We start from the raw sequence: 228206 nt of genomic DNA, 5'->3' as shown, positions 1-228206 counted from the left end.
AACGGACGCTCGCTTCCTGCTGGTCACGCACAAGCCGTCGAACGGACAGACCAACGACGACTTCACCGTCACCGCCAACCTGCCCGACGGCCGCTATGTCGTGCCGATGACGCTGAACGGGTTCGACGCCAAATGGCTGGTCGCCGGGGTCGATCTGGCGGGACAGCGGCTGGTCTATTCGACATCCGAGGTGCAGGCGGTCCTGCCGTCGGCGCGCCAGCCGGTCGTCCTGATGTACGGCCGCAAGGACGAGCCGGGCCAGACGGTTCTGCGCTTCGCCTCGGCCCCGACGGTGACGGTGCTGGAAGGGCAGGTCCGACCGGCCTTCGATCCGCGGACCGGCGACCTGAAGCTGGACTACGTTCATCAGGGTCTGGCCCGCGTGAAGATCAGCGGCGGCGGTCGTCCCGACCTTCTGCTGCTGATCGGCGAAGAGAAGGAGGCCGCGCGCTTCTGGCGTCAGGGCGACGTGCTGGTGCGCGGTCCCGCCCTGCTGCGCCATGCCCGTATCGAACGCGGCCAACTGCTTCTGACCGGCGACACCAAGGCCGAGACGCCGCTGGAGTTGTGGTCGTCGGCGCCCGTGCGGTCGGTCCGCTGGAACGGCGCCGCCGTCGCCACGCGGGCCACGGCGTCGGGCGGGTTGGAGGCGCGCGCCGCCCTGCCCGGTCCTGCCGATTTCGCCCTGCCGGCGCTTACGAACTGGCGCGCGGCTCCCGGTTCGCCCGAGGCCAAACCGGACTTCGACGACCGCGACTGGCAGGCCATCGACAACCGCGCCTACGCCAGCAACACCCTGCGCCCCGACGGCCAGCCGAACATGCTGATGGACGCCTATGGCTTCCACGAGGGCGACGTCTGGTATCGCGGCCGGTTCGAGGGCGGGCCGAAGGCCGAGACCATCGAACTGTTCTATGGCGCGGGCGGCGCGGGGATGTTGCAGCTGTTCCTGGACGGCGAACTGGTGGGTCAGGATGAACTGCCCACCGGAATGCCGCGCCCGATCACCACGGGCCTGGCGCGCTTCACCCTGCCCGCCGCCGCGCGGACGCCGGGACCGCACGTCCTGTCGGTCATGGTGCGCAACAACGGCCATAACTGGAATCTGGACGCCAACGACTTCCACAAGGAAGCCCGCGGCCTGGTCTCGGTCTCGGTCGGCCCGCGCGCCGGCCCCGGCTTCTCGGTCCCCATCGCCTGGAAGATTCAGGGGCGTGAGGGGGGCGAGGACTTCACCGACGCCGTGCGCGGCGTCGCCAACAACGGCGGCCTGTTCGGCGAGCGGAACGGCTGGCACCTGCCTGAGTTCGACGACACGCGCTGGAGCGCCGCCACGGTCGGTCAGGCCCTGCAGCCGGGCGTGACCTGGTATCGCACCGGCTTCGACCTGAACGTGCCCCAGGGTCAGGACGCCTCCATCGGCCTGGCGTTCGGCGACATCGACACGCCGCGCTCGGACCGCGCCTACCGCGTTCTGATCTTCGTCAATGGCTGGCACATGGGCCAGTTCATCGCCAACGTCGGACCGCAGCGGGTCTTCACCCTGCCCGAGGGCATACTGAACGCACGGGGCCACAACACCCTCGCCCTGGCCGTCTCGACCGACGGGGCGCCCGGCAATGTGCTGGAAGATGTCCGCCTGATCACCCAGCGCAATGTGCGCGGCGGTGTTCAGATCACGACCGAAGGGGCGCGGCGATGACCGCGCCCCGCCTGCCGCGTCGGGCCCTGCTGGCGTTAGGCGCGGGCGCCGTCGTCGCGCCCGCCGTCGGCCGCGCACAAACCGCCTCCGCCGTCTCCGCCCCGTTCGAGGTTCGCCCCCTATGGCCCGGCGCTGCGCCGGGCGGCGAGACGGTGACGGTTCAGGAACAGGTCGTCCTGCGCAATCCGAACGGAGACCCCAACGACACGGCCTTCGTCCATGTGCGCGATCCGTGGATCATGCTGCGTCGCCCCGCACAGCCCAATGGCGCGGCGATCCTGATGATCCCCGGCGGGGGCTATCAGCGCGTCGCGGTCAGCAAGGCGGGCGGCCCCATCGACGCGCGTCTGGCCGAGATGGGCTACACCGTCTTCATCATGGACTACCGCCTGCCCGGCGACGGCTGGGCCGCCGGTCCCGCCGTCGCCCTTCAGGACGCCCAGCGCGCCATCCGCATCGTCCGCTCGCGCGCGGCCGAACTGGGCTTCGATCCCAACCGCGTCGCCGTCGCGGGCTTCTCGGCCGGCGGCCATGTGGCCGGAATGTTGGCGACACGCTTCGCTCAGGACGCCTATGCGCCCATCGACGCCATCGACCGCCTGTCGGCCCGGCCCGACTTCGCCGGACTGATGTTCCCTGTCGTCACCCTGACCCCGCCCTACGCCCACGGCCCGTCGGCCCGCGCGCTGGTGGGAAGCGACCCGACCGAGGCCGCCCGCGACGCCTGGTCCATCGAACGCCATGTCCCCGCCGACATGCCCCCGACCTTCATCGCCGCCGCTGCGGATGACCGCGTCGTTCCGGTCGAGAACAGTCTGATGCTGTGGCAGGCCCTACGCGCTCAGAACCGCCCCGGCGAACTCCACGTCTTCGAGCAAGGCGGGCATGGGTTGGCCCAGACGGATGCTTCGGGTGCGCCCGCCTGGATGGGCTTGTTCGACGCCTTCCTGAAACGGGACCGTTCGCCAAGGTCGTAGCCAGAAGTCTAAATCAAGCGACGTCGATCAGAGAATCAGCGTCACGATAAACACAAGGGGGAATGAAATGACGGCTGGGGTGTCTGAAACGGTCGAGGGAGCCACGCCGCTGGCGAAGGACTCCCGCCTGGTTATCCTGGCGTCATCCGTCGGGACGGTCATCGAGTGGTACGATTTCTATCTGTACGGCTCCTTGGCGGCCATCATCACGGCCCAGTTCTTCTCAGGGGTAAATGAGACGACGGGCTTCATCTTCGCGCTGATGGCCTTCGCCGCAGGCTTTGCCGTGAGACCGTTCGGGGCCATCGTCTTCGGTCGGCTTGGCGACCTGTGGGGACGCAAGAACACCTTCCTGGTCACGATGCTGCTGATGGGGCTGTCGACCTTCGTCGTCGGTCTGTTGCCCAGCTATGCCGCCATCGGCATCGCCGCGCCGATCATTCTGGTTCTCATGCGCCTGATCCAGGGCCTGGCTCTGGGCGGAGAGTATGGCGGCGCGGCGACCTATGTCGCCGAACACGCGCCGCCCGGCAAACGCGGCTTCTACACCTCCTTCATCCAGATCACGGCAACGGCCGGCCTGATGATCTCGCTGGTCGTCATTCTGGGCGTGCGCACCGCCGTGGGCGAGGCGGCCTTCCTGGACTGGGGCTGGCGTATTCCCTTCCTGGTCTCGATCCTGATGCTGGGCGTTTCGCTGATCATCCGCCTCAAGCTTTCGGAAAGCCCCGCCTTCAAACAGATGAAGGCCGAGGGGCGCGGATCCAAAACGCCGCTGAAGGACAGCTTCGGCCGCTGGCCGAATCTCAAGCTGGTGCTGATCGCCCTGTTCGGCCTGGCCGCCGGCCAGGCCGTGGTCTGGTACACGGGCCAGTTCTACGCCCTGTTCTTCCTGGAGCGCGTGCTCAAGGTCGACAGCGCCCAGGCCTATCTGCTGACGGCGGCGGCCCTTCTGCTGGGCACGCCCTTCTTCGTCTTCTGGGGCTGGCTGTCGGACAAGGTGGGGCGCAAGCCGATCATCCTGACCGGCTGTCTGCTGGCCGCCCTGACCTATTTCCCGCTGTTTCATGCATTGACGGGCGCTGTGAACCCGCAGTTGGCCGCCGCCTCCGCCCAGTCGCCGGTCACGGTTCACGCCGACCCTGCGGACTGTTCCCTGCAGCTGGACCTGATCGGCAAGGCGACCTTCACCCAGTCCTGCGACGTGGCCAAATCCTATCTGGCGCGCGCGGGCGTCAGCTACGACACCGTCGCCGCTCCGGCCGGGTCAGTGGCGGAGATCCGCATCGGTTCGGTCGTCGTGCCCAGCTTCCGGGGCGAGACGATGACCCCGCCCGACTTCACCGTCGCCAAGAAGGCTTGGGACGCCGGCGCGGCCAAGCAGCTGAAGGCCGCCGGTTATCCCGCCAAGGCCGATCCGGCCAAGGTCAACCTGCCGCTCACCATCGGCATACTCTTCATCTTGGTGCTGTATGTGACCATGGTCTATGGCCCCATCGCTGCGGCCCTGGTCGAGATGTTCCCGACCGAGATCCGCTACACCTCGATGTCCCTGCCCTATCACCTGGGCAACGGCTGGTTCGGCGGCTTCCTGCCGCCGGTGGCCTTCGCCATCGTGGCCGCGACAGGCAATATCTACTACGGCCTCTGGTATCCGGTGGCGATCGCGGTGCTGACGGCCGTGCTCGGCTTCGTCTTCGTCAAGGACGGCCGAAAGACGGACATCAACGCCCGCGCCGACTGACGGTCCCTGATGTCCAGGCGGCGGGCTTGCCGCCGCCTGGTTCCTGTCAGAGCCGGATCAGGTTCTGGGGCAGGCCGGGCGTTTCGACCCGCACGCGGAACAGGCCGCCCAAGGTCGGCTGGACCTCGCGCTTGTCGGCGTTGCCCAGCCAGGCGGTGGTCAGATAGAGGTCGCGCAGGTCCGCCCCCCCGAAGGCCGCCTTGGTGACGGTCTGGACGGGGGCCGTGATCTTGCCGATGCGTTCACCTTGGGGCGAAAAGCGCGCCACCCCCCAGCCGTTGAACAGGCCGACGTGCAGAACGCCGTCGGCGTCCATGCTAGGCCCGTCCGCATAGCCGTCCTCCGTCACGGCGAAGACGCGCCGGTTCGAGATCGCGCCTTCGTCGTGATCAAACGCCAGGATGGTCTTCTTCAGCGTGTCGTGGTGATAGAGGGTCCGGCCGTCGGGGCTCAGGCACGGCCCGTTGGTGACGCCGTAGCCGTCGGCGTGTCGCGCCAGCTCGCCCCGGAACCAGCGATAGAGAGCGCCCGTCTCCCGTTGCTCGCTGTCGTCCATTGATCCGAACCACAGGGCCCCGTCGGGCGCGACATAGCCGTCGTTAAGCCGGTTCTGCGGCCGGTCTTCCTCCACCGGTTGAAACCGGGAGAAGTCGCCCCGATCAGGATCGAAGCGATGCAGGCCGCCGCGAACCCCGCAAATCAGAGAACCATCTTCGGCCGGCAGGGCGAACCCGGTCTGGTCCGGCGTATCCCACGAACGCGTCCCGCCTGTCGCAGGGTCGTATCGGTGCAGCTTGCGCCCCTTGATGTCCACGAACCAGACGACGCCGCGCGCCGCATCCCAGACAGGCCCTTCGCCCAGTTCGGCCTGGACGTCCCAGACCAGTTCGACGTCGCTCATGAATTCCTCTGGCGTTGCGCTCAGTGACTGTCGCGCGGCAGGCCAAACCGATCGACGAGACGATGATACTTCACGGCGGGTTCAAGCACGGCGCCGGTTTCCAGCTGGCCGACCACGGAACGCTGCATTTCCTGCCACGGAGTCTGGGAGGCGGGATAGGCATAGCCCCCGGCCGCCTCGAGCGCCCGGCGCCGCTGGGCCAATTCCTCATCCGAGATCAAGATGTCGGCGCGGCCGGTGTTCAGGTCGATGCGGACCCGGTCGCCGGTTTGCAGCAGGGCGATGTTTCCGCCGGCCGCCGCTTCGGGCGAGGCGTTCAGGATCGAGGGGGAGCCGGAGGTGCCCGACTGACGTCCGTCGCCGATGCAGGCCAGGGCGCTGACGCCTTTCTTGATCAGATAGGCGGGCGGCCGCATGTTCACGACCTCGGCCGCGCCCGGATAGCCGATGGGGCCGGCGCCGCGCATGAACAGCAGGGTCCGCTCGGTGATGCCCAGGCTCTCGTCGTCGATGCGGTGGTGATAGTCCTCGGGTCCGTCGAAGACGACGGCGGGGCCTTCGAAGGCGTTCAGGTCGTCGGGGTTCGACAGATAGCGTTGGCGGAACTCTTCCGAGATCACGCTCAGCTTCATGATGGCCGAGTTGAACAGATTGCCGGTGAAGACGACGAAACCGGCGTCGGTCTTCATCGGAGCGTCGAAGGTCTTGATGACGTCGGGCAGGACGATCTCGGCGTTCCTGCAGTTGTCGCCGATGGACTTGCCGGTGACGGTCAGGGCGCCTTCGCGGATCAGCCCCTGTTTCATCAGTTCGGAGACGACGGCGGGCACGCCGCCGGCGTGGAAATAGTCCTCGCCCAGATACTCGCCCGCCGGCTGGAGGTTGACCAGCAGGGGGACGTGCAGCCCCTCGGTCTGCCAGTCCTGCAACGGCACGTCGACGTGGGCGTGGCGGGCCAGGGCCGTCAGGTGGATCGGGGCGTTGGTCGAGCCGCCGATGGCGGAGTTGACGACGATGGCGTTGTGGAAGGCGTCCTTCGTCAGGATGTCGGACGGCTTCAGATCCTCGCGCACCATGTCCACGATCCGCAGGCCCGTCTCATAGGCGACCTGAGTGCGCTCGCGATAGGGCGCCGGGATGGCGGCCGAGCCGGGCAGCGACATGCCCAGCGCCTCGGCCAGCGAGTTCATCGTCGTCGCCGTGCCCATGGTGTTGCAATAGCCGACCGACGGCGCCGACGAGGCCACCAGTTCGATAAAGCCGTCATAGTCGATCTCTCCGGCCGCCATCATCTGACGCGCCTTCCAGATGATGGCGCCCGAGCCGGTGCGCTCGCCCTTGTGCCAACCGTTCAGCATGGGGCCGACCGACAGGGCGATTGCGGGAATGTCCACCGTGGCGGCGGCCATCAGACAGGCGGGCGTGGTCTTGTCGCAGCCGATGGTCAGGACGACGCCGTCCAGCGGATAGCCGTAAAGGCTCTCGACCAGACCCAGATAGGCGAGATTGCGATCCAGGCCGGCCGTCGGCCGCTTGCCGGTTTCCTGGATCGGGTGAACGGGGAACTCCATCGGAACGCCGCCTGCTTCACGGATACCGTCCCGCACCCGCTCCGCCAAAATCAGGTGATGACGGTTGCAAGGCGACAGATCCGAACCGGTCTGGGCGATGCCGATGATCGGCTTGTCCGACTGCAATTCCCGGCGTGTCAGACCGTAATTCAAATAGCGCTCCAGATAGAGCGCCGTCATGTCGGGATTTTCCGGGTTGTCGAACCAGGCGCGGCTGCGCAGCGGCTTCTTGGGCTTTGAGTTGTCGGTCATTCAGGTCCAGCCGCCATCGACGACATAGTGTTGATTGGTGATCGCCCCCGACTCATCCGAGCACATGAAGACGACCACGCGGGCGATGTCGTCGGGCACGAGCCGGCGCTTCAGACACTGGTTGGCGTAAATCTCTTTCTCGGTTTCGGGCGTGACCCAAAGCTCAAGCTGCCGCTCGGTCATGATCCATCCCGGCGCTACGGCGTTCACGCGCACGCCGAAGGGACCGAAGTCCCGCGCCAGCGACCGGGTCAGCCCGATCACCGCCGACTTGCAGGCGGTATAGGCCGGCATGCCGCCCTGGCCGATGATCCAGGAGGTCGAGCCCAGATTGACGATCGCACCCTTGCCCGCGGCCTGCATGTCCGGCAGCACCGCCTGGGCGGCGAAGAACTGATGCTTCAGGTTCACCGCCATGCGGCCGTCCCAATATGCCTCCGTCACGTCCAGCGTGGCGTGGCGTTCATCATGGGCGGCGTTATTGACCAGAACGTCGATGGGGCCGAACGCCTGGCGCACCTCCGCCACCGCCCCCTTCAGGGTAGGAATATCCGTCAGATCACAGGCGACGAAACGTGCGCCCTGGCCCAGTTCGGCCTCCAACACACGCCCCCGCTCCACGTCGATGTCCAGGAAGCCGACACGCGCGCCCTGAGCGTGAAAGGCGCGCGTAATCGCCTCGCCGATGCCGCCTGCGCCGCCTGTGACGATGACGGTCTTGTCCTTCAGATCGGGATAGATGGCGGCCATCAGGGGTGCGCGCCTCCACGCGGCTACTTTCACAAATGAAAGCCAATATCGTCAGCAAAAATGACGCCTGACGTCATCGCTGTCAACGCGGCGAGGCTCACGCTTGGAAGGCGGCGCCCATCTGGTCGGAAATGAAGGCGGCGGCCTGAACTAGCCGCGTCGCCGCCTCGCCTAGGGTGCAGGAGGCAGGCTGCTGTTCGATGAAGGGCGTGATCAAGGTGGCGATCACCCCGTCCGCCCCCTGGATCGGCGCGACCAGATCGGTGACGCCCTTCACGAAATCGCTGGGACGCGCGACGTGATCGTTTTTGGTCAGGGCTCGCGCCTGCTTGGCGAAGGCCGCCGCGGCCTCGGCGCCGAACTGGGCGACCAGCAGATCGTGCAGATGATTGCGCGTTTGCGGATTGGCCCGCGCGTAGAACATCAGGCCCGAGGTGGCGTGCAGCATGTTTCGCCGGTATCCGACCCGAACCGAATAGCCCAGGTCGCCCGGGCTCTCGATCCGGGCGATGACGACGATCTGGTCGCCGCTCGGGACGACCAGGTGGCAGGATTGACGAGTGGCGGCGGCCAGGTCACGCATCGGCGGCAGGGCGACCTCCACCAGAGAACGCGCCGGCGTCTGGGCCATGCCCAGGGCGAACAGCCGGTTGGTCAGGCGATAGGCCCCAGCGTCCTGTTCGATATAGCCGCGAAACTCCAGCACCTGGACCATCCGGAACAGTTCGCTGACCGACCGGCCAAGCGCCGCCGACATTTGGGACAAGCTCATGGCCTCGGCCTGCGCCGACAGCAGTTCCAGCACATCCAGCCCCTTCTCCAAGGCCGGCGCACGGTATTTCCGATCCGCGGAGGGCGACGAATCGGTCATGGCGGATTCTGGTCTTTGCGGCGCTGACATTCCCAGACAATACCGTGAGTGAAAACCCAAAGCATATATAAAAAGCGCATTGCCGCGCCCGCCGCTGTCCCTTAGGCTTTTTGAAGCGGTCGCGTCGCCGGCCGGGTTGGGGAGTAACGCACCATGTCGCTCGCAGGCATCGATCTGGCGATTCTGGCGATCTACGCCATCTTCATCTTCGGCCTGGCCCAGTGGGTCTCGCGCAGCGAGGCGGGACATCCGAAGACCTCGACCGACTATTTCATGGCGTCCAGGAGCCTGCCTTGGTGGGCCATCGGCGCCTCGCTGATCGCGGCCAACATCTCGGCTGAACAGATCATCGGCATGAGCGGTTCGGGCTATGTAATCGGCCTGGGCATCGCGTCGTATGAATGGATGGCGGCGCTGACCCTGCTGATCGTGGGCAAGTTCTTCCTGCCGATCTTCCTGCGCAACGAGATCGTGACCATGCCGCAGTTCCTGCAGCAGCGGTACGGGCCGACGATCCGCAACGTGATGGCCGTGTTCTGGCTGCTGCTCTACGTCTTCGTGAACGTGACCTCGATCCTGTGGCTGGGCGCCATCGCGGTGCACACCGTCACGGGCTTCAACCAGGATTACGCCATCGTCGCCATCGGCGTCTTCGCCCTGGCCTACCAGCTTTGGGGTGGGCTGAAGGCCGTGGCCCTGACCGACATCGTCCAGGTGGCCCTGCTGGTCTGCGGCGGTCTGATCATCGGCTTCATCGCCCTGTCGACCATCGGCGGTGCGGGCGGCGCGATCGCCGGCTTCCAGACCCTGATCACCCAGTTCCCGGACAAGTTCGACATGATCCTGTCCAAGGACAATCCCCACTATCAGGAACTGCCGGGCATCGCCGTGCTGCTGGGCGGGCTGTGGGTCATGAACATCAGCTACTGGGGCTTCAACCAGTACATCATCCAGCGCGCCCTGGCCGCCAAGTCCCTGCCGGAAGCGCAGAAGGGCATCGCCTTCGCTGCCTATCTGAAACTGCTGATGCCGGTGATCGTGGTGTTGCCGGGCATGGCCGCCCTGGTCCTGGCCCCCAATCTGTCAGCGCCGGACCAAGCCTATCCGACGATGATGAACCTGTTGCCTGTCGGTCTGAAGGGTCTGGTCTTCGCCGCCCTGATCGCCGCCATCATCGCTTCGCTGGCCTCGAAGGTGAACTCGATCTCGACCATCTTCACCCTGGACCTCTACGCCAAGATCAGGAAGGACACGCCCGAGCATCAGCTGGTCACGGTCGGCCGCATCGCCGCCGTCGCCGCTGTGATCATCGGCATCCTGACCGCCCGCCCGCTGCTGGGCGGCTTCGATCAGGCCTTCCAGTTCATCCAGGAGTTCACCGGCTTCTTCACCCCCGGCATCGTGGTCATCTTCATGCTGGGCCTGTTCTGGAAGCGGGCTTCCGAAGCGGGCGCCCTGACCGCCGCCATCGGCTCGGTCGTGCTGTCGGCGGTCTTCTGGTGGCTGCAGGAAACCGGCCAGTTCATCTTCCCCTTCATGAACCGGGTCGGCGTGGTCTTCGTCGTCTCGCTGATCGCGGCGGTGATCGTGTCCCTGCTTGTCCCGGCCAAGCCCGACGCCATGAAGATCAAGCTGGACCAGATCAGCTACAAGACCTCGCTGGGCTTCAACCTGGCGGCGGTCGGCGTGATCGCCTTCCTGATCCTGGTCTATACGATCTGGTGGTGAGGTGAGTTCAGCGACCGGACTGATCGGGGTCGATTGGGGCACCAGCAATCTGCGCGTCATGCGGATCGCCGAGGGCGGCGTGGTGCTGGACAGCCGCACCGACCCGCGCGGCGCCGGCGGCCTGGCGCCCGGTCAATTCCGCGAAGTGTTGAACGATGTCGCGGGCGACTGGCTGAACGACGGCTTGCCGGTGCTGGTCAGCGGCATGGCCGGGGCGCGCGGCCGGTGGCGTGAAATGGCCTATCTGCCCTGCCCGGCCGGCGTCGCGGATCTGGCCAGCGCCGTCGCCAGCCCAGACGATGCGCCCCACGTTTCGATTGTGCCCGGCATCGCCGTGTTTCAGGACGGCCGCCTTCAGAACGTGATCCGCGGCGAGGAGACCCAGGTCTTTGGCCTGAACGCGCCGGACGACGCGGTGGTCGTCGGCCCCGGCACCCACAGCAAATGGATCCGCACGGCTGGCGGACAGATCACCCATTTCCGCACCTTCATGACCGGCGAACTGTTCGCCGCCATCCGCAAGGGCACCATCCTGGGCGCCGACATGGGCGAGCCGGGCGTGGACGACCACGCCTTCGCCGCTGGGGTGGAGCGGGCCTTGCATGATCCCGCCGTGACCGCCGCCCTGTTCTCGGTGCGGGTCGAGGGCCTGGCCGGACGCCTTTCGCCGGCGTCCTCGGCCGACTATCTGTCGGGCCTGCTGATCGGGGCCGAGGTCGCGGCCCAGGTCGATGCGAACCATCGTCCCATCATCCTGATCGGCGCCGAGGCTTTGAGCCGCCGCTATGCCGCCGCCCTGGCGCAGGGCGGTTTCCAAGACGTCCGCATCGCGGACGGCGCCGCCGCCACGGCCAGAGGCCTGTGGCGCATTCATGAGGCCCTCTCCCGATGATCCCTGTCGCCATCGAAAGCCTGGACCCCCTGCCGCTGATCGCCATCCTGCGCGGCCTGGAGCCGGACGAGGCGGTCGAAATCGGCGAGGCCATCGTCGCTGCCGGTTTCCGCTGCCTGGAAGTGCCGCTGAACTCACCCGAGCCGCTGGAAAGCATCCGCCGTCTGCGCGCCGCGCTCGACGGCCGCGCCCTGGTCGGCGCCGGCACGGTGCTGAGCGTCGCGGCGGCGCGAGAGGTCGCGGACGCCGGCGGCCAGTTGATCATCTCGCCCAATGCGAACGTCGAGGTGATCCGCGAGGCCAAGACCCTGGGCCTGTTGTCCCTCCCCGGCTTCTTCACCCCGTCCGAAGCCTTCGCCGCTTTGGACGCCGGCGCCGACGCCCTGAAACTCTTCCCCGCCGAGATCGCCGGCCCCAAGGGTCTGAAAGCCGTCCGCGCCGTCCTGCCCGCCGAAACCCGCATCTACCCTGTCGGCGGTGTCGAACCCGACAGCATAGCCGATTGGCGCACTGCGGGCGCGTCGGGCTTCGGCATCGGATCAGCGGTGTTCAAGCCGGGCCAGCCCCCCCAGACCATCGGAGCCCAGGCCGCCCGCTTCGTCGCCAGCTGGACCAGACCCTAAGGCCTAGCTATCGCTATGTGTTAGAGCGGGACGACGTCTCCGTTCAAGCGAACCGAGAGCCTTCATCCCACCCTGACGTGAGGATGGCCTTCCTGTCCAGCGTTAGGCTCAGGACCCATTGATCCAAGAGGCTCGATCTGATTCAGGCTCCTGAGGAGTCTGGATATGAGTGACCTGTATTGGCTGACGGACGAGCAGATGGCTCGGCTGGAACCCTTCTTCCCCAAGAGCCACGGCAGGCCCAGGGTGGATGACCGTCGGGTGTTGAGCGGGATCATCTTCGTCAATCGCAACGGCCTGCGCTGGCGGGATGCCCCGGCGGCCTATGGGCCTCACAAGACCCTCTACAATCGCTGGAAGCGATGGAGCGAGGCCGGCGTCTTCGTTCGGATGATGGAGGGTCTGTCCGGCGCTCAGGCCGAGCGTCGTACGGTCATGATCGACGCGACATACCTCAAGGCGCACCGCACGGCTTCGAGCCTGCGGGTGAAAAAGGGGGCCTCGGGCGGCTGATCGGACGCCCCAAGGGCGGCATGAACACCAAGCTTCATGCCGTGACCGATGCCAACGGACGCCCCATCAGCCTGTTCGTGACCGCTGGCCAGGTCAGCGACTACACCGGCGCCGCCGCCCTGCTGGACAGTCTTCCCCCAGCTCAGTGGCTGCTCGGTGATCGGGGCTATGATGCGGACTGGTTCAGGGACGCCTTGCAGGCCAAGGGCGTCACGCCCTGCATCCCTGGCCGCAAATCCCGGACCGACCCCATCCGTTCGACAAGCGCCGCTACAAGCGGCGAAACCGGATCGAAATCATGTTCGGCAGGCTGAAGGACTGGCGGCGCGTCGCCACGCGCTATGATCGCTGCCCGACCGTCTTCCTCTCCGCCATAGCCCTCGCCGCAACCATCCTGTTCTGGCTATGAGTCCTGAGCCTAGGAACGGGATGATGACGTTGATATTTCCTGGCGTTTTGCCTTCGGACAGCAGCGCATCCTTGAACGCTATGACGTGCTGCTTGGTTACATCTTGGACCACCAACTTGCCGACGACGGCCTCGAAACGCTTAACCGTCCGCGTCAGGTCCCGCACCGTTCTCGGCCTTGGCGTCCGCTCGGCCTGCCATTTGTCCAGCACATCAGAGAGCGGGACACGGGGGCCGCCATATGCCGTGGGCTTGACGGCCGGAGCCGCAGCAAGGGCCGCCGCGCCTTCCCCGGTGAGGATCGCCAGCGTCGCCGCCCGCATCCCCTCAGCCTCAGACAATGACAGGCCCAGGTCATCGCCGCCGTCGAGGATCGCTTGATAGGTTTCCAACCCTTCGCGGGCCTCAAGGTTGAAGTCCTCTAACCGCCCAGCCGCGAGATATTCCGTCCGCTTCTTCCGCAGGGCGACCAGCGCCCGCGCCGCATAGGCATCTATGTCTATGGGTTTGGCCGCCGCCTTGGTTTCGACAGCGGGGGTCTTTTCGGCTGCGGCCATAGCTGCCCGCGCCTCAGCAAACTCTCGATCCTGCTCCGCCCATAGGGCGACATGGCGTCGCTTGGCCTCAGCCGGGTCCGAGGTCCCCAAGGCTTTGACGATTTCCCGCTTGCCGCCGTAGGCAGGGCGCAGGTCCAAGGGGATGATGCGGCGCGTGGAATACCGCCCGCCATCGCGCCTGATTAGGCCAGTCAACACGTCTGCTTTCTCCCTATCGAGTGTAGCAGACATTCGGCCCCTAACGATTGTAAGTGACTGATTTTATAACAAACTCTTTCAGATCAAGAGTTTGTAGCACCGTGGCGGTGCTGTCAGTCCAATGCGAACTTGTCTCCACTGAGCGCACCCCTCCCCCGCTCGTCGCTCTTCGGGCGGCAAGCGCCTTCCACTCGGCCAAAGTGGCAGAGCGTCGGGCTTTGAAGTGATCTCTGCTGATGAGATGGCGATCCTGGTTGAAGTGGTTGTGGGAAGCGGCGTGAACCGCGCCGAATTTCTGCAGGGTCTTCATCTGGCGGAACCGCTGCATGGCCCGCTCCGGATCACCTCAGGCGAACTGCCGAACCATCGAAACGGGTTGTTGGATCGGGCTTGTCAACTTGGAAAAGTTAACCCGACAGCACCCCCTCAGTCCTGAGCCCAACTTTTCAGTTCCTGACGGCGCCCACTCACCTATCGTCTCTCAGTCGGAGGCTCCAACTTCCCCGCCAGTCATCCGGCACTGCGTGCGCGCTGCAGCGAACGACGGTGCGAAACGGTCCGACTGGCGACTCGTAAACGGCGTTTGGCGCATGGATGGCGCATTCCAGTCCGTCGACTTCAAAAGCGGACACTGCGCCCGTCTCGAATGTCACTCCTACGCCCGTGACTTGAGCGCCAGACGAAAAGCTTGCGAACTCCATCTCGACTTTTGAAATGCGCACGCCGGATCGGGGGACGGCTATGTCGTGACGGGTGATCTTGCTGGGAGAGAACACATAGTCCGTCGTCATACTTACGCGGTCATCTCGAACCGGAGATGCCTTGCCCATCTGATCAAGTGCGGCCAGACGATAGGTGACGCGAGTGACGTCGCCTTCGGTCGTCGTCTGCACGTCCTGAAACCAGGACAGGGGCTGAAGCACCGTCCCGTCCGATAGGGTGATGCGGGGTATCAACTGAGGATAGGTCTGATCCGCCGCCCCGGCCAGCACGCCCGGCGAATAGGGAATGGGGAAATAGGGGTTGTTCATATGCTGGGTGGGGCCGCCGTTGACGAGGGGCAGGCCGATCACCCGGTCTGCGTCGCGATAGGTGATCAGGGCGCGATCCGTGTTCCCTCGCGCGAACCAGGTCGTCGTCGAGCGCGGTAGAGTATCCAGCCATTGCGCGAAGCCAGGGTCCGGCGCGCGATCCTTCCACCCGAGGCGATTCCAGATGGCGTTGGTGTAGAATAGCTGGTGCGACAAACTGATGTTTTCGCCCAGAATCCGGTGTTTTCCGCGATAGGCGTCCGTTCGACGCCCATGATCCCACATGTTCACCGACCCGGTGCCGCTATCCAGCCAGAAGTCGGCATAACGGGCCGCGACCCTAGAAGAAAAGGCGTACGCCATCGCCTTTTCCTGATCGCTCAGCAGGTCCAAGGCGGCGGCGGCGCTCAAGACCTCCAGAAAGCTTGTTTCGCCATAGACGCCGATGCTTCGCCCATATTCGAACCCTTCGCCGCGAAGGTTGAAGCGCAACATGAGCAGATCGACGGAACGGCGCAGCCAGTCCTTGACCGCCTGGGGCGGCTGCACGCCGGTCTCGATAAAGCGCTGGGCGATCTCTCCGATCAACAGCACGCTGTAGCGGTCGAAGCGCCCTTCGCCGTCCGTTTCGTCGGCGAAACCGAACTCGCCGGAATATTGGCGGAAGTGGTCCAGCGTCTTGACCAGCAAGGCCTCGCTGGCTGACGAATCCTCCCACCCCAAAAGGTATCGCAGGCGGGCGATGCTGAAGGCGACGCCGAAATAGTTATTCGGCAGATTGATCAACGTCAGTTCGTCGGGGCGAACGAATGTGCGCCAATCCAGCCGCTGGCGCAGACGCTCCAAGGTGTCCGGAGCTACGGCCTGGTCCAGCAGTCCAGCCTGCTGAAGCTGATGCAGCGCCGAGAGATAATAATAGATTCCCCAAGTCTCGTTATCGTCCTCCACCATCAGTTCGGACAGTCTGCGGAACCCGCCCAGCAGCTGGGCGCGGCGGGCGTCTTCAGCCGGCGTGTCCAGAATGGCTTCGGCCATGCCGATGGCGATCTTTCCCGGAAGGAATTTGTCGTTCGCCTCGAACACCTTGATGTCGTCCAGCGTCATATTCCGACCATCGGTGGTCAGTTGATCCAACAGGGCGGCCATCTGGGGCTTCACCCGATTGTGGATCACCGCGTTCATGGCCGGCGCATCCCTATACAGAACGCCCCTCTCGACCTGGGCCTGAGCGGGCGAGGCGACGCCGGTCAACGCAGCCGCCAGAACCGATACGGAAGCGCAGATGGTCAAGCTGTGGAGAGTCAACGGCGGATGTCCTTTGAAGATGCTGTCGGCGAGATGGCCGCCAAACCCCTATCGGCGCCGGCGGACGGCCAATGGGTTGCGATGCCGCCAGTCTGGGCAGCGCGGATATTTGAGCTCACGGAACGGCTTCTCCCTATGACGAAGAACCACGCTGATATTTTCGTTCGGTTTCAGTCCGACCAATCTTGCCACCGGTGTCATTTCTAGTCTAGCCTCTGCGGCGATACGACACCCGATGAACGGGTGCGACTTGGAAACGCTCTAGCTGGGGATACTCATGGTCAACCAAACACGCCGCCTGCGCCCCGTATTACTGGCCTCCGCAGCCCTGACGATGATCGCTGTCCCCGCTATGGCGCAGCAAGTCGATCCCGCATCCGAGACCGATCCTCAAAGCGATCAGGCGCAGGTCGATGACGTGGTCGTGACCGGCTTGCGCGCCACGCAACGCAGCTCCATCGACTTCAAGCGCAGTTCGGCGGTCATCGTCGACGCCATAATCAACGACGAAATCGGCTCCCTGCCCGACAACTCCGTCGGCGACACTCTTGAGCGCGTGACGGGCGTCACCGCCGACCGCTTCAAGGGCAACGCAAACGAACTGTCGGTGCGAGGGCTTGGCCCGACGCTCAGCTTCTCGACGTTTAACGGCCGCGAGGTCTCCACCGCCGGTCCCGACCGTTCGGTGGCCTTTCAGCAGTTCCCGTCCGAACTGGTCAACGGCGTCCTGGTCTATAAGAGCCAGCAAGCCGATTTCGTCGACGGCGGCATCGCGGGCGTGATCGAACTGCGCTCCATACGGCCGCTGGAAGCCCGACCGCGCCTGCAGTTCGAATATCGCGGCGTCTATCAGGGCAAGGACGATGCGATCCAAGGACGCGACGGCCTCGGCTACCGGGCCAACCTGTCTTGGACCAACCGCTGGCTGAATACCCGTGCGGGCGACTTCGGTCTGAGCCTCGGCTATCAGCATCAGGATCAGGCGTCGCCGGAGGACTATTACACCACCAACTCGGCTTTCATTCCGTGCAATTCTGAGGCTCTGAACCCCAGCCTGATCACGGGAACGGCCGCCGCCCAGACGGCTGCAGGGGCCAGCTTCAATTGCGGCCTTCGCAACAACCTCACCGCCGCTCAGCGCGCTGGCACGACGGATGCGCCGCTCTATTTCGCCACCACCTCGCGCACTTTCCGCCAGATTTCGACGGAAGAAACCCGTGACGGCTTCATGGGCGCCTTGCAGTGGCGGCCGACCGAACGGCTCGATTTCCTTCTGGACACCCAATATTCGAAGCGCTCCAGCCTCGAGAACCGCAACCAGTTGGCGATCACCGAAGCGGCGCGCGGCGTCGAGCCAATGGTTATCGGCGACGGCGGTCGTTACAGCGAAGGCGCGCTCATCTCCTACCGAGGCAACTCCAACTTGGAGATTCAGAACGAAGATCGACTGCGCGACGAGGAATACAAGGCGGTTGGCCTGTCGGGCCGTTGGAATGGCGACCGCCTGCGCCTGTCGGGCGACCTGTCCTATTCGGAATCTCACCGCACCGAGACGCAGAAGTCCACGAACATGCGGTCGCCGACACGTGTGGCCTATACGTTGGACGCTTCCACTGACGTCGTGCCCACGGTCGATTTCGGCGGCTTCGACATCACCAATCCCGCCTCCTTCCTGACGACCACGATCGCGTCCAACACCAACTATGCCCGCTATCGCCTGGCGACGGATCGGAAGGACGAGATCGCTGCGGTCCGCTTCGACGGCGTCTACGACCTTTCGCCGACCGGCTTCTTCCGTACATTGAACATGGGCGCCCGCTATTCGGAACACACTCGCAAGACCGATCTGGCCAACAACGGGGACGTCAACATCCCGATCGCCCGCGATGGTCTGACAGCGGCCCAGATCGTGGCGCAAGCCAACCAGAACTGCCGCACCGCCTTTCCTACGTCGGAGTTCATGACCCAGTCATCGACCAACGTGCGTCGCTGGGCCAGCTTCGATAACGACTGCCTGTTCCGCGCCTATACGGGCCGCGACACCAATCCGCTGATGGCCGACTCTCGCGGACCGGAGGACATCGACGTCAAGGAAACGATCAGCGCCCTCTATATGATGACCACGTTCGGCGGCGAATTCCGCACCACGCCCTTCAGCGGCAACTTCGGCGTCCGCTATGTGAAGACCGAGGTGGATTCACGCGGATATCGCTCCGAAGTGATTGTCACGCCTTCGGTGGCGGGTTCTGCAGCGACGATCGTAACCGTTCCTGGCACGCTCAGCGAGGTTCGCGGCAAGGGCGACTATGATTACTGGCTGCCCAGCGCCAATGTGAACTTCGACCTTACCGACCGAACCCGCCTGCGCTTCGGTGCGTCGCGATCCATCGCCCGTTCCGGCATCGAAGACTTCAATGTCGGCATCAATCCGCAGCCGGACACAACAGCCACCACGGTTCAGGGCGTTCTCGCCAACTCGCAGACCGGCAACCCCAATCTGAAGCCGCTGGATAGCTGGAACCTGGACGCCTCGATCGAATACTATCTGAACCGCGACACGGCCTTCTCGTTCGCCATCTATCACAAATGGATCAAGAACGCCTCTTTCGACGCCGTACAGCCCTTCACCACGTCGATCATCGCCAACGGGGTGGAAACCACCTTCAACGCCGTCGCCCCGGCCAACGACACCCAACAGCGTCAGTTGTCCGGATTTGAGATCACCGGCAGCACGGTGTTCAGCCAGCTCCCGGGTCTGTGGTCGGGCTTGGGCGTCAGCGGCGGATACAACTACGCCGATGCCGATTTCGAATTCCCCGACCCGTCCAGCGTCGCCCCCTATGTCGCACCTGCTGGTTTGCGGGGCCTGTCGCGCCACAACGCGAACGCCTCGGTGTTCTGGGAAGGGGCCGGTCTTCAGCTTCGCGCCGCCTACCGCTATCGCTCGGATTATTCCAAGCCAAACAGCAGCACCAACCGAAGTGTTCGCGGGTCTGGCGTCCTGAACCTGTCGGCCAGTTACGACATCAGCCGAAACGTCCAACTGAAGCTGCAGGCGCTGAACGTCACCAATGCCCGCGACATCATGTACAAGCCCGGCTACGACGCCGTGACCGAGGTCAGTGAGAGCAATCCTCAGTACTATTTCGGCGTTCGCTTCCGCTACTGACCCCAACGCCCGGCCGTCGTGCTTCGGGCGCGACGGCCGGCCAGGATTCCAGCCATGAAACGTCTGATCCCTTCGCTGACGGCTCTGGCCGTCGCTTGCGCCGCCCCGCCCGTCATCGCCCAATCCGCCGCCCCTCAGTCGAGCGCCGTTCAGTCGGGCGCCGTTCAGGCCCGTAGCGCCCCCCCATGCGAGGGGGCGGCTGGCTATTCGGCCGTTTTCGAGGGGCGACGCACCTTTCTGTGGCGGCCGGACTGGCTGACCACGATCAAGGGACGTCTGGGCGACGATCCGTCTTTGCAACCGGCCTGGAGCGCGCTGAAGGATCGCGCGGACGCCGCCCTGGAGCGCGCGCCTTATTCGGTCGTCGACAAGACGATGACGCCCGCCAGCGGCGACAAGCATGATTATATGAGCATGGGGCCCTACTGGTGGCCTGACCGGTCCAAGCCCAACGGCCTGCCCTATGTGCGCCGCGACGGCCAATTCAACCCCGAACGGGAAACCAGCGCTTTCGACGTCACCAGACTCGAGGCGATGAGTCAGGATGTCCAGGCCTTGGCGTTGGCGAACTATTTCACAGGCGACGCACGCTACGCCGCCAAGGCCGGCGAATTAATCCGCGTCTGGTTCTTGAACCCCGCCACGAGGATGAACCCTAACTTCAACCACGGCCAGGCCGTGCCGGGCCGTGTGTCGGGTCGCGCCGAAGGCGTCATCGACGCCCACAGGCTGGCGCGAGTAATCGAAGCTGCCGGCCTGCTGCTGCCGACGGACGCCCTGACCCGAGATGAAAACGAGGCGCTTCAGGACTGGTTCGGCGAACTGGTGCAGTGGATGGCCACCAGCCCCATCGGACGCGAGGAAAGGGCCGCCGATAACAATCACGGCCTATATTACGATACGCTGATCACTCATTTCGCCTTGTTCGCGGGGCTGGAGGATGTCGCCCAAGCCGTGGCCGAGCGCGCCAAGACAAGGCGACTGGCGGCCCAGATCGATCCCGACGGCAGCCTGCCCAAGGAACTGACGCGAACCCGATCGCTGCACTATACGACCTGGACGCTGACAGCCGCCTTCGATCTGGCGGACGAAGCGCGATGCGTCGGCGTCGACCTTTGGAACTATCGTTCCGAGGATGGGCGTTCACTGCACGGCGCTGCGGAATTCGTGGCGGCCTACGCTGGTCGTGAAACGGAGTGGCGCTGGCCAGAGCTGAACAAGTCCGAAACCGACGGCATATACGAAGTGTTGCAACGGGCCGCCTGGGCATGGAACGATCCGTCCTTCGCCGACAAGGCCGCCCTTTACGCCGAACGTAACGCCGGCATGAGCCTGAACCTGCGGGTGCCGCCCTACGCCCGTTAGGCTCGGTCACTGCACTGTCGGCGGCCTCTCGGCGGCGGTTTCGTCCAGAACCAAACCAGCGCGCCCATGCCGTCGCATTGGCGCGCCGTTGCGCCTGTCGTCGCTCGCGCGCAATCCGCTGTCGCAGCCCCTCCCCCTCGCCACGACCATCGCCGCCAGGCGGGCCATCTCATAAGAAAAGGCCGGGCGCAGGCCCGGCCTTTTAGGTTTCAGGGATGCAGCACGCTCACACCTTGGCCGGCGCATATTTGGGCGACAGCAGATGCACCGCCAGGAGCGCGACCAGATAGGCCGAGGCGGCCACGATGAAGATGGGCGTATAGGTTCCGATCTTCTCCAGGACGAAACCGGCATATTTGGCCATGACCATTCCGCCGATGCCGCCCAGCATTCCACCGATCCCCACGACTGACCCCACGGCCGCGCGTGGGAAGACATCGGCCGGGAAGGCGTAAAGATTGGCCGAGAAACCTTGGTGGGCGGCCGTGGCCAGACCGATGATGCCGACTGCGACCCACAGGTTCGACGCTGAGGCGGCGAAGGCCACGGGAACGGCGCATAGGGCGCAGATCAGCATAGTGATCTTGCGTGCGTTATTGACGCTCATGCCTTTGTGCATGAGCCGCGACGACAGCCAGCCGCCCCCGACCGATCCCACATCGCTGAGCAAATAGATGGCGACGATAGGGGGCCCGAAGGTCTTGAGGTCCAGACCATAGGTCTTGCCCAGAAAGTCCGGCAGCCAGAACAGGAACATCCACCAGATCGGGTCGATCAGAAACTTGCCCAACGCATAGGCCCAGGTTTCCTTGACCGTCAGCAGCTTGGTCCACTTGACCTTCTCGACGGCGTCGGCGGGGTCTTGTTCGATATAGGCCAGTTCGGTCGCCGCCAGCCCCTTAACCTCGCGCGGGCGACGGTACATCAGAAGCCAGATCGGAAGCCAGATCAGTCCCAGTATCCCGGTTATGACGAAGGCCATCTGCCAGCCGAATGTCAGCACCAGGCCAGGCACGATCAACGGCGTGACGATGGCCCCGATATTGGTCCCGGCGTTGAAGAGGCCGGTGGCCAGGGCGCGTTCCTTCTTGGGGAACCATTCAGCGACGGCCTTGATGCTGCCGGGAAACCCGCCGGCCTCGCCCACGCCCAACACCATGCGCGCCATCATTAAGTGCGACAGGTCGCGGGCGGCGCCGTGCATCATGTGGCCGATCTGCCAGATGCCGAAGGCGATCCCCAGGCCCCAGCGAGCGCCGATCCGGTCCATGATCCGCCCCCACAGCAGATAGGCCACCGCATAGGAGGCCTGGAACCAGAAGACGATGTCGGCATAGTCGGTTTCGGACCAGCCGAACTCGGCCGACAGGGTCGGCTTCAAGAAGCCGATCATTTGGCGATCGACATAGTTGATCACCATGGCTGCAAACAGCAACCACATGATGATCCAGCGATATTTTCCGGGTGACGGCGCCTTGATCTTGATCGGCGGCGCGACGGAGGCGTCTGACATGGTCTTACAACCTGTTCCTGATGTTTCCTCGACACGTCCCGTCTCTGATCGCCGAAGCGACGGACGGGTTGGCGTCCGATAATGGTCTAGTTGCCGCCGGCCCTGACGACCGAACAGTGAATCTCAGCCACGCCGCGAAAGACGCACACCGTCTCGTCGCCGGCCTGGACGCGATGGACGCCGGTGACGGCGCCTGTGGTGATCAGCATTCCCGCCTTCAGCGGCCGGCCCCGTCGAGCGCAGTGCTCCAGCAGGAAACGCACCGATTCCATCGCCCCGCCTTCCAGCGACCGCGAACCGCCGATGCCGACACTGGCCCCGTTGATGACGGTTTCGACCTCCATGTCTTCCATCCGCTCGCGCCAGTTCTCCACCTCCGGCCCCACGACGACGCCGCCGTTGTTGCCGAAGTCCGAGGCCACCACGGTCGGTCCCAGATCGTTGATACTGGCCAAGGGGCTGCCGGCCAGTTCGACGCCGACGAAGACCTTGTCCACGACGTCCAGGGCCTCGCCCAACGTCCAGTCGGTCTTGGCGGGATCGGCGTCTGCGCCGATTCGGGCGATGAACTCTGCTTCCACGGCGGCGAATCCGCCGTCGATCGCCGGGAGAACCGCAGGCCTACGTCCATCGTAGGGCCAGACGTTGGCCGCGAAAACTGCGCCGGCCAGACGGTGCACGCCCAAGGTCGACTGAAGCGACGGCGCGACCCCTCCCACCTTCCACCCCACCAGACGATCAGGAAACAGGTCGATGGCGATGTCCTGAATGGCGTAGGATTCCGCCATCGTCGCAGGCACCAGACCTGGATACGCAGACAGGAAACGCTTGGCCAGACGCGCGGCGACAAACCGCCCGGCGATCTCCGTCGGTTCGGCAGAAGGATCCGATGATGTGACGAGCGTGGCCTTCATCGCCTGCGCCTCATGATGGGAAAAATGCAAATCAAGGAAACCGCCTCGTGAAGAAGCGCCGATAAGAGCGACGAAGGAAACCGGTGTCAATGCGGTTTGCGGCGCACGATGGCGTCGCGCGTCACGAGCGGCTATGGCTAGGCGACAGATAGGGGAGCAGCCGACCTTGGCTCAAGACGATCCGCGATCCGACAGACCGGGCAAGCGGGCCACCATCAACGATGTCGCCCGAGAGGCGAATGTCTCCAAGAAGACCGTCTCACGGGTCATCAATCAGTCGCCGTTCGTCAAGGAGGACACGCGCGAGCGGGTCGATGCGGTCATCAAAGCCCTCGGTTTCACGCCCGATCCCCAGGCGCGCGCCCTGGCCTTTCGCCGGTCTTTCCTGGTCGGGCTGATCTACGACAATCCCAGCCCGACCTATGTCGTGAACATGCAGCAGGGGGTTCTGGATGCGCTGAAGGGTTCGGGGCTGGAACTTGTCGTTCATCCCTGCAACCGCGACGTCCCTACCCTGCTGGAGGACATTCGCGGCTTCGTCGAGCGTCAGCGGCTTTACGGTGTCATCATGCCGCCGTCGGTGTCGGAGGACGAACGGGTCATCGACCTGCTTCGCGAACTGGACTGCCCCTATGTCCGAATCGCCTCGGTCGCCTTGGACAAACCCGAGGCCATGCTCGTCACCAACGACTGGATCGGCGCCGCCGAAGCGGCCAACCATCTGGCCGCCCTGGGGCACAGGCGCATCGGTCTGGTGCGCGGCCCCGACCTGTTTCGGTCCTCGGCGGTTCGGGGCAAGGGGTTTCGGGACGCCTTGGCCGAACGTGGCATTCCGTTGAACCCGGCTTACGACTTCAAGGGCGCCTATACGTTCGAATCGGGCGTGGACGCCGGCCATGCCCTGCTGTCGTTGGACACGCCGCCCACCGCCATCTTCACCTTGAACGACGACATGGCGATCGGCGTCATGCAGGCGGCGCGAGAGCGCGGCCTGGAGTTGCCGCGCGACCTGTCGGTCGTCGGATTCGACGACCTGCCTATGGCGGCCAGGGTTTGGCCGAACCTGACGTCGGTTCGCCTACCGATTCGCGACATGGGCCGCATGGCGGCCGAGAAACTGCTGGCGCCCATGCGCGGCCTCGACCCCGCGACCCTGGAACAGGACGAGGTCCATCCGGCGCTGGTGGTGCGCAAATCCGCTATCGTCGCGGTCTGACCGGGGCCGAAAGCCAAGGATGCGGTCGGCGTCGATCAACGACGCCGACCGCCTGACCTCAAGCCGTCTCGCGCGCCGGCGCCGCGCTGAGAACGCCCTTCAGATAGTCGCGGATGCCTTCGTCGGCAGCGTTGGCGAAGAAGTATTCGGCGAAGCGCTCGCCGCCGATGGCGGCCTTCAGCAGATCCTGATCCATCGCCTTCAGCGCCGACAGCATGTCCTTGCAGGTCGCCGCCTTCAGGTCGCTGAGCACGCCGCGGTTTTTGCGCATGATCTCGGCCCGTTCCTTGGGATAGCCCAGGCCGCGTTCGCCATCGAACAGCTTGCGATAGACGTCCTGCAGGTTCAGTTCGGCCGCCCAGCCGAAGCCCTTGGCGTAGGCCATCGAAATGGCGTTGCCGTCGTTGATCTGACCGAACAGGAAGGCGTCGGTCGGGTCGACGACCAGGCCGCAGAACACGCCTGGCATGCTGTTGGCGGCCAGCATGGAACCCATGCCCGTGCCGCAACCGGTGACGACAAAGTCTGCGGCCCCGGAATTGAGCAGTATGCCAGCCAGAACGCCGTTCATGACATAGGTCAGCGACGCCTTGTCCTCGGGCGCATACATTCCATAGTGGAACACTTGGTGTCCCAACGGTTCGGCGACCGCGACCAGCGCGTCATGAACGATCTGGCTTTTGGCGGCTTGGCTGTTCTCTATGATCAGAGCGATTTTCATTGGGAGGAATCCTCATGGCGATGACGACGGCGGCTCCGGCGGCTTTCGCGGGTTACCATCTAACTGTTTGCATCGGTATATGACACCGGTTACCACACGAAACAAGCCGGACTGAGTCGGCGCCCCTGACAGGCTTTGGAGGACACACACCATGAGCAATCCGTTTGATCTGACCGGCAAGGTTGCGCTGGTGACGGGGGGCAATGTGGGCCTGGGTCAGGGGATCGCCCTGGCCCTGGCAGAGGCGGGAGCAGACATAGTCTCGGTCGCCCTGTCGGATTCGGACGACACGGTCGCCCAGGTCCGGGCCATGGGCCGGCGCGCCCATGCGATCAGCGCTGACCTGACCTCCATCGAGCCGATCCAGCGCGTGCTGGCCGAGGCGCTGGAGGCGATGGGCCGGGTGGACATCCTGGTCAACAACGCCGGTCTGATCCGCCGCGCCGACGCCGTGGATTTCTCCGAGGCCGACTGGGACCTGGTGATGAACATCAACCTGAAGACCGTCTTCTTCCTCAGTCAGGCGGTCGCCCGTCGCTTCATCGCACAGGGCGACGGCGGCAAGATCATCAACATCGCCTCCATGCTGTCCTTCCAGGGCGGCATCCGCGTGCCCTCCTACACCGCCTCCAAGTCGGGGGTGGCGGGCCTGACCAAGCTGATGGCCAATGAGTGGGCCCCGCACGGCATCACCGCCAACGCCATCGCGCCCGGCTATTTCGCCACGGCCAACACCCAGGCCCTGCGCGAGGACCCGGTGCGGTCGGCCGAGATCCTGGGCCGCATCCCCGCCGGTCGGTGGGGCCGGCCCTCGGACCTGGGCGGCGCGGCCGTCTTCCTGGCGTCCAGCGCCTCGGACTATGTCCAGGGCGCCATCCTGCCGGTCGACGGCGGCTGGCAGGCGCGTTGATCCAGGGCTAGCGTTCGGACATGACCAGCAAAGCCTCAGGGGGTGCGGGGCCTCAAGCCGTGAGCGACCGCGTCGCGAGCATTGGGCCCGTAAGGGATGGCGGCGTCATCCTCTGCTTCGGCGAGATGCTGCTGCGGTTCTCGCCGAACCAGAACGAACTGTTGATGCAGTCCCCCGCCCTGACCGTGCGTCCGGCGGGAGCCGAGGCGAACGTCGCCGTCTCCCTGGCCAACATCGGCGCGCCCGTCCGCCTGGCGACGGTCCTGCCGGACAATGCGCTCGGTCGCGCCGCGCGCGACGCGGTGCAAAAGCACGGCGTGGACACCGGTCCCGTCGTCTTCACGCCCGGACGGATGGGACTGTATTTCCTGACGCCCGGCGCGGTGCGTCGTCCGTCCGAGGTTCTCTACGACCGCGCCGGCTCGGCCTTCGTCGAGAACGTTCATGCCGTCTTCGACTGGGACGCCCTGCTGGACGGGGTGGAATGGCTGCACGCCTCGGGCGTCACCCCGGCCACCGGCCCCAACGGCTCCGCCGCCGCCGTCGCCCTGATCGAGGCCGCCGTCAGCAAGGGCGTCAAGGTCAGCTATGACGGCAACTTCCGGGGCAAGCTGTGGGAGCAGTGGGACGGCGATCCGCCCGCGACCCTGGGCCGGATGCTGGCGGGCGCGACCGTCGCCTTCGCCGACGACCGCGACTTCGCCCTGGTGCTGAAGACCGCCTTCGACAATCCCGACCCGGCCGAGCGCCGTCGTCAGGCCGCCAGGGCCGCCTTCGCCGCCTTCCCTCGCCTGGAGCGCATCGCCTGCACCCACAGGGTCCAGGACAGCGTCGCCGACCAGGCCCTGTCCGCCATCCTCATGACCCGCGACGGCGATCGGATCGTCGAGACCCTGGCCCCGCCCATCCAGTTGACCGGCGTCGTCGACCGCGTCGGCGGCGGAGACGCCTTTGCGTCTGGGGTTCTGTTCGGCCTGTGGAGCGGATGGACCGACCAGCAGGCGCTGGACTTCGGCCTCGCCGCCGCCGGCCTCAAACACGCCATACCCGGCGACTTCAACCTCGCCTCCGCCGACGACGTCCACGCCGCAATGGGCGACGGCGGGTTCGATATCAGGCGATAAGGGTGCTGTCAGTCTAGGCTCAGGACTCATAGCCAGAACAGGACGGTCGCGGCGAGGGCTATGGCGGAGAGGAAGACGGTCGGGCAGCGATCATAGCGCGTGGCGACGCGCCGCCAGTCCTTCAGCCTGCCGAACATGATTTCGATCCGGTTTCGCCGCTTGTAGCGGCGCTTGTCGTAACGGATGGGGTCTGACGTGACCCCCGTTTCTCATCCAGCCATAACGAGAGTCCTGGGTTGATCTGATCCGCTCCCATTCTCTGGAGCACTCGGAGCTGGAGTTTTCCGGCCCGAGTCAGGGTGACGGGCTGGCTGCGTCACCGGGATTCATCAACGTGATCGGCGGCTTGTTGCCTATGGCCCCATGGGGCCGAACCTCGTTGTAGTCTCTGCGCCAAACCTCCAACTTTTCGGCCGCATCCGCAAGCGTGAGGAACCAGTGGGCGTTCAGGCATTCGGCCCGGAAGCGTCCGTTGAACGCCTCGATGAAGGCGTTGTCTGTCGGTTTGCCGGGCCGCGAGAAGTCGAGGGGGTGCTGTCAGTCCAATGCGAACTTGTCTCCACTGAACGCACCCCTCCCTCGCTCGTCGCTCTTCAGGCGGCGAGCGCCTGCCACTCGGCCAAGGCGGCAGAGCGTCGGGCTTTGAAGTGGTCTCTGCTGATGAGATGGCGATCCTGGTTGAAGTGGTTGTAGAAGGCGGCGTGGACGGCGCTGAATTTCTGCAGTGTCTTCATCTGGCGGAAGCGCTGCATGGCCCGCTCTCTTCGTCGGAACGGCAGATGTGAGTTCTCGACGCGGTTGTTGAGCCAGCGGCCCGTTTCGTGTTTTCCGGCCCCGCCGATATCCTTCAAAGCAGCCCTGTAGGATCGCAATCCATCGGTGATGACCGCTTTGGTAGGCCCGTGCCGGCGCATGGCTTTCTTGAGGAATTTCAGCGCCGCAGCCTTGTCGCGCGTCTTGGTGACGAAGGATTCTAGGATCTCGCCTTCATGGTCGACGGCGCGCCAGAGGTAGTGGCGTTCCCCGTTGATGCGGACGAACACCTCGTCGAGATGCCACCGCCAATGGGTGAATTGGCGCATTGCCTGAACCCGTTTCCTACGGATCTCGCCGGCGAACATGGGACCAAATCGGTTCCACCAAAGCCGGACCGTCTCATGGCAAATATCGATGCCGCGCTCGGCCAAAAGGTCTTCGACCTGACGGAGCGAAAGCGGGAAGCGGACGTACATCATCACGACCGTTCGGATCACCTCAGGCGAGCTGTCGAACCATCGAAACGGGTTGTCGGACTTGGCCATGCGGCCACGCTATCCGACACGATCAGGGGAGCAACCCGTTTGGGCTGACAAGACCTCCTGAACGGATCAACCCCATGAACAGCCCCGTCGATGGCGAAATCTACAAGGCCGTTTCCGAGGCCGTGTCGCCAGATTTCGCGTTCAGTTACCTCGTCAAGGCCGAACAGCACGGGCGTCGGATTACGCCCTTCACCCGCGTCGCCTGGGAGCGTCTGACCTCAAATCCCTACGCCATGGAGGTGTTGAACAGGTTGGGCGTCACTCTGGTTCGGCCTCAGCCCTGGAGCGAGGTCAGGGAGGAGAGAAAACGGAACCAGCGAATCCCCCATCAGGACCAAGCCGCATGAGCCGAAAGAAGAAATCCCCGGCCGTTCCTGCCGACATTACCGCTCGCCGCGCCGAAAAGCGGGAGTTGAAGGCCCGTGGCCTGGAGGTCAACGTCGATCCGCGCGACGAGAAGATCGTCGGCATCTGGCGCCCGGACTGTTTCAACCTGCTGCTGAAGAATAGCCCGGCCGAGGCCGCCGCCGTCCAATGGCTGGAAGAGCTGATCCGCACGGCCTCGGGCGAGAACGGTCAGGAGCGTCGCCCCGACTTCATCCGGTCGTCATCCATCGGAGCTCCGGGCCAGAACGTCAGCCAATCGATGATCGACGCCGACGACATGCTGTCCGCCGTCACGGAGCACATGGCGCCGCGCGACGCCCGGATGCTGTTCGAACTGCTCAAGCCGGATGAGGCCTTGCTGACCCGGTGGCGTGATGTCGTCCAGCGCTGCACCGGCGAGACGAACCCCCAGGCCCAGGGCGGCGCCGTGCGGGCGGCCTGCGCGCACCTGGCCCACATCCGCACGATCAGCGACCGGCTGTTGCGGGATCGGAAGGAACGTCGGAGGATGGCGGCATATTCAACCCGAGCCCTGAGTTCGTGATGAAGGCGACAGTTGGAGACGTAATGAGGACGCTCTCCCGCATGGGGTGTCCACCATGGCGCTTGATGCACACCACGGGGGAAGTGATCGGCCTCGTTAAGCGCGACGAGCAAGGGAGTTCTTATCTGCTGCACGGAGGAGTTCGCTACTACCTAGACGGACGCGATGTTCCGGAACCCGCTGAGATAAACCCCCATTGACCGATTAACCGAAGCAGTGCACTTTTCTGATAGTCGCTTCGCGCGACCCGAGATCGGCCCCGGCTCTTAACTGAGCGCGGGGCTTTTTTCTGCGGCCTTTGAAATGGCGACGGCCCCTGACGTTTCGGAAACTTCCGGGGCTTGGGGGCGAAGACGGGTTTGCGCTTGGGCGTGTAGGTCATGACGACCAGATGCCCCCTGCCCGCCCATCGCCTCAACGCACGCTGACATCAAGACACCCGCGCCGACTCCGACGTTGTCCAGCACCGGGACAAGGGACGTTCATCTCGACCGACCAGCGCTGACGATGGCGGGGGCCAGGCGTCCATAGCGTGCACACCCGGCGGCGCGGAGAGGCTTCGGCCTTGGCATAGCAACAGGCAATGGCCGGTCATTCCCGGAACCAGATCACAGGAGGGCGGATATGCCGGTCCTCTCCAATGCCAAACACGAACGGTTCGCCCAGGGCATCGCCAAGGGCTTGAGCCAGACCGACGCCTACACCGAGGCCGGCTACAAAGGCGACAGGACCGCAGCGTCTCGTCTGTCAACAAACGTCAACATCTCAAAGCGCGTGGCAGAGTTGCAGGGCAAGGCCGCTGTCCGCACCGAGATCACCGTCGCCAGCATCACAGAACGGCTTCTGGCGATCGCATCCAAGGGCGAGGCATCGAAGGATGCGCCCCTACTCGCCGTGGCCCGCGCGAGCCTGATGGACGCCGCCAAGCTGAATGGTCTGGTGGTGGACAAGAGCCAAGCCGAACTGACTGGCGCCGAGGGCGCGCCGCTGGGCGTGTCTGTCACCTTCCGTGACGCCTGACATCCAGATCCCAGGGGCCTTCCGGTTCCTGTGGCAGGAGAAGGCGGACGACGGCCTGCCGGTTCGGTATCGCTGCGCTCACGGCGGCCGGGGTTCCGCCAAGTCCATGAGCTTCGCCCGCGCGCTGGTCATCAAGGCCGCCGCAAAGAAGCTAAAGGTGCTCTGTTTCCGTGAGGTCCAGAAGAGCGTTCGGGAGTCGGTGAAAGCCGAGATCGACCAAGCGATCATCGATTGCGGGCTTGAGGGCTTTTACGACGTTCTCGAAACCGAAATCCGGGGCCGCAACGGCTCGGAGTTCATTTTCACCGGCCTGCGGAAATCGTCGGTCAGCAGCATCAAGTCGACCAAGGGCGTCAACATCGCTTGGGGCGACGAAGCCAACGCCATCTCGAAGAAGAGCTTCGAGCTTCTGGATCCGACCATCCGCGAGCCGGGGTCGGAGATTTGGCTGACGTGGAACCCCGAGGACGAGACCGACCCCGTCGACAGCATATTCCGCAACGACATCCTGCCGCCCGGCTCGATCGTACGGGAGGTCAACTACGACGACAATCCGTGGTTCAAGGACACGCCGCTTCAGACCATCATGGAGTACGACCGGCGCCGCGACCCGGACAAATACGACCACGTCTGGCGCGGCAAATACCAGAAGAACAGCGAGCGCCGAGTCTTCAAAAACTGGAAGGTCGAAGAGTTCGACACGCCGCTGGACGCGGTGCTGCGGTTCGGTGCGGACTGGGGCTTCTCGGTCGATCCCACGGTCTTGGTGCGAATGTTCATCGGCCGCTGGCAGGACGGCAAGGCGGTGTCAGACCCGACGGGCCGCGTCCTGTTTATCGACCACGAGGCCTACAAGGTCGGCTGCGAGATTGATGAAACGCCTTCCCTATTCGCCGGGACGGACAAGGAAGACCCGCCGCGCTGGGCGAACAGCCACAATCATCCCGGCATCCCGGGGGCCAAGAAGTGGCTGATCACGGCGGACAGTTCCAGGCCGGAAACGGTCAGCTACATGAAGCGCAAGGGCTTCAGGATCGCGCCGGCCATCAAGGGGCCCGGCTCTGTTGAGGACGGCATCGAGTTTCTGAAGACCTACGACATTGTCGTTCACCCACGCTGCGTGGAGACGGCGCTGGAGTTCGGCGCCTACAGCTTCAAGGTCGATGAGAAGACCGGCGAAGTCCTGCCTCTGCTGGAGGACAAGGACAACCACGTGATCGACGCCTGCCGCTACGCCTGCGAGGCGGTGCGCCGCGCCAAGAAGCCGACCGTGCCGAACCGGCCCAAGACGCCGAGCGACTACCGCCGAAACGAACAGCCGGGAGGCAGCGAATGGATGGCGGCCTGATCGACACAAGCCTGGACACGTGGAAGCGTCTGTTCACCGAGGCCCGCGACATGACGCGCACGGCCCGGTCGGAGGCGAAGAAGCACCGCCGCTACTACGACGGCAAGATTGATCCGGAGCTAGGTCGCCGCCTTCGCGCTCGCAAACAGCCCGACTTCGTCATCAACCGGGTCCGACCCGGCGTCGAGGGCATGGTCGGCGTCGTCGAGCGGGGCAAGACCGATCCGCGCGCCTATCCTCGGACCCCGCAGGACGAAGGTTCGTCCGAGGTCGCGACCGACACCCTGCGCTACGTCACCGACCAGAACCGCTGGCATCAGAACAAGCTCAAGGCCTTCCGCAACACGCTGGTGGAGGGCGTCGCCGCCGCCATCATCGAGGTTGATGAGCGCCTGGAGGTCCGCATCCGGCGCGGGCGCTACGAGTCCTTCTTCTACGACCCCTATAGCCGCGAGCCGGACTTCTCCGACGCCAGCTATATGGGCTTCGCAGAGTGGCAGTATCAGGACGATGTGGTTGCTCTCTATCCCGAGCAGCGAAACATCATCCTGTCTGTCGTGGCCAGGGGCGACACCGGGGACTCGCAATGGGCTGACCGGCCCGACGATCAGACCACCATGTGGGCCGATCCGCGCCGCAAGCGCCTTTTGGTCGTCGAGATGTACGCCAAGCGCGGCGGCACATGGATGAAATGCGTATTCGTCGGCGACGCCACGTTGGAGGAAGGGCCGAGCCCCTATCTCGACGACGACGGCCAGCCGATGAACCCGATCGAGGCCATGTCGGCCTATGTGGACGACGACAACAACCGCTACGGCGTCGTCGCGGACATGGTCGGGCCGCAGGACGAGATCAACACCTACCGCCGCAAGGGCGCCCATCTGGCGACATTCCGGCAGCTGCAGGAAACGGACCCGTCATCGGCCGGTGCCGACCCGGAGGAAGCCCGCCGCGAGGCCAGCCGCGCTGACGGCGTGATCCCCTCGGGCTGGAACATCGTTCCGACCTCCGACAAGTTCAGCATGGACATGAACCTCCTTGCCGAGGCCAAGTCCGAGATCGAGCGCATCGGACCTAACCCGGCGATCCTGGGGCGTCAGGGCGAGAACCAGTCGGGCCGCGCGGGTCTAGTCCGCCAGCAAGCCGGTTTGACAGAGCTGGCCCATCTGTATGGCGGCCTGGAAGATTGGGAGCTGCGTGTGTTCCGCCAGGTCTGGTCGCGGGTGCGGCAGTTCTGGACCGAGCCGAAGTTCATCCGCGTCACCGACGACGAAAACGCGGTGAAGTTCATCCAGATCAACAAGCCGGTGTACGGAGAGCCGGCCCCGGTGATCGACGAGCTGACCGGCCTGCCGAAATACGACCCCGTCACCCGTCAGATCGTCATGGCGCCGCAGTTCCTTGGGATGGAAAACGCCGTCGCCGAGATGGGCGTCGACATCATTGTGGATTCCACGCCCGACACCGCGAACATCCAGCAGGAGCAGTTCACCGAACTTGCCAAGCTGGCCTCCATCTACGGCCCGCAGGAAGTGCCGTTCGATGTCGTGCTGAAGGCGTCGGGCCTGCCGAAGAAGCGTGAGCTGATCGAGCAGCTAGAGGCCCGCAAAAAGCAAGGCTCCGAGCCGCCGCCGCAGGTCGCCGCCGCCATGGAGCTGGAAATGGCCAGCAAGCAGGCCGAGATCGGCGAGACGCAGGCCAAGACCGAACAAGCCGCCGCCAATGCGCTGAAGACCTTCGCAGAGGCGCAGGCCACCGAAATGCAATCCGCCTGGATCAACCAGCCGGGTTACTGAATTCCGTCGAACCTGACGGGATCGTAGTCGGCGCGCACGTCGGCAAGGACAACCACCATGCACAGCGAAAGCTTGCAAGCCACCGAGGCGTACAGCGCTTCGAAGGCCACCCATCCGCGTGTCTCGCTCTCCGACATGGAGGGCAAGATTGCTCGGACCCACTACTTCACCGCCGATCAAGGGGTGTGCGCTACTGAGGGCAGCGTCAGTTTTGACGGAGACCCCCTCCGTTTGCTGACCATCTGCATTCTGGTTATGCGCAACGGCTTCACCGTCATCGGCAAGTCTGCCACGGCGTCGCCTGAGAACTTCGACGCCGAGAAGGGCCAGCGCTTCGCATACGAAGACGCCATCAGACAGTTGTGGCCCCTTGAAGGGTACGCCCTGCGCGAACGCCTTTCGGCTTAAACGATTGGCGGCAGGCTTCACCACCTGCCGCCTCTGACCGCCTCCGGGTTTGACGGGAGACACGACCGCTCTTCGACATGAGCAACGGGCCGCCGCCGTAGCGGGCGCAACGTAAGCCGACGACACCGGCAAGGATCAACCATGAGCGACACTCCCGACTTCCTGTCGGACGAACCCTCGTCCGCGTCTGCCCTCACGCCTGAAGCCCCCGCCGCGCCGGAACCCGCGCCGCAGGAACAGCCCCAGGCCGCTGCACCGCCTGCCCCCGCCCCCGCTGCCCCGGCAGTGGAAGGCGACGAGCCGGCGCCGCATCATGTGCCCCTCTCGACCTTCCTCGACATGCGCGACCGGCTCAACCAGGCCGAAGCGCGCGCCAAGGAAGTCGAAGAGCGTCAGCGCAGGGCAGAACAGGAAGCGCAACGCCGCCAGGCGCCCGACCGGAACCAAGACCCCGATGGGTACGAGGACTTCCGGGCCGAGCAAATGGCGCAGGCCGTCACGGCGCAGAACTTCCGGTTCTCGAAGCGACTGGCTGAGGTCTCGCACGGAAAGGACGCGGTTCAGGCCGCGTACGACTGGGGCGTGAAGCGTTGCGATGAAGACCCGCTGTTCAACCAGCGCGTCGCCACATCGGAAGATCCCTTCGACTTCATCATCGCCGAGTGGAAGCGCGACAAGCTCGTCTCGCAGCTCAGCGACACCGATTTTGAGGCTTTCCAGCAGTGGAAGGCCCAGCAGGCCGGACAACCGCCCGCACCCGCCACACCTGCGGCTCCGGCCGCTCCCCCTCGCGCGCCTCGCCCTTCGCTGGCGGGCGCACCATCCGCTGGGCGGTCGTCTGTTCCCGAGGCACGGGACGGCGAAAGCACCTTCGAGCGGATGTTCGGTTCATAAGGAAAACCGATGGCTTACTCTGAAGTGCCTGCCGATCTGGAACGCACAAAGTGGGATTCCAGCTACTGGCAGGAATACGTCAACATGTCGGGCTATGCGGCCTACATGTCGGCGTCTCCGAACGCCCTGATCCAGACCAACCGTGACCTGATCGACGGCGGCAAGGACATCGTCATGTCCCTCGTCGGCTCGCTTAAGGGCAAGGGCATCGGCGCGGGCCTGCTGACCGGCGCTGAAGAGCGCCTGGGCTTCTACCCGTTCCGCACGCGTCCGGTCTGGCGCCGCAACGCCGTGGTCGTGAAGAAGTCGATGATCCAGAAGTCGGTCGTCGATATTCTGAAGGCCAACAAGGACAGCCTGAAGATCTGGTCGTCCGACGACATGCGCGATCGCATCACCGACGCCCTTTCGGTCGTGGCGTTCGACGATGCCCGCTACGACGAGGACAACGGCGACCAAACCGGCGTCCCCTATGCCGAAGCCACCGCGACCCAGCGCAACAACTGGCTGACGGACAACGCCATCCGCGCGCTGTTCGGCAACTCGGAAGCCAACCTGGTCGCCGGCAACATGGCGTCGTCGCTGGCGAACGTCGACAACGTCAACGACAACTGGGGCGCCACGGTCATCTCCGTGGCCAAGGGCATGGCCCGCAAACGCGACCGCATCACCGGCCGCCGCGCGATCCGCCCCTATCGTTCGGACAAGGACGGGCGCGAGTGGTTCGTCCTGTTCGTTCCGACCCAGGCCTTCAACAAGATCAAGGCCGACCCGGACATCAAGGCGTTCAACAAGGACAGCATCGATCGCAGCGTTGAATCCAACCCCTACTTCCAGGGCGGCGATCTGATCTGGGACGGCGTCATCATCCGCGAAATCACCGATCTGCCCGTCCTGGGCGCGGTCGGCACGGCGGGTGCGAACGTGGCGGCCGGCTATCTCTGCGGGGCTCAGGCTCTCGTGGTCGCTTGGGGTCAGGATCCCAAGTCCACGGAACGCAAGGACGACGACTACCAGTTCATCAAGGGTGTCGGCACCGAGGAGCTGCGCTCCATCGACAAGACGTTCTTCAAGGAGACGGGCGCCGTTGGCCCGGGCACGCAGCACGGCATCGTGACCGTGTTCGCCGCGTACTAAGGAGCACGCACCATGGCGAAAGCTTTCCCCACCCAGGCCGTGGGTTCTGGCAGCGCGCCTGCCAAGACCTCGACCGACTCCAACCAGCTGACCTACGTCGGGGGCCGTATTCCGGTCACCGCTGGTCAGCAGACGGTTGGCGCGCTCTTCGGGACCATTGTGGTTCCGAAGGGTGCTGAGATGGCGCGCGTGACCGTTTCCGCCCCCGCGGGCGTGACGGTCGAAGTGGGCGACGCCGGCGACACCGATCGCCTGATGGCCGCCACCGCTGCCGCCACGGCGCCCGTCTCGGGCATCGCGACGACCGGCTTCGGCTATCAGTACACGGCCGAGACCCTGATCAGCGTTCGCATCGCCACGGCGACGGCGGCGGTGAACGGGACCATCGTCTACTCCGTCGAATACGTCAGCCAGTAAGGGAGGCCTGAAAATGACCACCCAAGCCCGCGTGATCGGCCCGGCTTCCGAGCTGGGTCATTTCGACACCCTCAACTTCTTCGGCAACGAGATCGGCCGCGAGTTCACAGACGTGACGCTCACGCCCGATCAACTGCGCAAGGCCGAGGGCAACCCCTACATCGAGATCAAGGGCGCCGACGACGCCCTGACCGATGAGGAACTGCGTAAGGCCAAGGAAGACGAAGCGGAAGCGGACAAGATCCGCGCCCGCCTCGCCGAGTTGGACGTGACCGTTGACGGCCGCGCCTCGCTCAAGACCCTGCGCGGTAAGCTGGACGCGGCTGAAAAGGCCGAGGCCAAGCGCCTGGAAGACGAAGCGGAAGCGGCCCGCAAGGCCGCCGAAGGCTCCGAGGACTGATCCTGACCGCCCCCGGCTTCGGCTGGGGGCGTCTCTTCGGAGGCGACCATGACCATCCGTGAGATCATCGCAGCCGCCATGCGCCGCGGCAAAATCCTCGCATCCGGCGAGACCCCATCCGCAGATGAAGAGCGCGACATCCTCGCCCGCCTGCAATCCCTCGTTCTGGAACATCCTGGCCTGACTGGCGCACGCTGGCGCGACGTTTACGCCGCCTCTTCCGCCACGATCACCGCCCGCGACGGCGACCGCATCACCGTCGGGGTATTCACCCCCACCATCATCAAGCCCACGGTCGAAACCTGGTGCATCACGCGCCGCAATATGCCGGCCCTGTCTCGCATCCATGTGCTGGATGGCGCCGACGCCGGCCTGTTCCTGTTCTCGACCGAATGGCGCCGCGCCGACGCGCTGACACTGGACGATTTGAACCCCTTCGGCGCCGACACCGACAACGGCCTGATCGCACAGCTCGCCGTCACCATCGCTGACGACTTTGGCGGGGAGATCGGCGCCAAGACCGTGCTGGAGGCCCAGCGCTCCGAACGCACCATCCGGGGCCGGCTATATCGCGACCGCGACTGCCGCCGCGAACTTCCCTGCGATTACGCCTGATGCAGCTGCCCTTCGGTCTTTCAGCCTATTCCCGCGCCAATGGGCGGCTTCCGCCTGTGCGGCTGGTGAACCTTTATCACGAGCAGGCCCCAACCTCGTCGACCGGCTCTGTCCTTCTGCCCCGCCCCGGCCTCCAGCTTGAATACGACCTGGGGGCGCCAATCCGAGGCCTTCGGCGCGACGACGGCGTGTTCAACGGCGACCTTTTCGCCGTCGCTGGAAACAAGCTTTTCAGAGGGGAAGACCTTGTCGGATTAATCGAAGATGATACCTTCTCTGTCGAGTGGGCTTACACGGTCGATGGCCTGTGGGTCGCCTCGGGCGGCATCGTCTATCAGTACGACGGCACGACCCTAATCCCCACGGCCTTCCCCGATAGCGCGCCGGTCGTCTCGATCTGCGACATCGACAACTTCCTGTTCGCCGTGCGGCAAGACACCGGCACGGTCTATTTCCGCGTGCCCGGCGATACGACATGGAACGCGTTGGACTTCTTTTCGGCCGAGCGCGAACCCGATCCGGCCATCGCCGTCCGCGCCCTGGCGGACGCGCTCTATGTGTTCGGCTCGTCATCGATCGAGGCGTTCGGCATCACAGGTGATGTCGACGAACCGGCCGTTCGCATCGAGGGCCTGGCTATCTCGCGCGGCTGCAAGGATCGCGACAGCATCTCGAAGCTGGACAACACCCTTTTCTTCACGGGTGAGGACAACATCGACTACCGCATCGATGGCGTGCCGCAGCGGATTTCCGATCACGGCATCGAAGAGCGGATCGAAGCGTCAGGCACGGTTCAGGCGTTCTCCTATTCCCTTTCGGGACACACTTTCCGCGTCATCCGCCTGGACAGCGAAACGCTCGGGTACGACGTGGCGACCGGGCAGTGGCACCAGCTGGCCTGGCCTGTTGCGACCGGCATCTATGACGGCAAACGAACCTACGTCTCTGCCGGGTCCGCCATCCATACGCTTCGAGACAGACCGGATGACAACGGGTCGACCTTCGAGCGCATCTTTACAGCTGTGGCCGCGACGGAGGTCGTCGGGGCGTGCGACGCCATTGAGGTCAGTCTTTCGCCCGGCACATCGCCGATCGGCAGTGAGCCTGCGATACTGCAGATGCGCTGGTCTGATGATCAGTCCCGCACATGGTCCGACTGGAAGGAAGCGCAGACGGGGTTCGGCGGTCAGTATCGCAAGCGCGTTCGCTATCGCCGGCTCGGCATGATCGACGCGCCCGGGCGGGTCTTTGAGTTCCGCATGACCGATCCGGTGGAGATGGGGTTCTCAGGTGTCGAGATGAACCCCGCCGGCGGGGGCCGGTCGCGTGGCTGACGGGTTCAAGCTGCCGCGCATACGGGCGGCGGACACGATCTCCGACAAAGCGGGCAAGGCGGCGAACGCCTTCGTGCGCTTCTGGGACACGGTGATGAAGGCGATCGAGCGTCAGGAGAACGCTCAGACTGACGTGCTGACCCAGCTGGCCCAGGTGCAGGCGACGCAGGCCCAACAGCTAGTTTTGATCTACCAGGCGCTGGAGCTGGCCGGCATCGCCATCGACATGAGCGGAGCGTCTGGCAACACGGGCGTGCAATCGCTGACCATCGACATCGACGGTTCGGGCTGGGCGTTCGGACCCCGCGTCGATCTGACGGGGGTTGTCGCTGGCGATTTGATCATCCCCAGCACCGGCCTTTACGCTGGACCAACCACGACCCAAGGCGACCAAGGCGAAATCCTCGGCTTCCTGCGCCTGGTCGAAATCGTGGGCGTCACCGAAACGGTTGTCGGTGGGCCGTGGAACTTCACCTCGACCCGCTATGACGCCAACCCGGCATCCAATTCCATCTACATCGCCAACCCGGCCGAGATTCCGACATTCACGGTGGCTCGGACCACCACGGGCGCCGTGAGCTACCGGCTCGACGCGATGACCGACACCGTCAACGGCCTATTGAACGTCGTGGCCAAGCTATACGTGAAGCGGTCGGCATGATCGCCACCGAAGCCGATATTCCGCTGATCCTGGACCTGTGCCGCGAGGCCCATATTGGTTCCGTCTGGGAAGACGTGCAGGCCGCGTTCGACCCCGTGAGCACCGAGACATCAATCCGGGCGCTGATGGAGAATCCTGACGCCTTGGTCCTCGTTTGTGACCGGGGCACGCTCTGGCTGGCTCGGTTTCCTCTCTGGTTCAATCACGCCGAGACCATCACCCGCGAAGTATTCTTTTACGCCACCAAGGGCGGCGATGCGCTGCGGCGTGAGGGCGAGCGCTGGGCGGGCTCCGGCCTGACAGTCTTGAGCCGCCACGACCGGACGGACCCCCGTCTCGACATCTATTACCGACGGGCCGGCTATCAGCCCATCGAGCACGACTTCATTCGGAGGGCCTGATGGGCGGAATCCTCGACATCTTTGGCGCTTCCAAGACCGCCAAGGCCCAGAAGCAGGCGGCCGACAAAGCGGCGGCGGCTAGCCAATACGCCACCGATCAATCAGTCGCGCTTCAGAATGCGCAGTTCAACCGCATTTGGGAGGCCACAGCCCCCAGCCGCAAACTGGGCGACACGGCGACGGGCCAGCTTCAAGGGCTAGCCGACGGCACGATCGACCCCACCAAATGGCTAGAGGCCAATCCCGGCTATCAGACCAACCTCCAGGCGGGCCAACGACAAATCAACGCCTCGGCGGCGGCGAAGGGCGGCCTGCTCTCGGGCGACGCGGCGAAGGCCGGGCTAAAGTTCGGCGCCGACTATGCGACGGGCGTCTATAACCAAGAGCGCAACGCCCTGCTGGCGATGGCCGGGCTGGGTCAAACAGCGGTAAACACCGGCGCCCAGACGGGCCAGGCCACCGCTAACGCCAGCCAGAACGCGCTCCAGCAGAACGCCCAGAACCTCGCCACGTCGTATGGCCAGAAGGCCGATGCCACGGCCGGTCTGTGGGGCACGATCACCGGCACGTTCGGCAACAATGCGCTGGCGAAATACGCCAAGGTCTTCGCGGGGGGCTTCTGATGTCGGCTTTCGACACCTATCGCCAGATGCGCGACAGCACGCTTCAGAACAACCGGCTGGCTGAGCAGGATTTGCTTCGCGAGCAGGACCGGAACGCCCTGCGCATGGCCGGAACGCAATATGCCACCGGCGACGCCGCCGGCGCCCGCAATGCCCTGCTGTCGAACGGCATGATCGACGAGGGCCTTCAGCTAGGCCGCTATGACCAGCAGGCCTCCCGGCAAACCGCTCAGGATGAGCAGGCGAAGCGCGACCGGCATTTCGCCACGCTCGTGGCCGGGGCCCAAGGCCTTCGCCGCCTCCCGGCCGAGCAGCGCTGGCAGGCGTATCAGAGCCGCGTGCTGCCGATCCTTCAGCAAGACGGTGTCGATCAGTCGGTCATCTCCATGATCACGCCGGACAGCCTGAACGACATGGATCTGGACAGCCTGATCACGGCGGCGGGCGGCGAAGTCGAACAGCCCCGCTATCTGCAAGGCCAACGCGGCGCCCTGGACCGGATCGACCCTTACACCGGCGACCTGACCAATGTGCGTCAGGCCGCACGCGAAGACGCCCCGAACGGCTATCGTTGGACGGCGGACGGTGCGCTGGAGCCGATCCAAGGCGGACCTGCCGACCCTCGCGCCGCAGGCGCCCTCGCCGCCTCTCGCCGCGCGCCGAAAGCCGGTCGCTCGAGTGGTCGTTCGTCCTCGGGTTCCGCCCGTTCATCCTCGCCCGCCGCCGCGCCGGCCGGCCGTCCCTGGGAGCGCAGCTGGTAATGGCGGGTCCGACGCAAGGAGAGGTCTATGACGGCTATCGCTTCCTCGGGGGCGATCCGAAAGACCAGAACAACTGGGAGCAGGCCGCGCCGGTCGCCGCGCCTGAATACGGCAACGGCGCCCAGAAGCTCCCGAACGGCGACATTGTGCGCTACGGGCCACGCGGGGGGCTGACGGTTCTCCAGCAGGGCGGCGGCGACGGCGTCGGCAAGCTGACCGAAGGTCAGGGCAAGTCGATCCAATACGGCCTGATGATGCGCGGCGCTGAACAAGACTATCAGCGTGCCCGTCAGGAAGGCTACGATCCCGCCAGCCTGCGCAACCAAGCGGCTGCGGTGGCGGGGCTGATCCCGTTCGATGGCGATTATTTCGGCCGTCTCATCCGTGACGACGTATCCGATCGTGGACGCCAAGCCGAACTCCGCTGGGCCGAAGGCAACCTCCGTCAACTGACCGGCGCCGCCGCGACAAATCCGGAAATCTCCCGTGTCGCCGCCATCAACTTCGACCGAGGCAACGACCAGCTTGCTGACCAGCGCTACCGCACGCGTTCCGAGACCTACAAGGGAACGCGCTTCGCCGCTGGTCCTGGGGCCTCGGCGCTGGGCGACTATCCCGATGCGCGCGGCCGCCTCGCTGTGGATGAGAAAACCGGCCTGCCCGATTACGCCGGCATCGCCTCGACCGTCCAAGGCGTCGACGGCGGCTTTGACATTGGCCCCGACGGCCGGCCCGTTGCCCCTGCCCCACAGGCCCCCACGCCCGGTTCGTCGCCAGAAACGGCGATCGACATCGAAAGCGGCATCTCGCCCGACGAAATCCTCGCGCTGCTGGAAAACGGCGGCTGGGTCCGTCGCGGCGATGGACAGCCTTTCGAGGCGACCGCCAGCCGGGGCGCACCCGAACAGGGCGCTCAATCCCTTCGGCCCGGCCTGAACCTGAACCCGGCAGCGACACCGGATGATGTCGTAGCCGAGCGTCGAGGCGGGAACGACTTGATGCGCCGGGTCGATGCTGGTGTCCGGGGAGCAGCCGACACCCTGACCTTCGGCCTGGCGGACGAGATCGCGGCGGGCGCCAACACCGTCCTGCCCCTGGACCCCGGCGCACGCTCCGGGTTTCAGGATGGGTTCGGCCAGGCCTTCCGCAACAATCTGGACATCCAGCGCGCCGTTGACCGTGCCGACGCCAAGGACGTGCCGGTCAGCCGTGGGGCCGGGCAGGTCGCTGGGGCCCTGGTTCCGGCTGGCGCTGTCGTGCGCGGCGCGGGAATGGGCGGCCGGGCGCTGGCTACGGCGCCAAACGCCCTGCGCGCTGCGGCGGCGGGCGGCGCTTATGGTGGCGCCTACGGCTTCGGTTCAGCTGAGGGCAATGCGCTTCAGCGGGTGCCGGAAGCTGCTGTCGGGGGTGGAGTTGGTTTAGTCACCGGCGCGGTCGGCGCACCGGTCGCGGGTTTCATCGGCCGCCGCGTCGGGGCGCCCGTCGGCAATGCCTTGCAAGCGGGCAACCGTTTCATCGGTCGCCAGGTCGGCCGGGCGGGCGAAGCCTTGAACGTTCCGGGCGCCGCCGCTCTGACCGAGCGCGCCCAGCCCAACGCTCTCCGCTCGGGCCTGAACCGCTTCGCCGACCGCATGGGGCCGCAACGGGTCAACGCCCTGTCGGGCCGAGTGGATGAACAGACCGGCCTCGGCATCGACGTCACGGCGGTCGATGCCCTGGACGACGCCAGCCTCGGCCGCGTCCGTGCGCTAGCCACCCGCGACACCCCGGCCCGCGATCTCGCTGTTCGGTTCGCCGAAGGGCGCCGGGAACGCCTGCCGTCGCGCGTCCGTCGCATCGCCAGCGAGGAAGTGTCGTCAGACGCCCGCCCGACGCAGGCGGTCATGGACGAGTTGTCCAGCACACGACGCGCCAACGCCGGGGCCATCAACGACTTCGGCGGCGACATGGTCGCGCTGGACGACAACGCCATCCAGGCGCTGCGCAGCGATCTGGCGCAGGGGGCTGTTCAGGCCGCCATCCGCCGCGCTCAAGGCTCCATTGACCCGGCCGAACGCGACGCCGCCAACCGGCTCGCCTCCTTGGCGGACACGGTACGGGACAACCCGGCCGGCGCCCGTCTGACGGTGCGCGAGGTCCAGGACATTTCGGCCGCCCTGCGCAACGCCGCCGACGGCGCGTTCCGCTCCAACGCCCCGGCTGACGGCCCGGTCCTCGCCAATCTCGGCAAGGCTGTCCGTGACGCCGGGCGCAACATCTCCGAGGGCTATCGGAAGTGGCTGGGGCAATATGCGGACGACAGCGACCTGCTGGAGGCGGCGACGACAGGGCGGAACTTCGTGTCGGTCAGCGCCGATCCGGTCAGCGCCCGTTCGACCGACGCCTTCGTGGGCCGCGCCGCCGCCGCCACGCCCGGCGAGCTGACCGTCCAACGCCAGGCGGCGGGCCAAGCCATGCAGGCGGCCGGATCGAACCCGACCACGGCACGCGGCGTGCTGACCAATCTGGCGTACGACGATGACCAATATCGCCGGGCGGCTTCTCTTGGCCTGGATGCTGAACGCCTGAAGGCTCGCGCCGGCGCCGAACTTCGCTCGGTGACGCAGGCCCAGCGCGCCAGTCCGCGCGTGGGTTCAGAAACCAGCACCAACGCTCAAGATGCGGGTGGCGCGGCCGGATTGTCCATCGGCGACTTGGCCAACCCGATCCGTGCGGCGGCAGGCGTGGCGCTCAACCGCATCCGCTCGCGCGGCTTCAACGATCAGGAAGCGCAGGCCATCGTCGAGGCGGTGATCGACCCGGCGCGGACGCAAGAGGTCATCGGCTTCCTTGCCCAGCGGATGTCGAAGCGCGACGCGCGCAACCTTCAGCGGGTGCTCCGCAAACAGGTCACCACAGGCCTTCTGTCAGGCCAACAACCGTCAGCATGACGACCCAAAGCCAGAAGGCCGGCTGACGCGCGAGCCACCCGGCCGCGCGTCTCCATAGGCTCGCCTTCGGCTTTGGTCTGACCGGCCCTCCGCTCTCGGAGACGAACCGGAACTCCCCTTCGATCACCCTCATGGGTCGATCTCTACCACAAAATCTGTGAGGTCCACATGGCCGCTGGCTTGCTCGCCATCAGCTCGTTCACGCCTGCGCGCGATCGGCAAGGTCGCCTGGTCGCCGGCGCTCGCATGGACGTGTTCCAGAACCGCACGACGACCCGCGCGACGGTCTATGCGGACGCCGGTTTGACCACGCCGCTGACCAATCCAGTGATCGCCAACAGCAGCGGTCAGTTTCCGGCCGTCTGGGCGAATGCGGGTACGACAGAGGTGCCCGTCCTCTACTCGCTGGCCTATTCCGGAGCGACAGGCGAGAGCATCGGCAATCCCAGCGCGTTCGACGACATCCAGCCGAGCGTGTCCCTGGATCTGGTCAGCGGTGCGACGAAGCTCAATCAGGACGGCACTGACGCCGCGCCCGACATCGCGGACAACCTCCCGTTCCAGGCTACCGGTGGACTGCCGCGCTCTCTGGGCGCCAAGGCCGGGCAGGAGCAACGGTCGATCCTCGACTTCTGCCGGTCAGATCGCACGGCGCCCCAGAATACGGCCGGACTGAATGCGGCGCTGACCAGCGGCAAGTTGGTGCATGGCTTCGGCGCCGAGGGGCAGTCGTTCAACATCAACGGCCCGATCATCCTGGCGAACGGCGCACAACTGATCGGAAGCCCCAACTGCAAGTCGGTCATCGTCCCCCAGGCCGGCGACTACGACACCTTCCAGCTTCAGGGCAACTACGTCACCCTAAGCGGCTTCACGGTCTACGAGGATTTGAAGACGGCCGGGTCGGGGGCAACCTTCCGGCGCTTCATCTCAGGTGTCGTCGAGAAACTGCTGATCGAGGACATGGACATCGAGGCCAGTCCTTTACTGTGGGCTGAGACGCGGACGACGGGCTACTACAAGCGCTCGACCCTGCGCGAAATCGTCGCCAAGCGGCATCGCGGCCCCGGCTTCGTAAAAGAGTGGGCCTATGCCTACGACTACATCGATCCGACGGTCTCGATCGACTTCAACGGCTCGATCAGCCCGAACCACACCGCCTATCGCCAGATCGGCGGCAATCTCGGCATCGCCGAAGGCGGCACATATTGCGGGCTGAACGTGCTGGGGACGGCCGGCGTCGCGGGCACCACGACGGCCCAGAAGTCGTTCTGGGTGACCGATGTTGCGGAAGGCCACTTTGAGCACGCGCGCGGCGACTCCTGCAAAGGGGGCGCGCTGTTCGACGGCTGCACCAATCTGCATCTGAACCACAGCTATTTCGGCCTTGCGGACGACACGCAGGTGACACTGGTGGATTGCACCTATGTTCGGGGAATCCTACCCGTCATGCGCGGCCGCAAGTTGGTCGCCGGCACGGCTAGCAAGCCGGGCCTCGACATCCAGGCTGGCAACGTCAACGTCATGCTGTTGGGCGTCGACGCCCACGAGAACACCGGCGACGGCGTGCTGAAGAGCGGCTCGACCAGCTCCCGCATCATCATCCCGGGCTTCATCACGCTCGACAACGGCGGGCGCGGTATCAAGACGCTGTCGGGCGGCACGTTCAGCACCTCGGCGGGTCTGATGGACGGCAATACGGTCGGAAACTACGACCTCGGCGGCTCGCTCCACCAGATCCTCGCCAGCCAAAACAACGGCGGGTCTTACGTCAACGTCAGCGGAGTGGGTGCGGGATGACCGTCAGCCAAGAAGAGAAGTGCCAGGCCCTCTATGCCGTGGCCATGTCCCTGCGTGATGCGCGAACGGTCGCGGCTTCGTGTGCCCGGATCATCGTCGAGGCCTGGGCTGGAGAGACAATCCAGACGCTGGAAGATGGCGACGGGGCCAAGGTCGGCAAGCGGATCGACAACGCCGAGTCCGCGCTGGGCATTCGCCTGTTCGGCGCCACGCCGGTTGGTCTCGTTCTGACTGATGAGGGGCGCGCCTGGGTGAACGAACGGATCACCGCCTACGCCACTCCAGAAGCAGAAGCAGGTTAGGCGCCTACGCCCTCCCTGACGACACGAGCCGCCCAACGGCTGTTCTACTACGGCCTGACTATCGGAGGGGGCGGATGATCGACCCACGCGAACTGCCCGCGTTCTGGGGCCTGTGCGGCGGTTTGCTGTCGGGGGCTGTGGGGCTGGTGACGGCCTATTCGGCAAAGGCCGGCAATCCGGTCGCTCAGCGAAAGGCATGGCTCCATCTCGGCCTTGGCATCGTTGCCGGTCCAATCGTCGCCGAAGCCCTGACCCACGGCGTGATCCTCGCTGTCGTGCCAGTCCTCGACATGCGCGGCGTCGCCCTGGCGCTGGGATGGATGGTCGCCAACGACCCGCGAGCCCTCTTCGACACCCTGACCCGCGTGGTGCGGGCCGTCTTCAACCAGGAGCCTCAGCGATGAACGCTCACGTGCTGATGGTGCTCTACACGGGCATCACTTTTGTCTCGGCCGGCGCATGCCTGCTGGAGATCTGCCGCTTGCTCGGAAAGACCTACGAGACAAAGGCCTCGGCCTCGATGCTTTGGCGCGGCGGCCACTTCATCGGGGCCGCGATCCTGTTCGTGTACGGCTGCATGGTCCTGTTCCCTGGCCGCGCGCTTCAGGTGCAGCACATGAGCATCGGTCTGCCGTTGGTCGGGACGGTGATCATTGTCGCCGCCCTCGCCTATCTCGATCACGTCATGGGCGAGCGCGAGCCGCCGCCTTGGAGCCATCAATTCATTCAGCTTCTTGTGTTGCTTGGCATGGACGGTCTTTCCCGCCGCGCCGCCTTCATGCTCCCGCCCGCCGCCACCGACGATGGCCCGCCGCCGGAGAGCGACGGAAACCGCGGGATTCGGCTTTTGGTGCTGACCGGCGCCATCGCCGTTATCGCCAGTGTCGCCGGCTTTATCCTAACCAACAGCGCCGCCGCTTAGCGGCCCGACCGATGATGTCCTCGCCCAGCCGGGCCGCCTGAAGCAGTTCGGGCACGACCCGCGCCGACCTCGCCTTAGCCGCCAAACCTCCCCCAAAAATCTGGAGACTGACCATGAGCCTGATACCGGCTGACAGGTTCCGCACGTTTGCGCCCAAGGCGACGGCCGGCACGCGTGAGGCGTTGGAGGCGGCAGCGGCTGCAAATGGATTCTCCGGCCTGGTCCTGGCCCACTGGCTAGGTCAGATGTTCGTCGAAAGCGCCGGGTTCACGACCCGCGAAGAGAACCTGAACTACTCGGTCGACGGCCTGCTGAAAATGTTCGGCCGGCACCGGATCAGCGAGGCTGATGCCCGCAAGTTCGGCCGCGCGCCCGGCCGTCCAGCTCATCAGAACGCGATCGCCAATATCATCTACGGCGGCGAGTGGGGACGGAAGAACCTGGGCAACACCGAGCCGGGCGATGGCTGGCGGTTCCGGGGTGGCGGCGAGAAGCAAATCACAGGCCGGGCCAACTATCGTGAGGCGGGTCATGAGCACGATCCGGACACGCTGCGGACTGACCCGGTCGCGTCCGCCAATGCCGCCGCCAACTTCTTCGTCAAGCACGGGTGCATTGTCCCGGCCCTACGCGATGACGTGAAGGGCGTGACGCTGAAGGTGAACGGCGGCATCAATGGCCTCGACGCGCGCATCGCCGCGACGACAGCTGCGAAGAAGGTCGTCGGGCTGTGACCGCCCTGGCCTTCCTCCGTTCCATCCCCCGCCTTCTCAGCCCGACCGGCTGGCTGATCCTCGCCATCATCGCCGCCTTCGTTCTGACCGGCGCCTATTGCTCTCACAGGGGCGCACAGGGCGAGCGGGATCGGCAGGCGACCGAGACACAGAAGACCGAGGCGAAGGCCGCCAGCGCGCGGGAAACCGCAGCCGGCGAACGCGCGATCGAAACCCCCATCATCAACGCCCGCCAGAAGGATTATTCCGATGCGGTCAACTCGCTCCCTGATGCTGTCCCTAGCGCTCGCCGCGTCCGTCTCGCTTGCGAGCGGTTGCGCCACCAAGGGAACACCCGCCTTCCCGCCGAGTGCGGATCTGGCAGTTGAGCCCAAGCCGGTCTTGGTACCGGAGGCGATCTATTCGGAGGCCGCGCTCGACGCCTACGACATCGCCATCGAGGCGCGCGGCGATCGGCTGGCGGCCCAGCTCGGGCGACTCTGCCGGTTCTTCGACACGATGGGGATGCGGGGGCTGGACTGTCCGCCGCCGCCCCGACCGGGCTAGGCGGGACATGATCAAAGGGGGTCGGTCAAACCTACCCCCTTCAGCGTCGAGCCTCGGCTCCGCTATCGAGGCCCGCTCTCTTCGGAGGGCGGGCCTTTTGCTTGTTCAGCGGCCTCCCAAATGCGGCGCATGGCGGCATGGGCCTCGCGTTCGCTTTCCCGGTATTGGTTGTGGCGCTCTTCGCTGACCTCACCATCGCCTCCGCAGGTCGGACAGTCTCGCTCTCCGTAGTTCAGGCAGACGCACAGGTCGCCGCCGCAATGGCAGTCAACCGTCCCGTCGCCCTGACAGCGAGGGCATGTAATGCCGTCACGATCGCCATACTCGTATTCGTCGCCGTCGCTCATTGCCCCGCTTCCCCAGTAGCCTTGGCGACGCAGGCTGGCGCGTCGCAAGTGAACACGGTCAAGCCAGAGGAGTGCCGACGCGCCGTCGTCCTCCCTTTCGGCGTCAGAACCCGGCACTCCCAGCAATACAGGCTTTGATGCGCGACGTGCGGCGTGATGTTCGACGCCTCCATCATCGCTCCACCCCCGTCGCCTTCGTCAGCGCGGCGTCGATCTGCTGGATGACAGCCCAGTTTTTGAAGTCACGCATCGTCCATTGATCGCGCGCCGTAAGCCACATTTGCTGCTTGGCGGCGATAAGGGCGGCCTTCAAATCGGGAGCAGCGGCTATCAGCAACGCTTCCGCCTCGGTCTTCACTTTGATGACCCCGCTATCCACGCGCACGGTGCATGACAGATCAGGATTTGCACGGTGGAAGCCCGAGCTGGCCTTCCAGTCCCGATACTCGACTTCGCCAGTCATGCCGCACCCCTTGCGAGAACGTGGGTCCGCGCGTCTTCCAGCGCGAGATCGAAGTCAGGCCGCGTTTCCTGTGCATCGGCCCAATCAATGAGCGAGACCAGAATGTGGAACAGGTGGCCTTGAGGGCGCAATTCGTCTTCATCCACGCCGAAGGCTGCGTGGTGGGCCTCTATGGCAGATTGACCGGCACTAACGCCTGCTTTGGCGGCATCTAAATCGGCAGCGTGATACGTCATCTCTTGCACTCCATAGCTGATATCGCTTACAGATAGCAGATATCAGATACGACGCAACAACGTTTTTGGATATCAGTTATGGGTGATGAGACGGCTGTCTATGTGATCGGCAGTAGCCGAGGGGCGCGAAAGATTGGCATCGCCGTCAATCCCGTCTCTCGCCTTCGACGGCTTCAGACTGGGAGCGCAGCGCGCCTCACGCTTCAACATCAGAGACATATTGCGCGGGCCTTAGCCCCTGCCGTAGAGGCTTACGCCCACTGGCTCCTGCGAGATCACAAGCAGCAGGGAGAGTGGTTTAGGGTTTCTGCCGCTCACGCCATCGAGGCGCTCGATCAAGCGGAGGCGGCAGTCGCCCGAGGTGAACGGGCAGAGAGATTGTCCGTGGGTCGACCAAAACTGAACTTCGATTTGATGCCGGGACGCTTCCCGGAGGGCACCTTTGCGCGGATCGATGCGGTTCGCCGCGAGGGAGAGAATCGATCCGACTTCCTTAAGGCGGCGGTTGAAGCTGAGCTAAAACGTCGAGAAGCGCAGAAGCAGTAGCTCGGCTTCGTCGTATTCCGCTCACAGGAACCGATGGTCGCTGCTGGAGTTAAATGCGCAGAGCCGGCTTATGAGGGTGGTGGCCCGGCAATATGCGCCACCCCGCTCGGTGGGCGGTCTATTACGTTCCCTGGGTGAGACCGCCCGCCCCAAGCGCCCTCGGTTCACGCCGGGGGCGTTTTGCTTTGCCCGCCAGGTATCAAACAGCCATGGCCCCGCGCCTGGTCGTAATAGTCCGAGATCGAGAACCTGACCTGTAAGGCGGCGCCCTTCGATCCACAGGCCTTGCACGCCAAATGATGCGCGACGAGCGGTAGCGACATGGACGTGTCCAATCTCCGCGCCGCATCGGCCGGCACATAGCCAGTGCGGCCGCAGTTGCAGAACACGTCAAGGCCAATGCCGTCATCGACCCATGTGGAGATCGGCAGCACGATCAGGCCTTCAGCGGATAGACGTTATCGGCGCGGGTGACGCCCATGCAGTGATCGGCCCACGTCTCCATGAGCGGCCGACGCTTCTCGACGGCGGAACCCCGACGATAGGCGCGCTCGACGGCAGAACCGACCTGATGGGCTAAAGCCTCTTCTAGCAGTTCGCGCGGATAGTTGGTGCAGTCGCCGGCCCAATCACGGAACGCAGACCGGAAGCCGTGCGGGGTCGCGTCCTTAATCCCCATTTTCCGCATGACCATCGCCAAGGCCATGTCGGACAGCGGTCCCTTTAGGCCGGGGAAGATCAGCCCTTGGCGCACATCGGCATCGATCGCGTTCAACACCCCGATGGCGGCAGACGACAGCGGGACGCGATGCTCTCGGCCGGCCTTCATACGCTCGGCTGGGATGATCCAGGTCGAACCGCTGATTTCGTCCCAGGTGGCGCCCCGCACTTCGCCGGATCTGGCGCCGGTCAGGATCAGGAATCTCAGGGCGTCGGCGGATATGCTGTGGCGCCCGGATAGTTGCTCAAGAAAGGCCGGGACATCCTGATAGGCCATCGCGGCGTGGTGTCCCTGCTCCTTCCTGACCTTCGGCAGCATCCGCGCCATATGGCCGCGCCAGCGCGCCGGGTTCTCGCCTTCGCGGAGTCCGCGCACCGTGGCGGCATCAAGTACCATCTCAATGCGGGACCGGACGCGGCGAGCCGTCTCCGGTTTTGTGGTCCAGATTTCGCGCAGAGCCTTCAGGACCATTTCGGTGTCAACGGCGCTGACCTCGGCCTTCCAGATGGCGGCGGCGTGCTGGGTCAGGGACGCTTCCCATTGCGGGCGCTGCTTTGGGGACTTCCAGCCCTTCTCCAAGCCATCCATCAGGTCGGCGGCGACGGCTGAAAAAGTGGTGTCCGGTTTCGGCGCATTCGCCTTCCGCCGTGCCTCGATAGGGTCGATCCCAGCTTTGATCTCGGCTCGCACCTTGTCTGCGGCCGCGCGGGCTTCGGTCAGCTTGACGACCTCAAGGCTCCCAAGGCCCATCTCTCGCCGGCGTCCGGCCCGATAGAAGATATAGACCCAGCGCCGCGATCCGGTCTGATCGATCCTCAGATAGAGTCCGGCCCCATCCGCGAAGAGCCCAGGCTCGCGCATCCCCGGCACCTTCTTGCCGTTCAATCTGTTTACGTCGCGCGCCATGGCCTCTCCAGAACGTAAGGAGAACATACGCCGACGACAGAAGCGGTCGCCACCCTAAGCTCGCCCTAAGTCCCGCCCTAAGATGAGCGGTTCGCGTCCCGTCCAGCGATGACGGGCTTTAAGGCGCAAATCCTTGCGCAGCGGGGCGCTGGGTTGGCAAGCGGTGACATTGGAGGGCGTGGGTGTGGCGGACAGAGAGGGATTCGAACCCTCGGTAGGCTTTCACCTACACACGCTTTCCAAGCGTGCGCGATCGACCACTCCGCCACCTGTCCGTTTACGCCACGTCGTGCGCCCCGCCGGATGGTCGATCCAGCGGGAGGCGGGCCTGATAGAACACCACGGCCCCCTCGGCAAGCGCTCGTGACGTTCCCATATAGGGTAAGTCGTTTTTCCCTTGAGACCCGGAGCCCCCGATGTTGTTCGCCAAGAGCGCCGAACTGCCCACCGTCGAGACCGCCCTGCCCGGCCGCGCCGAGCCCCTGGCCACCGATATGGTGCATTTCGTCAGCGGCAATCCACTGAAAGGACCCTATCCCGAGGGGTTCGAGACAGCCGTTTTCGGTATGGGGTGTTTCTGGGGCGTGGAACGCATCTTCTGGCGAACGCCGGGGGTCTGGGTCACTTCGGCCGGCTATTCTGGCGGCTTGACGCCCAATCCGACCTATGAGGAGACCTGCACCGGCCGCACGGGCCATACCGAGGTCGTGAAGGTCGTGTTCGACCCCAAGGTCGTCAGTTACGGCGATCTTCTGAAGGTGTTCTGGGAGAATCACGATCCGACCCAGGGCATGCGCCAGGGCAACGACGTGGGCACGACCTATCGCTCGGCCATCTATACGCTGAACGATCGGCAGCAACGCGAGGCCGAGGCGTCGCGGGACGCCTATCAGGCCGCCCTGACCCAGGCCGGGCGCGGAACCATCACCACCGAGATCCTGCCTGCCGGGCCTTACTACTACGCCGAGGGTTATCATCAGGGGTATCTGGCCAAGAATCCGGCCGGCTACTGCGGCATCGGCGGGACGGGCGTGGTCTGCCCCATCGGGATCGGCGTCAGCGCCTGACGCCGACGCTCGGCGGCTTTTCAGCGCCGCCCGCGCAGCCTATGGATCGGCCAAAAGTGGGAGCGATCATGTCCACCTTCGTCCATTCCGACGAAATTCGCAGCCGGTTCTCGGCCGCCCTGTCGGCCATGTACCGGGCCGAAGTGCCCCAGTACGGCGAACTGCTGAGCCTGGTGGCCGACATCAATGCGCGCATGCTGGAAGCCGATCCGGCGGGGGCGAACCGGTTGGCGAACTCGGGCGAACTGAGCCGCCTGTCGGAAGAACGGCACGGCGCCATCCGCGTCGGCACGGCGGACGAACTGGCGATGATCGGCCGGGCTTTCGCGGTCATGGGGATGACGCCGGTCAGCTATTACAACCTGGCCCCGGCCGGGGTGCCGGTTCATTCGACGGCCTTTCGCCCGGTCGATCCCGGCGCCCTGGCCCGAAACCCCTTTCGGGTCTTCTGCTCCCTGTTGCGGCTGGAGTTGATCGAGGACGCGGCCTTGCGCGAAGAGGCGGCCCAGACCCTTGCGCGGCGCGACATCTTCACGGCCGGCGCGCGCGAGCTGATCGCGACGGCGGAGACGAACGGCGGGCTGAACGCGGATCAGGCCGACCGTTTTGTGGCCGAATTGCTGGAGACCTTCCGCTGGCACGCCGAAGCCACGGTCAGCGCCGACACCTACGCCCGGCTGGTGGCGGCCCACCGGCTGATCGCGGATGTGGTCAGCTTCAAGGGGCCGCACATCAACCACCTGACGCCCCGCACCCTGGACATAGACGCGGCCCAGGCGGCCATGCCCGAACGCGGCATCACGCCCAAGGAGACGATCGAGGGGCCGCCCGCCCGCGCCTGCCCCATCCTGCTGCGCCAAACCAGCTTCAAGGCGCTGGAGGAGGCGATCGCCTTTCCCTCCGGCGAGGGCGCCGTCGCCGGGGTGCACACCGCCCGCTTCGGCGAAATCGAGCAACGCGGCTGCGCCCTGACGCCGACGGGTCGGGCCCTTTATGACGAAGCCCTGGCCAAGAAGGACTTTTCGGCCCTGCCCGACGACTGGGAGGCCCTGCGTCGTGGGGGCCTGGCCTGGTTCCGCTATCGCCCCACGCTGAAGGGCCTGGCCGAGCGGGCCGAGACCGACGATCTGGACGCCCTGATCGCCCAGGGCGCCGTCATGGCTGAACCCATCACCTACGAGGACTTCCTGCCCGTCAGCGCGGCCGGCATCTTCCAGTCCAACCTGGGCGCCGAGGCACGAGCCGCCGCCTATGCCGTCGATCCGGCCAAGGCCGAGTTCGAACAGGCCCTGGGTCGTCCGGTGCTGGACGAAATGGCTCTTTATCAGGCCGAGCAGGACGCCTCTCTGACCGAGACGCTGACGGCGCTGGGTCTGTCGCGGTCGGTTCCGGCCTGATCGCGCGCCGTTTGGGACGATCCGCCATATTGCCTGGACGCCTGGCGCGGACCATAGACGCGCCGGTGAACTCGCCCGTCGCCCCGCCTACACGCCGTTACGATCTGGACTGGATCCGCGTCGGCGCCTTCGGCCTGCTGATCCTGTATCATGTCGGTCTGGTCTATGGCGTCTATGACTGGCACGTGCACAGCGCCCATACCTTCGCGTGGATGCGCGAGGCGATCCTGATCACCAATCCGTGGCGGCTGACGCTGCTGTTCCTGGTGTCCGGCGCGGCGCTGCGGTTCATGACCGCGCGACGCACGCCGCGGCAGGTCGCGCGCGCCCGGTTCGAACGGCTGGTCCCGCCCCTGATCTTCGGCGCCCTGGTTCTGGTGCCGATCCAGTCCTGGATCGAGGCGATGGACAAGGGCGGCTGGCCAGGGGGCGCAGCCGGCTTCGTCGCCTGGCTGGGTCACGAGTTCGGTTGGAGCGGCCTGGCCGACGGGGTGCCGGTCAACCACCTGTGGTTCATCGTCTATATCGCCGCCTACAGTGTGATCGCCGTCCTGCTGTGGCGTCGGCCCGGGCTTATCGAGACCCTGGGCGACGGGCTGGAGCGCGCGCTGAAGGGGCCGCGCCTTCTGCTGCTGCCGATCCTTTATCTGACGCTGATCCGCTGGGGCCTTTTCCCCTGGTTCGGCATCACCAACACCCTTCACTGGGACTGGTACAATCACGCCCTGTCGCTGGCGGCCTTCCTGTTCGGCTTCTGCATCGTGGGCCGCGAGGGCCTGTGGCGCGACATGGAGCGGTATCGCTGGGTCGGACTGGCCCTGGGCTTGGTCGCCCTGCCGATCATGATGGTGCAGGTCTGGCACCCGGGCGCCGGGGCCTTCTGGGGCGTCCCGCGGGCCCTGGTCTACGGCGTCGATCAATGGGGCGTCATCGTCGCCATCCTGGGCTTCGGCAGCCGACACCTGCGCGACAAGGGCGGTCCGGTCCTGAAATATCTGACCGAGGCGACCTTTCCCCTCTATCTGGCCCACCAGACCATCCTGGTCGCCGCTGTCTGGATTTTGCGGCCGGCGAACCTGCCGGCGGGGCTTGAGGCGCTGGCGCTGGCGACGACAACGTTCTTGGGAAGTCTGGCGGTCTATGAGGTGGTCAAACGCATTCCCGCCATCCGCCCGCTTTGGGGGCTGAAACCGCTGGACGGCCGCCCCTGGCCGCTGGACCTGAAGGCCCTGCTGCGGCCCAGCCGACCCTATGATCGGCGTCGCCGCCTGCTGGGCGTGGGGGTGGCCGCGCCGCTTCTGGCCCTGACCGTCGTCGCCATAGCCATCCTGACCTATCCCGGCTTCGACAACGCCACCCAGTATCTGAGCGAACTGGGCGGCGCCTCGGCCCAGGCGCCGATCATCTTCAACGGCGGAGTCTTCGTCGCGGGGATGATGGCGGCGCTGGCGGGGCTGGGGTTCGGTCTGGCGATCTTCGCCCTGACCGGCGCGCGCGTCGCCGGCGTCGTCATCGCCGTGGTTTTCGTACTGGCGGGAGCGGGCATGGCCGGATCGACCCTCTATCCGTGGCCCGACCCGCGCCACATGGTCATCAACCTGGCCCTGGGAATTCAGCTGGCGCCGCTGCTTTTGCTATGGGGTCTGGCGCGGCGGCGCGACATGCCCCGGCTGAAAGCCTTTCTGGCGGCGACCTTCATCGTCATGGCGGTATTGACCGTCCTGACCAAGCATCTGGTTCTGCCCGGCACGGTCAATGACGCCAATGTCGGCTGGTGGGAGCGCGCCTACGCCATCGTCCTGGTCGGCTGGGTGGGGGTTGCGGCCTGGGTTCTGGACCGTAAACTGCTGTCCGTCGCCACGGAATCGCCGATAAGCCGCCGCGATGCGGACGCCTTCGACGTTCCGCTGTGAAAAACTCCCCGAATTCTTGATGACATCAACATTGCGTGATTGAAAATCGCGCGAATGTGATCGATGATGCAGGTCGTGTTGCAGCGCAGCACTCCGCGTCGTTCCTGCCTTCGGAATGACGGTCGGTCAACTCGGGGGCGTCCAGAGCGGCATGAACAAGCTGGCGATCCGGCCTGTCGACCAGGCTGAAGTCGAGACGATGAACGCGGCGTCGCAGGCGCCCGCCTGGTCGTGGCTGCCGGACGAGGCGCCCTTGGCCATGCCCGTCCAGTCGCTGGAAGCCCCGGCGGTCGTCTCCCAGACGACGCCCGCCACCTCGCCCCGCGCGGTCGCCCTGCGCCGCTTGACGCTGCTGGCCGGCACCATCGTCCTGACCGCGCTTTCGGCCATCACCCCCTTCTATCTGTACGCCCGCAAGGGTTGGGACGGGACCGAGATGGTCGCGTTCGGCCTGTTCATGGTGCTGATCACCGCCATCTCCTGCTGGTTCGTCAGCGGCCTGATGGGCCTGTTCGTCATGCTGCGCGGCAAGGATCAGGCCGACCTGGCCTTCTCGCCGCATCCGGCCCTGCCGCGCACGCGCACGGCCCTGTTGATGCCGCTGTACAACGAGGACGCCCGCGCTTCCTTCGCGCGCCTGGCCCAGATCGACGCCTCGCTGGCGCGCCTGGGCGCCGCCGACGCCTTCGACATCTTCGTGCTGAGCGACTCGACCAAGGAAGAGGCCGCCGCCGCCGAACTGTCGGTGTTCCAGAGCTTCCGTCAGGGCGCGGGCTGCAAGGCCTATTATCGTCGTCGCCTGCAGAACACCGAACGCAAGGTCGGCAATCTGTCCGACTGGATCCGTCGCTTCGGCGGCGCCTACGAGACCATGATCGTCCTGGACGCCGACAGCACCATGGCCGGCGAGACCCTGCTGCGCATGGTCGACGCCATGGAGCGCAATCCCGGCGTGGGCCTGATCCAGACCGCTCCGGTCATCATCAAGGCCCGCACGATCTTCGCCCGCGTGTCGCAGTATTCGGTGCGCCTGTACGGCCGCGTGGCCGCCGCCGGCCTGGCCTACTGGACCGGTTCGGAGTCGAGCTACTGGGGCCACAACGCCATCATCCGCACGCGCGCCTTCGCCGACTGCTGCGGCCTGCCGCACCTGAAAGGCAGAAAGCCCTTCGGCGGCCACATCCTGAGCCACGACGTGGTCGAGGCCGCCCTGATGCGCCGCGCCGGCTGGGCCGTGCACGTCACCGCCGCCCTGGAAGGCTCGTGGGAAGAGACCCCGCCGTCCGTCACCGACTTCATCCGCCGCGACCACCGCTGGTTCCAGGGCAATCTGCAGCACCTGGGCCTGATCACGGCCAAGGGTCTGTCGCCGATGAGCCGCCTTCAGCTGCTGATGGGCTGCATGGCCTATCTGTCCTCGCCGCTGTGGCTCGCGTCGCTGATGACCGGCCTGTTCATCCAGATGTTCTATCCGGTGGACTGGTCCAGCTTCTTCTACATCCTGAACCCTCAGTTCACGCCCTTCATGCTGGCCTCCTTCCTGTCGGGCGTGCTGCTGATCGGGCCCAAGTTCATGGGCGCCGCCCTGGTGCTGAGCCGCCCGGCCGAACGCCGCGCCTTCGGGGGCGCGCGTTCCATCGCCCGCGGCATGGCCGCCGAGATCGCCCTGTCGGCCATCCTGGCCCCCATCCTGATGGTCGCCAACACCAAGGCCTTCATTCAGATTCTGTCGGGGCACGACGCCGGCTGGACCGCCCAGCAGCGCGACGCCGACGGTCTGGCCTGGTCGGACGCCTTCCGCGCCATGCGTTGGCAGATGATCGCCGGCGTCGGCTTTATCGTGCCGCTGTGCGTCCGTCCGGACCTGGCCACCTGGTTCGCGCCTATCGTCCTGCCGCTGCTGCTGGCCGCGCCGATCAGCGTCTGGACCTCGCGCGTTCGTTCCGGCGACGCCCTGGCCAAGAAGGGCTTTCTGGTCACGCCCGCTCAGGACGGCGTCAGCGTCAATCCGGCCGTGCTGCACACGCCCCGCTCGCCCCTGCGCGCGGTCGCCGGCGGCGTCCTGGCCCCCGTCGTCGCCCCGGCGATGGTCCCTGCCCGGGCCCCCGAACTGTAAAACGATGCGTCGCGGCCACAGGGTCGCGACAACCGTTACAGCCAAGCTCGACGTCGCGCTTCAACTGGATCACCCTGAAAGCTCAGCCTGAGCTGGGGGAATGATTCCATGACCAAGAAGACCGGCGGCGAAGCCAAGCCCGATCTGCGGCTGGTAGGCGTCGAATCCGCTGTTTACGACCTGATGCGTGCGCCCGAAACGACGGCGGAACGGGTCAAACGCCTGCAGCTCGAAGCCCATGCCCTGGCGCTGGAAGAGATCGAGCAGCTAGAGCGCTTGCTGATGCAGGCCGCCGAAAAGGCCAAGGAGATCGCAGCCGGCGGCGACGCCTATCCGGTCGGCGCACGCGAGATCGCCGCCCGTCTGGCCGCCGATCTGCCGACCAAGGCCGAAACCATCAGAACCATCGTCGGTCGCGTCGGCTGAGACTCGATCCACCGAGACGCGCCCGCGTCTGGGCCCGCGTCTGGGCCCGCGTCTGGGCCCGCGTCTGGGCCCGCGTCTGGGCCCGCGTCTGGGATCGTCACGGCGACTTGGCGCCAACCCGAGGCCGATATGTCGATCGAAAGCCCGAACGAGGCGTCTTGCAGCCTCAAGCCAGGACGTCGGCATAGTCGGCATGCCGCCGGAACCAGGCCACTGCATAGCTGCAGCGCGGGACCAGCTTCAGCCCATCCTGGCGCGCATGATCGGCCAGAGCCTGCATGAACCGGCCCGCCGCCCCCGAGCCACGCAGAGACGGCTCGGCCTCGACATGCAGGATGAAATGGACGCCGTCGCGCACGGCGTAATCGGCCCAGACCTGGCCCGCGCCGTTTTCGCCCTCGAAGTCCTGAACGAACCGTTGATCCGTCCTGTCGTCCCTGAGATCGCCCATCGTCGCCTCCTTAATCGTCATTTCGGAGAATAAGGCGACCGGGCGGCCTTCGTTCCTAGAACAGCCAGCTGCGCGGATGGGGGATGGGCTTGCCGCTCTTCAGCCGTAGCACCCCATAGGCCCCGCGCGCCAGCAGCCAGACCGCCAGAAAGAACAGGACCACCACGCCGATATTGACCACGACCAACAGGGCGCCGATCACCGCGCCGACGGCCGCGCCCCACAGCGTCCGCTGCTGATAGGCGAAGTGGCTGGCGGCCATGGGGTCGCGCGGGCCGTCGCGCCCGGTGACAGCGGCAAGGCCCGCCAGGGCCGCGACGCCCAGCGTCGGCACCGCCAGCAGGATCAAGACATAGACGGCGAACACGCTCATCGGCGCCGCGACCGGGGGCGCGGGTTCGGGGTCGAGGGCCGAACGAATATTGGAGCGGTCATACGAACGCGCGGCGGATGCGGACACATCCTGCGGCGTCGTGAACACGTGTGGCGTCACGGGTCTGGAGGTGTCGAACCGGGCCGTCGGCGTCGTCGGCTCGGTCCGGTCGAACGGGCCCGGCGCCGGCGGATCGAACAGGTCCAGCTCGGCCTCTGGCTCCGGTTCAGATTCTGCGGGCCGGGGCCGCAGCCGGCCGGTCAACGACGCCGGAGAGACGAAACCGACCAGGGCGTCGGGGTCGTCCCCCGCCGGGCGGTGGGGATCGTCGCGGGACGGGCCTTTCGGATCGCCGGTTTCGGCCATGGAGTTCGAACGCTTCTCTCACGCCGCGCCAGGCGGCAGGACTCACCGGCGGACAATGGCCGCCCGGCCGGATCGACGCAACCGTGCGCGCGGCGTCAGCGCGCCAGAACGATCTCGCAGCCGGGCGCCGCGACCGCGTTCAGCGCGCCTGGCTTTTCGATCCGCACCGTCGCCCGCCGCACCCGTCCGTCCTCCAGACAGGCCCGCGCCAGTCGTTCGGCGAAGGTCTCCACCAACCCCACATGCCCCTCGGCGGCGATGGCGCGCGCAGCCTCGGCCACCGTCTCATAATTTATGGTGTCGCCCAATTTTTCGATGGGCCGAGGCTCGAGCGCCAAGGTCACGTCGATCACCAGCCGCTGCAGCCGGCCCTGTTCGTGATCGTAGACGCCGATGCCCGCCTCGACCTCCAGCCCGCGCACGAAGACGTCCAGACGCTCGAACCGCACCGGCTCCTCGGCCGGAAACGGCGTCGCGGGGGATGGGGATGTCACGCAGGGCTACTCCAGAATGTCGGGCGTGCGCCAGGCCAGGTGCTGGCCGCCATCGACGGCGATCATCTGGCCCGTGACCATGCGGGCGTCAATCAGCCACAGCACGGCCTCGGCCACCGCCTCCGGGCTGCCGGGCCGTTCCAGCAGGGTGGCCGTCGCCTCGGCGGCGAACTCCTCGGGCGTCTGATGGATGGACGGCAGGGTCGGCCCCGGCCCCACCCCGTTGACGCGGACGCCCGGCGCCAGCGCCTGGGCCAGGGTCCGGGTCGCCCACCAGAGGGCGTTGCGCGACAGGCTGTAGGTGAAGAAGCGCGGGTCCGGCTTCAGCACCTTCTGATCCAGCAGATTGACGATGACCCCCTCCGACGCCTGGGCGGCGAAGGCCTCGGCCAGCACGATAGGCGCCCGCAGATTGGTCTCGATATGTTTGTCCCAGCTTTCGCGCGTCAGGCCGCCGATGCGGTCGTCCTCGAACACCGAGGCGTTGTTGACCAGGACCGTCACCGGCCCCAGCGCCTCGGCTGCCTCGCCGACCAGGGCGCGCACCCGCGCCTCGTCCCTCAGGTCGGCCTGCAACAAACAGGTGCGCCGTCCCAAAGACGCGATCTCGTCCGCCAGGTTCCGAGCATCGTCGCCCGACGCATGGTGGTGGATCGCCACGTCGAACCCGGCCTCGGCCAGCCTCAGACAAATGGCCCGCCCGATCCTGCGCGCCCCGCCCGTGACCAGGGCGACGCCGCGCACCGAGACGGCCGTCGGTTCAGTCAACCCGACCGAACTCATAGAAGTTGATGGCCGCGATGACGGCGATGAAGCCGAAGATGATGCCGAGAGCCAGCATGGGATGCTCCTGTTATGCCCTCTCGATAAAGCGGCGCGCCCCGCTGTTCAAGCGCGCGAGGCGGCGTCATGCTGACCGTCATGAACAACTGGCGCATCCACGTCGAACCCTTCACCCGCCCTCTCTTCTTCGCCTGGTCGCGGCTGACGCGGGGCAAGACGCTGGGGGTGCGGGCGGTGGCGGTGGACGGCGAGGGGCGGGTTCTGCTGGTGAAGCACACCTATCTGGCGGGCTGGTGGCTGCCCGGCGGCGGGGTGGATCGGGGCGAAACGACCCAGGCGGCCGTAGTGCGCGAACTGCGCGAGGAAGCCGGGGTGATCGCGCGCGGAGAGCCGGTCCTGCTGTCGCTGCATTCGAACGAGCGGTTCTTTCCGGGCGACCATGTGGCGGTGTTCCGGATCGACGCCTTCGACCAGGGGCCGCGCGCCAGCCAGGGCGAGATCGCGGAGATCGGCTGGTTTCACCCCTCCGCCCTGCCCGACGACGCTCATCGCAGCACCCGTGCGCGCCTGGCCGAAATCTTCGACGCCGCCCCGGTTTCCCACGCCTGGTGAGACGGAAAACGCCCCGGCGGCGCGTTTCAGAACGGTCAAGCCCGTTCGGAAGGATCGCCCCATGCTCGTCTCGCGTCGCCTGGCCCTGATCGGTCTGGCCCTCAGCGCCGCCTTGCCAGGCCACGCCCTGGCCCAGACACGCGGCGATGGGCGACGTCGTCGGACGGCGTCTGGGAGTCCGGCCGTCGCGCCCACCCACACCTTCGCCTTCGGTTCAGATCCGCTTCAGGCCTATGACCTCTATGCGGACAGAGGGACCGGGCCGATCCTGATGTTCGTGCACGGCGGGGGCTGGTCGCGGGGCGAACGGACCATGGTCGCCGCCCTGCCCGACTACGCCCGGCGACATGGCCTGACCCTGGCCTCGACCAGCTACCGGCTGGCGCCCGCCGTCAGCGCGCGCGAGTCGGCCCTGGACGTCGCCGCCGCCGTCGCCGATTTGAAGCATCGCCTGCCCGGTCGGCCGATCTATCTTCTGGGCCATTCGGCCGGCGCCCACTTGGCCGCCCTGGTCGGGGTCGATCCCGACTATCTGGGCGCGGTCGGGCTTAAGCCGTCCGACCTGGCGGGGGTGATCCTGCTGGACGGCGCCGGCTATGACGCCACGGCCCCGCGCGGGACCGGCCCTATCAATCAGTGGCTGGGTCGGACTTACGATCAGGCGTTCGGCGATCAGGCCGCCGCCTTGTCGCCCACCCTTCGCATTCGATCCGGCGTGACCTATCCGCCCTTTCTCATTTTCCACGTCGCCCGTCGTCAGGATTCGACGGCGCAAAGCCGCGGCCTGGCCGAAGCTTTGGTGCGCGCCGGCGGCCACGCCGAGGTCGTGCCGGCCCCGAACGACAGCCACATGACCATAAAGCGCGACTTCGGCGTCGCCGGCGATCCGGAGGGCGAACGCGCCGCCCGCTTCATCCTGGGCTAGCAAACGGTCGTGACCGTGCTAGCCAAGGGACATGAACCCGTCGCTGATCGCCATCCTCGTCGTCGTCCTGGCCGGGGGCGCCACCGCCCTTCAGGCGCCGACCAACGCCAGGTTGGCGACGGCCGTGGCCTCGCCGGTCAATGCGGCCCTCGTCTCCTTCGCTGTCGGGACCGTGGCCCTTGGCGTGGTCGCGGCGATCCTGCACGCCCGCCCGGATGTCGCTGCGACCCGCGCCCTGCCCTGGTACGCTTGGCTAGGCGGGGCCTACGGCGCCTGTTTCGTGGTCGCCGCCGCCTGGGGCGTGCCGCGCCTTGGGGTGGCCATGACCATCACCCTGATGGTGGGCGGCCAGCTTCTGATCAGCCTGGCGCTGGACCACTTCGGCGTTCTGGGGGTGCCGCAACAACCGCTGAGCCTGGGCCGGATCGCCGGCGTCGGACTGGTGCTGGCGGGCGTCCTTCTGGTTCGCCGGTCCTGACCCTATATCCGGGCGGATGACCGAGGCGACGCCCGATTCGAAATTGACCGCCGCCGCGCTGATCGCCGACGAGGCGCGGCGCGCGCCCGACAAGCCGGGCGTCTATCGCATGTATGGCGAGGACGGATCGTGCCTCTATGTCGGCAAGGCCCGCAGCCTGAAGAAGCGCATCGTCCAGTACGCCCAGGGCCGCTTCCACACCCAGCGCATCGGCCTGATGGTGGCCCAGACCCGGTCGATGGAGCTGGTGGTCACGGCGTCCGAGACCGAGGCCCTGCTGCTGGAATCCAACTTCATCAAGAAGCTGAAGCCGCGCTTCAACGTCGTGCTGCGCGACGACAAGTCCTTCGCCGAACTGATGATCCGCAGCGACCACCGCGCCCCCCAGATCCGAAAGCATCGCGGCGCCCACACCACGCCCGGCCAGTATTTCGGCCCCTTCGCCTCGACCTGGGCGGTCAACCGGACGCTGAACACCCTGCAGAAGGCCTTCCTGCTGCGGTCCTGTTCGGACAGCGTCTATGAGACCCGCACCCGCCCCTGCATGCTGCATCAGATCAAGCGCTGCTCGGCGCCCTGCACCGGCCTGATCTCGCTGGAGGACTACGGCGAACTGGTGGACGAGGCCGAGGCCTTCCTGCGCGGCAAGTCGCGCGCCGTCATCGGCCGCCTGTCGGGCGAGATGCAGGCCGCGTCGGACGCCATGGACTTCGAACAGGCCGCCCGCGTGCGCGACCGCATCCGGGCGCTGTCGGCCATATCGATGGAGAACTCGGTCAGCGCCGACAGCGTGGCGGAAGGCGACGTCTTCGCCCTGCATTCCGACGGCGGCCAAGCCTGCGTCCAGGTCTTCTTCTACCGCGCGGGCCAGAACTGGGGCGGCCGCGCCTATTTCCCGCGCGTGGACAAGTCCGACACCGACCCAGAGATTCTGGCCGCCTTCCTGGGCCAGTTCTACGAGGACAAGCCCATCCCGCGCCTGATCCTGTCCAACGTCCGCCCGCACGAGCTGGAACTGCTGGAAGAAGCCTTCTCGATGAAGGCGGATCGCAAGGTCGAGATCGTCCGCCCGAGGCGCGGCGAGAAGCTGGCCCTGGTCGACCACGCCCTGACCAATGCGCGCGAGGCCCTGGGCCGCCGCCTGGCCGAAAGCTCGGCCCAGGGCAAGATTCTGGACGAGGTGTGCGAGGCCTTCGGACTGGAGAGCCGACCCGAGCGGATCGAGATCTACGACAACGCTCACATTCAAGGCACGAATGCTGTGGGCGGCATGGTCGTCGCCGGCCCCGAGGGCTTCCAGAAGTCCCAGTATCGCAAGTTCAACATCCGGGGCGAAGACCTGACGCCCGGCGACGACTACGGCATGATGCGCGAGGTGATGCGTCGCCGCTTCGCCCGTCTGATCAAGGACGAGGAAGAGGGCGAAGACGTCGTCCGCCCCGACCTGTTGCTGATCGACGGCGGCGCGGGGCAGTTGGCCGAGGTGCTGGCCGTCATGGCCGAAATGGGGGTGGACGACATCGCCGTGGTCGGCGTGGCCAAGGGGCCGGATCGCGATGCGGGCATGGAGAAGTTCTTCATGCCCGGCAAGGCCCCCTTCATGCTGCCGCTGAAGTCGCCGGCCCTCTACTATCTGCAACGGCTGCGCGACGAGGCCCACCGCTTCGCCAACGGCGCCCACGCCAAGCGCCGCTCGATGGACATCAAGAAGAACCCGCTGGACGAGATCGAAGGCGTCGGTCCCGGCCGCAAGAAGGCCCTGCTCCACGCCTTCGGCTCCGCCAAGGGCGTCAGCCGCGCCTCCGTGGTCGATCTGGTCAAGGTCGACGGCGTCAGCCAGCCCCTGGCCGAACGCATCCACGCCTTCTTCCGAAAAGCGTGAGCCGACGGTAAGGAAGCGCCATGAGCGACACCGAAGACGAACTGACCGCCGGCTATCACCGCTTTCGCGCCGATCACTGGCCCACGGCGCGCGCCGACTATGAGGTCCTGGCCACCAAGGGCCAAAAGCCCCACACCTTGATCGTGGCCTGTTCGGACAGTCGCGCCGATCCGGCCCTGATCTTCGACGCGAAGCCGGGCGAACTGTTCGTGGTGCGCAACGTCGCCAATCTGGTCCCGCCCTATGAACCCGACGGCAAGCTGCACGGCGTCTCGGCCGCGCTGGAATTCGGGGTCAAGGTGTTGGGCGTCAAGCGGATCGTCGTCATGGGTCACGCCCACTGCGGCGGCGTCAACGCCATGATCAACGGCGCGCCCGAGATCGTCTCCGACTTCGTCGCTCCCTGGATCGCGCAGGGGGCGCCCGTGGTGCGTCACGTCGCCGAAACGGTCGAACCCCACGAAGTGGACCGCGCCGCCGAAGAGGCCATCGTACGACTGTCCATCAGAAACCTGCGCACCTTTCCCTGGATCGCCGAACGCGAACAGGCGGGCCGGTTGATCCTCAGTGGCCTGCATTTCGGCATCGCCGACGGCGTCCTGCGCGCCCTGACCGACAAGCCCCGGTTCGAACCGCTGGACTGACGTTCGGCCCGGCCGTTGGCCTCAAGGCCGAACCATGCCACACCCGGGGCGTTGCAACGGACATGACGATGACCACCGCCCACCGCGCCAATCCGATCCCCAATATCCTGACGGGCATCCGCCTGTTCGCGGGGGTGGTGATGTTCGCCATGATGGCGGGGGCCGCGCCCGGCGCGCTGGACGCCTGGCTGTCGCCGGACGCCCAGTTGCAATTCGGGGTCTGGGCCTTCTGGATATTCGTCATCGCCGCGTCCACCGACTGGGTCGATGGTTTCCTGGCGCGCCGCTGGAACGCGACGACGCGCTGGGGCGCCATTCTGGACCCCATCGCCGACAAGGTCCTGATCACGGGGGCCATCCTGGGCGTCCTGGCCTCGGGCTCCCTGCCGGGCATCGCCCTGCCCTGCGGCCTGATTCTGTTCCGCGAGTTCGCCGTCTCGGCCCTGCGCGAAACCATGGCCGGGCGCATCGAACTGCCCGTCACTCTGGCCGCCAAATGGAAGACGACCGTGCAGATGGTGGCCCTGGCGGCGCTGCAACTGACCCTGTTGTGGAGCGCCTTCGGCCTGCAGAACGAGGACGGGTCGCCCCTGTCGTGGCAGCCGGCGTTCGAATCCTTCGCGGTCTTCCTGATCTGGTTCGCCGCGGTCATCACCCTGTGGACCGGCTGGCAGTATTTCCGCGAAGCCCGCCGTCAGATGCAAGACCTCTGAGCGTAAGCCTTCGCGCTCAGGGCTTCAGCGTCAGGCCGCGCGGCGTCGCCTCGAAGGCCGACAACCGGCCCAGATAGCTCATGCCCAGCAGGGAATAGGCCAGGCCGTCCTCGACCACCAGGGCCTGGACCTTCTCCACCCGCGCACCTGCGACCGACACGGCGCCCAGTTCGACCGGCGCGGCGCGGGCCACGCCCGACGCGGTCTGGACGCGGCCGGTGAACTCCTCCGGCCTGGGGTCCAGTCCCAATCGCAGGGCGTCGGCGCGCGTCAGGGCGACCACGCTGGCGCCCGTATCGACCAAAACCCTGACCGCCCGGCCGTCTATGGCCGCCTGGGCCCAATAATGACCGTCCGCCGCCTTGACCACCTGGGCCGTCGCGCCCGAAGCAGGAGCCGAGACCGTCGCCACGGCGGGCGTCGTGAAGGGTGCGGCCTGGGCGGCGTCGCCCCCGCCCAGATGACGGATCGTCAGGGCCGTGACCAGGGACGCCAGGACGGCGGCGCTGAAGACGGCGGCGGACTGAAGGTCGATGCGGATCATGCCCCGGTCGTAACCGCCTTGGATTGGGATGCGGTGAAACGACTTGGCTGATGAAACCTTAAGCCGGCCCCAGCTTGGCCGGATCGATCCGCGACCGCCGTGAGGGCAGTTCGGCCATGATGCGCGCCCGCTCGTCATCCCCCAGGGCGCGCCAGCCGGCGATCTCTTTCAGGCTGCGAAAACAGCCCAGGCACAGGCCGCTCTCTCCATCCACGGCGCACACCATGACGCAGGGGGTCGCGATCGCCTTGGGCGGGCCGGGCGGTGAAACGGGGACGCTCACTGTGACACAGTCACGAAATTTACTCCGAAAACGGATGGATAAATTTGCAAATTCACGAAATCGTCTTATAGTCATACCTGACGCGAAACGACTGAGGGTGGAATCCCCATTGGTACGACGCGTCTCTTTTCATCGTTCTGCGAAAGGAGACGCCAAGATGAACGACAAGGAGCGCAACCTCCAGCACGCCATGATGTCCTTCGCCCTGTGGGGCGGGATGCTGGTGAACAGTCGGCAGATGCCGTCGAACTCTGGCCGGGTAGTCAGCCATCCGTCCAACTTCGTACCCTATACGATCAAGAAACGCTGACCGCTCTTGGGGGCAGCCAGCCTGAAAAAGCCCCGGTTTCGCCGGGGCTTTTGCAATTCCGGCTTGCCTGACGCCGCGTCCGGGGTCGATGACGCGTCCAGCAGGGGAGATGATGCATGGGCCTGATCGCCGAAGACCGGAAGGGCGCGATCCTGATCTGGACGCTGGATCGGGAGGCGCGGCTGAACGCCCTGCCGGACCCCGAGGACGGCGACGCCTTCGCCCAGGCCTGCGCCCGCGCTAATGCGGACATGACGGTGAAATGCGTGGTGCTGACTGGGGCCGGCCGCGCCTTTTCCGCCGGCGGCGACCTGACCGCCATGCGGGATCGCCGCGACCTGTTCGCCGGATCGGGAGCCGAGATTCGCACCCGTTACCGCCGGGTGGTGCATCGCATCGTCCGGTCGCTCTATGATCTGGAGATTCCGCTGGTTTCGGCCGTCAACGGCCCGGCCATCGGCCTGGGCTGCGGCATCGCCGCCACGGCCGACATCCGCATCGCCTCGGACCGCGCCAGTTTCGGCGTGCCCTTCCTGAAGCTCGGCATCATTCCCGGCGACGGCGGCGCCTGGCGCTTGCCGCGCGACGTCGGCTACGCCCGCGCCGCCGAAATGCTGTTCACCGGCCGCAGCATTGACGCCGAAACGGCGGCCGACTGGGGCCTGGTCAATCGCGTGGTCCCGCATGAGCGATTGATGGACGAGGCCCTGGACACCGCCAGCCAGATCGCCGTCCAGCCCGCCCAGGCGCTGCGTATGGCCAAGACCCTGATGCGCCAGGGCCGTGACCAGACCTTCGAACAGATTCTGGAACTCTCGGCCGCCCTCCAGGCCCTGGCCCACCAGACCGAGGACCATCAGGAAGGCGTCGCCGCCGTCCTGGAAAAACGCCCGCCTCAATTCGAAGGACGCTGATCGGTCGGACGAAGGCCGAAGGTCAGGACGAACAGGGCCAGACACACCAGGCTGCCGGCCGCCAGGGCGACGTAGGGCGACACATCCATCGCCACGGCGTAGGCCAAGGGCGCCGCCGCCTGAAAATATCGCGCCGGAGTCAGCAGCAGGGCCTGGCGTCGAGCGTAACGATCCGGCCCGAATACGGTCAGGGGCAGAACGCCCGACGCCACCGACAGAAGCCCGTTGCCCAGACCCTGGCCGATCGCCACGGCGGGCGCGGCCATGGGCCCGGCGACGCTGGCGATCGCAGCGCCCGCGGGATGCAGCAGCGCGGCGGCGCGCGCCCTCAGTATCGGATGCGACCGATGCAGCACCGTCAGGTCGATCAGGCGTGCGGCGATGGCGCTGGCGGCCATGAGGCCGGCGACCCAGGCGGCGGTCGCAGCATCCAAACCCAGATCGCTCAACAGGCGGGGCAGATGTGCGCCCATGGCGGTGGATACAGCCCAGGCTCCGGCGAAGAAGGCCGCCAGGCGGATCATGGCGGGGCACCAACGCACCGGCTCATTGACCGACTTGATGGTCGGACTCGCAGCCCTGCGCGGCAAAAGGAAAAGCGCGACGGGCATGCAGACAACGGCCTGAACCACGCCCCAAAAGGCGAAGGCGCCGCGCCAGCCGACGACGTCCAGAACCGCCCGGCTGATCGGCCACCCCAAGGCTCCGCCCAGAGCACCCAGCAGCGACACGGCGGCGATGGCCCGACGCGCGCCTTGCCCCTGCATCTCCACCACGATGGCGAAGGCGGTTCCATAAAGGCCGCCGCTCATGCCGACCCCCAGCAGGACGACGCCTAGACAAAGGACCGGAACATTCGGAGCCAAGGCCAGGACGCCAAGCGCCAGGGCGAAGGCCAGGCGGGAGACAGCCAGAACCCGCGCGCCGCCGAACCGTTCGACGCACCGCCCGGCCAGGGGCGTCAGGACCGCAGAGATAAGGAAGGCGACGGACAGGGCCAGAAACAGCGGCTGCGTTCCCATGCTCATCGCCCGGGCAGCCGGATCGGCCATGACGCCCAGCAGATAGTAGCTGGAGGCGAAGTTGATCGCCTGACCCAGGCCCAACAGCGGAACGGCGAAGCGCGACGATGACATCCCCCGCCGATGCCCACCTTGCCGAAGGGCCGAAAGCGACATATCCGAACGCCCATGTGCGAAAAACTCACAAACCGGGCCGCAATGCCGTCTCTTACCGGCTTGCGCGCGTTCGAGGCGATGGCGCGGACGGGCGGCGCGACCCGGGCGGCGCAGGAGTTGAACGTGACCCACGGCGCCGTCAGCCGACAGGTCAAGGCGCTGGAAGCGGCGATGGGCGTGCGGCTGTTCGAGGGACCGCGGCACAGGCTGCAACTGACGCCGGCCGGCCGCGACCTGCTGTCCGGTCTGACGCCGGCGTTCGACGCCTTGGACGTCGCCGTGCGACAGGTGCGCGGCCGAACCCAGATTCATCTGGCCATCCATCCCAGCCTGGCGGTCAAATGGCTGATCCCGCGCCTGTCCGACCTGAATTCGACCTTGCCGGGGATGGATCTGGAACTGGCGGATCTGGCGCCTCAGGCGATGAAGCAGCGCGGCGCCGATCTGGTCGTCCGTATCCTGACGCAGGAGGCGGCCGAAGCGGCCAAAGCGGAGGTCCTGGCCGAAAACTGGATCGGCCTGGTCCACGCCCCGTCGCTGACCCTGGCGGACGACACACCCCGCCTGGCCGCCACGACCCATCCGCAGGGTTGGCGTGACTGGGCGACGGCGTCAGGCCGACCGGCAGGCGACGGTCCGGTGCGGCGACTGGAGCATCTGCACTTCGTCGTCGATGCGGCCGTGGCGGCTCTGGGCGTCGCGGTCCTGCCCTGGATCGTCGTGGCCGACGACGTCAAGGCGGGTCGCCTGACGGCCCCGTTCGGGTTCGTGCGCGACGGCGGCGTGGTGGCGGCCCTCCGGCAGAGCGGCGAGCCCACGATGCGCGAGCGACGCCTGATCCGCTGGCTGAAGGCGCAGACGCCGCCGGCGCCCTAGACCCTACTTCTGGCCCGCCGGACGCATGGCCTGGCTGGCGGGGACGCCGGCCTGGACGGGGCGTTTGGCGCCGGCGGTTTCGCCAGGCTTCATGAACTTGACCAGCACACGCTGACCGATCAACAGGGGCGCGTCGCCCGCCGAGGCGACGACTTCCACCACCCGCTCGTCGGTGCGTTGCGACGGATCGTCGGAGGCCAGTTTGCGGGCGCCGAAAACGGCGGCGCGGCGGAGGACCGAACCGATATAGACCTTGGTGGAGTCGCCCTCGGGGCTGATCTCGACGGCCTGGCCGTCGCGCAGGTTGGGCAGGTCGCTTTCCACCACCTCGGCGCGGACGATACGCGGCGCGTCCGGCTCCAGGTCGAACATGTTGGAGACGTTCAGGGTCGATGCGCCAGCGCCGGGATTGGCGTAGCGGCGCACGATCCGGCCGTTGGTCGGGGCGCGGATGACCGTCAGTTCCTGATTGTAGCGAGCCTGGTCCAGTTGGGCGCGCGCAGTCTGGACCGCCGCAATCTGGGAGCCCAGGCGGGCTTGAGCGGTGGCGACGGCGTCCTGGGCCTGGTCCATGCGTTGGGCGGCGACGAAATTGGTGGCGACCAGCTTCTGCAGGCGCTCCTGCTCGCGCTGGGCGGTGCGGATATCGACGCGGATCTGGGCCAGTTGGCTTTCGGCCTGGCTGACGGCGGCGGCGGCGGCCTGGACCGCCAGACGCGCTTCATCGTCTTCCTGACGGGCCAGGATCTGACCGGCCGTGACCTGGTCGCCCTCCTGCACCAGAACCTCGCGGACGATCCCGCCGCGACGCGCCGCGATCTGGATGATGCCGCCCTCGACATCCACCTTGCCGTTGGCGATGGCGGCGTAGGGGCTTTCGACCTTGGTTGCGGCCGCCTTCTCCTGCTCTGCCTTCCTGGTCTTGGCGGCGGATTGGAACAGCATGAAGCCGACCGCCAGCACGATGACCAGCAACAGGCCGATCCAGGTGCGTTTTTTCTTCAGGAAGCCGGGCATGGAGGTGTCGTCCTAAGGGATGTCGTCGTGGTGTTCAGTGGGCCGCCAGGATGGCGTTGGGATCGGGAATACGGCGCTGGTCGTCCAGAATCCGGCCGTCCTCGATATGGATGACCCGGTCGGCCCAGGCCTCCAGGCGGGGATCGTGGGTGACGCAGATGACGGCGGCGCCGTGTTCGGTGGCGGCGCGGCGAAGCAGCTTGATGACCACCTGGCCGTTCTCGCCATCCAGGGCGGAGGTCGGTTCGTCGGCGAACAGGATCTTGGGATCCTTGGCCAGGGCGCGGGCGATGGCGACGCGCTGCTTTTCACCGCCCGACAAAGCCGCCGGCCGCTGGTGCAGACGGTGGCCCAGGCCGACCTCTTCAAGGGCGATGGTGGCGCGCTTCTTGGCCTGGCCCGCCGTCAGGCCCTGGAACTTCAGCACCGTCTCGACCTGTTGCAGGGCGGTCAGAGCGGGAAACAGGTTGAAGCCCTGAAAGATGAAGCCGCAGTTATCCAGCCGGAACTTGTCGATCCGGCCCGAAGACAATTTCCACAGGTCGTCGACATCCAGCACGTCCACCCGGCCCTCTTCAGGCTTCAGCAGGCCGGACAGAGCGGCGATCAGTGTGGATTTGCCCGAGCCGGAGGGCCCCATGACCATGGTCAGGTCGCCGTGGCGCGCATCGAAATCGACACCTTTCAGCACCTCCACCCAGGCCTTGCCGGACTTGAACCGCTTGACCAGGCTCTTGGCCTCTATGGCGAAGTCGCCGTGCTTCCCGTGAACCTTGGTATGGCCAAAAGACGTGTCGGTCATCGCAGCAGGTCCGCCGGTTGGCTGTTCTTGAGGATGCCAAGCGACAGCAGGCCGGACACCATGGCGATGGCGATAAGGCCGATGCCCACGATGATCAGCAGCGACAGCGGCAGGGCGATGATCACCGCCCCCATCATCGCCAGCAGCGACACCAGCCAGGTCAGGACGATGGCCGCGATGACGCCGACGACGCCGACCCAGAAGCTGAGTTCGACCACGATCCGACGCAGGGACCCCATGCTGACGCCCAGAGCGCGCAACGAGGCGAACTCCTTGATATTGGCCATGATGGCGCCGCGCAGGGTCTGCCAGGTGATGGCCACGCCGATGATGATCCCCAGAACGACACAGCCGCCGATGATGATGACCAGAATGCCTTCCTCGAACATGGCGCCCGCGTTGGCGTCGGCCAGTTCCTGCTTGGTCCAGGCTTTCCACTGACCATTGCCCATGGCGTTCAACTGAGCCACCACGACCGGCGCCCTGGCCGGATCGCGCAGCTTGATCATCAGCGGTCCGACGCGCGGGCCGGTGTCGGCCTGGCCCAACATCCGCAGGGTGTCGCGCGACATGACCACGCCCGGCTGCATCATGTTGGGATAGCCCCGCGTCACGCCGACCACGGTGACGGTCTGGCCGTTGTACAGGGCCTTGTCGCCCAGTTTTACGCCCAGGGTCGTCAGGGCCGTCTCGTCCACGGCGACCGTATAAGGTTGGCGCAGGGCGTCGACCAGTTCCTGCGAATAGTCGGTCGGGATCGTCACCGAACCCGGCCGGGTGTCGATGATGCTGGCCTGGACGAACTTCTGACGCGGCGCGCCCTTTGAGGCGTTTTCGGCCTGACTCTTGGTCGGATCGACATTCTTGATGTTCTGGAAAGTGCCGCCCGCACCGTCCAGCGGCATGACCTCGACCACCTCCGGGTGGTTGTAGGCCAGCGGAATGAACCGGCGCGGCACGCCCGAAGGGCCGCCGATCAGGCTCTTGGCGCCGGGCTGCATGATGAAGATGTCGGCGTTCGATCGTTCGATGGTCGCGGTGAAGCCCTTGCCGATGCCGATGAAAACGCCGGTCATCGCCAGGACCAGAAGACCCGAGAGGGCCAGGGCCATGACCGCCGCCATATAGCGGCGCCACTCGAACAGCAATGTTGATAGCGCAAGCGACATCGTCGTCGATAAACCCCCGATACTCGCGCCTATCTGACCGTGCACCCTCTCGCCGCCAAGTTAAATCGGGGTAAGGCTAGTGAGCCGCAGTCATTGCGGGTTCGAAAGCAGGGGATTAAGGCCGATGGAGCCTCTTGGCGCCGGCCCTTCGTCGGCGTTAGTTACAAAATAACAGATGGGACAGGCCGTCCCACGCTCCGGGAAACACGCCGTCATGTCCTTGCCTTCGCTTCGTCTCACCGCCTCGCTTGCCGCGCTCGGCGCCGCCACCGCCGTCCTGTCCGCGCCTGCGACCTCCGCGCGCGCGGACGAAGGCATGTGGACCTTCGACAACTTCCCTATCGCCACGGTGAACGAGAAATACGGCACGAACATCGACCAGGCGTGGCTGGATCGGGTTCGCAACGCCGCCGTCCGCCTGCAGGGCTGCTCGGCCTCGCTGGTGTCGGGCGAAGGGCTGGTGCTGACGAACCACCACTGCGTCGTTTCGTGCGTGCAGGACCTGTCCACGGCCCAGAACGACTACGTCAAGAACGGCTGGATGCCCGGATCGCGCGAGGAAGAGAAGAAGTGCCCCGGCCAGACGGCCGAAATCCTGACCGACATCGTCGACGTCACCGACCGCGTCACGGGCGCCGGCGCCGGTCTTGAAGGCGCCGCCTTCGTCCAGGCCCGCGCCGCCGAGATCGACAAGATCCAGAAGGAGACCTGCGGCGACGACCAGAAGCTGACCTGCCAGGTCATCAGCTTCTATCGCGGCGGCCAGTACAAGCTGTACAAGTTCCGCAAATACGACGACGTGCGCCTGGTCTTCGCGCCCGAGTTCCAGGCGGCCTTCTTCGGCGGCGACCCGGACAATTTCAACTTCCCGCGCTACGCCCTGGATGCCGGTTTCCTGCGCATCTACGAGGACGGCAAGCCGGTCGCGACGCCGAACCACCTGACCTGGAACCCGAACGCGCCCAAGGAAGGCGACGTGACCTTCGTGGCCGGCAACCCCGGCTCGACCCAGCGTCTGCTGACGATGGCCCAGCTCGAAGTCCTGCGCGACCAGCAACTGCCGATCACCCTGATCCAGTCGTCCGAACTGCGCGGCCGCCTGCTGGAGTATTCCACCACCGGCGAAGAGGCCAAGCGCGTCACCGTCGATCCGCTGTTCGGCCTGGAGAACAGCTTCAAGGTCTATTACGGCCAGGAAGGCGCCCTGACCGACCCCGCCTTCATGGCCACCAAGCGCCGCGAGGAGCAGGAACTGCGTCAGCGCGTCGCCGCCGACCCGGCCCTGGCCCAGCGCATCGGCGATCCGTGGGCCGATCTGGAGCGCGTCTCGACCGCCCAGCGCGACCTCTATCTGCCCTACCGCCAGCTTGAAGCCGCCGCCGGCCAGCGTTCGCAGCTGTACAGCTACGCCAAGTCCATCGTGCGCGCCTCCAAGGAACGGGCCAAGCCGGTCGCCGAACGTCGCGCCGGCTATTCCGACGCCGACATCGCCGCCCTGGGCCGTCGTCTGGCGACCGAGACGCCGATCTCGACCGACCTGGAAAAGGTCTTCCTGGACTTCTGGCTGTCCAAAACGCGCGAATATCTGACGGTCGACAATGCGAACGTGAAGGCGCTGCTGGGCAAGGAAAGCCCCGAACAGATCGCCGAGCGTCTGGTCGACGGCACGCGCCTGGCCGATCCGGCGTTCCGCGCCCAGGCCCTGGCCATGACGCCGGAACAGCTGGCCGCCTCGGGCGATCCGCTGATCCAGTTCGTCCTAGCCAATGACGATGCGGCCCAGGCCGTGCGCACCCAGTGGGAATCGGCCGTGTCCGGCCCGACCAGCCGCGCCGGCGAAAAGATCGCTCAGGCCCGGTTCGCGGTTTACGGCACCAACCTGTACCCCGATGCGACCTTCTCCTTGCGCCTGTCCTATGGCCAGGTGAAGGGCTGGACCTATCGCGGCGTGACGGTGGAGCCCTTCACCCACATCGGCGGCCTGTACGAGCGCAACACCGGCGCCGAGCCGTTCAATGCGGCGACCGACTGGCTGGCGGCCGAGAACAAGGTGGACAAGGCGACCGTCTATGACTTCGTCTCGACCAACGACATCATCGGCGGCAACTCCGGCTCGCCCGTGATCAACGCCAAGGGTGAAGTGATCGGCGCCGCCTTCGACGGCAACATCCACTCGCTGGGCGGCAGCTTCGGTTACGATCCCGAGCTGAACCGCACGGTGACGGTCTCGACCGCCGCCATCACCGAGGCCCTGCGCAATGTCTACAACCAGCCGCGCCTGCTGCGCGAATTGGGCGTGCGTCGCTGATCCAAAGTCCTTCTTCCCTCCGGGGGAGAAGGCGGCTCGCGCGAGCCAGATGGATGAGGGGGCTGGTTGACCCAGGCCCCCTTTTTCCGTTCTGAATGCGGACAGAGCCCCCTCATCCGAGCCCTTTGAGCCCACCTTCTCCCCCGAGGGGAGAAGGATCAGGAGTTTTCCATGCGCCCTCTTCTCCTCGCCTCCGCCGCCGTTCTCACTTTCGCCGCCACTTCGGCGCGCGCCGAGGAAGGCATGTGGACCTATGACAACTTCCCCATCGCCCGCGCCAACCAGACGCTGGGGACCAATATCGATCAGGCGTTTCTGGATCGGGTGCGGCTGTCGTCGGTGAAGTTCGGCGGCTGTTCGGCGGGCGTGGTGTCGGGCCAGGGGCTGGTGATGACCAACAATCACTGCGTCGCCACCTGCGTCGCCAACCTGTCAACGCCGCAACAACAGTATGGCGAGACCGGCTTTACGCCCAAGAGCCGCGAGGAAGAGCTGAAATGCCCCGGCGCCACGGCCGAAATCCTGACCGACATCTCCGACGTCACCGAGCGGATGCACAAGGCGGGCGAAGGGTTGGACGGCCAGGCCTTCACCCAGGCGCGCGAGGCCGAGGCGGGGCGCATCGAGACCGAGGCCTGCGGTAACGATCCCAAGATCCGCTGCCAGGTCGTCAGCCTGTATCGCGGCGGGCAGTTCAAGCTCTATAAGTTCCGCAAATACTCGGATGTGCGTCTGGCCTGGGCGCCCGAGGATCGGGCCGCGACCTTCGGCGGCGATCTGGACAACTTCTCCTTCCCGCGCTTCGCCATCGATGCGGCCTTCATCCGCCTGTACGAGGACGGCAAGCCGGTCGAGACGCAGACCCATTTCGTCTGGAACGCCGACAAGCCGACCGAGGGCGAGGCCGTGTTCGTCTCAGGCAATCCCGGCGCGACCCAGCGCCTGCTGACGATGGATCAGCTGGCCACCATCCGCGACGTGGTCCTGCCGCTGGACCAACTTATTGCTTCTGAGTTGCGCGGGCGTCTGATCCGCTATGCCGAGGAAGGCGAGGATCAGGCCTTCATCGCCATGGACCCCATCGTGGGCGTGGAGAACACCTACAAGCGCGGTCTGGGCCGGATGCGCGCCCTGACCGACGCCGGTTTCATGCAGACCAAGGCGGCGGCCGAGGCCGACTTCATGCAGCGCTACGCCGCCGCCGACGCCAGCGGTCCGAACCCCTGGGAGGCGCTGAAGGCCGTCCAGCCGCTGGCCCGCGAACTCTATGCCCCGACCGCCCTGCTGGAAGGCGGCACGGGCCTGGGCACCACATCGGTCGCGGGCGGATCGCAGCTGTTCCAATGGGCCAAGGCCATCGTGCGCGGCGCGCAGGAGCGGGCCAAGCCGTCGGATCAGCGTCTGGCCGAGTTCGCCGACAGCCGCCTGCCCGGCGTCGAATCCGGCCTGTTCGCCGAAAGGCCCACCTATCCCGAGCTGGAGCAGATCCGGCTGGAATGGTGGCTGTCCAAGACGCGGGAATGGCTGACGGTGGACAGCCCCCATGTCCGCACCCTGCTGGGCAAGGAAAGCCCCGAGGAACTGTCGGCCCGCGTCGTCGCCGGCACCAGACTGGCCGATCCGGCCGTGCGTCGCGCCCTGTGGACCGGCGGCCTGGCGGCGGTTCAGGCGTCGGACGATCCGATGATCCAGTATGTCCTGTCGATCGACGCCGACGCTCGCGCCGTCCGCACGGAATGGGAGAACAAGGTCAAGGCCCCGACCGACCGCGCGTCGGAACAGCTGGCGGCGGCCCGCTTCGCCGCCTATGGCGACGCCGTCTATCCCGACGCCACCGGCACCCTGCGTCTGACCTATGGCAAGGTCGAAGGCTCCGACGTTCCGGGCCAGCGATTTTCTGCCTTCACAACCTTCGCCGGCCTTTGGGACCGCGCAACCGGCGCCGAGCCGTTCAAGGTCGCGCCCAAGCTGATGGCCGCCAAGGACCGGATCGATCCGAACGCGGTGATGGACATGGCCGTCTCGACCGACACCATCGGCGGTTCGTCCGGCTCGCCCGCGGTCAACGCCCGGGGCGAGATCATCGGGGCCAACTTCGATTCCACTGTCCTGACCCAGCGCAACGCCTATGGCTACGATCGCAACACCAACCGCAGCGTGATCGTCACCACCCAGGCCGTCACCGTGGCCCTGCGCGACGTCTATGGCATGGATCATCTGCTGACGGAGCTGGGCGTCGCGCCAGTCAGGACGCGTTGAGCGAGGTCGTCTTTCGGGCGGCGACGTCGAACGACATCGCCGCCCTGCATCCCCTGATCGAACGGGCCTATCGCGGCGAGACGGCCAGGGCCGGCTGGACGCATGAGGCGGACATGCTGTTCGATGATCGCACCAGCGCGGCGGAACTGTCGGCCCTGATCGCCGATCCGGCGCGGGTCATCCTGCTGACCCATCGCGACGGCGCGTTGATCGGCTGCGTCCAGGTCGCGCGCGCCGGCGACGGCCTGGCCTATCTCGGCATGCTGACGGTCGAGCCGACCCTGCAGGCGTCCGGTCTGGGGCGTCGCCTGCTGGCCGCCGCAGAGGCCGAGGCCGTCGGCCGTTTCGGCGCGCGGCGCATGGAGATGACCGTCATCCATCGCCGCGAAGAACTGATCGCCTGGTATCGGCGACGCGGCTATGCGCCCAAGGGCGAGACCCGCCCCTTCCCCGTCGATCCGCCCCGGCCGGAGCTGGAGTTCGTGGTGCTGGAAAAAGCGCTCTAGCCGCCCCTTGCAAAACGGACGCGGCTGTCCATTTAAGCGCCTCATCATGTCGCGCCCCGTCCCCAAGCCTGTCCGCAAGGACGCCGTTCAGAACCGCGCCGCCCTGTTGCAGGCGGCGCGCGTCGTGCTGTCGGAACAGGGGCTGGACGCACCGCTGGACCTGATCGCGGAAAAGGCCGGGGTGGGGCGCGGCACGCTTTATCGCCATTTCGCCGACCGCACCGAACTGGCCCTGGCGGTGCTGGAGGCCGATGTCGCGGACCTGGGGCGGCGCACGGCGGAACAGGGCGACGATCCGGCGGTCTTCTTCTGGTTTCTGGACCGGCTGTCCGAGGACATGATCCGCAATGCGGGTCTGGCCGGGCTGGTGCGGAACGTGCGGTCGCCGGACGCGCTTACACCCCTGCGGCAGAGCTTGATGGAGGCGGGCGCCGCACCGCTGGCGCGGGCCCAGGCCGCCGGTCTGGTGCGGGAGGATCTGCGGCCGATGGACATTCGTCTGATCGCCACCCTGCTGGGCGCCGGTTTTCAGGGCGCCGACGCGGCCGAGCGCGAGGCCGTGTCCCTGCGCACCCGCGCGCTGGTGCTTGATGGGCTGAGGCCGCGCTGATGGCCCGCAACAACTGGCACCTGCCCTGGGAACAGTATGTCGAGACGCTGAAGCCGCACGAGCGGCCGATGATGCCCGGCTCGCCCGCCACGCCCGACCATTCCTGGCCGATGCGGATTCAATACGCCCTGACCGGCCTGCTGGTCGCCATGGTCGGATCGCTGGGCAACGCCGCCGTCACCGCCAACATCCAGAACCTGCAAGGCTCGCTGGGCATCACCATCACCGAGGCCGCGTGGCTGCCGGTCGTCTTCGTCATGACCAACGCCTGCATGAACCTGATCCTCGTCAAGTTCCGGATGCAGTACGGCCTGCGCCTGTTCACCCAGATTTTCCTGGGCGCCTTCGTGCTGGTCTGCGCGGCCCACCTGTTCGTCGACAACTATCAGTCGACGCTGCTGGTGCGCGCCATCGCCGGCATGGCCAGCGCGGGCCTGACCAGCCTGGGCTTCCTCTATCTGATCCAGGCCTTTCCGGCGGCGCACCGGCTGAAGGGGCTGATCATCGGCATCGGCCTGGCCAGTTTCGCCGTGCCGATCTCGCGCCTGGTCATGCCTGGCCTGCTCCAGCTGGGCGATTGGCGCGCCTTCTATCTGTTCGAGCTGGGCCTGTGCCTGGTCGCCTGGGGCGCGGTGCAGGTGGTCAAGCTGCCGCCGTCCGAGCGGCTGCGGGTGTTCGACCGTCTGGACTTCCTGACCTTCGCCCTGTTCGCGCCGGGCGTGGCCCTGCTGTGCGCGGCCCTGGGTCTGGGGCGGATCGTCTGGTGGACGCAGGCCGCCTGGATCGGCTGGGCCCTGATCGGGTCCGTCATCCTGCTGACCGCCGCCTTCCTGGTCGAGCACAATCGCAAGAACCCGCTGATCAACACCCGCTGGCTGACCGGACCGGACTTGCTGCGGCTGTTCGGGGCGATCCTGCTGATCCGCATGGTGCTGTCGGAACAGACCTCCGGGGCCGTGGGCTTCCTGACCGTCGTGGGTCTGGGACCGGATCAGCTTCACGGCCTGTTCGTCGTCATCCTGCTGTCGATGATCGCCGGGACACTGGTCAGCGCCTTCACCCTGAACATGGAGAAGCTGAACAAGCCGATCGCCATCGCCCTGGCGCTGATCGCGGTCGGCGCCTGGATCGACAGCCATTCGACCGTCCTGACGCGCCCGGCCCAGCTGTATTTCAGCCAGGCCCTGATCGCCTTCGCCTCGGCCATGTTCATCGGTCCAGCTTTGATGATCGGCATCGTCAAGGTGCTGACCCAGGGCAAGCAGAATCTGATCAGCTTCATCGTCATGTTCAGCGTGCTTCAGAACGTCGGCGGTCTGGCGGGATCGGCCCTGACCGGGACGCTCCAGATCATCCGCGAGAAATACCATTCCAACCAGCTGGCGGCCGGGATTTCGGCGCTGGATCCGCAGGTGGCCCTGCGCCTGCGCCAACTGTCCGGCGCCTACGCCTCGACCATCAAGGACCCTGCGATCCTGAACGCCGAAGGCGTGGCCCTCTTGTCTCGCCAGGTGACGCAGCAGGCCAATGTTCTGGCCTACAACGACGTCTTCCTGGCCATCGCCGTCATCGCCGCCCTGGGCAGCGCCTGGGTGACGATCACGCACCTGAGACCGCGGTGGAAGGCCCGCCGCGACGCCAGGACCAATACCGGCGACGCCGCAGCTCACGCCGCCGCAGCGCCGCCGACTGAACCGAGACCCGCCATGACCGACGCCACCCCGCCCGCCCCCGCTCCGCAAGCCCCCGCCGCGCCGCCCGCTGCGCCTGCGCCTGCGCCTGCGCCCAAGAAGAACGTGCTGTGGACGGTGATCGCCGCCGCCGTCGCCCTGTTCGGGGTCTTGCTTGTTCTTTACGCCTGGCAACTGCCGCCCTTCACCGGCGCGGTCCAGCGCACGGACAACGCCTATGTGCGCGGCCAGGTGACGCTGATCAGCCCGCAGGTCAGCGGCTATGTCACCGCCGTCCCGGTCCAGGACTATCAGACCGTTGAGCAGGGCCAGTTGCTGGCCCAGGTCGACGACCGTATCTATCGCCAGCGCGTGGACCAGGCCGAGGCGACCCTGCACGCCGCCGAGGCGGCCCTGGCCAATTCGACCCAGACCCAGGCCTCGGCGCGCGGATCGGTGGCTCAGCAGACCGCCGCCATCGCCGCCGCCCAGGCCACCCTGACCCGCGCCCAGGCCGATGCTCAGCGGGCCCGCACCCTGAAGGCCGGCGGATGGGTGTCCCAGTCCAACGTGGACATCGCCGAGGCCGCCCTGCGCAGCGCCCAGGCCCAGGTCGCCCAGGCCCGCGCCCAGCAGGGCATCGCCCAGACCGGGGTCACGACCGCCGTCGTCGGCCGCGACGCCCTGGCCGCCCAGGTCGAGAACGCCCGCGCAGCCGTGCGTCTGGCCCAGATCGACCTGGCCAATACCCGCATCGTCGCCCCCCGCGCCGGCCGTCTGGGCGAGGTCGGGGTGCGCCAGGGCCAGTATGTCACCGCCGGCACCCAGCTGATGGGTCTGGTGCCCGACGTGGTCTGGGTGACCGCCAATATGAAAGAGACCCAGATGCGCGACATCCGCGTGGGACAGCCGGTGGAGATCACTGTCGACGCCCTGGGCGGCCAGGCCCTGCGCGGTCGGGTCGAGCGCATCTCCCCGGCCGCAGGATCCGAGTTCAGCGTCATCCGTCCCGACAACGCCACGGGCAACTTCACCAAGGTCGCCCAGCGCATTCCGGTCCGCATCCGCATCGATCCCGGCCAGCCGGCGGTCGAACGACTGGCGCCCGGCATGTCTGTGGTGGCCAAGGTGAATACCGCGGGCTAGGCGCTGTTTTCGGAACGCCCTGGCCGCCATAACGCTACCTCTCCCGTCGAAGGGAGAGCGTCATGGATCGCGAACAAACCAGGGGGCGTGAGAAGAACGGGGCCGATCCGGCCGGAAAGCCCGATGTCCTGACCTCCGACGAGGCGGTCAGGAAGGTCGGCCTGGCCGCGCGTCAGAGCGCCGGTCCAGATGGGCCGGACGCGACCGAAATCGGCGACACCTTCAAGAAGAAGCCCTGAGCCTCACCCTCTGCGCGGCGACAGGCTGGCGGCCAGCAGATGGACGTCGTGCGCGCGCATCCGCTCGAAATTGCCCAGCCCCAGCGTCAGGGCGCGCAGGATTTCGGCCTGGCGCGTGTGTCCGGGATGGGCCGGCAGGGTCGGTTCGACCCTGGCCAGTTCCGCGTCCATCTCCGCAACCATATGGGCGAGTGCTCCGTCGTTCATCAGTTCCTCCATCGCGCCGCCGACCGCCGAAACGGTTAGAGCACGACAAGAACAAATACGGAACACGATGATCCGATCAGATTGTGGATGATCGCCAAAAAGAAGGGCCGGCGCGATACCTCGCACGGCCCTTCGGTTCAGTCATCAAGTCCCGATCAGCTGTCGGCCTGCCAGCCGCCGGCCAGGGCGCGGAACAGGGCGATCTGATAGGTCGTGACCAGGGCGTCCGACTGGGCCAGGGCGGCCTCGGCGCCGGCCAGGGTCCGTTCGGCGGTCAGGACCTGCAGGAAGCTGTCGGCTCCGGCGTTGAAGCGCAGGCGCGACAGTTCGCTGGCCCGCGCCGCCTGATCCCGCGCCTCGGTCAGAGCCGCGCGACGGTCCAGTTCGTTGGCGTAGTTGCTCAGCGCCGTCTCGGTTTCCTGAAGCGCGGTCAGAACCGTCTGGTCGAACGTCGCCAGGGCCGCATCGGACCGGGCGCCGGCCGCCTTGATCTGGGCGCGGGCCGCCAGGACGTTGGGGAAGGACCAGCTGATCAAAGGACCGAAGCTGAAGCGGAAATTCCGATCTTCGCCCAGGTCCCCGGATTTCAGCGCCGTCGATCCGAACGATCCGCCCAGGCTGATCTGCGGAAACAGATTGGCGGTCGCCACATTCACGCGCGCCGCGGCGGCGGCCAGTTCGGCCTCGGCCTGACGCACGTCGGGACGACGGGCCAGGAGGGCCGCGCCGTCGCCGACCGGGATCGGCTGGCTCAGCTGGGGCGCACGCACGCAGGCGGCGGCCGTCTGGTCGGCCTCGGCCGGGGTGCGGCCGGTCAGGGTGGCCAGGCGGAACAGAGCCTCGTTCCTGGCGGCGCGCAGGGTCGGCAGGGTCGCCGCCGTCTGGGCCAGGGAAGCGCGGGCCCCGGCCACGTCCAGCCCCGTCCCAGCCCCGCCCTCCAGCAAGGTCTGGGTCAGGTCGGCGGTGCGGCGCTGCAGCTCCAGCGTCCGTTCGGCCACCGCGATCTGGGCGTTGGCGGAACAGACGTCGGCATAGGCGCGGGTCGTCTCGGCCGCCACCGTCACCTGAACCGTCGCCAGGGCCGCCTCGGCGGCGCGGGCGTCGGAGCGGGCGGCGCGAATGGTCGATTCCACCCGGCCGAACAGATCGACCTCATAGGCCGCCTGGACGCCGACGTCATAGGTGTCGACCTCGGGCGCCTTGTCCCCGGCGGGCAGGCCCGGGACCGTGGCGGCCGAGGCGCGGCTGCGCTGGGCCTGGGCGCTGGTCGTGGTGCTGGGGAAACGACCGACACGCGCTTCGGACAGAGAGGCCCGCACCGCGCGCAGATTGGCGAAAGCGGCTTCCAGCTGGTTGTTCTCGGCGAAGGCCTGGCGGATCAGTCCATCCAGCGTCGGATCGTCGTACAGCCGCCACCAGTCGTCCCGCGCCGGGGCGGTCGAGACGGCGGGCGTCGCCGCCCCGACGAAGCCGCCGGTTCCGGTCGTCGGCAGGTCGGCGACCGGCGCCTTGGGCCCGACCGCGCAGGCGGCCAGAAGGGCGCCGGCGGCCGCCACGGTCGAGAGGCTGAGGGTCTTGTTGCGGGTCATCGGATATCCCCTCCCCGGCCGGTCGCGGGCGCAGGCGCGTTCGGATCGGTCAGGTCGCTGGTTTCATCGTAACGCTCGATCGCCGGCCGACCTTGATCGGGCGTTGGCTTGTGTCCCTGCGGCAGTTTGGAGGACAGCCAGCGGCAGACCACATAGAAGACCGGTGTGAAGATCAGACCGAAGAAGGTCACGCCCAGCATTCCCGAGAAGACGGACGTGCCCAGCGATTGCCGCATCTCGGCCCCCGGCCCCGTCGCCAGCATCAAGGGCACGACGCCCAGGATGAAGGCGAAGGAGGTCATCAGGATCGGGCGCAGACGGGTGCGGGCGGCGGCGACCGCCGCGTCGAACCGGTTCATGCCTTCTTCCTCGGCCTGTTTGGCGAACTCCACGATCAGGATGGCGTTCTTGGCCGCCAGGGCGATCAGGACCACCAGGCCGATCTGGACCAGGATGTTGTTGTCCAGGCCACGCAGATTAACCCCGACGATGGCCGCCAGCAGACACATCGGCACGATCAGGATGACGGCCAGCGGCAGGGTGAAGGCTTCATACTGAGCCGCCAGCACCAGGAAGACGAACACCACCGCCATCAGGAAGATCAGGGTGGCGCCCGAACCGGCCGCCTTCTGCTGATAGGCCAGTTCCGTCCATTCATAGCTGAAGCCCTGCGGCAGGGTCTGGGCCGCCATCGCCTCCATGGTCTTCAACGCCTGGCCCGAAGATACGCCCGCCGCCGCATTGCCCTGCAGTTCGGCCGCCGGGAACAGGTTGTAGCGGACGATCCGCGACGGACCGGAATCGTCGACCAGATTGGCCACCGAGCCGATGGGCACCATGGCCCCCGAGGCCGAGCGGGTCTTCAGATTGGCGATGTCGGCGATGTCGTCGCGGTACTGGGGCTCAGCCTGGGCCGTCACCCGGAAGGTGCGGCCCAGCATGTTGAAGTCGTTGACATAGGCCGACCCCAGATAGACGCCCATGGTGTTGAAGACGTCGGCCGGCTGGACGCCCATCATCAGCGCCTTGTCGCGGTCGACGTCGGCGGTGATGCGGGGCGACCCGGTGTTGTAGGTCGAGAAGACCTGGTCCACCTCGGTCGGCTTCTGGGCGGCGGCGCCCATCATGGCGAAGGTCGCCCCCTCAAGCGCGCGATAGCCCGCGCCCGAGGTGTCCTGGATCATCATTTTGAAGCCGTTGCCGTTGCCCAGGCCCTGGACCGCCGGCGGGGCGATGACGAATATCTGCGCGTCCTCGATCTGGCCCGTGGCCTGGGTGATGGCCCCGGCCAGGGCGGCCGCCGCCTGTTCGCGCGTCCGGTCCTGGAACGGATCCAGGCGAACAAAGATGGTGGCGGCGTTGGAGCCGAACGAGAAGCTGGCGCCGTCCAGGCCCGCGAAGGCCACGGTGCCGTTGACGCCCTTGGTGCCCTGGATGATCTCGCGGGCGCGGGTCATCACCGCCTCCGTCCGATCCAGCGAAGCGCCGGCCGGCAGTTGGATGACGCCGATCAGGAAGCCCTGATCCTGTTCCGGGATAAAGCCCGAAGGCGTGTCCACCAGGCGCCAGGCGGTCAGGCCCAAGAGTCCGACGTAGATGATCAGCACCAGGCCGACAGTGCGCACCAGGCGCGCCGTCAGACGACCGTACCGATCCGACAGCCAGTCGAAACCTTCGTTGAACTTCCGCCCGGCCCAACCGCTGTAATAGACGACCGTGCCTAGAAGGCCCGGCTTGCGCGCATGGTCCGCGTGTTCCTTGTGCGGCTTCAGCAGCAGGGCCGCCATGGCCGGCGACAGCGTCAACGACACGAACAACGAAATAACCGAAGCCGAAGCGATGACCACGGCGAACTGGCGATAGAAGATGCCCGGAATGCCAGGCACGAACATGGTCGGCACGAACACCGAGATCAGCACCAGGCCGATGGCGATCAGGGCGCCCGAGACCTCCTGCATCGAGCGATAGGCCGCCTCCTTTGGCGTCAGCCCCTCGCGGATGGCCCGTTCCACGTTCTCGACCACCACGATGGCGTCATCGACCACGATGCCGACGGCAAGAACCAGGGCGAACAGCGACAGGGAGTTGATCGAATAGCCTAGGGCCAGCTGCACCGCAAAGGTGCCGACCAGAGCCACGGGAATGGCGACGATGGGAATGATGGCCGCGCGCCAGGTCTGCAGGAAGACCATGATGACGATGACGACCAGGATGACCGCCTCGACCAGGGTGTGCTGAACCGATTCCACGGATGCGGCGACGAATTCGGTCGGATTGTAGGGAACCGAAATCGCCATGCCGGGGGGCAGTTGGGCCTTGATGGCGTCGACCTCCTTCAGGACGCGCTCGGCGGTGCCCAGGGCGTTGGCGCCCGGCTGTTGAATGATGGCAACGCCGACGCCGCGCTTGCCGTCGAAGAAGCCGCGAATGCCATAGTCCTGGGCGCCCAGTTCGATCCGCGCCACGTCGCGCAGATAGGTGACGCGGCCCTGGGCGTCCGTCTTCAGCACCACATTGTAGAACTGGTCCGGATCGGTCAGGCGGCCTTGAACCTGCACCGGCAGTTGGAAGGCGGCGGCGTTGGTCGGGAACGGCGGCTGGCCGATGGAGCCGGCGGCGGCCTGGACGTTCTGGGCGCGCAGGGCGGCGACGATGTCGGGTCCGGTCAGGTCGCGCTCGGCCGCCTTGGCCGGGTCGATCCACACCCGCATCGAATAGTTGCCGCCGCCGAACACCTGGGCCGCGCCCACGCCCTCGACGCGCAGCAGACGGTCGCGCAGCGTGGAGTTGGCGTAGTTGCCGACATAGTCGTTATCCAGCGATCCGTCGGGCGAGGTCAGCCCCAGGATCATCAGAAAGCCGCTCTCGGCCTTGTTGACCACGACACCCGTCTGACGCACCGCCTCGGGCAGGCGCGGCTCGGCCAGGGCGACCCGGTTCTGGACCAGCACCTGGGCGGCGTCCAGGTCCGTTCCGGGTTGGAAGGTCACGGTGATGGCCACCGCCCCGTCCGAGGTGGACGAGGAGGTGATGTAGAGCATTTTCTCGACGCCGTTCACCTCCTGCTCGATGGGGGCGGCGACGGTCTCGGCCAGGGTCTCGGCCGAGGCGCCGGGATAGGCGGCGTTGATGGTGATCGTCGGCGGCGCGATCTCGGGATACTGCGACAGGGGCAGCAGCGGATAGGCGGCGATGCCGATGATGGAGATCACCACCGCGATCACGGCCGCGAAGATCGGCCGGTCGATGAAGAAGCGGGAGATGTTCATGGCTTAGTCGCCGGCTGACAGGCTGTTGGCGAAGGAGGCGCTGGAGGCGGGGGCCGCCTGGGTGACAGGGGCGTCCGAAGCCTGCCCCGCGACGGGGGTGATGCGGCCGTTCTGCGCCTTGACCTTCACGCCCGGCTGAGCCGTGCGCTGCAGGCCGGCGATGATGATGCGATCGGTCGGGGCCAGGCCCGACTTGATCACGCGCAAGCCCTGGACGATCGGACCCAGCACGACGGGCTTGGTCGTGACCGAGCCGTCGGCGGCGACCACCGAGACGATGCGGCGCGCCTGATCGGTGCCGATGGCCGAATCCGGCACCAGCAGGGCGTCATAGGCCCCCGCGCCGGCGACCTGGGCGCGGCCGAACATGCCGGGACGCAGGAAGCCGTCGCCGTTCGGCACGATGGCCCGCAGACGGATCACGCCGGACGCGGTGTTCACGGCGTTGTCCGAGAAGTCCAGACGGCCGGTATGGAGGTAGCTGCTCTCGTCCTGGAGACGGATGCGGACCGGCGCGCCCTGGCTGGCGCCGCCGTCGCGCAGATATTTCAACAACACCGCCTCGGAACCGTCGAACACGAAATGGATCGGCCCGCCCGAGATGATGGTGGTCAGGATGTCGCCCGCCGACGAACCGCCGGCGATGACATTGCCCGGATCGACGCGACGATCGGACACGCGACCCGAAACCGGCGCGGTGACGCGCGTATAGTCCAGGTTCAGGCGCGCCGTGCGAACGGCGGCGTTGGCGGCCGCCAGATTGGCCTGGGCCGCATCGACGGCGGCCTTGTTGGCGTCATACTCGGCCTTGGACACCGCCTGGGACGCCAGCAGCGTCTCGCTGCGGGCCAGGTTGGCGCGCGCCAGGGTCAGTTGCGACTGCATCTGCGCGACCTGGGCCTGGGCCTGGGCCAGCGCGGCTTGGGCCGGGCGCGGGTCCAGGGTGAACAGCAGCTGGCCTTTTTGAACCATCTGACCGTCGCGGAAATGCACGGCCTGAATATAGCCGCCAACCCGCGCCCGCACGTCCACGCTCTCGACCGCTTCGAACCGGCCGGTGAACTCGTCCCAATCGACGACCTTCTGTTGCAGAGGGGTGGCGACCGTCACCGGCGGAGCGCCGGGGGCCTGCTGCTCCGCCTTGGGGGAACATCCAAAAAGCGCGCCCGTCGCAAAGACGGACACGGCGGCGATCTTCAGCCCGCGCATCTGCGCAATCTCCCTGTCGGAGGTTGAATCCCTGTCGTGCGGACATACGCCGCTGGGGAGTCGGCCATGTCAACGCATGGTGACTTATCCTTGGGGCGGCGACGCTTGTCAACAGACGATGACAAAGCCATATGGAGTTACGGTTATTCCTGACCACCTTGCCATTCGGAGTGTTCGCCGCCTTGTTGTGCCCCGGTCCCCGCCCGAGAAACGCCGCCGCCACGTGCACGGCCATTCTCGACGCCGCGCGCGAACGGTTCGCCGCCGAGAGCTACGACGACGTCGGCATGCGCGACATCGCCCGAGACGTCGGCGTCGATGCGGCCCTGATCAGCCGCTACTTCGGCTCCAAGGATGATCTGTTCCTCGCCGCGCTGGACAGCTGCGGCGACGGCAGCGCCCTGATGCAGGGTGAAAAGGCCGACTTTGGCCGGCGCATGGCGCACGAGATCGTCTTCGAACCCAAGAAGGCCGAAAAGCTGAAGGGCATGTCGATCATGCTGCGCTCCATCGGCTCGGCCAAGGCGTCGGAGATGGTTCAGAACAACTGCACCCAGCGATTCTTCGGACCGCTGGAGGACTGGCTCGGCGGACCGGACGCCACCGTGCGCGCGCGCCTCCTGGCCGGCTTCATCATGGGCATGTCGGTCAGCCGCGAACTGGGCGGCGGCAGCTTCAACATCGAACCCGCTCAATGCGAAGAGATGCGCGACCGCCTGGCGCCCATTCTCCAGTCCCTGATCGACGGCTGACCCAGCGGAATTGAAAAGGGCGCGGAGATCGCTCTCCGCGCCCTTTGTCTTGTCTGGCGACCGGCTCAGTGCGAGGCGGTCGAGGTCACTTCGGTCCGCGCCTTGGTGCGGATGCAGCCGATGGCGAACAGCGTCAGGCCGACGTAGCCCAGCATGGGCACGACAAAAGCGGGCTGCAGCTTGCCCGCCGCATCGGCGATGTGCGCCGCCGCCTGGGGCAGAAGCGCGCCGCCGATGATGCCGAACACCAGAAGGCCGGAGGTGGCCGAGGTCGGCGCCGTGGACCGCTCCAGCGTCAGGGTGAAGATGGTCGGGAACATGATGGAGTTGAACAGGCCGATCGACAGCACCGCATAGGCCGCCGTCGGTCCACCGATCTGACTGACGATCAGGCACAGGAACGCCGCCGCCACGGTGCAGCAGACCAGAACGACGGCCGGACGCACCTTGGTCATCACCGCCGAACCGATGAAGCGGCCGACCATGGCGCCGCCCCAGTACAGGGCGACCATCTTGCCCGCCGTCTCGATGGGGGCGTTCAGGACATCGGGGCTCTCCAGGAAGTTCGTCAGCATGCCGCCGATGGCGACTTCCGATCCGACGTAGAGGAAGATGGCCAGGGCGCCGAACACGGCCCACGGCGACGACAGCGCCTTCAGCGGCGAGACCGCGTTATGGAACTCTGGCGCCGCCGCATTGATCTTCTTGCGCGCGGTGAAGATGAAGACGGCGATCAAGGCGAAGAAGGCGCCCATGCCCAGGAAGGCCATGTCGATGCTGCGCAGCGACTGGGTGCGCGTTGCGGCGGTCACCACGGCGCCGGCGGCGAAGACGCCCCCCGTCAGCAGAACGTGTGATCCGAGATAAGGTCCGACCGTGGTGCCCAGGGAGTTGAAGGCCTGCGAGAGGTTCAGGCGGCTGGAGGCGCCCTTGGGGCTGCCCAGTTCGGCGACCAGAGGGTTGGCGGCGACCTGCAGCAGGGTGACGCCCGAGGCGATAACGAACAGGGCGATCAGCACGCCGGGATACCAGTCGGCGGCGGTCGCGGCCGGCACGATCAGACAGCCCGCGACCATCACGATCAGGGCGCCGATGATGGAGCGGCTGTAGCCCAGCTTGCTGAGGACCGAGGCGGCCGGCAGCGACATCAGCCCATAGGCGATGAACCAGGCGAAGGTCGTCAGAAACGCCTCGGCGTTGTTCAGGGCGAACACCCGCTTCACCGCCGCGATCAGCGGATCGATCAGCGAGGTGGCGAAGCCCCAGGCGAAGAACAGCGTGGTGACATAGGCGAAGGCCAGGCCCGCGCCCTGGCGTTTTCCGGCGTCCGGAACGGTCATTGGATAGGATCCCCCAGTAGAACTAAGACGGCCGCGCTGGTTCGCACGGTTCTCCTCGCTTGCTGAGTTCCGACATCGGACGCCGGGCGTCCAGAGGAAAAGCGGATGCTGTAACGAAACTTGCCCGCCTGCCCGCCCTTCCCGGTCAAGAAAAAGGGCCGCCTCGCGAACGAAACGGCCCAAGGTGCTCAGAAGAGAGGGGGAAATCAGAACTTGTAGTTCAGCCCGACCGCGAAGGTGCGGCCATAGTGCTGATAGTCGATGGTCTGGCGCTCATCGCCGTTCTGGAAGGTCTTGAACGGCTCGTCGGTCAGGTTGTTGACCTGGGCCAGAACGGACAGGCCTTCCAGCGGACCGCCCTGGAACTCGTAACCAACCTGGGCATCGACGACGGTTTCCGCCGCGACCGAGCGCAGGTTGCGGCCGTTGCCGAAGCCGGCGACCTCGCCCAGGTAGTCCGAGCGATAACGGGCAGAGACCCGAGCCTGCAGGCCGAAACGCTCATAATAGAGCGAACCGTTGATCACGTCTTCCGACAGACCCGGCAGGGCCGTGGGCGCCTGGTTCGGATCGGGCTGGACCTTGCTTTCCGTCATCGAGGCGCTGAACTGCGCACCGAAGCCTTCCAGGGCCGGATGAAGGATTTCGAACGGCGCCGAGACCGAGAATTCGATACCCCGGATCCAGCCGCCCTCGCCGTTGTCAGGCGCCGACGACTTGCCCTGGTTGATCACAGGCGTCAGGCCGCCGGTCGGATAGCCCGTGAAGTCGAAGACCTGGTCGTGATTGTAAACATAGGTTTCCAGGTTCTTGTAGAACGCGGCCAGCGAGACATAGCCCTTGCGGTTGGCGAAGTATTTCTCAAGCGAGATATCCGCCACGTCAGCGATATAGGGCATCAAGGTCGGATTGCCGCCCGAGGCGCTCCAGGGCGAGTTCACATCGGCCTGGGCGCCGGCGACGTTCTTGCCGTTATCGAACGAATAGTTGCGCGAGGCGCGCATGTCGTCCATGCGGGCGCGCGCCAGGGTGCGGGCCGCTGCAAAGCGCACGAAGGTGTCGTCGGCCACCTGCAGGATGAAGTTCGAACTCGGCAGGATTTCCAGATAGTCCTTGCCGCCCTCCACCGCGATCGTCTGCGAAACACCCAGGCCGGCCTGACGCGCCGAGAAGCCGGTCGAATGCTGGTCAGTATAGACGAACTGCATGCCGACGTTGCCGGTCAGCGGCAGGCCGAACAGGTTATGATCGATGTTGGCGCGGACGTAAGCGGTCGAGACCTTTTCCGTCACTTCCCAATTGCCGGAAATGACATCGGCGTTCGGGTTGCGGATGCGGTTCAGGGCGCCGCTGTTCAGAACGCCCAGAGCATCGTAGCTCAGCACCTGAGAGATGCCGAGATAGCCCAGGTCGGTCGGATTCAGCAGGAACTGGCTGGGCACCGTCAGGTCGCCGCCGCCAGGGACGCCCAAATAATACTGATCGTTGACGAACGTCTTCTGGCGTTCCGAATAGTTGAAGCCGAAGTCGATCGACTTGAACGGGCTCTGGTGCAGCTGACGCGTGACGCTGAAACGCGCCGCCTTCAACTCGTCCTCGACGGAGGGGGTGTTCAGATAGCCGGCCTGCCCCTCGGGGATCACGTCGCCGCCCCAGCCTTGCGGACTGGTGATCTTGATCAAGGTCGGATCGGCGTAGTTCAGGCGGCTGGTGAACTGCGTCACGCCGTCGCCGGTCAGCTGGAAGCCCAGGGTGTCGAGCGCGCCGTTGATGTTGCGCCCCGTGCCGGCGTTGGTTTCAAGGATGATGTCGTTCCGCTCGACCTTCGAATAGCTGAGGTCCAGGTTCGCCGACCAGTCGTCGCTGAGCGTGAACTCGGTGTTCCAGCCCAAGGCCGTGATCGTGCTGTCGCGCTTGTTCAGGTCGTTGCGGACCACGCCCTTGATGTTGTCCCAGGTGCCGGCGACGATCAGGCCGTTCTCGACCGTATAGCCCGGACGCAGGGACGGACCCGGACGGCAAACGTTGGGGGTCGCCACGTTGTTGGTGATCTGGCACCCGCCCAGGACGGTGTCGCTACGGTTCGGGCTTTCGGCCAGACCGCCCCAGGCCAGCGGGAATTCGATGCCGCGCAGGACCTGGGTGTTCTTGAACTTGGAATAGAAGGCGTCGAACGTGGAGTGGATGCGGTCGTTCGGCCGCCATTCCAGCACGCCCATATAGCCGTCGCGCTCCAGCTCCGACGACATGACGTAGGGCTTGACGCCGCCCGTCAGCAGATTGCCGTCCGAATAGTTGGGATAGCCCCAGGCGTTGAACCGCTCGGACTGATAGGGCGAGTTCATGTGGGCGTAGCCCAGGGCCACGCCCAGGGTGCCGTCCAGGAACTGATCGACGTAGGAGACGGTGTAGCGGTCGCCGCTGTCGGACGTGCCCGAGTTCAGCGCGCCCAGTTCGTTCCATTCGTGGCGATAGTTCAGGGCCAGCGCCTGGCGGCCATAGGCCAGCGGCCGCACGGTGCGCAGATCGACGGTGCCGCCCAGGCCCTGGCCGATCAGAGCCGAGTCGGGGGTCTTGTAGACGACGACGCTGGACAACAGTTCGGCGGGAAACTGATCGAACTCGACACCGCGGTTGTCGCCGGTCGTCACCATCTCCCGGCCGTTCAGCAGGGCGGTGGTGAAGTCCGGGCCAAGGCCCCGGATCGAGATCGCCTGGCTGCGGCCGTCCAGGCGCTGCATCGTCACGCCGGGCAGGCGCGCCAGGGATTCGGCGATGGACACGTCCGGCAGCTTGCCGATGTCCTCGGACGAAATGACTTCGACGATCGAGGTGTTGTTGGCCTTGGCCGATATCGACGCTTCGATCGAGCGGCGGATGCCGGTGACGACGATCTCGCCGACCTCGGTCGGCTGATCGTTCGACTGCGCGGTCTGGGCCGGCGCGGTCTGGGCGTGCGCCGATCCGACAACCATGAAGGCGGCCGCGCCGAAGGCGGCTCCGGACAGCAGGCGCGCGCGCCGGTTGAGACGTTGAAACATGATCATCCTCCCTGGGGCTGACCGCGTTTCTGAGTGTCGCAGTCTGAAGCCGTCGCAAAAATATGCAAACCTTGAAGAACATTGCAAGCTGTTAATGCGGCGGAAGCGCGCAAACCCCGCCGTGACGCACCACAACCCCCGAAGAACCGGCGTCAGCGCCATATTCTGCGATAACGCCGCCCTCCTTCGCGCCCGTTGACAGGCGCGCGCATTACTGCAAAATCTTGCAAATCGACTTGGAAAGCTTTGCACTTTTCAGGCAAGAGGGAGCAGGCGTGATGGGGAAGAAGAACACCCTTCGCAACACGGTGCACGCGATGGTGGCGGCCGCAGCCCTGCTGAGCGTCGTCGGCGCGCAGGCCGCTTGCGCCCAGTCCAACGCGCAAGCTGACGCCCTGAGCGAACTGAGGCAGCGCCCGCCCCAGGACGAGGTGATCTATTTCCTGCTCCCCGACCGGTTCGCCAACGGCGATCCCGCCAACGACCACGGCGGCTATGCGCCCCAGCGGCTGGTGAGCGGCTTCGACCCGACCGACCCCGACTTCTACCATGGGGGCGATCTGGCGGGGGTGATCCAGCGGCTGGACTATATACAGGGCCTGGGCGCGACGGCCGTGTGGCTGGCGCCGATCTTCAAGAACAAGCCGGTTCAGACGCGCGGAAACTACACCGGCGCGGCGCACCACGGATACTGGATCACCGACTTCACCACGGTCGATCCCCATTTCGGCGACGAGGCGACGATGCGCGCCCTGGTCGACGCGGCCCATGCGCGGGGCATGAAGGTCTATCTGGACATCGTGGCCAACCACACCGCCGACGTGATCCGCTATCGCGAGTGTCCCCGGAACGACTGCGCCTATCGCAACCGCGCCGACTATCCCTATACGCGCAAGGGCGGGGTGGACGGGGCGCCGATCAACGACGGCTTCGACGGCCGGGACTTCTCACGCCTGACCCGGCCCGACTACGCCTACACCCCCTACGTCCCGGCGGGCGAGGAGAACGCCAAGGTTCCGGCCTGGCTGAACGACCCGATCCGCTATCACAACCGGGGCGAAAGCACATTCTCGGGCGAGAGCAGCCTGGACGGCGATTTTGCCGGTCTGGACGACCTGCTGACCGAAGACCCGGTGGTCGTTCAAGGCATGATCGACATCTTCGGCGGCTGGATCGACCGATACGGCATAGACGGCTATCGCATCGACACGGCCCGCCATGTGAACGCGGCGTTCTGGCAGGCCTTCATCCCCGCCATGATCGCCCGCGCCGAGGCCAAGGGCATCCCCAACTTTCACATCTTCGGCGAGGTCTATGACCCCGAACCGGCGGTCACGGCGCGGTTCACGCGGGTCGACGCCTATCCGGCCGTTCTGGACTTCCCGTTCCAGAAACAGGCGACCGACGTCGCGGCGGGCAAGGTCGGGACCGACGCCCTGGCCAGGCTGTTCGACGCCGACGCCCTCTATGCGGACGGGGCCGACACGGCCGCCATCCTGCCGACCTTCCTGGGCAATCACGACATGGGGCGGATCGGCTTCTTCGTGAAACAGGCGAACCCGGAGGCCGACGACGCCGAACTGCTGGCCCGGATTGAACTGGCCCATGCGCTGATGATGTTCAGCCGGGGCGTGCCGACCCTCTACTACGGCGACGAACAGGGCTTCGCCGGCGCGGGCGGATACGGAAACTCCCGCCAGGACATGTGGCCCAGCCGCACGCCGGTCTATGCGGACGAGACGCCCGTCGGCGGCCGCCAACCGGCCTATTCAACCGATGCGCCGCTTTACCGGGCCATCGCGGAAATGGCGCGCCTGCGCGCCGCCGAACCGGCGCTGCATCGCGGTCGCCAGATCGTGCGCGCCTCGGGCGACAAGCCGGGCCTGTTCGCCCTGTCGCGCCTGACCGACGACGGCGGCGAGGTGCTGGTTCTGTTCAACAGTTCGACCGCCCCCGTCGCAGCCCAAGTCGAGGTGGAGCCCGGCTCGCTTCGGTGGCAGGCTTTGCGCGGCGACTGCGCCGCCCGTTCGTCGGCGCCCGCCAGCGTCGCCGTTCGCGTTCCCCCTCTCGACTACCTCGTTTGCAAGAGCGTTCCGTGACCGCCCAACCCCTCGACCTTTCCCCGGCGGACGCCGCATCGATCCCGGCCGCAGCGAGCGACTGGTGGCGGGGCGCGGTCCTGTATCAAATCTATCCCCGCAGCTTCGCCGATTCCAACAATGACGGCGTCGGCGACCTGAGGGGGATCGCCGACCATCTGGATCACGTCGCCAGCCTGGGCGTGGACGGGGTGTGGCTGTCGCCCTTCTTCAAGTCGCCGATGAAAGACTTCGGCTATGACGTATCGGACTATTGCGACGTCGATCCGATCTTCGGAACCCTGGCCGACTTCGACGCCCTGGTCGCGCGCGCCCATGCCCTGGGGCTGAAGGTCGTTATCGACCAGGTGTTCTCGCATACCTCGGACGAACATCCCTGGTTCACCGACAGCCGCGCCAGCCGAAACGGCGAACACGCCGACTGGTATGTCTGGGCCGACGCCAAGCCGGACGGCTCGCCGCCCTCGAACTGGCAGTCGGTCTTCGGCGGCCCGGCCTGGACCTGGGACGCGCGGCGCGGCCAGTATTACATGCACAACTTCCTGGCCTCCCAGCCCCAGCTGAACGTCAGGAACCCGGCGGTGCAGGACGCCCTGATCGCGGCGGCGCGCTTCTGGCTGGACCGGGGCGTGGACGGCTTCCGGCTGGATGCGATCAACTTCGCCATCCACGACCCGTCCCTGCGCGACAATCCGCCCATCGACGACGGCAAGAAGCGGACGCGGCCGTTCGACTTCCAGGACAAGATCTACAACCAGTCCCACCCCGACATCATCGGCTTCCTGAACCGCATCCGCGCCCTGACCGACAGCTATGACGCCCGGTTCACGGTGGCCGAGGTCGGCGGCGACCATGCCGACCGCGAGATGAAGGAATTCACCGCCGGAAACGACCGGCTGCATTCGGCCTATGGCTTCCTCTACCTCTATGCCGACACGCTGAAGGGCGAACTGATCGGTCAGGGCGACGCCATGTGGCCGGACCAGCAGGGCGAGGGCTGGCCTTCCTGGACCTTCTCCAACCACGATGCGCCGCGCGCGGTGTCGCGCTGGGCCAAGGGGCGCGACGAAAAGGCCTTCTCGGAGATGGCCCTTCTGCTGCTGATGTGCCTGCGCGGCAATGTCTTCGTCTATCAGGGCGAGGAGCTGGGCCTGCCCCAGGCCGAGGTGCCGTTCGAGCGGCTGGTCGACCCCGAGGCCATCGCCAACTGGCCCCAGACCCTGGGCCGCGACGGCGCCCGCACGCCGATCCCCTGGATCGCCTCGGCGCCGAACGCCGGCTTCTCCACCGTTGAGCCCTGGCTGCCGGTCGATCCGCGTCATCTCGCGCTGGCGGTGGACGCGCAGGAGGCGGACCCGACCTCGATCCTGCACGCCGCGCGCCGCATCATCGCCCTGCGTCAGGCCCATCCGGCGCTGCGGACCGGCGGGCTGGAGATCGAGAGCGCGGGCGACCTGGTGGTCTTCCGCCGGTTCGAACGGGCCGAGGGCGGCGAGCGGCTGCTGTGCGTATTCAACCTGGGCTTTACGGCCATGGACTGGTCGCCGCCCGTCGGGGCGCGCCGGATCGCGGCGGTCAACTGGACCGAGACGGACGGCGCGGCGCTGAGGCCGCTGGCCGGCCTGATCTTCGCCGACGCCGGATGACGGGGTCAGCCGCCGCAGGTCTCGCGAACGATCAGCTCGGTCGGAACGCGTTCGGAACGGCCGGCTGCAGCGCCGCCGTGGTCCAGCAGTTTGGACACCATCAACCGACCGGCCTTCATCGTGTCCTGGGCGATGGTGCTGAGCGCCGGGCGCGAGTAGCGGCTGAACGGCACATTGTCGAAACCGATGACCGAGACCTGACCCGGCACCTCGACGCCCGCGTGCAGCAGGGCGCGCACGGCGCCCAGGGCGATCTGATCGGACGCCGCCACCACCCCGTCGAAGGCGACTCCGCGTCGGATCAGGGCGTCCACGGCGGCCTCGGCGGATTCGACCTCGAAATGGGCCGGCACGATCAGGTCGGCGTCCACGTCCAGCCCGCTTTGGCTCAGGGCGTCCAGATAGCCGCGATGCCGCTGCATGGCCTCGGGCGGATCGAGGTCGCCCAGGAAGACGATGCGCTTTCGCCCCAGCCGCGCCAGATGCAGCGTCGCACGTCGCCCGCCGGAAATGTTGTCCGAGCCGATGGAGCAGTAATCCTGGTCGGGCAGTTCGGCGCCCCAGACGACGAAACGATGGTCGGCGTCGACCAGACGGTTGAAGGCCGAATGCAGGCTGGACTGGCCCAGGAAGATCACGCCATCCGCCCGGCTGGTGTTCAGCGCGGCCGACAGCTCGTCATAGTTGGCGGGCGAGATATGGCTCATCAGCAGGTCGCAACCGCGTTCGCGCGCCGCCTCGCCGACCCCGGCCAGAAGCTCCAGGAAGAAGGGGTCGCTGAGGCGCCCTTCCCGCCCCTGCGGGCGCGGCACCACCAGGGCGATGGTGCCCTGGGCGCCGATGGGACCGGCGGGCATGTGGCGGCGGAAAGGATAGTCGTGCTCCTTCGCCAGCTTCCAGATCGTCTGTTTGGTGCGATCGTTGACGGCGGGGCTGTCGTTCAGGGCGCGCGAGGCGGTGGCGATGGACACGCCGGCCAGGCGGGCGATGTCTTCCAGACGGGTGGTCTTGCGGCTCAAGGTCGCGGGTCCTCACAGCAGCATGGTGAAGCTGCAAAATTTTCTGCAAATATTTCAGCCACCGTTCGCGGCGGTTGGCAAGAGGCGGCGTAACGGAGTGTCCATGATGCAGCGCAGATCCTTCCTGGCCCTTGGCGGCGTGTCGATCCTGGCGCTCGGCGCGACGGGCGTGCGCGCCCAGACCGCGCCGAACCATGCTCGCGCCTCTTCGCCCGGCGGCGTGCTGACGGTCGAGGCCTTCACCGACAACGATGGACGGCCGATGTATTCGGTGCTGCGTCAGGGCCGGGTCGTGGTGGCGCCGTCAAAGCTGGGCTTCCTCCTGACCGACGCGCCGGCCATCGAGCGCGGCCTGGCCCTGACGGCAGGCCAGCCGGTCACGGTCGACGACACCTGGGAGCAGCCCTGGGGCGAGCGGCAGTTCATCCGCAATCATTACAACGAATGGCGCGTCGCCTATGCCGAGACGGGGGGCCTGCAGCGCCGCGTGGACGTGGTCTTCCGCCTGTATGACGACGGCCTGGGCTTCCGTTACGAATTCCCGGACCAGCCCGCGCTGAAGACCGTCCGCATCGGTTCGGAACTGACCGAGTTCAACCTGGCCGAAAACGGCGAGGCCCTGTGGTGCCCGGCCTGGGAATGGAACCGCGAGGAATATCTCTACAGCCGCACCCCCATCGATGCGGTCGGCAGCGCCCAGACGCCGATGACGGTTCGGGGCCAATCGGGCCTGCATGTCTCCATCCACGAGGCCGCCTGCATCGACTATGCAGGGATGAACCTGCGCCGGTCGGAGGAAACGAAGTTCCGCGCCCAGTTGACGCCGGGCCTGACCAATGCGGCGGTGGTGCGCGAGGCGCCGTTCAACACGCCCTGGCGGACGCTTCAGATCAGCGACGGCGCGGCGGGCCTGCTGGATTCCAGCCTGATCCTGAACCTGAACGAGCCGAACACGCTGGGCGACGTCAGCTGGTTCAAGCCGATGAAATACGTCGGCGTCTGGTGGGAGATGCATCTGGACCTGAAGACCTGGAACGCCGGGCCCAAGCACGGCGCGACGACCGAGAATGCGATCAAACACATCGACTTCGCCGCCAAACACGGGCTGGGCGGGGTGCTGGTCGAGGGCTGGAACAAGGGCTGGGACGGCCAGTGGTTCGCCAACGGCTCGGACTTCAGCTTCACCGAAGCCTATCCCGATTTCGACATCGAGGCGGTCTGCGCCCACGCCCGCGCCAAGGGGGTGCAACTGATCGGCCACCACGAGACCGGCGGCAACGCCTTCCACTACGAACAGCAGCTGGAACCGGCCATGGCGCTGTACGAACGGCTGGGCGTCCATTCGGTCAAGACCGGCTATGTCGCCGATGCGGGCGGGGCGCGCGTCGCCGGGCCGGACGGGCGGATGGTCATGGCCTGGCACGAGAGCCAGGCGATGGCCCAGCACCACATGCGCGTGGTCGAGGCCGGCTATCGCCACAAGGTCGCCGTCAACGCCCACGAGCCGTTCAAGGACACCGGCCTTCGCCGCACCTATCCCAACATCATCAGCCGCGAGGGCCAGCGCGGCATGGAATATTCGGCCTGGGGCAACCCCGGCAATCCGCCCGAGCATGAGCCGAACCTGGTCTTCACCCGTCTTCTGGCCGGGCCGATGGACTATACGCCCGGCATCTTCGGCATGGAGACGCGCAGCCCCGGCGGGGTGCAGACGACCTGGGCCAAGCAACTGGCGCTCTATGTCGTGATCTACAGCCCGATCCAGATGGCCGCCGACCTGCTGGTCAACTACGAGGCCAACCCCGGTCCGTTCCAGTTCATCAAGGACGTGCCGGTCGATTGGAGCGAGAGCCGCACGCTGGACGCCGCCATGGGCGACTATGTCGTCACGGTTCGCAAGCAACGCGGCACGGATGTCTGGGCCCTGGGCGCCGTCACCGACGAGCATCCGCGCGTGCTGAAGGCCCCGCTCGACTTCCTGGACGCCGGCCGACGCTACCGCGCCGAAATCTATCGCGACGGGCCGGACGCCGACTACAAGGGCAAACGCGAGGACATCGTGATCGAGCAGCGCGAGGTGACGTCTGTTGATGTGCTGACGTTAGCCTTGGCGCCGGGCGGCGGTCAGGCGATCCGGTTCGTGCCGGTCGGCCGGGCGCGACGCGGATGACCCTCCTATCCCACCGCCCGCGCCTGTCCGGCCTGGCGATCTGGAACATGTGCGTCGGCTTCTTCGGCATCCAGATCGGCTTCGGCCTGCAGAACGCCAACACCAGCCGGATCTTCCAGACGCTGGGCGCCGAGGTCGACAGCCTGGCGATCCTGTGGATCGCCGCGCCGCTGACGGGTCTGCTGGTGCAGCCGATCATCGGCCATTTCAGCGACAGGACCTGGACCCGGTTCGGCCGGCGGCGGCCCTATTTCCTGATCGGGGCCATCGCCACCACCCTGGCCCTGATCGCCATGCCCAACAGCCCCAGCCTGTGGTTCGCCGCGGCCATGCTGTGGATCATGGACGCCTCGATCAACATCACCATGGAGCCGTTCCGCGCCTTCGTCGGCGACAATCTGCCGGAGGAGCAGCGCACCACCGGCTATGCGATGCAGAGCTTCTTCATCGGCGCGGGGGCGGTCTTCGCCTCGACCCTGCCGTGGATATTGTCCAACGTCTTCCACGTCGCCGCGACAGCCCCGGCCGGGGTCGTGCCCCTGTCGGTCAAGATCGCCTTCTACGTCGGCGCCGCCGGTCTGTTCTCGGCCGTGCTGTGGACCGTGCTGTCGACGAAGGAATACAGCCCCGAACAGATCGCCGCCTTCGAACGCGCCCGCGCCCCGGTCGCCGACGACGACACGGCCGAGGCCCCGGCCCGGTCGGTGCGGGGATGGCTGGGGTCGGGCCTGATCTGTCTGGTGCTGGGGATGCTGGCGCTGGGCCTGATCGCGGCGCTGCGGCTTGAGAAGGAGCTGCTGATCCTGGGCGGCTTCCTGGCCGGGTTCGGCCTGCTGCAGATCGCCGTCGGCATGATGCAGCGCCGCGGCATGGTCAACGCCGCGACCGAAATCCTGAACGACATCTTCCGCATGCCCGAGACGATGCGCGGCCTGGCTGTCGTTCAGTTCTTCAGCTGGTTCGCCCTGTTCGCCATGTGGATCTACACCACCGCCGCCGTGACCCGCGTCCACTACGGCGCGACCGATGCGACCTCGGCCGCCTACGCTGCGGGCGCGGACTGGGTGGGGGTTCTGTTCGGGGTCTATAACGGCGTGGCGGCCCTGGCGGCCTTCACCCTGCCGGTGCTGGCGAAGCGGATCGGACGCAAGGCGACCCACGCCATGATGCTGATGCTTGGCGCCGCCGGCCTGTTCGGCGTCTTCGCCATCCGCGAGCCGGGCCTCTTGTGGCTGCCGATGATCGGCGTCGGCTTCGCCTGGGCGTCGATCGTCTCCATGCCCTACGCCATCCTGTCGGCGGCGGTGCCGGACCGAAAAATGGGCGTCTATATGGGGGTGTTCAACATCTTCATCGTGGTGCCGCAACTGCTGGCCGCCACCGTGCTGGGCCTGATCCTGAAGACCCTGTTCGACGGCCAAGCCATCTGGGCGCTGGTGCTGGGCGCCGCCTCTTTCGTGCTGGCGGCGGGCAGCGCGCTGATGGTCAAGGAGCATCGCGGATGAACCGTCGGGGTCTTCTGGCCCTCATGGCCGCCCTGCCCTTCGCCGGCGCGGCGCGTGCTGAGGGCGCCCTCGCGGGCGGGCGGTTGGTAATGCATGATGCGGTCGCGTCGGCCCATGTGAAGGCGCGCAACGTCTCGGTCTGGCTGCCGCCCGGATACGAGGCGTCCGACGCCACCTGGCCTGTTCTCTACATGCACGACGGCCAGAACCTGTTCGATCCGGCCACGGCCAACTTCGGCGAATGGGGCGTGGACGAGCATCTGATGCGGCTGATTGCGAGCGGTCAGGTGCGGGCTCCAATCGTGGTGGGGATCTGGAACACCGACCTGCGGCTGCGGGAATATGTCCCCGCCGACCTGATCGCCGCCCTACCCGCCGACATGCGCGACGAAGTCCAGGCCATCTACGGCGGTCCGTCCTTGTCCGACGGCTATCTGCGGTTCCTGGTCGAGGAGTTGAAGCCCCTCATCGACGGCGCCTACCGCACCCTGACCGGTCCGCAGGACACGATGATCGTCGGCTCCAGCATGGGCGGCTTGATCTCCATGTATGCGGTGATGAAACGGCCGCAGGTCTTTTCGGCCGCCGCCTGTCTGTCCACCCATTGGCCGCTGAAGGTCGAAGGGCTTGAGCCCGGCGCGGCGCTGGACGCCTGGCGCACGCGGCTAGTCGCCGCCTGGACCGGCGTGATCGAACGCGGCCTGCCCGCGCCGAGCGATCACCGCTTCTATTTCGACCGGGGCGACGAGACGCTGGATCAGTTCTACGCCGCCTTCCAGACCCAGGTGGACCAGACCTTCCGCCGTCGCGGCTATGGCCCCGAAGATTTCCGCAGCCTGGTCTTCCCCGGCGCCCAGCACAATGAGGCGTCCTGGAACCAGCGTCTGGACGTTCCCCTGACCTTCCTTCTTTCCCCCGCCCCCACGCGCAACCCGTGAGGACCACAATGCGTCACTTCCGTACCTTCTGCCTCGCCGGCGCCGCCGGTCTGGTCCTCGCTTCCGCAGCGACCGCCCAATCGGGTGTCGCCCCCGGCGCGCCCGGCGCCCCGCCCGTCTGGTCCAGCGCGGCCAAGACCGGCGCGGGCGCCTCTTACGAGGCCTATGTCGACGGCCAGTATCGCGACGGCGGCCCGACCGGCGCGGTGTCCAAGGTCTGGTATTCCATCGCCGACGGCGTCCTGACCGAGACCATGTACGGCCTGATCCACGAGGCCCAGATCAAGGCCCTGCGTTTCGCCGGCGTCCCCGCCGACGGTCTTGTCGTCGAAGGGCCGGACACCACCAGCCGCACCGAATATCTGCACGTGGATGCGCAAGGGCGTCCGCTGTCGCCCGCCTATCGCATCACCACACGCGACAAGAACGGGCGCTTCCAGATCGAGAAACAGATCTTTAGCGATCCCGACCGCAACGCCCTGGTGCTGCGCGTCACCATCACGGCGCTGAAGGGCGATGTGACGCCCTATCTGATGCTGGAGCCGCATATCGCCAACACCGGGATCGACGACCGGGGTGCCGTGACGCGAGACGGCTTCCACGCCTGGGAAGGCGACACCCATCTGGTTCTGAAGCCCAGCCAGGCGTTCGAAAAGGCCAGCGTCGGTTTCGTCGGAACCTCCGACGGTCTGACCGATCTTCAGGACGGCAAGCTGGACTGGGCCTACGCCTCGACCGGCGATCAGGCGGGCAACACCATGATGACCGGCGCCCTGCCCCGGATGCGTGAAAGCAGCCAGATCACGCGCGACTTCGTCATCGGCTTCGGCCACAGCGAGGCCGAGGCCCGCGCGGCGGCCGACGGGTCGTTCGCCACCGGACTGGACGAGGTGCTGGCCCGTTTCAACGGCGAGGGCGACCGTGTGGGGTGGGAGGATTACATCGCCTCCCTGACCGAACTGCCGCGCATCGCGCAGCAGGCGACCGACGGCGGCAAGCTGGCCTACGCCTCGGCCCTGATGCTGAAGGTGCAGGAGGATCGCACCCACGCCGGCGCCCTGATCGCCAGCCTGTCCAATCCCTGGGGCGACACGGTGGACGCCTCCAAGTCCTCGACCGGCTACAAGGCCGTCTGGCCGCGTGACTTCTATCAGGTGGCGATGGCCCTGGCGGCGCTGGGCGACAAGGAGACGCCGCTGGCGGCCTTCAACTATCTGCCCCAGGTGCAGGTCGGGCCGAACACGCCCGGCAACACCGGCGTCGGCGGCTGGTTCCTGCAGAAGACCCATGTGGACGGCGAACTGGAATGGGTCGCGGTCCAGCTGGACCAGACGGCGATGCCGATCATGCTGGGCTATCGTCTGTGGAAGATGGGCTGGCTGTCCGACGCCCAGATGACCGAACACTATCGCTCCATGCTGAAGCCGGCGGCCGACTTCCTGGTCGACGGCGGCAAGGTCGGCCTGTTGTGGAACGACGCCGAGATCAAGCCGCCCTTCACCCAGCAGGAACGCTGGGAGGAGCAGCAGGGCTATTCGCCGTCCTCGACCGCCGCCGTGGTCGCGGGCCTGACGGTCGCGGCTGAAATGGCGCGCGTATCCGGCGACGCCGCCAACGCCGCCCGCTATCAGGCCGCCGCCGACGACTACGCCGGCAAGATCGAAGCGCGGATGTTCACCACCAACGGCGACTTCGGCGACGGACGCTATTTCATCCGCATCACCCAGAATCAGGACCCCAACGACAAGGCCCCGATCGGCGCCGCCAACGGCCAGGTCGCGCCGCCGGAGGACAGAGTGGTGGACGGCGGCTTCCTGGAGCTTGTGCGCTATGGCGTTCGCAAGGCCGACGATCCGCACATCGTCGCTACCCTGCCCGTCTATGACGATCAGGCGCTGGAGCCGCTGTACCGCGTCCGCTACGACTTCGGGCCAGAGGGCGACAAGACGCCGGGCTGGCGTCGTTACGGCGTCGACGGCTATGGCGAGGATCATGTCACCGGCGCCAACTACGGCGTCGGCGGTCAGATGAGCCCCGGTCAGCGCGGGCGGGTCTGGCCCTTCTTCACCGGCGAACGCGGTCACTATGAACTGGCCCGCGCCAGCGTGAACGGCGCGCCCTCCCCCGCCGACATCGCCGCCATCCGCCAGACCTATGTGCGCGGCATGGAACGGTTCGCCAACGACGGCCTGATGCTGGCCGAACAGGTTTGGGACGGGGTCGGAAACCCGACGGCGAAGGACTACGCCCTGGGTCAGAACACGGACTCGGCGACGCCCCTGGCCTGGACCCACGCGGAATATCTGAAGCTGCTGCGGTCGCTGGCCGACGGCAAGGTCTGGGACAGCTACGATCCGGTCCACGACCGTTACGCCCGGTAAGAACGAAAATCCCCCGGTCATCGCTGACCGGGGGATTTCCATATGTGCGCCGAGCGAGCCTTCGCCCGCTCTATGGAACGAAGCGGCTGGAAATCAGAACGCCGCCTTCAGGGACACGACGAAGGCGTCGTCGTAACCGGCCAGATTTGTGTCGTGATAACGCAGGTCCAGGCCGAGCTTGTCGGTCAGAGCGTAGGTGCCGCCGACGTTCCAGGTCGTATAGTCCGAGCCGGGATCGAAGGTCTGACGTCCCACGGCGCCGGACAGCGAAATCTTGTCCGAGACCGTATAGGCGCCGTTCAGCTCCCAATAGACGGACTCGTTGTCCACCCCCCAGGAGTCGGGCGAATAATAGACGGCGCCGCCGATGGTCGCCGGACCGAAGGCGCGTGAAGCCGCCGCCTTCAGCTCGACATTGTCATAGCTGACCCCAGCCGGCGCGCCGACATAGGTATAGGCGACCACGCCGAAGTCGAAGGCGAAGCCGCCGGCCTCGGTCTTGTAGCCGCCATAGAGATCGACTTCGGCGTCGGTGCCGTCGCCGAAGTCCACGTTGGACGCCCACGCGCCGGCGTAGAAGCCGCTGTCGGTGGAGAAGTCGACCCCGCCCTGGACAGCGAAGTCCTTGTCCGTCTGGGTCAGGCCGCGGAACACATAGTTGTTGGTGACGCCGACATTGTACGCCACTTCATCGGCCAGGGCGGGCGCGGCGCCGAAAACGGCGACGACGGCGGCTGCGACGACGGCGGCGCGAAACAGGTTCTTGCTCATAGTCTTATCCCCTCATGTTTTTGATGGTCGAACCGGCGGTGAAAACCGGGCGCGGGGATGGAGCCGCGCCCGGTCGCCGGATCAGTGTTCCAGCGCTTCGCCGTGCAGCGAGGTGTCCAGGCCGGCCGCCTCTTCCGCCTCGCTGACCCGCAGTCCCGTGGTGAACTTGCAGATCATCAGGATGATCAGGGTGCCGACGGCGCTGTAGACGATGGTCCAGAGCAGTCCCAGGGCCTGGGCGCCGACATTGGCGCCTTCCGACAGGCTGTTGATCGCGGTCGTGGCGAACACGCCGGTCAGCAAGGCGCCGATCAGACCGCCCGCACCGTGGATGCCGAAGGCGTCCAGGCTGTCGTCGTAGCGCAGCAGCTTCTTGACCCACACCGACGAGGCGTAGCAGGCCGGACCGGCGATCAGGCCGATGATGACCGCGCCCTTGGGATCGACGAAACCGGCCGCCGGGGTGATGGCGACCAGACCGGCGACGACGCCCGACAGCATGCCGATCAGCGAGACCTTCTTCTTCTCGATATATTCGACGATCTTCCAGGTCAGGGCGGCGGCGGCGGCGGCCAGCAGGGTGTTCAGCAGCGCCACGCCCATCAGGTCGTTGGCCGTGCCCGCCGAGCCGGCGTTGAAGCCGATCCAGCCGACCAGCAGCAGGCTGGCGCCGATCATGGTCAGGACAGGATTGTGCGCCAGGATCGGCTCGACGCCATACCCCTTGCGACGGCCCAGAACGATGGCGCAGACCAGACCTGCGACGCCGGAGTTGACGTGAACCACCGCGCCGCCGGCGAAGTCCAGCACGCCCGCCGAACCCAGGAAGCCGCCGCCCCAGACCCAGTGACAGATCGGCGCATAGACCAGGAGCGACCACAGGGCGGTGAACAGCAGAAGCGCCGAATATTTCATCCGCTCGGCGAAGGCGCCCGTCACCAGCGCAGGCGTGATGATGGCGAAGGTCATCTGGAAGGAGATGAACAGGAACTCAGGGATCCCCGGCAGCAGGGCGTTGGCGGTCTTCAGCGACACGCCGTTCAGGAACAGCATGTCCAGGCTGCCGATGAAGGGCTGAAGGCCAGCCGAGGGATTGGCCCCGAAGGCCAGGCTGTAGCCGGCGATGAACCACACCAGCGACACCACCGCGAAGACGCCGACGGACTGGGTGATGGTGGCGATCACGTTCTTCTTGCGCACCATGCCGCCGTAGAACAGCGCCAGACCGGGGAGGGTCATCAGCAGAACCAGGGCGGTCGAGGTGCCGAGCCAGGATGCGCCGGCGCTATCCAGCTCCAGCGCGGCCTGATGACCCAGCAGGGCCGGCGCCCCGGTCTGCGCCTGGGCGGCCCCGGCGCCGATAAGACAGAGTGTGGGAAGGACGAGGCCGGCGGCCCCGATAAGTCGTTTTCCAAGCTGCGACATGAATTAGTACCCCCTATGCAATCTCGCAGTTGCGAAGGTTTTACTGCAATTGCGAGACGCGCAAGGGGCAAGAGGGCAAACAGCGCAACTTTCTTGCAACGGACTGGTCATAAAAAGTTAAGGGCGCACGATCATTCGATCGTGCGCCAAAATCATGATTTCAGATTGCCGTTAAAGCCAAGGTTGGCGAAACGATTTTCGCAGCCTGTCGGGCGGATTCAGGCCCAGTGCATCTGCACCCGATGCGCCGCCGCCCAGTGGATGGCGCGGATGGCGTCGATGACCGCCTCGGTGGCGGCGCGCGTGCCCAGTTCGCCGCCCAGATCGGCGGTCACGGCGCCGGCGGCCAGAACGGCGGCGACGGCGGCCTCGATCGAATCCGCCTCGTCCTCCAGCTTCAGGCTGTGACGCAGCAGCAGGGCTGCCGACAGGATGGCGCCGACGGGATTGGCCAGGTCCTGACCGGCGATGTCCGGCGCCGAGCCGTGGATCGGCTCGAACAGCCCCGGCCCGGCCGTGCCCAACGAGGCCGACGGCAACAGGCCGATGGAGCCGCCCAGCACGGAGATCTCGTCCGACAGAATGTCGCCGAACATGTTCTCGGTCAGGATCACGTCATAGTCGCGCGGCTTCTTGATCAGGTGCATGGCCATGGAATCGACCAGGGCGTGCTCCAGCGTCAGGTCGGGAAATTCCTCGGCGTGGATGCGGGTCACGACCTCGCGCCACAGGCGGCTGGTCTCCATGACATTGGCCTTGTCGACCGACGTGACCTTTCCGCGACGCTGGCGGGCCGTCTTGAAGGCGGCGCGGGCCACGCGCTCGATCTCCTCGACCGAATATTCGCACAGGTCCGTGGCGCGGTCGGCGGTGCGTGTTTTCTCGCCGAAATAGACGCCGCCGGTCAGTTCACGGAAGACGATCAGATCGACGCCTTCGACGATCTCCTTCTTCAGCGGTGAGCGGTGGGCCAGGACGGGCGAGACCTGCAACGGGCGCAGATTGGCGAACAGACCCATGGCCTTGCGGATTGCCAGCAAACCCTCTTCGGGCCGCACGCGCGACCCGTCCCACTTGGGTCCGCCGACCGCGCCCAGCAGCACGGCGTCGGAGGCCAGGCAGGCCTCGCGCGTATCGGTCGGAAGGGCCTCGCCCGTGGCGTCGATGGCCGCCCCGCCGATCAGATGTTCGGTGAAGACGAAGTGGTGCCCGTAGAAGTCGCCGATGACGCGCAGCACGTCGCGCGCGGCGTGCGTCACCTCCGGCCCCACCCCGTCGCCGGGCAGCAGGACGATCTCATAGGTCTTGGTGGCGGCGGTGGTCATCGGACGGTCTCTCTCGATCGCTCGTAGGCTTCGATCTCTGGCAGGTTTGATTGCAGCCAGCCCAGGGTGTCCACCCCGTCCAGCAGGCATTGGCGGGCGAAGGATTCGACCCCGAACGGGACGGGCTGGGCATTGCCGCGCCGGATCTCGTTCGCCTGGAGGTCGATCGTCACAGGCTGATCCGGCTGCGACGCCAGATCGTCCCAAACGGCCTGGCTGACGACGATGGGCAGAAGGCCGTTTTTCAGCGCGTTCGATGTAAAAATGTCAGCAATCTCGGTCGAGATCACCGCCCGGAAGCCATAGTCGTAAAGCGCCCAGGGCGCGTGTTCGCGCGACGAACCGCAGGCGAAGTTCCGTCCCGCCAGCAGGATGCGATGCTCTGTCGGGTCAATGCGGTTCAGGATCGCCTCGGGCTTTTCCGACCCGTCCGCCTCATAGCGCCAGTCGTGGAAGGCCGCCTTGCCCAGCCCCTCGCGCGTGGTGGTGGTCAGGAACCGCGCCGGAATGATCTGGTCCGTGTCGATATTGTCCTGGCTGAGCGTGACCGTCCTTGAGGTCAGGGTGATGAAGGGCTCAGACATTTTGCGCTCCCGCCGTCTCGCGCAGATAGACGCGCGGATCGGTCAGCACGCCCGCCACCGCCGTCGCCGCCGCCGTGGCGGGGCTGGCCAGAATGGTTCGGGCGTCCTTGCCCTGACGCCCTTCGAAGTTGCGGTTGGAGGTCGAGACGGCCAGTTGCCCCGGCGCGACGACATCGCCGTTCATGGCGATGCACATCGAACAGCCCGGAATGCGCCATTCGGCCCCGGCGGCGATGAAGACCTGATCCAGCCCTTCGGCCTCGGCGTCGCGACGCACGGCCTCGGACCCCGGCACCACCAGCATCCGCAGGCCCGGCTTGACCTTGCGGCCGCGCAGCACCTCGGCGGCGGCGCGCAGGTCCGGCAGGCGGCCGTTGGTGCAGGAGCCGATGAAGACCACGTCCACCGGCTGGCTGGTCGTCGCCTCGCCTGCCGTGAAGCCCATATAGGCGATGGCCTTGCGGTCCGAGTCCGACTGGGGCTGCGGCACGGGCGATCCGATGGGCGCGCCTGCATCGGGCGTCGTGCCCCAGGTCGCCATCGGACGGATGGCCGCGCCGTCCAGCACGACCTCCTTGTCGAACACCGCGCCGGGATCGGTGGCCAGTTTCAGCCATTCAGCCGATGCAGCCTCATAGTCCGCCGGAACGTGCTTGCGCCCGCGCAGCCAGTCGAGGGTCGTCTGATCCGGCGCGATCATGCCCGCGCGCGCGCCCGCCTCGATGGACATGTTGCACAGGGTCATGCGCCCTTCCATGTCCAGCGAGCGCACCGCCGCGCCGGCGTATTCGATGACATAGCCGGTGCCGCCGCCGAAGCCGATGGCGGCGATGACGGCCAGCGCCACATCTTTCCCCGACACGCCCGGCTGCAGTTCGCCGGTCACAGTCACGCGCATGGACTTGGCCTTGCGCTGCAACAGGCACTGGGTCGCCAGCACATGGCCGACTTCCGATGTGCCGATGCCGAAGGCCAGGGCGCCGAACGCCCCGTGGGTCGCCGTATGGCTGTCGCCGCAGACCACGGTCATGCCCGGCTGGGTCAGGCCCAGTTCCGGCCCCATGACATGGACCACGCCGCGATCCTCTGAGCCCCACCCCGCCAGCGGCACGCCGTGGGCGGCGCAGTTGCGCTCCAGCGTATGGACCTGGGCCTCGGCCTGGGCGGTGACATAGGGTTTCAGGCCGTCCGGCCCGGCCGGCAGGGTCGGGGTCGAATGGTCCAGGGTGGCGTAGGTGCGGTCGGGACGGCGGACCTTCAGGCCGCGCGCCTCGATCTCGCTGAAGGCCTGCGGGCTGGTGACTTCGTGGACCAGATGCAGGTCGATATACAGCACCCCCGGCGTCTCGGCCGTTTCCGACCGCACGACGTGGGCGTCCCACACCTTGTCGAACAGGGTCTTAGGCATGTTCGGTCACGCGTTTCTCGGCGATGGAGCCAATGGGCTCCAGCCAGCCGAAGGCGTCGGGCGTCTCGCCGGTGAACAGGCCGCGGAAGGCGGCGTTGATCGCCCTGGTCACGGGCCCGGGTCCAGCGGCGCGCGTGGTGATGCCGTCCACCGAACGGACGGGCGTGATCTCGGCCGCCGTGCCGGTCATGAAGATTTCGTCGGCCAGATACAGGGCCTCGCGCGGCATGGCCTGTTCGATGACCTCATACCCCCGCGCCTTCGCCAGCTTGATGACGCTGTCGCGGGTGATGCCCATCAGGATGGAGTTGGCGGCGGGCGGGGTCATGACCTTGCCGTCCTTGATGACGAACAGGTTCTCGCCCGCGCCTTCGGACAGACGTCCGTCGACGCCCAGGGCGATGCCTTCACCGAAGCCGCCGACGCGCGCCTCGCGTCCGATCAGATAGGAGGACAGATAGTTGCCGCCCGCCTTGGCCGCCGACGGGGTGGTGTTCGGCGCCGTGCGGTTCCAGCTGGAGACACAGGCGTCCACGCCCTTCTCCAGCGCCTCCTCGCCCAAATAGGCGCCCCACGGGAAGGCGGCGATGGCGATGTCCACGTTCATGTTTCCAGGCGCGGGCGTCACGCCCATGCCGCACTGGCCCAGGAAGGCGATGGGGCGGATGTAGGCCGAACGCAGCCCCTCGGCCCGCACGACCGACTGACACGCCGCGGCCAGTTCGTCCTCGGTATAGGGCAGTTGGATGTGATAGATGCGCGCGCTGTCGAACAGGCGGCGCACATGCTCGCGCAGGCGAAAGCCGCAAGGGCCGTTCGGCGTGTCATAGACGCGGATGCCCTCGAACACCGAGGTGCCGTAGTGGAGCGCATGGCTCATCACGTGAATCTTCGCGTCGGCCCACGGCGTCAGTTCGCCGTTGATCCAGATCTTCTCAGCCAGCGGCTGCATTGGCGGTCTCTTTCTTCAGTCTGGTCCGACGCCTCAGGCGGCTTCGGACCGCATCGCTTCGTCAGGCAGGCGGCGAACGCCGAACAGCCGGTCGATCTGGCGGCCCAGATTGTCCAGACAGCGGGCGGCGTCGCGGCCGCGCACCGTCAGGGCGATGCGGCGGAAGGCGCCTTCATCGAACATGCTCATGCCGTCGATGTGGAAACCTCGACGCTCCACCAGACCGATGAGACGCTGAAGCGAACCGTCCGCACGGTCGATCTGGATGTGGATCGTGTCGCTCATCTCAGGAGCCCTCCATCATTTCAGCGTTGTTCTTGCCCGGCGGAACCAGCGGCCAGACATTGTCTCGGGGATCGATGACCACATGGGCCAGGCAGGGGCCGTCGGCGGCCAGCAGGCGCTGGATGCCGTCCGACACCTGATCGCGGCGATCGATGCGGAAGGCCTCGACGCCGAAGGCTTCGGCGACCTTCACGAAGTCCGGGTTGTCGGACAGGTCGATCTCGGAATAGTTCTCGGCGAAGAACAGCTCCTGCCACTGGCGCACCAGACCCAGCGAGGAGTTGTCGATCAGCACGATCTTCAGCGGGATGCCGTAACGCTTCAGCGTCGCCAGCTCCTGGATGTTCATCATGAAACCGCCGTCGCCGGCGATGGTCACGACCGTCGCGGACGGATCGGCCAACTTGGCGCCGATGCCGGCGGGCAGGCCGAAGCCCATGGCCCCCAGACCGCCCGAGGTGATGTGGGCTTCCGGCTTGGCGAAGCGGCAGTGCATGGCCGCCCACATCTGATGCTGGCCCACGTCGCAGGCGGCGACGAAATCATCGCCCGCCGCTTCAGAGATTTCCTTCAGCAGGGCGGGCGCATAGACCCCCTCACCCGGCGCGTCATAGCGGTGCGCGCCGTCCTTGGCCGAGCGGACGCAATCGCCGGCCCAGTCCTGGATGTCCAGGGCCGCGCCCGCGCGCATACGCTGGGTCAGGGCCTCGACCCCTTCGCGCAGTTCGCCGACCACGGCGACATTGGCGCTGCGCAGCTTGCCGACTTCCGAGGCGTCGATGTCGAAATGGACGATGCGGGCGTTCGGCGCGAACTCGGCCAGCTTGCCGGTGGCGCGGTCGTCGAACCGGGCGCCGACGACGATCAGCAGATCGCTGTCCTGAACCGCGTGGTTGGCGGCGCGGGTGCCGTGCATGCCCAGCATGCCCAGCATGCCGTGCGCGTCGGTCGGGATCGTGCCCAGGGCGTTCAGGGTCGAGACCTGCGGGATGCCCGTCGCATCGACGAAGGCGCGCACGGCCTCCGTCGCGCCGCCGATCTTCACGCCGCCGCCGATATAGACCAGCGGCTTCTTCGCCGCCCGGATCGCCGCCTCGGCGGCGGCGACGGCGTCGTGATCGACGCGCGGCGTCTGATTGGGGATGTTGAATCCGAAGTCTTCGGTCGTCGTCTCGAACTGGACGTCCTTGGGCAGATCGACCAGCACCGGCCCCGGACGGCCCGAGGCGGCGATATGGAACGCCTGTTCGATCGCCGCCGGCACCTCGGCGGCCGAACGGACCAAGATCGAATGTTTCACGATGGGCAGCGTCACGCCCAGGATGTCGATCTCTTGGAAGGCGTCCGTGCCCATCAGGCCTTGAGCGACATTGCCGGTGATGCAGACCATAGGCACCGAATCCATCATCGCATTGGCGATGCCCGTGACCAGATTGGTGGCGCCGGGACCGGACGTGGCCATGCACACCCCAACCTTGCCGCTTTTCCGGGCATAGGCATCGGCCGAAAAGGCCGCGCCCTGCTCGTGGCGGACCAGGATGTGCTTCAGCTTCGATCCCGCCAACGCGTCATAGACCGGCATGATGGCGCCGCCCGGATAGCCGAACACCACCTCCACCCCCAGCCGCTCCAGGGTGGAGATCAGCAGGCGCGCCCCCGATCGGGAGGCGGCCTCGGCTTGAGGTTTGAAGGCGGCGGCGGTCATCAGGCTCGATCCGGTCTGGTGCTGGGCTCAGGCCGCTTCGGCTTTGGGCGTGTTCAGCCAGGCCATCCGCTCGCGCAGACGGGCGCCGACCTGTTCGATCTGGCTTTCGCGGTCCGCCTTCAGCCAGGCTTCGTACTGCGGCTTGCCGGCGTCGTTCTCGGCGATCCAGTTGCGCGCGAAGGTCCCGTCCTGGATCTCGTCCAGGATGGTCTTCATCCGTGCCTTGGTCTCTTCGGTGACGACGCGAGGACCCGAGGCGACGGCGCCGTATTTCGCCGTTTCCGAGATGAAGTGGTGCATCTTGGAGATGCCGCCTTCGTAGAACAGGTCCACGATCAGCTTCAGCTCGTGCAGGCATTCGAAATAGGCGATCTCGGGCTGGTAGCCGGCCTCGACCAGGGTGTTGAAGCCCTGCATGACCAGTTCCTTGGCGCCGCCGCACAGGACGGCCTGTTCGCCGAACAGATCGGTCTCGGTCTCTTCGCGGAAGGTGGTCTCCAGCAGGCCGCCGGTCGCGCCGCCGTTGCCCTTGGCGTAGCCCATGGCGCGGTCGCGCGCCTTGCCCGTGACGTCCTTCTCGATGGCGAACAGCGACGGCACGCCGCGGCCGCGCTGGAACTCGCGGCGGACCAGATCGCCCGGTCCCTTGGGCGCGACCAGGATTACGTCCATGTCCTCGCGCGGCTTGATGCGCTCGTAGATGATCGAGAAGCCGTGGGCGAACAGCAGGGCCGAACCCTGCTTGGCGTTCGGCTCGATGACGTCGCGATAGACGTCGCCCTGAACCATGTCGGGCGTCAGGATGGCGATGATGTCGGCGTCCTTGACCGCCTCGGCCGGCTCGGCGGTCGGGATGCCGTCTTCGGTGGCGTGTTTCCAGCCCGTGCCGCCGTGGCGGACGCCGGCGACCACGTCATGGCCGCTGTCGCGCAGGTTCTGGGCGTGGGCGCGGCCCTGCGAGCCATAGCCGATGATGGCGATGCGCTGACCGCCGATGGCGCCCGGCTTGATGTCTTCGTTGGTGTAGATGGTGATGGCCATGGGGATCAGGCGTCCTGAGCAGCGTTGGTCTTGTGGGATGCCGGAACTTGCGCCGGCGGCGGGTTGGGAATGGTGACGGCGCCCTGGGCGGCCGAGGCGACCGAGGAGCGGTATTTGGCGAAGACACCTCGCGCCGGGCGGACTACGTGGGGCGTAAAGCCCGCCCGGCGCGTCGCCAGATCGGCGTCAACGTCGATCCGGCGGTTGGTGACGTCGATGGTGATGCGATCACCATCGCGAATGAGGGCGATCGGGCCGCCGACGGCGGCTTCCGGCGAAACGTGTCCGGCGACGAAGCCGTAGCTGGCGCCCGAGAAGCGGCCGTCGGTCAGCAGGGCGACGTTGTCGATCTTGCGCCCTTTCAGGGCGGCCGTGACCTGCAGCATCTCGCGCATGCCGGGACCGCCCTTGGGGCCTTCGTAGCGGATGATGATGACGTCGCCTTCGCCCACCGAGCCGTCCTGGACGGCGTGGAAGGCGTCTTCTTCCGAATCGAACACGCAGGCCGGACCTTCGAAGACATCGACCTTGTGGCCCGTCAGCTTGATGACCGCGCCTTCCGGGGCGACGTCGCCATAGATGACGGCGTAGCTGCCGCGCGCCATGACCGGAGCGTCGAAGCGGGTCACGACCTGCTGACCCGGCGCCTCCTCGGCCTCGGCCGCCTCGGCGAACAGACTGCGGCCGGTAACGGTGGGGGTGTTCACGATCTTGCCTGCCTCGGCCATCCGCTGCGTGACCAGGCGCGTGCCGCCCGCCGCGAACAGGTGCGAGGCCAGGAAACGGCCGCCCGGCTTCAGGTCGCAGATGACCGGCGCCTCGACGCAGGCCTGGTGGCAGTCCTCGACGCCGAAATCGACGCCGGCCTCAGCCGCAATGGCCGTCAGGTGCATGACCGCATTGGTCGATCCGCCCGAGGCCGACACCGCGACGGCGGCGTTCTTCAGGCTGGCGCGGGTGATGTATTTGCGGGCGGTGTCGCCGGAGAAGACGCGCTCGACGATCAGCCGTCCGCAGCGTTCGCCCTCGGCCGCCTTGTTGGGATCGACGGCCGGAACATCGTTCGCGCCCATCGGGCTGATGCCCATAACCGACAGGGCCATCGCCATGGTGTTGGCCGTGAACTGACCGCCGCAGGCGCCCGCGCCGGGGCAGACCGCGCTCTCGACCGCCTTCAGGCCCGCATCGTCCAGCGCGCCGGCGGCGTGGGCGCCGATGGCCTCGAACACCTCCTGGACCGAGACCTCCTTGGTCCCCCCAGGAGCAGGCAAGACGCCCGGCAGGATGGTGCCGCCGTAATAGACCAGGCCGGGGATATCCATCCGCGCCAGGGCCATGGCTGCCGCCGGGATGGTCTTGTCGCAGCCGACGATGCAGACGACGCCGTCCAGCTGGTGCCCCTCGATGGCCAGTTCGATCGAGTCGGCGACGACCTCGCGGCTGATCAGCGAGGCCTTCATGCCCGCCGTGCCCATCGAGATGCCGTCGGTGACGACGATGGTGTTGAAATCGACCGGATAGCCGCCCGCCGCCACGATGCCCGCCCGCACGTCCTTGGCCAGACGATCCAGATGCATGTTGCACGGCGTGACCGTCGACCAGGTGTTGACGATGCCGATCATCGGCTTGTCGAAGTCGGCGTCCTGCATGCCGGCGGCGCGCAGATAGGACCGGGCGGCGGCCCGGTTCGGACCAGCCGTCACCGCCGCGCTGCGCGCATTGGGCTTCTTGGGCGCCCCTTGGGGCTGAGAGGTGGAATCTTGCGTCATCGGTCCGGCTTGTCTGGAACCGCCGCGCACTAAAAACCCCGCTTCCTTTCGGGAGCGGGGTGGTGCGAGGCGATCCTGAGTGTGTTGGGGTTCAGGTCACGGGCATCCACGCCGCTTGGCTAAGCAGGCCAATAAGTACGGTGAGAATGAGTACGGTCAGCGCCTGGGAGGCCGAGGTCGCGTGGACGGGAACCGCAAAAGCGGCGGCGTCCTTCCTGATTGCGCGCGTCATCGTGGCCACGAGGGGCTCCCCTGTTCTGACGCCAAGAAACCATACGGCTCGCTGCAACGCAACCGGATGCAGCAAAATTTTTGCCGGTCGAGTGCTGATTTTCGTGTTTAAGGGTGTTTCTTGCCTGAAGGCCGCCTTGAGTAACAGTCGGCAGCCCGTTGTGACGGGCTTGGGGTTGAAACCCGCCCCGCGCGCGGTCATTGAGACGCACAACGATAAGCCATAGCTCAGAGGAACCCACCATGACCGTTCGCGTCGCCATCAACGGCTTCGGCCGCATCGGCCGTCTCGTCCTTCGCTCGATCTACGAGCATGGCCGCAAGGACATCGAGGTCGTGGCGATCAACGACCTGGGTCCGGTGGAGACCAACGCCCACCTGTTCCGCTACGATTCGGTCCACGGCCGCTTCCCCGGCACGGTGACGACGGGCGAGGACTGGATCGACATCGGCACGGGCAAGATCAAGGTCACGGCCGAGCGCGACCCCGCCAACCTGCCCCATGCCGAGTTGAAGGTGGACATCGCCTTCGAATGCACCGGCATCTTCACCTCCAAGGACAAGGCCTCAGCCCACCTGAAGGCCGGCGCCAAGCGCGTCCTGGTCTCGGCCCCGGCCGACAACGCCGACAAGACCATCGTCTTCAAGGTCAATCAGGACACCCTGACCGCCGACGATATCGTCGTGTCGAACGGTTCATGCACCACCAACGCCCTGGCCCCGGTGGCCAAGGTGCTGAACGACCTGTTCGGCATCGAGCGCGGCTATATGACCACCATCCACTCCTACACCGGCGACCAGCCGACGCTGGATACGATGCACAAGGATCTGTACCGCGCCCGCGCCGCCGCCCTGTCGATGATCCCGACCTCGACCGGCGCCGCCAAGGCCCTGGGCCTGGTGCTGCCGGAACTGAAGGGCAAGCTGGACGGCTCGTCGATCCGCGTCCCGACCCCGAACGTCTCGGTCGTGGACCTGAAGGTCGTCGCCGCCCGCGAGGTGACGGTGGAAGAGATCAACGCTGCCCTGCAGGCCGCTGCCGACGGCCCGATGAACGGCGTCCTGTTCACGACGACCGATCCGCTGGTCTCGCACGACCTGAACCACATCGCCGCCTCCTCCACCGCCGCCCTGCCCCAGACCCAGGTCGTCGACGGCAAGCTGGCCCGCGTGCTGAGCTGGTACGACAACGAATGGGGCTTCGCGACCCGCATGGCCGACACCGCCCTGGTGATGGCGAAGTTCCTCTGATGACCAAATGGGCGCTGACGATCCTTCTGGTTCTGTCAGCGCCCATAGTGTTTTACGTGGGCAGAACCGCGCTAGACCTTCCTCACTATGTCAACGAACAATGGGTTGCAGGAACTCTGCTGAGCAGCGGCGGACTGTGGAATCTCTTTCTTCGCCTCATCCCAGTTCTATGGCTCTTGTGCGGAGCTTGGGTGGTTGTGGTTTGGCGACAAAGACCACCTACTCCGCATAGGCAACGCGTACTCACCCTATTCGTCGGCGGCCTGCTTCTGACGCTTACCGCCGTCACAGCCTTCTTCGTCTACGTCTTCTGGGCGTGGAGCCAGATGTAAACGGAAACGACCATGACCTTCCGCACCCTCGACGACGCCAAGGACCTCGCCGGCAAGACGGCCCTGGTCCGCGTGGACTTCAACGTCCCGATGGATGGCGGCAAGGTCACGGACGACACCCGGCTGCGGGTCGCTGTGCCGACCATCCAGCGTCTGCGCGATGCGGGCGCCAAGGTGGTGCTGCTGGCCCACTTCGACCGCCCCAAGGGCCAGCGTGTGCCGTCCATGAGCCTGAAGCCGGTGGTCGAGCCGCTGGAAAACGTGCTGGGCGCGCCCGTCCGCTTCGCCGACGACTGCATCGGCGGCCCCGCCGTGGAGGCCATCCGCGATCTGGACGCGGGCGGCGTGCTGCTGCTGGAGAATGTGCGCTTCCATGCGGCGGAAGAGGCCAACGATCCGGTCTTCGCGCAGAAGCTGGCGGATCTGGGCGACCTCTATGTCAATGACGCCTTCTCGGCCGCCCACCGCGCCCACGCCTCGACCGAAGGTATCGGCCACCACATCCCCGCCTACGCCGGCGAATCGATGCGTCGCGAACTGGAGGCTCTGGATGCTGCGCTCGGCAAGCCGCAGAAGCCGGTCATCGGCATCGTCGGCGGCTCCAAGGTCTCGACCAAGCTGGACCTGTTGAAGAATCTGGTCGGCAAGCTGGACCGTCTGGCCATAGGGGGCGGCATGGCCAACACCTTCCTCTATGCGCAAGGCGTCGATATCGGCGGCTCGCTGGCCGAAAAGGACATGGCCGACACCGCGCGCGAGATCATGGCGGAGGCCGAGGCCAAGGGCTGCGAAATCCTGCTGCCCGTCGACGTGGTGGTCGCCGTCGAGGTCAAGCCCGGCGCCGAGGCCCGCACGGTCAAGACCGGCGAGACCCTGTCCGCCGACGACAAGATTCTGGACGCCGGGCCTGAGACCGTCGCCCGCCTGAACGCCGCCGTCGACGCCTCCAAGACCCTGATCTGGAACGGCCCGCTGGGCGTGTTCGAGGTTCCGCCCTTCGACGCCGCCACGGTCGCGGCCGCCCGACACGTCGCCGAGCGCGCCAGGTCGGGCGCCCTTGTCGCCGTCGCCGGCGGCGGCGACACGGTCGCGGCCCTGAACCACGCCGGAACGTCCGACGACATGACCTTCGTCTCCACCGCAGGCGGGGCCTTCCTGGAGTGGATGGAGGGCAAGGTTCTGCCGGGCGTCGAGGCCCTGCGCGCCTGAAGGCCGGAGTGCGGGCGCGTCCCGCCTGCATCCCTTCCCGAGAATTGGTCTTGAAACGGCTGTTACACGGCGTGACTTCGCCATGCCCTGCGGCTAATCTCCGCCCTAATCAAAAAAGACTATTCGGCTCAGGAGACTATCATCATGGCGCGCATCACGCTGCGACAGCTGCTCGATCATGCGGCGGAAAACGACTACGGCCTGCCGGCCTATAATATCAACAACATGGAGCAGGGCCTGGCGATCATGGAGGCGGCCCATGAGGTCAACGCCCCGGTCATCATCCAAGCCTCGCGCGGCGCCCGCAACTACGCCAACGACATCGTCCTGGCCAAGCTGATCGATGCTCTGGCCGAGCTTTATCCGCACATCCCGGTCTGCATGCACCAGGACCACGGCAACGGCCCCGCCACCTGCGCCACCGCCATCCAGTACGGCTTCACCAGCGTGATGATGGACGGCTCGCTGGAAGAGGACGCCAAGACCCCCGCCTCCTACGAGTACAATGTCGACGTCACCCGCCGCGTCACCGAAATGGCCCACGCCTGCGGCGTCTCGGTCGAGGGTGAGCTGGGCGTGCTGGGCTCGCTGGAAACCGGCATGGGCGAGGCCGAGGACGGTCACGGCTTCGAGGGCAAGCTGGATCATTCGCAACTGCTGACCGACCCGGATCAGGCCGTCGATTTCGTCGCCGCCACCAAGGTCGATGCGCTGGCCATCGCCATGGGCACGTCGCACGGCGCCTACAAGTTCACGCGCCAGCCGGACGGCGAAGTCCTGGCGATGAACGTGATCGAGGAAATCCACCGCCGCCTGCCCAACACCCACCTGGTGATGCACGGCTCCTCGTCGGTGCCGCAGGACCTGCAGGACATCATCAACGCCTATGGCGGCGAAATGCCCCAGACCTGGGGCGTGCCGGTGGAGGAGATCCAGCGCGGCATCAAGCACGGCGTGCGCAAGGTCAATATCGACACCGACAACCGCATGGCCATCACCGGCGCCATCCGGAAGGTCCTGGCCGAGAAGCCGGGCGAGTTCGATCCGCGCGCCTATCTCAAGCCCGCCAAGGAGGCGATGAAGAAGCTGTGCATGGAGCGCTACCTCCAGTTCGGCTGCGAGGGTCAGGCGTCCAAGATTCGTCCGCTCTCCACCGCCCAGATGGCCAAACGCTACGCCTCGGGCGATCTCGATCCGTCCTTCCGGGGCGCATCCGTGAAGGCGGCCTAAAAAAAGCCCCGGCGAAACCGGGGCTTTTTCTTTGCAGTGATCAGTTCACCGGTTGGACCACGATGACCGGCGGCGTGGTCTGAGTCGGCGGCGCGGCCGGGGTCGTCGGGGTCGCATTCAGATGGACAGTCGCCGGGGTGGTATAGGGCTGCGGGCCGCTGGTCGGCGCAGGCGTCGCCTCGACGGGGGCGACCTCGGCGGGACGTTCCGCCTGGGGCGCGGCGCGGCGCGGCGCGCGCTCGGAACGGGGAGCGGCCGGAGCGCGCGCTTCCTGTTGAGGCGTCGCCGTCGCCGGTTCGGCGGCCATCTCTGCAGCGGGAGCGGCCGGCGCGTTGGTGACAGCGCTCAGGGCGGCGGTCGCGGACTCCGTCTCAGGCGTGACGGTCTCGACCGACTGAACGGGCGCAGGGCCTTCTTCGCCACGCATCATCATGGCCGCAGCGCTGCCCAGCAGAACCACAGCGCCGATGGGCGCCAGGATCATCCAGGTCTTCACCGCCTTCTTCGACTTGGTCGGGCGGGCATAGCGGGGCACGAAGGCCGCAGGCTCGCTGCGGCTGTGGGCGCGGGCTTCGGTTTCGGCGTTGGCGTAGGTCATCGACATGGTTTGTCCTCCATAACGTCGGTCAACCAACCCGCCGTCAGGGATCGGCGTTCCGCCCCCGGCGCAAATGCCCCGAAGAAACACCGTTGCCGCCCCGAATGTGTCGGACCTCGCGGCGATTTCGGGGCCGGAAAGCTGGAATGCGGCGATAATTAGCAGACGACGGCTCTGGATTTCCGCTGCGTCAACGCGACAAATGGGGGACGAATGGGAGCGGACCTGCAGCTAAGACAGCCGCGCGATTGACCCGGCGGCCCCCATTCGCCATCACCAAAGACGGTGGCATACGCATTAGACTCGGGAGTTGCGGCGCGCATGGGCTTTGTAGCGAATATCCGTCGGGACGTCCGGTTCGCTCGCGGCCTGTTCCGCCTGCTCAAACGCATCAAGCCGATCGAGTTGGACAGCGACGTCCTGCTCTGCGACGACCTCGAAGAGGCGGTCGACAAGTTCGCGGACAATGTCGCCATCGAGGACGAGACCCGCAAGCTGACCTATCGCGAGCTGGACGCGATGGCCAACCGCTTCGGCAACTGGGCCAAGAGCCGGGGGCTGCGGCGCAGCGACACCATCGCCCTGATGATGACCAACCGGATCGAGTATCTGGCGGCCTGGATCGGCTTTTCGAAGGTCGGCATCCCGACGGCCCTGATCAACACCAATCTGAACGGTCAGGGCCTGGCCCACTGCCTGACAATCTCCAACGCCTTCCAGGTGGTCGCCGACCAGGACTGCTGGCGTCAGATCGAAGAGGCGCGGCCCCTGGTCGCCCACAATCTGATGCTGTGGGTCCTGGCCCTGCCCGAAGAGATGGAGACCGGCGACCGGCGCGGCCTCGACAAGCCGGTTCGCGGGGCCTCCTCGGTGCGGCCGGGCCGCACGGCGCGCGAGGGCCTGACCAACCGCGACACCGCCCTCTACATCTACACCTCCGGCACGACGGGTCTGCCCAAGGCGGCGCGCATCCCCCATTCGCGGGCGCGGACCTATATGCGGGCCTTCGCCGGCGCCACGCGCTCGACGCCTGCGGACCGGATATTCAACGTCCTGCCGCTGTATCATTCGACCGGCGGCCTGGTCGGGGTAGGGGCGGCCCTGCTGAATGGCGCGCGCCTGGTGCTGCGCAAGAAGTTCTCGGCCACCAACTTCTGGCCCGACGTGCGGTCGTCGGGCGCGACCATGTTCGTCTATATCGGCGAGCTGTGCCGCTATCTGGTCAACTGCCCGCCGAACGAGGACGAGACCAAGCATAAGCTGCGGCTGGCGTTCGGCAACGGTCTGCGCGCCGACGTCTGGCCAGACTTCCAGAAGCGGTTCCGCATCCCGGAAATCCTGGAATTCTACGGGTCGACCGAGGGCAATGTCTCGCTGTTCAACTTCGACGGCAAACAGGGCGCCATCGGCCGCGTGCCTGGTTATCTGAAGTCCCAGATCAATATTCGCCTGGTGCAGTTCGACGTCGAAACCGAACAGCCCGTGCGCGGGCCAGACGGCCTGTGCCGCCCGGTGCGGGTCGGCGAGGTGGGGGAAGCCATCGGCCTGATCGCCAACGACATCCGCCACGATTTCTCGGGCTATGCGGACAAGGCCGCTTCGCAGAAGAAGATCCTGACCGACGTGTTCAAGCGCGGGGACCGCTGGTTCCGCACCGGCGATCTGATGAAGCAGGACGCGGAAGGCTATTTCTACTTCGTGGACCGAATGGGCGACACCTTCCGCTGGAAGGGCGAGAACGTCTCCACCTCCGAGGTCGAGCAAGCCTTGGTGGAGGCGCCGGGCGTGGAGGAGGCCATCGTCTATGGCGTGCCGGTGCCGGGCCAGGACGGCAAGGCGGGCATGGCGGCTCTGGTGGTCGAGGGCAAGTTCGACGGCCAGGCCTTCTCCGACTATGTGGAGGCCAAGCTGCCTGCCTATGCCCAGCCGGTGTTCGTGCGCCTGATCAAGGCGGCCGAGACCACAGGGACGTTCAAATACCGCAAGGCGGACCTGGTCGCCGACGGCTTCGACCCGACCAGGACGGGAACCGCTCTCTATGTGCGTGGCGGCAAGACCGGCTATCAGAAGCTGACCCAGACCGCGCGCAAGGCGATCCTGAGCGGCGAAACCCGGCTTTAGGCGGCGGAGGCGGCGTTCGCGAAACGCCGTCTTAATGATTAATGGGGATGATCCCGGCCTCTCGCGTCAGGATCGTCCTTCCCCATGTTCCAGATCATCGGCATCGTGCTGCTGTTCGGCCTCGTCTTCGGCAGCTATGCGATCTCGGGCGGCAAGTTCGAAGTCATCATGCACGCCGCCCCGCACGAGCTGATGGCCATCGGCGGCGCGGGCATCGCCGCCTTCCTGATCTCCAACTCCCTGCCGGTGATCAAGAGTTCGATGGGCGGACTGGGCAAGACCTTCGCCGGACCCAAGTGGAAGAAACAGGACTACAAGGACCTTCTGTCCCTGCTGTTCCAGCTGACGAAGACGATGAAGTCCAAGGGCGTCGTGGCGCTGGAAAGCCACATCGAAAAGCCCAAGGAATCCACGATCTTCCAGAAATACCCCAAGGTGCTGAAGGACCATTTCGCCGTCGACTTCATCTGCGACACTCTGCGAATGATGACCATGAACCTGGAAGATCCGCACCAGGTCGAGGATGCGATGGAAAAGCAGCTGGAAAAGCACCATCACGAGCATCTGGAAGCCGCCCATGCGCTTCAAAACCTGGCCGACGGCCTGCCCGCCCTGGGCATCGTCGCGGCCGTGCTGGGCGTCATCAAGACCATGGGTTCGATCACCGAGCCGCCCGAGGTTCTGGGCGGCATGATCGGCGGCGCCCTGGTCGGCACCTTCATGGGCGTCTTTCTGGCCTATGGTCTGGTCGGCCCGTTCGCCGCCCGTCTGACCGCCATCATCAACGAGGAAGCGGCCTATTATAAGATCATCCAGTCAGTGCTGGTGGCCCACCTGCACGGCAACGCCGCCCAGATCTCGGTCGAGATCGGCCGGGGCGACATCCCGTCCGCCGCCCAGCCCTCGTTCGGCGAGATGGAAGAGGCCCTGAACAGCATCACCGCCGACTGATCCTGGCGCCGCTTGCCCCCGCCTTTCGGGCGGCGGTATCGTTCGCAGACCGTATCGGAGACCCCTCATGCGTATGCCCGCCCTGTTCGCCGCCGCCGCCGCCGTCCTGGCGCTGGCCGCCTGCCAGAAGAAGGCCGAGGATCACGCCGCCGCCAAGCCCGCCAGCGATGCGGTGGAGGCCGCCGGCGCCGCCGAGGACGCCGTCCTGACGCCGGAAGAGGCCGCCCACCAGGCCGCCCTGGTCGCCGACCAGACGGCCCAGAACGCCGGCGCCCTCGACAGCGCCGCTCCCGCAACGACCGCCCCGGACGGTGCGCCCACGCCCCAGGCGGGCGCCGCCCCGGCTTCACTTGCCGTCACGCCCGCGCCCGCCGCGCACTAATTCCGCCTTCGGACAAGCCACGGGGCCGCTCTCATGGGGCGGCCCTTTTTGCTGGACGCATGCTAGAGGTCGCCCATGACGACCGACGACGCCTCGCCCCACCTGATATGGACCGACGACGACGAGCCCCGCTCGGGTCGGTTCGGCGACGTCTATTTCTCGCGCGACGACGGCCTGGCGGAGACGCGGGCCGTCTTTCTCCAGGGGTGCGGCCTGCCCGAGGCCTGGACGGATCGCCAAGCCTTCACAGTCGCTGAACTGGGTTTCGGCACGGGGCTGAACATCGTCGCCCTGCTGGATCTGTGGCGCCGCACGCGGCCGGTCGGCGGACGGCTGCACGTCTTCTCCATCGAGGGCTTTCCCCTGACGGTGCAGGAGGCGGCGCGCGCCCTGGGCGCCTGGCCCGAACTGGCCGAGGCGGCCGCCCCGCTGATCGAGGCCTGGCCGGCGGGCACGCCCGGCTTTCACCGCATCGACCTGCCCATGTTCGACGCCGTGCTGGACCTAGCCGTCGGCGACGCCGCCTGGGCGCTGGCCCAATGGTCCGGACAGGCGGACGCCTGGTTCCTGGATGGCTTCTCCCCTGCCCTGAACCCCGGCATGTGGTCGGCCGAGGTGCTGGGCGGCGTCGCGGCCCGGTCGGCGCCCGGCGCGCGTCTGGCCACCTTCACCGTCGCCGGGGCGGTGCGGCGCGGCCTGGCCGAGCGGGGCTTCGTCGTGGACAAACGCCCCGGTCATGGGCGAAAGCGCGAACGGCTGGAGGCCCGGCTTCCCGGCGAAGCGCCCTCGTCGCCGGAACCGCGCGTGGCGGTGATCGGCGCGGGCGTCGCAGGCGCGGCGACGGTGCGCGCTCTGGCGGCGCTGGGGGGACGACCTGTGGTCTTCGAAGCGGAACGGCCGGGCGCGGGCGCATCCGGCTTTCCAGTCGGCCTGGCGACCCCCCGCCTCGACGTTGGCGACAAGGGCGTCGCCGCCCTTTACGCCCAGGCCCTGGAACGCGCCGGCGACCTTTATGACCAGACGCCCGGCGCCGTGATCGCGACAGGAGTTCTGCAGTTGGCGCAGGCGCCGCGCGACCTGGCTCGCTTTCCCAAGATCGCCGTCCAGCCTGTCTGGCCGGAGGGCGCAATGACCGTGGCGGACGCGGCCGCCGCTGAGGCCTGGTTGGGCGAGCCGGTGTCGGACGGCGGCTTGATGATGCGCGACGCCCGCGTGGTTCGTCCCGCCGCCGTGCTGGAGGCCTGGCTGGACGGCGCCGAACGACACGCCGGCCAGGTCGCCGATCTGAGGCGCGAAGGCGACGTCTGGCGACTGTTCGATGCACAAGGCCGCAGGCTGGCGGAGGCGGAGACAGTCGTTGTCGCCGCAGGCTGGGGGACAGCCTCGCTTCTGGACCAATTGTCCCTGTCGCCGGTGCGCGGCCAGGCGGACTGGGTGGAGGCGACCGCCGCGCCCGCTGTCGCCTGGGGCGGCTATGCGGCGCCGACAGCCGACGGCTTCCTATATGGGGCCACGCACCGACGCGGCGACACCTCCCTGGATGCGCGCGACGACGACAGCGCCGCCAATCTGGCGACCCTGGCCGCCCGGCTTCCGCGCCTTGCCGCGCGCGCCAAGGCGGGCGTTCGCAGCCGCAGAGCGGCCGTCCGCGCGACCACTGCGGACCGATTGCCGGTCGTCGGACGCGTCGCAGAGGGTCTTTATGTCCTCGGGGGTCTGGGTTCGCGCGGCTTCTGCATCGCGCCCCTTCTGGCCGAACACCTGGCGGCGACGATCCTGCGACGGCCGTCGCCCTTGCCTGTCGATCTGGCGGCGCGCGTGTCGCCGGATCGGTCGGCGATACGGCCCAAGCCGCTTGCGGAACCATCGTCGCAAGCTCAGGATTGAATCCCAGCACGCGAGAGGAGACATCGCCATGCGTTTCGCCCCGATCATCCTTGCCGGCGTCGTTCTGTCGACGGCCGCCTGCGCGCCGTCGACCCAGGGGGCGGGCGCGACGAGCGACCGCGCCGAAGCGGCCGCACGGTGTTTCCGTATCGACGACATCCGCAACTTCCGCGCCGCGAACATGACGGACCTCTATATGTCCGCACGTCGCGCGACAAGGTCTATCAGATCACGACGACGGGCGGCTGCTGGGACATGGACAATGCGCTCGCCCTGTCCATAACGCCCACCTTGGGCGGGTCGAGCAATGTCTGCCTCAACGACATGGTCAATGTCGTCGTGCCCGGCGGAATGCCTGGAAGCGGCCGGTGCAGGGGCACGGTGATGAAATCCCTCACCGCCGAAGAGATCGCCGCCCTGCCCAGTCGATCGCGTCCGTGAATATCCGAACGGCCGATTGAAATTCGGTCGGGCCAGGTATGAAATGACGACGCTCGCCTGGGGAGGACAATATGAGCGCAATCGTCAAATGCCTGATGGCCGGATTCGCCGGCCTGGCTGTCGCCACGCCGGCGGCGGCCGAAAGCTGGAGCCGTTTCTCCAGCAGCGACCGAACCGTCTATCTGGTCGACCTGGACGCTCTGACGCCGGTCGAGGGGGTGGTGACGACGCGTCTGGCGCGCGTTCCCGCCCAAGGTCCGGCGACAGACCTCAGCCGCGAGACCGAAGAGGTGATGGTGCGTTGCTCGGATGGCCAGTCGCGATCCGGCGCGAGCGTCACCTACGACGCCTCCGGCGCCGAAACGGACCGCTATTCCGAAGACACGCCGTGGGAGGCGACGCCGAACGGCGGCGTATATGGCGCCATCAAGTCGTTCGCCTGCGACAACATGAGGCCCGAAAGCAAGTCCTGGCCCACGATCCCGGCCTTCATCGAAGACGGGCGCGGGAAGTAGGCGTCGGCTTCCTTAACGGAACCGCAACGCTCTGAACGGGTTTCGGGATGAGGACGCATCAGGAGCCTCGACCCATGAAGATTCGCGACGTGATGACCAAGGACGTGCAACTGGCGCGTCCCGCCGACACGATTCAGGAGGTCGCCGCGCGAATGGCGCGAGGCGATTTCGGCTTCGTGCCGGTGGCCGACGGCGATCAACTGATCGGCACGATCACGGATCGCGATATCGCCGTGCGCGCCGTTGCGGCGGGCGCGGCCCCGACCGCGACCGTGCTGGAATACATCACCCGCGATCCGCACACCGTGTTGGACACCGACGACCTGAAGGTCGTGCTGGACCTGATGGGCGCGCGCCAGATTCGCCGCGCACCTGTGGTGGACAAACATGGCCGCGTGGTCGGCGTGGTGTCGCTGGGCGACCTGTCGACCCGGGTGAAGGAGCGGTACGCCGGCGAAGCGTTGGAAAGCATCTCGCGTTAACTGCGACCCGACACCGGACGTCAACGCAACCGTGGCCATTCTATCCCCCTGTCACAGGAGGACGGGATGGCGCGCGCGCAGTTCCAGAAGGGTCAGAAGGTCTGGGTCGAATGCGTCGGCGCCTGGGCCTTCATCGAACAGATTCAACCCGTCTGGGCCAAGGGTTTCGACGAACCGGTCCGCGTCACCTACGACGTCGGCCTGGGTCGTGAGTTCACGGCGAACGAACTGATGCTGGCCGCCGATGATCGGGCTTCCTCCGACGGGCTGGGCAATTGGCGGCTGCTTCGCGCCCACAACAAGTGGCAGCTGGCCGAAGACTGCCTGCACCACCCCTATCCCGGCACCTATCCCGTGGTCGTCACCGATACGGCGGACTGGGGCGGCTGGCGCGTCCCCGGCGCGGAATATGATCGAACGCCCGACCGTATCGAATACCAAGCCCGGCTGATCGCGGCTTCGCCGGCCTTGCTGAAGCTTGCTGAAGACCTGATCGGCCTGGTCGCGGAGGCCCCCGACGATGCGCCGCCCGCCATGCTGCAACTGGCGCGTCAGGCGCGCGAGACCCTGCAGTCGGTCAATCAGGTCCTGACCGCCGCGCCCGAAAAGCTTCCGTCCCCAGCCGCGGCGGCCTGAAGCTTGAGAAACCCTTAACGACGTCTCGACAGGAATCCGCGACGCAGCCTAGATTCCCCTAAAGGGTGATTTGGCGGGAGACGGCCTTGCAAGGCATGGAGCGGCGAACGAACAGGCCGGGGCGTCGCGCCTCCGACCGCGTCGCCGCTCACGCGTCCGGCACGCCCGCATGGATGAGGATCGCGGTGCTGGGCCTGGCGCTGGCTGCGACGGGCTATGTTCTGCTGGTGTCGCGCGAGGTCACGCGACCGACGCGCGATGTCCACAGGCTGGAGGCCGAAAACCAGATCCTGAGCACCCGACTGGCGGCCGAGCAGGTGGCCGCCCTGGCGCGCGCCGGGAACACTGACGCGAAACCCGAGATACGACTGGTTTCCGCCGCCGATGCAACGATGCGGGTCGTCTCCGCCCAAGGGGCGGTGCTGGCGTCCGACCGCTCCGACGAAGTCGGACGCGCCGTCGCCTCGTTGATCGGCGTCCAGGCCGCGGACCTGCCCGGTTTGACCACGCCCCGCGCCATCAGCTTGAACGGATCGCCGCGCACCGTCGTCGCCGTTCGCGCCGGAACGGACGGCCCCTATGTCGTCTCCGTCTCCGACGCCCCATTGACGGGCGTCGCCGCCTTGATGGACGAGGCCTGGGTGCTGATCGCGCCGATCCTTTTGGGACTGGGCGTCCTGGGGGTCTACCTGTTCCAGAGCCTGCGCCGGGCGCGCCAAAGCCGCGAGGAAGCCCAGTCCGAAAAGCGGTTCCGCATCGCCGTCGAGGCCGCTCGCTGCGGCGTTTGGGAATGGGATCTGGAGGAACGCGAAGTCACCCTGTCCGATTACATGGCGACCCTTATGGGCTTCGATCAGGGGGGCGTCGTGCCGGCCGACGCCGTTATCGAACGCATCCATCCCCGCTTCCGCGACGAGGTGAAGCACGCCCTGCGCCAGGCGGCGGTCTATGGCGCCTTCGACGTCACCTTCCCCGTGCCGGACGAGCAGGGCCGCCCCCGCTGGATCGATGCGCGAGGCCAGGCGCGCGGCCCCCGCGGCGAAGGCGGCTTTTCCGCCATCCTGGGCGTGGCCCTGGACATCACCGAGGCCCGCCGCGCCAGGGCCGCCGCCCAGGCCGCCGAAAGCCGCCTGCGCGACGGGGTGGAAAGCATCTCCGACGCCTTTGTCCTGTTCGACCGCCAGGGCCGGCTGATCCTGTGGAACCAGGCGTTCGAGGACGCCTTCGCCTTCCGCGCCGGCGTCGTCCGTCGGGGCGCCATGAAGGACGAGCTGAACCGCATCGCCGCGCTGGCCATCAAGGCGGAACACCCGGCGGCCGGGGGCCGCGCGGGCCTGCGCGAGGTGGAGTTGCACGACGGTCGCTGGCTCCAGCTGGCCGAACGCTTCACCTCCGAAGGCGGCTCGGTCGTCACCGCCGCCGACATCACCGCCATCAAACGCCAGGAGGCCGAACGTCGCCGCGCCGCCGACGACCTGCGCGTCACCGTGGCCCAGCTGGAGGCCAGCCAGGAGAAGCTGTCGCTGCTGGCCCGCAAATACGAGGTCGCCATGACCCGGGCCGAGGCCGCCAACCAGGCGAAGTCCGAGTTCCTGGCGAACATGAGCCACGAACTGCGCACCCCGCTGAACGCCATCAACGGCTTCTCCGAAATCATGGCCGGCGAGCTGTTCGGCCCGCTGAACGAGAAATACAAGGGCTACGCCGCCGACATCCTGAAGTCGGGCCAGCATCTGCTCAGCCTGATCAACGACATACTGGACATGGCCAAGATCGAGGCCGGCAAGATGACGCTGCATTATGAGCCGGTGTCGCTGAAGGAGGTGTGCGAGGACGCCGTGCGGCTGATGCGCGGCAAGGCGCAGGAGGCGGGCCTGACCATCGCCATCGAGGCGGTCGATCTGCCGCCCATCCAGGCCGACCATCGCGGGGTCAAGCAAGTCATGCTGAACCTGATCTCCAACGCGGTGAAGTTCACGCCGGAGGGGGGCCGCATCACCCTGTCGTTGACGCCGTTCCAGGGCGCGGCGGACGAGGACCGCATCCGCGTCGCCTGCGCCGACACCGGCATCGGCATCGCGCCCGAAGACCTGGTGCGCCTGGCCCGGCCGTTCGAACAGGTCGAGGGCCAGCATTCCAAGACCACCCAGGGAACAGGCCTGGGCCTGGCGCTGACCAAGTCCCTGATCGAGATGCACGGCGGCCAGCTGAGCATGGAAAGCCAGCCGGGCGTCGGCACGGTGGTCAGCTTCGACCTGCCGGTGAAACGGCCGGACCAGACGGTGCAACCGATCCGGGCGGCGTTCGCGGCTTAGGGCGGTTATCGCTCGAAACGAGTAGATTCCAGTTAATCGGATCATACAGGCGACAGTAGAAGACAAATCGTGCATTAATATTTGCTACGATATGCGAGCAAAGATTCAGCCCGTCATCCAATAGCGTGGCTAAGTTATGAAAAAATATTTGAGAAAACGCACACTTGATATCGCGCAGGATCGTCCGATTGACCGAGCAATCGACGACCGTCTGGATCGTATTCCATTCGTGGATAATCTAATACGCGCACTTATCCGAGAGGAAAAAGACATTACTGGGCGCGTGGTAGCCCGACGCTCCACAGGTGTGGTGGTTGGTCTCACCGGCAAGTGGGGCGCTGGCAAGAGCAGCATTCTCAATCTTGTCTCGGAACGTCTCAAAAAGACGGACCATGTGGCTGTAGCCATCTTGAATCCATGGCTGTTCAAAGGGCGGGATGAACTTCTTGCAGCATTCTTCGGCGAACTTCGGGACGCGCTTGGTCGCACCCCGCCAGAACATGCCCGCGATCTAGTTGAAGCAATAGATAAATACCGAGAGGCCATAACTTTAGCTGGTCACTATGCAGCGCTCTTGGCGGATGCAGCGGGCGGCGCTGGGTTGGCGACTGCTGGGCGTACTGCGTTCAGCCAAGCATTAAAACTTATTCGAAAGCCGAAACAGCTTTCGCCCCACGACGAGCGGCGCAATCTTGAGAAAAAACTCGCAAACGCCAAAATCGGGGTGGTCGTGCTTATCGACGAACTTGATCGCGTGGAGGACGATGAGGTTAGAGCCGTCGCACAGCTGGTCAAGGCTATCGGTGATATCCAAGGTATCTCCTATCTGGTGGCATATGATCCAGAGCGCGTTGCGGATGCTCTAGGGCGCGGAAGCGGTGATGACCGTCGTCGGACCGGCGAGTCTTATCTTGAGAAGATTATCCAGCATCCGATCCCTCTAAGGCCGCTGTTTGAGCATGATGTAAAAGCGTTGCTTGATGCACTTCTCGATCATCACGGCTTATCCCTGCCTGAAAATATGCCTGACGAAGAAAGCAAAGTCGTCGAACATATTCGCCAATCGGCCCTGACGCCGCGCGAGCTAAAAAGGCTAGTTGGCTCCTACGCTGTGCTTGACCGAATGCTGCGTAAGGAAATTAGTCCAGCCGACCTGTTGGGCTATTGCTGGCTGCTTACAAAGTCGCCGACTTTACGCGATTCGATTGCTCAAAATATTGACGTTGTCGTAGATGACCCTAACGCCAATGAAATGTCGCGGCGAGTCATTCGTCAAATGGACAAGAAAGGAAAATTAGAGTTCGCCGAGATATTTGGTTCTGCAGCAGCAGGACAAGAAAAGCTACTTGGCCTACTTTTTCCAACACTGGGACCAGACCGCTCCGAAGAGTCCGGCGGGCGGATCAGTCGGCGAAGGAATCTCGTCCGCGCCCTCTATTTGGGCGATCCGCCAGGCATTGCCAGCAGCGACGACGTCAGACGGCTATGGGATGAGCCTGACGAAACGGTTTTAACTAACGAATTGAAACGACTTTTGAAGGCTGGTGGATTGAGGCCAATCATCGATCGGCTTGATGACCTGTTAGAAAAACTCCCAGAGGACGGAGACGCGAAGTTCTGGCGCGCCCTCGCCAAGTCGCTCATCCGAGACCAAGATTGGCTTCTTATTCCTGAAGACAACCACGCTGTTGCGGAAGACGCGACAACATACTTGATGCGCTTAGGCTTGCGCGACAAGAGCAAAATTGAACGCGTGAAAAGTGCTATCAAGGCCCTTCTCGAATCTGGCGACCTCATCATTGTGCCAGATATGCTTCGGAAGCACCTCTTTAGATGGGGGTTAACCGTCCATGGTCGCTCAGAGACGAATGGTGGCTACATATTCAATAAGCATGAAACAGAAGAACTACTTAAAGAATGTATTCCCTTGTATCGAAACGCCCTAATAGACGGAACTATTATACGCAGGATACCGAACTGCGATGCAATTTTCGCGCTTAGCAACACGAATAACTGGGACAAATATCTACGAAATACCCTGACAGAGCAGTTGGCCGATCCTAGTGCGCGCGCTTCTATCGCGGGCTTAATCGTACCGCCGGGCTACATCGCAGACCGCTCTTCGTTGGATCAGCTATTCAATGCGGAGGTCGTTTTAGCGCTGATGAGAACAAGCAACCAAGGCACCAGCGGGACCAGTTGGAGCGACGACAGCCTAAGACGATTGCGGGCGATCTTGGCTGGTAAGAATCCGATGTTTGCGGACGATGATGAAGAGACTGACACGGGTCAGCAGATCAAACTGTAAGCACGCTGCAACCAATCCTGTCGTCACTATCTGAAAGTGATCATTTCTGTTGGCCTCTCTACATAGAAAAGTTTTAAACCAACTCCACGCCCATCGCGGTCGCTTCGCCGCCGCCGATGCACAGGGCGGCCATGCCGCGGGTCTTGCCGTGGGCTTTCAGGGCGGACAGCAGGGTGGTCAGGACGCGGGCGCCGGAGGCGCCGAGCGGGTGGCCCAGGGCGCAGGCGCCGCCGTTGACGTTGATCTTGTCGTGGGGGATGCCCAGTTCCTGCATGGCGATCATCGGCACGATGGCGAAGGCCTCGTTGACCTCCCACAGATCGACGTCGTCGGCGCTCCACCCCGCCTTCTTCAGCGCCTTTTGCAGGGCGAAGACCGGGGCGGTGGTGAACAGGTGCGGCTCGTGGGCGTGGGCGGCCTGGCTGACCACGCGGGCGACCGGCGTCAGGCCTAGGGCTTGGGCGGTCGACTGGCGCATCATGACCAGGGCGGCGGCGCCGTCCGAGATCGAGGCGGCGGAAGCCGCCGTGATCGTGCCGTCCTTGCCGAAGGCGGGTTTCAGATTGGGGATCTTGGACGGGTCGGACTTGGTCGGCTGTTCGTCACGGTCGACGGTGACGGGGCCTTTGCGGGTCTTGACCTCGACCGAGGCGATCTCGGCGTCGAAGGCGCCCGTTTCCTGGGCGCGCTTGGCCCGGCCGGCGCTCTCGATGGCGTAGGCGTCCTGCTGCTCGCGGGTGAACTGATAGGCCTTCGCCGTGTCCTCGGCGAACTGACCCATCAGCTTGCCGGGGGTGTAGGCGTCCTCCAGCCCGTCCAGATACATGCTGTCGGAAATGACGTCATGGCCGATGCGGGCGCCGCCCCGGTGCTTTTGCATCAGATACGGGGCGTTGGTCATGGACTCCATGCCGCCCGCCACGATCACATCGGCCGAACCGGCGGCCAGCGCATCGTGCGCCATCATGGCCGCCTGCATGCCCGAACCGCACATCTTGTTGACGGTGGTCGCCTCGGTCGAGACGGGAAGCCCCGCCCCCATCCCCGCCTGACGCGCGGGCGCCTGGCCCAGGCCGGCGGGCAGGACGCAGCCCATGATGATCTGCTCGACCTTGGCGGCGTCCAGACCGGCCCGCTCCAGCGCCGCCTTCACCGCCACGGCGCCCAGGTCGGTGGACTTGGCGTCCGACAGCGCCCCCTGGAAGCCGCCCATCGGGGTTCTGGCGTAGGAGACGATGACGACGGGATCGGCGGACATGGCGGTTTCCTCTTGTTCAGGCGGGGAGATAGGCGTCTTCGCGCCCTTTGTGAATGCGGCCCGGCACGGACTTCACGCGAAATGCAGCCGCCGATACTTGCCCCGGAAGTACAGCAACGGATCGCGCCGGGGCTCGAACCGCGCGCGCAGCACCCGGCCGATGAAGATCAGATGGTCGCCCGCCTCGATCACCCGGTCGGTTGCGCATTCGAAACTGGCCAGAGAGCCCGACAGGATGGGCGCGCCCGTGTCCCACGTCTCCCAGGTCACATCCTGGAACCGGTCGGCGTCCGAGCGGGCGAAGACGCCGGACATCGGCTGCTGGCCGATGTGCAGCACATTGATGGCGAAATGCCGGGCCGCCTGGAACCGCTCCAGATTGGTCGATCCGCACGAAAGACAGAACAGGATCAGCGGCGGATCCAGCGACACCGAGGAGAAGGAGTTGGCGGTCAGGCCGATGGGCTGGCCGTCCGCGTCCAGGGTCGTGACCACCGTGACGCCCGTGCCGAAACAGCCCAGAGCGTCGCGCAGGGTGCGGGCGTCGGACCCGGCCTGATAGAGCACCGCCTCGCGGGGGGCCTCCCGCTCCAGAAAGCCCAGGACGGCGGCGTTCAGCCGGTCCAGCGCCTCGCCGCCCTGGCCGGGTTCGACCGTCAGGATCGGTAGGCCATCCAACGCCGTCGTGGTCTGGAGCGACACGGGGCCGTCGCCGACCACGATCAGGCAACTGGCCAGAGCCGGTCCCGTCACCGCCAGGGCCGGGATCACGCTGTCCAGAGCCGCCTTGGTGCACAAAACGGCCGGGCGCGAGGAGATGTCGGTCAGCAACCGCCTGAGCGCCGCCGCCCCGTTCTCGCCCGGCAGGTCGGTCAGCAGGACGTGCCGCCCCGCCTCGGCCAGGGCGCGGGCGAGGTCGCGTCCGTCCGGCGACGATCGTTCGGCCGGGCCGATCATCAGCACCACCGGATCGTCGGGCGAACCCCAGCTCTGGATGTCGAGACCCCCGATGCGGGGCGGCGAGGCGGTCATGAGGCGGGGCGGTCCGATCCTGTGCGAGACCCTCTAATAGGTACTGGCGCCGTTGCGGACCAGAGCGGAGCCTACAGTTCCGACAAACGCCCGCGCAGCATCTGGAGCATGGCCGAAAAGTCGCGTCCGCCGTGGCCCAGGCCGTCGAACAGGGCGTACAGTGCCTCGGCCTGGGCGCCCAGGGGGGTGGAGGCGCCGGACTTGGCGGCCGCATCCTGCGCCAGTTTCAGATCCTTCAACATCATGGCCGTGGCGAACCCGCCCTGATAGTCGCGGTTGGACGGCGCGGTCGGCACCGGACCGGGCCAGGGGTAATAGCTGGTCACGCTCCAGCACTGACCCGAAGACTTGGACGCGATCTCGAAGAAGCGTTCGGGGTCCAGCCCCAGTTTCTCGGCCAGGGCGATGGCCTCGCACGTCCCCAGCATCGAAATACCCAGCAGCATGTTGTTGCAGATCTTGGCCGCCTGCCCGGCGCCGTGATCCCCGGCGCGGATGGTGATGCGGCTCATGGGCGCCAGCGCCGCTTCGACACGGGCGAAGTCGCCTTCGTCGCAGCCGACCATGAAGGCCAGCGTCCCCGCATCCGCCGCCGCCGTGCCGCCCGACACCGGGGCGTCGGCGAAGGCGTAGCCGGCGGCCTTGGCCAGACCCGCCACCTTGCGCGCCGTCTCCACGTCGATGGTCGAACAGTCGAGCAACAGGGCCGACGACGGCGCGGCGCCGATGATCTGTTCGGAATAGACGCTCAGAACATGGGGGCCGGCGGGGAGCATGGTGATGACCACCTCGGCGTCCTTGACCGCCTCGGCGACCGAACCGACGGGGACGCAGCCCTGCGACTGCGCCCGCTCCAGCGCGCTGGGCGACAGGTCGAAGGCGGCGACGGCGTGACCGGCCTTGGCCTGGTTCGCCGCCATGCCTCCGCCCATATTGCCCAGGCCGATGAAGGCGATCTTGGTCATGGTCTCTCTCCCTTTTGTCGGCGCAGCGGTCAGGCCAGCGGCGTCCATTTTTCATTTTCCGGCAAAGGCGCGAACAGGGCGTCCAGCGCCTCGTCCGTAACGCCCGACAGGTCCGACGGGGACCATCGGGGCGCATTGTCCTTGTCCACGATCACGGCCCGCACCCCTTCCTGGAAGTCGTGCGTCGCGCCGATCCGACCGCTGACGGCGTATTCGACGGCCATATTGTCGTCGAAGGACGCGGCCTTCGCCCCCTCGCGGATATGGCGCAGCGTGACCTTCAGCGAGGTCGGGGACTTGGTCTTCAGGATCGCAAGTTGTTCCAATGCCCACGCCGATCCGTCGGCCTGCAGCGCCGCGAAGATTTCCTCCACGGTGTCGAAGGCGAACAGCCGGTCGATGGCCTCGCGGTGAGGTTCGAGCGCCGGAGGAATGGAGAAGTCGTATCGGTTCGCGACCTCAATGGGGCTGGCTCCGTTCAGGATTTCCGCCTTCAAGGCGTCGATCTGTTCCGAGGGGACATAATGGGTGTGAATACCCAGTTCGATCGTCGCCATCGCCTTCAGCCGCGCGCCCGTCAGGCCGATCCACACGCCGGTCTGCCCCGGCAGGCGCGGCAGGAACCAGCCGCCCCCGACCTCGGGATACAGGCCGATGCCTGTCTCCGGCATGGCGTAGGTGGTCCGTTCGGTGGCGATGCGGACGTCGGCTGGTTCCGAAATCCCGACTCCGCCGCCCATGACGATCCCGTCCACGATGGCGGTGATCGGCTTGGGATAGCCGAACATCAGGGCGTTCAGCCGATATTCCGACAGGAAGAAGGCCCGCGCCTCGACCCGGTCGCCGGCGCTGCTCTCAGCAATCATGCGGATGTCGCCGCCCGCGCAGAAGCCCCGCTCGCCCGCATGATCGACCAGCACGCAGGTGACGGCGGGATCATCGCGCCAGTCCAACAACGCCGCGATCATCGCCTCGCACATCGCCCGGTTCAGCGCATGGATCGCCTTGGGCCGGTTCAGGGTGATGCGGCCGACGCCGTTCTTGATGCGTGTGATGACTTCGGGTTCGCTCACTTGGTCATCTCCCGCGCGATGATCACCCGCATGATCTCGTTCGTTCCTTCCAGGATGCGGTGGACCCTGAGGTCGCGCACGATCCGTTCCAGCGGATAGTCCTTCAGATAGCCGTAACCGCCATGCAGTTGCAGCGCCTCGTCGGCGATCTGGAAACAGGCGTCGGTGGCCATCCGCTTGGCCATGGCGCACCATTTGGTCTTTTCCGGATGGTCCGCATCGATGGCCCAGGCGCCGCGCAGCACCATCAGTCGCGCCGCCTCCAGATCCGTGGCCATGTCCGCCAGCCGGAACTGCAGCGCCTGAAACTCGCCGATCGGACGGCCGAACTGTTTGCGGGTGGCGACGTATCCTTGAGCCGTCTCCAGCGCCAGCCGCGCCCCGCCCAGCGAACAGGCGGCGATGTTCAGCCGCCCGCCGTCCAGCCCGGCCATGGCGTAGCGGAAGCCCGCGCCTTCTTCCCCCAGCAGATTGGCGACCGGCACGCGGCAGTCGTCGAACTGGACGATGGCCGTCGGCTGGGCGTTCCAGCCCATCTTCCGTTCCTGCGCGCCGAACGACAGACCCGGCGTTCCCGCCTCGACCACGACGGCGCTGACGCCCTTCGGCCCCTCACCGCCCGTGCGGACCATGACCACATAGACGTCCGACGTCCCCGCGCCCGAGATGAAGGCCTTGGAGCCGTTCAGCACATAGTGGTCGCCGTCGCGCACCGCCGTCGTGCGCAACGCTGCCGCGTCCGACCCCGACCCCGGCTCGGTCAGGCAATAGCTGGCGATCTTCTCCATCCCCACCAGCGACGGGACGAACCGCCCGCGCAGATCGTCCGACCCGAACCGGTCGATCATCCACGTCGCCATATTGTGGATCGAGATGAAGGCCGCCGTCGCCACGTCGCCGCGCGACAACTCTTCAAAAATCAGAGCCGCCTCGACCCGGCCCAGGGCCATGCCGCCGTGTTCCTCGCCCGTATAGATGCCGCAGAAGCCCATCTCGGCCGCCTGTTTCATCACCTCGACGGGGAAATGCTTGTCCTCGTCCCAGCGGGCCGAATGCGGCGCCAGTTCGGCCTCGGCGAAGGCGCGGGCCGCGTCCTGAATGGCGCGCTGGTCGTCGGTAAGGGCGAAGTCCATGATCTCGTCACTCCCCGCCCCTCGCCCGTCATCCTCGGGCTTGACCCGAGGATCGGAGGCGGGAGCGTCTGTGCGTCCGCGTGATCGCACAAGCGGCGGACAATCCGGCCCTCGGGTCAAGCCCGAGGGTGACGGCGTTTGCTATCAACGCATCGTCGGAATGACGAACGACGAATCCGCATGCTCCAGCGCGGAGTCCGGCCAGCGGGCGGTGACGGTCTTGGTCTTGGTCCAGAACCGCAGACCCTCCATGCCGTGCTGGTTGATGTCGCCGAAGGCCGAACGCTTCCAGCCGCCGAAGGTATGATAGGCGACCGGCACCGGGATCGGCACATTGATCCCCACCATGCCGACATTGACGCGGGCGGCGAAATCGCGGGCAGCGCGGCCGTTCTGGGTGAAGATGGCCACCCCGTTGCCGTACTGGTGCTGCGACGGCAGGGACAGGGCTTCTTCGAAGCTCTCGGCGCGCACGATCTGCAGCACGGGGCCGAAGATTTCCTCGCGATAGGACTCCATCTTCGGCTTGACGTGATCGAACAGCGACGGGCCGATGAAATAGCCCTTCTCGTGCCCCTGCAGGCTGAAGTCGCGGCCGTCCACCACCAGTTCGGCGCCTTCCTGCACGCCCTTCTCGATCCAGCCGGCGACCTTGTCGCGGTGGGCCTGGGTCACGACGGGGCCGTAGTGGGCCTCGGCGTCGGTGGATACGCCGACGCGCAGGTTCGGGATTTCCGCCACCAGACGCTCGCGCAGTTCGTCAGCCGTCTTCTTGCCGACCGGAACCACCACCGGCAGGGCCATGCAGCGCTCGCCGGCCGAACCATAGGCCGCGCCGGTCAGATCCCTGACGACCTGGTCCATGTCGGCGTCGGCCAGGACGACGCCGTGGTTCTTGGCGCCGCCCATGGCCTGGACGCGTTTCCCGTGCGCCGCGCCGGTCTGATAGACATAGTGGGCGATGTCGGACGAACCGACGAAGCTGACGGCGTGAACCAGCGGGTGGGTCAAAAGCGCGTCCACCGCCGCCTTGTCGCCGTGAACGACGTTCAGCACGCCGTTCGGCGCGCCCGCTTCCAGCATCAGTTCGGCCAGGCGCACCGGCACCGACGGATCGCGTTCCGAAGGCTTCAGCACGAAGGTGTTGCCCACCGCGATGGCCACGCCGAACATCCACATCGGGATCATGGCCGGGAAGTTGAACGGGGTGATGCCCGCGACCACGCCCAGCGGCTGACGCATCGAATAGACGTCGATGCCCGGCCCGGCGCCATAGGTGTATTCGCCCTTCAGCGCATGGGGGATGCCGCAGGCGAACTCGATCACCTCAAGCCCGCGCTGGATGTCGCCCTTGGAGTCGGCGACGACCTTGCCATGCTCGCTGGACAGCAGTTCGGCCAGGTCGTTCATGTTCGCCTCGACCAGGCGCTTGAACTCGAACATCACGCGGGCGCGGCGTTGCGGATTGGTCGAGGCCCAGCCCTCGAACGCCGCCTGGGCGGACTGGACCGCGCGGTCGACCTCGCCGGTCGTGGCCAGCTGGACGCGGGCCTGAACCTCGCCCGTGTTGGGATTGAACACGTCGCCGAACCGGCCCGAAGCGCCCTCGAACGCCTGGCCGTCGATGAAGTGGCGAATGTCGCGTACCATGCCTCGATATCCCTATAAGTTTTTTGCTGTTGCGGACCTCATAGCAGGCAAGTTCGCCCGCTTGCAGGGCAAAAACGGCACAAGTCGCCTGCTTGGAAAGTAAAAACGGCGTGTCTGTCCACCACAGGCCCAAACGCTCGATTTTCCGATCACCCTGAACTAAAAATCAATGACTTGGGTGCGCGCCGTAAAGGGCTTGTTGCGCAATCCATAATCAGGCCCACTGTCGGATCGACGGTCGCGCGGGCGCGGGCGTCAGGGATGGACAGGAAGCGTATGACGACGGCCTTCGCCACGGATCAGGTCTTCATCGGCGGCGTCTGGCGGGCGCCGGACGGGAGAGCGACCCTGCCGATCGAGAACCCCTCCACGGGTGAAAGCATGGGCCGGCTGGCGGCCGGAACAGCCGCCGACGTGGACGCGGCCGTCCAGGCCGCTCGCGCCGCGTTCGAGGGCGAATGGGGTCGGACGACGGCGGTGGAGCGCGGCCGCGTCCTGGCCCGCATGAGCCGCGAGGTGGAGGCCCGCATCGACCTTCTGGCCGAACTGGAGGCCCTGGATGTCGGCAAGCCGCTGAAACAGGCGCGCAACGACGTCGTCGCCCTGGCCCGCTATCTGGAATTCTACGCCGGCGCCGCGGACAAGCTGCACGGGGAGACCCTGCCGTTCCAGGACGGCTACACTGTCTATACGCTGCGCGAGCCGCACGGGGTGACGGGGCATATCATCCCGTGGAACTATCCGATGCAGATCATCGGCCGCTCGGTCGTGGCGGCCCTGTGCGTCGGCAACGCCGTCGTACTGAAGCCCGCCGAGCAGGCGTCGCTGACGGCCCTGGCCTTTGCCCATGTCGCCGCCGACTGCGGCCTGCCGGCGGGCGCCCTGAATGTCGTGACCGGCACGGGGGCCGAGGCGGGCGCGGCCCTGGCCGCCCATCCAGGGATCGACCACCTGTCCTTCACCGGCTCGACCGGGGTGGGCGTGGCGATCCAGCAGGCGGCGGCGGTCAACGCCGTGCCTGTGACGCTGGAACTGGGCGGCAAGTCGCCCCAGCTGGTGTTCGACGACGCCGATCTGGACAAGGCCCTGCCCTTCCTGGTCAACGCCGGAATTCAGAACGCGGGTCAGACCTGTTCGGCCGGGTCGCGCGTCCTGGTTCAGCGCGGCGTCTATGACGAGGTCGTTCGCCGCATGGCCGAACGCTTCAACGCCCTGACGGTCGGGCCGGCGATGGACGACCGCGATGTCGGCCCGCTGGTGTCGAAGAAGCAGCAGGCCATGGTCGAACGCTTCATAGACATGGGCCGCGCCGACGGTCTGATCGCGGCGCAGGCGACGCTGGGCGACCTGCCCCCGGGCGGCGCCTATGTCGCGCCCACCCTGTTCGCCGGGGTCGCGCCCGATCATCCGCTGGCGCAGCAGGAAATCTTCGGTCCCGCCGTCGTCGTCATGCCGTTCGACACCGAGGAGGACGCCGTCGCCATCGCCAACGGCACGCCCTACGGCCTGGTCGCCGGGGTCTGGACGGCCGACGGCGGACGCCAGATGCGGCTGGCCAAACGACTGCGGGCCGGACAGGTCTTCATCAACAACTATGGCGCGGCGGGCGGGGTCGAACTGCCCTTCGGCGGCGTCGGAAAATCGGGCCACGGTCGCGAAAAGGGGTTCGAGGCGCTCTACGCCTTCACCGCCCTGAAGACCGTCGCAGCCCATCACGGATAACAGGGAGCAGGCGTCGTGGAGGGGAACAGATCGAAGCGGCTGGAGGGCAAGCGGGCGATCGTCACGGGCGGGGCCTCCGGCTTCGGCGCCGGCATCGCGCGCCGCTTCGCCGAGGAAGGCGCCCGCGTCATCGTCGCGGACCTTAACGGCGAGGCCGCCCGCGCCCTGGCCGCCGAACTGGGCGACGCCGACCTAGGCGTGGCGGTCGACGTCTCCAACGCCGCCGACGTGGCCGCCCTGGCCGAGACGGCGAACCGCCTGCTGGGCGGGATCGACATCGTGGTCAACAACGCCGGCGTCGGCCACACGCCCCAGCCGCTGGACGAACTGTCAGACGAGGCCTTCGACCGCATCGCCGCCGTCAACATGCGCGCCATCTATCTGATGTCGAAGGCCTTCGTCCCGGCGATGAAGGCGCAAGGGTCCGGCGCCATCCTGAACATCGCCTCGACCGGCGGGGTCAGCCCGCGACCGAACCTGACCTGGTACAACGCCTCCAAGGGCTGGGTCATCACGGCGACGCGGGCGATGGCGGTCGAACTAGCGCCCTTCCAGGTGCGGGTGAACGCCCTGAACCCGGTGGCCGGCGACACGCCCCTGCTGAAGACCTTCATGGGGGCGGACACACCCGAGGTGCGGGCCAAATTCCTGGCCTCCATCCCCATCGGCCGTTTCTCGACGCCCGAGGACATGGGCGCGGCGGCGGCCTTCCTCTGTTCGGACGACGCCTCGATGATCACGGGCGTGGCGCTGGAGGTGGACGGTGGTCGCTGCATCTGATCGGGTCTTCGACCTGCTGGTCCTGCCGGGCGACGGCATCGGGCCCGAAATCATCGGCGAAACCATGCGCGTCGCCGACTGGTTCGGCCGCAACGCCGACCTGCGCCTGAACCTGACCGAGGGTCTGGCGGGCGGGGCCAGCATCGACGCCGTGGGCGCGCCGGTGTCCGAAGCCGTGGTGGAGCAGGCGCTAGCCTCGGACGCCGTCCTGTTCGGCGCCGTCGGCGGGCCGAAATGGGACCACTTGCCCCGCGCCCAGCGGCCTGAGATGGGCATATTGCGCCTGCGTCAGGCGCTGGACCTTTACGCCAATCTGCGGCCCGCCGTCTGTTTCGACGAACTGCTGGACGCCTCGGCCTTGAAGCCCGAGCTGATCCGGGGGCTGGACATACTGATCGTGCGCGAGGCGACGGCGGGGGTCTATTTCAGCCTGCCCCGCGCCAACGAGGTCGATGCGAACGGCGTCCGCCGCGCCTATGACACCCAGGCCTATACGGAAGGCCAGATCGCCCGCGTCTGCCGCACGGCGTTTGAGCTGGCCCGAACGCGTCAGCGCCGCCTCTGTTCGGTGGACAAGGCCAATGTCATGGAGACGGGCGCCCTGTGGCGGACCGTCGCCACCGAGATCGCCGCCGACTATCCCGATGTCGCGCTGTCGCACATGTACGCCGACAACTGCGCCATGCAGTTGGTGCGGCGGCCGGACCAGTTCGACGTCATCGTGACCGATAACCTGTTCGGCGACATCCTGTCGGACGCGGCGGCCGCCCTGACGGGCTCGCTGGGTCTGCTGCCCTCGGCTTCCCTGTCGGGCCTGGACCAGGGCGGACGCAGCCGGGGCCTCTACGAACCGATCCACGGCTCGGCGCCCGATATCGCGGGCCAGGGCGTCGCCAACCCGATCGCGACCATCCTGTCCTTCGCCCTCTGCCTGCGCTGGTCCCTGGACCGGGCGGACCTGGCCGACCGGCTGGAACGCGCCGTGCGCCGGGTCGTATCCAGCGGCGTGCGCACCCCCGACATCGCCCAGCCCGGCGTGGCCGCCGTCTCAACCACCCAGATGACCGACGCGGTTCTGGCCGCGCTGGACACAGAGTTCGCGTGAGGATCGACCGATGAGCGCATCCACAATGCAGACCGTCATCGACCTGATCGACGGCCGCACCGACGATCTGGTGGCCCTGACCCAGGACCTGATCCGCTTTCCGACGGTGAACCCGCCGGGCGAGGCCTATCGCCCCTGCGCCGAATACATCGGCGATCGGCTGAAGAGGCGTGGGTTCAAGGTCGAATACGTCCGGGGCGAGGGCTCGCCGGGCGACAGCGACAAATATCCCCGCACCAATGTCATCGCCCGCTGGGAAGGCGTCGAGCCGGGCCCTTGCGTCCACTTCAACAGCCATATCGACGTGGTCGAGGTCGGCGCCGGCTGGACGGTCGATCCCTTCGGCGGCGAGGTGAAGGACGGCCGCGTCTATGGCCGGGGCGCCTGCGACATGAAGGGCGGGCTGGCGGCCTCCATCATCGCGGTCGAGGCCCTGATCGATTCCGGCCTGCCCCTGCCCGGCGCGCTGGAGATCTCCGGCACGGTGGACGAGGAATCCGGCGGCTACGGCGGCGTGGCCTATCTGGCCGAGCGCGGCTGGTTCTCCGAACCGCGCGTCAACCATGTCATCATCCCAGAGCCGCTGAACGTGGACCGGGTCTGCATCGGCCACCGCGGCGTCTGGTGGGCCGAGATCGAGACCAAGGGCCGCATCGCCCACGGCTCCATGCCCTTCCTGGGCGACTCCGCCATCCGTCACATGGGCGCGGTGATGGAAGCGTTCGAGAACAAGCTATATCCCGCCATGGCCGCCCGCCATTCCGACATGCCCGTGGTGCCCGAGGGCGCGCGCCAGTCGACGATGAACATCAACTCCATCCACGGCGGCCAGGCCGAGGGCTTCGACGGTCTGCCTGCGCCCTGCGTGGCGGATTCGACCCGCATGGTCATCGACCGCCGCTTCCTGATCGAGGAGACGCTGGACGACGTGAAGGGCGAGGTGAAGGCCATCCTCGACGGTCTGGCGGCCCAGCGTCACGGCTTCCGCTACGAGATGCGCGACCTGTTCCAGGTGGCGCCCAGCATGGCCGACCGCGACGGGCCGGTGGCCAGCACCACCGCCGCCGCCATCCAGACCGTTCTGGGCAAACAGGCTCAGTTCGTCTGCTCGCCCGGCACCTATGACCAGAAGCACATCGACCGCATCGGCAAGCTGAAGGACTGCATCGCCTATGGTCCCGGCGTACTGGACCTGGCGCACCAGCCGGACGAATGGGTCGGGATCGAGGACATGACCAACTCGGCCAAGGTCATGGCGCGCGCCGCCTACGATCTTCTGACGCGACGACGGAGCTAGGGCCCTTGGACGACGAGAACATCATCGGTCCGCGCCTGCGCGCCCTGCGCGACCGCCTGGGCCTGTCGCAGCGCGCCCTGGCCCGCAAGGCCGGCGTCCCCTCCAGCACCGTCAGCCTGGTCGAGAGCGGCCGAACCAGCCCCTCGGTCGGTTCCCTGAAACGCCTGCTGGATGCGGCGGGCGTGTCCCTGGGCGAGTTCTTCAGCTCCGAATTCGAGACGCCGACCAAATATTTCTATCGCCACGACGAACTGACCGACATCTCGCGCGGCGAGGTGTCCTACCGCCAGTTGGGCCGGGGTCACGACAGCAGTCTGCAGATCCTCTACGAAACCTATCAGCCCGGATCGGACAGCGGCCGGGTCATGCTGTCCCACGAAGGCGAGGAGGGCGGGCTGATCATTTCGGGCCGTCTGGAGGTCACGGTGGACGGCCAGTCGCGGGTGCTCAAGGCCGGCGACGGCTATCTGTTTCCCAGTCTTCTGCCCCATCGGTTCCGCAATGTGGGCGACACCCCGTGCGTCGTGATCAGCGCCTGCACGCCCCCGACTTTCTGACAAGTCGATTATTTGATCAGAATCCTGATCAAGATTCCCTATTTCCGATAAATGTCAGCTATTTGCTGGCGACAAGAAATAGGCTTGCCGCGCCTCGCGTTTGGTCAGCTACTTCTCGTGTGGCGGCGGGGTGGAACGGGGAGCTGGCGGCCAGGGTCGCCGGGTTCTACAGGGCCCATCCGGTTCGATCACAGGGACGGCGGGCCCCGTAAGTCTCGCTGATCGGTCGCGCAAGATCGCTCAGAACGATCCTGCGGCCATGGAGGGGTTTGGACGATGAATCGTCTTTTGGTCAGCGTATCCGCCGGGGCGCTCGCCGCCCTGATGTCTGTCGGCCTGGCGTCCGGCGCCCAGGCCCAGACCCAACCGCAAGAGGCCGACCGCGCCGACCGGGTGGACGACGTCATCGTCACCGCCCAGCGCCGCGAACAGGCGGCCCAGGACGTCGGCATCGCGCTGAGCGTCCTCAGCGGCGAGACCCTGACAGAACAGGGCGTCACCAACGTCAACCAGCTTCAGAACGTCACGCCGAACCTGGAGGTCGAACCGGCCTTCGGCGGCGGCGCAGCGCAGTTCCGCATGCGCGGCGTGGGCTTTCAGGACTACGCCTCCAACAACTCGCCCACCGTCGGCGTCTATGTGAACGAGGTCGCCTATCCGGTCCCGGTCATGACCCAGGGCCTGATCTTCGACATCGACCGGGTCGAGGTGCTGCGCGGGCCGCAGGGCACGCTTTACGGCCGCAACACCACCGGCGGCGCCATCAGCTTCGTGACCAAGCGGCCGACCGAGGACCTGGCCGCCGGCCTGATGACCGAATGGGGAACCTTCGAGCAGTTCCGGGCCGAGGGCTATGTCTCGGGACCTCTGGGCGGCGGCCTGCGCGGCCGTCTGGCCGTATCGACCGAACAGGGCGGCGCCTGGCAGCGCAACCGCGACACGGGTGAAAGCCTGGGCGACGCGGACCGCACCGGCGCGCGCGCCCTGATCGCCTGGGATCCGACCGAAAACCTGTCCCTGTTGCTGGACGTGCACGGCGGTATCGACAAGTCCGAGAACCAGGGCCTCTATCTGCTCAGCGACCTGCGCACGCGACTGGGCGGCGCCGGCAGCCGTCTGATCCCGGCCGACCGGGACCACTCCAAGACCGGCTGGGGCATCTCGCCCCGCTTCGCCGCCTCCATCGGCCGCAGCCCGGACGCCAAGCCTGGCCGCGACAACTCCTCCTGGGGCACGTCGCTGAACGCCAACTGGGCGCTGAACGGCATGAGCCTGACCAGCATCACCAGCTACGAGACGCTGAAGCGCAGCGAATATGGCGACTGGGACTCTAGCCCCTCCGTCGAGGCCGACACCTTCTTCGGCAGCGACGTGGACGTCAGTTCGCAGGAACTGCGCCTGGCCTCGGACGGCGACGGGCCCCTGACCTGGGTGGCGGGATTCTACGCATCCAAGCAGGACCTGCACGAACGCTACTTCTCGGACTTCATCGACGTCTACGGCACCTACGCCCAGGTCACTTACGACCAGTCGGTCAAGTCGTGGAGCGTGTTCGGCCAGGGCGAATACGCCGTCACCGACAGACTGAAGGCCATCCTGGGTCTGCGCTATGAGGAAGAGACGCGCGAGCTTCAAGGTTTCGGCTCGGCCTTCGGGGGCGCCACGGCCCTGCCGCCCACCACGGTCGAGACCAAGATGACACCCCTGACCGGCAAGGCGGCGTTGGAGTTCAAGCCGGCCGACAATCTGCTGATCTACGGCTCGGCCAGCCGGGGCGCCAAGTCGGGCGGCTTCACCACCTACAACACCGGCGACCGCAGCGGCATCCAGCCGTTCAATCCGGAAATCCTGTGGGCCTACGAGGTCGGGTTCAAGGCCGATCCGTCGCGGGCGCTGCAACTGAACGGCGCGGCCTATTATTACAAATACACCGACCAGCAGGTGCTGTCGGCGGTCTGGGGCCAGAACGGTCCCGTCGGCCGGTTCGCCAATGTGCCGTCCTCGCACATCTGGGGCGCCGAGCTGGAGGCGGTGCTGCGGCCCGTCGCCGGCCTCCGGATCAGCCAGTCGCTCAGCTACAAGAAGGGCGAATACGACGAGTATGAGGCCATGGACGTCCCGGCCTCTCGCCTGGCCGGCCGCGCCGTCTATGTCGACAAGTCGGGCGACCCCATCCTGTTCCCCGCCTGGTCCTACTCCGGCTCGATCAGCTATGACTGGTCGGTCAGCGGCTTCGCCGTCACAGCCGAGACCAACTACAGCTATCGGGACGAATATCCGTCCTGGCTGGGGGCCAAATACGACGTGCCGGCCTACTGGCTGGTCAACGCCAGCGTGACGGTCGGGCCGGAGAACGCCAACTGGTCGGTCGCCTTCTGGGCGCGCAACCTGTTCGATCAGGAATACGACCTGACGCGCAACTTCTTCACGACCGCCGACATCGCCCAGCCGGGCCGTCCGCGCACCATCGGGGTGCGGCTGAGCCTGGCCTATTGAGGTCCGGTCGGGCGGTGCGACCCCGCGTCGCATCGCCCGCCGCGCCCCTGATCGCACCGCACGAAATCCTGATCGCAAAGCAGGCGATCCCTATCTTTTCAACATGTTGAAGCGCCGGAATAACAGGCTTTCCTTCGCGGGCCTTTCATCCGCTATTGGTCGTTGCGAAAGGACTTCTGCATGACCGCCCAGGCCGCCAACGACCTTGATCCCTTCTGGATGCCGTTCACCGCGAACCGCAGCTTCAAGGCTCACCCCAGGTTGCTGGCCTCGGCCAAGGACATGCACTATTTCACGCCCGAGGGACGACGCATCCTGGACGGGACGGCGGGCCTGTGGTGCGTCAACGCCGGCCATGCGCGAAAGCCCATCGTCGAGGCGATCCAGCGCCAGGCCGAAGTGCTGGACTACGCGCCCACCTTTCAGTTGGGCCATCCGCTGGTGTTCGAATTGGCGGCGCGGCTGGGGATGCTGTTCCCGGGCGACATCGACCACGTCTTCTTCGCCGGCTCGGGCTCGGAGGCGGTGGACACCGCCCTGAAGATCGCCCTGGCCTATCAGCGGGCGCGCGGCTTCGAGAACCGCACCCGCCTGATCGGGCGCCAGAAGGGCTATCACGGCGTCGGCTTCGGCGGCATTTCCGTGGGCGGGCTGGAGAACAACAAGCGCGGCTTTCCGACCCTGCCCGGCGTCGATCACCTGCCCCACACGCTGAACCTGGAAGAGGCCGCCTTCTCGCGCGGACAGCCCGCCTGGGGCGCGCATCTGGCCGACGAGCTGGAAACCCTGATCGCTCAGCACGGCGCCGAGACCATCGCCGCCGTCATCGTGGAGCCCCTGTCGGGTTCGGCCGGGGTCATCGTGCCGCCGGTCGGTTATCTGGAGCGATTGCGCGAGATCACCGCCCGTCACGACATCCTGCTGATCTTCGACGAGGTCATCACCGGCTTCGGCCGCGTGGGCGGGGTGACGGCGGCCGAGACCCTGGGCGTGATCCCCGACCTGATCACCTGCGCCAAGGGTCTGACCAACGGGGCCGTGCCGATGGGGGCGGTCGGGGTCCGCAAGGGAATCTACGACGCCGTGGTGAACGGCGCGGCCGGGCCGGGGATCGAGTTCTTCCACGGCTACACCTATTCGGGCCATCCGCTGGCCGCCGCCGCCGCCCTGGCCACCCTGGACGTCTATGAGGCCGAGGGGCTGTACGACCGGGCGCACGACCTGGGCGCCTATTGGGAAGAGTCGGTCCACAGTCTGAAGGGCCTGCCCAACGTCATAGACGTGCGCAATCTGGGCCTGGTCGCCGCCGTTGAACTGGCGTCCCGGCCCGAGGCGCCGGGCGCGCGCGCGACCGAGGTTTTCCACCGCGCCTTTGATTCCGGCCTGCTGATCCGGGTGACGGGCGACGTCATCGCCCTGTCGCCGCCGCTGATCATCGACAAGGCGCAGATCGACGAACTGATCGGCGGCCTGGCGGGCCTGCTCAAGACCACATCCTGAAACACGGCCTGACGGGGCGCGCGATTTGGGCGATGCTGCACCATCGGCGAAGAGGAGACGGCGCGACGTGACGAAGGGGGAGGCAAACAGGGTGTGGAGCCGGTTCAGCCGCGCCCTGCTGGCGGCTGCCCTGCTGCTGGGCCTGACCGCCCTGCCCATCGCCGTTCAGGCGCAGACTCAGACACAGGCCGCGCGTGATCGTCTGGTGCTGGGCCTGCCGCTGGAGCCGCCGAATCTGGACCCGACCTCTGGCGCGGCGGCGGCGGTGGACGAGGTGGTTTACGCCAACATCTTCGAGGGCCTGACCAAACTGACCCAGAACGGCGCCGTCGCGCCGCTTCTGGCCGAAAGCTGGGAGGCGTCGCCCGACGGCCTGACCTGGACCTTCCACCTGCGGCGCGGCGTGACCTTCTCCGACGGTTCGCCCTTCGACGCCTCGGTGGCCAAATTCAGCCTGGACCGCATCACCGCGCCCGGCTCCACCAACGCCCAGAAGGCGCTGTTCGCCCCGATTCAGCGGGTGGAAGTCGTCGATCCGGCGACCCTTCGCATCCATCTGTCCCGACCGATGGCGACCCTGCCCTATGTCCTGGCCTGGGGCGATGCGGTGATGGTGTCGCCCAAGAGCGCGGCGACCGAGGCCGTCGCCCCGGTGGGCACCGGCCCGTTCCGCCTGCAAAGCTGGCAGCGCGGCAGCCAGCTGACCCTGGTGCGCCGCGACGGCTACTGGGGAACGCCGCCCCGGCTGAACACCATCGTCTTCCGCTTCATCGGCGACCCGACCGCCGCCTTCGCCGCCGTCAGCGCCGGGGACGTGGACGCCTTTCCCAACTATCCCGCGCCCGAGAACGTCGCCCAGTTCCAGCGCGACCCGCGCTTCCGCGTCGTGGTGGGCGCGTCCGAAGGCAAGGTCATCCTTGGGATCAACAACGCGCGACCTCCTTTCAACGATGTGCGGGTGCGCCGCGCCCTGTCCTACGCCATCGACCGCGACGCCCTGATCCAGGGGGCCATGTTCGGCTTCGGCCAGCCGATCGGCAGCCACTATTCACGCCAGGCGCCGGGCTATGTCGATCTGACCGGCCTCTATCCCCACGATCCGGCCAGGGCGCGTCAACTGCTGGCCGAGGCGGGTTATCCGAACGGGATCGACGTGACCCTGCGCCTGCCGCCCCGCCCCTACGCCCGGCGCAGCGGCGAGGTGCTGGTCTCCCAACTGGCCCAGGCGGGCATCCGGGCGAAGATCGAGAATCTGGAATGGGCCCAGTGGCTGGATCAGGTGTTCAAGCGCCGCCAGTTCGACCTGACCATCGTCGAGCACGTCGAGCCGATGGACTACGACATCTATGGGCGGAAGGACTATTATTTCGGCTATGACAGCCCCGCCTTCGACGCCCTGCTCAAACAGGTCCAGGCCGCGCCGGACGAGGCGACGCGCACCCGCTTGCTGGGCGACCTGCAACGCCGCATCGCCGAGGATGCGGTCAACGGCTTCCTGTTCCAGTCGTCGCGCATCGGGGTGTGGAAGGCGGGTCTGAACGGTCTCTGGATCAACGCTCCCATCGCCGCCAACGACGTGACCGGCGCCTCTTGGGAGGGGTCGGGACCAGCGGGTGAAGCGACGAGTGGACGTAACGGCGCCGCCTTGCCCTGGGGCTGGATCGGCCTGATCGCGGGCGTCGCCCTTGTGGCCTTCGTCGGCTGGCGGTTCGGGGCGGCCTGGCTGCTGAAGAAGCTGGGCGGCCATGCCCTGACCCTGCTGGCGGCGACGGTCGTGATCTTCCTGTTGCTTCAGGTCGTGCCGGGCGATCCGGCCAGCTATATGATGGGGCTGAACGCCAGCCCGGAAAGCATCGCCGCCCTGCGCCAGCAGATGGGTCTGGAGGGGTCGGGTCTCGAACGCTATTTCGCCTGGCTGGGCGACCTGCTGAGCGGCCGGTTCGGGACCAGCTACACCTATCAGGTGCCGGTCGGCGGTCTGATCGCCGAGCGTCTGGCCGTCTCCGCACCCCTGGCCCTGATGGCCACCGCCCTGTCGCTTCTGGTCGCCCTGCCCATCGGCGTCGCCGCCGCCAGCCGTCGCGGCACGGCGGTCGACACCGGACTGATCGGCCTGACCCAGATCGGGGTCGCCCTGCCCAACTTCTGGATCGCCATGCTGCTGATCCTGCTGTTCTCGGTGAACCTGGGCTGGTTCTCGGCGGGCGGCTTTCCGGGCTGGAGCGCCGGCTTCTGGCCCGCCTTCAAGGCCCTGATCCTGCCGGCCGTGGCGCTCGCCGCGCCCCAGGCCGCCATCCTGGCGCGGGTGCTGAGGACCGCCCTTCTGGACACGATGAACGAGGACTATGTCCGCACCGCCCGCGCCAAGGGCCTGTCGGTTAACCAGGCCCTGTGGCGGCACGCGCTCAGGAACGCCTGGATTCCGGTCTTGACCATCCTCGGCCTTCAATTCCCCTTCCTTCTGGCCGGCGGCATCATCATAGAGAACGTCTTTTCCCTGCCCGGCCTGGGGCGTCTGGTCTTCCAGGCCATCACCCAGCGCGACCTGATCGTGGTGCAGAGCGTGGTGGTGGTGCTGGTCTTCGCCGTAGTTCTGGTCAGCTTCCTGATCGACCTGGCCTATCTGTTCGCCGATCCGCGTCTGAGGGGGCGTCGCGCATGACCGAGGTCGTCGCCCTTCCCCCCTCGATCCCGACGCGCGCCCGCTGGCCCCTGTCGCTGGTCGTCGGCCTGATCCTGACGGCGGGGGTGATCGCCACCGCCCTGATCGCCCTGGTCTGGACGCCCTATGATCCCGCGGCGGTGGACATCGCCGCCAAGCTGACGGCCCCGTCCGCCGCCCACTGGATGGGGACCGATCATTTCGGCCGCGACGTCCTGTCGATGATCATGGCGGGCGCGCAGAACTCCCTGATCGTGGCCCTGGTCGCGGTCGGCGTCGGCGCGGGCGTCGGCACGCCGCTGGGTCTTCTGGCGGCGGCGCGCGGCGGCTGGATCGACGAACTGGTGATGCGCGGCAACGACCTGATCTTCGCCTTCCCCGCCCTGTTGCTGGCGGTCATGATCACCGCCGTCATGGGGCCGGGCGCGATCAATGCGATCATCGCCATCGGCGTCTTCAACATTCCCGTCTTCACCCGCGTGGCGCGCGGCGCGGCGCAAGGATTGTGGACGCGCGAATATGTTCTGGCCGCCCGCACGGCCGGCAAGTCCAGGGCCCTGATCTCGGTCCAGCACATCCTGCCCAATCTGATGAGCCTGCTGATCGTCCAGGCGGCCATACAGTTCGCCGTCGGTATCGTGGCCGAAGCGGGCCTGTCCTATGTCGGCCTGGGCGCCCAGCCGCCGGCGCCCAGCTGGGGTCGGATGCTGGCCGAGGCCCAGACCATGATCGGCTTCGCGCCGTGGCTGGCGATCATGCCGGGCCTGGCCATCTTCGTGACCGTGCTGGGCCTCAGCCTGACCGGCGACGGCCTGCGCGACCTGTTCGACCCCCGCGTCCGGCGGGAGCGTTGACCATGAGCGTGCTGGACATCCGCGACCTGACCCTGACCATCGGCGCGACCCCGATCCTGAAGGACGTCTCCCTGTCCGTCGCCCCCGGCGAGATACTGGGTCTGGTCGGCGAAAGCGGCTCGGGCAAGTCGATGACGGCCCTGGCCGTGCTGGGCCTGACGCCACCGCGCGCGACAATGACCGGCGACATCCGCCTGAACGGCCGGGTGATCTCCAACGCCCCCGACGCCCTGATGCAGCAGGTGCGCGGCCGCGAGGTCGGCATCGTCTTCCAGGAGCCGATGACGGCCCTGAACCCGGTAATGACCATCGGCGATCAGGTGGCCGAGACGGTGCGCCTGCACCGGAAGGTGTCGCGCAAGGCGGCCGTGGCCGTGGCCCGTTCGGTGCTGGACCGCGTCGGCCTGCCCGCCGACCGCTTCCCCCTGTCCCGCTACCCCCACGAACTGTCGGGCGGTCAGAGGCAGCGCGTCGCCATCGCCATCGCCATCGCCCTGACGCCGAAACTGCTGATCGCGGACGAGGCGACGACGGCGCTGGACGTCACCACCCAGGCCCAGGTGCTGGGCCTGTTGAAACGGCTGGTGCGCGAGGACGGCATGGGCCTGATCCTCATCACCCACGACCTGGCCGTGGTGGCCGAAACCTGCGACCGCCTGGCGGTGATGAAGGACGGCGAACTGGTCGAGGCGGCGCCCGTCGGCCGCATCCGCACGGGCATGACCCATCCCTACTCGCAACGCCTGCTGGCCAATGCGACCCACGCGCCGGTGCGCCGCAGCCGGCCTCAGGCCGCCGCCGCCCCGGTGCTGGAGGTCCAGGGTCTGGTCCGCGAGTATGGCGGCGCGCCTGTCCTGTTCGGCAAGTCAAAGACCTTCCGCGCCGTCGACGACGTCAGCCTGTCGATCCAGCCGGGCGAAAGCGTCGGCCTGGTGGGCGAAAGCGGTTGCGGCAAATCCACTCTGCTGCGCGCCATACTGGCGCTGGAACCGCCCCAGGCCGGACGCGTCCGGGTCAAGGGCCGCGACATCACCGCCGCGCGCGGCGCTGCGCTGAAGGCTATACGCCGTGATATCCAGGTGGTGTTCCAGGACCCCTACGGCAGTTTCGACCCGCGCTGGAAGGTGCGCGATCTGGTCGCCGAAAACTTCCACCTGCTGGACGCCCGCCCCGACCCCTCGGAGGCCCGCCGCCGCATCGACGAAATGCTGGAGCGCGTGGGTCTGAACAGCAGCGCCGCCGACCGTTATCCGCATGAGTTCTCGGGCGGCCAGCGCCAGCGCATCGCCATCGCCCGCGCCCTGATCACCGAACCTTCTGTCATCTGTCTGGACGAAGCGGTCTCGGCCCTGGACGTCTCGGTCCGCGCCCAGGTGCTGGACCTGCTGGCCGACCTGTCGGATCGCCTGGGCCTGTCCTATCTGTTCGTCACTCATGACCTCGGCGTGGTGCGAACGGTGACGGATCGCCTGCTGGTCATGCAGGCCGGACAGATCGTCGAACAGGGCGAAACCGCCGCCGTCTTCGCCGCCCCCTCGCACCCCTATACGCAGAAACTTCTGGCGGCGACGCCGGATCTGGTCCGCAATCACGCTCTGGAAAAGGAAACAGTCGGATGAACCGCAGAACCGTCCTCGGCTCGGCCCTGATCGGCGCCGCCGCCTCCGCCGCCGGCGCCGGAGCCGCAAGCGCCAAACCGGCCGCTCAAACCGCCGCCCCCGCCTCGGGCCGCACCGGGCCGCTGAACCTGATCACCGATGTGGAGGGCATCAAGATCGGCCAGGCCCACGACGCCGACGTGCGCACCGGCGTCACCGTCATCCTGGCCGAAAAGCCGGCGACGGCCGCCGTGGACGTGCGCGGCGGCGGCCCCGCCGGGCGCGAAACCGACGTGCTGCGTCCCGAGAACCTGGTGCAGGAGGTGGACGCCATCATCCTGTCGGGCGGCTCGGTCTATGGCCTCGGCTCGGCCGACAGCGTCGCCGCCTGGATGGGGATGCGCGGGCGCGGCTATGGCATGGGCGGGGCGCCGGGCGTGCCCCCCTCGCCCATCATCCCGACCGCCTGCCTCTACGACCTGGCCAACGGCGGGAACAAGCAATGGGGGATGGAGCCGCCCTATCGCCGCCTGTCGGTCCAGGCGCTGGAGGCCGCCGGCGACCGCTTCGACCTGGGCACGGCCGGCGCGGGCTATGGCGCCGAAGCCGGGGCGCTGAAGGGCGGGATCGGCTCGGCCTCGGCGGTGATGGAATCCGGCTGGACCGTCGGCGCGGTCGTCGCGGTCAACAGCGTCGGCTCGGTCGTCGCGCCCGGCGGCAAGACCTTCTGGGCCGCCCCCTATGAGATCGGCGACGAGTTCGGCGGCCTGGGCGCCGCCGGCCTGCACGCCTCGGCCGAGGATTGGGGCCTGTCCAAGTTCCGCCCCCGCCCGCGCGAGAACACCACCATCGCCTGTATCGCCACCGATGTCGCCCTGACGCGGGTGGAATGCCTGCGCATGGCCATCATGGCCCAGGACGGCATGGCCCGCGCCATCCGCCCCAGCCACGCCCCCTTCGACGGCGACACCCTGTTCTGCCTGTCCACCGGCAAGAAACAGATCGACAGTCCGGCCCTGCGCCAGGTTGCGGTGGCCCAGCTGGGCAACGTCGCCGCCGACGTCCTGGCCCGCGCCGTCGCCCGCGGCGTCTATCACGCCACCAACTACCAGGGCGTGACCGGCAAGACCTGGCGAGAACTGTAGAGTTCGCGCCCCCAGAAAACTGGCGACTGCGCTGCATCCGAACAGCCGTCTCGTGGCCTCTTTTCGTATGACGCAACACCGCGTCGGGGGATCATCCGTGCCAATCGTCTTTTCCAGAACCACCGACTTCATCCGATCTTTCGCCGTGGCGGCCTTCGGCCTTTGGCTCGTCGCCGCCGCGCCCGCAGGCGCGCAGGACGCCCAGCGCATGGATCAGGTGGTGCGCGCTCAGAGCGAGGCCGACGCCTTTTCCGGCTCCGTCCTGGTCGCCAAGGACGGGCAGGTGCTGCTGGACCGGGGCTATGGCTTCGCCAACCGCGAGTGGCGCGCGCCCAACGACGGCGACACCAAGTTCCGTCTCGGCTCCCTGACCAAACAGTTCACGGCCGTGGCGGTCCTGATGCTGGCCGAACAGGGCAAGGTCGATCTGGACGCCCCGATCAAGACCTGGCTGCCGGACGCGCCCGCCGCGTGGGATTCGGTGACGCCGCGCCGGCTGCTGAGCCACACCGGCGGCGTGCCCGACTTCACCCGCTTTCCCGACTATGGCGCGTTGAAGACGCGGCCGACCACCGTGGCGGAACTGATCGCGCGCTTCAGCGGCCGGCCGCTGGACTTCCAGCCGGGCCAGAGGTTCGCCTATTCCAACTCGGGCTACATCCTGCTGACGGCGGTGATCGAGAAGGCCAGCGGCCAGACCTACGCCGACTTCGTGGCCGAACGCCTGTTCCGGCCCCTGGGCATGGCCGACAGCGGCTATGACCGGCACGATCTGGTCCTGCCGCGCCGCGCCTCAGGCTACGCCCCGTCGCCCGAGGGCGTGGTCAACGCCGACTATGTGGACATGAGCATCCCCCAGGGCGCGGGGGCCCTGTATTCGACGCCGCACGACCTGCTGAAATGGGAGCAGGGGCTGTTCGGCGGTCGCCTACTGAACGCGCAGTCGATGACGGCCCTGACGACGCCGGTGCTGAACGACTACGCCCTGGGCCTGGTGGTGAACCGTCGCCCGGACGGATCGACCCTGATCTGGCACAACGGCGCCATCGAGGGGTTCAACACCTATATGGCCTACGATCCCGAGGCGCGGATCGCCGTCGTCGTCCTGGGCAATCTGAACGGCTCTGCGCCGGACAAGCTGGGCGCCGATCTGGTGACGCTGGCGCGCGGCGGGACTGTGACCCTGGCCAGCGAACGTCGCGCCATCGCCCTGTCGCCCGAGGCCATGCAGGCCTATGTCGGCGTCTATCGCCTGGCGCCGACCTTCGCCCTGACGGTGTTCGTGTCGGCCGGCCGGCTGAAGGTCCAGGCCACGGGCCAATCGGCCCTGGACCTGAACGCCGAGAGCGCGGACGCCTTCTTCCTGACGGAGGTGGACGCCCGCCTGACCTTCACCCGCGACGACGCGGGCGCAGTGACGGGCGTGCTTCTGCACCAGAACGGCCGCGATCTGCCGGGCCGCAAGGACTAAGGCCGAAAGCGGCCTGCGATCAGCCTTCGAACGCCGTCAGGATCGGACAGGGACCGCGTGTCGCCCCGGCGCAGCGATCGGCCAGGATCGTCAGGGAGGCGCGCGCGGACTGAAGCTCGGCGATGCGGCGGTCAAGGTCGGCGATCCGCGCCTGAGCCAGGGCGCGCGCCCGAGCGTGGTCATGGCCCGCATCCAGGGCCAGCAGTTCGCCGATCTGCTCCAGGGTGAAACCCGCGCCCTGGGCCGCGCGTATGAAGCGCAGGCGACGGATTTCGCTGGGGCCGTAGCGGCGCACGCCGCCCGCCCCGTCCGGCTTCGGCATCAGCCCGCGCCGTTGATAGTAGCGCACCGTCTCCACCCCGACGCCGCCGGCGCGGGCAAGGCCCGCGATGGTCGTATTCGTCATGTCTTGACTCCGTACCATGGTCCGCACCCCAGATAGGGTCCGACCCTGGAAAGCCAAGTCGAAGGACCGCCCCGATGACCGCCGCCAAGACCGCCGTTCTCTATCGCATGGTGATGGACAAGCACGTCTGCCCCTGGGGCCTGCGTGCGCGCCACCTGCTGAAAAGCGAAGGCTATGTGGTCGACGACCGCTGGCTGACGACGCGAGAGGCGACGGACGCCTTCAAGGCCGAGCACGACGTCAAGACCACGCCCCAGATCTTCATCGACGGGCGGCGTATCGGGGGCTACGACGACCTGCGCCGTTTCCTGGGCAAGCCGGTCAAGGACAAGAACGCCAAGACCTATACGTCGGTGCTGGTCGTCTTCGCCGTCACCGCCCTGATGGCCGTCGCCGCCAGCTTCGCGGGCGGAACCCTTGTGACCATGCGGACGCCGGAATGGTTCATCGCCTTCTCCATGTGCGCCCTGGCGATGCTGAAGCTGCGCGACCTGGACGGGTTCGCCACCATGTTCCTGGGTTATGACGTCCTGGCCAAACGCTGGCTGCCCTATGCCTATGTCTATCCGTTCGTGGAGCTGGGCGCGGGCGTGCTGATGATCGCGGGCGTGCTGAACTGGCTGTCGGTTCCGGCGGCGCTGGTCGTCGGGGTCATCGGCGCCTGGTCGGTGTTCAAGGCCGTCTATATCCAGAAGCGCGAGCTGAAGTGCGCCTGCGTCGGCGGCGACAGCAATGTTCCGCTGGGTTTCCTGTCCCTGACCGAGAACCTTATGATGATCGCCATGGCGGCGTGGATGGGCTGGATGGCCTGGGGGTGAACGCCGCGGGCCGCGCAACCATCCGCCGACGCCGCCGTTTTCCCAGCGAACATCAACATCCGAAAGAATCCTCCATGCCCCGCCTTGCCCGTCTGACCTGCGCCGCCGCCGCCCTGGCCCTGGCCTTGCCCGCCACCGTGGGCGCGGGCGCGGCCTCGGCCCAGACCACGCCGCGCGCCGAGGACCAACTGGGGGCCCTGGTCGGCGCCCTGTTCGGGGATCGGCTGGGCCTGTCGGCGATGGATCAGGCGTGGCTGAGGGGCGGGCGCCCGCTACGCGACGGTCAGAACCAGTTCACCAGCCGCATCGATTCCAGCGTGCGCTCCGGGGCCGTGTCTGCGTCGGCAGCGACGCGTCTGCGCGCCGACTATAGCGGTCTGGTCGATCTGGAGGCGCGCTATGCCGCCGACGGTCGGATCACCGCCCAGGAGCGGACCGATCTTAACAGCCGCTACAACGCTCTGATCCAGACCTTGGATTCCGGCGCGACCGGCTATGGCGAGACGGGCGGGGCCGCCGCCGGTCGCGCCGCCTTCGAAAGCCGGGTGGACGCCGCGGTCGCCGCACGTCGCCTGACCCGCACGGAGGCCACGCGACTGAAGGCCGACTATCAGGCCGTGATCCAGCTGGAGACCCGCTATCAGGCGGACGGCGTCCTGAGCGCCAGCGAGCGCGCCGATCTGGACAGCCGCCTGGACGCCCTGGACGCGCGCGTCGGCGACAGCCCCAACGCCACGACCCCGGCGATGACGGCGCGCCAACGTCTGGTCGCCCTCGACACGACCGTCACGACCTCGGAACGCGCCGGCCGCATCACCCGCGCCGAAGCGGCCGACATCCGCGTCGAACTGGGCGACCTGCAAAGGCTGGAGACGGCCTATGCGCGCCTCAACGTCTCGGCCGACGACAGCGCCTATCTGGACCGCCGCATCGGCGAGCTGGAAAGCCGCGCCCGGCGCTGACGAAACGGCCTGATCGGGCCGACCTTGACTTCACGTGCTGGAGGGCGCATCTACGCTGCATCGCACAATCGCGATCTCTGGCGTCTCCAGCGCGTGTGGGTCCGCTTTCGGACCTGACTGTAGCAGCCGCCGGCTCATCATATTCATTCGCTGCCCGGACACGCGGGGCGGCGCCCGATCCACCCCGCAGGCCCGCTGTCGCAGGCCCCGTCGGGACTGGCGGTGCGCGGCCCGACGGCGTCATGCCATGGCCGATGCGCGTCGCCGCACGCGAAAGACATAGCTATGAGCACCACCTTCGAATCCATGGGCCTGAACAAGGCCCTTCTCCAAGCTCTATCCTCGACCGGCTACGTCAAGCCGACCCCGATTCAGGAAAAGGCCATCCCCGACGTCATGGCGGGCAAGGACTTGCTGGGCATCGCCCAGACCGGCACAGGCAAGACCGCCGCCTTCGCCCTGCCGATCCTGCATCGCCTGGCCGAGAACCGCACCCCGCCCGTGCCGCGCACCACGCGCGCCCTGATCCTGAGCCCCACGCGTGAGCTGGCGACCCAGATCGGCGACAGCTTCAAGGCTTACGGCGCGCACCTGGGCTTCCGGGTCGCGGTCATCTTCGGCGGCGTGAAATACGGCGCCCAGGAGCGGGCCCTGCAACAGGGTCTGGACATCCTGGTCGCCGCGCCCGGCCGCCTGTTGGACCACATCCAGCAGAAGACCCTGGACCTGTCCTCGACCGAAATCTTCGTCCTGGACGAGGCCGATCAGATGCTGGACCTGGGCTTCATCAAGCCGATCCGTCAGATCGTCAGCCGCATGCCGGCGCGCCGTCAGAACCTGTTCTTCTCGGCCACCATGCCGACCGAGATCGGCAAGCTGGCGGGCGAACTGCTGAAGGACCCGGTCAAGGTCCAGGTCACGCCGCAATCGACCACGGTGCAGCGCATCAGCCAGTCGGTCGTCTATATCGAACAGGGCAAGAAGCGCGCCCTGCTGACCGAAATGTTCAGCGACCCGGAATACAAGCGCTGCCTGGTCTTCACCAAGACCAAGCACGGCGCCGACAAGGTCGCGGCCTATCTGGAAGCCGGCGGCGTCGAGGCCGGCGCCATCCACGGCAACAAGTCCCAGCCCCAGCGTGAACGCACCCTGGAAGCCTTCAAGAAGGGCAAGCTGCGCGTCCTGGTCGCCACCGACATCGCCGCGCGCGGCATCGACGTGGACGGCGTCTCGCACGTGGTGAACTTCGAACTGCCGCATGTGCCGGAAAGCTACGTCCACCGCATCGGTCGCACCGCGCGGGCGGGCAAGGACGGCACGGCCGTCAGCTTCGTCGCCGGCGACGAGATGAAGCTGCTTCGTGACATCGAAAAAGTCACGCGCCAGAAAATCCCGGCTATCGACCGTCGCAATGACAGGCAGCTGGCGGCCCTGGACGCCTCAATTATGGCCGCCGGGGTGGCCAAGAAGGCGACCCTGCCCGAACGCGAAGGCGGCGAACGCAACGAAGGCGGCCGGGGTGGTCGCGGCCGTCGCAACCCGCACCGCGACGGCGTGCGTCCGGAAGGCGGCGGTCAACCTCATCGTCAGCGCCGCAACCGTCCCGGGGGCGAGGTGGCGGCGGCGCGCCCCGAGAAGACCTACAATCCCATGGCTGGCGAGAAGACCACCGCGCGCGAACCCCGCCAGCAAGAGCCCCGTCCGGTCGCCGAGATGAAGCGCCGCCCCCGTCGCCGCCCTTCGAATGGCGGCAAGGGCTACGGCGCCGCCAAGGGGTGATCTGAGAGACCTCGCTTTTCAGACCCTATGGGCAAAGAAGAACGGCGGCGCCTTTGCGGGCGCCGCCGTTCTCATGTCAGCCGGGGCTGAACGGACTTAGAAGCTCCAGGTCGCGCCCAGCGAGAAGCCGACGCCCGAGCCCTGAGCCTCGCCGCGCAGGTTCGAGACGACCAGGCCGTTGCCATAGACGTCGCGGGTGTCGTTGATCGCGGCGTCGCTGATGTCGATGTAGGTCACGGCGCCGTCGAAGGTCATCGAACCCACGGTCTTGGACAGGCCGGCGGCGTAGAGCCAACGGTCGCCGTCGGGGATGCGGGCGGTGCGGTGATCGTCCGGGGTCGGGGTCGGGTCGTAGCCGACGCCCGCGCGGAAGGTCATGGTCGGATCGATCTTGTAGTCGAAGCCGACCGCGCCGGTGGTGACGTCGTCATAGTCCTGAACGATGGTCGAGGCGCCGTTGGCGCCGTAGTTGACGCGGATGGCGTCGAACTTGCTCCAGCCGATCTGGTTGACCTGGGCGTTCAGGGTCAGGCGGTCGTTGACGGCGTAGCGGGCCGAGACGGTCGCGTACCAGGGGGTGGTGAACTTGGCCGTGCCGTCGGCCGAGACGTTGGCGCCGGCCAGCAGACCCGTCAGGCCCGAGATGTTCACCGTGCCGTCCAGCTCGTGCTTGATTTCCGAGCGGTAGGCCACGCCCAGGTCCAGCTTGCCGAAATGCATCTGGGCGCCGGCGTTCCAGCCGTAGTTCCAGCCGTCGCCTTCCAGCTGATTGCGGCCATCGGTCGAGGGCGAGATGACATAGGCGGGCGACAAGACGGCCGGGACCGGCACGTTCGGCAGGGCCGAAGACAGGGTCGCCTTGGCGTACTGGGCGTCGAAACCGGCGCCGATGTCCAGCCAGTCCGTGACCTTCATGGCGCCGACCAGACTGACGTTGGCCGAGCGCAGCTCGGACGTCAGGGCGTCGTAGCGGGCGAAGTCGTCCGGCAGATATTTGGTGGTGAAATTGTAGGGCGCCTGGACGGCCAGACCGACGTTGAAGCGGTCGCCGATCGGCATGGAAACGGCGAAGTTCGGCACGATGCCGCTTTCGACCACGTCATGGACGTGCGGGTCGCCGTTGACCGCCTTGGTCGAACTGACGACGCCCACGCCGGTGACGGGGATGTTGTAGGTCAGGGTCGAGCCGCGGTCGTCGACGCTGGAATCCAGGATCAGGCCGTGCATGCCGACATAGACTTCGCGCGACGTGCCGGCGATGGCGGCGGGGTTCCACCACAGCGACTGGACGCCCTTGTCGGCGGCGACGCCGGCGTTGGCGCGACCCTGGCCGCGGGTCGATTGTTCCTGAACATAGAAGGAGCCGGCCATGGCCGGGGCGGCGACGCCGGCCAGAAGGGCGGTCGTCAGGGCGGCGCCGCCGAAGCGGACGAGATTCCTGGGGGTCATTACCTAATCCTGATTTTACTGCCCCGCCGTTATGCGCGGCGGGTGTTCGGGGAGAGACTTTGCCGCAGCGCGCTCGACACGAAAGCGTTGCATGCGCGACCGCCCTCGGACTTCATCGGGGCGAAACTGTGTCCCGGACGCCGCACACGATCACACCCGCGCGAGGTTACGCGACGGCAGGTTCGACCCGCCTTCTTTGAACCGACGCAACGCACGCCCAGCCTTGCCGCAAGGGAAGGAAATCTTCACCGCCTCATAAACGCCTTGCCTATCCGTGCTAGGATCGCCATCTGAGCCTGTCTCTGTCGCAGATCGCAATCATGTACGAAACGCCCGAAATCGAAACCGACGTCCTGGTCCGCTCCAGCGCCATCCGCATCCACACCCCCGAGGATTTCGAGGGCATGCGCAAGGCCGGCCGCCTGGTCGCCGAAGCCCTGGACATGATCGCCGCCCATGTGAAGCCGGGCGTGACGACCGGCGCCATCGACGACCTGATCCGCGAGTTCACCCTGGACCACGGCGGCCTGCCGGCCTGTCTGGGCTACAAGGGCTATGAGAAGACGGTCTGCACCTCCATCAACCACGTCGTCTGCCACGGCATTCCCGGCGACAAGGTTCTGAAGGACGGCGATATCGTCAACATCGACCACACAGTGATCGTCGCCGGCTGGCACGGCGATTCCAGCCGCATGTATGCGGTGGGCGAGATCAACGCCCGGGCCAAGCGCCTGATCGACGTGACCTATCAGTCGCTGGATCTGGGCCTGGAACAGGTCAAGCCGGGCAATACGTTCGGCGACATCGGCTTCGCCATCCAGAAGTTCGTCGAGGCCCAGCGCATGAGCGTGGTGCGCGACTTCTGCGGCCACGGCATCGGCCGCATCTTCCACGACAGCCCCAACGTCCTGCACTATGGCCGCAAGGGCGAAGGCGCCGTGCTGAAGCCCGGGATGTTCTTCACCGTCGAGCCTATGGTGAACCTGGGCAAGCCCCACGTTAAGGTCCTGTCCGACGGCTGGACCGCCGTGACCCGCGACAAGTCCCTGTCCGCCCAGTGCGAACACACCATCGGCGTGACCGAGGACGGACTGGAAATCTTCACCGCGTCGCCGGCCGGCCTGTTCCGCCCGAACTGACCCCTCCGAACCGAACCCCTTGATCCCCGCTCGCATTCCGCACAGGTTGTGCGCGAGCGGGAGGGGTCATGCTCGACGACACGACGCCTGGGACCGAAGCGCCCCAGCCAAAGCCCAGGTCCAAGCCCCGCCACAGCGGCCATCGCGACCGCTTGCGCGAGCGGGCGGCGAAGGGGGGACTGGGCGCCCTGCCCGACTATGAGCTGCTGGAGTTGCTGTTGTTCCGCAGCGTGCCCTACAAGGACACCAAGCCGCTGGCCAAGGATCTGCTGGCGCGGTTCGGCGGCTTGGAGGGCATCGGGGCGGCCAGTCATGAGGCGGTCGAGGATCAGGTCGCGCGGTCCATGGGCTATGTCGCCGGCAAGGCGACGCGGGCGGTGGCGCTGGACCTGCAACTGATCTTCGACGTGACGCGGCGGATCGCGCGCGAGCCTACGGCGAAACGGCCGGTGATATCGTCGTGGACGGCGCTGCTGGCCTATGTGCGCGTCGCCCTGCAGCACGAACCGCGCGAGCAGTTCCGGGTGCTTTATCTGGACAAGAAGAACCAGTTGATCCTGGACGAGGTGCAGAACCGGGGCACGGTGGATCATGCGCCGGTCTATCCGCGCGAGGTGGTGCGGCGCGCGCTGGAGCTGTCGGCCAGCGCCCTGATCCTGGTCCACAACCATCCGTCCGGCGACCCCACGCCCAGCCGCGCCGACGTGGAGATGACGAAACAGGTTGTGCAGGCCGGCCGTCCGCTTAACGTCGAGGTGCACGACCATCTGGTCGTCGGCCGCGACGGCGTGGCCAGCTTCAAGCAATTGGGACTGATGTGAACCACGCCCCTCTGACCACCGACCGCCTGGTCCTGAGACCTGTCGGCGTCGGCGATCTGCCCGACCTGACGACGCTGTGGAAGAACGAGGATTTCACCCGCCACATCATGGGTCGCGCCCTGTCGGAAGAGGAAATCTGGTTCCGTCTGCTGCGCGACCTGGGTCACTGGACCGCCGTGGGCTACGGCAACTGGACCGTCCGGCTGCGCGAAGGCGGCGACTATGTCGGCAGCGTGGGGGTGTTCGACTATCGCCGCGATCTGGACCCGCCGTTCGACGCGCCCGAACTGGGCTGGGGCATGGCGCCGGCGTTCCAAGGGCGGGGCTATGCGGCCGAGGCCCTGACCACCGTGCTGGACTGGGTCGACCGTCTCCTGGCCGCGCCCCGCACCGTCTGCATGATCGCCCCCGAAAATCTGGCCTCGCTGAAGCTGGCGGCGCGGGTCGGATACCGCGCCTATGCGACCGCGACCTACAAGGATCATGCGGTCCAGCTGTTCGAACGGCCTCGGGCCGGGGCGTAGTCAGCCATTAAGGTTTATGCGGCAGGCTGTGTGGCGAACATATCGCCCCGCGTCCGCCTGCCCCGAATCCGGCCAGAGTCCGCTCAGAGTCCGCCCCATGCCCATGTCCGTCGAAACCCTGCGACAGCATCTTGCCGACGCCTTTCCCGACGCGGAGATCGCGATCGAGGATCTGGCCGGCGACGGCGACCACTATCGCGCGCGCATCGTCTCGACCGCCTTCGCCGGGGTGCCGCGCGTGCGCCAGCATCAGATGGTCTACGCCGCGCTGAAGGGCCAGATGGGCGGCGAACTGCACGCCCTGGCGCTCGAAACCGCCGCTCCGGGAGGCTGATCCATGCGCTATCGTCCCTTCGGCGCGACCGGCACCGCCGTTTCCAGCATCACCCTCAGCTTCGGCGACGCGGCCCTGGCGCGCGGGCGCAAGGCGGGGCTGGAGCTGATCTATTCCGCCCTGGAGGCCGGGGTGAACACCTTCCGGCTGGAAACCGCCGACCCGGTCGCCGCCGAGGTGCTGGGCGAGGCCCTGTCCTATGTCGATCGCGCCCTGGTGTGCGTGATCCTGACGCTGGGCGTCGGCTATGGCCGAGGCCCCGATCGCGACTTTTCGGCCGAGGGCATGACCGGCGCCATCGACCGGGCCCTGCATTTCTCCGGCCTGGGCTGGGTCGATCTGGCCCTGTTGCAGGAACCCGGCCAGCACGAACTGCCACAGGCGTCGTTGCAGGCGCTGAAGACCATGCGGGCGACCGACCGCATCAAGCTTCTGGGCGTGGCGGGCGGCGGCGAGGTGATGGACGCCTATGTCTCCACCGGCGCCTTCGACGTCCTGGCCACGCCGCTGGACATCAACGTCGACTGGCGCATCCGCAACCGCATCCGTTCGGCGCGCGAACAGGACATGGCGGTCTTCGCCTACGACTATTTCCACGACCGGCGCCATCGCGCGCCCGACGAGCCGATCTTCAAGAAGGGTCTGTTCGGCCTGGGCAAGGCCAAGCGGCCGCCCGACACGCCGCAGAAGGACGCCTTCGGCTTTCTGTATCGCACCCAGGGCTGGACGGCCGAGGCCATCTGCCTGGGCTATGTGCTCAGCGACCCTTCGGTCTCCAGCGTCATCGTGCGGGCCGACGATCCCGAGCGCCTGGCGATCCTGACCGCCGTGCCCGAGCGCGACATGCCGCCCGGCCTGGCCGCCCAGATCGAAATGGCCCGCGTCGTCGCCAACGCCGCGGCCTGACGTCCCCCCGGATCACGCCCTCGCGCCTTGACCTGAGCTCCCCGTCTCCCTAGCTGACGGGCTTCACGAAAGGCTCTGAACCGTGACCGACACCGCTTCCGCCGACCCCGTCCACGCCTTCATCGGCGACACCGTCGCCCAGCACGACGTGGTGCTGTTCATGAAGGGCACACCGGACCAGCCGCGTTGCGGCTTCTCCTCCCTGGCGGTGCAGATTCTGGACCATGTCGGCGCCAACTTCGTGGGCGTGGACGTGCTGCAGGACGAAGCCCTGCGCGAAGGCATCAAGACCTTCACCGACTGGCCGACCATTCCCCAGCTCTATGTGAAGGGCGAGTTCGTCGGCGGCTCGGACATCATCCGCGAGATGTTCCAGGCCGGCGAGCTTCAGGCCCTGATGGCCGAGAAGGGCGTCGCGCTGGGCGAGGCCTGATGGCCCGCGCCGTCCTGACGCCGCGCGAGGACCGCGAGGTCTTCGTTCTTCCGCTGGAGGTCCGGCCGGAACACATCGACGCCAACGGACACGTCAACAACGTCGTCTATGTCGGCTGGCTGCAGGATGCGGGCACGGCCCATTGGAACGCGCGCTTTTCCGAGGACGACCGCGCCAGGTGGTCGTGGGTCGCGACCCGGCACGAGATCGACTATCTGCGCGGCATAGAGCCCGGCGCGACGGGCGTGGTCGCCCGCACCTGGGTCGGCGAGCCGCACGGCCCGCGCTTCAACCGCTATGTCCGCATCGAGGACGCCCAGGGCCGCGTCTGCGCCCAGGGCGTCACCGAATGGGTGCTGGTGGACGCCGCGACCCTGAGGCCGCAGCGTATTCCGCCGGCGATGCTGACCGTTTTCGAGACTACTTCAGCGGATTCATGATCCGCGCCGGCGTGCCGGGCTCAAGACCCAGGTCCGCATAAGACCAGCGCAGTTCGACGCCGTCGGGCGCCAGCGCCTTGCACAGATCCGGCTTGGTGCGACGCAGGGTGATCTCGACCGGAGAACCGTCCGACACCAGAACCTCGAAGTCCGACGCCTGGGTGCAGCCGTTGGAATCGACCCGCGCGACAAGGGCGCCGTCGATGAAGCGGGCCTGACGGATCGCCTCGCCTGCGGGCGCGTCGTTGCGCGTGACGTTGACCGCCACCTTCTCCCCGGCGTCGCTGTCATAGATGACGCAAGCCGACAGCAGCGGGGTCGCCAGGACCGCGACGGCCAGCCCCTTTATCACGGCGCGCATTATTGACCCGCGGGGGCGGTGACGACGCGGGTGGTCGGCTTTTCGGTCGAGACGATGATGCAGCCCGACAACAGCGGGGCGGCGATGGCGATGGCGAGAGCGAGACGAAGCATTGGTGTGTTCCCCAGTTGAAGCTTGACCCTTTCTTCGCGCGTCGCCCGGTTCCAGGCACGTGAATTTTCAGCAAGGCAGGTGAACAATCGGAAAGGTGCGTCTTGATCGCGGCCCAAGGCGGCTTAGCTGGGAAATCTCTCCCGCCGTTCCGGACGCCCCCCATGAGCCTGCTGTTCTCGCCCCGAAGCATCGGCCCTCTGACGCTGAGGAACCGCGTGATCATTGCGCCCATGTGCCAGTATTCGGCGATCGACGGCGTACCCCAGCCCTGGCACGCCCAACACCTGGGCAAGATGGCGATCTCGGGCGCGGCGGCCGTCATCGTGGAGGCGACGGGCGTCGAGGCGGCGGGCCGGATCACGCCGGACGATGTCGGCCTGTGGAACGACGCGCAGGCCGACGCCTTCGCCGACATCCTGAAGGGAATTCGCACCTATTCGGATACGCCCATCGGGGTGCAACTGGCCCATGCGGGGCGCAAGGCCTCCACCAGCGCGCCGTGGAAGGGCGGCGGCGCCCTGGCGACCGAGGACGGCGCCTGGGAGACCTACGCTCCGTCCGCCCTGCCCTTCCGCGACGACTGGCACACGCCCACGGCCATGACCGAGGCGGACATGGACCGGATCGTGGCCGCCTTCGCCGACGCGGCCCGTCGGGCCGATCAAGCCGGCTTCGACTTCGTCGAACTGCACGCCGCCCATGGCTATCTGCTGTGCGAGTTTCTGTCGCCCCTGTCGAACCGGCGCACCGACGCCTATGGCGGCTCGGCCGAGAACCGCGCGCGCTTTCCGCTCAGGGTCGCCCAGGCCGTCCGCGACGCCTGGCCCCGGACCAAGGCGCTGGGCGCGCGCTTCAACGGCTCGGACTGGGTCGAGGGCGGGGTGGCGCTGGACGAGGTCACGGCCTTCGGCCAGGCCCTGCACGCCATCGGCTACGACTATCTGCACCTGACCAGCGGCGGCAACGTGCCGCGCGCCGCCATCCCCGGCGACCAGCCCGGCTATCAGGTCGCGTTCGCCGAGGCGATGAAGGCCGCCGCGCCCCAGGCGACGGTCATGGCCGTGGGCCTGATCTTCGACCCACAACAGGCCGAGGCCATCGTGGCGTCCGGCCAGGCGGACCTGGTCGCCATCGCCCGCGCGGCGCTGGACGATCCGAACTGGCCGCATCACGCGGCCGTCGCCCTGGGCGCGTCAGAAGATCTGCCGTTGCAATATCAGCGGGCCGGCAAGGGCGCCTGGCCCGGCTACGGCCGATCCGTTTGAGACCTCAGGCCGCGTCGCGACGGGGGCGGGACGGGATCGGAGCCTCCCCTTCGGTCCACAACGCAAGGGCGGCGTCGGGAATATGGCTGTCGGCGATGGGCTTGGGCCGCCCCAGAAGATAGCCCTGCGCCTCGTCGCAGCCCTGCTCGCGCAGGAAGTGAAGTTGCTCCAACGTCTCGACCCCCTCGGCCAGGACCGGGATATCCAGGCTTTCGCCCAGGGCCAGGACAGCGCGGATGATGGCCGCCGACTGCGGCCCGCCGTCCAGTTCGGACATGAAGGACCGGTCCAGCTTGATCTTGTCGAACGGGAAGGCCCGCAGGGTCGAGAGCGATGAATAGCCGGTGCCGAAATCGTCCATCGCCACCGAAACGCCCAGCAATTTCAACTGGCGCAGGATGTGGGTCGTGCGGTCCAGGTCGGCGATCATCGCCGTTTCCGTGATTTCCAGCTCCAGCCGCGACGGCGACAGGCCGGTCTCCACCAGCACTTGATGCACCAGACGCGGCAGGTCGACGTGACCCAGCTGGATCGGCGACAGATTGACGGCGATCTTGTGCGGCTCGGCCCAGCCGGCCGCCTCGGCGCAAGCCTTGCGCAACACCCACTCGCCGATCGGCAGGATCAGGCCGCTCTCCTCGGCCAAAGGAATGAAGTCGGCCGGAGAGACGAAGGTCCCGTCGGGCTGGACCCAGCGCAGCAGCACTTCATAGCCGGTCACTTCGCCGGTATCGACGGCGGCCTGCACCTGCCAGGCCAGGCTGAACTGGTCCTGATCCAGGGCCTCGCGTAGTTGTTGGACCATGCGGCGACGTTCGCGCACGGCCTTGTCCATCTCCTCCTCGTAGAAACAGACACGGTCGGTCAGCGAGGCCTTGGCCCGATACATGGCCAGGTCGGCGTTGTTGATCAGGGCCGACATCTCCACGGCGTCATCCGGCCAAAGCGCGATGCCGACGCTGGCGCCGCACGAAACCTCGGCGTGGTCCAGATCCACAGGGGCGACGATGGCTGCACGCAGCCGGTCGGCCAGATCGCGCGCATCTCCACGCGCCTGGACGGGGATGACGGCGACGAATTCGTCCCCGCCCAGACGCGCGATGAACTCACCGGGCTTCAGGCAGGCCTTCATTCGCTCGGCGATCTTGACCAGCAACTGGTCTCCGGCGGCGTGACCATGGATGTCGTTAACCTCCTTGAACCGATCCAGATCGATGGCCAGCAGGGCGACCCTGTCGTGGATGGACGCATCGCAAGTCTGGCGGCTCAGCAGTTCCAGGAAGGAAGCGCGATTGGGCAGGCCTGTCAGGCTGTCGTTGCGCGCCAGATGGGTGATGCGGCGTTCCTGGGCCAGGCGCGCGCGCAGGTCGCGCAACGCATAGATCATCAGTGGAAGGCCGCCCTCTGGGGCGTCGCGACGTACCGCGATCTCGACCGGAATGGAACGGCCGTCGCCCAGGTCCAGCGCGGCCTGTGTCAGGGCGCCGACGGACAGGGTGTCGATAAACAACGCGTCCCGTTGGGCGATCCAGCGCGACAGACGCTCCCCGACCAGGGCGTCGTGCGCCACACCCACCATGTCCGCGAAGGCGGCGTTGGCGGCCAGGATACGGCCGTCCTGCTCCACCACCATGCCATCGACGCTCCCCTCGACCAGGTGTTCCAGCCGCGCCCGTGCGTGGGCGCGGAACTGCATGTCCAGGGCGTGGCTGGACAAGCCGGTGCCAAGAACCAGCAGGCCGACGCCAGCGACGGCGAAAGCCATGACCATTCGAGCGTCATCGCCAGTGACCTGGCCCGCATCGGGCGCGAAAGGGATCACGGTCATGGCCGCCATGCCGGTGAAGTGCAGCACCACGATCCCGCCGACCATCAGCAGGGCTCCAGGCCAGGTGGCGCCGTTGCGGCCCGCCCGGCGCGTCACCTCGAACGCCGACGCGCCCAGAAGCACGGCCCCGACGACGGAGGCGGCGACATAGGCCGCCGACCAGTGAATCACGCCTTCGACCGCGAAGGCGGCCATGCCCAGATAGTGCATGGAGACCACCGCCAGACCGAACACTCCGCCGCCCAGCATGGCCGAGGCGCGCGGGCGTCGCGCCCCGATCCACAGCCCGATGGCGCTGCCCAAGATGGCCACGCCCAGCGACAGCCCCGTCAACAGCGGCTCATAGGCGACCTCGACCCCAGGCTGATAGGCGATCATGGCCACGAAATGGGTGCACCAGATGGTCGCGCCGGTGGCGACCGCCCCCATGAAGGTCCACGCGGGTCGTGCATTTTTCTCAGCGAAACAGAGACGCTGAAACAGTCGAACAGTGATGGAAGAGCCGATCAGGCAAATAAAAGCCGCCAAAACAACCAGCGGTATATTGTGTTGTTCAGTCAAGCACGAAAAGAAACGCATCGTTGTACCAGGAAGGAGGATCGGTCCACCTCCATAGGGACAGTTGCTTAATGGGGGCCGCCTAAACAGGCCTAACGACGCCCTAACGCGGCGGCGACAAGCCTCAGGTCTGGGGCAGTTGATAGGGATTGTTGACGCTGACGGGAGAGCCGGGCTTGAGGCCCAGTTCTTCGAACGACCACTTCAGTTCGACCCCCTCGGCGCGGTTGTCGCGGCATTTGTCCTCGTCGATGCGGCGCAGGGTGATGACGGCGTTGCCGCCTTGCAGGCTGACGATGGGGATCAGGTCTTCCTTGCGGGTGCAGCCGTTGGAGCTGACCCAGAAGACGGCCTGATCCTTGGTGAAGGCGGCGGCGTGGATCGGCTCCAGCGCGCCCGGCATGCCGGCGGTCGAAACGGTCCGTTCGCCGGAGGTGGCGCAGGCGGCCAGGCCGGCCGATGCGGCGGCGATCACAGCCAAGCGTTTCATGATGGAGTCGTGCAACAGACGACCTCCCCTGCCTCGAAGCCTGAACCGGCCGAGAATGCGCCTGTTCGCCCCTGGAGGGAACAGGATAAAAAAACGAAGGGCCCCGGACGAATCCGAGGCCCTCCAAACTCAAATCCAGAAGCGGCTCAAGTAGGCCGAAGGCCGATAGCCGCTCTGAAAAAGCTTCGCTTACGAAGCGTAGTATTCGACGACCAGGTTCGGTTCCATCTTCACCGGGTACGGCACGTCCGACAGTTCCGGAACGCGGACGTAGCGAACGGCGAACGAACGGTCCGACAGCTCCAGATAATCCGGCACATCGCGTTCCGACGACTGCTGGGCTTCCAGCACCAGGGCCATGTTGCGCGACTTTTCCTTCACCGAGACGACGTCGTCCGGCTTCACGCGGTAGGAGCCGATGTCCACCTTCTTGCCGTTGACCAGGACGTGGCCGTGGCTGACGAACTGGCGGGCGGCCCAGACGGTCGGGACGAACTTGGCGCGATAGACGATGGCGTCCAGGCGCGATTCCAGCAGGCCGATCAGGTTTTCCGAGGTGTTGCCCTTGCGGCGCGTCGCCTCGTCATAGGTCTTGGCGAACTGCTTCTCGGTGATGTTGCCGTAGTAGCCCTTCAGCTTCTGCTTGGCCTTCAGCTGCAGGCCGAAGTCGGAAACCTTGGACTTGCGGCGCTGGCCGTGCTGGCCGGGGCCGTAGGACCGCTTGTTGACCGGCGACTTGGCGCGGCCCCACAGGTTTTCACCCATGGCGCGGTCGATCTTGTACTTGGCGCTGTGGCGCTTGGACATTCTATTCTCTTTTCACACGATGCGGCCCGGCGTCCCCTCGATTGGGAATGCGATCTCAACGGCGGTCCACGCATCTTCCGTCATCAATCCCGCCTGCGGCGAACCGAGACGTGGAAGGCGGCGCTTATGGCCATGCCGGCCCTCGGAGTCAAGCCGGACAGGCCGTTAAGCACGATGGCGCGGAACCATCGTCCGGCCCCGCCCTTCCTATGGCGTCGAATGGAATCCTGCGCGGGAAAGGAGGATTGGAATGCGACCCGAAGACAAGAGCTTTCAGACCGGCCTGTCCGACCGGGGCCTGGAGATCCTGAAACGCCGGCTGGTCGATCTGGTCGAGCCGCTGAACGACCATCAGCTGCTGGATTTAGCCGACGGCATCCACGAGATGCTGCGTCAGCGCCGGGCGGTGCGCCAGCACCACGTCGAACGGATGAAAGACAAGGCCGGGCACGCCGTGAACCTGCTGATCTGACGAAAAACGCCCGCCGGAGACCGTCCGGCGGGCGTCTTCTTTACAGGGCGCGGCGCGCCTTACTTGGCGGCGTCGTACAGGGCGTTGACCTTGTTCCAGTTCACCACCGACCAGAAGGCCTTCAGATAGTCGGCGCGGCGGTTCTGGTACTTCAGGTAATAGGCGTGCTCCCAGACGTCGGCGGCCAGCAGCACCGCGCCCTTCTCCTCGGCCAGGTCCATCAGCGGATTGTCCTGGTTCGGCGTGGAGGTGATCTTCAGCTTGCCGTCCTGGAGGATCAGCCAGGCCCAGCCCGAACCGAACTGGCCCGCGCCGGCGGCGTCGAAATCGGCCTTGAACTTGTCCAGTCCGCCCAGTTCGGCGTCGATCTTGGCGGCCAGCTCGGCCGAGGGCTCGCCCGTCTGGCCCTGCGGCGCCAGCAGTTCCCAGAACAGGCTGTGGTTCCAATGGCCGCCGCCGTTGTTGCGCACGGCCTTGGGCAGTTTGGAGATGTTGGCGAACAGCTCTTCCAGCGACTGGCCCTGCAGGGCGGCGTCGGCGTCCACCGCCTTGTTCAGATTGTCGACATAGGCCTGGTGATGCTTGTCGTGGTGGAAGGTCATCGTCTCCTTGTCGATGGCCGGCTCCAGGGCGTCATAGGCGTAGGGCAGCGGGGGCAGGGTGAAGGCCATGAGCAGGCTCCTTTTCGACAGAATTCCGATGGGCTTCAGATAGGCGCCCGTTCGTGAAACCCAAGCGACAGAGCCCGGATTCGTTCCCGCTTATTCGGGCAGAACGGTCAAGCTGGCAAGTTCGACTTCAGGCAGTCGCGCACGGCCCGTTTCAGGTCGCCGGGCGCATTGGGTTCGTCCACCCCTTCGGCGGCGAAGACGGCCTTGACCGCCGCGTCCAGACCCTTGGGCAGGGCCTCGACAACGCGGCGCTGGCCCTTGTCGTGCAGGCAGAAACCCACCTCGCGGCAGAGGGCGGCGAACATCGGTTCGTAAGGATCGAGAGCGCTCATGGCGCCCCTGTATCATCAGGGAAGAAGACGCGACAGCCAGTGCAGCAGGTTCAGCGCGAACTGCTGGTCGTCATGCCCCGGCGTATTCAGTCCCATCGCGCGCGGTGGGCGCCCATCGGGAAAGCGCACCACCTGCGCGGTCAGCATTCCCGCCTCGCCCAGCACGACCACCCGACCGCGCCCGAAGGCGAACGCCAAACCCTGCGCGGGAAGGGCGGGACGCGACAGTTCGGTCGTCACGATCCTGGCGTCCTCGCCAGCCCGCAAACGCTCTCGAATGGTTTGAAGCGCAGCAAGGTCGGGCGCTTCAAGCGCATCGTCGCTCATGGCCAGAAGGACGGCGGCCGAGGCCGGGCCGCGCAGGGATTGTCCGGTGAAGGTCCGAACCGTGCGCACCGTCTCCGTCGGGGAGCGACCGCGAATGATCGGGTGATCGGCCAGGGCCGGAGACGGAAAGACGAGATTGGTCGTGAGGTCGTTCCCCACGCGCTGGAAGGCGTAACCCTTGCCCATCGTCACGCCGAACCGGCGACCCAGCGCCTCGGCCGCCGCGCCATAGGGCGCATGATCGATCGCCAACAGAAGCGCGCCGCCCTGTTCGACCCAGTTTGCGACGGCGGCGATTTCCGTGTCGGAGAATGCCGAAGGGCCGGTTTCGGATAGGGCGAGACGCGGATTGGAAATGACCAGCACATCCGCCTCCCGCAGAGCGTCTGGCTCATCCAGACGTCGGCGCAGCGGCTGCACCCGATAGCCGTCCGCGCGCGCAAGGGCCGCGAAACCCGAGTATCGGCCGTCCACCGTCTGGAGCGTGTCGTGCGCCTCGTCGATCAGGATCAGCGGGCCGGAGGCGGGGGCGTAGGCGGGCGCCGACACGGTTGGTCGCCAGTCGAGGTCCGCGACCTGCTCCTGCGCCATCGCGACCGCCGGACAGACGGTCAAGGCGACGAAACCAAGGAGCAGACTGCGCCGTCGCACCGATCTTTAGTCCTTCAACCGCTTGGCGTGGAAGGCGATGTGATGGGCGATGAAGCTGGCCATGAAGAAGTAGGAGTGGTCGTAACCCGGCTGCATCCGCAGGGTCAGGCGCTGGCCCATGGCTTCCGACGCCGCGACCAGAAGCTCGGGCTTCAGCTGATCCGTCAGGAAGCTGTCGGCGTCGCCCTGGTCGATCAGGATGTCGTCGAAGACGCCCTTCGCGGCGCCGCTTTCGATCAACCGGGCGGCGTCGTGGCGATCCCAGGCGGCGCGATCCTCGCCCAGATAGGCGGTGAAGGCCTTCTCGCCCCAGGGACAGCGGGTCGGCGAGCAGATGGGCGCGAAGGCCGAGACCGAGCGGAACAGGTCGGGGTGACGCAGGGCCAGGGTCAGGGCGCCGTGGCCGCCCATGGAATGGCCGCTGATCGCGCGGACGCCGGTGGTTGGGAAGTTCGCGTCGATCAGGGCGATCAGCTCGTCCGCAACATAGGTCTCCATGCGGAAATGCGGCGCCCACGGCTCTTCAGTCGCATCGACGTAGAAGCCCGCCCCCTGACCCAGATCATAGGCGGGGTCGTCGGCGACGCCTTCCCCGCGCGGCGAGGTGTCGGGGGCCACGATGATGACGCCGTGTTCGGCCGCCGCCTGGTAGGCCCCCGCCTTGGTGGTGAAATTGTCCTCGGTGCAGGTCAGGCCCGACAGCCAGATCAGCACCGGGAACGGCCCCTCGCCGGGCGGAACGAAGACCGACAGGGTCATGGGCGTGCCGGTCGCCGTGCTGTCGTGCTTCAGATAGCGCAGGGTTCCGCCGTGGACGATGTGGGTCTTCGTGATTTCCATTCAGGCGCTCTTTCGGTGCATGGCGCAGATCTTGTTGCCGGCGGGATCGCGCAGATAGGCCAGGATCATGGGGCCGAAGGGGCCTTTGCGTTCCCCAGGCGGATCTTCGATGGCGCGACCGCCGGCGGCGACGCCGGCGTCATGGAAGGCCTGAACGGCCTCGGCGTCCTTGGCGTAGAAGCCGATGGTGCCGCCGTTGGCGTGGCAGGCCGGTTCGCCATCGATCGGCTTGCCGATCGCAAAGGCGCCCAGCCGCGTCCGCCACCAGTAGCGCCCCTTCGGATCCGGTCCCTGCCCCGGCTCGACGCCCAGCGCGCCCAACGCAGCGTCATAGAAGCGGCGCGAAGCCTCGACGTCGTCGGCGCCGACGGTGACGTGGGTGAACATGATCTTTCCTCTCCCTGTTGGACACGCGGAACTAGCCGACTACGTTTCTTTTGACAACTTACCTCTTCGCTGCGGGTCTCACCACGGCACTGTGTTTCCGTCCCGGTCGAGATAGCGTAATCCGGGCCGCCCGCTCTGGGCCAGGATCAGATCGGCCAGCAGGGGCGCGCTGTCCTCGACCGTATAGGGGGCGTCGGGTCCGCCCAGGGCCGTGCGTATCCAGCCCGGCGCCAGCAGCAACAGGGGGCGGCCCGCCGAGTCCGGACGCGCCGCATAGCCCCGCATCAGCATGTTCAGCGCCGCCTTGGACGCGCGATAGGCGTCGTGGCCGGGACGGTTGGCATTGGTCAGGCTGCCCTGGCCCGAAGACATGACGCCCACCCCGCCGTCCGCCGCCAGAAGCGATTCCAACGCCGCGATGACCTGGAACGGCGCCCAGGCGTTGGTCGTCATCAGGCGGTCGAAATCCTCGGCGGAGGTGTCGGCGATGGACGGCGGCGCGTCGGCCACGCCGGCGTTGACGAACAGCCAGTCGAACCGTTCGCCCTCCAGGCGCGATTTCAAAGCCGCAATCTGCTCGGGCCGGGTGATGTCGGCGGCCTCGATCCGCAGGGCGTCATAGCGGGCCGCCAGATCGTGCAGCGGCGTGGGTTGCTCGGCGGAGCGAACGGTGGCCACGACCCGCAGGCCCCGCTGAAGGAAGGCCTGGGCAAGTCCAAGGCCAAGACCGCGTGAGGCGCCGATCAGCAACAAGGTTCCGGTCGCTTGGCCCGCTCCGCTCATGTCAGAACACCACCACGCTGCGGATGCTCTCGCCCGCGTGCATCAGGTCGAAGGCCTCGTTGATCCGTTCCAGCGGCAGGGTGTGGGTGATCATGGGGTCGATCTCGATCTTGCCGTCCATATACCAGTCGACGATCTTGGGCGTGTCGGTGCGGCCGCGCGCGCCGCCGAAGGCGCTGCCTCGCCAGACGCGGCCCGTGACCAGTTGGAAAGGACGGGTGGCGATCTCCTTGCCCGCCTCGGCCACGCCGATGATCACGCTCTCGCCCCAGCCGCGGTGGCAGGCCTCCAGCGCCTGGCGCATGACCACCGTGTTGCCGGTGCAGTCGAAGGTGTAGTCCGCGCCGCCGCCGGTCAGTTCGACCAGATGGGCCACCACGTCCGGCACGTCCTTGGGGTTGACGAAATGGGTCATGCCGAACCGGCGGCCCCATTCTTCCTTGTCGCCGTTGATGTCCACGCCCACGATCATGTCGGCGCCGACCATCTTCAGCCCCTGGATGACGTTCAGGCCGATGCCGCCCAGGCCGAAGACCACGGCGTTGGCGCCCGGCTCCACCTTGGCGGTGTTGACCACGGCGCCGACGCCGGTGGTCACGCCGCAGCCGACGTAGCAGGCCTTGTCGAAGGGCGCGTCCTTGCGGATCTTGGCCACCGCGATCTCGGGCAGGACGGTGTAGTTCGAGAAGGTCGAGCAGCCCATATAGTGGGCGATGGCCTGACCCTTGTAGCTGAAGCGGCTGGTGCCGTCGGGCATGACGCCCTTGCCCTGGGTGCCGCGAATGGCGGTGCACAGATTGGTCTTGCGGCTCAGGCACGACTTACACTGGCGGCATTCGGGCGTGTAGAGCGGGATCACGTGATCGCCGACCGCGACGCTGGTCACGCCCGGCCCCACCTCGACCACGACGCCCGCGCCCTCATGGCCCAGAATGCTCGGGAAGATCCCCTCCGAATCCAGCCCGTCCAGCGTATAGGCGTCGGTGTGGCAGACGCCCGTGGCCTTGATCTCGATCAGCACCTCGCCGGCGCGCGGCCCCTCCAGATCGACCTCGACGATCTCCAGCGGACGTTTGGCTTCGAAGGCGACGGCGGCGCGGGTTTTCATGATTTCAGGTCCTTCGGACGTCCCTACCGCTCGCCGCGCGTCCCCGCCTGCGCGGGGATGACGAAGCTCGCTGCTTGAGGGACAGGCGGTGAATGTATTGGGTTTCTTCTACGCTTCAGGCTGGGCGTGGAAAGCGCGACAAACGCAAAACATTATTGTCATACAGCAACAATCCTGATCCAAGGCGCGCATGAGCCGCTGGGACGGGATCGACGAGTTCACCGCTGTCGCCGAACAGGCCAGCTTCTCGGCCGCCGCGCGTCGGCTGGGCCTGTCGACCTCGGCCGTCAGCCGCGAGATCGCCCGGCTGGAGGACCGGCTTCAGACGCGCCTGCTGCACCGCACGACCCGCAGGGTGGAGTTGACCGACGCGGGCCGCGACTTCCTGGGCCGCTGTCGCCGGCTGATCGACGAGCGGGACGAGGCCCTGGCCGCCGTCCGGCCCGATGACCAGGCCCCGCGCGGCCTGCTGCGGATGACCTGTTCAGTCTCCTATGGCGAGCGGTTCATCGCCCCAGCCGTCAACGCCTTCGCCCGCCAGAACCCGGAACTGCGGATAGAGCTGGACCTGGATAATCGGCTGCGCGACCTGGTGGGCGACGGCTATGACCTGGCGGTGCGGTTCGGCCATCTGACCGATTCCCGGCTGATGGCGCGGCGTCTGGCGTCGCGGCGGCTGATCCTGTGCGCCAGTCCCGACTATCTGGAAAAGCGAGGCGCCCCCCGCGACCTGTCCGAGATCGCCAGCCACGACGGGCTGATCGGCTCGGCCGAGCATTGGCGTTTCACCGAGGCGGGCCGCGAGGTGGCCTTGCGCCCCAGCGGCCGTTGGCGCTGCAACTCGGGCGCGGCGGTGCTGGACGCGGCCTTGCAGGGGCTGGGCCTGTGCCAGCTGCCGGACTTCTATGTGGCCGAGGCCCTGGCGTCGGGCGCCCTCGTCTCGCTGCTGGATGATGCTCGACCGCCCGACGAAGGCGTCTGGGCCGTCCATCCGCACCCCCGCCACGTCCCGCCCAAGGTGCGCGCCATGATCGACTGGCTGTATGATCGGCTGTCGTCCGCCCGGAGAGCCCCCGCATGAACCTCGTCGTCCTGACCGGCGCCGGCATATCGGCCGAGAGCGGGGTGCCGACGTTTCGGGCGTCGGATGGGCTGTGGTGCGGCCATCGGATCGAGGATGTGGCGACGCCGGAGGGCTATGCGGCGGACCCGGCCCTGGTTCAGGACTTCTACAACCGGCGGCGGCGGCAGTTGGCCGAGGTTCGGCCCAATGCGGCGCATCGGGCTCTGGCGGACCTGGCGGCGCGGTGGGCGGGCGACTTCCTGCTGGTGACGCAGAATGTGGACGATCTGCACGACCGGGCGCACGCCGAGACGCCGGCGGCCGAGGGGTTCGAACTGATTCATATGCACGGCGAACTGTTGAAGGCGCGCTGCACCCGCTCGGGCGCGGTGATGGACTGGGTCGGCGACATGGCGGCGGATCAGGCCTCGCCCCACCATCCGCAGGGGCGGATGCGGCCGCATATCGTCTGGTTCGGGGAGATGCCTCTTCAGATGGGGCGGATCGAGCGGGCGCTGGAGCGGTGCGACCTGTTCGTGTCCATCGGCACGTCGGGCGCGGTCTATCCGGCGGCGGGGTTCGTGCAGGCGGCGCGGTATGCCGGAGCGCGGACGGTGGAGATCAATCTGGAGCCGACGGCCGGCGCGCGCCTGTTCGACGAGGGCGTCTATGGCCCGGCGACGCAGGCCGTACCGGCCTTCCTCGACACCCTTTAGAAACGAAAACGGCGGCCGCTGCGAGGCGGCCGCCGATCAGATCTCGACGTAGAGGCGATCAGGCCAGGACGACGATGGTCACGCGGCGGTTCTGGGACCGGCCTTCGGGCGTGTCGTTCGAGGCCACCGGCTGTTCCTGACCATAGGAGATGGTCGCCATCCGGTTCAGGGCGACGCCCTGACGGTTCAGGAAGCGACGCACGGCCTCGGCGCGCTGCTGGCCCAGTTCGTCGTTGTGCTGGGGCGTGCCGGTCGAGTCGGTATAGCCCTGGATTTCCAGATAGACGTTGCGGTTTTCGCTTTGCAGACGCTGGGCGAACTGGGCCAGGCGCTGCTCTGCCTCGGGCGACAGGGCCGCCGCGTCGGTGGGGAATTTCACGGAATCGTCGGACAGCACGACCTGATAGAGGAACTTGCCCTCGGCCAGTTTGTGCGCGTCGTTGGCGCGTTGCAGGGCCTGACCCGCCGTACCTTCGACGGTGGTCACGCGGTTGTCGACGACTTCGACCTGATCACGCACGAAACGATGGCTGGCGCAGCCGCTGGCCGCAAGGCCGAGGGCGATGAGGGCGCCGCCGACGACCGCCGTCCTGAGTTTCGATCTGCTCAAGTTCTGTCTCCTTCTTGCCGGGGGCGCCACGCCCAGTTCATGCGCGACATGACAATGAAGTAGGCCAAAAGGCGGAGTAATGACGTGCTTCGGGCAGGAAGATGTCAGCTTGACCATAAGCGAATGCTCGAATTTCGCGGATTTCGCCAAGTCATGGAACCGACAGGCGAGACGCGACGTTGGTCCGCCGACGGCCGTGCCGGAGGGCGGGCCAGTTGATCTCAATAAAACTTCAAACACCGCACAGTTGTATTCGACCTAGCGCCTCTTTCCTGACGTGTGCGTATGTTTTCAACGGTCCGTCGTGATTTTTTACAGGCGTTTCGTTGCGATGACCATGCGACACAGGCTGTCGGCCTCATCACGGATCGGCGATTGAGACCGACACGGACACGGCGATGGGCGCTGGCGGCGACGCCGATCCTGGCCGCGCACCTGGGTCTGGGCCTGCTGATCGCCGCCCAGACGCCGGCCGCGCCCGAGGCGCCGGAGCCGCCGTTGATGATGGTGGAGCTGGTCGATCCGCCCGCGCCGCCTCCCCCGCCGCCGCCTGCCCGGATCATCGCGCCCGAGCCGTCGCCGAAGCCCGACGCCCCGGCCGCCGCCGCATCGGCCGCGCCGCCGAAACCCGCGCCGCAGCGTCGCCCGCCGGCTGTGGCCGCGGCCCGGCCCCGCCCGGTCGTCGCCAAGCGCCCGCCCGACGTCGATCCCCTGCCCGTCGCGCCCGCCCCGCCGGGACCGCCCCTGCCCCTGCTCGGCCCGGCCGAGATCGCGGCGCCCTGACCGTGGGCGCCGGGCCGGGCGGAGGCGGCGGCCAGGGCTCTGGCGCGGGCGTCGGCGGGCCTGGCGGGACCGGGACGGGGCGTGGCGGCGGGTCGTGCGACATGGTGCGCTGGGTTCAAGACGCGGTGCGCGACGACGTCGCTGTGCGCCGCGCCGTCATCGACGCCGCCCAGTCGATGAACGCCTCGGGCCGCGCCATTCTGGTCTGGAACGGCGACTGGCTGCAGAGCCGAAATCAGTCCGGCAAGGGTCTGGCCGGAGTACGCCAGGCCATCGCCCTGGAAGTCGCCTTCGCCCCGGCCGAGTGCAAGGGCCAGCGGATGACGGGCCTCGCCGTGCTGAAGCTGGAAGATCGCCCCGGGGGCGCGCAACTGGCGCTGGGCAAGGGCAGCTGGCGGTGGTCGGACCTGCTGGGGGCGGGTTAGGCGGCCCTCGGTCCGAACAGGATGATCCCCGCGCCGATCAGGCAGACCGCGCCGCCCAGCACGTCCCAACGATCCGGCGTGGTCTTTTCGACCAGCGCCATCCAGACCAGGGAGGCGCAGATATAGACCCCGCCATAGGCCGCGAACGCCCGCCCCGCCGCTTCGCTGGGGACCAGGGTCAATAACCAGGCGAAGGCGATCAGGCACAAAAGGCCGGGCGCCAGCCACAGCGGCGACCGATCCAGCTTCAGCCAGGCCCAGAAGGCGAAACAGCCGCCGATCTCCGCCAGGGCCGCGAGGGGATATATGAAGGCCAACTTCATGAGCGGTTTCCTACGCCGTCTTTTCCACCGCCGTCATCCTCGGGCTTGACCCGAGGATCGGGCGTCGTTCGGACCATGCCTTCACGGAGACGCAAGGCGGCGGATCATCCGATCCTCGGGTCAAGCCCGAGGATGACGGAGGAGAGCAAACCCTAGTCGGTCGCCTTGTCCTTCGCCGCCCGTTCGGCCGCCAGCTTGGCCAGCACCCGCCCGCGGCCGCGCGACAGGGCGTGGATGGCGCCGCGCATGGTGGCGACCTCCTGTTCGGAGAAGGCGGCGCGGCCCAGCATGACACGCAGGTTCTGGCTCATGGAGCGCTTCTTCTCGGGCGGATAGAAGAAGCCGCCGTTTTCAAGCTCCGTCTCCAGATGCTCGTACAGGCCAATCAGGAGATCGTTCGAGGCGGGCGGCTCGGCCTCGCGGAAGCGGGGCGGCGGGGCGTCCAGAACCAGGGTGCGCCACTCATAGGCGTTGATCGCCACGGCCTGGGCCAGGTTCAGGGAATGGTGTTTCGGGTCGATGGGGATGGTGACGATGCCGGCGCACAGGGCGATGTCGGTCGTCTCCAGCCCCGCGCGCTCGCCGCCGAACAAGAGGCCGGTCTTCAGGCCGGATGCGGTGTCGTCATAGAGGACGCGGCTGGCCTCGCGCGGGGTGCGCACGGGCTGGCGCGTCTCGCGCGGGCGGGCGGTGGTGGCGAAGATGGTGTTCAGGTCGGCGATGGCCTCGGCGACGGTCGAGAACACCCGCACGCCCTCCAGCACCCAGTCGGCGCCGGACGCGGTGGCCCAGGCCCGCTCCTGAGGCCAGCCGTCACGTGGGCTGACCAGACGCAGGTCCGACAGGCCGAAATTGGCCATCACCCGCGCCACGGCGCCGATGTTCTCGGCCATCTGCGACTTGTCGAGGATGACGGCGGGGGGCGTCAGTTCGGGCAAGGAGATCAGTCCTCGCCCACCATGGCGATCCAGGGATCGGCGGTTCCGGCCTCGACCTCGGCGACCTTGACGGCAGGCCAGCCGATGGAGGCGCTGCCCGAGGCGGTCCAGGCGGTGACGATGAAGTCGCGCAGCTCGGCCGCGCCCGCCGCCAGACGTTCGTTGACGAAGGCCGCGCCGCGCGGATCGGCGTCGCGGAAGCCGCCGGCCTTTTCCAGCCGATAGAAGGGGATCACCGTGCCCAGCGTCGTCTTCAGATAGGCGACGGTGCGCGCCTTGGGATCGAAGCCCTCCAGGTTTGCGGCCGGCATGGCGGCCTCGATGGCGTCCAGACGGGCGACGCGGTTGGTGAACTCACCCTCGAACAGGGCGTGGGTCTGGCGCGAGTTGGTGAAGCCTTCCGGGTTCGCGAAGTCGCCCCAGCCGTTGTAGTGGATGCTGGTGTGATGCGGTTGCGAGCCGTCGCCGACATAGTGGCCCATCACGCCGATGTCGCGCAGGATCAGCGCCTCGCGGCGGAGGCGGTCGGCCCGATACCAGGCCTGGCGCTCCATGTTCGTCTCGCGCTTTTCGGCCGCGTTCAGCACGCGCCAATAGGCGAAGTCGCGGCCCAGCTGCTGCCAGCCGTCGATCATGGCGTAGGGCAGATAGCCGGCGTCGTTGACGTCCAGACCCGCCTTGGTCAGGGCGGCGTCATATTCGGATTTCAGGCGCGGCAGGTCGTCGATGCTCATGCCGCGCTGGTCGAAGACATGGCCCTGGTCGTCCAGGTCGACGAAGTGGGCGGTGTCGCGCTCGCGGTCGTGCGGCTGGCCCGCGCCCTTCCAGCGGTCGGGCTCGCGCGCCAGTTCGCCGACGTCGGCGATGGCGCCCGGCGTGCGCAGGAAGGCAGGCAGGTCGTCCGGCAAGGCGCGCATCGCCGCCACCCCGATCAGGCGATGGCCGGTGTTGCCCCAGGCGGTGACGGTGACGACCGGCGCGGCGACCGCGACGAGGGCCAGGGCGGCGATGACGAAACGCTTCATGGAGACGGACCCGATCGATAAGGACCGCCGCTCTAGAGCATGATCGGAGACGCGAGTGAATAGACTGTTCGCGCCCGGATCGGTCGAGGCGATCAGTCCACGGGTTCCGGCTCGGCCGGCGCCGGCGGGCCGGCCTCGTCCTCGTTCAGCAGGCGGCCCTTGCGGCGCGGCACGACATAGGGCGCCGGTTGCGGCGTCGGCATGTTGCCGCGCATCAGTTGGCGCCCCGCCGAGAGACCGCCGGTCAGCTGCAGGTCCAGCCGCGCCTCGTCGCGGCGGCGGACATCGCCGATGGTTTCGGACGCCGCCTCCTCTGGCAGACCCAGTTCGATCAACGCCTCCTCGCCGAACTTCAGGGCGGATTCGAAAGTCTCGCGGATCTGATAGTCGACGCCGGCCTGGATCAAACGGATCGAATGGCCCCGGTCGAAGGCGCGGGCCATGACGCGGGTGCGCGGGAACTCGTGCTTGACCAGTTCGACGATGCGGTCCGTGACCTCGGGCTTGTCCACGCAGACCAGGACGATCTCGGCCTCCTCGGCGCCCGAGGCCCGCAGGGTCGAAAGCTGGGCGCCGTCGCCGTAATAGACCTTGAACCCGAACTGAGAGGCGGCCTGGATCATCTCCACGTCGTTCTCGATGATCGATACGTCCACGTCGCGGGCCAGGAGGGGCTGGGCCGCCACCTGGGCGAAGCGGCCGAAGCCGATGATCAGCACCTGGCCCCGCAAGCCGTCGGCGGAATCGACGCCGTCCGCCTCTTCGGGCGAAAGCCCCTTCTCCTTGGGCAGCCAGTGCTTCATCGCCAGCGTGGTCAGGGGCGTCAGGGCCATGGACAGGATGACGATGGCGGTCAGGGCCGCGCTGGCCTGGGCGTCGATCACCCCGCCCGCCGCCGCCGCCCCATACAGGACGAAGGCGAACTCCCCGCCCTGGGCGAACAGGGCCGCCCGCTCGATCGCCTCGTGGTGGCGCGCCTTGAAGACGCGCGCGACGCCATAGATGACCGCCGCCTTGACCAGCATGAAGGCGGCCAGCCCCGCCAGCACCATGCGCCAGTCGTCGATCACCACACCGATGTCGAGGGCCATGCCGACCGACAGGAAGAACAGGCCCAACAGGATGGCGCGGAACGGCTCCACGTCCGCCTCCAGCTGATGGCGGAAGGTCGAATCCGACAGCAGAACCCCGGCCAGGAAGGCGCCCATGGCCATCGACAGGCCGACGCCGTTCATGATCCAGGCCGTGCCCGCCACCACCAGAAGGGCGGCCGCCGTCATCACCTCGCGCCCCCCGTTTCGGGCCAGGAAGCGGAAGACGGGGTTGATGGCGTAGCGCCCGGCGATCAGCACCCCGCCGACCGCCGCCGCCGCCAGGCCGATCGTCTGCCACAGGGGCGTGGAGGATTCGGCCGCCGTCCCGACCGAGGTCGCCAGAACCGCGACAACCGCCAGCAGCGGCACGATGGCCAGGTCCTCGAACAGCAGGATGGAGACCGCCCGCTGGCCTTGCGGCGTGGGCAGTTCGCCGCGCTCCTCCAGCATCTGAATGATGACGGCGGTGGAGGACATGACGAAGCCCATCGCGCCGACGAAGGCCACGGGCCAGGGAGCCCCTGCCGCCATCGCGACCAGGGTCAGGGCCAGCCCCGCCAGCCCGACCTGGGCGAAGCCGACGCCGAAGATGGCGTTGCGCATGGCCCACAGGCGTTTGGGCCGCATCTCCAGCCCGATGATGAACAGGAAGATGACCACGCCGAACTCGGCCACGTGCAGGATGGTCTGGGGCTCGCGGAACAGGGCCAGGCCGAAGGGACCGATGGCCGCCCCCGCCGCCAGATAACCTAAAACCGACCCCAGGCCGATCTTGCGAAAGACCGGCACCGCCACCACGCCCGCCGCAAGCAGAGCGGCGACATGGCCCAGATCAATTCCCGACGTTGCGTCCGCCATCGCTCACCCTTGCACTGAAGCTTCCATTGTGGGGACGAAGCGACCGGATTGCGAGATGCACGAATGCCACGATCGGATAACGCCGTCCGTCCAGAGATCGGCGCCGCCACAGTTTCGCCTTACCGCCTAAGCCGACTGCGCCAAACAAACGGGAGGAAGAAACAATGTCGCGTTCGATCCGGGCCGCCGTCGCCACCTTGCTGGGCGCCGCCCTTGCCGCGCCGCCCGTCGCCATTCCCCAGGTCGCCCTGGCCGAGCCGGTCCGGGACGGCGTGGCCACGCCCGCCGCCTGCGCGCCGCTGGGCTTTCAGTTGGATGAGCCGACGCAGGTGGACGATTTGGTTTTGACGGGATCGCGTGTATCGGCGCACGCTCCCCGCCTCCCCCGCCTCCCCCGCCTCCACCGCCTCCACCGCCTCCGCTTTCTGCGCCGCCTCCTCCCCTTCCCAGGTCTGCGCAGCCGCCCTCGCCGCCAGCGGCTGCGCCCTCTTCGATCGTGAGGCCGATCCCGCCGCAAACGCCGCCCGCCGACACCGAACGCTATCCCGACGCCACGCCCAATCCGGTGAAGCGCACGGCGGATCAGCCGATCTCGACCTTTTCCATCGACGTGGACACGGCCGCCTACGCCAACGTCCGCCGCTTCCTGGACCAGGGTCAGCGCCCGCCCAAGGACGCCGTGCGGGTGGAGGAACTGCTCAACTATTTCGACTATGGCTACGCCCAGCCGACGTCCCAGGCCCGGCCTTTCGCCGTCACGACGGCGATCGCCGCCCCTCCCTGGGCGCCCCAAGGCGGACAGGCTGGCCGACAGATCGTCCACATCGGCCTGCAAGGATATGAACTGCTTAAGCGGGCGAGCAGCGTCCGCTGAACCTGACCTTACTGGTCGACGTCTCGGGCTCGATGGGCAGCGCGGACAAGCTGGACCTGGCCAAACAGGCGATGAACCTGGCCATCGACCGACTGCGGCCCCAGGACACCTTGGCCGTGACCTACTACGCCGAAGGGGCTGGCACGACGCTGCAACCCACGCCCGGCACGCAGAAGCTGAAGATGCGCTGCGCCGTCGCCAGCCTGCGCGCAGCGGGCGGCACGGCTTACGCGACCGGCATGACCAACGCCTATGACCAGGCCCAGGCCAGTTTCGCCCGCGACAAGGTCAACCGCATCCTGATGTTCACCGACGGCGATTTCAACGTCGGCGTCACCGACAACAAGCGGCTGGAGGACTATGTCGCCGACAAGCGGGCGACGGGAATCTATCTGTCCGTCTACGGCTTCGGGCGGGGCAACTATCAGGACGCGCGGATGCAGGCCATCGCCCAGGCGGCAACGGAACCGCCGCCTATGTCGATGACCTGAACGAGGCGCGCCGCCTGTTCGGCCCGATGTTCGACCGGGGCGCCTTCCCCATCGCCGATGACGTCAAGATTCAGGTCGAGTTCAACCCCGCCCGCGTCGCCGAATGGCGGCTGATCGGCTACGAAACCCGCCTTCTGAACGAAGAGGACTTCGCCAACGACCGCATCGACGCGGGGAGGTCGGCTCGGGCGCCAGCGTCACGGCCCTGTATGAGATCACCCCCGTCGGCGGCCCGACCCAGATTCCGAGCGGCGCTATCCCGACAATCGTATCGGCGTGGGCGGCGGCGATCCGAACGGCGAGATCGGCTTTATCCAGGTACGCTACAAACAGCCGGGCCAGAGCCGGTCAGAGCTGATCCAGCAGCCCCTGACCAACCGTGCGTCCGCCCCCGTCAGCGCCCAGCCGCCCGAAGCGACCCGCTGGGCCATCGCCGTCGCCGCCTTCGGCCAGAAGCTGCGCGACGATCCGTGGATGGCGTCCGACTATGGTTGGGACCAGATCCTGGAGCAGGCCCAGGGCGCGCGCGGCGAAGATCCCTATGGCGAGCGGGCCGAGTTCGTGCAGATGATCCGCGCCGCGCGAGATCTGCCGCCGCGCGCGACGCCCTGACGGTCCACCCTATGGCGCCGTGGCGATCCGCCCCCGTCGATCTCGACCACCGCCTTAGGGGACGGCCTCGAATGTCCGGCTGGCGTGACCAATGGTGAACAACGGACAGGCGCCTATCGTCAGTCGGGCAGCAGATGGAGCGCAGAGCCTTTGTGGGCGGCTATATGGTCGGTCTTGTCGCTCTTGATCTCGTACTGGGGCGCATTGGGCGAGGCGTGGTGCGTATAGCCCTTGTAGTCGAAGTCGCGCGTATGAACGGCGACGATGCGGCCAGACACGCGCCCGGCCTCGGAATTCCAGCCGACATGATCCCCGACCTTGAAACTGCGGCTCATGTCGAGGCTCCTGCTCCGTGGGCGCTAGTCCATGTGCCGACAGCCGTGGCCGTCGGCGGCGACCGCCTCGACCACGCCAGGCGGCGACAGATCCTGGGCGGCTTCGCCGTCGAACCGCCGGTCGTCCGGATGAGCGATCCCGGCAAGGGCGCGCCATGGCGGACGTAGAGGCCGATACCGGGCTTCTTGGCTTTGATGTACAGGTCGTACGTCTCCATCCTCGAACCTCGGCTTCGGCCTCTCAGCCGCTTAAAGTTCGACCGGACGGCCGGACTTTTCTTCCTCCAGGGTCACGGCGATGTCGGCGTTGGCGGACAGCCGCACCTTGTCGCCTTCGACCCCGGCGACGAAGCCGGTCTCGATATAGTGGTGGTGGTCGGTATGGACGCCCGAATTATCGCGCTTGGTCAGCTTGATGCGGTCGCCTTCGACGCGGTCCACCGTACCGACATGGACGCCGTCGGCGCCGATCACTTCCATGCCTTCCTTGATCTCGCTCATCATCGCTTCTCCTGTTGTGCGGATGTGGTGTTCAATTCTCCGGGACAGCAAAGGTTGCGCGGCCGACAGACCCCGACGCCTCGCCTAGTCGCCGACAGTATTGCGCGGCCCCGCTCGGGACGGTCAATGGACAAGATGTCCGGAAAAGGCTGTCCCTTGCTCGGGACACGGCGCTGGGCGTGGCTTAAGCGAGGGGCGTGATCGTGTGAAAGTCGCTGGAGTGGAAGATCAAAGGCATCGCGCCGCCAACAAGGCCCAGGAAGAACTCTACGCCTCGATCAAGGCCAATGGCGGAACGCACAAATATGTCGACCGCATGCAGACCCCGTCAGGAACTGTGCGACACCATCGGCCTGCACCAGTTCGAGGAACTCGACGCCTCGATCATCAAGACCATCGTCCCGCAGGGCACGCCGCAAGAGGGCTGAGCCGCCCCCTTATCCGTATTAAACGCCCGCCCGCGTCAAACGCGCTCAAATCAGTCGAATCCCCGGCCAACGTTGGTGCTATCGGATCAGGCGATCCCGGCTGGCTTTAACTGGGTCTGAGGGAGTCTCAGGAAACAGAAAACCCCACAGGGGGAACCTGTGGGGTATCACTGGGTGCGGGAGTAGGATTTGAACCTACGACCTTCAGGTTATGAGCCTGACGAGCTACCGGGCTGCTCCATCCCGCGGCAAGTGGGTTGGATCGGAAGGAAGAGAGTGTTCGAGAAGTCCGGATTTGGCTTTTGTCTTCATTTCGTTGTCCGCCTGGTAGACCCGGCGGCGACCTACTCTCCCGCGCCTTAAGACGAAGTACCATTGGCTCTGGAGGGCTTAACGACCGAGTTCGGAATGGGATCGGGTGGGGAACCTCCGACATAGCCACCAGGTCAACGAGGCGGACAGCGGAATGAAGAGAAGACATTGTCTGTGATCGTTCGGTTCAAGGAACGATCATCGAATGAGTTTTGCTGAGAAACGATCAAACCGATCGGATTATTAGTACCAGTAAGCTTCATGGGTCGCCCCACTTCCACACCTGGCCTATCAACGTGGTAGTCTTCCACGATCCTCAGCGAAGCCTTGTTTTGAGGTTAGTTTCCCGCTTAGATGCTTTCAGCGGTTATCTATTCCATACTTAGCTACCCTGCTGCACAGCTGGCGCCATGACAGGTACACCAGAGGTATGTCCATCCCGGTCCTCTCGTACTAGGGACAGATCCTCTCAAGCTTCGAACACCCACGGCAGATAGGGACCAAACTGTCTCACGACGTTCTGAACCCAGCTCACGTACCACTTTAAATGGCGAACAGCCATACCCTTGGGACCTGCTCCAGCCCCAGGATGTGATGAGCCGACATCGAGGTGCCAAACTTTGCCGTCGATATGGACTCTTGGGCAAAATCAGCCTGTTATCCCTAGAGTACCTTTTATCCGTTGAGCGATGGCCCTTCCACTCGGGACCACCGGATCACTATGGCCGACTTTCGTCTCTGCTCGACTTGTCAGTCTCGCAGTCAGGCGAGCTTATGCCATTGCACTCGACGAGCGATTTCCGACCGCTCTGAGCTCACCATCGCGCGCCTCCGTTACACTTTGGGAGGCGACCGCCCCAGTCAAACTACCCACCACGCCATGTCCCGGGACCGGATAACGGCCCTCGGTTAGACGTCAACGACAGTAAGGGTGGTATTTCAAGGACGACTCCACCAGAGCTGGCGCCCCGGTTTCATAGTCTCCCACCTATCCTACACATACGGTCGCTAACGCCAAGGCGAAGCTATAGTAAAGGTTCATAGGGTCTTTCCGTCTGACCGCGGGAACCCCGCATCTTCACGGGGAATTCAATTTCACTGAGCCTATGGAGACAGTGGGGAAGTCGTTACGCCATTCGTGCAGGTCGGAACTTACCCGACAAGGAATTTCGCTACCTTAGGACCGTTATAGTTACGGCCGCCGTTTACCTGGGCTTCAGTTCGGAGCTTTCACTCCTCCTTTAACCTTCAGGCACCGGGCAGGCGTCAGACCCTATACGTCGCATTGCTGCTTCGCAGAGCCCTGTGTTTTTGCTAAACAGTCGCTACCCCTGGCTTGTGCCACTCAGTCCTGCTTGCGCAGGGTGAGTCACGCTTATTCCGAAGTTACGCGTGCAATTTGCCGAGTTCCTTCAGCATAGTTCTCTCAAACGCCTTGGTATGCTCTACCTGACCACCTGTGTCGGTTTCGGGTACGGTCTCTGCTGGAGTTATTTCCTGGGACAACGCCCCCGCACACACAATCCAATAAGTGGGTACGAGTTATGCCATCCGTCACTTCCAGCTGGTGCAGGAATATTTACCTGCTTCCCATCGACTACGCTTTTCAGCCTCGCCTTAGGGGCCGACTAACCCTGCGCAGATTAGCTTTACGCAGGAACCCTTGGTCTTTCGGCGAGAGTGTCTCTCACACTCTTATCGTTACTCATGTCAGCATTCTCACTTCCGATACCTCCAGCCAGGCTCACGCCTGACCTTCACCGGCCTACGGAACGCTCCGCTACCGCTTGCAGTAAACTGCAAACCCATATCTTCGGCGAACGGCTTGAGCCCCGTTACATTTTCCGCGCAGGATCGCTTGATCAGTGAGCTGTTACGCTTTCTTTAAAGGATGGCTGCTTCTAAGCCAACCTCCTGATTGTCAAAGCAATCCCACATCGTTTCCCACTTAGCCGTTACTTGGGGGCCTTAGATGATGGTTAGGGTTGTTTCCCTTTTCACGACGGACGTTAGCACCCGCCGTGTGTCTGCCCGATAGTTCTCTTGGGTATTCGGAGTTTGGTTAGTATTGGTACCGCTCGCGCAGCCCGCAACCATCCAGTGCTCTACCCCCAAGGAATTCGTCGGACGCTCTACCTAAATAGATTTCGCGGAGAACCAGCTATGTCCAGGTTTGATTGGCCTTTCACCCCTATCCACAAGTCATCCCAGAATTTTTCAACATTCACGGGTTCGGTCCTCCAGTTAGTGTTACCTAACCTTCAACCTGCTCATGGATAGATCACCTGGTTTCGGGTCGTCATACGTCGAACTTAGCGCCCTATTCAGACTCGCTTTCGCTGCGCCTACACCTAACGGCTTAAGCTTGCTCGACACATGAAGTCGCTGACCCATTATACAAAAGGTACGCCGTCACCTCGCGTGGAGGCTCCGACTGCTTGTAGGCTTCCGATTTCAGGATCTGTTTCACTCCCCTTGTCGGGGTGCTTTTCACCTTTCCCTCACGGTACTTGTTCACTATCGGTCGTAGAGGAGTACTTAGGCTTGGAGGGTGGTCCCCCATGTTCAGACAGGATTTCACGTGTCCCGCCCTACTCGAGTCTCTTGCTATTTGATGACTACGGGCTTTCACCCACTATGGCCGACCTTTCCAGATCGTTCGTCTTTATTTCACAAGAGCACTGGCCTGGTCCCGGTTCGCTCGCCACTACTACGGGAGTCTCGGTTGATGTCCTTTCCTCCGGGTACTGAGATGTTTCAGTTCCCCGGGTTCGCTTAATGAAGCCTATGTATTCAGCTCATTATACCTTTCAACAATCCGCCAATCGCTGCTCTGAAGAGCAGAGTTGGAAGACTGTAAAGGTGGGTTCCCCATTCGGAAATAACCGGATCAAAGGGTGCTAGCGCCTCCCCGGTTCTTATCGCAGCTTGCCACGTCCTTCATCGCCTCTCTACGCCAAGGCATCCGTCAGAAGCCCTTCAACGTTTGATCGTTTCTCAGCAAAACTCATGCTTGGATGGCTCTACCGACTGGAAAGATGCTTAAGCAGATCCAAGCCTGATTTTTGTCAGACAATGTCTTCTTCTCGAACATGACCTAAAAGCTCAGGGGAGCCGGTCCTATTCTTCCTTCACGATGTCAATGCCAGTCGGCGAGCGCCGACGGGCAATTCCTGATGCGATCTGCGAGCTTTGGCGGGGTGCGCCACCGCATTCAAAGCGGCCTGGTGGAGCCAGACGGAGTCGAACCGACGACATCCTGCTTGCAAAGCAGGCGCTCTACCAACTGAGCTATGGCCCCTTCTCAGGGTCAAGCCAGGAGAGCTGTCGACGAACCGTCCAGATGGATCCTAGAGGGCTGGTAGGCCCGGGCAGACTCGAACTGCCGACCTTACGCTTATCAGGCGTACGCTCTAACCACCTGAGCTACGGGCCTAGGGCAGCGCGACAGCCAGGAGTTCCAGGCTCGCGATCGCGTCACCAATGCAACGACCCGTATGGTCGAGGCGTCGATGACGAAAGTGGAAAGAGAAACGGAGACGGCGGCGTCCCGCCGTTTGTTTGGAGCCTCAATAGCCTCGTGAGAGACTGGAGAAGCATCCTTAGAAAGGAGGTGATCCAGCCGCAGGTTCCCTACGGCTACCTTGTTACGACTTCACCCCAGTCGCTGACCCTACCGTGGTCGCCTGCCTCCTTGCGGTCAGCGCAGCGCCTTCGGGTAGAACCAACTCCCATGGTGTGACGGGCGGTGTGTACAAGGCCCGGGAACGTATTCACCGCGGCATGCTGATCCGCGATTACTAGCGATTCCAACTTCATGCCCTCGAGTTGCAGAGGACAATCCGAACTGAGACGACTTTTAAGGATTAACCCTCTGTAGTCGCCATTGTAGCACGTGTGTAGCCCACCCTGTAAGGGCCATGAGGACTTGACGTCATCCCCACCTTCCTCCGGCTTAGCACCGGCAGTCCCATTAGAGTTCCCAACTAAATGATGGCAACTAATGGCGAGGGTTGCGCTCGTTGCGGGACTTAACCCAACATCTCACGACACGAGCTGACGACAGCCATGCAGCACCTGTGTCCCAGTCTCCGAAGAGAAAGCCACATCTCTGTGGCGGTCCGGGCATGTCAAAAGGTGGTAAGGTTCTGCGCGTTGCTTCGAATTAAACCACATGCTCCACCGCTTGTGCGGCCCCCGTCAATTCCTTTGAGTTTTAATCTTGCGACCGTACTCCCCAGGCGGATTGCTTAATGCGTTAGCTGCGTCACCGAAATGCATGCATCCCGACAACTAGCAATCATCGTTTACGGCGTGGACTACCAGGGTATCTAATCCTGTTTGCTCCCCACGCTTTCGAGCCTCAGCGTCAGTAATGAGCCAGTGTGTCGCCTTCGCCACTGGTGTTCTTCCGAATATCTACGAATTTCACCTCTACACTCGGAGTTCCACACACCTCTCTCATACTCAAGACACCCAGTATCAAAGGCAATTCGAGGTTGAGCCCCGGGATTTCACCCCTGACTTAAATGTCCGCCTACGCTCCCTTTACGCCCAGTAATCCGAGCAACGCTAGCCCCCTTCGTATTACCGCGGCTGCTGGCACGAAGTTAGCCGGGGCTTCTTCTCCGGGTACCGTCATTATCGTCCCCGGTGAAAATTTTACAATCCTAAGACCTTCATCATTCACGCGGCATGGCTGCGTCAGGCTTTCGCCCATTGCGCAAGATTCCCCACTGCTGCCTCCCGTAGGAGTTTGGGCCGTGTCTCAGTCCCAATGTGGCTGATCATCCTCTCAGACCAGCTACTGATCGTCGCCTTGGTGGTCCATTACACCACCAACTAGCTAATCAGACGCGGGCCGCTCTAAAGGCGATAAATCTTTCCCCCGAAGGGCACATTCGGTATTAGCACAAGTTTCCCTGAGTTATTCCGAACCTAAAGGCACGTTCCCACGTGTTACTCACCCGTCCGCCACTAACTCCGAAGAGTTCGTTCGACTTGCATGTGTTAGGCCTGCCGCCAGCGTTCGCTCTGAGCCAGGATCAAACTCTCAGGTTGAGTTGACTTCTGACCTAAGCTTGAAGCCTACCGTAGTAGGCTTGGCATTAGTTCTACGTATTTTATTGACGAGTTCCCACGTCATCGATCCAAAGACCGACGCATGGTATCTTTTCAAAAAGACCGCAGATAGTCAGTGTCGTATGATAGCCTCGATGGACTATCGCAAGGACACCGCCGCCTGCGTTTCTCTTTCCAAATCAACAATGTCAAAGACCAGAACCGCTCCAGCGGCCCGACTTGTTTAGCGCCTCGTCGTCGGCGGAGGCGGCGATTTAGGGACCGCCGAACCTCTTGTCAACCGCTCTTTTCAGAGATTTCGCAAACCCGAAGAGCGAACCCTTCAAACCGCAAAAAACCGCCGGAGAAAACCAAGAGGCTTGCCCTTCACCAAACCGGCGATTCGATTGAAGCGCGGAAACTAAGGAAACCAACCCGGAAAAGCAAGAGGTTTTTCTCCCTCCCCCTCTCCCCAAAACCCCGGAAACCGCAGTCCCCAAAGCCCAAAAGGCCAGCCCGTCTCCGAGCGAGGCAGCCCTATACGGACACCCGGTTTTGGCAGCAAGGGGATTCTGAAACTTTGACGAAAAAACTGACGGAACCGGAATCCTTGAGCCGCCCCAAAATCTCGTTCAGCCGGCGGCGATATAGGTTCTGAGGCTTTCGGCCTCACGCGCGTGTTCGGCGATCTGGCATTTGACCACGTCCCCGATGGAGACCACCCCCACCAGCCGATCGTCCAGAAGCACGGGAAGATGGCGAATCCGCCGGTCGGTCATGCGGCTCATCAGCACCGACATCTCCTCACCCGGCTGGGCGAAGATCACCTGGGCCGACATATAGTCCGACACGGGGCGGGTCAGGGCGTCCTGGCCGTCGGCCGCCAGGGCCTTGACCACATCGCGTTCGGAAAAGACGCCCGCGACCCGCTCTCCCTCGCGGACGACCAGGGCGCCGACGCGCCGGTGTTCCAACTCCTTGCACGCCTGCGCCACCGTGATGTCGGGCGCGATGGAGAAGACGGCGTTTCCCTTGGTCTTGAGGATCTCGGCGACGAACATCGCGGCTCCTTCTCTCTATCTACAAGAGACGACCGCGGGGCCGGGATGGCGACAGGGCCGCTCACGACCGATGATCGCTCAGCCTGCGTCGGGAATCAAACGGTCGCGTCGCGTCCGAAGGTCCGTCCCAACGGCCCGATGGCGACCAGGCCGACGAGGAAGCCGACGGCGTGCGCCTCCCAGGCGATCTGCGCTCCGCCCAGGCCGGGGGCGAAGCCGATCAGGCCGGTGATCGCATTGACCGCCATCCAGGCCAGGGACATCGTCATCACGCGCCGGTCGAACAAGGGCAGCACCCGGCCATGTCCGCCCAGCAGGCGCGTCGCCGCCCCGATCAGGCCGAACACCGCGCCCGAGGCGCCGGCCACGCCGGCGGTCGAGCCCCAGTGGATCAGTCCATAGCCCAGGGCCGCCGCCGCGCCGCAGAAAACAAAGAACAGCAGAAAGACGCTGGAGCCGTATCGCGGCCCGAACTGGCGCGCGACCGGCGTGCCGAAGGCCAGGACGCCGACGGCGTTCATCGACACATGACCCCAGCCGCCGTGCACCAGCATATAGGTGAACAGGCCGCTCCACCGGCCCTGCTCCAGGTCCACCGGAACGAAGGCCATGCCCGCGCCCAGATCCGGCAGCCGCTCCTGAAAGAAGAACAGAACCGGCAGGGCCAGGGTGATCGCCACCACGGCCAGAGGCGCGTTGAACATCTTCTCGCGGGCGGGCGGGCCGTCGAATCGGGCGTGGGGATCGGACATGGGTTTCAAATGCGCAGGGCCTTCGTCCGCATCAAGCGGTTCTTAATAACCTTAATGCAGCATGGGGGTCGGATCGCGTCTTGGATCCGTGACGAGTATGCGCGCCAGGAGACCCCTCAGATGACCGCCAGAAGGCTGATTCCGCCCGCGGCGATTGCGTTCGCCGCCGGTCTGGCCGTCGTCGCGGCCCTGCCCGCCGCCGCCCAGTCAACCGGTTCGGGCGGCGCGGCGCGCTTCCAGCAGGGCTATGGCGGCGCGCGTTCGGCCGCCGCCGCCCCGACCACCGGCTCCACCCGCGACGCCAACGGCAACCGCCTGATCGTCAACGGCATCATCCAGGCCGGCGCCTCGTCCTATTCCAGCCAGTCCGACGGCGTGGCCTCGGCCTATTCCGGCGCGGGCTCCACACGCAACGGCGGCACGACCATCGGCGGCGCCACCGCCATCGGCAACCAGCTGAACGTGGTGGTTCAGGGCAGCCGCAACACCCTCATCGTCAATTCGACCCAGACCAACACCGGCGCGATCAACGCCGGCACGGCCCTGAACGGAAGCATCAACCTGCCATGAGCCGTCGTTCCCCTCTTCGCATCGCCGCCGCCGCGACGGCCGCCGCCCTGCTTCTGGCCGGCTGCGTCAGTCCGGTGGCGGGACCTTCGGGCCTCTACGCCTCGCCGATCGGCAATGCGCCGGTGACGTCCAACCCGACGCCCTATTCGACCGCCCTCTACTGCCTGGCCGACTACGCCCGGCGCTACAACCTGCCCTCGCCGCGCATGGCCGTGGGCCGGATCAGCGACTACACCGGCACGGTCTCGGCCGACGGCGGGCGTCAGATCACGGGCGGCGCCTCCTTGATGGCCAACTCGGCCCTGGCCAAGGCCGGGGCGCGGATCGTCGAACGCTACGACACCTCGGTGTCGGAGCTGGAGCTGCGCTACGCCAACAACAAGCTGATCGGCGACCAGGCGCCGGACGCCCAGAGCCCGGACGACACCCAGTATCGCCGCATCCTGGCCGGCCAGGTGCCCGGCTCGGACTTCTATATCGTCGGCGGAATCACCGAGGTGAACTACAACATCCGCTCGGGCGGTTTCGATCTGGCCGGGGGCGAGGTCGACAGCAACCGTCCCGGCTCGGGCCTGATCAACCACCGCGTCTATGTGATGAACATCGCCATGGACCTGCGCCTGGTGCAGACCACGACGCTGGAGGTGGTGGACGTCGTCTCCTACCAGAAACAGATCATCGGCCGCGAAATCTCGGCGGGCGTGTTCGACTTCCTGAACGGCAACGTCTTCGACCTGTCGGCCGGCACGGGCGGCATGGAGCCGGTCCAACTGGCGGTCCGCGCCCTGGTCGAACGCGCCACGGTCGAGTTCATGGCCAACCTCTATGGCGCGCCGGGCCCGGAAATCTGCCTGAACGCCGCCAACGACCCTCTCGGGGATTCCACGGTCGGACCGACCGGCGGCTACTACCCGGCCTATCCCACCCAGGACACGAACAATGGCCAGACTCGCGCCGATCCCTCTCGCTGGCATGATCGCCGCGACGGCGACGTTCGCCCTAGCCGCTACTGAGGCGAACGCCCAGACGACGCCGACCTGCCCGCCGGAAACCGGCTCGGCCTGCCGGATCGACCAGACCCAGACGGGCGAGGTGACGGGCGAGGTCAATCTGGACGTGGCCGTCGGTCAGTTGACCGTCTCCAACACGGCGACGGGCAATCGCGTGGTCGGCGGCATACAGTCGACCAGCGGCGCCATCGTCTCGCGCCACACCCTGACCGGGACGGTGTCGGCCGGCACGCCGATCAATCTGAACGGCGTCAGCGAAGGCTTCGTCGATTCGACCGCCCAGGCGGCGGGCAACCAGTTCCAGGTCTCCACCGACGGCGCGACCTTCGACGCCGACGTGGGCCAGTCGGCGCGCGGCGACAACGTCAGCGCCCGCACCAATCTGCACGGTCCCTCGACCCACATTCTTCAGGGCGGCCGGGTCGCCACCGGCGCGACGGCCAACGCCGTGGCCATGGGCGGCCCCTCCACCGTCCTGACCGGCCGCGTCGCCCAGGCCAGCCAGACGACCGTCTTCGCCGAGACGGTCGCCGACGTCCAATACGTCCCCGCGCCCCTGACCTTCTCGGCCGACGCCCAGGCCAATACGGCCCAGGCGGTCACGACCGGCGCATCCCATCAGGACCTGGTGATCAACCAGACCAACGCCCCCTCAACGGTCGAGGCGCGCACCAGCGTCTATGTCGACAACGCCTGGAACCTGGCGGGCCGGGCCAACGCCTCGGCCAACCGCGCCACGCTTCACAACAGCGGCGGCTCCATGATCGCCGATACGACCCAGGACAACCAGGGCCGGGTCCGCGCCTACACCCGCGTCCAGACCAACCTGCAAGGCGAGACGACGGCCGGCGCCCGCGCCGTGGCCAACGAGGTCGTCGCCGGCAACAACGACATCTATCTGAAGCTGGACAACACCCAGTTGAACTCGGGCGGGGTCGAGGCGACGGCCGAATATGTCGGGGTCAAGGGCTACGACAGCTATGTCAGCACCGAGGCCGCGGGCAACAGCGTCGTCGGCTACGCCTGCTCCCAGTGCGGGGGCGAGGTCAACGTCAACAACACCCAGGTCAACAACGGCTCGGTGTCCGCCACCGCCAACGTCAACATCGCCCAGCCCGGCCGCGCCGCCGTGGTCGGCTCCAACGCCGTGGGCAACACCGCGACCTTCTACATCTCGCGTCCTGGCGGCTGAGGCCGTCTTCGGGCGGCGTCGCCCGAAATGACGCGGACCGGCCAAGGCGTCTTGCCCCGGCGCCCCCCCTGGCCTAGTGCCGAATGTCCGCCCCATCGGGGGTTGCGGTCTTTCGGAGCTGGTTCATGCGTTCTGCGCGTCGTCTTCTTCTTGTCGCGGCCTCGGGCCTCGCCCTCGCCACGGGCCTGACCGCCGCCAGCGGCGCCGCCTTCGCCCTGACGCCCGCCGGTCAGACCGCCGCTTCGACCGCCGCCGTCGCCCCCTCCTCGCCCTGGGCCCAGGCCGCCAGCGACATTCCCGCCGATCCGGCCGTCCGCTTCGGCCAGTTGCCGAACGGCATGCGCTACGCCCTGATGCACAATGCGACGCCGCCGGGTCAGGCGTCGATCCGCCTGCGCATCGCCGCCGGTTCGCTGATGGAGCGCGACGACCAGAAGGGGCTGGCCCACTTCATGGAGCACATGGCCTTCAACGGCACCAAGGACATCCCCGAGAACGAGATGCTGCGCATCCTCGAACGGCTGGGCCTGGCCTTCGGCGCGGACACCAACGCCTTCACCAGCTTCGACCAGACGGCCTATTCGCTGGAACTGCCCAACACCAAGACCGAGACGGTCGAGACCTCGCTGCACGTCCTGCGCGAGATGATGTCCGACGCCCTGATGGCCCAGGCCGACATCGATTCCGAACGCGGCGTCATCGTGGGCGAGGAACGCACCCGCAACACGCCCCAGCAGCGCGTTCTCAAGACCCAGCTCGCCCTTCTGGCGCCGGGCCAGCGCCTATCCCAGCGCCTGCCCATTGGCGACCTGGACATCATCCGCACCGCCGAGCGCCAGCGCTTCGTGGACTTCTATGACGCCTATTACCGTCCGTCGCGCGCCACCCTGATCGCCGTGGGCGACTTCGACGTGGACGTGATGGAGCGCCAGGTGCGCGACGCCTTCGCTTCCTGGACGCCCAAGGCGCCGGACGGCCCCGAGCCGGACCTGGGACAGGTCGCCGTGCGCGGCCCCGAGACCAGCATCATCGTCGAACCGGGCATCCAGTCCTCGATCCAGATCAACTGGATCAAGGCGCCCGACCTGTCGCCCGACACGGTCGCCAAACGCACCCAGGCCCTGCGCCGCAGCCTGGGCCTGGCGGTGCTGAACCGTCGCCTGGGCGAGATGGCGCGCGCCGACAATCCGCCCTTCCTGGGCGCCGGCGCCGCCTATCAGTCCCTGTTCGACAGCCTGGACGCGGGCACCTTGGCCGTCTCCTTCAATCCCGGCGACTGGAAGAAGGCCCTGACGGCGACCGAGCAGGAAGCGCGCCGCCTCGCCCAGTACGGCGTCACCGCCGAGGAGCTGGAGCGGGAGATCACCCAGTATCGCACCGCGCTCCAGAACGCCGTCGCGACCGCCGCCACCCGCTCGACGTCCGCCCTGGCCGGCGGCCTTCTCAGCGACGTCAACGACAACGAGGTGTTCAACAGCCCGCAGGAAGGCCTGGCCCTGTTCGAACAGGGCGTGAAGGATCTGACGGTCGATCAGGTCAACGCCGCCGTTCGCCCGGTCTTCGAGGGCCAGGGTCCGCTGGTCCTGTTCACCAGCCCGGTTCCCGTCGAGGGCGGAGAAGCCGCCGTCACCGCCGCCCTTCAGGAATCACGTCAGACGGCGGTCGCCGCCCGCGCGGCCCAGGCCGCCCTGCAATGGCCCTATTCCGACTTCGGCGCGCCGGCCGTCCCCGCCGCCCGCACCGAGGTCGCCGACCTGGGCGCCACCCTGGTCCGCTTCCCCAACGGCGTGCTCCTGAACATCAAGCCGACCCAGTTCCGCGACGACCAGATTCTGGTCAGCGCCTCCACCGGCATCGGCGAGCTGGGCCTGCCGACCGATCGCGTCACCTCCATGGCCATGGCCGACACGGTCATGGGTCCGGGCGGCACGGGCAAGCTGAGCCTGGACGAGTTGAACCGCGCCCTGACCGGACACGTCTATAGCGCCAGCGTCAACCAGGGCACGGACTCCTACACCTTCTCGGGCGCGACCCGGCCCGAGGACCTGCAACTGGAGATGCAGGTTCTGGCCGCCTATCTGACCGATCCCGGCCTGCGCGCCGCCCCGTTCGAACAGACCAAGGCCGTCTTCCCGCAGATCCTGGCCCAGCTGGGCGCCACGCCGCGCGGCGTGTTCCAGCGGGACGCGACCGGCCTTCTGGCCTCGGGCGACAAGCGCGAGACGGTGCCGACCGCCGCAGAGGTCGCGGCCATGTCGATCGACGACATCCGCACCGGCGTTCGCGACGCCCTGGCCCACGGCCCGATCGAGATCACGGTCGTCGGCGACGTGGATGTGGACGCGGTCATCGCCGCCGTCGGCTCAACCTTCGGCGCCCTGCCCGCGCGCGGCCAGGCCCCGACGCCGGCGCCCGGTTCGGCGACCCGTCGTTTCCCGACCCCGACGGCGACGCCCGTGCGCCTGACCCACACGGGTCCGGCCGAACAGGCTCTGGGCTTCACCGCCTGGCCGACCACCGACCAGGTGGGCGACCGCACCACCGCCCGCCAGTTGGGCGTCCTGTCCGACGTGCTGCAGCTGCGACTGAACGACGAAATCCGCGAGAAGCAGGGCCTGGCCTATTCGCCGCGCGCGGCCTCCTCGTCCTCGGACGTCTTCCCCGGCTACGGCTATCTGTCGGTCACGGCCGAGGTGCCGCCCGAGGCCCTGCCCAAGCTGTTCGAGACGGTGGACGCCATCGCCGCCGATCTGCGCGACAAGCCCGTCAGCGCCGACGAACTGAACCGCGCCCGCCTGCCGGCGGTCGAGCGTCTGCGCCGAAGCATGGCCGACAACGGCTACTGGCTGACCCAGCTGTCGGAAGCCCAGTCCAAGCCGGAAAGCCTGGAGCAGACGCGCCGCCAGATCGCCGTGCTGGAGGCCGTCACCCCGGCCGACCTGCAACGCCTGGCCCAGCAGTATCTGAAACCCTCGACCGCCTGGCGCGCCGAGATCGTGTCGGACAAGGCGCCCGCCCAGCCCTGATCGGGCAAGAAAAAGGCCCCGGCTCGATCCGAGCCGGGGCCAGTCTTCAGGATCGTCGACGGAGAGCCGACGGTCCTTTTTTGCATCTGGAACCTGATCGGCGCCTGAACGGCCCCGTTCGACTCCTGTTCAGAACACCCGGCCGCCGACGCCGCCGTCCAGGGTGATGGCCCCTGTGATGACGGTCGCGGCCTGCACCTGCTCTTCGCGGTACTCGGTGTATTCTTCCTCGCGGTACATCGTCAGGATCTTGATCCCGGCGCCGTAGCGACGCAGCAGCGAGCGTTCGTTGCAGTCCCGCTCGGGCTTCTCGGGCCGACAGACCAGCTGGCCGCCGTCTCCGAACCACAGCGCCTCGTGCTTCTTGCAGGTCAGGGTCGTGCCGTGATCGAAGTTCACGTCGCCTTCGTAATCGGCGAGGGTCGCCTGCAGCCAGGTGCCGGCCAGACAGCGATAAATCTCGCCCTCGTAGCCGTCGGCGATCTCGCGGTCCGGTTTCACCTGAGAGGCCGGGTGCGGCACCTGACGGTCGTCGATGCAGACGGCCTGGATCACCACGCGCTTCATCATGCGCCGCCAGGCGGTGAAGGGGGTGCGCACGACCTGGGCCGCCATGCCTTCCACGGCCAGGCCCTGGATCGTCGTCGGATAGGGCTGGTCGACCGAGACATAGGCCGAACCGCCGCCCCCGCCGTAGACATAGCCGCGCGAGCCGGACCAGCCGCGCGCGTTCAGATAGTTGCGGGCATAACCGCCGGCGCTGGCGTTCGCATTGGCGCTGGACCCCGCGTTGTTGATGTTGACGTTCACATTGACGTTCTGGTTCTGGTTCCAGTTGCCGTTCCAGCCCGGGCGGCCGCCGCCGCCGCAGTCTCCACCGCCGCCACCGCCACCGCAGCCCGGCGGGGGGGGCGGGGGTTCCGGCGGCTGACAGCTTGATCCGCAGGGGTCGGGGTCCGGCGGCGTGCAGCCAGACGAGCATTGCGCCAGGGCGGCGCCGGCGCTCGTCGCGACGAACAGACCGGCCGCCAGGCCCAGCATCCAGTTTGTGATCCGCAGCCGCATAGGCGGGGCTCCCGAACGAAAAACGCGTCGGCCCGGCGCGACGCCGACCGATCCAGCGTTCACCAAAACATCAAAAGCCTTTCGTTTCCGTTGATGCGTCGCCGCCTTCGGGATGGCGCAATGCCGCATCGGTCTGCTAGACCGCCCGCATGATGACCGTCCGCGTCTTCCTTCGCCTGATTTCGATTAGTCGCCCGGCGTAGCGCCTCTGGGCCCAGGCCCAGCGCACGCCGGGATCGAAAGCCCTCAAGCAGCGCGAAGCGCGATAGGGCGAAGAGAACAGCGACATCACTTTCAAGACGCCGAGACTGCTCAATGGCTGACGCCCCCGAGACCCCCGACACCGCTTCCGGCCGCGACTACCGCGACACCGTATTCCTGCCCGAGACCCCCTTCCCCATGCGCGGCGGCCTGCCACAGAAGGAGCCGCTGATCCTGGAGCAGTGGGGCGACCTGTATGGAACCCTGCGCGCCGAACGTCAGAAGCAGAACGCCCCGCTTTACGTCCTGCACGACGGCCCGCCCTATGCGAACGGCGACATTCACATCGGCCATGCGCTGAACAAGACGCTGAAGGACTTCGTGGTCCGCAGCCGGTTCCTGTTGGGCTACGACGTCGACTACGTCCCCGGCTGGGACTGCCACGGCCTGCCGATCGAGTGGAAGATCGAAGAGCAGTTCCGCGCCAAGGGTCGCCGCAAGGACGAGGTGTCCAAGGACGAGTTCCGGCGCGCCTGCCGCGACTACGCCGGCAAATACATCGACCTCCAGCGCGACCAGTTCCTGCGTCTGGGCGCCGTGGGCGACTTCGCCAACCGCTACGCCACCATGGACTTCGCGTCCGAGGCGGCCATCGTCGCCGAGTTCCACAAGTTCAAGAACTCGGGCCAGTTGTATCGCGGCTCCAAGCCCGTCATGTGGTCGCCGGTCGAACGCACGGCCCTGGCCGACGCCGAGATCGAATACCACGACCATGTTTCGCCCACGATCTGGGTCAAGTTCCCGGTCACGGGCGTCTCGGACGACCATCCCGACGACCTGCTGTCCTTCCGCAGTTCGACGCCGTCCATCGTCATCTGGACGACGACGCCCTGGACCATCCCGGCCAACCGCGCCATCAGCTACGGCCCCGAGATCGCCTATGGCCTGTACGAGGTCACGGCCATGGAGGAAGGGCTTGAGTTCGCGCCCTGGGCCAAGCCGGGCGACCGGCTGATCCTGGCCGACAAGCTGGCCGAGGACGTGTTCAAGGCCGCCAAGGTCGCCGCCTGGACCCGCGTGTACGACATCAATCCCTCCGGCCTGGAGACCGCACACCCGCTGGCGGCGCTGGACAGCGGCTATGGCTTCTCGGTCCCCCTGCTGGCTGGCGACCACGTCACCGACGACGCCGGCACGGGCTTCGTCCACACCGCGCCGGGCCACGGCGCCGACGACTTCGAGGTCTGGAAGGCCCACGGTCATCACGAGGTGCCCGACACCGTCGATCCCGACGGCGCCTATTACGACCACGTCCCCCTGTTCGCGGGGCTCAAGGTGCTGGAGACCGAAGGCAAGAAGACCGGCAAGTTCGGCCCCGCCAACGGCGCGGTGATGGAAAAACTGATCGAGGCCGGCAACCTTCTGGCGCGCGGCCGGATGGAGCATTCCTATCCGCACAGCTGGCGGTCCAAGGCCCCGATCATCTTCCGCAACACCCCCCAATGGTTCATCCGCATGGATCAACCATTGAAGAGCGGCGACACCCTGCGTGAGACGGCGCTGAACGCCATCGACGCCACCGCCTTCCATCCCGTCGCCGGCAAGAACCGCATCCGCTCGATGGTCGAGGGTCGTCCCGACTGGCTGGTCAGCCGCCAGCGCGCCTGGGGCACGCCTCTGGCCATGTATATGGACAAGCAGACCGGCCAGCCCTTGCATGACCCCGAGGTCGATGCCCGCATCGTCGCCGCCATCGCCGAACACGGCGCCGACATCTGGTTCACCGCGCCGGACAGCGACTTCCTGGGCGCCCACGACCCGGCCCGCTACGAAAAGGTCGAGGACATCCTGGACGTCTGGTTCGACAGCGGCTCGACCCACGCCTTCACCCTGGACCCGCGCACGCCCGAGCATGGCTACACCGGCGATCGTCCGTCGCACTGGCCCGCCGACCTCTATCTGGAAGGGTCGGACCAGCATCGGGGCTGGTTCCAGTCGTCGCTGCTGGAAGGCTGCGGCACGCGCGGCCGCGCCCCGTTCAAGGCGGTCCTGACCCACGGCTTCACCCTGGACGAGAACGGGGAGAAGATGTCCAAGTCGCGCGGCAACACCACCGACCCCCTAACCATCATCAAGGAGTCGGGCGCCGACATCCTGCGTCTGTGGGTGGCCCTGGTCGACTATTCGGACGACCAGCGGATCGGCAAACAGATCCTCCAGACCACGGTCGACGCCTATCGCAAGCTCAGGAACACCGTCCGCTATCTGCTGGGCGCCCTGGCCGGCTTCGACGAGACCGAGCGGCTGACCGACCTCGACCAGTTCCCGCCGCTGGAGAAATACATCCTGCACCGCCTGTGGGAGCTGGACGCCCAGGTGCGCCAGGCCTACGCCGACTATCGCTTCCAGGACGTCGTGCGCCCGGTGCTGGAGTTCTGCTCCAACGACCTGTCGGCCCTGTATTTCGACATCCGCAAGGACGCCCTGTACTGCGACCGTCCCGATTCGATCCGTCGCCGCGCCGCCCGCATGGTGATGGACGCGGTGTTCATGCGCCTGACCGCCTGGCTGTCGCCCCTGACCCCCTTCACCACGGAAGAGGCCTGGACGACGCGCTTCCCCGAGGGCGGCTCCAACTGCACTCGCGTGATCCCCCATACCCCGGCGGACTGGCGGAACGACGCCGAGGCCGCGCGATGGGCCGCGATCAACGCCGTGCTGGAAGTGGTCAACGAACAGTTGGAGGCCGCCCGCCGCGACAAGCGCATCGGCGGCGCCCTGGACGCCTGGCCGACCGTCACGGCCCCCGCCGAACTTCTGGCGCCCTTCCAGGGGCTGGACGCGGCCGAAATCTTCCGCACCTCGGGCGCGGAGCTGGTGCAGGGCGGCGACGCCGTGACGGTCGCGGTCGATCTGGCCGACTATCCGAAATGCGCCCGCTCGTGGCGACGCGTGCCGGACGTCGGCTCCGATCCGGCCTATCCGGACCTTTCGGCCCGCGACGCCGACGCCGTGCGCTACTGGGACCAAACCCACGGCTGATTCCCTTCGCCGTCCTTCCGTTCCGGCGGAAGGGCGGCGCATCGCCTCCCCGCCCGGGCCGTGAAGGGCTTGCGCCGGAATTTCAACGCTCTGCGCCATCCACGGCCTCATCGACCTCGCACGGCCGAAATCGCCCTTATGATCGGCCGTTCGCACAAGGCCGCAGGAAGGCGACGCCGGTTTCGGACAATCCGGACTCTTCGGACTCCGTTTTTTGCGTCCGGCTCCGAACCCGCTTTCGGCCCGCGCCAATGAAAATCTCCGACGGCGGGCCGACCCGCAGGAAACCCGTCGTCGCCTCACGCTTTGTTACATCCGCCATGGTCAAGGCGGGTTCGCCGCGCTAGATCGTGCTGCATGTGCGAGCGGGGATAACCCGCCGACGATCTGAAAAGGCTCAGGGGCTACAGATGACTCAGTGGGTGTACGGCTTCGGCGGCGGCTCCGCCGACGGCGACGCGTCGATGAAGAACCTTCTTGGCGGCAAGGGCGCCAACCTGGCCGAGATGTCGGCCCTGGGCCTTCCGGTGCCGCCGGGCTTCACCGTCACCACCGAGGTCTGCACCCACTATTACGCCAACGGCGAGACCTATCCCGCCGATCTGGAAGCCCAGGTCCAGGCCGCCCTGGCCAAGGTCGAGGGCGTGGTCGGCAAGACGTTCGGCGACGTGGACAATCCGCTGCTGGTTTCCGTCCGTTCCGGCGCGCGCGCCTCCATGCCCGGCATGATGGACACGGTTCTGAACCTGGGCCTGAACGACCAGACGGTCGAGGGTCTGGCCAGGCTGTCGGGCGACCGCCGCTTCGCCTTCGACTCCTATCGTCGCTTCATCACCATGTATTCCAACGTGGTCCTGGGCCTCAGCCACGACGATTTCGAGGAGGTGCTGGATCAGCACAAGGATCGCCTGGGCGTCACGGTCGACACCGACCTGACCGCCGCCGACTGGGAAAAGGTCGTCGCCGACTACAAGGCCGTGGTCGAGCGCGAACTGGGCCATGCCTTCCCGCAGGACCCCAAGGACCAGCTGTGGGGCGCCGTCGGCGCCGTGTTCGAAAGCTGGATGAACGACCGGGCGAAATTCTATCGCCGCATGCACGACATCCCCGAAAGCTGGGGCACGGCCGTCAACGTCCAGTCGATGGTGTTCGGCAACATGGGCGAGACCTCGGCGACGGGCGTGGCCTTCACCCGCAACCCCTCGACCGGTGAGGCCCGCCTGTACGGCGAGTTCCTGATCAACGCCCAGGGCGAGGACGTGGTGGCGGGCATCCGCACCCCGCAAAGCCTGACCAAGGTCGGCCGCGAGGAGATGGGCGAGACCGCCCCCTCGATGGAAGAGGCCATGCCCGAGGTGTTCGCCCAGTTCGTCGACGTGGTCGGCAAGCTGGAAAGCCACTATCGCGACATGCAGGACATCGAGTTCACGGTCGAACAAGGCCGGCTGTGGATGCTGCAGACCCGCAACGGCAAGCGCACCGCCAAGTCGGCGCTGAAGGTCGCCGTGGACCTCGCCGCCGAGGGCGTGATCTCTCAGGAAGAGGCCATCAGCCGGGTCGAGCCGTCGGCGCTGGACCAGTTGCTGCACCCGACGCTGGACCCCGATGCGGCGCGCACCGTCGTCGCCGCCGGCCTGCCGGCCTCGCCCGGCGCCGCGACCGGCAAGATCGTCTTCGACGCCGACGAGGCCGAGCGCATGTCGGGTCTGGGCGAAGCGGTCATCCTGGTGCGCGAGGAGACCAGCCCCGAAGACATCCACGGCATGCATGCGGCCCGCGGCATCGTCACCGCCCGCGGCGGCATGACCAGTCACGCCGCTGTCGTGGCGCGCGGCATGGGTCGGGCCTGCGTCTCCGGCGCCGGCGAGATCCACATCGACGAGGCCAAGGGCGTGTTCACCGCGCGCGGCCGCACCTTCAAGGCCGGCGAGGTGATCACCATCGACGGCTCCAAGGGCGAGGTGCTGGACGGCGCCGTGCCGATGATCGAGCCCGAGCTGACCGGCGACTTCCAGACCCTGATGGGCTGGGCCGACAAGGTGCGTCGCCTGAAGGTCCGCGCCAACGCCGAGACGCCGCTGGACGCCAAGACCGCGCGCGGTTTCGGCGCCGAGGGCATCGGCCTGTGCCGCACCGAGCATATGTTCTTTGACGACACCCGGATCGCCGCCGTGCGCGAGATGATCCTGGCCGACGACGAAGCCGGCCGGCGCACCGCGCTCGCCAAGATCGCTCCGTTCCAGAAGTCCGACTTCGTCGAACTGTTCGACATCATGGCCGGCCTCCCCGTCACGGTGCGCCTGTTGGATCCGCCGCTGCACGAGTTCATCCCGCACACGGACGAGGACATCGACGCCCTGGCCGCCTCCTCGGGCATCGACGCCGACAAGCTGAAGCGCCGCGCCAAGGAGTTGCACGAAACCAACCCCATGCTGGGCCATCGCGGCTGCCGCCTGGGCGTCGCCTATCCCGAAATCTACGAGATGCAGGTCCGCGCCATCCTGGAGGCGGCGCTGGAGGTGAAGACCGCCTCGGGCCAGGCGCCCCTGCCCGAGATCATGCACCCGCTGGTCGCGACGGGGCTGGAGATGAAGTATCTGCGCGAACTGACCGACCGCACGGCCAAGGCGGTGTTCGAAGAGGCGGGCGACAGCGTCGACTATCTGGTCGGGACCATGATCGAACTGCCGCGCGCCGCCATTCGCGCGGGTGATCTGGCCGAATACGCCCAGTTCTTCAGCTTCGGCACCAACGACCTGACCCAGACGACGTTCGGCATCAGCCGCGACGACTCCGGCCGGTTCCTGCAGGCATATCTGGACAAGGGCATCTTCGAGACCGATCCCTTCGTGCGTCTGGACCAGGACGGCGTCGGCGGCCTGATCGAAATCGCCGCCGAACGGGGCCGCGCCGTCCGGCCCGAGGTCAAGCTGGGCATCTGCGGCGAACACGGCGGCGATCCGTCGTCCATCGCCTTCTGCGAAAAGGCTGGGCTGGACTACGTCTCCTGCTCCCCCTACCGCGTGCCCATCGCCCGCCTCGCCGCCGCCCAGGCCGCCCTCAACGTGGAGCGCGAGAAGGATCGGTAGAGCTATCTAATATCCGTCATCCTCGGGCTCGACCCGAGGATGACGGCTGGGAAGTTGATGAGGGCGGTCTCCGACGAGGCCGCCCTTTTTCATGCCCGTCACAAAACCGCCAATCTTGGCGGAACGTCGTATGTGTCTTGGTGTCAACAGGCATTCGCGGCCTTCGATGGGCTCTGGAACAGAAGAGGGCGTGACCTATTTAAGCACTCGCTGGATGGGGCTGGTGATCGGCTTGGTCATCACATCTAGGAGTTAATAAGAAACAATGCGTAACATTCTTCTCGCCGTCGCCGTTGCCGCCATCGCCGCTCCGGCTTTTGCTCAAACTAATCCTGAACCTCGTGGTTACGGCTCTCTGGGCTACACTCATCTTGAAGGTGACAATGCAACGACCGGCGCCGTCACGGGTCGTCTGGGCGTGAACCTGAACCGTTACCTGGCTGTCGAGACCGAAGCTTCGGTCGGCGTCAAACATGACGACTTCACCGTCGCCGGCGTCGATGGCGAGATCAAGCAGGAGTGGGACGCTGCGGGCTATGTCGTCGGCAAGGTGCCGGTGTCCGACAAGCTGGAGCTGTTCGCGCGCGGCGGTTACGGTCATACCGAGCTGAAGCAGAAGTTCCCGGGCGCGAACACCGACGTCGGCGGCGACAGCTGGAACTATGGGGCGGGCGCCAACTACTTCGTGGATGGCGTGAACGGGGTGCGCGCCGACTGGACCCGCCGCGACTACCGCGACGACGCGGGCAAGGCCGACGCCTATTCGGTCAGCTACATCCGTCGCTTCTGATCCGAACGAGCAGGCCTAAAGACGAAGGCGCGCTCCGAACGGGGCGCGCCTTTCATCTTTTCAGAGGCGTCAGGCGACGTTCGGCGCCAGCGCCCACCGCTGCGACCCTTCGCCGAATGGGCGGATGAACCAGTCGCGGTACTGTTCGAAGGCTTCGATGATCTTCTGTCTGAGATCGGGCGGATTCACAGCCTCGCCGCGCTGGCGCTTCAGGGCCGCCACGCAGTCCATCACCAGATTCTGGTGAGCCGAACCGCCCATGCTCTTCAGCACGGCGGCTATGTCCTTGGCCAGGCTTTCCAGCACATGCTTCGGCGTCGTCTGAGCCATCTGGGAACTCCCCTGTTCTCGACGTCGAAATCCGTGGCAAAAGAATGTGACAGATTCAAGCGTAACCGAGCAAGAATCAGCATGGACGCGAATTAACCTGACATAACGCCGGTCCCGCGCTTTGGTTCTTGGGGGAGACACCATCATGACGCACTTCGATCCGGCCGCCGCGACCGCCGCCTGGCTGGCGACCCTTTCGCCCCAGGAAACGGCCCGCGCCGTGGCCTATACGCACGGATCGCACTGGCTGATCCTGTGGGGCTTTCTGGTCTCGGCCCTGGTCGCCTGGATCATCGTCCGCACCAATCTTTTGGTGTCGTTGCGCAGCCGGATCGAGCGGAGGCGGCGGCGACCGGTCCTGGCCAGCTTCTGCGTCGCCCTGCTCTATTCCGTCGTCAGCTGGCTTCTGACCCTGCCCTGGGCGGCCTATCAGGGCTGGTGGCGCGAGAAACAGTACGGCCTGACCAGTCAGGCGTTCGGCGGTTGGCTGGGCGAGGCTGCGATCGGCGCCGCCATCGGCGCAGTGGTCGGATCGCTTCTGCTGGTCGCCATCTACGCCCTGATCCGGCGCGCGCGACGCTTCTGGTGGATGTGGGCGTCCGGCGTCACCGCCGCCTTCATCGTCATCGGCCTGGTCCTTTCGCCCCTGGTGATCGAGCCCATCTTCAACACCTATACGCCGGCGCCCAACGGGCCCGTGCGCGACGCGGTCGTGGCCCTGGCCAAGGAGACCGGCACCCCGTCCGACAAGATCTTCATCTACAACGGCTCCAAACAGTCCGACCGCTACACCGCCAATGTCTCGGGCCTGTTCGGCTCGGCCCGCGTGGCCATGAGCGACACCATGTTCAAGAAGGGGGCGGACCTGGCCGAGGTGCGCGGCGTCGTCGGCCATGAGATGGGCCACTACGCCCACGTCCATGTGCTGTGGACCGTGGCGATCCTGATCGTCCTGTCCGCCCTGGCCTTCTGGCTGACCGATCGGCTCTATCCACTCGTCCGCCGCCTGCTGCGGGCGGACCGGGTGGGCGACATCGCCGATCCCGCGGGGCTGCCCATCCTGGCGTTGATCCTGGCCTTCCTGGGCGTTATGGGCACGCCCGTCCTGGCCACCATGACCCGCACGATGGAAGCCGACGCCGATCACTTCTCCCTGGTTCACGCCAACGAACCGGACGGCCTGTCCAAGGCCCTGATCAAGACCGCCGAATACCGCGCCCCGTCGCCCTCGGCGATCGAGGAGATCCTGTTCTACGATCACCCCAGCGTCGAGAACCGCATCCGCCGCGCCATGGAATGGAAGGCGACACATCCGCCACGCGACGGGGCCGAGCAACCGACGCGCCCGTAAGGCATTGAAGGCTCCGCCATTCCAAGCGGAGCCTTCGCACCATGATCGACCTCTATCGCGGCCTCGGCCTCGGCGTTCCGGCCTTGATGGACATCGCGCCCCTGATCGCGCGGGTCGTGGTCGGAGGAATGTTCTTCCTGTCCGGCTTCTACAAGCTGTTCACCCCGGCCCAGGCCGAGAAGATGCAGAAGACGATGGTCGAGGCCGGCATCGCCGCCCCGCGCCAGACCGCGAAGTTTGTTTCTGTGTGCGAGTTCGCCTTCGGCGCCCTGCTGATCATGGGTCTGTTCACCAGCATGGCGGCCCTGGTGCTGCTGATCATCAGCCTGGTCGCCCTGGTGACGGTGGCGTCAAAGTCGGTGGAGGGAACCAGCCTCGGCTATCGCCTCTCCAGCTATTTCGACCTGCCCGAGACCCTGCTGATGGTCATCCTGATCTGGCTGATGGCCAATGGACCGGGGCTGTGGAGCCTGGACTTCGTCCTGTTCCTGCCCCGGCTTTAAGGGTTCAGGCGGCGCGCTTCCTGACGAAGACCGTCCCGGCCGAATAGCCGGCGCCAAAGCTGCAGATCAGCCCGGTGTCGCCCGCCTCGAACCCGTCATTGTGCAGGTGGAAGGCGATGATCGACCCGGCCGAGGAGGTGTTGGCGTATTCGTCCAGGATGATGACGTTCTCGTCCGCCGACGGCTCGCGACCCAGCACCTTCTTGCCGATCATCGTGTTCATGTTGATGTTGGCCTGGTGCAGCCACAGCCGCTTCAGGCCGTGCGGATCGACGCCCAGTTCGCCGGCGTGGTCCACGATCATGTCCGACACCATCGGCACCACGTCCCGGAACACCTTGCGGCCCTGCTGGATGAACAGCTTGTCATTCTGCACGCTGTCGTCGGCGACGGGGCTGTCCAGATGCGCCGTGTCGCGCGCATTGCGGTTCAGGAAGCCAAAGTTGTTCCTGATATTGTTGGAAAAGGTCGTCTTCAGCCGCGTGCCCAGCACGTCCCAGCCGCTCGGACCCGCCGTCTCAGACGATTCCACGATCACCGCCGTCGCCACGTCGCCGAAGATGAAATGGCTGTCGCGGTCGGTGAAGTTCAAATGGGCCGAACAGACCTCCGGGTTGACCATCAGCACGGCCTTGACCGAGCCGCCGCCGATGAAGTCGGCCGCCGTCTTGATGCCGAAGGTCGCCGAACTGCACGCCACGTTCATGTCGAAGGCGAAACCTTCGATCCCCAGCGCCTGCTGCACCTCGATGGCGATGGCCGGATAGGCGCGCTGCATGTTCGACGCCGCGCACAGGACGGCGCCGATCTCCGAGACCGGCTTGCCCCAGGCTGCGATCGCCTGCCGCGCGGCCTTGACCGCCATCTCGGCCAGGATCGACAGTTCGTCGTTGGAGCGTTCGGCCAGGTTCGGCGCCATTCGCTCGGGGTCGATGATCCCGGCCTTGTCCAGCACGAACCGGCTCTTGATGCCCGACGCCTTCTCGATGAACTCGGGCGAGGAGTGCGACTTGGCTTCCAACTCGCCGGCCTCGATCTGGGCGGCGTGGCGCGCGTTCCAGCCGTCGGCCCAGGCGTTGTAGCTGTCGACCAGTTCGGCGTTGGAGACCGACTGTTCGGGGGTGAAGAGGCCGGTGGCGGCGATGACGGCGTGGGTCACTTTGTTTTTGTTCCTATCGCTCGGCCCGCGGGGCCTCGCTGCTTGAGGAGATATTTGTTCCTATCGCTCGGCTCGCGGGGCCTCGCGGCTTGAGGAAGGTCCGTTTCCTATCAGAACGCCTCAATAGGACGGCGGCGGCCTGCGGTCGAGACTGGCGACGATGCCGGCGGCCCAGCGCTGCACCTGGCCGCGCGGCGCCTTGGGCGTCGGCTGGTCGCGCGCGGCGATCAGCCGGTCCACCAGATCCTCGGCCTCGCACGGCCAGCCCTCGGGCGTGACATACAGGGGATAGGCGATCAGGGCGGCGTGGATCAGGTGATCGACGCCGGCGCGGCGGCTGCGGCGCTCGAACGTCAGCCGGTCGTCGGTCAGCCCCCATCCGGCATAGAAGGGCCGGCCATAGACCGACACCGCCTTGCCTCGCATCAGGGCCTCGAACCCGGTCAGGGAGGTCAGGGTCGCCACCCGCCGACAGGCGTTCAGACAGTCGACGATATCCAGCCCGTCGCCCACCGCATCGACCGAGGCCATGGCCCCCGCGTCCAGCCGCCCCGGCCGGTTGCCCGCCAGCACGTCGGGGTGGTTGCGATAGACCAGGAAGGCGTCGGGATGATCGCGCCGCGCCGCCTCCACCAGGGCCGAGTTGGTGTTCATATCCGGCGCACAGCCCAGCAGGATCGACTTGTCGTTCTCGACCTGACCGACCACCAGCAGGATGTCGCGATCAGCCGGCCAGTCGGTCGGCGCCTGACCCCTCAGATTATACTTCGACAGGCCCGCATCGACCACGCGCGTCCGCAGGGCGGCGGCCCGCGCCAGCTGAACCGGCGACAGGTCCGAGGTCTCGATCAGGGTCTCCAGCCGCGACGGCCGCGACGGGTCGTAATAGACCCCCTGATCGTCCAAGGCGACCGACAGGGCGCCGACGAAATCGGACCCCAGGCCGCGCGAGCGGATGAAGCCGTCCTCCATCCGCACCGTCGGACCGGCGAATGCGGCGGCCGCCTGCCGCGTCGCCTCGCTCTCCTTGCCCGCCCACCAGATCAGCCGACCGTTCGTCGCGCTCGCATGGGCGGCGGCCCGCGACGGCGACATGAAATAACGCATCGTCGCCTTGGGCGAGTTCAGCAGGCGGCGCACCGGCGGACGCTTGGCGGGCGCGAACCCGACCGCCGACCACGACCCCGCCAGCCGGTCGGCCCGGTCCCGCAAGGCGATCAGCCGCTCCAGCGCCTGTTCGGCCTCGCATCGCTGGCCCGTTATCGGATCAACATAGCGGCTGTAGGCGATCAGGGCGGCGGCGGCGACCTGTTCGATGGACCGCGCGACGCCGCGCCGTCCGGTCTGGACCGCATCGGCCGTCAGGCCCCAGCCGGAATAGAAGGGCGCCCCGAAACACCGCACCGGCAGCCCTCGCAACAGGGCCTCGAACCCCAGCGCCGAGGTGACGCAATAGACCGCATCCACCGCCGCCAGCAGGTCGGCGGGCCGCACGTCGGCGTCGATCAGGGTGACGCCGTCCAGATCGGTGACGCAGCCGCGCTTTCGCCCCGCCGCCACGGCCGGATGGCGTTTGACGATCAACTGCGCGTCCGGCTCGTCGCGCCGAGCGGCGGCGATCATGTCGTCGAAACTCTGCGCCGTCGCGAGGCCGCAGGCGATGGAGGCGTCCCCGAACGTCTGATCCACGATCAGCACGCGCCGACCGGGCTTAAGCACGCCCGGATCCAGCGGCCCGCCCATATTGGTCTTGGACACGTCGGACGCCACGATCCGGTCGATCAGCCCGCGCGCCCGCGTGATCATGGCGGCGTCGCACCAGTCGTCGGCCGTCTGGATCAGATGCTCCAGCCGGCTGGGCCGCGTCGCATCGTAATAGACGCCCAGATCATCGACGATCAGGCTCAGGCTCGTCGCCCCCGCCTCGCCGATCCCGACCGAGCGCAAAAACCCGTCCTCCAGCGCCACATAGGGCCGCCCGTTCTTTCCGGCCCAGCGCCGCCCCGCCGCCGCCGTCGGCTTCATCCCCCAGCCCAGTACGGCCCGCACATCCTCGCCCGGCAGGCGCCGCAGCTCGTAATCAGCCAGAAACACGTCGAGAAACGGAACCTTCAAAACGCCGGGCGCACAAACCCAGGCGACAGTCTTGGTCGCGGCGTCGGCGGTCGGGGCGGGGTGTGTCGTCAAGGCGGGTCCGGGGGCGGTCGAACCCGTGGTTTAGGGCCGTTGGTCCAGGCGGGCTAGACCGAAAGCGGGCCTCATCCGCGCGCGCTCGCCAGGGCGGCGGCCAGATCGGCGTGGCGGAAGGGCTTGACCAGGCGCGGCAAGTCCGGCGCCAGATCCTCCACCTCCGTATAGCCCGAAACGATCAGGACGGCGCAGTCGGGGCTCCGGTTCTGGACCTGTCGCGCCAGCTCGACGCCGGTCAGTCCGGGCATCAGATGGTCCGTCACCAGAACCTTGGGGCGAACGCCGGAGTCCAGCAGGGCCAGGGCCGCCTCGCCGCTTTCGGCCTCGACCACGCCGAAGCCCAGCTCGGACAGGGAGGCGGCCGTGGCGGCGCGGACCAGGGGTTCGTCGTCCACGACCAGGGCCAGGCCCGATTCCGCCGGCGCGCAACGCAGATCGGCGGGCTCCGTCTCGGCGGCATCTCCCGTCGCGGGCAGCCACAGTTCGATATTGGCGCCGAGGCCCGGTGCGCTGGCGATGGTCAAGGCGCCGCCCAGCTGGGCCGCGAGACCGTGCGCCATGGACAGCCCCAAACCCGTTCCCTTGCCCACGCCCTTGGTCGAGAAGAAGGGTTCGATGGCCCGCGCCCGTGTGGCCTCGTCCATGCCCACGCCCGTGTCGGCGACCGACAGGCGGATATAGGGACCGGGCGGCAGGTTCGAAGGGCGCTTGCCGCGCGGGCCGACCGCCGTCACCGACAGACGCAACACCCCGCCGTCCGGCATGGCGTCGCGGGCGTTCACACCCAGGTTCAGGATCGCCATCTCCAACTGATTGCGGTCGGCGCGGGCGGCGGGCAGACCCTCGTGCGCCTCGATCGCCACCCGGATCTGCGGGCCGGTGATGCTGTCCAGCAGGTCGCCCATGTCCGCGACCAGGGCCGAGACATCCACCGCCGTCGTCTGCAGCGGCTGTCGCCGGGCGAAGGCCAGGAGGCGCTGAACCAGAACCCGCGCCCGTTCGGCCGACTGCAAGGCGCCGTCGATCAGCTTCTGCTCGCGCTCGCCACCGATCTTGCGTCGCTGCAGCAGGTCCAGGCTGCCGAAGATGGGCGTCAGCAGATTGTTGAAGTCATGGGCGACGCCGCCGGTCAACTGCCCCATGGCCTCCAGCTTCTGGGCCTGACGCAGGGCCTCCTGGGCCTCCTGCAGTTCGGCGGTGCGGGCGGCGACGCGGGATTCCAGCGTCTCGTTCAGGACGTGCAGCGCCTCTTCGGCGCGCGCGCGCTCGACCGCGTCCCACGTCCGGGCGGCGAAGGCCTCGGCCAGGGCCACGTCATGGTCGGACCACCGGCGCGGCGCCTTTTCCAGCAGCACGAGGGCGGCGGTCAGGCGGCCGTTGCGGATCAGGGGAACGGCTACCCCCGCCCGCACGCCTCGGTCCCGATAAGGTTGCAGTCGTCCCTTAGCGCGCGGGTCGGTGTCTATGTCGTCGATGCGCAGGGTCTCGCCCCGCGCCAGACTGGCGGATATCTCCGGTCCGAAGTCGGCCAAGGTTGCGACCTCGCCCGCGAGAGAGGCGCCGGTCTCGGTCCAATCGCGCGTCATAACGACCCGCTCGCCTCGGGGGTCCGCCTCGCCGTAACTGACGCGGTCGACACTCAGCACCCGGCCCAGCAGGCCGGCCGCCAGGCGTTGCACCTCAGCCGCGTCGCGCGTGCGGGCGGTCAGGTCGGCCAGTTCGGCCAGAGCCTTCGCCTGCCGCTCGCCCATCACCTTGGCGGTTGTGTCCAGGCACAGGTCCAGGAAGCCGACCACCTTGCCGGCGTCGTCACGCAGGGGGCTGTAGGAGAAACTCCACCAGGTGTCCTCCGGGTAACCCTTTCGGGTCATCACCAGGTGCATGTCCTCGGACCAGGTCGAACCGCCGGACATCGCCGTATTCACCAGAGGCTCGATGTCGCTCCAGACCTCGGACCAGACATCGGGCAGTCGCGCCCCCAGGGCTGCGGGATGGCGATCGGCGAGGACGGGTCGATAGGCGTCGTTGTAAAGGAAGACGAGGTCCGGCCCCCAGGCCATGCACGCGGGCTGGCGGGTCGCCAGCATCAGCCCCACGGCGGCCTTGAGAGACAGAGGCCAAAGCTTGGGATGACCGAGCGGCGTGCCAGCCCAGTCCCGCGCGCGGATCAGCGCGCCTGTCTCGGTGTCATCGCCCAGGAAGTCCAAATGTCGTCCGTAAAGTCAGGCTGGATACCAGCAGCGACCCGGCGCCGACCGTTCGCCACACGCCCTAGCGCGCGGCAAACTGTTCGGTTCCGTACAGATGATCAAAAGGCCGACTTTTTGTGCGGGACGAAGGCGAAACGCCGTTCGCCCCACACTCCGGTCAGTGCACCCTGGCCTTTCCGATCTCCAACCCGTCATCGCTGGCGGTGACGGCGATCAGGCCGCCGTCCTCGATCTCTCCGGCCAGCAGCTTGCGAGCGATGGGATCGACCAACTCCTTCTGGATCACGCGCTTCAACGGCCGCGCCCCGTAGGCGGGGTCGTAGCCCTTGTCCGCCAACCAGGCCAGGGCGGCCTCGTCCAGGTCCAGCGCCATGCGGCGATCGGCCAGGAGCTTCTCGAACCGCTGCAACTGGATGCGGACGATGCCGCCCATCTGTTCGCGGCCCAGGCGGTGGAACAGGATGATCTCGTCGATCCGGTTCAGGAACTCGGGCCGGAAGTGGGCGCGGACGGCCTCCATGACGAAGGGCCGCACGGCCTCCACGTCGTCGCCCTCGCCCTGTTCGGCCAGGAACTGCGAACCCAGGTTGGAGGTCATGATGATCAGGGTGTTCCTGAAGTCGACGGTCCGCCCCTGACCGTCGGTCAGACGGCCGTCGTCCAGCACCTGCAACAGCACGTTGAAGACGTCGGGGTGGGCCTTTTCCACCTCGTCGAACAGGACGACCTGATACGGCCGGCGACGCACCGCCTCGGTCAGGGCGCCGCCCTCGTCATAGCCGACATAGCCGGGAGGGGCGCCGATCAGGCGGGAGACGCTGTGCTTCTCCATATATTCGGACATATCCAGCCGGGTGATGGCCGTCTCGTCGTCGAACAGGAACTCGGCCAGGGCCTTGGTCAGCTCGGTCTTGCCCACGCCCGTCGGCCCCAGGAACAGGAAGCTGCCCAGCGGCCGGTTCGGGTCGTTCAGGCCGGCGCGCGCGCGGCGCACCGCATCGGCGACGGCGACCAGGGCCTCGTCCTGCCCCACCACGCGGCCGCGCAGAGCGTCCTCCATCTTCAACAGCTTCTCGCGCTCGCCCTCCAGCATCTTGTCGACAGGCACGCCGGTCCAGCGGCTGACGACGGCGGCGATCTGTTCGGCGTCGACGACCTCGGGCGTCAGCGGACTCCCACGGCCCGAGGCGTCGCCGGTCTCGTTGGCCTCGGCTTCCTCGAGTTGCTTCTCGATCTGGGGAATCTGGCCATAGGCGATCTCGGACGCTCGGGCCAGGTCGCCGGCGCGCTGGGCGTTGGCCAATTCAAGGCGCAACCGGTCCAGGGTTTCACGCAGCTGGGCGCCCTGGCCGACCTTGTCCTTTTCGGCCTTCCACTGGGCGGTCAGGTCGTCGGACTGGCCTTCCAGATCGGCGATCTCGTCCTCCAGCCGTTCCAGCCGGTGCTGGGATGCGGTGTCGGTTTCCTTCTTCAGGGCCTCGCGTTCGATCTTCAGCTGCACCAGACGCCGGTCGATCTCGTCCAGGGCCTCGGGCTTGGAATCCACGGCCATGCGCACACGGCTGGCGGCCTCGTCGATCAGGTCGATGGCCTTGTCGGGCAGGAAGCGGTCGGTGATGTAGCGGTTCGACAGGGTGGCGGCCGCGACGATGGCGCTGTCGGAGATGCGCACCCCGTGGTGGACCTCGTACTTCTCCTTCAGGCCGCGCAGGATCGACACCGTATCCTCGACCGAGGGCTCCTCGACGAAGACGGGCTGGAAGCGCCGGGCCAGGGCCGGGTCCTTCTCGACGTGCTTGCGGTATTCGTCCAGCGTGGTGGCGCCGACGCAGTGCAGTTCGCCGCGCGCCAGGGCGGGCTTCAGCAGATTGGAGGCGTCCATGGCCCCGTCGCCCTTTCCGGCGCCGACCAGGGTGTGCATCTCGTCGATGAACAGGATGATGCCGCCCTCGGCCGCAGAGACCTCGTTCAGAACCGCCTTCAGCCGCTCCTCGAACTCGCCGCGATATTTCGCGCCGGCGATCAGCGATCCCATGTCCAGCGCCATGACGGTCTTGTCGCGCAGGGATTCGGGCACGTCGCCGTTGACGATCCGCAGGGCCAGCCCCTCGACGATGGCGGTCTTGCCGACACCGGGTTCGCCGATCAGGACGGGGTTGTTCTTGGTGCGGCGGGCCAGAACCTGAATGGTGCGACGAATCTCCTCGTCGCGGCCGATGACCGGGTCGATCTTGCCGTCAGCGGCGGCCTGGGTCAGGTCGCGGGCGTAGCGTTTCAGCGCGTCGTAGCCGTCCTCGGCCGCGGCGCTGTCGGCGGTCTTGCCCTTGCGGACATCGGCGATGGCGGCGTCCAGCTTGCCGTCTGTGACGCCGGCCGCCTTCAGCACCTCGGCGGCGACCCCGCCTTCCTTGGCCAGGGCGGCCAGCAGGCGTTCAGTGGTGACGAATGCGTCCCCTGCCTTCTTGGACGCGTCCTCGGCAGTGGCGAAGACGCGGGCCGTGTCGCCATCCAGATAGAGCTGGCCCGAGCCGCCCGTGACCTGGGCGCGCTTCTTCAGCGCCGTTTCGACGTCGGCCTCGGCGCGACGTACGTCGCCCCCGGCGGCGTTGATCAGGTTGCGGGCCAGGCCGTCGCGTTCCTCCAGCAACACCTTGAGCAGGTGTTCGGGCGCGAACTGCTGGTGACGACGCGCGAGCGCCAGGGACTGGGCCGATTGGACGGCCTGTTTGGCGCGGTCGGAATAGAGATCAAGATTCATCGTGTCCCCTCATCAGGCGGATTTTCCCCGCATCGCCCTTCCAGGAAGCGACGACGCGGGCCTATGAAATCCAGATGGTGTGACCCTGGAGGCACACAAGGGGCGAGGGCGAGACTTTTTCAGCCCCGCCCTCCAGATCGTCAGCCGCCCGTCGGGCCGGTCGAGAAGTCGAACTGTTCCGGCTGGCGACGCGGTCCGCCGAAGTTCCACGTCAGGCCGATATAGAAGGCGCGCAGTTTGATGTCCTGCTCCGAGCGTTCGCGGAACTGCGGCGTCTCGTAGATCGTCGTGGTGTTGAAGGTGTTGAACAGGTCGCGGGCGGTGAAGTTGAACGACAGCTGCTCGTTCAGCTTTCTGCGATAGCCCAGGTTGATCATGCCGCCGGCCTCGCGCCTGCCCTGGGCCAGCAGGCTGTCGCCCTGCCAGAAGCTGGACAGCTGGACGAAGTCCTTGGCCGTCGGCTGCCAGTTCAGGCTCAGCCGCCCGCTGGCCAGCGTCGCCTCGCGGTCGCCGCCGCCGACCACCGCGCCCGCGTCGATCTCCTGGCGGAAGACGTTGACGCCGGCGCTGTAACGCAGGGTCGAGGACAGGCGCCCGTTCGCCGCCGCTTCCACGCCCATGTCCCGGCGCGAGCCCAGGTTTTCGGGCCGCGTCAGGAAGACGCCGCCGCCGATGTCGGAGGCCACGTCGGTGAAGGCCTTGTCCGTGTTCCGCAGATAGGCGGTGGCCTGGTAGAAGCTCTGGCCTTTTCGCATCTGCCACATGGCCTCGAAGCTGTCGGTCTCCTGCGGCTCCAGATCCGGATTGCCCGAACGGACGTTCAGCGGATCCTGATAGACGACGAAGGGGTTCAGCTGGGCCGGCTGGGGCCGTTGGATACGCCGCGAATAGCTGGCGCGCAGGGTCTGTTCGGGCGTCAGCTGATACTGGATGTGCGCCGTGGGATAGGCGCGGAAATAGTCCTGGGACGCCGAGGCGCCGCCGGTCAGGTCCTTGATCCGGATATCCGCCTGTTCCAGCCGCAGGCCCAGCTGGGCCGACAGCTTCTCGCTCAGCGGCCGCTCATAGGTGGTGTAGAGGGCGTGCACCGTCTGGGTCGCCTCGAACCGGTTGTTCAGGGCCGGAACCGGCGCCAGGGCGGCCTCTGACGGGCCGCGCAGGAACGCGGCGTCCTGCTCGGGCCGCTGGGCGTTCAGCTCATAGCCCAGGCGCAGCTTGCCGCCGTCGGACATGGGACGCGTATAGGCGCTGGTGAAGCCCCAGGTGACTTGATCGACCCCGGTCTTGGTGCGCTCATACAGGGCCGCAGCCGCCGGCGTCAGGAAGGTCGTCACCGTCTGGCTGGTGGTGTCGTTGCTGTTGGAATCGTAGCGCAGCTCGTTCGACCACTCATGGCCGTCGCCGTCGAACCGGCGCAGCACCCGGGCCGTGGCGCCCCAGTTGTTGAAGGTGAAGTCCGAACCGCCCTGGCGGCGGTAGGCGTTGGTCACGGTCCCGCCCGCATTGCGCGTCTCGAACAGACCGTCGCCCGTGCCGGAGCCGTCGAAGGCGACGCCGCGCAGTTCGCCGGTCAGCTGGGTCTTGTCGTCCAGCCTGTACTCGGCGGTGAAGCGGCCGAAGGCGCCCTTCTGTTCGGACTGGATTGGTTGATCGACGGTGGTGGTCGAGATCACCGCGCCTGTGATCGGGTCCAGCTGTTCGCGCGTCCGGGTGAAGGTCAGCTCGGTCGGGTCGGACCGATAGCTGGCGTCGCCCGACAGGGTCAGACGGTCCTTCTGGTAGGAGCCGCTGAGGCCGGCGTTCCAGCGACCGTTGTCGCCGACGTTGACGCGCAGGGAGCCGGTCGATTGCATGCCCGGCTTGGGCGCCGTGGGCTTGGTGATCAGGTTGATGACCCCGCCCGAGCCTTCGGGGCTGTAGGCGGCGGAAGGGTTGGTCATGACCTCGATGCGCGCGTACTGGCTGGCCGGCAGCTGGATCAGCGCCTGGCCGCGCCCTGGCCCGGTCAGGATGCCGGACGGGCGGCCATCGACCAGGATGGTGACGTTAGAATCGCCACGTAGCGAGACGTTGCCCTCCGGGTCCACATCAACCGAGGGCACGTTCCGCAGAGCGTCGGCCAGACTGCCGGTCGTGGCCTGCAGGTCGTTGGCCAAGCTGTAGCTGACGGAATCGATGGAGGTGCGCACATCGGCGGCGCGAGCGTTCACCACCACGTCTCCGACCGTTGCAGGCGGGGTCTGGTTGGCGGGAGGCGTAGCCGGACGGGCGGGTTGACCGGAGGTCTGGACCGACGCTTGGGCCGGAACGGGGGCCGGAACTGGGGCCGGAGCTTGGGTTTGCGCCACGGCGGCCGCGGGCAGCGCGGCCCAGGCAGCGCCCAGAAGCAGAACAAGTTTGGACGACGTCATCCCCGATGATCCTGAAGGTGCGGCGGATGGCTTCCGGCGCTTATCGATAATCGCTGCGTATCGATCCAGCTTTGAAATGCAAAGTTACATCTTGGACAGGTGGATTACACCTTCGTCATCTTCGGGCGACGCTGGACATGATGACGCCGACGAGACGACGGGCTAGCGTGATACGGTCTAGAATATCCGGAGCGCGACCTTGTCCCTGAACCTGACCCGCCGTCACGCGCTGGCCGTCGCCCTGCCCCTGGGTCTGGCGGCTCGCCCGGCGCTGGCCCGGAGCCACGCCAACGACGACGCCGCGCTGGTCCAGGCGGTGGACGCCTATGTGAAGACATGTATGGCGGCCTGGCCGGATCAGCCGGCCCTGGGCGTCGCCGTGGTCAAGGACGGGGCGACCGTCCTGGCGCGCGGCTATGGCGTCAAGGTTCAGGGCAAGCCGGCCCGCGCCGACGAACACACCCTGTTCGCCATCGCCTCCAACACCAAGAACGTCACCGCCGCCGCCCTGGCCATCCTGGTCGACGAGGGCAAGGTGAAGTGGGACGAACCCGTCAGAACCTATCTGCCCGACTTCAAACTGTCCGATCCCTATATCGGCGAACACATCACGGTGCGCGATACGCTCAGCCACCGCGCCGGCTTCGGCCTGGGCGCCGGCGACCTGCTGTTCTGGCCCAATTCGGATCGCACCCGCGCCGAGGTGGTGGCCCAGGCCGCCTTCGTGCCGATCGAGGACGGGTTCCGGGCGCGCTATCACTACTGCAACCTGATGTTCGTGGTGGCGGGCGCGGTGCTGGAGGCCGTGTCGGGGATGGCGTGGGAGACCTTCATCCAGACGCGCATCCTGGACCGGGTGGGCATGACCGAGACGGTCCCGCTGGCGCGTCTGGCCGATGCCTCGAAATCCGCCCTGCCCCATGCCCGCGTCGGGCCGCCGCTGCGGACCCACGGGCCGATGGTCCAGATCGCCCATTCCATCGCCGAGGTCTGGAACTGGGATTCGGCGGCGGCGGCCGGCGGCATCTGCACCACCCCGACCGACTGGGCCAAATGGATCGCCGTGCGCCTGAACGAGGGCAGGCTGGCCGACGGCTCGCGCCTGTTCTCCGAAGACGCCGCGCGCGAGATGTATCGGCCCAACATCATCGTCGGCTCGTCGCCGGGACCGACGGCGGAACTGCCCAATCGGTCGATCGCCTCGACCTACGCCATGGGGTTGCAGGTTCAGGATTATCGCGGCGAGCGTCTGGCCAGCCATGGCGGCGGCTCGCCCGGCGGGATTTCCTCGACGGTGCTGATCCCCGGCCGCAAGACCGGCTTCTGCATCTTCTCCAATGCGGAGGAGAGCTTCCTGCTGCGCGCCCTGCGCTCGGGCATATCCGACCTGTGCATGGGCAAGGTCGATGTCGACTGGATCGCCGATTCCAAGAAGCTGGAGGCCGAGGGCGAGGCCAAGTCCCAGGCCGCCGCCGTCGAGATCGACGCCAAACAACGCGCCGGCGCCCCGCCCGCCATGCCGCTGGAGGCCTATGCCGGAACCTGGCGCGACTCCTGGTACGGCGACATCGTCATCGAACCACGCACCGATGGCCGGGGCCGCAACAAAAAGAGCGGCCTGTGGCTGCGCTTCACCCACACCCCCGCCCTTCAGGGCTGGCTTGAGCCGTATGACGGCGAGACCTTCCGCACCCGCTTCCCCGACAAGCGCGAGGAGGACGCCTTCGTCACCTTCGCCATCCAGACGGCCCGCCCGGCGACCGCGACGATGAAGGGCGTTAGCCCCGACATCGACTTCAGCTACGACTATCAGGACCTGCGCCTGACGCGGGTGTGAGCCGGCGATGCTCGTATTTCGTCCTGCGTCTGGTGGGCTGAAAGGCTTCTTCGCCATCGCCGCACTTCTGCTTGCGACGCTTCCAGCGCACGCGGAACCGACTGTTGGCGATCTCCGGGAGGCTTCGTTCGAATGTGCGGCGGGCCATGCAGCGCTGGTCGATATTCGGGCGAGACTGGCGATCACCTACCAGGACGCCGCCGATCAGGCATGCGTCGCCTTCGCGCCAATTAGCAGCGCGGAGGGTTTCAGCCGACTCGCCTTGGTTCTGATGCCGTTCGACAGTCAGACTCATCTTCAGATTTACGCCAAGCGAGCCGATGGCGGCTGGACGGATCTGACGCCTGGTGTTCCGACGATCATTTACGACCACGCCACCGACCGGCTTCAGCTCGCGCCCTTGCGGACGCGAGACCTTCCGACGCTTTTCGTCCTTCGAAACGGGTCGCAGATCGCTCTGGTGTTCGACCGGGCGCACGGAAGCTACCAGGCTATTCCTCGGAATTAGATGGAAGGGCTGTGACCCAGGGTCGCAAAGCCGGAACGGGGTCCGGGGCGGTGCGCTGTCTTCCCATCAATCCGAAGGGAGACCGTCATGTCCAAGACCCCGAACCCCCGCGCGCTCGACCGCGACGAAGCGCTGATGGTGGAGCAGTCCAAGACCCTGAGCGATCACGGCCCTGCCGAACTGCGCGACCTGATCGGGCGGCTGCGCGCGCGGCGCGACCGGGTGCAGCGTCAGATTCGAACCCGCGTGCGCGACGGTCGTGACGGGCCGGATACGGGCGCGCGCGAGAAGAAGGCCCTGCTGACCGAGGCTATCGCCCGCGTGGCCGACGAAATGGCGGCGCGCAAGGACGGGCGTGCCGCGACCGCCAATCTGCGCAAGGCCGTGGCGCGAAAGGCCGACACCCCGCGCTGGACCGGCCCCGAAGACCGCACCGCCGACACCGGCCCGGCCGAAACCCCCAACACCAAGATCGCCCCCTCCGGCGCCCTGCACGCCGAAGGCATGCGCGCCGCCATCGCCCGCTCGACCGGGGCGCGGTGAGGGGCAGCCAAACCCACCCTAACTCGTCATTCCGGGGCCCCGGAATGACGATCAAATCTACCTAGGGCGACCTACCGAACGATCTCCAGCAGCTCCAGCTTGGCCTCCTGCTTGGGCCAGGGGATGGTCAGACGCCAGCGGTTCTGGCCGATCCGTTCCAGCACGCCCAGTTGGTCTCGCTCGGGCGTCTGGCCGTAGCGGGGATAGTGGGCCTCGTCCCCCCAGGCCTGGGCGCCGACATAGACCAGACGGCGATCCGTGTCGGGATACAGCAGCCCCTGCGTCCGCTGCGAGCCGGTGGTCTTGCTCAGGATCAGGTCGCCGCCCGGCGTCAACTCGACCGAACAGGCGAACCACGGATAGTCGACATAGGCCAGGCCCGCCCCGTCGCGACTGCCCATCTTGATCGTGCGGCAGCGATAGGCTCCGGGCGGCGGCTGAAGGCGGCCCGCCTGGGCGGCGTTCGGATCCACCAGGACGCCCAGCTTCTCGACCTTTGCGGCGAACCCCTTGGCGTCGGCTTCGGCCCGCGCCATGCGCCAGGCGTCGTCCAGCCGCCCCAGCGAGGCCGCGTCGTCGCGTTTGGCGACCGCGCGCCATTGGTCGGTTCCGCCCTGTTCGCCGGCGTCCGGAGGCGTCGCGCCGGTCGGGTCCGCCTGGGCGGCGGCGTCCGAAGCCGCCTGGGGCGCGACCTGCTGCGGCACGCCGGGCGCCGGCTTGCTGACGGCGGGGGACATCTCGGCGGGGCTGTTCGGCCGGTTGTCGCCGCAGGCGGCCAGGCCGGCGGCGGCGGCGGTGGCCAGGGCCAGGGCGGTCAGGGCGGATGAGCGGCGCATCGGGGTCTCCTCGCACAGGGTGAGCAAGGACAACGGCCCAGGCGCCCCAACGGTTCAGCTCCGTCTGGCGGGAACCAGTTCGATCAGGTCCAGGTTGGACTCATAGGCCGGCCATGGCGCCACCAGCCGCCAGCGCGCCTCGCCGATCCGCTCCAGAACGCCCACTAGGTCGCGCTCCGCATTGCGACCATAGGCGCCGGCCGTCGGCTCCTGCGCCAGGGCCAGGGAGCCCAGCATCACCATGTGCCGGTCATTCTCGGGATACAGCAGGCCCGTCGGCCGCTGCGACCCCGTCAGCTTGGTGAAACGCAGCCCCTGCGGCGTCTGTTCGATGCGACAGGCGAACCAGCCATAGACGACATAGCCCAGCCCGTCCTCGCCGCCCTGCGAACCCAGCTTGACCGTGCGACAGCGATAGTCGCCGGCGGGCGGCGTCACGCCGGGCCGGTCGCCCCCCGGCCGAATCAGATCGCCCAGACTGTTCAGATCGCCCGACCCCTTCTGCCGACGCGCCTGCTGCAGAGCCAGGTCCCACGCGGCCTGACGGCGCTGATAGCGGTCTCGGTCGGCGCTGGTGATCACGCCGCGCCAATCCATCAGAACGGCCGCGCCCGTCACCGGCGGCGGGGCGGGCGGGGCCGGCGTCGTCGCACAGGCGGCTGCGGCGCTAAGCGCGGCGAACGAGGCGAGGCGAACGAACAGACGCATGGGCTTCCCTGGGGCGGTCCTTAGGCCCGGCCACCCTTAGAGCATGATCGTTTGGCGCGAAACCGCC

Annotated in this window: 202 protein-coding genes, 4 tRNA genes, 3 rRNA genes and 4 pseudogenes (1 of these 213 only partly in view); 124 read left to right on the top strand and 89 right to left on the bottom strand. The window is 66.6% G+C overall.

Annotation, left to right across the window (positions count from 1 at the left end; all coding sequences use genetic code 11):
• The 3 genes from ACWPV3_RS06910 to ACWPV3_RS06900 all read left to right on the top strand — a co-directional run.
• Window positions 1–1702 carry the 3' portion of a beta-galactosidase gene (locus ACWPV3_RS06910; RefSeq protein ID WP_453977355.1) on the top strand. 1286 nt of this gene lie to the left of the window's left edge, so 1702 of the gene's 2988 nt are visible here — the last part of the coding sequence; its start codon lies off the left edge, out of view; its stop codon occupies window positions 1700–1702.
• Window positions 1699–2679, top strand: coding sequence for an alpha/beta hydrolase (locus tag ACWPV3_RS06905; protein WP_453977354.1), 981 nt, complete (start codon window positions 1699–1701; stop codon window positions 2677–2679). The genes ACWPV3_RS06910 and ACWPV3_RS06905 overlap by 4 nt, the downstream gene beginning before the upstream one ends.
• Before the next feature lie 67 nt (window positions 2680–2746).
• A complete protein-coding gene (locus tag ACWPV3_RS06900) occupies window positions 2747–4423 on the top strand; it encodes an MFS transporter (protein WP_292086373.1) in 1677 nt (558 codons plus the stop codon).
• Window positions 4424–4469: 46 nt separating this feature from the next.
• On the opposite strand, the gene ACWPV3_RS06895 is transcribed toward ACWPV3_RS06900, so the two are convergent.
• The 4 genes from ACWPV3_RS06895 to ACWPV3_RS06880 all read right to left on the bottom strand — a co-directional run bounded on the left by ACWPV3_RS06895 (window position 4470) and on the right by ACWPV3_RS06880 (window position 8768).
• Window positions 4470–5324: an SMP-30/gluconolactonase/LRE family protein gene (locus ACWPV3_RS06895; RefSeq protein WP_453977353.1), complete on the bottom strand. Its 855-nt coding sequence runs from the start codon at window positions 5322–5324 to the stop codon at window positions 4470–4472.
• A gap of 20 nt (window positions 5325–5344) precedes the next feature.
• Window positions 5345–7147 (bottom strand): IlvD/Edd family dehydratase, encoded by a 1803-nt coding sequence (locus ACWPV3_RS06890; protein ID WP_453977352.1) that lies wholly within the window; start codon window positions 7145–7147, stop codon window positions 5345–5347.
• The gene (locus ACWPV3_RS06885; RefSeq protein ID WP_453977351.1) at window positions 7148–7897 is read right to left on the bottom strand and encodes an SDR family NAD(P)-dependent oxidoreductase; all 750 of its coding nucleotides are present in this window, start codon (window positions 7895–7897) and stop codon (window positions 7148–7150) included.
• A 97-nt stretch (window positions 7898–7994) separates the two neighbouring features.
• Window positions 7995–8768: an IclR family transcriptional regulator gene (locus ACWPV3_RS06880; RefSeq protein WP_453977350.1), complete on the bottom strand. Its 774-nt coding sequence runs from the start codon at window positions 8766–8768 to the stop codon at window positions 7995–7997.
• A gap of 153 nt (window positions 8769–8921) precedes the next feature.
• Here ACWPV3_RS06880 and ACWPV3_RS06875 point away from each other — a divergent pair, with 153 nt between their 5' ends.
• From ACWPV3_RS06875 to ACWPV3_RS06860, 4 genes and pseudogenes are all read left to right on the top strand, one after another.
• Window positions 8922–10496, top strand: coding sequence for a sodium/sugar symporter (locus ACWPV3_RS06875; protein WP_453977349.1), 1575 nt, complete (start codon window positions 8922–8924; stop codon window positions 10494–10496).
• Between the two features lies 1 nt (window position 10497).
• Complete coding sequence (locus ACWPV3_RS06870) at window positions 10498–11388, top strand: 2-dehydro-3-deoxygalactonokinase (protein WP_453977348.1); 891 nt, start codon at window positions 10498–10500, stop codon at window positions 11386–11388.
• Window positions 11385–12011, top strand: a complete 627-nt coding sequence (locus ACWPV3_RS06865) for a 2-dehydro-3-deoxy-6-phosphogalactonate aldolase (RefSeq protein ID WP_453977347.1) — start codon at window positions 11385–11387, stop codon at window positions 12009–12011. Before ACWPV3_RS06870 ends, ACWPV3_RS06865 begins: the two co-directional genes overlap by 4 nt.
• A 165-nt stretch (window positions 12012–12176) precedes the next feature.
• Window positions 12177–12933: pseudogene (locus ACWPV3_RS06860) on the top strand (IS5 family transposase).
• On the opposite strand, the gene ACWPV3_RS06855 reads toward ACWPV3_RS06860, so the two are convergent.
• From ACWPV3_RS06855 to ACWPV3_RS06845, 3 genes are all read right to left on the bottom strand, one after another.
• Window positions 12821–13687, bottom strand: a complete 867-nt coding sequence (locus ACWPV3_RS06855; RefSeq protein ID WP_453977346.1) for a DUF6538 domain-containing protein — start codon at window positions 13685–13687, stop codon at window positions 12821–12823. The pseudogene ACWPV3_RS06860 and the gene ACWPV3_RS06855 sit on opposite strands and share 113 nt — an antisense overlap.
• A gap of 40 nt (window positions 13688–13727) precedes the next feature.
• Complete coding sequence (locus tag ACWPV3_RS06850; RefSeq protein ID WP_453977345.1) at window positions 13728–14015, bottom strand: hypothetical protein; 288 nt, start codon at window positions 14013–14015, stop codon at window positions 13728–13730.
• 139 nt (window positions 14016–14154) lie between these two features.
• Entirely contained in the window at window positions 14155–16023 is a 1869-nt protein-coding gene (locus ACWPV3_RS06845; protein WP_453977344.1) for a hypothetical protein, read from the bottom strand.
• 334 nt (window positions 16024–16357) lie between these two features.
• Between ACWPV3_RS06845 and ACWPV3_RS06840 the strand changes: the two genes are divergently transcribed.
• Complete coding sequence (locus ACWPV3_RS06840) at window positions 16358–19192, top strand: TonB-dependent receptor (RefSeq protein WP_453977343.1); 2835 nt, start codon at window positions 16358–16360, stop codon at window positions 19190–19192.
• A 54-nt stretch (window positions 19193–19246) separates the two neighbouring features.
• On the top strand, window positions 19247–20557 hold the full coding sequence (locus tag ACWPV3_RS06835) for an alginate lyase family protein (protein ID WP_312736539.1): 1311 nt from the start codon (window positions 19247–19249) through the stop codon (window positions 20555–20557).
• Window positions 20558–20783: 226 nt separating this feature from the next.
• On the opposite strand, the gene ACWPV3_RS06830 is transcribed toward ACWPV3_RS06835, so the two are convergent.
• Together ACWPV3_RS06830 and ACWPV3_RS06825 are read right to left on the bottom strand one after the other, a co-directional pair.
• The gene (locus tag ACWPV3_RS06830) at window positions 20784–22070 is read right to left on the bottom strand and encodes an MFS transporter (RefSeq protein ID WP_453977342.1); all 1287 of its coding nucleotides are present in this window, start codon (window positions 22068–22070) and stop codon (window positions 20784–20786) included.
• An 86-nt stretch (window positions 22071–22156) separates the two neighbouring features.
• Entirely contained in the window at window positions 22157–22984 is an 828-nt protein-coding gene (locus tag ACWPV3_RS06825) for a 2-keto-4-pentenoate hydratase (RefSeq protein WP_453977340.1), read from the bottom strand.
• A gap of 166 nt (window positions 22985–23150) precedes the next feature.
• Between ACWPV3_RS06825 and ACWPV3_RS06820 the strand changes: the two genes are divergently transcribed.
• Window positions 23151–24200 carry a LacI family DNA-binding transcriptional regulator gene (locus ACWPV3_RS06820; RefSeq protein WP_453977339.1) on the top strand — a complete coding sequence of 350 codons (1050 nt, stop codon included), beginning with the start codon at window positions 23151–23153 and terminating at the stop codon, window positions 24198–24200.
• Window positions 24201–24258: 58 nt separating this feature from the next.
• Here the strand turns inward: ACWPV3_RS06820 and ACWPV3_RS06815 are convergent, their stop codons facing one another.
• Window positions 24259–24921 (bottom strand): RpiB/LacA/LacB family sugar-phosphate isomerase, encoded by a 663-nt coding sequence (locus tag ACWPV3_RS06815; protein WP_312736531.1) that lies wholly within the window; start codon window positions 24919–24921, stop codon window positions 24259–24261.
• Window positions 24922–25072: 151 nt separating this feature from the next.
• On the opposite strand from ACWPV3_RS06815, the gene kduD reads away from it, so the two are divergent.
• On the top strand, window positions 25073–25831 hold the full coding sequence (gene kduD / locus ACWPV3_RS06810; RefSeq protein ID WP_453977338.1) for a 2-dehydro-3-deoxy-D-gluconate 5-dehydrogenase KduD: 759 nt from the start codon (window positions 25073–25075) through the stop codon (window positions 25829–25831).
• 59 nt (window positions 25832–25890) lie between these two features.
• Entirely contained in the window at window positions 25891–26955 is a 1065-nt protein-coding gene (locus ACWPV3_RS06805; protein WP_453977336.1) for a sugar kinase, read from the top strand.
• A 26-nt stretch (window positions 26956–26981) separates the two neighbouring features.
• Here the strand turns inward: ACWPV3_RS06805 and ACWPV3_RS06800 are convergent.
• From ACWPV3_RS06800 to ACWPV3_RS06790, 3 genes and pseudogenes are all read right to left on the bottom strand, one after another.
• Window positions 26982–27140, bottom strand: a pseudogene (locus ACWPV3_RS06800) (transposase); the annotation flags it as partial.
• 109 nt (window positions 27141–27249) lie between these two features.
• Window positions 27250–27483: pseudogene (locus ACWPV3_RS06795) on the bottom strand (integrase core domain-containing protein); the annotation flags it as partial.
• A 65-nt stretch (window positions 27484–27548) separates the two neighbouring features.
• On the bottom strand, window positions 27549–28256 hold the full coding sequence (locus ACWPV3_RS06790; protein ID WP_453977335.1) for an IS6 family transposase: 708 nt from the start codon (window positions 28254–28256) through the stop codon (window positions 27549–27551).
• A gap of 74 nt (window positions 28257–28330) precedes the next feature.
• Here ACWPV3_RS06790 and ACWPV3_RS06785 point away from each other — a divergent pair, with 74 nt between their 5' ends.
• From ACWPV3_RS06785 to ACWPV3_RS06670, 24 genes are all read left to right on the top strand, one after another.
• Entirely contained in the window at window positions 28331–28603 is a 273-nt protein-coding gene (locus ACWPV3_RS06785; protein WP_453977334.1) for a hypothetical protein, read from the top strand.
• The gene (locus tag ACWPV3_RS06780) at window positions 28600–29187 is read left to right on the top strand and encodes a hypothetical protein (RefSeq protein WP_453977333.1); all 588 of its coding nucleotides are present in this window, start codon (window positions 28600–28602) and stop codon (window positions 29185–29187) included. Before ACWPV3_RS06785 ends, ACWPV3_RS06780 begins: the two co-directional genes overlap by 4 nt.
• A gap of 624 nt (window positions 29188–29811) precedes the next feature.
• Window positions 29812–30207 carry a terminase small subunit gene (locus ACWPV3_RS06775; RefSeq protein ID WP_453977332.1) on the top strand — a complete coding sequence of 132 codons (396 nt, stop codon included), beginning with the start codon at window positions 29812–29814 and terminating at the stop codon, window positions 30205–30207.
• On the top strand, window positions 30197–31555 hold the full coding sequence (locus ACWPV3_RS06770) for a PBSX family phage terminase large subunit (protein ID WP_453977331.1): 1359 nt from the start codon (window positions 30197–30199) through the stop codon (window positions 31553–31555). The genes ACWPV3_RS06775 and ACWPV3_RS06770 overlap by 11 nt, the downstream gene beginning before the upstream one ends.
• Window positions 31540–33351, top strand: coding sequence for a portal protein (locus ACWPV3_RS06765; protein WP_453977330.1), 1812 nt, complete (start codon window positions 31540–31542; stop codon window positions 33349–33351). The genes ACWPV3_RS06770 and ACWPV3_RS06765 overlap by 16 nt, the downstream gene beginning before the upstream one ends.
• Before the next feature lie 57 nt (window positions 33352–33408).
• Window positions 33409–33759, top strand: a complete 351-nt coding sequence (locus tag ACWPV3_RS06760) for a Gp49 family protein (protein WP_453977329.1) — start codon at window positions 33409–33411, stop codon at window positions 33757–33759.
• 141 nt (window positions 33760–33900) lie between these two features.
• Complete coding sequence (locus tag ACWPV3_RS06755; RefSeq protein WP_453977328.1) at window positions 33901–34653, top strand: hypothetical protein; 753 nt, start codon at window positions 33901–33903, stop codon at window positions 34651–34653.
• 9 nt (window positions 34654–34662) lie between these two features.
• Entirely contained in the window at window positions 34663–35790 is a 1128-nt protein-coding gene (locus ACWPV3_RS06750; RefSeq protein ID WP_453977327.1) for a phage capsid family protein, read from the top strand.
• A gap of 12 nt (window positions 35791–35802) precedes the next feature.
• Window positions 35803–36207 (top strand): hypothetical protein, encoded by a 405-nt coding sequence (locus ACWPV3_RS06745; RefSeq protein ID WP_453977326.1) that lies wholly within the window; start codon window positions 35803–35805, stop codon window positions 36205–36207.
• A 13-nt stretch (window positions 36208–36220) separates the two neighbouring features.
• A complete protein-coding gene (locus ACWPV3_RS06740) occupies window positions 36221–36607 on the top strand; it encodes a hypothetical protein (protein ID WP_453977325.1) in 387 nt (128 codons plus the stop codon).
• A gap of 48 nt (window positions 36608–36655) precedes the next feature.
• The gene (locus ACWPV3_RS06735) at window positions 36656–37222 is read left to right on the top strand and encodes a hypothetical protein (RefSeq protein ID WP_453977324.1); all 567 of its coding nucleotides are present in this window, start codon (window positions 36656–36658) and stop codon (window positions 37220–37222) included.
• Window positions 37222–38556, top strand: coding sequence for a hypothetical protein (locus ACWPV3_RS06730; RefSeq protein ID WP_453977322.1), 1335 nt, complete (start codon window positions 37222–37224; stop codon window positions 38554–38556). Before ACWPV3_RS06735 ends, ACWPV3_RS06730 begins: the two co-directional genes overlap by 1 nt.
• Window positions 38549–39217 carry a hypothetical protein gene (locus ACWPV3_RS06725; RefSeq protein ID WP_453977321.1) on the top strand — a complete coding sequence of 223 codons (669 nt, stop codon included), beginning with the start codon at window positions 38549–38551 and terminating at the stop codon, window positions 39215–39217. Before ACWPV3_RS06730 ends, ACWPV3_RS06725 begins: the two co-directional genes overlap by 8 nt.
• A complete protein-coding gene (locus ACWPV3_RS06720) occupies window positions 39214–39618 on the top strand; it encodes a hypothetical protein (protein ID WP_453977320.1) in 405 nt (134 codons plus the stop codon). The genes ACWPV3_RS06725 and ACWPV3_RS06720 overlap by 4 nt, the downstream gene beginning before the upstream one ends.
• Window positions 39618–40241, top strand: a complete 624-nt coding sequence (locus ACWPV3_RS06715) for a hypothetical protein (protein ID WP_453977319.1) — start codon at window positions 39618–39620, stop codon at window positions 40239–40241. The genes ACWPV3_RS06720 and ACWPV3_RS06715 overlap by 1 nt, the downstream gene beginning before the upstream one ends.
• Window positions 40241–41002: a hypothetical protein gene (locus ACWPV3_RS06710; RefSeq protein WP_453977318.1), complete on the top strand. Its 762-nt coding sequence runs from the start codon at window positions 40241–40243 to the stop codon at window positions 41000–41002. Before ACWPV3_RS06715 ends, ACWPV3_RS06710 begins: the two co-directional genes overlap by 1 nt.
• Window positions 41002–43932 carry a hypothetical protein gene (locus ACWPV3_RS06705; RefSeq protein ID WP_453977317.1) on the top strand — a complete coding sequence of 977 codons (2931 nt, stop codon included), beginning with the start codon at window positions 41002–41004 and terminating at the stop codon, window positions 43930–43932. Before ACWPV3_RS06710 ends, ACWPV3_RS06705 begins: the two co-directional genes overlap by 1 nt.
• Window positions 43933–44100: 168 nt before the next feature.
• A complete protein-coding gene (locus ACWPV3_RS06700; RefSeq protein WP_453977316.1) occupies window positions 44101–45732 on the top strand; it encodes a hypothetical protein in 1632 nt (543 codons plus the stop codon).
• Complete coding sequence (locus ACWPV3_RS06695; protein ID WP_453977315.1) at window positions 45729–46034, top strand: helix-turn-helix domain-containing protein; 306 nt, start codon at window positions 45729–45731, stop codon at window positions 46032–46034. The genes ACWPV3_RS06700 and ACWPV3_RS06695 overlap by 4 nt, the downstream gene beginning before the upstream one ends.
• A 74-nt stretch (window positions 46035–46108) precedes the next feature.
• On the top strand, window positions 46109–46438 hold the full coding sequence (locus tag ACWPV3_RS06690) for a hypothetical protein (protein WP_066551751.1): 330 nt from the start codon (window positions 46109–46111) through the stop codon (window positions 46436–46438).
• Window positions 46435–46956, top strand: coding sequence for a hypothetical protein (locus ACWPV3_RS06685; protein WP_453977314.1), 522 nt, complete (start codon window positions 46435–46437; stop codon window positions 46954–46956). The genes ACWPV3_RS06690 and ACWPV3_RS06685 overlap by 4 nt, the downstream gene beginning before the upstream one ends.
• A 113-nt stretch (window positions 46957–47069) precedes the next feature.
• Window positions 47070–47690 carry a glycoside hydrolase family 19 protein gene (locus tag ACWPV3_RS06680; protein ID WP_453977313.1) on the top strand — a complete coding sequence of 207 codons (621 nt, stop codon included), beginning with the start codon at window positions 47070–47072 and terminating at the stop codon, window positions 47688–47690.
• On the top strand, window positions 47687–48058 hold the full coding sequence (locus tag ACWPV3_RS06675; protein ID WP_453977312.1) for a hypothetical protein: 372 nt from the start codon (window positions 47687–47689) through the stop codon (window positions 48056–48058). Before ACWPV3_RS06680 ends, ACWPV3_RS06675 begins: the two co-directional genes overlap by 4 nt.
• Before the next feature lie 13 nt (window positions 48059–48071).
• Window positions 48072–48236: a hypothetical protein gene (locus ACWPV3_RS06670; protein ID WP_453977311.1), complete on the top strand. Its 165-nt coding sequence runs from the start codon at window positions 48072–48074 to the stop codon at window positions 48234–48236.
• A 519-nt stretch (window positions 48237–48755) separates the two neighbouring features.
• Here ACWPV3_RS06670 and ACWPV3_RS06665 read toward each other — a convergent pair.
• On the bottom strand, window positions 48756–49046 hold the full coding sequence (locus tag ACWPV3_RS06665; RefSeq protein WP_453977310.1) for a hypothetical protein: 291 nt from the start codon (window positions 49044–49046) through the stop codon (window positions 48756–48758).
• Window positions 49043–49282, bottom strand: coding sequence for a hypothetical protein (locus tag ACWPV3_RS06660; RefSeq protein WP_453977309.1), 240 nt, complete (start codon window positions 49280–49282; stop codon window positions 49043–49045). The genes ACWPV3_RS06665 and ACWPV3_RS06660 overlap by 4 nt, the downstream gene beginning before the upstream one ends.
• 78 nt (window positions 49283–49360) lie before the next feature.
• Between ACWPV3_RS06660 and ACWPV3_RS06655 the strand changes: the two genes are divergently transcribed.
• Entirely contained in the window at window positions 49361–49828 is a 468-nt protein-coding gene (locus ACWPV3_RS06655; protein ID WP_453977308.1) for a GIY-YIG nuclease family protein, read from the top strand.
• A gap of 164 nt (window positions 49829–49992) precedes the next feature.
• Here the strand turns inward: ACWPV3_RS06655 and ACWPV3_RS06650 are convergent, their stop codons facing one another.
• The 3 genes from ACWPV3_RS06650 to ACWPV3_RS06640 form a co-directional block, all read right to left on the bottom strand.
• Window positions 49993–50262, bottom strand: coding sequence for a hypothetical protein (locus tag ACWPV3_RS06650; protein ID WP_453977307.1), 270 nt, complete (start codon window positions 50260–50262; stop codon window positions 49993–49995).
• A gap of 2 nt (window positions 50263–50264) precedes the next feature.
• Window positions 50265–51455 carry a tyrosine-type recombinase/integrase gene (locus ACWPV3_RS06645; protein ID WP_453977306.1) on the bottom strand — a complete coding sequence of 397 codons (1191 nt, stop codon included), beginning with the start codon at window positions 51453–51455 and terminating at the stop codon, window positions 50265–50267.
• A 185-nt stretch (window positions 51456–51640) separates the two neighbouring features.
• Window positions 51641–51730, bottom strand: a tRNA-Ser gene (locus ACWPV3_RS06640).
• 141 nt (window positions 51731–51871) lie between these two features.
• Between ACWPV3_RS06640 and msrA the strand changes: the two genes are divergently transcribed.
• The 5 genes from msrA (at window position 51872) to ACWPV3_RS06615 (ending at window position 58374) form a co-directional block, all read left to right on the top strand.
• Entirely contained in the window at window positions 51872–52522 is a 651-nt protein-coding gene (gene msrA, locus ACWPV3_RS06635) for a peptide-methionine (S)-S-oxide reductase MsrA (RefSeq protein ID WP_312733861.1), read from the top strand.
• Window positions 52523–52590: 68 nt separating this feature from the next.
• Window positions 52591–53919 carry a VOC family protein gene (locus tag ACWPV3_RS06630; RefSeq protein ID WP_453977305.1) on the top strand — a complete coding sequence of 443 codons (1329 nt, stop codon included), beginning with the start codon at window positions 52591–52593 and terminating at the stop codon, window positions 53917–53919.
• Between the two features lie 65 nt (window positions 53920–53984).
• Window positions 53985–55832: an acyltransferase family protein gene (locus ACWPV3_RS06625; protein WP_453977304.1), complete on the top strand. Its 1848-nt coding sequence runs from the start codon at window positions 53985–53987 to the stop codon at window positions 55830–55832.
• 151 nt (window positions 55833–55983) lie between these two features.
• A complete protein-coding gene (gene mdoH, locus ACWPV3_RS06620; protein ID WP_453977303.1) occupies window positions 55984–57948 on the top strand; it encodes a glucans biosynthesis glucosyltransferase MdoH in 1965 nt (654 codons plus the stop codon).
• A gap of 108 nt (window positions 57949–58056) precedes the next feature.
• Window positions 58057–58374, top strand: coding sequence for a hypothetical protein (locus ACWPV3_RS06615; protein WP_312733865.1), 318 nt, complete (start codon window positions 58057–58059; stop codon window positions 58372–58374).
• A 166-nt stretch (window positions 58375–58540) separates the two neighbouring features.
• Here the strand turns inward: ACWPV3_RS06615 and ACWPV3_RS06610 are convergent, their stop codons facing one another.
• The 4 genes from ACWPV3_RS06610 to ACWPV3_RS06595 form a co-directional block, all read right to left on the bottom strand.
• On the bottom strand, window positions 58541–58825 hold the full coding sequence (locus ACWPV3_RS06610) for a GNAT family N-acetyltransferase (RefSeq protein ID WP_453977302.1): 285 nt from the start codon (window positions 58823–58825) through the stop codon (window positions 58541–58543).
• A gap of 55 nt (window positions 58826–58880) precedes the next feature.
• Window positions 58881–59564, bottom strand: coding sequence for a hypothetical protein (locus ACWPV3_RS06605; protein ID WP_453977301.1), 684 nt, complete (start codon window positions 59562–59564; stop codon window positions 58881–58883).
• A gap of 95 nt (window positions 59565–59659) precedes the next feature.
• On the bottom strand, window positions 59660–60058 hold the full coding sequence (gene folB / locus ACWPV3_RS06600) for a dihydroneopterin aldolase (protein ID WP_409411714.1): 399 nt from the start codon (window positions 60056–60058) through the stop codon (window positions 59660–59662).
• A 6-nt stretch (window positions 60059–60064) separates the two neighbouring features.
• Window positions 60065–60826, bottom strand: coding sequence for an SDR family oxidoreductase (locus tag ACWPV3_RS06595; RefSeq protein WP_453977300.1), 762 nt, complete (start codon window positions 60824–60826; stop codon window positions 60065–60067).
• A gap of 141 nt (window positions 60827–60967) precedes the next feature.
• Here ACWPV3_RS06595 and ACWPV3_RS06590 point away from each other — a divergent pair, with 141 nt between their 5' ends.
• From ACWPV3_RS06590 to pgsA, 6 genes are all read left to right on the top strand, one after another.
• A complete protein-coding gene (locus ACWPV3_RS06590; RefSeq protein ID WP_312733869.1) occupies window positions 60968–61453 on the top strand; it encodes an NUDIX domain-containing protein in 486 nt (161 codons plus the stop codon).
• Between the two features lie 61 nt (window positions 61454–61514).
• On the top strand, window positions 61515–62378 hold the full coding sequence (locus ACWPV3_RS06585; protein WP_453977298.1) for an alpha/beta hydrolase: 864 nt from the start codon (window positions 61515–61517) through the stop codon (window positions 62376–62378).
• 31 nt (window positions 62379–62409) lie between these two features.
• Window positions 62410–62856 (top strand): DMT family transporter, encoded by a 447-nt coding sequence (locus tag ACWPV3_RS06580; RefSeq protein ID WP_453977297.1) that lies wholly within the window; start codon window positions 62410–62412, stop codon window positions 62854–62856.
• 16 nt (window positions 62857–62872) lie between these two features.
• Window positions 62873–64738 carry an excinuclease ABC subunit UvrC gene (uvrC, locus tag ACWPV3_RS06575; RefSeq protein ID WP_453977296.1) on the top strand — a complete coding sequence of 622 codons (1866 nt, stop codon included), beginning with the start codon at window positions 62873–62875 and terminating at the stop codon, window positions 64736–64738.
• 20 nt (window positions 64739–64758) lie between these two features.
• A complete protein-coding gene (locus ACWPV3_RS06570; RefSeq protein WP_292086343.1) occupies window positions 64759–65382 on the top strand; it encodes a carbonic anhydrase in 624 nt (207 codons plus the stop codon).
• Between the two features lie 68 nt (window positions 65383–65450).
• Entirely contained in the window at window positions 65451–66095 is a 645-nt protein-coding gene (gene pgsA / locus ACWPV3_RS06565; protein WP_453977295.1) for a CDP-diacylglycerol--glycerol-3-phosphate 3-phosphatidyltransferase, read from the top strand.
• Window positions 66096–66111: 16 nt separating this feature from the next.
• Here the strand turns inward: pgsA and ACWPV3_RS06560 are convergent, their stop codons facing one another.
• Window positions 66112–66639: a retropepsin-like aspartic protease family protein gene (locus tag ACWPV3_RS06560; RefSeq protein ID WP_292086341.1), complete on the bottom strand. Its 528-nt coding sequence runs from the start codon at window positions 66637–66639 to the stop codon at window positions 66112–66114.
• Between the two features lie 58 nt (window positions 66640–66697).
• Window positions 66698–66922 (bottom strand): DUF1289 domain-containing protein, encoded by a 225-nt coding sequence (locus ACWPV3_RS06555; RefSeq protein ID WP_409516239.1) that lies wholly within the window; start codon window positions 66920–66922, stop codon window positions 66698–66700.
• Window positions 66923–67079: 157 nt separating this feature from the next.
• Between ACWPV3_RS06555 and ACWPV3_RS06550 the strand changes: the two genes are divergently transcribed.
• Together ACWPV3_RS06550 and ACWPV3_RS06545 are read left to right on the top strand one after the other, a co-directional pair.
• A complete protein-coding gene (locus ACWPV3_RS06550; protein ID WP_292086338.1) occupies window positions 67080–67232 on the top strand; it encodes a hypothetical protein in 153 nt (50 codons plus the stop codon).
• Window positions 67233–67348: 116 nt separating this feature from the next.
• On the top strand, window positions 67349–68146 hold the full coding sequence (locus tag ACWPV3_RS06545) for a crotonase/enoyl-CoA hydratase family protein (RefSeq protein ID WP_313454423.1): 798 nt from the start codon (window positions 67349–67351) through the stop codon (window positions 68144–68146).
• Here ACWPV3_RS06545 and ACWPV3_RS06540 read toward each other — a convergent pair.
• A complete protein-coding gene (locus tag ACWPV3_RS06540) occupies window positions 68128–69282 on the bottom strand; it encodes an MFS transporter (protein ID WP_453977294.1) in 1155 nt (384 codons plus the stop codon). The genes ACWPV3_RS06545 and ACWPV3_RS06540 overlap by 19 nt on opposite strands.
• An 84-nt stretch (window positions 69283–69366) precedes the next feature.
• Here ACWPV3_RS06540 and ACWPV3_RS06535 point away from each other — a divergent pair, with 84 nt between their 5' ends.
• Window positions 69367–70200 carry a LysR family transcriptional regulator gene (locus ACWPV3_RS06535; RefSeq protein WP_453977293.1) on the top strand — a complete coding sequence of 278 codons (834 nt, stop codon included), beginning with the start codon at window positions 69367–69369 and terminating at the stop codon, window positions 70198–70200.
• Window positions 70201–70203: 3 nt separating this feature from the next.
• Here ACWPV3_RS06535 and ACWPV3_RS06530 read toward each other — a convergent pair whose 3' ends face one another.
• Genes ACWPV3_RS06530 through ACWPV3_RS06520 form a run of 3 tightly spaced genes read right to left on the bottom strand, consistent with a single transcriptional unit; the run spans window position 70204 to window position 73188 of the window.
• The gene (locus ACWPV3_RS06530; protein WP_453977292.1) at window positions 70204–71217 is read right to left on the bottom strand and encodes an HlyD family secretion protein; all 1014 of its coding nucleotides are present in this window, start codon (window positions 71215–71217) and stop codon (window positions 70204–70206) included.
• 34 nt (window positions 71218–71251) lie between these two features.
• Complete coding sequence (locus ACWPV3_RS06525; protein WP_453977291.1) at window positions 71252–72019, bottom strand: ABC transporter ATP-binding protein; 768 nt, start codon at window positions 72017–72019, stop codon at window positions 71252–71254.
• The gene (locus ACWPV3_RS06520) at window positions 72016–73188 is read right to left on the bottom strand and encodes an ABC transporter permease (protein ID WP_313454587.1); all 1173 of its coding nucleotides are present in this window, start codon (window positions 73186–73188) and stop codon (window positions 72016–72018) included. The genes ACWPV3_RS06525 and ACWPV3_RS06520 overlap by 4 nt, the downstream gene beginning before the upstream one ends.
• A 214-nt stretch (window positions 73189–73402) precedes the next feature.
• On the opposite strand from ACWPV3_RS06520, the gene ACWPV3_RS06515 reads away from it, so the two are divergent.
• The 6 genes from ACWPV3_RS06515 to ACWPV3_RS06490 all read left to right on the top strand — a co-directional run bounded on the left by ACWPV3_RS06515 (window position 73403) and on the right by ACWPV3_RS06490 (window position 81926).
• A complete protein-coding gene (locus ACWPV3_RS06515) occupies window positions 73403–75496 on the top strand; it encodes a S46 family peptidase (protein ID WP_453977290.1) in 2094 nt (697 codons plus the stop codon).
• Window positions 75497–75667: 171 nt separating this feature from the next.
• Window positions 75668–77755, top strand: a complete 2088-nt coding sequence (locus tag ACWPV3_RS06510) for a S46 family peptidase (RefSeq protein ID WP_453977289.1) — start codon at window positions 75668–75670, stop codon at window positions 77753–77755.
• Window positions 77752–78261: a GNAT family N-acetyltransferase gene (locus ACWPV3_RS06505; protein WP_453977288.1), complete on the top strand. Its 510-nt coding sequence runs from the start codon at window positions 77752–77754 to the stop codon at window positions 78259–78261. The genes ACWPV3_RS06510 and ACWPV3_RS06505 overlap by 4 nt, the downstream gene beginning before the upstream one ends.
• Window positions 78262–78307: 46 nt before the next feature.
• Complete coding sequence (locus tag ACWPV3_RS06500) at window positions 78308–78871, top strand: TetR/AcrR family transcriptional regulator (protein WP_453977287.1); 564 nt, start codon at window positions 78308–78310, stop codon at window positions 78869–78871.
• Window positions 78871–81687: an HlyD family efflux transporter periplasmic adaptor subunit gene (locus ACWPV3_RS06495; RefSeq protein WP_453977286.1), complete on the top strand. Its 2817-nt coding sequence runs from the start codon at window positions 78871–78873 to the stop codon at window positions 81685–81687. The genes ACWPV3_RS06500 and ACWPV3_RS06495 overlap by 1 nt, the downstream gene beginning before the upstream one ends.
• A gap of 62 nt (window positions 81688–81749) precedes the next feature.
• Window positions 81750–81926 (top strand): hypothetical protein, encoded by a 177-nt coding sequence (locus ACWPV3_RS06490; protein ID WP_453977285.1) that lies wholly within the window; start codon window positions 81750–81752, stop codon window positions 81924–81926.
• A gap of 3 nt (window positions 81927–81929) precedes the next feature.
• Here ACWPV3_RS06490 and ACWPV3_RS06485 read toward each other — a convergent pair whose 3' ends face one another.
• The 4 genes from ACWPV3_RS06485 to ACWPV3_RS06470 all read right to left on the bottom strand — a co-directional run bounded on the left by ACWPV3_RS06485 (window position 81930) and on the right by ACWPV3_RS06470 (window position 88200).
• Complete coding sequence (locus tag ACWPV3_RS06485) at window positions 81930–82133, bottom strand: hypothetical protein (RefSeq protein ID WP_292086323.1); 204 nt, start codon at window positions 82131–82133, stop codon at window positions 81930–81932.
• 155 nt (window positions 82134–82288) lie between these two features.
• Window positions 82289–83722, bottom strand: coding sequence for a TolC family protein (locus tag ACWPV3_RS06480; protein WP_453977284.1), 1434 nt, complete (start codon window positions 83720–83722; stop codon window positions 82289–82291).
• Window positions 83719–86991, bottom strand: a complete 3273-nt coding sequence (locus tag ACWPV3_RS06475) for an efflux RND transporter permease subunit (RefSeq protein ID WP_453977283.1) — start codon at window positions 86989–86991, stop codon at window positions 83719–83721. The genes ACWPV3_RS06480 and ACWPV3_RS06475 overlap by 4 nt, the downstream gene beginning before the upstream one ends.
• A 3-nt stretch (window positions 86992–86994) precedes the next feature.
• Window positions 86995–88200, bottom strand: a complete 1206-nt coding sequence (locus ACWPV3_RS06470) for an efflux RND transporter periplasmic adaptor subunit (RefSeq protein WP_453977282.1) — start codon at window positions 88198–88200, stop codon at window positions 86995–86997.
• Between the two features lie 131 nt (window positions 88201–88331).
• Between ACWPV3_RS06470 and ACWPV3_RS06465 the strand changes: the two genes are divergently transcribed.
• Window positions 88332–88952: a TetR family transcriptional regulator gene (locus ACWPV3_RS06465; protein ID WP_453977281.1), complete on the top strand. Its 621-nt coding sequence runs from the start codon at window positions 88332–88334 to the stop codon at window positions 88950–88952.
• Window positions 88953–89017: 65 nt separating this feature from the next.
• Here ACWPV3_RS06465 and ACWPV3_RS06460 read toward each other — a convergent pair whose 3' ends face one another.
• Window positions 89018–90292 carry a sugar MFS transporter gene (locus ACWPV3_RS06460; protein WP_453977280.1) on the bottom strand — a complete coding sequence of 425 codons (1275 nt, stop codon included), beginning with the start codon at window positions 90290–90292 and terminating at the stop codon, window positions 89018–89020.
• 206 nt (window positions 90293–90498) lie between these two features.
• Window positions 90499–93333 carry a TonB-dependent receptor gene (locus ACWPV3_RS06455; RefSeq protein WP_453977279.1) on the bottom strand — a complete coding sequence of 945 codons (2835 nt, stop codon included), beginning with the start codon at window positions 93331–93333 and terminating at the stop codon, window positions 90499–90501.
• Between the two features lie 278 nt (window positions 93334–93611).
• On the opposite strand from ACWPV3_RS06455, the gene ACWPV3_RS06450 reads away from it, so the two are divergent.
• Both ACWPV3_RS06450 and ACWPV3_RS06445 read left to right on the top strand, forming a co-directional pair.
• A complete protein-coding gene (locus ACWPV3_RS06450; protein WP_453977278.1) occupies window positions 93612–95432 on the top strand; it encodes an alpha-amylase family glycosyl hydrolase in 1821 nt (606 codons plus the stop codon).
• The gene (locus ACWPV3_RS06445) at window positions 95429–97078 is read left to right on the top strand and encodes an alpha-amylase family glycosyl hydrolase (protein WP_453977277.1); all 1650 of its coding nucleotides are present in this window, start codon (window positions 95429–95431) and stop codon (window positions 97076–97078) included. The genes ACWPV3_RS06450 and ACWPV3_RS06445 overlap by 4 nt, the downstream gene beginning before the upstream one ends.
• A 5-nt stretch (window positions 97079–97083) precedes the next feature.
• Here the strand turns inward: ACWPV3_RS06445 and ACWPV3_RS06440 are convergent, their stop codons facing one another.
• Entirely contained in the window at window positions 97084–98097 is a 1014-nt protein-coding gene (locus ACWPV3_RS06440; protein WP_292086312.1) for a LacI family DNA-binding transcriptional regulator, read from the bottom strand.
• 103 nt (window positions 98098–98200) lie between these two features.
• Here ACWPV3_RS06440 and ACWPV3_RS06435 point away from each other — a divergent pair, with 103 nt between their 5' ends.
• Genes ACWPV3_RS06435 through ACWPV3_RS06420 form a run of 4 tightly spaced genes read left to right on the top strand, consistent with a single transcriptional unit; the run spans window position 98201 to window position 105091 of the window.
• Complete coding sequence (locus ACWPV3_RS06435) at window positions 98201–100267, top strand: glycoside hydrolase family 97 protein (protein WP_453977276.1); 2067 nt, start codon at window positions 98201–98203, stop codon at window positions 100265–100267.
• Window positions 100264–101772, top strand: a complete 1509-nt coding sequence (locus tag ACWPV3_RS06430) for an MFS transporter (protein WP_453977275.1) — start codon at window positions 100264–100266, stop codon at window positions 101770–101772. The genes ACWPV3_RS06435 and ACWPV3_RS06430 overlap by 4 nt, the downstream gene beginning before the upstream one ends.
• The gene (locus tag ACWPV3_RS06425; RefSeq protein WP_453977274.1) at window positions 101769–102710 is read left to right on the top strand and encodes an alpha/beta hydrolase; all 942 of its coding nucleotides are present in this window, start codon (window positions 101769–101771) and stop codon (window positions 102708–102710) included. The genes ACWPV3_RS06430 and ACWPV3_RS06425 overlap by 4 nt, the downstream gene beginning before the upstream one ends.
• 8 nt (window positions 102711–102718) lie before the next feature.
• Complete coding sequence (locus ACWPV3_RS06420) at window positions 102719–105091, top strand: glucan 1,4-alpha-glucosidase (RefSeq protein ID WP_453977273.1); 2373 nt, start codon at window positions 102719–102721, stop codon at window positions 105089–105091.
• Between the two features lie 93 nt (window positions 105092–105184).
• Here the strand turns inward: ACWPV3_RS06420 and ACWPV3_RS06415 are convergent, their stop codons facing one another.
• The 10 genes from ACWPV3_RS06415 to ilvD all read right to left on the bottom strand — a co-directional run bounded on the left by ACWPV3_RS06415 (window position 105185) and on the right by ilvD (window position 116356).
• A complete protein-coding gene (locus ACWPV3_RS06415) occupies window positions 105185–105862 on the bottom strand; it encodes a TorF family putative porin (RefSeq protein ID WP_312733934.1) in 678 nt (225 codons plus the stop codon).
• A gap of 81 nt (window positions 105863–105943) precedes the next feature.
• On the bottom strand, window positions 105944–107287 hold the full coding sequence (locus tag ACWPV3_RS06410) for an ammonium transporter (RefSeq protein WP_453977272.1): 1344 nt from the start codon (window positions 107285–107287) through the stop codon (window positions 105944–105946).
• 218 nt (window positions 107288–107505) lie between these two features.
• The gene (gene leuB, locus ACWPV3_RS06405; RefSeq protein WP_453977271.1) at window positions 107506–108612 is read right to left on the bottom strand and encodes a 3-isopropylmalate dehydrogenase; all 1107 of its coding nucleotides are present in this window, start codon (window positions 108610–108612) and stop codon (window positions 107506–107508) included.
• The gene (gene leuD, locus ACWPV3_RS06400; RefSeq protein ID WP_453977270.1) at window positions 108609–109196 is read right to left on the bottom strand and encodes a 3-isopropylmalate dehydratase small subunit; all 588 of its coding nucleotides are present in this window, start codon (window positions 109194–109196) and stop codon (window positions 108609–108611) included. Before leuD ends, leuB (ACWPV3_RS06405) begins: the two co-directional genes overlap by 4 nt.
• Window positions 109189–110604, bottom strand: a complete 1416-nt coding sequence (gene leuC / locus ACWPV3_RS06395) for a 3-isopropylmalate dehydratase large subunit (protein WP_453977269.1) — start codon at window positions 110602–110604, stop codon at window positions 109189–109191. The genes leuD and leuC overlap by 8 nt, the downstream gene beginning before the upstream one ends.
• Entirely contained in the window at window positions 110597–111556 is a 960-nt protein-coding gene (locus ACWPV3_RS06390; protein ID WP_453977268.1) for a branched-chain amino acid transaminase, read from the bottom strand. The genes leuC and ACWPV3_RS06390 overlap by 8 nt, the downstream gene beginning before the upstream one ends.
• A gap of 33 nt (window positions 111557–111589) precedes the next feature.
• Window positions 111590–111841 carry an ACT domain-containing protein gene (locus ACWPV3_RS06385; protein WP_292086300.1) on the bottom strand — a complete coding sequence of 84 codons (252 nt, stop codon included), beginning with the start codon at window positions 111839–111841 and terminating at the stop codon, window positions 111590–111592.
• A 1-nt stretch (window position 111842) separates the two neighbouring features.
• Window positions 111843–113546 (bottom strand): acetolactate synthase 2 catalytic subunit, encoded by a 1704-nt coding sequence (gene ilvG / locus ACWPV3_RS06380; protein ID WP_453977267.1) that lies wholly within the window; start codon window positions 113544–113546, stop codon window positions 111843–111845.
• A 27-nt stretch (window positions 113547–113573) separates the two neighbouring features.
• Complete coding sequence (ilvC, locus tag ACWPV3_RS06375) at window positions 113574–114587, bottom strand: ketol-acid reductoisomerase (protein WP_453977266.1); 1014 nt, start codon at window positions 114585–114587, stop codon at window positions 113574–113576.
• 5 nt (window positions 114588–114592) lie between these two features.
• Window positions 114593–116356 (bottom strand): dihydroxy-acid dehydratase, encoded by a 1764-nt coding sequence (ilvD, locus tag ACWPV3_RS06370; protein WP_453977265.1) that lies wholly within the window; start codon window positions 116354–116356, stop codon window positions 114593–114595.
• Between the two features lie 474 nt (window positions 116357–116830).
• Here ilvD and gap point away from each other — a divergent pair, with 474 nt between their 5' ends.
• The 3 genes from gap to fba all read left to right on the top strand — a co-directional run bounded on the left by gap (window position 116831) and on the right by fba (window position 120609).
• A complete protein-coding gene (gap, locus tag ACWPV3_RS06365; RefSeq protein WP_453977264.1) occupies window positions 116831–117838 on the top strand; it encodes a type I glyceraldehyde-3-phosphate dehydrogenase in 1008 nt (335 codons plus the stop codon).
• Between the two features lie 344 nt (window positions 117839–118182).
• Window positions 118183–119379 carry a phosphoglycerate kinase gene (locus ACWPV3_RS06360; protein ID WP_453977263.1) on the top strand — a complete coding sequence of 399 codons (1197 nt, stop codon included), beginning with the start codon at window positions 118183–118185 and terminating at the stop codon, window positions 119377–119379.
• Between the two features lie 144 nt (window positions 119380–119523).
• The gene (gene fba / locus ACWPV3_RS06355; protein ID WP_312733958.1) at window positions 119524–120609 is read left to right on the top strand and encodes a class II fructose-bisphosphate aldolase; all 1086 of its coding nucleotides are present in this window, start codon (window positions 119524–119526) and stop codon (window positions 120607–120609) included.
• A 40-nt stretch (window positions 120610–120649) separates the two neighbouring features.
• Here fba and ACWPV3_RS06350 read toward each other — a convergent pair whose 3' ends face one another.
• The gene (locus tag ACWPV3_RS06350; protein WP_453977262.1) at window positions 120650–121213 is read right to left on the bottom strand and encodes a hypothetical protein; all 564 of its coding nucleotides are present in this window, start codon (window positions 121211–121213) and stop codon (window positions 120650–120652) included.
• Between the two features lie 315 nt (window positions 121214–121528).
• Between ACWPV3_RS06350 and ACWPV3_RS06345 the strand changes: the two genes are divergently transcribed.
• The 10 genes from ACWPV3_RS06345 (at window position 121529) to ACWPV3_RS06300 (ending at window position 133245) form a co-directional block, all read left to right on the top strand.
• On the top strand, window positions 121529–123328 hold the full coding sequence (locus tag ACWPV3_RS06345; protein ID WP_453977261.1) for a long-chain-acyl-CoA synthetase: 1800 nt from the start codon (window positions 121529–121531) through the stop codon (window positions 123326–123328).
• Window positions 123329–123412: 84 nt separating this feature from the next.
• On the top strand, window positions 123413–124279 hold the full coding sequence (motA, locus tag ACWPV3_RS06340) for a flagellar motor stator protein MotA (protein ID WP_087120765.1): 867 nt from the start codon (window positions 123413–123415) through the stop codon (window positions 124277–124279).
• Window positions 124280–124346: 67 nt separating this feature from the next.
• Window positions 124347–124661 (top strand): hypothetical protein, encoded by a 315-nt coding sequence (locus tag ACWPV3_RS06335; RefSeq protein WP_453977260.1) that lies wholly within the window; start codon window positions 124347–124349, stop codon window positions 124659–124661.
• A gap of 75 nt (window positions 124662–124736) precedes the next feature.
• On the top strand, window positions 124737–126548 hold the full coding sequence (gene mnmC, locus ACWPV3_RS06330; RefSeq protein WP_453977259.1) for an FAD-dependent 5-carboxymethylaminomethyl-2-thiouridine(34) oxidoreductase MnmC: 1812 nt from the start codon (window positions 124737–124739) through the stop codon (window positions 126546–126548).
• 138 nt (window positions 126549–126686) lie between these two features.
• On the top strand, window positions 126687–126989 hold the full coding sequence (locus tag ACWPV3_RS06325; protein WP_453977258.1) for a hypothetical protein: 303 nt from the start codon (window positions 126687–126689) through the stop codon (window positions 126987–126989).
• A 71-nt stretch (window positions 126990–127060) separates the two neighbouring features.
• Window positions 127061–127504 carry a hypothetical protein gene (locus tag ACWPV3_RS06320; RefSeq protein WP_453977257.1) on the top strand — a complete coding sequence of 148 codons (444 nt, stop codon included), beginning with the start codon at window positions 127061–127063 and terminating at the stop codon, window positions 127502–127504.
• Window positions 127505–127578: 74 nt separating this feature from the next.
• Window positions 127579–127986 (top strand): CBS domain-containing protein, encoded by a 408-nt coding sequence (locus tag ACWPV3_RS06315; RefSeq protein ID WP_292086284.1) that lies wholly within the window; start codon window positions 127579–127581, stop codon window positions 127984–127986.
• A gap of 66 nt (window positions 127987–128052) precedes the next feature.
• A complete protein-coding gene (locus ACWPV3_RS06310) occupies window positions 128053–128622 on the top strand; it encodes a hypothetical protein (RefSeq protein WP_453977256.1) in 570 nt (189 codons plus the stop codon).
• A 95-nt stretch (window positions 128623–128717) separates the two neighbouring features.
• Window positions 128718–130937 carry a PAS domain-containing sensor histidine kinase gene (locus tag ACWPV3_RS06305; RefSeq protein ID WP_453977254.1) on the top strand — a complete coding sequence of 740 codons (2220 nt, stop codon included), beginning with the start codon at window positions 128718–128720 and terminating at the stop codon, window positions 130935–130937.
• Between the two features lie 136 nt (window positions 130938–131073).
• Window positions 131074–133245 carry a KAP family NTPase gene (locus ACWPV3_RS06300; RefSeq protein ID WP_453977253.1) on the top strand — a complete coding sequence of 724 codons (2172 nt, stop codon included), beginning with the start codon at window positions 131074–131076 and terminating at the stop codon, window positions 133243–133245.
• Window positions 133246–133318: 73 nt separating this feature from the next.
• On the opposite strand, the gene ACWPV3_RS06295 is transcribed toward ACWPV3_RS06300, so the two are convergent.
• The 6 genes from ACWPV3_RS06295 to ACWPV3_RS06270 all read right to left on the bottom strand — a co-directional run bounded on the left by ACWPV3_RS06295 (window position 133319) and on the right by ACWPV3_RS06270 (window position 140356).
• Window positions 133319–134503, bottom strand: coding sequence for an acetyl-CoA C-acyltransferase (locus ACWPV3_RS06295; protein WP_453977252.1), 1185 nt, complete (start codon window positions 134501–134503; stop codon window positions 133319–133321).
• A gap of 72 nt (window positions 134504–134575) precedes the next feature.
• Window positions 134576–135535: a flavin reductase family protein gene (locus ACWPV3_RS06290; RefSeq protein WP_453977251.1), complete on the bottom strand. Its 960-nt coding sequence runs from the start codon at window positions 135533–135535 to the stop codon at window positions 134576–134578.
• A gap of 71 nt (window positions 135536–135606) precedes the next feature.
• Window positions 135607–136500 carry a 3-hydroxyisobutyrate dehydrogenase gene (gene mmsB / locus ACWPV3_RS06285; RefSeq protein ID WP_453977250.1) on the bottom strand — a complete coding sequence of 298 codons (894 nt, stop codon included), beginning with the start codon at window positions 136498–136500 and terminating at the stop codon, window positions 135607–135609.
• A 29-nt stretch (window positions 136501–136529) separates the two neighbouring features.
• A complete protein-coding gene (locus ACWPV3_RS06280) occupies window positions 136530–137573 on the bottom strand; it encodes an enoyl-CoA hydratase/isomerase family protein (protein WP_453977249.1) in 1044 nt (347 codons plus the stop codon).
• On the bottom strand, window positions 137570–138706 hold the full coding sequence (locus ACWPV3_RS06275) for an isobutyryl-CoA dehydrogenase (RefSeq protein ID WP_453977248.1): 1137 nt from the start codon (window positions 138704–138706) through the stop codon (window positions 137570–137572). The genes ACWPV3_RS06280 and ACWPV3_RS06275 overlap by 4 nt, the downstream gene beginning before the upstream one ends.
• Window positions 138707–138850: 144 nt before the next feature.
• On the bottom strand, window positions 138851–140356 hold the full coding sequence (locus tag ACWPV3_RS06270; RefSeq protein WP_453977247.1) for a CoA-acylating methylmalonate-semialdehyde dehydrogenase: 1506 nt from the start codon (window positions 140354–140356) through the stop codon (window positions 138851–138853).
• 276 nt (window positions 140357–140632) lie between these two features.
• Here ACWPV3_RS06270 and ACWPV3_RS06265 point away from each other — a divergent pair, with 276 nt between their 5' ends.
• The 12 genes from ACWPV3_RS06265 (at window position 140633) to ACWPV3_RS06210 (ending at window position 157543) form a co-directional block, all read left to right on the top strand.
• Window positions 140633–142078, top strand: coding sequence for an aldehyde dehydrogenase family protein (locus tag ACWPV3_RS06265; protein WP_453977246.1), 1446 nt, complete (start codon window positions 140633–140635; stop codon window positions 142076–142078).
• Window positions 142079–142093: 15 nt separating this feature from the next.
• Window positions 142094–142858 carry a glucose 1-dehydrogenase gene (locus ACWPV3_RS06260; RefSeq protein ID WP_453977245.1) on the top strand — a complete coding sequence of 255 codons (765 nt, stop codon included), beginning with the start codon at window positions 142094–142096 and terminating at the stop codon, window positions 142856–142858.
• Complete coding sequence (leuB, locus tag ACWPV3_RS06255; protein WP_453977244.1) at window positions 142842–143963, top strand: 3-isopropylmalate dehydrogenase; 1122 nt, start codon at window positions 142842–142844, stop codon at window positions 143961–143963. The genes ACWPV3_RS06260 and leuB (ACWPV3_RS06255) overlap by 17 nt, the downstream gene beginning before the upstream one ends.
• 10 nt (window positions 143964–143973) lie before the next feature.
• Window positions 143974–145260, top strand: a complete 1287-nt coding sequence (locus ACWPV3_RS06250; RefSeq protein WP_292086270.1) for an acetylornithine deacetylase/succinyl-diaminopimelate desuccinylase family protein — start codon at window positions 143974–143976, stop codon at window positions 145258–145260.
• Window positions 145261–145265: 5 nt separating this feature from the next.
• Window positions 145266–145817, top strand: a complete 552-nt coding sequence (locus ACWPV3_RS06245) for a cupin domain-containing protein (protein ID WP_292086269.1) — start codon at window positions 145266–145268, stop codon at window positions 145815–145817.
• 276 nt (window positions 145818–146093) lie between these two features.
• Complete coding sequence (locus ACWPV3_RS06240; protein ID WP_453977243.1) at window positions 146094–148313, top strand: TonB-dependent receptor; 2220 nt, start codon at window positions 146094–146096, stop codon at window positions 148311–148313.
• A gap of 180 nt (window positions 148314–148493) precedes the next feature.
• Window positions 148494–149813 carry an aminotransferase class III-fold pyridoxal phosphate-dependent enzyme gene (locus ACWPV3_RS06235; protein WP_453977242.1) on the top strand — a complete coding sequence of 440 codons (1320 nt, stop codon included), beginning with the start codon at window positions 148494–148496 and terminating at the stop codon, window positions 149811–149813.
• Window positions 149814–149880: 67 nt separating this feature from the next.
• Window positions 149881–152475 carry an ABC transporter substrate-binding protein gene (locus tag ACWPV3_RS06230; protein WP_453977241.1) on the top strand — a complete coding sequence of 865 codons (2595 nt, stop codon included), beginning with the start codon at window positions 149881–149883 and terminating at the stop codon, window positions 152473–152475.
• Window positions 152472–153329, top strand: a complete 858-nt coding sequence (locus ACWPV3_RS06225) for an ABC transporter permease (protein ID WP_453977240.1) — start codon at window positions 152472–152474, stop codon at window positions 153327–153329. The genes ACWPV3_RS06230 and ACWPV3_RS06225 overlap by 4 nt, the downstream gene beginning before the upstream one ends.
• A 2-nt stretch (window positions 153330–153331) precedes the next feature.
• Window positions 153332–154948: an ABC transporter ATP-binding protein gene (locus ACWPV3_RS06220; protein ID WP_453977239.1), complete on the top strand. Its 1617-nt coding sequence runs from the start codon at window positions 153332–153334 to the stop codon at window positions 154946–154948.
• Entirely contained in the window at window positions 154945–156072 is a 1128-nt protein-coding gene (locus tag ACWPV3_RS06215) for a P1 family peptidase (protein ID WP_453977238.1), read from the top strand. The genes ACWPV3_RS06220 and ACWPV3_RS06215 overlap by 4 nt, the downstream gene beginning before the upstream one ends.
• A gap of 97 nt (window positions 156073–156169) precedes the next feature.
• The gene (locus ACWPV3_RS06210; protein WP_453977237.1) at window positions 156170–157543 is read left to right on the top strand and encodes a serine hydrolase; all 1374 of its coding nucleotides are present in this window, start codon (window positions 156170–156172) and stop codon (window positions 157541–157543) included.
• A 19-nt stretch (window positions 157544–157562) separates the two neighbouring features.
• Here ACWPV3_RS06210 and ACWPV3_RS06205 read toward each other — a convergent pair whose 3' ends face one another.
• A complete protein-coding gene (locus tag ACWPV3_RS06205) occupies window positions 157563–157949 on the bottom strand; it encodes a MerR family DNA-binding protein (protein ID WP_292086259.1) in 387 nt (128 codons plus the stop codon).
• Window positions 157950–158023: 74 nt separating this feature from the next.
• Here ACWPV3_RS06205 and ACWPV3_RS06200 point away from each other — a divergent pair, with 74 nt between their 5' ends.
• The 3 genes from ACWPV3_RS06200 (at window position 158024) to ACWPV3_RS06190 (ending at window position 161508) form a co-directional block, all read left to right on the top strand.
• Complete coding sequence (locus ACWPV3_RS06200; RefSeq protein ID WP_453977236.1) at window positions 158024–158767, top strand: glutaredoxin family protein; 744 nt, start codon at window positions 158024–158026, stop codon at window positions 158765–158767.
• A gap of 74 nt (window positions 158768–158841) precedes the next feature.
• On the top strand, window positions 158842–159729 hold the full coding sequence (locus ACWPV3_RS06195; RefSeq protein WP_453977235.1) for a hypothetical protein: 888 nt from the start codon (window positions 158842–158844) through the stop codon (window positions 159727–159729).
• A gap of 285 nt (window positions 159730–160014) precedes the next feature.
• On the top strand, window positions 160015–161508 hold the full coding sequence (locus tag ACWPV3_RS06190) for a DEAD/DEAH box helicase (RefSeq protein WP_453977234.1): 1494 nt from the start codon (window positions 160015–160017) through the stop codon (window positions 161506–161508).
• Between the two features lie 96 nt (window positions 161509–161604).
• Here ACWPV3_RS06190 and ACWPV3_RS06185 read toward each other — a convergent pair whose 3' ends face one another.
• A complete protein-coding gene (locus ACWPV3_RS06185) occupies window positions 161605–162957 on the bottom strand; it encodes an OmpP1/FadL family transporter (protein WP_453977233.1) in 1353 nt (450 codons plus the stop codon).
• 320 nt (window positions 162958–163277) lie between these two features.
• Here ACWPV3_RS06185 and map point away from each other — a divergent pair, with 320 nt between their 5' ends.
• The 7 genes from map to ACWPV3_RS06150 all read left to right on the top strand — a co-directional run bounded on the left by map (window position 163278) and on the right by ACWPV3_RS06150 (window position 167554).
• Complete coding sequence (gene map / locus ACWPV3_RS06180; RefSeq protein ID WP_453977232.1) at window positions 163278–164096, top strand: type I methionyl aminopeptidase; 819 nt, start codon at window positions 163278–163280, stop codon at window positions 164094–164096.
• A 68-nt stretch (window positions 164097–164164) separates the two neighbouring features.
• Window positions 164165–164917 (top strand): RadC family protein, encoded by a 753-nt coding sequence (gene radC / locus ACWPV3_RS06175; RefSeq protein ID WP_453977231.1) that lies wholly within the window; start codon window positions 164165–164167, stop codon window positions 164915–164917.
• Window positions 164914–165441, top strand: a complete 528-nt coding sequence (locus ACWPV3_RS06170; protein ID WP_453977230.1) for a GNAT family N-acetyltransferase — start codon at window positions 164914–164916, stop codon at window positions 165439–165441. Before radC ends, ACWPV3_RS06170 begins: the two co-directional genes overlap by 4 nt.
• A 97-nt stretch (window positions 165442–165538) precedes the next feature.
• Window positions 165539–165775 carry a BolA family transcriptional regulator gene (locus ACWPV3_RS06165; protein WP_292182153.1) on the top strand — a complete coding sequence of 79 codons (237 nt, stop codon included), beginning with the start codon at window positions 165539–165541 and terminating at the stop codon, window positions 165773–165775.
• A gap of 3 nt (window positions 165776–165778) precedes the next feature.
• On the top strand, window positions 165779–166681 hold the full coding sequence (locus ACWPV3_RS06160) for an oxidoreductase (protein ID WP_453977229.1): 903 nt from the start codon (window positions 165779–165781) through the stop codon (window positions 166679–166681).
• 82 nt (window positions 166682–166763) lie between these two features.
• Entirely contained in the window at window positions 166764–167114 is a 351-nt protein-coding gene (gene grxD, locus ACWPV3_RS06155) for a Grx4 family monothiol glutaredoxin (RefSeq protein ID WP_292089469.1), read from the top strand.
• Window positions 167114–167554, top strand: a complete 441-nt coding sequence (locus tag ACWPV3_RS06150; RefSeq protein ID WP_292182159.1) for an acyl-CoA thioesterase — start codon at window positions 167114–167116, stop codon at window positions 167552–167554. Before grxD ends, ACWPV3_RS06150 begins: the two co-directional genes overlap by 1 nt.
• Here ACWPV3_RS06150 and ACWPV3_RS06145 read toward each other — a convergent pair.
• Complete coding sequence (locus ACWPV3_RS06145; RefSeq protein WP_453977228.1) at window positions 167535–167915, bottom strand: hypothetical protein; 381 nt, start codon at window positions 167913–167915, stop codon at window positions 167535–167537. The two genes, ACWPV3_RS06150 and ACWPV3_RS06145, sit on opposite strands and share 20 nt — an antisense overlap.
• Window positions 167916–168190: 275 nt before the next feature.
• Here ACWPV3_RS06145 and ACWPV3_RS06140 point away from each other — a divergent pair, with 275 nt between their 5' ends.
• The gene (locus ACWPV3_RS06140) at window positions 168191–169294 is read left to right on the top strand and encodes an NADH:flavin oxidoreductase/NADH oxidase (protein WP_453977227.1); all 1104 of its coding nucleotides are present in this window, start codon (window positions 168191–168193) and stop codon (window positions 169292–169294) included.
• Between the two features lie 4 nt (window positions 169295–169298).
• Here ACWPV3_RS06140 and ACWPV3_RS06135 read toward each other — a convergent pair whose 3' ends face one another.
• The 3 genes from ACWPV3_RS06135 to rpsD form a co-directional block, all read right to left on the bottom strand.
• Window positions 169299–171551 carry a bifunctional diguanylate cyclase/phosphodiesterase gene (locus tag ACWPV3_RS06135; RefSeq protein WP_453977226.1) on the bottom strand — a complete coding sequence of 751 codons (2253 nt, stop codon included), beginning with the start codon at window positions 171549–171551 and terminating at the stop codon, window positions 169299–169301.
• Window positions 171552–171804: 253 nt separating this feature from the next.
• On the bottom strand, window positions 171805–172170 hold the full coding sequence (locus ACWPV3_RS06130; protein ID WP_453977225.1) for a hypothetical protein: 366 nt from the start codon (window positions 172168–172170) through the stop codon (window positions 171805–171807).
• 189 nt (window positions 172171–172359) lie between these two features.
• On the bottom strand, window positions 172360–172977 hold the full coding sequence (gene rpsD / locus ACWPV3_RS06125; RefSeq protein WP_453977224.1) for a 30S ribosomal protein S4: 618 nt from the start codon (window positions 172975–172977) through the stop codon (window positions 172360–172362).
• A gap of 250 nt (window positions 172978–173227) precedes the next feature.
• Between rpsD and ACWPV3_RS06120 the strand changes: the two genes are divergently transcribed.
• Entirely contained in the window at window positions 173228–173449 is a 222-nt protein-coding gene (locus tag ACWPV3_RS06120; protein ID WP_312734030.1) for a hypothetical protein, read from the top strand.
• A 59-nt stretch (window positions 173450–173508) separates the two neighbouring features.
• Here ACWPV3_RS06120 and ACWPV3_RS06115 read toward each other — a convergent pair whose 3' ends face one another.
• The 7 genes from ACWPV3_RS06115 to ACWPV3_RS06085 form a co-directional block, all read right to left on the bottom strand.
• Window positions 173509–174120, bottom strand: a complete 612-nt coding sequence (locus ACWPV3_RS06115; RefSeq protein WP_313453471.1) for a superoxide dismutase — start codon at window positions 174118–174120, stop codon at window positions 173509–173511.
• A 107-nt stretch (window positions 174121–174227) separates the two neighbouring features.
• Window positions 174228–174452: a hypothetical protein gene (locus ACWPV3_RS06110; protein WP_453977223.1), complete on the bottom strand. Its 225-nt coding sequence runs from the start codon at window positions 174450–174452 to the stop codon at window positions 174228–174230.
• Window positions 174453–174467: 15 nt separating this feature from the next.
• Window positions 174468–175430, bottom strand: a complete 963-nt coding sequence (locus ACWPV3_RS06105) for a DUF4350 domain-containing protein (RefSeq protein ID WP_453977222.1) — start codon at window positions 175428–175430, stop codon at window positions 174468–174470.
• 6 nt (window positions 175431–175436) lie between these two features.
• Complete coding sequence (gene fghA / locus ACWPV3_RS06100; protein WP_453977221.1) at window positions 175437–176270, bottom strand: S-formylglutathione hydrolase; 834 nt, start codon at window positions 176268–176270, stop codon at window positions 175437–175439.
• Window positions 176271–176657: a VOC family protein gene (locus ACWPV3_RS06095; RefSeq protein ID WP_312734040.1), complete on the bottom strand. Its 387-nt coding sequence runs from the start codon at window positions 176655–176657 to the stop codon at window positions 176271–176273.
• Window positions 176658–176735: 78 nt separating this feature from the next.
• Window positions 176736–177440, bottom strand: a complete 705-nt coding sequence (locus ACWPV3_RS06090) for an SDR family oxidoreductase (protein WP_453977220.1) — start codon at window positions 177438–177440, stop codon at window positions 176736–176738.
• A gap of 1 nt (window position 177441) precedes the next feature.
• The gene (locus tag ACWPV3_RS06085) at window positions 177442–178548 is read right to left on the bottom strand and encodes an S-(hydroxymethyl)glutathione dehydrogenase/class III alcohol dehydrogenase (protein ID WP_313453465.1); all 1107 of its coding nucleotides are present in this window, start codon (window positions 178546–178548) and stop codon (window positions 177442–177444) included.
• Between the two features lie 190 nt (window positions 178549–178738).
• On the opposite strand from ACWPV3_RS06085, the gene ACWPV3_RS06080 reads away from it, so the two are divergent.
• Entirely contained in the window at window positions 178739–179629 is an 891-nt protein-coding gene (locus tag ACWPV3_RS06080) for a LysR family transcriptional regulator (protein WP_313453462.1), read from the top strand.
• Complete coding sequence (locus ACWPV3_RS06075; RefSeq protein WP_453977219.1) at window positions 179626–180327, top strand: NAD-dependent deacylase; 702 nt, start codon at window positions 179626–179628, stop codon at window positions 180325–180327. The genes ACWPV3_RS06080 and ACWPV3_RS06075 overlap by 4 nt, the downstream gene beginning before the upstream one ends.
• A gap of 58 nt (window positions 180328–180385) precedes the next feature.
• On the opposite strand, the gene ACWPV3_RS06070 is transcribed toward ACWPV3_RS06075, so the two are convergent.
• Window positions 180386–180937 carry an OmpA family protein gene (locus ACWPV3_RS06070; RefSeq protein ID WP_313453458.1) on the bottom strand — a complete coding sequence of 184 codons (552 nt, stop codon included), beginning with the start codon at window positions 180935–180937 and terminating at the stop codon, window positions 180386–180388.
• A 375-nt stretch (window positions 180938–181312) separates the two neighbouring features.
• Here ACWPV3_RS06070 and ACWPV3_RS06065 point away from each other — a divergent pair, with 375 nt between their 5' ends.
• Together ACWPV3_RS06065 and ACWPV3_RS06060 are read left to right on the top strand one after the other, a co-directional pair.
• Window positions 181313–181720: a hypothetical protein gene (locus ACWPV3_RS06065; protein ID WP_453977218.1), complete on the top strand. Its 408-nt coding sequence runs from the start codon at window positions 181313–181315 to the stop codon at window positions 181718–181720.
• Between the two features lie 2 nt (window positions 181721–181722).
• Complete coding sequence (locus ACWPV3_RS06060) at window positions 181723–182145, top strand: hypothetical protein (protein WP_453977217.1); 423 nt, start codon at window positions 181723–181725, stop codon at window positions 182143–182145.
• Here ACWPV3_RS06060 and ACWPV3_RS06055 read toward each other — a convergent pair.
• The 4 genes from ACWPV3_RS06055 to ACWPV3_RS06040 form a co-directional block, all read right to left on the bottom strand.
• Entirely contained in the window at window positions 182142–182468 is a 327-nt protein-coding gene (locus tag ACWPV3_RS06055; RefSeq protein ID WP_453977216.1) for a YnfA family protein, read from the bottom strand. The two genes, ACWPV3_RS06060 and ACWPV3_RS06055, sit on opposite strands and share 4 nt — an antisense overlap.
• Before the next feature lie 152 nt (window positions 182469–182620).
• A complete protein-coding gene (locus tag ACWPV3_RS06050; protein WP_453977215.1) occupies window positions 182621–183406 on the bottom strand; it encodes an RNA methyltransferase in 786 nt (261 codons plus the stop codon).
• A gap of 5 nt (window positions 183407–183411) precedes the next feature.
• Window positions 183412–184431, bottom strand: coding sequence for a S1/P1 Nuclease (locus ACWPV3_RS06045; RefSeq protein ID WP_453977214.1), 1020 nt, complete (start codon window positions 184429–184431; stop codon window positions 183412–183414).
• A gap of 92 nt (window positions 184432–184523) precedes the next feature.
• Entirely contained in the window at window positions 184524–186383 is a 1860-nt protein-coding gene (locus ACWPV3_RS06040; RefSeq protein ID WP_292182212.1) for a monovalent cation:proton antiporter-2 (CPA2) family protein, read from the bottom strand.
• 164 nt (window positions 186384–186547) lie between these two features.
• On the opposite strand from ACWPV3_RS06040, the gene ACWPV3_RS06035 reads away from it, so the two are divergent.
• The 5 genes and pseudogenes from ACWPV3_RS06035 to ACWPV3_RS06015 all read left to right on the top strand — a co-directional run bounded on the left by ACWPV3_RS06035 (window position 186548) and on the right by ACWPV3_RS06015 (window position 188360).
• On the top strand, window positions 186548–186883 hold the full coding sequence (locus tag ACWPV3_RS06035) for a hypothetical protein (protein ID WP_453977213.1): 336 nt from the start codon (window positions 186548–186550) through the stop codon (window positions 186881–186883).
• Window positions 186880–187257: a von Willebrand factor type A domain-containing protein gene (locus ACWPV3_RS06030; RefSeq protein ID WP_453977212.1), complete on the top strand. Its 378-nt coding sequence runs from the start codon at window positions 186880–186882 to the stop codon at window positions 187255–187257. The genes ACWPV3_RS06035 and ACWPV3_RS06030 overlap by 4 nt, the downstream gene beginning before the upstream one ends.
• A gap of 32 nt (window positions 187258–187289) precedes the next feature.
• The gene (locus tag ACWPV3_RS06025) at window positions 187290–187748 is read left to right on the top strand and encodes a VWA domain-containing protein (RefSeq protein WP_453977211.1); all 459 of its coding nucleotides are present in this window, start codon (window positions 187290–187292) and stop codon (window positions 187746–187748) included.
• Window positions 187749–187774: 26 nt separating this feature from the next.
• Window positions 187775–187864: pseudogene (locus ACWPV3_RS06020) on the top strand (YfbK domain-containing protein); the annotation flags it as partial.
• 160 nt (window positions 187865–188024) lie between these two features.
• A complete protein-coding gene (locus ACWPV3_RS06015) occupies window positions 188025–188360 on the top strand; it encodes a YfbK domain-containing protein (protein WP_453977210.1) in 336 nt (111 codons plus the stop codon).
• A gap of 119 nt (window positions 188361–188479) precedes the next feature.
• Here ACWPV3_RS06015 and ACWPV3_RS06010 read toward each other — a convergent pair whose 3' ends face one another.
• A complete protein-coding gene (locus ACWPV3_RS06010) occupies window positions 188480–188695 on the bottom strand; it encodes a hypervirulence associated TUDOR domain-containing protein (protein ID WP_312734063.1) in 216 nt (71 codons plus the stop codon).
• 33 nt (window positions 188696–188728) lie between these two features.
• On the opposite strand from ACWPV3_RS06010, the gene ACWPV3_RS06005 reads away from it, so the two are divergent.
• Window positions 188729–188863 carry a hypothetical protein gene (locus ACWPV3_RS06005; RefSeq protein ID WP_453977208.1) on the top strand — a complete coding sequence of 45 codons (135 nt, stop codon included), beginning with the start codon at window positions 188729–188731 and terminating at the stop codon, window positions 188861–188863.
• An 81-nt stretch (window positions 188864–188944) separates the two neighbouring features.
• Here ACWPV3_RS06005 and ACWPV3_RS06000 read toward each other — a convergent pair whose 3' ends face one another.
• A complete protein-coding gene (locus ACWPV3_RS06000) occupies window positions 188945–189196 on the bottom strand; it encodes a DUF2171 domain-containing protein (RefSeq protein WP_292089439.1) in 252 nt (83 codons plus the stop codon).
• 305 nt (window positions 189197–189501) lie between these two features.
• On the opposite strand from ACWPV3_RS06000, the gene ACWPV3_RS05995 reads away from it, so the two are divergent.
• Complete coding sequence (locus ACWPV3_RS05995; protein ID WP_453977207.1) at window positions 189502–189624, top strand: hypothetical protein; 123 nt, start codon at window positions 189502–189504, stop codon at window positions 189622–189624.
• Window positions 189625–189795: 171 nt separating this feature from the next.
• Here ACWPV3_RS05995 and ACWPV3_RS05990 read toward each other — a convergent pair.
• From ACWPV3_RS05990 to ACWPV3_RS05955, 8 genes are all read right to left on the bottom strand, one after another.
• A tRNA-Met gene (locus tag ACWPV3_RS05990) sits at window positions 189796–189872 on the bottom strand.
• 83 nt (window positions 189873–189955) lie between these two features.
• Window positions 189956–190070 (bottom strand): 5S ribosomal RNA (gene rrf / locus ACWPV3_RS05985).
• An 88-nt stretch (window positions 190071–190158) separates the two neighbouring features.
• Window positions 190159–192928 (bottom strand): 23S ribosomal RNA (locus ACWPV3_RS05980).
• Window positions 192929–193161: 233 nt separating this feature from the next.
• A tRNA-Ala gene (locus ACWPV3_RS05975) sits at window positions 193162–193237 on the bottom strand.
• Between the two features lie 58 nt (window positions 193238–193295).
• Window positions 193296–193372: transfer RNA gene (locus ACWPV3_RS05970), tRNA-Ile, on the bottom strand.
• Between the two features lie 170 nt (window positions 193373–193542).
• Window positions 193543–194997, bottom strand: a 16S ribosomal RNA gene (locus ACWPV3_RS05965).
• The 16S, 23S and 5S rRNA genes sit together here with 3 tRNA genes alongside, the layout of an rRNA operon.
• Window positions 194998–195629: 632 nt before the next feature.
• On the bottom strand, window positions 195630–196058 hold the full coding sequence (locus ACWPV3_RS05960; protein ID WP_292089294.1) for a CBS domain-containing protein: 429 nt from the start codon (window positions 196056–196058) through the stop codon (window positions 195630–195632).
• 95 nt (window positions 196059–196153) lie between these two features.
• Complete coding sequence (locus ACWPV3_RS05955) at window positions 196154–196810, bottom strand: rhomboid family intramembrane serine protease (protein ID WP_313453060.1); 657 nt, start codon at window positions 196808–196810, stop codon at window positions 196154–196156.
• Between the two features lie 120 nt (window positions 196811–196930).
• Between ACWPV3_RS05955 and hfaA the strand changes: the two genes are divergently transcribed.
• From hfaA to ACWPV3_RS05935, 4 genes are all read left to right on the top strand, one after another.
• The gene (hfaA, locus tag ACWPV3_RS05950) at window positions 196931–197380 is read left to right on the top strand and encodes a holdfast anchoring protein HfaA (protein ID WP_453977206.1); all 450 of its coding nucleotides are present in this window, start codon (window positions 196931–196933) and stop codon (window positions 197378–197380) included.
• Window positions 197377–198393, top strand: coding sequence for a holdfast anchoring protein HfaB (gene hfaB, locus ACWPV3_RS05945; protein ID WP_453977205.1), 1017 nt, complete (start codon window positions 197377–197379; stop codon window positions 198391–198393). Before hfaA ends, hfaB begins: the two co-directional genes overlap by 4 nt.
• A complete protein-coding gene (gene hfaD / locus ACWPV3_RS05940; RefSeq protein WP_453977204.1) occupies window positions 198320–199582 on the top strand; it encodes a holdfast anchor protein HfaD in 1263 nt (420 codons plus the stop codon). Before hfaB ends, hfaD begins: the two co-directional genes overlap by 74 nt.
• A gap of 125 nt (window positions 199583–199707) precedes the next feature.
• The gene (locus ACWPV3_RS05935) at window positions 199708–202608 is read left to right on the top strand and encodes a M16 family metallopeptidase (protein ID WP_453977203.1); all 2901 of its coding nucleotides are present in this window, start codon (window positions 199708–199710) and stop codon (window positions 202606–202608) included.
• A gap of 129 nt (window positions 202609–202737) precedes the next feature.
• Here ACWPV3_RS05935 and ACWPV3_RS05930 read toward each other — a convergent pair whose 3' ends face one another.
• Window positions 202738–203673 carry a hypothetical protein gene (locus ACWPV3_RS05930; protein ID WP_453977202.1) on the bottom strand — a complete coding sequence of 312 codons (936 nt, stop codon included), beginning with the start codon at window positions 203671–203673 and terminating at the stop codon, window positions 202738–202740.
• 315 nt (window positions 203674–203988) lie between these two features.
• Here ACWPV3_RS05930 and ileS point away from each other — a divergent pair, with 315 nt between their 5' ends.
• The 3 genes from ileS to ACWPV3_RS05915 all read left to right on the top strand — a co-directional run bounded on the left by ileS (window position 203989) and on the right by ACWPV3_RS05915 (window position 210795).
• Window positions 203989–206916 (top strand): isoleucine--tRNA ligase, encoded by a 2928-nt coding sequence (gene ileS, locus ACWPV3_RS05925; RefSeq protein WP_453977201.1) that lies wholly within the window; start codon window positions 203989–203991, stop codon window positions 206914–206916.
• Window positions 206917–207326: 410 nt separating this feature from the next.
• On the top strand, window positions 207327–210005 hold the full coding sequence (ppdK, locus tag ACWPV3_RS05920) for a pyruvate, phosphate dikinase (RefSeq protein ID WP_453977200.1): 2679 nt from the start codon (window positions 207327–207329) through the stop codon (window positions 210003–210005).
• A gap of 265 nt (window positions 210006–210270) precedes the next feature.
• Complete coding sequence (locus ACWPV3_RS05915) at window positions 210271–210795, top strand: porin family protein (protein ID WP_453977199.1); 525 nt, start codon at window positions 210271–210273, stop codon at window positions 210793–210795.
• 69 nt (window positions 210796–210864) lie between these two features.
• Here the strand turns inward: ACWPV3_RS05915 and ACWPV3_RS05910 are convergent, their stop codons facing one another.
• Entirely contained in the window at window positions 210865–211125 is a 261-nt protein-coding gene (locus tag ACWPV3_RS05910; RefSeq protein WP_292089304.1) for a hypothetical protein, read from the bottom strand.
• A gap of 145 nt (window positions 211126–211270) precedes the next feature.
• Here ACWPV3_RS05910 and ACWPV3_RS05905 point away from each other — a divergent pair, with 145 nt between their 5' ends.
• The gene (locus ACWPV3_RS05905; protein WP_453977198.1) at window positions 211271–212476 is read left to right on the top strand and encodes a M48 family metalloprotease; all 1206 of its coding nucleotides are present in this window, start codon (window positions 211271–211273) and stop codon (window positions 212474–212476) included.
• 41 nt (window positions 212477–212517) lie between these two features.
• Window positions 212518–212979, top strand: a complete 462-nt coding sequence (locus ACWPV3_RS05900; RefSeq protein WP_453977197.1) for a DoxX family protein — start codon at window positions 212518–212520, stop codon at window positions 212977–212979.
• Between the two features lie 4 nt (window positions 212980–212983).
• Here ACWPV3_RS05900 and ACWPV3_RS05895 read toward each other — a convergent pair whose 3' ends face one another.
• The 5 genes from ACWPV3_RS05895 to ACWPV3_RS05875 form a co-directional block, all read right to left on the bottom strand.
• Window positions 212984–214138: a beta-ketoacyl-ACP synthase III gene (locus ACWPV3_RS05895; protein ID WP_453977196.1), complete on the bottom strand. Its 1155-nt coding sequence runs from the start codon at window positions 214136–214138 to the stop codon at window positions 212984–212986.
• A gap of 120 nt (window positions 214139–214258) precedes the next feature.
• Window positions 214259–216325, bottom strand: a complete 2067-nt coding sequence (locus ACWPV3_RS05890) for a capsular polysaccharide biosynthesis protein (protein WP_453977195.1) — start codon at window positions 216323–216325, stop codon at window positions 214259–214261.
• Between the two features lie 71 nt (window positions 216326–216396).
• On the bottom strand, window positions 216397–218535 hold the full coding sequence (locus ACWPV3_RS05885) for an ATP-binding protein (protein ID WP_453977194.1): 2139 nt from the start codon (window positions 218533–218535) through the stop codon (window positions 216397–216399).
• 160 nt (window positions 218536–218695) lie between these two features.
• Window positions 218696–221296: an ATP-dependent chaperone ClpB gene (clpB, locus tag ACWPV3_RS05880; RefSeq protein ID WP_453977193.1), complete on the bottom strand. Its 2601-nt coding sequence runs from the start codon at window positions 221294–221296 to the stop codon at window positions 218696–218698.
• A gap of 140 nt (window positions 221297–221436) precedes the next feature.
• Window positions 221437–223707, bottom strand: coding sequence for a TonB-dependent receptor domain-containing protein (locus ACWPV3_RS05875; protein WP_453977192.1), 2271 nt, complete (start codon window positions 223705–223707; stop codon window positions 221437–221439).
• Between the two features lie 199 nt (window positions 223708–223906).
• On the opposite strand from ACWPV3_RS05875, the gene ACWPV3_RS05870 reads away from it, so the two are divergent.
• The 3 genes from ACWPV3_RS05870 to ACWPV3_RS05860 all read left to right on the top strand — a co-directional run bounded on the left by ACWPV3_RS05870 (window position 223907) and on the right by ACWPV3_RS05860 (window position 226595).
• Window positions 223907–225544 carry a serine hydrolase gene (locus ACWPV3_RS05870; RefSeq protein ID WP_453977191.1) on the top strand — a complete coding sequence of 546 codons (1638 nt, stop codon included), beginning with the start codon at window positions 223907–223909 and terminating at the stop codon, window positions 225542–225544.
• 7 nt (window positions 225545–225551) lie between these two features.
• A complete protein-coding gene (locus tag ACWPV3_RS05865; RefSeq protein ID WP_453977190.1) occupies window positions 225552–226052 on the top strand; it encodes a hypothetical protein in 501 nt (166 codons plus the stop codon).
• 87 nt (window positions 226053–226139) lie between these two features.
• Window positions 226140–226595 (top strand): hypothetical protein, encoded by a 456-nt coding sequence (locus tag ACWPV3_RS05860; protein ID WP_453977189.1) that lies wholly within the window; start codon window positions 226140–226142, stop codon window positions 226593–226595.
• Window positions 226596–226666: 71 nt separating this feature from the next.
• On the opposite strand, the gene ACWPV3_RS05855 is transcribed toward ACWPV3_RS05860, so the two are convergent.
• Both ACWPV3_RS05855 and ACWPV3_RS05850 read right to left on the bottom strand, forming a co-directional pair.
• Complete coding sequence (locus ACWPV3_RS05855; protein WP_453977188.1) at window positions 226667–227431, bottom strand: DUF4893 domain-containing protein; 765 nt, start codon at window positions 227429–227431, stop codon at window positions 226667–226669.
• Between the two features lie 54 nt (window positions 227432–227485).
• Entirely contained in the window at window positions 227486–228139 is a 654-nt protein-coding gene (locus tag ACWPV3_RS05850; protein WP_453977187.1) for a DUF4893 domain-containing protein, read from the bottom strand.
• Window positions 228140–228206 lie beyond the last annotated feature (67 nt).

The organism is Brevundimonas sp. Marseille-Q4549 (assembly GCF_976940555.1).
This window is presented reverse-complemented; position numbering and strand designations above follow the sequence as displayed.

Coding starts and splice junctions, on each gene's coding strand:
- ACWPV3_RS06905 (WP_453977354.1), top strand. CDS start 1,699: ATGACCGCGCCCCGCCTGCCGCGTCGGGCCCTGCTGGCGTTAGGCGCG.
- ACWPV3_RS06900 (WP_292086373.1), top strand. CDS start 2,747: ATGACGGCTGGGGTGTCTGAAACGGTCGAGGGAGCCACGCCGCTGGCG.
- ACWPV3_RS06895 (WP_453977353.1), bottom strand. CDS start 5,324: ATGAGCGACGTCGAACTGGTCTGGGACGTCCAGGCCGAACTGGGCGAA.
- ACWPV3_RS06890 (WP_453977352.1), bottom strand. CDS start 7,147: ATGACCGACAACTCAAAGCCCAAGAAGCCGCTGCGCAGCCGCGCCTGG.
- ACWPV3_RS06885 (WP_453977351.1), bottom strand. CDS start 7,897: ATGGCCGCCATCTATCCCGATCTGAAGGACAAGACCGTCATCGTCACA.
- ACWPV3_RS06880 (WP_453977350.1), bottom strand. CDS start 8,768: ATGACCGATTCGTCGCCCTCCGCGGATCGGAAATACCGTGCGCCGGCC.
- ACWPV3_RS06875 (WP_453977349.1), top strand. CDS start 8,922: ATGTCGCTCGCAGGCATCGATCTGGCGATTCTGGCGATCTACGCCATC.
- ACWPV3_RS06865 (WP_453977347.1), top strand. CDS start 11,385: ATGATCCCTGTCGCCATCGAAAGCCTGGACCCCCTGCCGCTGATCGCC.
- ACWPV3_RS06850 (WP_453977345.1), bottom strand. CDS start 14,015: ATGCAGCGGTTCCGCCAGATGAAGACCCTGCAGAAATTCGGCGCGGTT.
- ACWPV3_RS06840 (WP_453977343.1), top strand. CDS start 16,358: ATGATCGCTGTCCCCGCTATGGCGCAGCAAGTCGATCCCGCATCCGAG.
- ACWPV3_RS06835 (WP_312736539.1), top strand. CDS start 19,247: ATGAAACGTCTGATCCCTTCGCTGACGGCTCTGGCCGTCGCTTGCGCC.
- ACWPV3_RS06830 (WP_453977342.1), bottom strand. CDS start 22,070: ATGTCAGACGCCTCCGTCGCGCCGCCGATCAAGATCAAGGCGCCGTCA.
- ACWPV3_RS06825 (WP_453977340.1), bottom strand. CDS start 22,984: ATGAAGGCCACGCTCGTCACATCATCGGATCCTTCTGCCGAACCGACG.
- ACWPV3_RS06815 (WP_312736531.1), bottom strand. CDS start 24,921: ATGAAAATCGCTCTGATCATAGAGAACAGCCAAGCCGCCAAAAGCCAG.
- kduD (WP_453977338.1), top strand. CDS start 25,073: ATGAGCAATCCGTTTGATCTGACCGGCAAGGTTGCGCTGGTGACGGGG.
- ACWPV3_RS06790 (WP_453977335.1), bottom strand. CDS start 28,256: ATGGCCAAGTCCGACAACCCGTTTCGATGGTTCGACAGCTCGCCTGAG.
- ACWPV3_RS06785 (WP_453977334.1), top strand. CDS start 28,331: ATGAACAGCCCCGTCGATGGCGAAATCTACAAGGCCGTTTCCGAGGCC.
- ACWPV3_RS06780 (WP_453977333.1), top strand. CDS start 28,600: ATGAGCCGAAAGAAGAAATCCCCGGCCGTTCCTGCCGACATTACCGCT.
- ACWPV3_RS06775 (WP_453977332.1), top strand. CDS start 29,812: ATGCCGGTCCTCTCCAATGCCAAACACGAACGGTTCGCCCAGGGCATC.
- ACWPV3_RS06765 (WP_453977330.1), top strand. CDS start 31,540: ATGGATGGCGGCCTGATCGACACAAGCCTGGACACGTGGAAGCGTCTG.
- ACWPV3_RS06760 (WP_453977329.1), top strand. CDS start 33,409: ATGCACAGCGAAAGCTTGCAAGCCACCGAGGCGTACAGCGCTTCGAAG.
- ACWPV3_RS06755 (WP_453977328.1), top strand. CDS start 33,901: ATGAGCGACACTCCCGACTTCCTGTCGGACGAACCCTCGTCCGCGTCT.
- ACWPV3_RS06750 (WP_453977327.1), top strand. CDS start 34,663: ATGGCTTACTCTGAAGTGCCTGCCGATCTGGAACGCACAAAGTGGGAT.
- ACWPV3_RS06745 (WP_453977326.1), top strand. CDS start 35,803: ATGGCGAAAGCTTTCCCCACCCAGGCCGTGGGTTCTGGCAGCGCGCCT.
- ACWPV3_RS06740 (WP_453977325.1), top strand. CDS start 36,221: ATGACCACCCAAGCCCGCGTGATCGGCCCGGCTTCCGAGCTGGGTCAT.
- ACWPV3_RS06735 (WP_453977324.1), top strand. CDS start 36,656: ATGACCATCCGTGAGATCATCGCAGCCGCCATGCGCCGCGGCAAAATC.
- ACWPV3_RS06730 (WP_453977322.1), top strand. CDS start 37,222: ATGCAGCTGCCCTTCGGTCTTTCAGCCTATTCCCGCGCCAATGGGCGG.
- ACWPV3_RS06720 (WP_453977320.1), top strand. CDS start 39,214: ATGATCGCCACCGAAGCCGATATTCCGCTGATCCTGGACCTGTGCCGC.
- ACWPV3_RS06715 (WP_453977319.1), top strand. CDS start 39,618: ATGGGCGGAATCCTCGACATCTTTGGCGCTTCCAAGACCGCCAAGGCC.
- ACWPV3_RS06710 (WP_453977318.1), top strand. CDS start 40,241: ATGTCGGCTTTCGACACCTATCGCCAGATGCGCGACAGCACGCTTCAG.
- ACWPV3_RS06705 (WP_453977317.1), top strand. CDS start 41,002: ATGGCGGGTCCGACGCAAGGAGAGGTCTATGACGGCTATCGCTTCCTC.
- ACWPV3_RS06700 (WP_453977316.1), top strand. CDS start 44,101: ATGGCCGCTGGCTTGCTCGCCATCAGCTCGTTCACGCCTGCGCGCGAT.
- ACWPV3_RS06695 (WP_453977315.1), top strand. CDS start 45,729: ATGACCGTCAGCCAAGAAGAGAAGTGCCAGGCCCTCTATGCCGTGGCC.
- ACWPV3_RS06690 (WP_066551751.1), top strand. CDS start 46,109: ATGATCGACCCACGCGAACTGCCCGCGTTCTGGGGCCTGTGCGGCGGT.
- ACWPV3_RS06685 (WP_453977314.1), top strand. CDS start 46,435: ATGAACGCTCACGTGCTGATGGTGCTCTACACGGGCATCACTTTTGTC.
- ACWPV3_RS06680 (WP_453977313.1), top strand. CDS start 47,070: ATGAGCCTGATACCGGCTGACAGGTTCCGCACGTTTGCGCCCAAGGCG.
- ACWPV3_RS06665 (WP_453977310.1), bottom strand. CDS start 49,046: ATGACTGGCGAAGTCGAGTATCGGGACTGGAAGGCCAGCTCGGGCTTC.
- ACWPV3_RS06660 (WP_453977309.1), bottom strand. CDS start 49,282: ATGACGTATCACGCTGCCGATTTAGATGCCGCCAAAGCAGGCGTTAGT.
- ACWPV3_RS06655 (WP_453977308.1), top strand. CDS start 49,361: ATGGGTGATGAGACGGCTGTCTATGTGATCGGCAGTAGCCGAGGGGCG.
- ACWPV3_RS06645 (WP_453977306.1), bottom strand. CDS start 51,455: ATGGCGCGCGACGTAAACAGATTGAACGGCAAGAAGGTGCCGGGGATG.
- msrA (WP_312733861.1), top strand. CDS start 51,872: ATGTTGTTCGCCAAGAGCGCCGAACTGCCCACCGTCGAGACCGCCCTG.
- ACWPV3_RS06630 (WP_453977305.1), top strand. CDS start 52,591: ATGTCCACCTTCGTCCATTCCGACGAAATTCGCAGCCGGTTCTCGGCC.
- mdoH (WP_453977303.1), top strand. CDS start 55,984: ATGAACAAGCTGGCGATCCGGCCTGTCGACCAGGCTGAAGTCGAGACG.
- ACWPV3_RS06615 (WP_312733865.1), top strand. CDS start 58,057: ATGACCAAGAAGACCGGCGGCGAAGCCAAGCCCGATCTGCGGCTGGTA.
- ACWPV3_RS06610 (WP_453977302.1), bottom strand. CDS start 58,825: ATGGGCGATCTCAGGGACGACAGGACGGATCAACGGTTCGTTCAGGAC.
- ACWPV3_RS06605 (WP_453977301.1), bottom strand. CDS start 59,564: ATGGCCGAAACCGGCGATCCGAAAGGCCCGTCCCGCGACGATCCCCAC.
- ACWPV3_RS06590 (WP_312733869.1), top strand. CDS start 60,968: ATGCTGACCGTCATGAACAACTGGCGCATCCACGTCGAACCCTTCACC.
- ACWPV3_RS06585 (WP_453977298.1), top strand. CDS start 61,515: ATGCTCGTCTCGCGTCGCCTGGCCCTGATCGGTCTGGCCCTCAGCGCC.
- ACWPV3_RS06580 (WP_453977297.1), top strand. CDS start 62,410: ATGAACCCGTCGCTGATCGCCATCCTCGTCGTCGTCCTGGCCGGGGGC.
- uvrC (WP_453977296.1), top strand. CDS start 62,873: ATGACCGAGGCGACGCCCGATTCGAAATTGACCGCCGCCGCGCTGATC.
- ACWPV3_RS06570 (WP_292086343.1), top strand. CDS start 64,759: ATGAGCGACACCGAAGACGAACTGACCGCCGGCTATCACCGCTTTCGC.
- pgsA (WP_453977295.1), top strand. CDS start 65,451: ATGACCACCGCCCACCGCGCCAATCCGATCCCCAATATCCTGACGGGC.
- ACWPV3_RS06560 (WP_292086341.1), bottom strand. CDS start 66,639: ATGATCCGCATCGACCTTCAGTCCGCCGCCGTCTTCAGCGCCGCCGTC.
- ACWPV3_RS06550 (WP_292086338.1), top strand. CDS start 67,080: ATGAACGACAAGGAGCGCAACCTCCAGCACGCCATGATGTCCTTCGCC.
- ACWPV3_RS06545 (WP_313454423.1), top strand. CDS start 67,349: ATGGGCCTGATCGCCGAAGACCGGAAGGGCGCGATCCTGATCTGGACG.
- ACWPV3_RS06540 (WP_453977294.1), bottom strand. CDS start 69,282: ATGTCATCGTCGCGCTTCGCCGTTCCGCTGTTGGGCCTGGGTCAGGCG.
- ACWPV3_RS06535 (WP_453977293.1), top strand. CDS start 69,367: ATGCCGTCTCTTACCGGCTTGCGCGCGTTCGAGGCGATGGCGCGGACG.
- ACWPV3_RS06530 (WP_453977292.1), bottom strand. CDS start 71,217: ATGCCCGGCTTCCTGAAGAAAAAACGCACCTGGATCGGCCTGTTGCTG.
- ACWPV3_RS06525 (WP_453977291.1), bottom strand. CDS start 72,019: ATGACCGACACGTCTTTTGGCCATACCAAGGTTCACGGGAAGCACGGC.
- ACWPV3_RS06520 (WP_313454587.1), bottom strand. CDS start 73,188: ATGTCGCTTGCGCTATCAACATTGCTGTTCGAGTGGCGCCGCTATATG.
- ACWPV3_RS06515 (WP_453977290.1), top strand. CDS start 73,403: ATGTCCTTGCCTTCGCTTCGTCTCACCGCCTCGCTTGCCGCGCTCGGC.
- ACWPV3_RS06510 (WP_453977289.1), top strand. CDS start 75,668: ATGCGCCCTCTTCTCCTCGCCTCCGCCGCCGTTCTCACTTTCGCCGCC.
- ACWPV3_RS06500 (WP_453977287.1), top strand. CDS start 78,308: ATGTCGCGCCCCGTCCCCAAGCCTGTCCGCAAGGACGCCGTTCAGAAC.
- ACWPV3_RS06495 (WP_453977286.1), top strand. CDS start 78,871: ATGGCCCGCAACAACTGGCACCTGCCCTGGGAACAGTATGTCGAGACG.
- ACWPV3_RS06490 (WP_453977285.1), top strand. CDS start 81,750: ATGGATCGCGAACAAACCAGGGGGCGTGAGAAGAACGGGGCCGATCCG.
- ACWPV3_RS06485 (WP_292086323.1), bottom strand. CDS start 82,133: ATGAACGACGGAGCACTCGCCCATATGGTTGCGGAGATGGACGCGGAA.
- ACWPV3_RS06480 (WP_453977284.1), bottom strand. CDS start 83,722: ATGACCCGCAACAAGACCCTCAGCCTCTCGACCGTGGCGGCCGCCGGC.
- ACWPV3_RS06475 (WP_453977283.1), bottom strand. CDS start 86,991: ATGAACATCTCCCGCTTCTTCATCGACCGGCCGATCTTCGCGGCCGTG.
- ACWPV3_RS06470 (WP_453977282.1), bottom strand. CDS start 88,200: ATGCGCGGGCTGAAGATCGCCGCCGTGTCCGTCTTTGCGACGGGCGCG.
- ACWPV3_RS06465 (WP_453977281.1), top strand. CDS start 88,332: ATGGAGTTACGGTTATTCCTGACCACCTTGCCATTCGGAGTGTTCGCC.
- ACWPV3_RS06460 (WP_453977280.1), bottom strand. CDS start 90,292: ATGACCGTTCCGGACGCCGGAAAACGCCAGGGCGCGGGCCTGGCCTTC.
- ACWPV3_RS06455 (WP_453977279.1), bottom strand. CDS start 93,333: ATGTTTCAACGTCTCAACCGGCGCGCGCGCCTGCTGTCCGGAGCCGCC.
- ACWPV3_RS06450 (WP_453977278.1), top strand. CDS start 93,612: ATGGGGAAGAAGAACACCCTTCGCAACACGGTGCACGCGATGGTGGCG.
- ACWPV3_RS06435 (WP_453977276.1), top strand. CDS start 98,201: ATGATGCAGCGCAGATCCTTCCTGGCCCTTGGCGGCGTGTCGATCCTG.
- ACWPV3_RS06430 (WP_453977275.1), top strand. CDS start 100,264: ATGACCCTCCTATCCCACCGCCCGCGCCTGTCCGGCCTGGCGATCTGG.
- ACWPV3_RS06425 (WP_453977274.1), top strand. CDS start 101,769: ATGAACCGTCGGGGTCTTCTGGCCCTCATGGCCGCCCTGCCCTTCGCC.
- ACWPV3_RS06420 (WP_453977273.1), top strand. CDS start 102,719: ATGCGTCACTTCCGTACCTTCTGCCTCGCCGGCGCCGCCGGTCTGGTC.
- ACWPV3_RS06415 (WP_312733934.1), bottom strand. CDS start 105,862: ATGAGCAAGAACCTGTTTCGCGCCGCCGTCGTCGCAGCCGCCGTCGTC.
- ACWPV3_RS06410 (WP_453977272.1), bottom strand. CDS start 107,287: ATGTCGCAGCTTGGAAAACGACTTATCGGGGCCGCCGGCCTCGTCCTT.
- leuB (WP_453977271.1), bottom strand. CDS start 108,612: ATGACCACCGCCGCCACCAAGACCTATGAGATCGTCCTGCTGCCCGGC.
- leuD (WP_453977270.1), bottom strand. CDS start 109,196: ATGTCTGAGCCCTTCATCACCCTGACCTCAAGGACGGTCACGCTCAGC.
- leuC (WP_453977269.1), bottom strand. CDS start 110,604: ATGCCTAAGACCCTGTTCGACAAGGTGTGGGACGCCCACGTCGTGCGG.
- ACWPV3_RS06390 (WP_453977268.1), bottom strand. CDS start 111,556: ATGCAGCCGCTGGCTGAGAAGATCTGGATCAACGGCGAACTGACGCCG.
- ACWPV3_RS06385 (WP_292086300.1), bottom strand. CDS start 111,841: ATGAGCGACACGATCCACATCCAGATCGACCGTGCGGACGGTTCGCTT.
- ilvG (WP_453977267.1), bottom strand. CDS start 113,546: ATGACCGCCGCCGCCTTCAAACCTCAAGCCGAGGCCGCCTCCCGATCG.
- ilvC (WP_453977266.1), bottom strand. CDS start 114,587: ATGGCCATCACCATCTACACCAACGAAGACATCAAGCCGGGCGCCATC.
- ilvD (WP_453977265.1), bottom strand. CDS start 116,356: ATGACGCAAGATTCCACCTCTCAGCCCCAAGGGGCGCCCAAGAAGCCC.
- gap (WP_453977264.1), top strand. CDS start 116,831: ATGACCGTTCGCGTCGCCATCAACGGCTTCGGCCGCATCGGCCGTCTC.
- ACWPV3_RS06360 (WP_453977263.1), top strand. CDS start 118,183: ATGACCTTCCGCACCCTCGACGACGCCAAGGACCTCGCCGGCAAGACG.
- fba (WP_312733958.1), top strand. CDS start 119,524: ATGGCGCGCATCACGCTGCGACAGCTGCTCGATCATGCGGCGGAAAAC.
- ACWPV3_RS06350 (WP_453977262.1), bottom strand. CDS start 121,213: ATGTCGATGACCTACGCCAACGCCGAAACCGAAGCCCGCGCCCACAGC.
- ACWPV3_RS06345 (WP_453977261.1), top strand. CDS start 121,529: ATGGGCTTTGTAGCGAATATCCGTCGGGACGTCCGGTTCGCTCGCGGC.
- motA (WP_087120765.1), top strand. CDS start 123,413: ATGTTCCAGATCATCGGCATCGTGCTGCTGTTCGGCCTCGTCTTCGGC.
- ACWPV3_RS06335 (WP_453977260.1), top strand. CDS start 124,347: ATGCGTATGCCCGCCCTGTTCGCCGCCGCCGCCGCCGTCCTGGCGCTG.
- mnmC (WP_453977259.1), top strand. CDS start 124,737: ATGACGACCGACGACGCCTCGCCCCACCTGATATGGACCGACGACGAC.
- ACWPV3_RS06320 (WP_453977257.1), top strand. CDS start 127,061: ATGAGCGCAATCGTCAAATGCCTGATGGCCGGATTCGCCGGCCTGGCT.
- ACWPV3_RS06315 (WP_292086284.1), top strand. CDS start 127,579: ATGAAGATTCGCGACGTGATGACCAAGGACGTGCAACTGGCGCGTCCC.
- ACWPV3_RS06310 (WP_453977256.1), top strand. CDS start 128,053: ATGGCGCGCGCGCAGTTCCAGAAGGGTCAGAAGGTCTGGGTCGAATGC.
- ACWPV3_RS06305 (WP_453977254.1), top strand. CDS start 128,718: ATGGAGCGGCGAACGAACAGGCCGGGGCGTCGCGCCTCCGACCGCGTC.
- ACWPV3_RS06300 (WP_453977253.1), top strand. CDS start 131,074: ATGAAAAAATATTTGAGAAAACGCACACTTGATATCGCGCAGGATCGT.
- ACWPV3_RS06295 (WP_453977252.1), bottom strand. CDS start 134,503: ATGTCCGCCGATCCCGTCGTCATCGTCTCCTACGCCAGAACCCCGATG.
- ACWPV3_RS06290 (WP_453977251.1), bottom strand. CDS start 135,535: ATGACCGCCTCGCCGCCCCGCATCGGGGGTCTCGACATCCAGAGCTGG.
- mmsB (WP_453977250.1), bottom strand. CDS start 136,500: ATGACCAAGATCGCCTTCATCGGCCTGGGCAATATGGGCGGAGGCATG.
- ACWPV3_RS06275 (WP_453977248.1), bottom strand. CDS start 138,706: ATGGACTTCGCCCTTACCGACGACCAGCGCGCCATTCAGGACGCGGCC.
- ACWPV3_RS06270 (WP_453977247.1), bottom strand. CDS start 140,356: ATGGTACGCGACATTCGCCACTTCATCGACGGCCAGGCGTTCGAGGGC.
- ACWPV3_RS06265 (WP_453977246.1), top strand. CDS start 140,633: ATGACGACGGCCTTCGCCACGGATCAGGTCTTCATCGGCGGCGTCTGG.
- ACWPV3_RS06250 (WP_292086270.1), top strand. CDS start 143,974: ATGAGCGCATCCACAATGCAGACCGTCATCGACCTGATCGACGGCCGC.
- ACWPV3_RS06240 (WP_453977243.1), top strand. CDS start 146,094: ATGAATCGTCTTTTGGTCAGCGTATCCGCCGGGGCGCTCGCCGCCCTG.
- ACWPV3_RS06235 (WP_453977242.1), top strand. CDS start 148,494: ATGACCGCCCAGGCCGCCAACGACCTTGATCCCTTCTGGATGCCGTTC.
- ACWPV3_RS06225 (WP_453977240.1), top strand. CDS start 152,472: ATGACCGAGGTCGTCGCCCTTCCCCCCTCGATCCCGACGCGCGCCCGC.
- ACWPV3_RS06220 (WP_453977239.1), top strand. CDS start 153,332: ATGAGCGTGCTGGACATCCGCGACCTGACCCTGACCATCGGCGCGACC.
- ACWPV3_RS06215 (WP_453977238.1), top strand. CDS start 154,945: ATGAACCGCAGAACCGTCCTCGGCTCGGCCCTGATCGGCGCCGCCGCC.
- ACWPV3_RS06205 (WP_292086259.1), bottom strand. CDS start 157,949: ATGACGAATACGACCATCGCGGGCCTTGCCCGCGCCGGCGGCGTCGGG.
- ACWPV3_RS06200 (WP_453977236.1), top strand. CDS start 158,024: ATGACCGCCGCCAAGACCGCCGTTCTCTATCGCATGGTGATGGACAAG.
- ACWPV3_RS06195 (WP_453977235.1), top strand. CDS start 158,842: ATGCCCCGCCTTGCCCGTCTGACCTGCGCCGCCGCCGCCCTGGCCCTG.
- ACWPV3_RS06190 (WP_453977234.1), top strand. CDS start 160,015: ATGAGCACCACCTTCGAATCCATGGGCCTGAACAAGGCCCTTCTCCAA.
- ACWPV3_RS06185 (WP_453977233.1), bottom strand. CDS start 162,957: ATGACCCCCAGGAATCTCGTCCGCTTCGGCGGCGCCGCCCTGACGACC.
- map (WP_453977232.1), top strand. CDS start 163,278: ATGTACGAAACGCCCGAAATCGAAACCGACGTCCTGGTCCGCTCCAGC.
- radC (WP_453977231.1), top strand. CDS start 164,165: ATGCTCGACGACACGACGCCTGGGACCGAAGCGCCCCAGCCAAAGCCC.
- ACWPV3_RS06165 (WP_292182153.1), top strand. CDS start 165,539: ATGCCCATGTCCGTCGAAACCCTGCGACAGCATCTTGCCGACGCCTTT.
- ACWPV3_RS06160 (WP_453977229.1), top strand. CDS start 165,779: ATGCGCTATCGTCCCTTCGGCGCGACCGGCACCGCCGTTTCCAGCATC.
- ACWPV3_RS06150 (WP_292182159.1), top strand. CDS start 167,114: ATGGCCCGCGCCGTCCTGACGCCGCGCGAGGACCGCGAGGTCTTCGTT.
- ACWPV3_RS06145 (WP_453977228.1), bottom strand. CDS start 167,915: ATGCGCGCCGTGATAAAGGGGCTGGCCGTCGCGGTCCTGGCGACCCCG.
- ACWPV3_RS06140 (WP_453977227.1), top strand. CDS start 168,191: ATGAGCCTGCTGTTCTCGCCCCGAAGCATCGGCCCTCTGACGCTGAGG.
- ACWPV3_RS06135 (WP_453977226.1), bottom strand. CDS start 171,551: ATGGGGGCGGTCGCCACCGGCGCGACCATCTGGTGCACCCATTTCGTG.
- ACWPV3_RS06130 (WP_453977225.1), bottom strand. CDS start 172,170: ATGAAACGCTTGGCTGTGATCGCCGCCGCATCGGCCGGCCTGGCCGCC.
- rpsD (WP_453977224.1), bottom strand. CDS start 172,977: ATGTCCAAGCGCCACAGCGCCAAGTACAAGATCGACCGCGCCATGGGT.
- ACWPV3_RS06120 (WP_312734030.1), top strand. CDS start 173,228: ATGCGACCCGAAGACAAGAGCTTTCAGACCGGCCTGTCCGACCGGGGC.
- ACWPV3_RS06115 (WP_313453471.1), bottom strand. CDS start 174,120: ATGGCCTTCACCCTGCCCCCGCTGCCCTACGCCTATGACGCCCTGGAG.
- ACWPV3_RS06110 (WP_453977223.1), bottom strand. CDS start 174,452: ATGAGCGCTCTCGATCCTTACGAACCGATGTTCGCCGCCCTCTGCCGC.
- fghA (WP_453977221.1), bottom strand. CDS start 176,270: ATGGAAATCACGAAGACCCACATCGTCCACGGCGGAACCCTGCGCTAT.
- ACWPV3_RS06095 (WP_312734040.1), bottom strand. CDS start 176,657: ATGTTCACCCACGTCACCGTCGGCGCCGACGACGTCGAGGCTTCGCGC.
- ACWPV3_RS06090 (WP_453977220.1), bottom strand. CDS start 177,440: ATGAGCGGAGCGGGCCAAGCGACCGGAACCTTGTTGCTGATCGGCGCC.
- ACWPV3_RS06085 (WP_313453465.1), bottom strand. CDS start 178,548: ATGAAAACCCGCGCCGCCGTCGCCTTCGAAGCCAAACGTCCGCTGGAG.
- ACWPV3_RS06080 (WP_313453462.1), top strand. CDS start 178,739: ATGAGCCGCTGGGACGGGATCGACGAGTTCACCGCTGTCGCCGAACAG.
- ACWPV3_RS06075 (WP_453977219.1), top strand. CDS start 179,626: ATGAACCTCGTCGTCCTGACCGGCGCCGGCATATCGGCCGAGAGCGGG.
- ACWPV3_RS06055 (WP_453977216.1), bottom strand. CDS start 182,468: ATGAAGTTGGCCTTCATATATCCCCTCGCGGCCCTGGCGGAGATCGGC.
- ACWPV3_RS06045 (WP_453977214.1), bottom strand. CDS start 184,431: ATGAAGCGTTTCGTCATCGCCGCCCTGGCCCTCGTCGCGGTCGCCGCG.
- ACWPV3_RS06040 (WP_292182212.1), bottom strand. CDS start 186,383: ATGGCGGACGCAACGTCGGGAATTGATCTGGGCCATGTCGCCGCTCTG.
- ACWPV3_RS06035 (WP_453977213.1), top strand. CDS start 186,548: ATGTCGCGTTCGATCCGGGCCGCCGTCGCCACCTTGCTGGGCGCCGCC.
- ACWPV3_RS06025 (WP_453977211.1), top strand. CDS start 187,290: ATGGGCAGCGCGGACAAGCTGGACCTGGCCAAACAGGCGATGAACCTG.
- ACWPV3_RS06010 (WP_312734063.1), bottom strand. CDS start 188,695: ATGAGCCGCAGTTTCAAGGTCGGGGATCATGTCGGCTGGAATTCCGAG.
- ACWPV3_RS06000 (WP_292089439.1), bottom strand. CDS start 189,196: ATGAGCGAGATCAAGGAAGGCATGGAAGTGATCGGCGCCGACGGCGTC.
- ACWPV3_RS05995 (WP_453977207.1), top strand. CDS start 189,502: ATGTCGACCGCATGCAGACCCCGTCAGGAACTGTGCGACACCATCGGC.
- ACWPV3_RS05960 (WP_292089294.1), bottom strand. CDS start 196,058: ATGTTCGTCGCCGAGATCCTCAAGACCAAGGGAAACGCCGTCTTCTCC.
- ACWPV3_RS05955 (WP_313453060.1), bottom strand. CDS start 196,810: ATGTCCGATCCCCACGCCCGATTCGACGGCCCGCCCGCCCGCGAGAAG.
- hfaA (WP_453977206.1), top strand. CDS start 196,931: ATGACCGCCAGAAGGCTGATTCCGCCCGCGGCGATTGCGTTCGCCGCC.
- hfaB (WP_453977205.1), top strand. CDS start 197,377: ATGAGCCGTCGTTCCCCTCTTCGCATCGCCGCCGCCGCGACGGCCGCC.
- hfaD (WP_453977204.1), top strand. CDS start 198,320: ATGGCCAGACTCGCGCCGATCCCTCTCGCTGGCATGATCGCCGCGACG.
- ACWPV3_RS05935 (WP_453977203.1), top strand. CDS start 199,708: ATGCGTTCTGCGCGTCGTCTTCTTCTTGTCGCGGCCTCGGGCCTCGCC.
- ACWPV3_RS05930 (WP_453977202.1), bottom strand. CDS start 203,673: ATGCGGCTGCGGATCACAAACTGGATGCTGGGCCTGGCGGCCGGTCTG.
- ileS (WP_453977201.1), top strand. CDS start 203,989: ATGGCTGACGCCCCCGAGACCCCCGACACCGCTTCCGGCCGCGACTAC.
- ppdK (WP_453977200.1), top strand. CDS start 207,327: ATGACTCAGTGGGTGTACGGCTTCGGCGGCGGCTCCGCCGACGGCGAC.
- ACWPV3_RS05915 (WP_453977199.1), top strand. CDS start 210,271: ATGCGTAACATTCTTCTCGCCGTCGCCGTTGCCGCCATCGCCGCTCCG.
- ACWPV3_RS05910 (WP_292089304.1), bottom strand. CDS start 211,125: ATGGCTCAGACGACGCCGAAGCATGTGCTGGAAAGCCTGGCCAAGGAC.
- ACWPV3_RS05905 (WP_453977198.1), top strand. CDS start 211,271: ATGACGCACTTCGATCCGGCCGCCGCGACCGCCGCCTGGCTGGCGACC.
- ACWPV3_RS05900 (WP_453977197.1), top strand. CDS start 212,518: ATGATCGACCTCTATCGCGGCCTCGGCCTCGGCGTTCCGGCCTTGATG.
- clpB (WP_453977193.1), bottom strand. CDS start 221,296: ATGAATCTTGATCTCTATTCCGACCGCGCCAAACAGGCCGTCCAATCG.
- ACWPV3_RS05875 (WP_453977192.1), bottom strand. CDS start 223,707: ATGACGTCGTCCAAACTTGTTCTGCTTCTGGGCGCTGCCTGGGCCGCG.
- ACWPV3_RS05865 (WP_453977190.1), top strand. CDS start 225,552: ATGCTCGTATTTCGTCCTGCGTCTGGTGGGCTGAAAGGCTTCTTCGCC.
- ACWPV3_RS05860 (WP_453977189.1), top strand. CDS start 226,140: ATGTCCAAGACCCCGAACCCCCGCGCGCTCGACCGCGACGAAGCGCTG.
- ACWPV3_RS05855 (WP_453977188.1), bottom strand. CDS start 227,431: ATGCGCCGCTCATCCGCCCTGACCGCCCTGGCCCTGGCCACCGCCGCC.
- ACWPV3_RS05850 (WP_453977187.1), bottom strand. CDS start 228,139: ATGCGTCTGTTCGTTCGCCTCGCCTCGTTCGCCGCGCTTAGCGCCGCA.